Genomic DNA, 230,686 nt, shown 5'->3' with positions numbered 1-230,686 from the left:
CGTCGGCGTATGTGATCTGGGACACGGCCTGGGCGACATCGGTCTCGCCGCCGTCGACGAAGGTGTAGCCGCCGTTCAGCAGGACGACCCGGGCCTGTTCGGTGGCGTCCTTGTCGCCCGTCGAGTTACGGATGCCGACCTGGACGGCCGCGCCCTTCTCGGGGCTCTTCGCGGCACCGCCGAGCACGTCCTTGACCACGCTGTCACTGGCCTGCGGGCTGAGCCTGCCGTCCGTCTGGACCGGCAGCAGCGCCGTCTTGTAGTCGCCGCCCTTGGCGCGGTCGGCGAGCTTGGCCAGGAACGCGCCCAGGTCCTTGTCGCTCAGCGAGGGGTCGAGGATCTGCGCCAGCGACTGCACGGTGGTCGTCGCGGCCTCCGGGTCCGACGACAGCTTGCGCAGCACTCCCTGCATGACCTGGCCGAACCGCTCCAGCTGGGCGTTCTGCGACTCCCCCGAGGCGCGGTACGTGGCGTACGCGACGGCCATCTTGCCGCTCAGCGTCTGCTGCTCGCCCTTCTTGACGAGGGGCGCCTCGCCCTTCTTCTTCGCGTCCGGGTCCGGCACGTCCACGTTGGTGTCGATGTCGATGTTGCCGACGAGTTCGACGAGGTTGTTGAGGTACGGGGTGTCGAGGCGCCAGGTGCCCTCGACGTCGGTCCCGAGCACGGTGTCGATCTCGTCGCGCGTCCCCGAGGACCCGTCGTCGTCGACCGACTTGGCGAGCGTGGTCGTGGTGCCGTTGTCGTCCGTCAGGGCAAGGGAGTTGGGCAGCAGGACGGTGGTGCCCTGCTTTGTGGTGGTGTTGTTCACGAGCAGCGCCGTCGCCGTGCCGCCGCCCTTGGTGTTGTGCAGGTGGACGATGATCACGTCGCGGTTCTGGGCGCCGCCGGCGGTGGTCGTCCCGGAGGCCGACTCGGAGGACGTGCCCGGCAGCCTGCCGTCGTACCAGAGGTAGCCGACCCCGCCGACCACGACCAGCGCGAGCACCACGACCACGGCGACGACACGGCCGCGCGCCCGGCGCTTGGCCTCCTCGCGCCGCTCGGTGCGGTTCTCGGTGAACTTCAGCCAGTCGATGACGTCTTCGGACTCCTCGGGCTGCTCCTCCACGAAGGCGAACTGCTCGGTCCGGTAGTCGCGTTCGCCCTGCGGCCCGTCGCCTTGGCGCCCGTCGCCCTGCCGCCCGTCCTCCGGCGGCTCCTGGGACTCCGGGGACTGCGTGGGGCGCGCCTGCTGCGGGATGTAGGCGGTCTGCTCCGCGACATGGGCGTGGGCCTGCTGCTGACCGGTGTCATAGGGCGCCACAGGTTGCTGCTGACCCGTGTCATACGACACCACGGGCGACGCCTGCTGCCCCTGCTGGCCCGTCGCGTACGGGTCGTACCCGTACCCCTGCCCGTATCCCTGACCCTGCTGGTCCTGGTGGCCTTGCTGCCCCTGGTACGCCTGCTGCCCTTGCTGTCCTTGCCCGTACCCCTGCCCCCCGTAGGGGTCGTACGAGCCGTACTCCTGCTGGGCCTGAGGGGCCCCCGGAGTGTGGGGAGTCTGGGAAGGTGACGGCACCTGCCGGTACACAGGCTGCCCGAACTCGTCGTAGCCGACGAGCTCGTACTGGTCGCCCCCGTACCCAGCGTCGTATCGGTCGTTCACCGGTGCCCCTCTCGGCTCACTCGCCGCGGTACAGCTCTCGCTTGTCGATGTAGCGCACCACACCGTCCGGCACCAGATACCAGACCGGGTCGCCCTTCGCGACCCTCGCACGGCAGTCTGTGGACGAGATGGCGAGCGCGGGGACCTCGACGAGCGAGACACCGCCCTCCGGCAGACCGGTGTCGGTCAGTATGTGGCCGGGCCGGGTGACCCCGATGAAGTGCGCGAGGGAGAACAGCTCGTCGGCGTCGCGCCAGGTGAGGATCTGGCCGAGCGCGTCCGCGCCGGTGATGAAGAAGAGGTCCGCGTCGGGGTTGAGCACCCGGAGGTCGCGCAGGGTGTCCGTGGTGTAGGTCGGGCCGCCGCGGTCGATGTCGATGCGGCTCACGGAGAACTGCGGGTTCTCGGCGGTCGCGATGACCGTCATCAGATAGCGGTCCTCGGCCGGGGAGACCTTGCGGTCGGTCTTCTGCCACGGCTGTCCGGTCGGCACGAACACCACCTCGTCGAGGTGGAACTGCGCGGCGACCTCACTGGCCGCCACGAGGTGCCCGTGGTGGATCGGGTCAAACGTTCCGCCCATGACGCCGAGGCGGCGCTTTCCCGGGTTCGACGGGCCGTTTCCCGGGCCGCGCCGTGCGCTCCGCGCCGTGCCGCCCGCCGGACCGGTAGGCATGTCCTGCTCTCCCATGCGTGCAGACCCTACCGGCCCCGACGACGGGTCCGGTCGCGCGGGCGTCAGCGGTCCCGGTTGAAGCGGGTGGTGATCCACAGGAGCAGCATCAGGATGAAGAAGGCCCCGCCGCCGGTCAGATAGGGGCTGAGGCTCTCGTGGTTGCCGCCGTGCTCCTCGCCCTCGGCGGCAAGTGTGACCAACTGGGCAGCGGTGCTGTGGAAGCTCATCTTCGGCAGGACCTATCCGGTGTGGGCGGGATGCGGGATAAAGACTTCCGCACATCGTAAGCGGGGGCTGTCGCCGGTATCACTCCGACTCCGCCGTCAGAATCGCCCGGCGTCCGCCGAGAGATCCTTCCCCCCTTCTCAACCGTCCGGAACCTTCCGTGGGTCTAAGTGGTCGGGAACCTTCCGCCCGGCCTCACTCGTCCCGTTTGTAGCCGCGCAGAAGGAACCAGGCAGTCAGCACACAGCCGACGACCATCACGATCAGCACGACACGGAGGAGATTCCCCGCCCCTTGCTGTTGGGCGGCGCTCGCGGCCTCGGTGAGCCAGGGCTCGGGGAGATGCTCCATGACGTACGACTCCTTCGCTGTACTGCCCGTCCACGGTATCTCCGCCTAGGCTGGGCCCCGCCTTGGGGGCACAGAAGGCAATCAAACGCATGGGGGACCACATGCCAGAAGAAAGCCACGAGAACGTACCGAGCAGGCAGCGCCGGCGCTTCGAGGGGATCTCCTCCCGGGCGTACGAACACCCGGCGGACCGTTCGGCCCTGGTCGCCCTGCGCAAGCTCAGCGGCTTCGACACCGTTTTCAAGGCGCTCAGCGGCCTGCTCCCGGAGCGCAGTCTGAGGCTGCTGTTCCTGTCGGACTCCGTGCGCGTCTCGGACGCCCAGTTCGCGCACCTGAACGTCATGCTGCGCGACGCCTGTTACATCCTGGACCTGGAGAAGGTCCCGCCGATGTACGTCAACCAGGACCCGCAGCCGAACGCGATGTGCATCGGCCTGGACGAGCCGATCATCGTCGTCACCACCGGCCTCGTGGAGCTGCTCGACGAGGAGGAGATGCGGGCGGTCATAGGCCACGAGGTGGGCCACGCCCTGTCCGGCCACTCCGTCTACCGCACGATCCTGCTCTTCCTGACCAGCCTCGCCCTGCGGGTGGCGTGGATCCCGCTGGGCAACCTCGCGATCATGGCGATCGTGACCGCCCTGCGCGAGTGGTTCCGCAAGTCCGAGCTGTCCGCGGACCGCGCCGGTCTCCTGGTCGGCCAGGACCTGAAGGCCTCGATGCGCGGCCTGATGAAGATCGCGGGCGGCAACCACCTGCACGAGATGAACGTGGACGCGTTCCTCGCCCAGGCCGAGGAGTACGAGGCCGGGGGCGACCTCCGCGACTCGGTGCTCAAGATCCTCAACGTCATGCCCCGCTCCCACCCCTTCACCACGGTCCGGGCGGCCGAGCTGAAGAAGTGGGCCGAGTCCCGCGACTACCAGCGGATCATGGACGGCCACTACCCCCGCCGGGACGAGGACGGGGACACCTCGGTCACGGACTCCTTCCGCCAGTCGGCCGCGAGCTACGCGACCGACGTCAAGAACTCGAAGGACCCGCTGATGAAGCTGGTCAGCGACATCGCGGGCGGCGCGGGCGACCTCGGCGGCCGGGTCCGGCGCGGCTTCGGCGGCTTCGCCACCGGCAGCGGGGGCTCTAGCAGCAGCTCCCCTCAGGACCAGCCGCCCACCGACGGCCCGGACGACGAAAGCCCCAACGGAAGCAACGGCAGGCCCTGAGCGCGGGAAGCGCCCTGAGCCCGGGCTCTCCACGGCCCCGGAAGGCCGGGACCGGCCCGAGCCCGGGCGCGCCGCGATCCCGGCCCTCGGAAGACCCGGAGCCACAGCCGGCCCGGAGCCGGAAGGCGGGGCCGGAGCCATACAGCCCAGGGCCCGAACCACGGCTCGTGCCCCGAACCACGGCTCGGGGCACGGCGGCTCAGGCAGCCAGTCGGGACGCGGCGGCCCAGCCAGTCAGTCCGGACCCGCGGCGGCCCAGGCAGCCAGAAGGCCCAGGGGCCGAACTACAGCTTCGGCTGGGCGCTCGCCGCCAGTGACCCGCACAGCGACGTCGCGCTGCCTGTCGCATACGGGTCGGTGCCGGCCGGGCCGCCCGCCCTGGCCGTCTCGCCCGCGAGCAGCGGCCGCAGATGGTTCGTCGCGTCCTCGGCGCAGGCCAGCGGCCCGGCCTGGACGTACGAGACGACCAGCTCGGTCTGGTGCATGCGCAGGTCGTCGCGGTCGAACCGGAAGTGCAGCTCGCGTCGCACGGTGAACAGCGAGGCCTTGGCCTTCTCGTCCGAGCCGGTCGGCCGCAGGGCGTAGACGAAGGTGTGGTCGGCGCTGACCTCAAGGGTGTCGGAGTCGGTCTCGGCGGCCGACAGCGTGCCCTGCACCCGGATCTTGCTGTCGGCCAGCTCCGCCTGGTTGGGATCGAAGCGAACCAGCCAGCCGGTGGGCGCGTGCCGCCCGTCCGCGGTGGGCCGCTCGAAGCTCTGGTCGAACTGGTCGAGCTGCTGCGGGTCGAGCCGTATCCGCACGGAGCGGGTGGCGCCGCCGGTGAGGACGTCAGGATCGAGCGAGGACTCGACGAGGTAGTCCTTCGCCGTGGTCAGCGCGGTGACGACCTGGCTGTCGGAGAAGTGGGCGGTGCGCCGGGAGGCGGGCAGCGTGATGCCCTCGGCGCCGATGCGGAACTGATCGGCCGGGCTGTGCGCGTACAGCGACGCGATGTCGGTGGAGCCGGGCACCGCGCTCTGCGGCGCGAGCGGTATCACGGTCATCCGCAGCGGCTCGGGGTTCTTCGCGGCGGGCGTCTGGTACGGATGACGTACGCCCATGTAGATCGCGGTGCCGAAGGCCACGGCGATCAGCAGGACGAGGATCAGCGCCTGCCGGGACAGGCCACGGCGCATCTGCGGGCGGCGGCGGACGGCCGGGGCATGATCGCCGATCCGCTCCTGCGCGGAGAACTCCTGGAGGCGGGCAGCACGGACGAACGACTCGTCGAAGACGACGGATCGATACTCTTCCTCGCCACCACCAGGAGCACCCTCGGGGGTCCCCTCAGGTGGGTCTCCAGGTCCGCCCATACATTCAGAGTAGGTCGCAGGGACCTCAGGTAAACGCCCTGGTACACGACAAGTTCTGACAGGACCTCACGGAAGCCCTACGGCGTGCGCGGCACCGCCGAGACGGCTGGCTGGGAATAGTCGGCCGAGGCCGAGGGACCCACTCCGCTTCCCTGTTCGAGGCCTGTGGACGCGGGCGGCGGGACCTGGTCCCGGCTGCCCGAGGAAGCTCCCCGGTAGACCGCCGTGAAAGCGAGCGCGACCATGCCGATCCCCATCACGAGGGCGAGCATCCAGGCGACGGGACGGTGCCAGCGGGCCTGCTTCCCGTACGTCCCAGGATGGCCGTAGCCGCCGTGCAGGACGTCTCGGTCGTCGAGGTCGTCCAGATCCGGGTCGTGGCCGAAATCGCCACGTCCGTCGGGTCCGAATCCGTCGTCGAAGAGCTCGTCGTCGCCGCGTACCCCCCGGGGGTGTGTCCGGCGGGCTTCGGCCTCGGAGGCCTCGGCTCTCGCCTGGGCAGCGGCCAGGAGGCGCTCTACCGCGGTCGGTTCGTGAACCGTTGCCGCCCGCACAAAGGCCTCGTCGAAGACCACGGAGGCGAACTCTTCGTCCGCACCCCCGCGGTCGCGGTCGTCGTCGGGCTCCCAGCCGTCAGGGAACGGCGTGCCCCCCACGTCCTCCGGCACGGATCCAGAGTAGACCGGGGTGGTCAATTTGGGCAGACGGCAAGGAAATTCATCCGCCTGGCGAGACGCTTTCCGTGGGAGGCCCCAAACACTCCGTGCGGGGATTTCTCGGCGAGTTCCCCGAGTGCCCCTCGGCACGTCCCGGAGAGACCCCTGGACGCGCCCCAGGGGCCGCCCCGGGGAGCCGTCCCGGAGCCCCTTCGGTGAGTCCTCAGGGAGCCGGCGGCCCGCTCAGCGGCGGATGTGCCCGTCGCCGGTGACGATGTACTTCGTGCTCGTCAGCTCCGGCAGCCCCATCGGCCCCCGCGCGTGCAGCTTCTGCGTGGAGATCCCGATCTCGGCGCCGAAGCCGAACTGGCCGCCGTCGGTGAAGCGCGTGGACGCGTTCACGGCGACCGTCGTGGAGTCGACCAACTGGGTGAACCGGCGGGCCGCCTGCTGCGAGGTGGTGACGATCGCCTCGGTGTGCCCGGAGCTCCAGAGCCGGATGTGCGCCACGGCCTTGTCGAGCGAGTCGACGACGGCCGCGGCGATGTCGTACGACAGGTACTCGGTGTCCCAGTCCTCGGTCGTGGCCTCGACGACGGTGGCCCTGGAGTCCTTGGCGTACGCGAGGACGCGCTCGTCGGCGTGCACCGTGACCCCGGCGTCCGCGAGGGCGTCCAGGGCGCGCGGCAGGAACTCGGGCGCGATGTCCTGGTGGACGAGGAGCGTCTCGGCGGCGTTGCAGACGCTGGGCCGCTGCGCCTTGGAGTTGATCAGGATGTCGATCGCCATGTCGAGGTCGGCCTGCGCGTCGACGTAGACGTGGCAGTTGCCGGTGCCGGTCTCGATGACCGGGACGATGGACTCCTGGACGACCGTCTGGATCAGGGAGGCACCACCGCGCGGGATGAGCACGTCGACGAGACCGCGGGCGCGCATCAGCTCCCGTACGGACTCCCGGCCCTCGCCCGGCACGAGCTGGACGGCGTCGGCGGGCAGGCCCGAGCCGCCCACCGCGTCGCGCAGGACCCGTACGAGGGCGGTGTTGGACTCGTACGCGGAGGACGAGCCGCGCAGCAGCACCGCGTTGCCGGACTTCAGACAGAGGGCGGCCGCGTCGACGGTCACGTTCGGGCGGGCCTCGTAGATGATCCCGACCACGCCGAGCGGGACGCGGACCTGGCGCAGGTCGATGCCGTTCGGCAGGGTCGAGCCGCGGACGACCTCGCCGACCGGGTCGGGCAGCGCCACCACGTCGCGTACGTCCGAGGCGATCGCGCGGATCCGCTCGGGGGTGAGCGTCAGCCGGTCGATGACCGACTCGCTGGTGCCGGCCTCACGGGCGCGCTCGACGTCCTTGGCGTTGGCCTCGACGATCTCGCTCGTACGGACCTCCAGCGCGTCCGCGATCGCGAGCAACGCGTCGTCCTTCTCGGCCCGCGGGAGCGGGGCGAGGTCGGCGGCGGCGCCCTTGGCACGGTAGGCGGCCTGGGTGACCGGGGACATCGAGTCGTACGGCGAGAGCGTGGTCATATCCCGCAGGGTAGTGCGCCCGCGAGAGGTGTTCAGCCGTTGTCCCACACCGCGAGACAGGTCCTGGAATGCCCCTAGAAAGGGTGTACGCCCACAGGTGTCGCCGGCAGCGGTCCGTATCCCTCGGCGATGCGCTGGTGGTAGGTCTCGCGGTCGATGACCTCCAGGCCGACGATCTCCCAGGGCGGCAGTTTCGCGGTCTGGCGGTGCTCGCCCCACAGGCGCAGCGCGACCGCGGCGGCGTCGTGCAGGTCGCGGGCCTCTTCCCAGTAGCGGATCTCCGCGTGGTCGTTGGCATAGCGGCTGGTCAGCAGAAAGGGGTGGTCGTGGGCGAGCTGTTCAAGACCGCGCCTGACCTCCTTCAGCGGGGTCTCGGCACCCGAGACGCTGAGCGTGACGTGCCAGAGCCTCGGCAGGTCCTGCGGCTCCTCGACCTCGTAGGTGTCGCCGGCCGCGACGCTGGTGAGGGCCCGCTCCTCGCCGGCCACCCGGGAGCCGACACCACCGCGGGACGCCGCCGCCCCAGGGCGCACTCGTCTCACGACGGCCTCCTTTACGCAATGGGTCCGCTCGGACTGAGGGGGTCTCCCTGAAACAAAGTTGAGCAGGTGGGAAGCCTCCGTGTGACGGTTTTACGGAACGTCCACCGGCGGGGGCCTTCCTTTCGGCCGTTTACGGGTGGAGCAGCACCAGATCGTCCCTGTGTACGACTTCGCGTTCGTACGCGGGACCCAGCTCGCGGGCCAGCTCGTGCGTGGAGCGGCCGATCAGCTGCGGGATCTCCTTGGCGTCGAAGTTCACCAGCCCCCGGGCGACCGCCCGTCCCTCGCTGTCGCGCAGTTCGACGGGATCGCCCGCGGTGAAGTCGCCCTCGACGCCCGCGATGCCGGCCGGCAGCAGGGACGTACGCCGCTCGACGACCGCGCGCACGGCCCCGTCGTCGAGGGTGAGGGCGCCCTGCGGGGTTGACGCGTGCTGGAGCCACAGGAGCCGGTCGGCGGAGCGGCGGCCCGTGGCGTGGAAGTACGTGCCGGTGTCCCGGCCCGCGAGGGCGTCCGCGGCGTGCACCGCGCTCGTCAGCACGACGGGGATACCGGCCGCGGCCGCGATGCGGGCCGCCTCGACCTTGGTGACCATGCCGCCGGTGCCGACGCCGGCCTTGCCCGCGCTGCCGATGTCGACGTGCGCGAGGTCGGCCGGGGTGCGCACCTCCGCTATCCGCGAGGTGCCCGGCTTGCTGGGGTCGCCGTCGTACACCCCGTCCACGTCGGAGAGGAGGACCAGCAGGTCGGCGCGGACGAGGTGGGCGACGAGGGCGGCGAGCCGGTCGTTGTCGCCGAAGCGGATCTCGTCCGTGGCGACGGTGTCGTTCTCGTTGACGACCGGCAGGGCGCCCATCGCGAGGAGCTTGTCGAGGGTGCGCGAGGCGTTGCGGTGGTGGGCGCGGCGGCTCATGTCGTCGGAGGTGAGCAGCACCTGGCCGACGCGGACGCCGTAGCGGGCGCAGGAGGCGGTGTAGCGGGCGACCAGGAGGCCCTGGCCGACGCTGGCGGCGGCCTGCTGGCGGGCGAGGTCCTTGGGACGGCGGCGCAGGCCCAGCGGGGCGAGGCCCGCGGCGATGGCGCCGGACGAGACGAGCACGATCTCCTTCTCACCGCCGCTGCGGCCCTTGGCGAGGACGTCCACGAGGGCGTCCACACGGTCGGCGTCGAGGCCTCCGGACGCGGTGGTCAGGGACGAGGAGCCCACCTTGACGACGATTCTGCGGGCCTCCGCCACTCCCGCCCTCACCGCCTGCATTGCCGCTGACACGCTGTACCCCAATGTTCCGACCAGCCCGGTCTGTGCAATCTACGTGACCGAGGGTGGCCGGCGCCGCCGCGTTTCGAGTGGCGGACGGACCGGGGGCCGCGGGAGACCCGAGTGAGGAAGACGAGAGAACCAGCTCACAGGTTCCAGTCTTTTTAGCCCGAAATACGGTGAATGATCTCACGCAAGATTGCTAGGGGGCCCGCCGAAGTCATACGGTCAGGGATCGGCTTCCCGCTGGCACGAGGATCCGCGAGAAATCGCGGGGATTCGCGAGGCATGACGAGGCCGACCCCCATGTTTCCCCCCATCCGTCGCATCCCTCGCAGGAGCCCATTCCGTGCCCTCCGCCGGACTCGCCCCCCGCCGCATCGTGCAGCTGTCGGCGCTGCTCTCGATGTTCGCGCTCTTCACGGCGCAGATCGTCTCCGCTCTGCTCCCGAACGTCCCGGTGTTCATCGCCGCGAGCGCCGCCGGGCTCGCCCTCGACGTGTTCCTGCAGTACCGGGACCCCGGTCTGCTCTCACTCCTGGGCAAGGTCCGCTTCGATGTCACGGTCCGGCAGTTGCTGCGCGACATGCTGATCCTGGTGGGGCTCCTGCGTATCGAGGGCATCAACCCGACGCGCGAGCAGGCTCCGCTGCTGGTCGCGCTGTGCCTCTTCTACGCCCTGCACTTCGCCTGCCAGGCCGCCGCGGTCGTGGTCCGCCGCACTCGTACGCTGCCGATCGTCACCCGCAACATCGACGCGTCCGCGCTGAACCTGAGCGCCGCGCCGCCGCGTGTCCTGGCCCGCCGCCCGGGTCACCGCCTGCTCACCTTCTCGATCCCGACCACGGCCGGCCTGATGGTCACCGCGGCCACCACGGACGCGTACTGGGGCGCCATCGGCGTCGGCATCGCGCTCGTCCTGATCGGTGGCGGCACGGCCTACCTCGCCACCTGGCTGCTGCCGAAGAAGCGCGCCAAGAGCGAGCAGAAGGTCATGGAGTGGCTGGACAAGTGGCTGGCCGACTACCGGCCGACCGTCGCCATGTACTTCTCGGGCGGTACGACCTCCGCGTACCAGGCGAACATGTGGCTCTCCACGCTCTCCTCGGTCGACGCGAAGCCGCTGATCGTGCTGCGTGAGCGCTTCATGGTGCAGAAGATCGACGCCACGGACGTCCCGGTCATCTGCTTCCCCAAGGTCTCGACGATGTTCTCGCTGGAGAACTCGACGCTGAAGATGATGCTGCACCCGGCCAACGCCGCGAAGACCTCGCAGGTCCTGCGCATCCCCACGGTCAAGCACGCCTTCATCAACCACGGCGAGTCCGACAAACTGTCCTCCTGCAACCCGTACGCGAAGGCGTACGACGAGGTGTGGGTGGCCGGTCCCGCGGCGCGCGAGCGGTACGCGCTGGCCGAGGTCGGCGTCGAGGACAAGGACATCGTGGAGGTCGGCCGCCCGCAGCTGGCGCCGATCCGCCCCTACTCCGGGGCGCCCACGGGTACGTACACGACCGTGCTGTACGCCCCCACGTGGGAGGGCTGGGACGGCAACCCCGGCAACACCTCGGTGGTGCTGGCCGGCGAGAACATCGTGAAGCGGCTGCTCGCCGACGAGGGCGTACGGCTCCTCTACAAGCCGCACCCGATGACGGGTTCCGTCGACCCGCGCGCGGGCGCCGCGAACCAGCGCATCATGGCGATGATCCGCGAGGCCAGCGCCTTGCGGTCGGGCGCCCGTCCGGACGCCGGTGCCGCCGCCGAACTGACGCGCCGCACGGCCGAGCTGGACAAGCTCACGTCCACCGACTTCCGCGAGAGCGCGGACGAGATGGAGCGGATGCTGCTCCAGGGGGCGCCGCGGGGCGACCGTGAGGCGGCCATCGTCGAGGCCACGCTGGCCTGGGAGAAGGCCTACTGGGCATCCTTCCCGGAGTGGGAGCACCAGATCATCACGGACGCGCGGCCGGCCATCTTCGCCTGCTTCAACCAGGCGGACCTGCTGATCAGCGATGTCTCGTCGGTCGTCTCCGACTGGCTGTCGAGCGAGAAGCCGTACGCGGTCGCCAACACCTCGGGGATGTCCGAGGCGGCGTTCCGCGCGGGCTTCCCGACCGTGTCCGCGGGCGCCATCCTGTCGCCCAAGGCGGGCGGTGTGCCGGCCCTTCTGGAGTCGGTCCGCCACCCGGAGAAGGACCACTTCACGGCGGCCCGTGCCGAGCTCAAGGAGCACCTGCTCGGCCCGTCCGACCCGCCGTCGCTGGCCCGCTTCAATGCGGCGATCGACGACCTCTGCACCCTCGCCGACGAGCGGCGCGTCCGCATGGAGTCCCGCCTCGCCGCGGAGATCCCCTCCCCGCGCTCCGCCAAGGAGGACGCGGCCGAGGAGGCTGCGCAGGACCCGAACGAGGCGGACGACTCCGTCAACGCGTAGCCGCTGCCGCGGGGAGCACATAGGAAGAGGGCCCGGAGTTTCTCCGGGCCCTCTTCCTGTTTTGCTTGCGTACGTTTTCGGCTGCGGGTGAGTGGGCGCTGGTCGCGCAGTTCCCCGCGCCCCTGAAGATGGCTGGGGTCGGCGGTCACGTGCCGCTTCCCGCCAACGGTCACCTGTCGCTTTTAGGGGCACGGGGAACTGCGCGAACGGCCCCCACCGGCCCGCGGTGAACACACAGACCGTGGGGGCCTGGGGGCGGAGCCCCCGGTTTTGGTCGGTTGCGGTCTAGAACGGGTCGAAGTCGTCGAACTCCTGGTCCGCCTCGTCCCGCTCCGCCTGCTTCTCGCGCCGCCGAGTGACGGCGGGCCGAGGCGCCTCGAACCGATGGTCCTCACCCCGGCGACCGAGCATCTCGGCCCCGGCCATGACCGTCGGCTCCCAGTCGAAGACGACCGCGTTGTCCTCGGGTCCGATGGCGACCCCGTCACCGTGCCGGGCACCCGCCTTCATCAGCGCGTCCTCCACACCGAGGCGGTTGAGCCGGTCGGCGAGGTAGCCGACGGCCTCGTCGTTGCTGAAGTCGGTCTGCCGGACCCAGCGCTCGGGCTTCTCGCCCCGTACGCGGTAGAGTCCGTCCTCCTCCTGGACCACCGTGAAGCCGGCGTCGTCGACCGCCTTCGGGCGGATGACGATACGGGTGGCCTCCTCCTCGGGCTTCGCCGCACGGGCCGCCGCGACCATGCCGGCGAGGGCGAAGGAGAGTTCCTTGAGGCCTGTGTGGGCCACCGCCGAGACTTCGAAGACCTGGTAGCCGCGCGCCTCCAGGTCCGGCCGGACCATCTCGGCCAGGTCCTTGCCGTCCGTCACGTCGATCTTGTTGAGGACGACGAGACGCGGCCGGTTGCCGAGGCCGCCGTACTGCTTCAGCTCCTCCTCGATGATGTCGAGGTCGGAGACCGGGTCGCGGTCGGACTCCAGGGTCGCCGTGTCGAGGACGTGGACGAGCACCTCGCAGCGCTCCACATGGCGCAGGAACTCCAGGCCGAGGCCCTTGCCCTGGCTCGCCCCGGGGATCAGTCCCGGCACGTCCGCGATCGTGTAGACGGTCGAACCCGCCGTCACCACACCGAGGTTGGGGACGAGGGTCGTGAACGGGTAGTCCGCGATCTTCGGCTTGGCGGCCGACAGGACCGAGATCAGCGAGGACTTGCCCGCGCTCGGGTAGCCGACGAGCGCGACGTCCGCGACGGTCTTCAGCTCCAGGACGATGTCCCGGAGGTCACCGGGCACGCCGAGCAGCGCGAAGCCGGGCGCCTTGCGGCGGGCCGAGGCCAGCGCCGCGTTGCCGAGGCCGCCCCGGCCGCCCTGTGCGGCGACGTAGGTCGTGCCCTGGCCCACCAGGTCCGCGAGTACGTTCCCCGCCTTGTCCTGGATCACCGTGCCGTCCGGCACCGGCAGGACCAGGTCCTGGCCGTCCTTGCCGGAGCGGTTGTCGCCCTCGCCGGGCTTGCCGCTGGTGGCCTTGCGGTGCGGGGAGTGGTGGTAGTCGAGGAGGGTGGTGACGGACTGGTCGACGACCAGGATCACGTCACCGCCACGGCCGCCGTTGCCGCCGTCCGGGCCGCCGAGCGGCTTGAACTTCTCACGGTGGACGGAGGCACAGCCGTGACCTCCGCTACCCGCGGCGACATGCAGCTCGACGCGGTCCACGAAGGTGGTCATGGGATGTGCCTCCAGTTACGTACGGAAATCTCTCATCGATGATCACCCGGCGGCATTCGCCGCTCAGTGATCACTACTCAGTTAAAACACGCGAAAGGCGGACCCGCTTCCCGTACGGGAAGTGAGGTCCGCCTCGCGAAAGATCCGGTCAGGCGACCGGAACGATGTTCACGACCTTGCGGCCACGGTGAGTACCGAACTCCACCGCACCGGCGGCGAGGGCGAACAGCGTGTCGTCCTTGCCGCGGCCGACGCTCGCGCCGGGGTGGAAGTGGGTGCCGCGCTGGCGGACCAGGATCTCACCGGCGTTGACGACCTGACCGCCGAAGCGCTTCACGCCGAGCCGCTGAGCATTGGAGTCGCGACCGTTCCGGGTGGACGATGCGCCCTTCTTGTGTGCCATCTCTCCTCAGTCCCTTACTTCGCAGCCGCGGGGATCTCAGTGACCTTGATCGCCGTGTACTGCTGGCGGTGGCCCTGACGACGGCGGTAGCCGGTCTTGTTCTTGTAGCGAAGGATGTCGATCTTCACACCCTTGTGGTGATCCACGATCTCGGCCTGGACCTTGATGCCGGCGAGGACCCACGGGTCGCTCGTCACGGCGTCGCCGTCGACAACGAGCAGGGTCGAGAGCTCGACCGTGTCGCCAACCTTGGCAGTGGAAATCTTGTCAACCTCAACGATGTCGCCGACAGCAACCTTGTGCTGGCGACCACCGCTGCGCACGATGGCGTACACGCGGATCTCTCTCTCGCTCGAAATCGGAATCCCCGCAGTCCAGCCGCCGAGGAAAGCAGGCGGCCTCTCCCGGGGCGCGAGCCACCGGGAGGAAGAGGTTTACGGGAATGCGGTGCGTCAGTGAACACACCGAGGGTCAAGGTTACGGGGCCCCGACCTGGGGGTCAAACCGGGTCGGGGGCGGCTCCTCACCAGGACCTGACCAGGTCCTACGTGGTCGGCTTCTCACCGTCGTCGGGCAGCGGCTTCACGCCCTTGCACAGGTCCGTGGTGTCCGCGGTGCCCGGGTAGGCCGCCTTGGCCACCCGGTCGAAGTGGACCTTGTACATGTCGTGCACGGCGTCGTCGTCGACCTTCACGATCGACTCGTCGTTCTCGCGCAGCGCCGGGCCCGTGTAGTTGCCGGAGCCGGTGAAGCTGACCTTGTTCTTCACGCCGTCGTACATGCCCTCGATGAGGATGTACTTGGAGTGGATGATGTACGGCGTCGACAGCTTCTGGCCGGGGTTCAGCGGGTCCCGGTCGTCGTTGTAGCAGCGCACGGTCGGACCGCCGGTGGTGTGCAGCTTCTCCCACGTGCCCGCCGTACCACCGCTGCTCTTGGCGCTGTCCGACTCCGCGTAGACGATGCTCACGGAGCAGCCCGCCTTCTTCAGCGAGACCAGCTTCTCCGCGATGGCCAGCCGTGTGATCTTGAAGATCGCCACCCGGACCTTGGTCGACTGCGTGACCCCCGCGGTGTCCTTGTACTTGCAGGTCACGTTGTTGAGGATCGAGTACACCGTGTCGGTGGCCCGGGTGTTGCCGGCCCGCGGGAAGAAGTACGCCTTGTAGAGGCCGTTGCTCACCGTGCGGTAGTTCCAGGACTCCCAGTCCTGCGCGACCATCGTGTCGAAGTAGTCCGCGTACGCGTCGTACATCGTCGGGTTGTTCGGCAGCAGCAGCGCGTCGTTGAAGAACTTGGTGTGCGCCGACGGCGTGGAGTTCGAGGTGGTCTCGACGACCACGTTCGTGGCGCCCTTGACCGCCGAGAACAGCCAGAACTTGTTGTGCATGATCGACTGCCCGAACCTCGGGTCGCCGAGGCACGACTTGTTCTCCGGGCAGGTCGCGACGTACGAACTCTGCGTACGGTCCGTGCCGAGCCCCGAGGCCAGCGTGCCGTACGCGGTGTTGGTGGGGCGGTCGCTGATGCTGGACTCGTCGAGCAGCACCTGGACGTCGACGCCGCGGTTCTTGGCCGCCACGAGCGCGTTGACGACCGAGGCCTCCCACACGTGGTAGACCGCGACCTTGATCGTGGAGCCGGGCAGCGCCGCGTTCGTCAGCTCGATGAGCCTCGTACGGATCGCGGTCTGCTCGTCGGCCGTGCCGAGCGGGTCGTTGAAGATCGGCCCCTCGGTCCACGCCGGGTTGTCCACGGCCTGCGCGGTACCCGCCGACATGACGGCCTGTCCGCCCGCCGCGGACAGTACCGTCGCCAGCGCGACGGCCTGGCGCCCGCCCTTGACCGGCTTTACGGCACGGTGTCGCCCAGTGCCCTTCAGGCGCACGCGCGCCATTGCAATCCCCTCCCCTGACACGTGTGAGCGTTCTCCCCAACGCGCACCCGTGTGTTCACGCCTATGACTGCATGAGTTTTACAGGTAGATGATCGCCTTCCAAGAGGCGGGGGGTAATTGTGATGACCGTGATGCTCCTGAAAACATGTCAGGGGCCCCAAATCGGGCAGAAGTCACGGCAGTTCGGTTCCCCTGACGGAGCGTCGTCCGAGCAGCCGAACGCCCCCTGGCCCGCAGTCGGACCGCGGGCCAGGGGGCGTCTTCGGTTACGCGGGTGCTCAGCCCTCGTCGGTGGAGGCCGTGACGGTGGACGGAGTCTGCTGCTCCGCCGCCGCGGTCTTCTTCGACGTCGACTTCGTGGCCGTCTTGGCGGTCTTCGCCGTCTTCTTGGCCACGGTCTTCTTGGCGGCCGTCTTCTTGGCCGTCGTCTTCTTCGCGGCGGCCTTCTTCGCGGGCGCCTTCTTGGCCGCCTTACGGGCCGTCTTCTTGGCCGGGGCCTCTCCGTCGCCGGTCGCCTCCGCGGGGGCCTCGGCAGGCGCCTCGGCGGCCTCCGTCCGGGCTTCCGCGGGAGCCTCCGCCGAGGCCGAGGGGACGACCATGACGGCGGTCTCCGCGGGCGCGGTGGGAGCGGTGGCCTTGCGGACCGCACGGCGGCGCGCCCGCGGCGGGGCGGCGCTGTCCGTGGCGGGCTCCGGCTGCGGCTCGGGCTCGGCGACCGGCTCCGCCTTGGACTCGACGGGGGCGGCGACCGGCTCGGTGACGGTCACCACGGTCTCCTCCGCGGCCTTGGGCGAACCGGCCGGCGCGGTGGCCTTGCGGGTCGCCCGACGGCGCGTACGCCCCTTGGGCGCGGCGTCGTCGAGGGCAGGGGCCTCGGCCGCGGGGGCCTCGACCACCGGGTCCTCGGCGGCGACGGGCTCGGCCTGCGCGGTGGCGGCCTGCTCCGGCTGCACGGGACGCTCGGCCTCGTCCTGCGACGTCACGGACTGGGCCGTCGGAGCCTCCGAGCGGCGCTCGGACCGACGGCTCTCGGACCTCGGCGCGCCCGCGGGGGCCGACGCACGCCGGCCGGCACGGCGCCGCGAACGGCCACGCGTGGCCGCGGCCTCCGCCTCGGCGGCACTGCTGTAGAGATCCTCGTCCGGTACGAACTCGGGCTCGGGCAGCGCGACCGGCTCGGCGGCCTCCGCGGCGACCTCGGCCGCCGTCTCGTCGGGCTCGGCCGTCTCCGTCTCGTGCGTGTGCTCGTGGTCGTGGGTCTGCTCGGCGCCGCCACGGCCGCGCTTCTTGCGCTTGCCGCCGCCTCCGGCGGAGGTCGGCTGCTCCATGTGCACGATCACGCCACGGCCGTTGCAGTGGACACAGGTCTCGGAGAACGACTCCAACAGGCCCTGGCCGACCCGCTTACGGGTCATCTGGACGAGGCCCAGCGAGGTCACCTCGGCGACCTGGTGCTTCGTACGGTCGCGTCCCAGGCACTCCAGGAGGCGGCGCAGCACCAGATCGCGGTTGGACTCCAGGACCATGTCGATGAAGTCGATGACGACGATGCCGCCGAGGTCGCGCAGCCGAAGCTGGCGCACGATCTCCTCGGCCGCCTCCAGGTTGTTCCTGGTGACCGTCTCTTCGAGGTTGCCGCCCTGACCGGTGAACTTACCGGTGTTGACGTCGATGACGATCATCGCTTCGGTCTTGTCGATGACCAGCGAACCACCGCTCGGCAGCCAGACCTTGCGGTCCAGCGCCTTGGCGAGCTGCTCGTCGATCCGGTACGTCGCGAAGACGTCGACCTCGGAGGTCCACCTCGACAGGCGGTCGGCCAGGTCGGGCGCGACATGGGCGACGTACCCGTGGATGGTGTCCCACGCCTCGTCGCCGCTCACGATGACCTTGGTGAAGTCCTCGTTGAAGATGTCGCGGACGACGCGGACGGTCATGTCCGGCTCGCCGTAGAGCAGCGTCGGCGCGTTCGAACCGCCGCCGCCCTTCGCCTTCTTCTGGATGTCCTCCCACTGCGCCTGCAGCCGCTCGACGTCACGGCGCAGCTCGTCCTCGCTCGCGCCCTCGGCGGCGGTGCGCACGATGACGCCCGCGTCCTCGGGGACGATCTTCTTGAGGATGGTCTTCAGACGCGCGCGCTCGGTGTCGGGCAGCTTGCGGCTGATGCCGGTCATCGAGCCCTCGGGCACGTAGACCAGGTAGCGGCCGGGGAGGGACACCTGGCTGGTGAGGCGGGCGCCCTTGTGGCCGATCGGGTCCTTGGTAACCTGCACGAGGACCGACTGGCCGGACTTGAGGGCGCTCTCGATGCGGCGGGGGCCGTTGGCCATGCCCAGCGCCTCGAAGTTGACCTCACCGGCGTACAGCACGGCGTTGCGGCCCTTGCCGATGTCGATGAAGGCGGCCTCCATCGACGGCAGCACGTTCTGGACCTTGCCCAGGTAGACGTTGCCGACGTACGAGGTGGCCTGCTCCTTGTTGACGTAGTGCTCGACGAGCACGTTGTCTTCCAGGACGCCGATCTGGGTGCGCTCGCCGCTCTGGCGGACGACCATCACGCGCTCGACGGCCTCACGGCGGGCCAGGAACTCGGCCTCGGTGATGATCGGAACGCGACGGCGGCCCTGCTCGCGCCCCTCGCGGCGGCGCTGCTTCTTGGCCTCCAGGCGGGTCGAGCCCTTGATGGACTGCACCTCGTCCGAGGCGTCCGACCGCTCTTCCTTCTTGCTGCGCGGCTCACGGACCTTGACGACCGTGCGCTCGGGGTCGTTGTCGCCCGACTCGGCCTCGCCGGACGAGTCACCGGCGCGACGACGACGACGGCGACGGCGACGGCTGCTGCTGGAGCCGCCCGACTCCTCGCGCTCGTCCTCGGCGTCCTCTTCGGTCTGCTCGGCGGTGTCCTCGGCGTCCTGGGCAGCCTGCTCGGACTGCTCGGCGGCGTAGTCGTCACCCTCGGCCGAGTCGCCGTCCGCCTCGGCGGACTCGCCCCGGCGGCGACGACGTCCGCCACGACGGCGCCGACGGCGCGAACCGGTCTCCTCGCCGTCATCACCCTCCGCGGAGTCGTCGGCGGTGTCCTCCGCGGACTCCTCGTCGACGGGCTCCTCCTCGGGCTCGGGGGCCTCCGCCACGGGGGCGGCGGGCTCCTCGGCCTTCCTGCGCCGGCGCCTGCGCGAGCCGCCAGTCTCCTCCTCGGCGACGGGGGCAGCGGCCTCCTGGACCGGTTCCACCATGTCCTCGGGGGCCCCGGGCTCCTCGGCGGCCTCGGCAGCAGCGGCGGCGGCTGCGGCGCGCTCCGGCGTCTGGAACATCGGCTCGGTGAAGACGGGCGCCTGGAACACGGCGACCGCGGGACGCGCGGGACGCCGCGAGGAGTCCTTCTCGGTCTCCGTGCTCTTGTCCGGCGCGGGTGCGGCGAAGCCTCCGGCGGCCTTGCGCGTGGCACGGCGGCGGGCGCGGCGCGGGGCTCCGTCCTCGGCGTCGGCGGTGGTGTCGGCCTCGGGGGCCCGGTCGTTCTTGGCAGCGGCCACGGGGGCCTCCCTGCGCTCGTCGCGGACATCGGCCTCGACGGGCTCGGTCGCGGTGGGGGTCTCGGCGCGCTCCGCCTCGGGCGGGGTGGCGCGGCGGGCGGGCTCGGCGTCGGCCTCGGCGGGCGCCGTCACGGGCGTCTCGGCCTCGGCCTGCGGCGCACCGGTCGGTGCGGTGGCCCGACGGGTGGCCCGGCGGCGGGTACGGCCCTTGGGGGCGGCGTCCTCGGCCTCGACGGCCGGCGCCTCTTCGGCTTCGGCGGCGGCCGGGGCGGTGGTCGTGGTCACGACGGCCTCGGCGGCCTCGGTGCTGTTCTCCGTCGGCGCACCGGCGGGTGCGGTGGCACGGCGCGTGGCCCGACGGCGCGTACGCGGCGCCGGAGCGGCCTCCTCGGCCACGGGCTCGGCGGCGGGCGCCTCGGGCTCCGCCTGTACGGCAGGAGCGGCGGCGACGGCCTCTTCGCTCACGGCGGTCGCCACGGTTTCGTCGGGCCCGGCGGTCTGCGCCGTCTCGGCGGCCTGCGGCGCACCGGCGGGAGCGGACGCACGACGGGTGGCCCGACGGCGCGTACGCGGCGCCGGAGCAGCCTCCTCGGCCGCGGGCTCCTCCTGTACGGCAGGTGCGGCGGCCTCAGCTGCGGGCGCGTCGGTGACAGACGTCTCAGTGGCGGCCTTCTCGGCGGTCACCGCTTCAGCGGCCACAGCCGCCTCTTCGGTCTCCTCCGGCTCCTCCGTCGCGAGATCGGTGGAGCTCACGGCCGGTATGGCCGGCGCGGTGGTCTCGGCCACGCTCTCGCCCTCGGTGTTCCCGGCGGGCGGTCCCGCGGGGCGGGACGCGGCGCGACGACGCCTGCGCGGCGGCAGGGTGTCGCTGGGGGTGCTGTTCTCGGAGCCCTTGGAGGGCTCAGCGGGTTCGGTCGGTTCGAGCATGCGGGTGGATCTCCCGTCAGGCTCCCGGGCGCCGCGGATCCGGTGACGTCCGCGGCTCGCGCGATGCGCGGTGCCGCCGTCCGGGGCGCGGGCGCCGCACGGGAGCTCTCTGTGTCCTGTCTCGCCGGTTCCGTACGCCATGAGTGCGTACGGCCTGGCGAAAGTCTTCTGGTCGGTGCGCTGCCCGAACCAGGTGGCTCCCGGATACGAGGGCGGCGCTTCGACGTACGTCCTTACGCGGGACCTTCCTTACGCCGGCGCCTTCGCGGCGGCAGCGGTCGCGTCCCCAGGAAAAGCATCTGAGGCGGCAGCCACTGCCTCGCGGTCGGGCGCGAGCGGGTCGGTCACCGTGCCGGTCTCTTCATCGAAAAGCCCCTGCGCCAGCCTGATCACCCCTGCGGGGACCGGCGGCGCCAGGTCGGCCACAGCTCGGAGACCGGACAGGACGTCGTCAGGTCGAACGGCAGGCGTCACGTGCCGAACAACCAGCCGCAGTATCGCACAGGGCTGGTCGGTCGGCCTATCAGGCTGTGGACTGTGCGTCTCAGACTGTGACTTCTGTGCCTCGGGTTGTGCTGTGTGCGCCTCCAGGCTCACGACTGCGCCGCGGGCGTCGAAGGTGCGCATGCCGTTCTTCATCTTGCGCTGGACCTCGACGGTCTCCGCCGACGTGAAGGCGTCGACCGCGCGCTCCGCGTCCTCGGGGGTCACGCCGACGAGGCGCAGCTCCCATACGGACGCGGTGAGCCGGTCGGCCAGACCCGACGTACGGGCCTCCACGGCGTCGATGATGTCGAGCCCGACAGGCATCGACTCGTCGAGGAGCAGGCGCAGCTTCTCGGGGTCGCGCGCGTCGGTGAGCGCGATCTCCAGGTACTCGGCCTCACTGCCCGTGCCGGTGGGTGCGGCATTGGCGTACGACACCTTCGGGTGTGGGGTGAACCCCGCCGAGTACGCCATGGGCACCTCGGCGCGGCGCAGCGCACGCTCGAAGGCACGCTGGAAGTCGCGGTGGCTGGTGAACCGGAGGCGGCCGCGCTTGGTGTAGCGCAGTCGAATGCGCTGCACCGCGGGTGCGGGCGGCGGGCCTTCGGGCTGTCGCTTGCCCAGTGTCGTTCAGTCCTTCGTGAGAGCGGTCGTACTGCTACCTAGAGTACGTGCCTCGGCGCCCACAGGTTCCCCTCGGGAGCGGTCCGGCCCGGACTGCTGCCCGCCGCCGGGCTTGACCAGGCGCACCGGCTCGGGCTCGCTCCGGGGCTTGGACAGGGCGACCGGCTCGGGTTCGCGCGGCGCTCCGAACAGCATGCGCCGGATGTCGGCCCGGGTCTGCCGCGCCGTCTCACGGGCGCTCGCCAGGGCCTGCCGGGTGGTGCGGCCCACACTCCGGGCGGCCTCCGCGGCGGGCCGCCAGACGGCGTCCCGTACGAGGTGTCCGACGGGGGTGAGCACGCTCCTGTACGCCCATCGCACCGGCTCCACGAAGATCCACCGGAAGAGTCGCCCGAGGAAGCGTCCGACGGCCAGGGAGATGTATCCGGCGACGCGCCACGCGTGCCCCAGGGCTTCGCCGATCTCCCGGGCGACGACGGCGATGCCCCGCCCGACGGGTGCGAGCACCCAGCGCCACAGGGCGACGGCGGGCACGACGAAGATCCACCGCAGGAGCGTCCCGACGACCATGGCGATCCAGGTCACCCCCGCCCAGATCCCACGCCCAGTCCACGTCACGGCGGCCCACAGACCCCCGCCGATCCATGTCATGCCCGCCCACAGACCACGGGAGACCCACACGACACCGGACCACACACCACGCGCGACCCATACGACACCGGCCCAGAGGCCCCGGGAAGCCCATGTCACGCCCGCCCACACACTGCGGCCGACCCATGTGATGGCGCCCCACAGCCCCAGCGCGGCCCAGGCGAAACCCCGCCCGGTCGGCGCGAGCAGGGCCCGGTACAGCCAGCCGGCGGGAGCGACGACCGACACCCGCCACAGCCAGGCGCACCCGGCCCCGATCCCCCGCAGCGCCCACACCACTCCGTGTCCGACGGGCGTCAGCACCCGCCCGTACAGCCAGACGGCGGGCACGACGAGCAGCACGTTCCCGAGCCAGGCCAGGGCGCGCCCCAGCGGCACGGCCACGTACCGCCACAGCCCCACCCACGGCCAGACGAACAGCAGCTTGCCCAGCCACGCCAGGGCGTACCCGAAGCCGGTCAGCACCCACGCGACGACGGTCGCGATCCCCTCGATCAGCCACACGAAGGCCCGGCCCACGGGCGCGAACACCCACATGAACGCCCGCCCCAGGGGCCGGAACAGCGTGTCCTTGAGGAAACGCCCACCGACGACAAACGCGTCCCACACCATCCGTACCGGCAGGACCAGCACCAGCACCACGATCCGCACCGGGATGCGGATCGCGACGGCGAGGCAGCCCTCGGGAGCGGCGTCCTGCCGCCGCGCGGGCACACCATGCGCACCGGGCACACCGTGCGCGCCGGATGCCGCGGACGCCACGGGCTGCACGGACGCCGCACGCGGCACAGGCGTCCCACGTGGTACGGACGACTCACGCGGCTCGGGCTGCGGCGACTTCTCCAGGTCCATGTCGACGAGGACGCATCAATGGCCCGTTTGGATCCAGAACCGCAGTTTTCCGCCCCGATCGTCCTCGAACTCTCCACCATTGGCCTCGATCACCTTGCGGGAGCCGATGTTGGTGGTGTCGCAGGTGACGAGGACCCGGTCGAGCCCGAGGTCACGCGCGTGCGGCAGGACGTCCCGGAGCATGGCCGTGGCGTACCCCTTCCTGCGTGCCGTCGGCCGTACGCCGTAGCCGATGTGACCGCCGAAGTCGCGCAGATGCGGGGTGAGCCGGTGCCGTATCTGGATCCGGCCCAGATAGTCGTCCCCGTCCACGTACCAGAACCAACTGCCCGGGACGAAGCCCTCGGGCCGCCGCCCCTCCTCCAGCTCCTCCTCACGGACCGCCGCGACATAGCGCGCGAAGCCGTCCGGCTCCTGCCAGCTGTCGCTGTACACGGCCAGTTCCCGTTTGAGGGTGTCGCCGAAGTACTCCCCTCCGGCGACGTCCTCGCGCACGGCGTCAAGGAAGGAGACACGGAACCGGGGGTCGGGGCTGATGAGCTGCGGCATCGCCTCATTGTGGCCCGCGGCGAGGACGCTAGTCCACGTCGATCCCGTACTCCCGGATGAGTTCCTCCAGACCGCCCCGGTACCCCTTGCCGCCGAGCACGAAGTCCCAGTCGCCGCCGGCCCGGCGGCGGAAGGAGCCCAGGACCAACGCGGTCTCGTCGGCCCGGCCGTCGGACACGTCGAGGCGGCCCAGTTCGGTTCCCGAGGCGTCGGAGAGCCGGATGCCCGCCTCTGTGAAGCCGGAGAGATCCGCTTCGGGATTGACCTCGGGGTCGACCGCGGCGACGAGGACGAGGCGGTCGGCCCGCTCGGGCAACGCGTCGAAGGACACGCGGATCGCGGCCTTGTCGGGGGCGGCGGCGGCGAGCGCACGGACCGTACCGTCCGGTGTCCGGGCATTGTTGAAGAAGACGAAGTGCTCGTCGCTCAGCACGCGGTTGCCGTGGCAGACGAGCGCGCAGACGTCCAGGGCGACCTGGCCGGTCCAGAACATGCCCAGCCTGTTGTATTCGTCCGTCCCGCCCTCGGCGTCCGGCGCACGCCCCTCCGGCGTGCGCTGGGCGGGAATCGGGCTGCCGGAGTTCCCGAGCCGCCCCCGCAGCCCGTGCCGGTGCAGGAGGTCGACGAGTTCGTTGCCGGCGACGAGTTCCAGGGGTTTGCCGTTGGCGAAGGTGTGCGAACCGGGGCCGAAGCCGGAGGTCGTGACGAGTACGCCCTTGTTGGCGCCCGCGTCCTGGACCGTGCCGAACAGGTCGCGGACGGCGGTGGGCGGCACGGTGTTGCGATAGCGCTTCACCTGCACGACGATCTTGCCGCCCCGGATCGGCGTCGGGTCCAGCGCGTCGACGTCCACACCGCCGTCGTTCGACCGCTGGGTCGTCACGGCCTGCATGCCCATGGCCCGGAACAGCTCCGCGACCAGCGACTCGAAGGCGACCGGGTCCATCTCGTACAGATCCGGCTCCTCATCGCCCCCGTGGGTGACGACGCCGTTGCCGACGTCCTCGGGCCGCCGGCCGGGACGTACGACCGCACGCTGGTCGGGCCGTGCCGACAGCTGCCCCCGTAACCCGTCCACCAGGCAGTCGACGGCGCTGACCTGCTCCAGACGGAGCCCCATGAAGACGGAGCGGGACGCCATGACCGTGGCCAGGAAGATCCGCCCCTGTCTGCCCGTCGCCGGGTCGTGGTCGTCGACGAACCCGTTGAGCGCCACGGACTCCAGCGCCCCGAACTCGTCCGCCGCGAAGAGATCGTGCAGGACGAGGAGTACGCACTGCGCGAGCACGTCCCGGTACAGCGCGCGGCGCTGGGAAGCCGGCCGGGGCGCCTCCTTGTCCTGATCGGCGCCGGGCATGTACCGCACCAGCTTCACCTCGGGTACGACGTCGTAGCCGGGCAGCTCCCAGTTGAGCACCAGCTGCCGCGCGGGCGAGTCGTACGCGACCGTCACCTGGCGCGGCAGGTCCTCGGGCCACGCGGAGGAGGCGTAGAGGGCCGCGGAGAAGTACTCCACCACGGCCTCAGGGTCACCGTCGCGGAGCCCGGCGGCCATCTCGGCGACGCCGGCGTTGTGTTGACGGATCTCACTCAACCGGTCGTCGGCCCACTGCTCGTACTGCCGCTGGTAGGCGGCCAGTTGCTGCAGGCGCTGACCCTCCGCGGCCTGTGCGGCCTGCCAGTCGCGCTCGAACCGGGCGCGCGCCTCCGCCTGGGCCTGGGCGCGCCGGCCGGCACCGAGCCCCCAACCGCCCTGCGCCTGATACTGGTTCGGATCAGGCATCGGCCTCGGATACGCCAGCGGCCCGGGCGCGAAGGGCTCCACCCGCTCGGCGCGGGCGAGTTGCGCGGTCCCGAAAGCGGGCGCCCGGCACCCCGCGGCCAGCAACCCCCGCAAGGACTCGACCCTCGCGTCCAACTCCTCGGTACGCCGCCTCGCGTCGGCCTCCCGCTGCTGCCGGTACGCGGCCTGATGCTCACGCCGGCTGCGCGCCAGCTCCCTCTGCCGGGACCGCTGTTGCCTGTCGAACTCCCGCTGCTGCCGCGCCCGTTCCTCCATCTGACGCTGCTGCTGCCGCTGTACCTCGGCCCAGATCCCGACCAACCCATTGGAGCGACGACTCATGCCCTACAGGCCCTCCCCCACAACTCCGAGGCCCTGCCACCGAACCCCGACCCCATAACTGACCGTCACCAGACGACTCTACTCCGCGACCGTCCGTCTCCACCCCCTTCGTGGAGGCGCACGGAGTACGTGCGGGGCGACTCAGCCCGCGATCCGGTTCACCTTCGTCACCTTGCATGTCACTTTCTGCGTGACCTGGTCCTTGCCGCCGGCCGTGGTTGTCACCTTCTGACCGGACGCGACTGTCAGGGACAGGGCCGCGCCCTCGGACAGACGCGTTCCGTTCGGGGCCCTGAACTCGACAGTGACACCGTACGTCGAGGTCTTCGAGCTGTGGTTGTGGATCTCAAGTCCGGCCGAAGGCAGCCGCGTTGTCGCATCGACGGTGCAGGACGTGACCCTCACATCGGCCGACGGCGGATTCTCGGGACTCTCGTCCGAACCTGCCAGCGCGATCACCATCACAACCACGACAACGACGATGACGACCACCGCGGCCAGAGCTCCGACGCAACCCCACAGACATGCACGGCTCCGCCGCGGCTTCCCCGGAGGCCCAGCCGGCGTTGCCCACTGCCCGGCACCGGGAGGAGCAGAGCCGTCACCGGAGCGCCCCCACCGAGGACCGCTCGCCTGCGGTCCGCCCGCAGGCGGCTCACTCGTCGGCATGTCTGCCTCCTCCGTAGCGGATAACGCCACGCTAGGAAGCCAGAGGGCACCGCGCGAACCGAGCGCGGCCACCCAGGCGACGGCAGCCGACTCCACCTCGCCACCGGCCCCGCCCCAGGGCGTCTACAACGCGCCCCAACACCCCACCCGCGTCAGTGAACGTGCCCACTCGTCGCAGGGTCCATCTTGACCGTCAGTGGGAGCAGCTTCTTGCCCGTTGGCGATCTGGATGGAGGTGTCCATCTGCGGGCAGGGCGCTGGAGAAATCCACTGGTGGGGGAGGCTTTGTGGAAGCGCCAGTACCCATCAATCGCCTGAGCAATTGTCAAGACCTGTGGATTGGTGACCGCGTAGCGAGAGACGCCTTGTCGGGGTGTACCGGGCCGGGCGCTCGTCCGACCGGTGGAGCGGTGCCGAGCCGCTGCCGGTTCATCGTGCGGCCGTGGCGGGGCCGGCCGGGGAGGGCCTGTGGGCGGCGGGTGAAATCACGTTCTTGCGAGATCTTCGTGCAGGGGTGAGCGGGGTCCGGAAAGCCTCTCAGCTAGCCCGGCCCAAGGTCACGGTGCGGGATCCGGGTGTGAAGTCGCCGAAGGACTGTTGCCAGGACTCACCGGGCCAGTAGTAAGTCACACGGCCCTCGACGGGCCGGTAGTGGGCTGTGTAGAGCGTTCTCGACCCCTGCTCGTCGACGGATTGGTACAGCGGCGCCTTCAGCATCGCCGCCACGTCCGCACCCGCGGCGCGAATGGCGCGCAGCCGCTCCTGCGTCCGCAAGGCCCGCTCCTGCCCGTCGGTCACCGGCAGGTGCTGGTGATTGGCGGCGCAGGCATCCGGCGCCACCGTCGGTGACATATCCGGCCCCACGAACACTGTCACCGCCTTGGTGGGATCGACAAGGGTGAGGTTCTGTGGGACGGCGACGGGCAGGGACCGCAGCCTGCCGACCGCCTCATCGACGGTGTCGCACGTCTCCAGCAGGTAGCGCACCACGATGAGAATGGCGAAGCCGCGTCCGTAGACGGAACGTCCGCCCCAGGTGAGCGAGACCGCGAGACCGGCGTCGTTCATCCCGTCCTGCAAGCCCCACAGCATGTCCTGCATCCCGATCACGGGGCGCAGGAAGCAGGAGGAGACGATGGTTCCCTCGCACTGATCGGGCCGTAGGTCATAGTTGCGCAGCAGAGTGCCGTTCTGGCCGATCTGGGTGCATGCCTGGGAGAACGGCCGCAGTGCCGCGTGGGTGAGGAAGGCTTCCGCCTCGGGCCGGTCGAGTTGGCCGGCCAGGCGGTCCAGAACCGGGACCAGTTCCGGCATGTGCGTACGGAACAGCGCCCGAACACGGTCCGCGCCCTGCGGAGTCTGGCCTTCCTCGGTCAGCAGGCCCTCCATTTCCTGCCACAGGACCCGGGCGTAGGCGGCCCACCGCCCGTCACCCCCGTCGCCGACTTCGATCGCCTGGAAGGTCTTGTGCTCTGGCCGCACGGCTGCCACTCCCCCTGTGAGAATCGGACGAGGTGGGGGCAACCTAGCCAATTGCGGGGTGAATCACCAGGTGGCCGCCATCGGCGACGGCTGGGCGCTGGATCTGGTTGAAGCCGCTGAACGCGAGCGTGGCCGATTCCAAGCAGGCGATTACGTCCCGCGTTGGAGGAGCCGGAGTCAGGTAGGCGAGCGCGCCGGGAGCAATTGTCAATCGATGGGGTTGGGGTTACGTGTAATCAGGCTGCGACGGCAAGCAACGGCGCGGTCTGGCCACCCGCTACGAGAAGACGGCCACGGTCTACCGCGCCGGCCTGCACGACGAAGACATCTTCCTCTGGTCCGCCCGCTGAACGAACTGCCCGTTCAAGGCCGGAGGCATTCTCCTTGCGGATCGAAGCAGACGAGACCGAGGTCGCGAGCCAGCGACGCGGCGTACTGGGACGCTTCCTCAGCCTTGCCGTAGGACATAAGTAGGTACACGATCGGGCCCGACGCCTCGTCAATGACCGGTGACGACGCCCATACGGCACCGCGGTCAACATCGTCCGGGTACTGCTTTACGAGCGCTTCGACGTAGGCCACGATCCGGGGTGCCGGGGGCATGACCCCGTCCTCCGGCTCCAGATACCGCTCGTACAGCTCGTCGTAGACCGAGCCCGCTTGGTGGTTGTCGAGTGGACGTTTGCCGTCCCACACAGCAAGGTCATAGCTCACAGGCGAATCGTCGCAGGCAGCAGTTCCACCCGTGTGAGCAGGCCTCGGGATCGAGTCAGCCGCCCAGTGATCCGCGGAGAGCTCCGAAGCCCCTCCCAACCGGAAGGGGCTCATGAGTGCACACATACCCACTTGCTGCCTACGCAGCAGGCTCAGACCCATTCCACCTCGGAGTGGACCGTCGAAGGGCCTCCAGGCGGCGGCAGCGGCGTCCTCGGCGCATCCCCCACAGACTCCTGCGGCCTGCCCTCTGCGCCGCCAAGGGCGTTCAGCATGGCAGCTGCCTCATCCTCGCTGGCACCCGCCAGAGCATCGGCGATGCGCCGGAACGCATCGCTCACCTCAGTGCTCGTGACCGCTGGCCGCAGCATCCTTCTTGACCGTCAGCGGCAGCAACTTCTTGCCCGTCGGGCCGATCTGGATGTCGAGGTCGAGCTGCGGGCACACCCCGCAGTCGAAGCAGGGCGTCCACCGGCAGTCCTCGACCTCTGTCTCGTCGAGGGAGTCCTGCCAGTCCTCCCAGAGCCAGTCCTTGTCGAGGCCGGAGTCAAGGTGATCCCAGGGGAGGACCTCTTCGTAGGTGCGCTCGCGCGTGGTGTACCAGTCGACGTCGACGCCGAAGGCGGGGAGCGTCTTCTCGGCGCACTGCATCCAGCGGTCGTACGAGAAGTGCTCGCGCCAGCCGTCGAAGCGGCCGCCGTCCTCGTAGACCGCGCGGATGACGGACCCGATGCGGCGGTCGCCGCGGGAGAGCAGGCCCTCGACGATGCCGGGCTTGCCGTCGTGGTAGCGGAAGCCGATGGAGCGGCCGTACTTCTTGTCCCCGCGGATCTTGTCGCGGAGCTTTCCGAGACGTACGTCCGTCTCCTCCGCCGACAGCTGCGGCGCCCACTGGAAGGGAGTGTGCGGCTTGGGCACGAAGCCGCCGATCGACACCGTGCAGCGAATGTCGTTCTGGCCGGAGACCTTGCGGCCCTCGGCGATCACGTTCATCGCCATGTCCGCGATCTGGAGGACGTCCTCGTCCGTCTCCGTCGGCAGGCCGCACATGAAGTACAGCTTCACCTGGCGCCAGCCGTTGCCGTAGGCGGTGGAGACCGTGCGGATCAGGTCCTCTTCCGAGACCATCTTGTTGATGACCTTGCGCATGCGCTCCGAGCCGCCCTCGGGCGCGAACGTCAGGCCCGAGCGCCGGCCGTTCCTCGTCAGCTCGTTCGCCAGGTCCACGTTGAACGCGTCGACGCGGGTGGACGGGAGCGACAGACCGATCTTGTCCTCCTCGTACCGGTCCGCCAGGCCCTTCGCGATGTCACCGATCTCCGAGTGGTCGGCCGACGACAACGACAGCAGGCCCACCTCCTCGAAGCCCGTCGCCTTCAGGCCCTTCTCCACCATGTCGCCGATGCCCGTGATGGAGCGCTCGCGCACCGGGCGGGTGATCATGCCCGCCTGGCAGAAGCGGCAGCCGCGCGTGCAGCCGCGGAAGATCTCCACCGACATGCGCTCGTGGACCGTCTCGGCCAGCGGGACGAGGGGCTGCTTCGGGTACGGCCACTCGTCCAGGTCCATGACCGTGTGCTTCGACACCCGCCACGGGACGCCCGACTTGTTCGGGACCACGCGGGCGATCCGGCCGTCGGCGAGGTACTCGACGTCGTAGAACGCCGGGATGTAGACGCTGCCCGTCTTCGCGAGGCGGAACAGGACCTCCTCGCGGCCGCCCGGCTGCCCCTCCGCCTTCCAGGCGCGGATGATGTCGGTCATGTCGAGCACGGCCTGCTCGCCGTCACCGATGATCACGGCGTCGACGAAGTCGGCGATCGGCTCGGGGTTGAAGGCCGCGTGGCCGCCGGCCAGCACGATCGGGTCGTCGAGCGTCCGGTCCTTGGACTCCAGCGGGATGCCCGCCAGGTCCAGCGCGGTCAGCATGTTCGTGTAGCCCAGCTCCGTGGAGAAGGACAGGCCGAACACGTCGAAGGCCTTCACCGGGCGGTGGCTGTCCACCGTGAACTGCGGGACCCGGTGCTCGCGCATCAGCTCCTCCAGGTCCGGCCACACGCTGTACGTGCGCTCGGCGAGGACGCCCTCACGCTCGTTCAGGACCTCGTAAAGGATCATGACACCCTGGTTGGGAAGTCCGACCTCGTAGGCGTCCGGGTACATGAGTGCCCAGCGGACGTCAGTGGTCTCCCAGGGCTTGACCGTGGAGTTGAGCTCTCCGCCGACGTACTGGATCGGCTTCTGCACATGCGGGAGCAGAGCTTCGAGCTGCGGGAACACCGATGCAGCGACTTCGGCAGACATCTCGCAAACCTTTGGTGGGGTGAGATCCGACAGGGGTGACCATCCAGCGTAACGTGCGCGGAGCCACCCCTCGTCCGCCGTAACGATCTCGTTCGAGTCCGGGTCGGTCGCCAGGAACGGCCGTCCGGGTCAGCGGAGCACCCCACTCCTGATCGTCTCCCACGCCCCCGGCAGCTCGGTCTCGACGCGCTCCGCCGCCCGCTCCTCACGCCCGTACAGCACCCCGTACGTGAAGGCGTTCTCCCCCGCCGCGTGCGCCTGGGTCGCGACATCGCGCAGTGCCTCACGGGCCATGACGCTGTCCTGGTGCTCGCCGAGCAGGCTCTGCAGGGACTTCATGGCGCTCGACAGGCTCTTCGCGGGTTTGCCGAGGGCGGGGGTGGCCGCCTCCGCCGAGTACCGGGTGCGCTTGGCCTTCTTGCGGGCCTCGTGGATCGCGAGGTCGCGGTCAGGACCTGGCGGCAGCTCGATGGCCTCCGAGACCAGGCCGGACAGCTTGTCGAAGTCCTTGCGTACGGCCTTGGAGATCACCTTCTCCGGGTCGCCCGAGGCGGCCCCCCGCAGCGGCGGGGTGGCGAGGAGTGTGTCGAGGGCGGTGAGCAGGTCCAGGTACCGCCTGCCGTCGAGGACCGCTATCAGCCGGCGCCGGGAGCCGGAGCGGCGGGCGTGCGACCAGGTGCGGATCCGGGTGCGGACGGGCCCGGTGAGCTGGGCGCGCGGGAGTGCGTCGAGGGCCGCGTTCAGCCGGTCGGTCAGGACCTCCTGGTCGCGGTCGACGCCCAGTTCCCCGGCCAGCCACTTCAGCTCGTCGCCGATCGGGTCGGTGACGGCCCGGTCCAGGACCTTCCCGTACGAGCGGAAGGCGCTGCGCATCCGGCGGGTGGCGACGCGCATGCTGTGCACGGAGTCGTACAGGTCACGTCGGACGGCGGGGTCGAGCTCGATGATCGCGTCGCGCTGGACCCGGACGTACGCGAGGACGTGGTCGCCGGAGGTGACCGGAGCCGCCTCCACGACGGCCTGCTTACGGGGTGCCTGGCCCGTCTCCCCGAGGGCCCTGGCCAGCTTGGACGCCGACTTGGAGCGGGAGACGCCGGCCTTGCGGAGTTTCTTCTCGACCTTGTCGAGGAAGGCGGGGTCGCCGTCGTCGGCCAGCTCGACCTCGATCTCGGTCCATTCGGCGGTGCCGTCGCCGCCGCTGAGCCGCTCGGCGTGCACGCGGTCGACGCTGACCTCGGCGAGCAGGCCCCCCGAGGCATCGACGAGATGGCGGATGTCACGGGCCGACTGCAGCCGTACGACGGGGACCAGTTCGGCGTCGCGCACCCGGGAGCGGACGAGTCCGCTGAGCGTCCGGGGCACGGTGTCGGAGAGCGGGGCGTGGATCTCGTCCCGTACGCCCTCGGAGACCGGCAGTTTCAGGTGCCAGCCCGCGTCGTCGCCTCCGGTGCGGCGGCGCAGGGTGAGCGACGCGGCGGCGAGCCGTTGATCGGGCGTGTCGTAGTAGGTCGCGTCGAGTTCGGCGACGCCCTTGTCGATGACGGCCGAGACGCCGGAGACCCTTGTCAGGTCCGGCAGATCCGACAGTCCGGCGCTCTCATCGGCTTCGTATTTACGCTCGATCTCCCGCTTTGTCTCCGCCATCGGACCTTCTTTCGAGTGAACCGTCGGCTTCGGTCGCAGCGACAACGCTGGGACGTTCTACGTCGAGCACCTGCCTTCGAGCAGCGGTCAGGGCTTGACCGTCACGAGGCTCAGCCGAGCCGAGTGAGAAGCCGCCCCGCTCGCGGGGAGGCGGAGTCACGAACCGAATCTAGTCGCGATTCCGCTCTCTGGGCAGCCCCCGACCGGAGCCAGGCCCTTGTCCGGCTTCGGTCGGGGGCTGCCACATCTTCGGTTGCTCTACGCCGACATCGGGCGCTGCACCCGGATGGACTGCAACAGCCCCACGGCCACCCAGACGGCGAACATCGACGAGCCTCCGTACGACACGAAAGGCAGTGGTAGACCGGCCACCGGCATGATGCCGAGGGTCATGCCGACGTTCTCGAAGGACTGGAAGGCGAACCAGGCGATGATCCCGGCGGCGACGATCGTGCCGTACAGCTCGGTCGTCTCGCGGGCGATGCGGCAGGCCCGCCACAGCACGATGCCCAGCAGGACCAGGATCAGTCCGGCGCCGACGAAGCCGAGTTCCTCGCCCGCGACCGTGAAGACGAAGTCCGTCTGCTGCTCGGGCACGAACTGGCCGGTGGTCTGCGAACCCTTGCCGAGGCCGGTGCCGAAGAGACCGCCGGAGCCGATCGCGATACGCGCCTGGTTGGTGTTGTAGCCGACGCCCGCCGGGTCGAGCTCGGGGTTGGCGAAGGCCGCGAAGCGGTTGATCTGGTACTCGTCGAGGATCTTGAGCTGCCAGACCGCGATCGCGCCGAGGGCACCGGCGCCGAGCAGCCCGAAGACCCAGCGGTTGGAGGCGCCGGAGGCGAGCAGCACGCCGAGCACCACGATCACCATGACCATGACCGAGCCGAGGTCGGGCATGAGCAGGACGATCAGTATCGGTACGGCGGCCAGGCCGAGCGCCTGAAGGACCGTGCGGTGGTCGGGGTAGGGCTTGTCGCCGGCGTCGACCCGGGCCGCGAGCAGCATCGCCATGCCCAGGATGATCGTGATCTTCACGAACTCGGAGGGCTGGAGCGAGAAGCCGCCGCCGATGACGATCCACGCGTGCGCGCCGTTGATGGTCGCGCCGAGCGGGGTCAGCACAAGGAGGATCAGGAAGACGGAGATCCCGTACAGGATCGGTACGGCCGTGCGCAGGGTGCGGTGGCCGAGCCAGACCGTGCCGATCATCAGGGCGAAGCCGATGCCCGTGTTGAGCAGATGCCGGAACAGGAAGTAGTACGGGTCGCCCTGGTTGAGCTCGGTGCGGTTGCGGGTCGCCGAGTAGACGAGGGCCGCGCCGATCAGGGAGAGCGCGATGGCCGAGAACAGTATCGGCCAGTCGAGCCTGCGGGCCAGCGAGTCGCGGGCGAACAGCCGCGACAGGCTGGAGCGTTCGGGCCCGTATCCGGAGACGGAGAACCCGTTCGAGCCGGTCATGTGAGGGTCCTCCGCCTCTTCTTCGGGCGGGCCGAGCGCCTTCGGGTGTCGCGGTTGTTGCCGGTGTTGGGGTCGGGCACGGTGGCGGCCGGGTCGTCACCGTTCACCGGCTGCTGCTGCCCCTCCTCGGAGGCCTGCTCCTTCTTGGCCGGGTACTTCTCGACCTTCGGGGAGTCGATCGAACCGTCGGCCTCGATCTTCGGAAGGCTCTTCTGCGGGTCGTAGAGCAGGGCCTTCTTCTTGTCGATCGCGCCGTCCTCGGAGACGCCGTACAGCGCGTTGTAGATGTTGCGCACGGCGGGACCCGAGGCGCCGGAACCCGTACCACCCTGGGAGATGGTCATGACGACCGAGTAGTCCTTGGTGTACGTCGTGAACCACGAGGTCGTCTGCTTGCCGTAGACCTCGGCCGTACCCGTCTTGGCGTGCATCGGGATCTTGTCCTGCGGCCAGCCGCCGAACCGCCAGGCGGCCGTACCGCGGGTCGCGACTCCCGCGAGGGCACCGTCTATCTCGTCGCGCGTCTTCCGCGTCATCGGCAGCTTGCCGTGCGACTTGGGCTCGATCTCCTGGACGGTCTTGCCGTCGGGGCTGATGATCGCCTTGCCGACGGTCGGGTCGTAGAGGGTGCCGCCGTTGGAGATCGCCGAGTAGATCGTCGCCATCTGGATCGGGGTGACGAGCGTGTCGCCCTGGCCGATCGAGTAGTTGACGGAGTCACCGGCACGCATCCGGTTGCCTTCGAGGCAGTTCTCGTACGCGATCTGCTGGGCGTACGAGCCGCCCTTCTTGCCGTACTTGCACCAGGCGTCCTTGTTGGCCTTCCAGTAGTCCTGCTTCCACTGGCGGTCGGGGACGCGGCCGGCGACCTCGTTCGGCAGGTCGATGCCGGTCTCCTTGCCGAGGCCGAACTGGTGGGCCGTCTTGTAGAACCAGTCCTTGGCGTTCTTCTTCGGCTTGGTGCCGCCGTCCCGCTTCCACTCCTCGTGGGAGAGCCGGTAGAAGACGGTGTCGCAGGAGACCTCCAGGGCGCGGCCGAGGCTGATCGGGCCGTACCCCTTGGACTCGAAGTTGTTGAAGACCTGGCCGCCGATGGAGTACGAGCTGGAGCACTCGTAGGGGCCGTTGAAGGAGTAGCCCGCGTTGACCGCGGCGGCCGTCGGGATGACCTTGAAGACGGAGCCGGGGGCCGACTGGCCCTGGATCGCCCGGTTCAGGAGCGGGTAGTTGGAGCCCTTGCCGGTGAGCTTGGTGTAGTCCTTGCCGGAGATTCCGCCGACCCAGGCGTTCGGGTCGTACGACGGGTTGGACGCCATCGCGACGACGCGGCCGGTCTTGGCCTCCATGACGACGACCGCGCCGGAGTCGGCCTTGTAGTTCTCGCCGGTGTTGTCGTCGTACACGTCACGGGCGGCCTTCATCGCCTGGTTCAGCTCGTACTCGGCGACGCGCTGGACGCGGGAGTCGATGCTGGTGACGACGTTGGCGCCGGGCTCGGCCTCGTCGCTCTTGGCCTGGCCGATGACACGGCCAAGGTTGTCGACCTCGTAGCGGGTGACGCCGGCCTTGCCGCGCAGCTCCTTGTCGTACTCGCGCTCTAGGCCGGAGCGGCCGACCTGGTCGGAGCGCAGATATGGCGATGCGGTGTCCTTGGCCTTGGTGATCTCCTCGTCCGTGACGGGCGAGAGATAGCCGAGGACCTGCGCGGTGTTGGCCTCGCCGGGGGCGGCGTAGCGGCGGACGGCCATCGGTTCGGCGGTGATGCCGGGGAAGTCCTCGGCACGCTCGCGGATCTGCAGGGCCTGCTTGGCCGTGGCCTCGTCGGTGATGGGGATCGGCTGGTAGGGCGAGCCGTTCCAGCACGGCTGCGGCGTCTTCGAGTCGCACAGCCGGACCTTGTCCATGACGTCCTTGGCCTTCATGCCGAGGACGCGCGCGAGCTTGGTGAGGACGGCGTCGCCGTCGTCCTTCATCTTCAGCAGGTCGGTGCGGGACGCGGAGACCACGAGTCGGGTCTCGTTGTCGGCGATCGGCACCCCGCGGGCGTCCAGGATCGAGCCGCGCACGGCGGGGCTGACGACCTGCTGGACGTGGTTGCCGGAGGCTTCCTTGGCGTACTCGTCGCCGTTGCGGATCTGGAGGTACCACAGGCGCCCGCCGAGGGTGCCCAGGAGCGAGAGCACGAGGATCTGGATGACGACGAGCCGGATCTGGACCCGTGGGGTCCGGCCGGTCTCCGGGATGTTGGTCACTGCTCCCCCTCCCTCAGCTCATACGGTGTGCTGTCGTCGTGAGAGCCCATCCGATGTGCAGTTGTTGTCGTGAGCGCCGCTCTCACAGCCGCTTGACCCCCTTGATGCGTCCCGCACGCGCGACGCGCGCCCTGGCCGCCTTGGCTCTCAGGCCGCCGCGCTGGCTGCCGATGCTCAGGCCCGTCCCGGACGACAGCCAGCCCGCGGTGACGTCGGGTTTCTTGGCGGAACCACCACCACCGCCGCCCGCCTCCGCGAGCGGGTCGTTCTCGGCGCGCCGGGCCAGGGCCATGATCCCCGGCACGACGAACGGGGCGAGCAGCAGGTCGTACAGGGCGGCCGTGAACAGCAGGCTGCTCAGGCCCACATGGCGGGCCGCGGTGTCGCCGACGAGGGCGCCCACTCCCGCGTACAGGAGGGTGGATCCGACCGCGGCGGCGACGACCACGGCCATCGGGCCGGTCGCGGACTTGAGCTGGCCGTGATCGGGCTTGGCGAGTCCGGCGAGGTAGCCGATGACGCACAGCACGAGGGCGTAGCGCCCGGCGGCGTGGTCGGCGGGCGGGGCCAGGTCGGCGAGCAGGCCCGCGCCGAAGCCGACGAGGGCGCCGCCGACGTGGCCGTAGACCAGGGCGAGGCCGAGGACGGTGAGCAGCAGCAGGTCGGGCACGGCGCCCGGCAGGTGGAGCCGGGCGAGAACGCTCACCTGGATGACCAGGGCGAGGACCACGAGAGTGGTGGAGAGCAGCATTCGGTTGAAGCGCATGGGATTCAGCTCCTACTTCCTACTGCTCTTGCTGCAGACCGTCGGCGGGCGCGTTGGCCGAGGGCGTGACCGTCACGGTCACGGTCGGCGTGGGCGTTGGCTCCGGTTTGGGCGGCAGCACGTCGTCACGCGGGTCCTTGCGCGGGGCCTGGACGACGACGCCGACGATGTCGAGCTTGGTGAAGGACACGTACGGCGTCACGTAGAGCGTGCGGGTCAGGTCACCGCCGGAGGGGTCGACGCGGGACACGATGCCCACGGGCACTCCGGGCACGAACGGCCGGTCGGCCTGGGATCCGAAGGTGACCAGCCGGTCGCCCTTCTTGATCTTGGCCTTGCCGTTGAGCAGCTCCACGCGCAGCGGGCGGTCGCCCTGGCCGGAGGCGAAGCCCAGCTCGTCGGTGGACTCCATACGCGTGCCGACCGTGAAGTCGGGGTCGTTGGCGAGCAGCACGGTGGCGGTGTTGGGCCCCACGGTGGTGACGCGGCCGACCAGCCCGTCCCCGTTCAGGACGGTCATGTCGCGCTTGATGCCGTCGTTCGCGCCGACGTCGATGGTCACGGTCCAGGAGAAGCCCTGGGCCGCTCCTATGGCGATGACCTCGGCGCCCTTGATCCCGTACTGCCCGGCGCCGGCCGTCTTGAGGACCTTGTCGAGCTGTTTGAGGCGACTGCGGTTACGGTCGTCGCTGCCCAGCTTCGCCTTCAACGCGGCGTTGTCACGCTCCAGTTGGGCGATACGGTCGTGGCGGCCACCGGAGCCCTTCACGGCCTCTATCGCGTTGCCGACGGGGTCGACCGCGGACGACACCCCGTCCTCGATCGGGCCGAAGACCGTGGCGGCGGCCTGCCGGGCACCGTCGACCGGCGAGTCCTTGCCACCGCGGATGTCCACCGTGATCAAAGCGAACGCGATGGCGATCAGCAGCACCAGGAGCAGCCGGCTCTCTCGTGTGTCCCTCACGTGCGGCGGCCGTGCCTTCCTCGTCGAATACGTGTGTCGAATACGTGTATGACTCACCCGGAAAATCCCCGGAGTGCGGACCCAGGAGTGTGGACCTGCGGGCGGCGTTATGGGGGAGCTTATGCCTGAATATCAACGATCCGCCGTACGAGAAGGGATCATCCCGTACGGCGGAATCGAAGCGTTACGTCATCTGCGCGGCTGGGCGTCCAGAACCTGCTGGAGCGCCTCGAACTCCTCGACGCACTTGCCGGAGCCGAGCGCCACGCTGTCGAGCGGATCCTCCGCGATATGGATCGGCATGCCGGTCTCGCGACGCAGCCGCTCGTCGAGACCGCGCAGCAGGGCTCCGCCGCCGGTCAGAACGATTCCGCGGTCCATGATGTCGCCGGAGAGTTCCGGCGGGCACTTGTCGAGGGTCGTCTTCACGGCGTCGATGATCGCGTTGACCGGTTCTTCAATGGCCTTGCGTACTTCGGCCGCGGAGATGACGACGGTCTTGGGCAGCCCGGACACCAGGTCCCGGCCGCGGATTTCGGTGTGTTCGTCATTCTCGAGGTCGTACGCCGAACCGATCGTGATCTTGATCTGTTCGGCACTCCGCTCACCGAGAAGGAGCGAGTACTCCTTCTTGATGTGCTGGATGATCGCGTTGTCCAGCTCGTCGCCCGCGACGCGGATGGACTGGGCGGTGACGATGCCGCCGAGCGAGATGACCGCGACCTCCGTGGTGCCGCCGCCGATGTCCACCACCATGTTGCCCGTGGCCTCGTGGACCGGCAGGCCGGAGCCGATGGCCGCGGCCATGGGCTCCTCGATGATGTGCACCTGGCGCGCCCCGGCCTGGGACGACGCCTCGATGACGGCACGGCGCTCGACGCCCGTGATGCCGGACGGCACACAGACGACGACACGGGGGCGGGCGAGATAGCGCCGCTTGTGGATCTTCAGAATGAAGTAGCGGAGCATGCGCTCGGTGATCTCGAAGTCGGCGATGACACCGTCCCTCAGCGGACGCACGGCAACGATGTTGCCCGGCGTCCGCCCGATCATCTTCTTCGCTTCCGCGCCGACCGCGAGGATGCCACCGGTGTTGGTGTTGATCGCGACGACGGACGGCTCGTTGAGTACGATCCCGCGACCCCTGACGTACACCAGCGTGTTGGCGGTCCCGAGGTCGACAGCCATGTCACGGCCGATGAACGACATTGAGTTCCCCATCAGGATTCGTCTGGCCTTCCCAAGTGGCGCTTTTGATGGCTTTTTAGGTCGGCGAGGGTGAGCACTGTGACGTGAAGGCTTCCATCGTAGTCTCGCCTGCACGAACACCGCGCGAGGGTCTTCGCCATTGTGACCAGATGACGTGCCGCCCCGCTTCTGGAGACGGTCCATCGGGGGAACGCGTTCCCTCGATCGCCACGCATATGCCAACCGACAGCAGCCATTGTGCGCCGCTCCCAGGTCAGAAGCCCAGGTGCCTGACATGACATCAGAAGATTCTTGGCGGGGCGGGTTCTCGGTGGGGCAAATGGGTGGGTGGGCGATGAATAGGGGGTGACTGGGCGGAGTGGGGCGGGGTGAGGTGGCGGGGCCTGGAGGCTGGGCGCGGGCTCGCGGGCACGGGCTCACTGCTCGCGGGCTCGCTGTGCCTGCCGGGCCTACCGGGCCTACCGGGCCTACCGGGCCTACCGGGCGCAGAATCGGTTCCCCAGGCCCCTGCCCGTCCGCCTGGGCGGAGGAGCGGGCTCGGGGCTGCCAGGGGTAGGCCACGCACGGGACCTGACTCCCAGGGGCCGCAGGGCCCTGAGGCGTGGTCCTGGTGCCTGGTGCCTGGTGCCTGGTGCCTGGTGCCTGGTGCCTGGGAGAGTCTCCCGGCCCCAGGCCGCCGTGTCGCCGTGTCCGGGCGCCCGCGTTCTGCGACCGGGCACCGTGCAGCGCACCCGGTACGCCACCCGTCGGCCCGCGAGTGACGCGGGCCTCGGGGTCCGGCGGTCCGGCGGTCGGTCCAGCAGTCCGGCGATCCGTCCGGGAGCCGTCAGGCGATGCCCGGGAAGAAGATCTTCAGCTCGCGCTCGGCGGACTCCTCGGAGTCGGAGGCGTGGATCAGGTTCTCCCGGACGATCACACCGAAGTCACCACGGATGGAGCCGGGGGCGGCGGCGATCGGGTCGGTCGGACCCGCGAGTGCCCGTACGCCCTCGATGACGCGCTCGCCCTCGACGACCAGCGCCACGACCGGGCCGGAGGCCATGAAGGCGACCAGGGGCTCGTAGAAGGGCTTGCCCTTGTGCTCGCCGTAGTGCTGCTCCAGCGTGTCCTGGTCCAGCGTGCGCAGCTCCAGCGCGGTGATCTCCCAGCCGGCCTTGCGCTCGATGCGGCTGATGATCTCGCCGGTCAGGCCGCGACGGACCGCGTCGGGCTTGAGAAGGACGAGGGTGCGCTGGCTCACGGTGGTGGCTCCTTCGGGTTTTCAGTCAGGCAGTCACAGTCAGGTCACAGATGTGCGGTTGACTTCGCCCCCCTCGTAAACGAGGGGGATTCCTACGGCTCGCGCCGTTGGCGTTTCTGCTTCGTCGCCGACCGCCCGCTCGGAATTCTCCGTTGAGGTCTTACACCGGCTCCACAGACAGACACCGCCAGCCCGGCGGCCAGAAGATTCTTCGCCGCATTCACGTCTCGGTCATGGGTCGCTCCGCAGGCGCACGTCCAGGTGCGGACGTTGAGTGGCATCTTGTCAGCCAAGGTGCCACAGGTGGAGCACAGCTTGGACGAGGGGAAGAAGCGGTCCACCGCGATCACTTCCCGCCCGTACCAAGCAGCCTTGTACTCCAGAAGGCCCCGAAACTCCGACCATGCGGCATCCGAGATGGCGCGGGCCGGACGCCGGTTCTTGACCATGCTGCGCACGGTCAGGTCCTCGATCACGAGCGTTTGGTTGTCGCGCACGAGTCGAGTGGTGAGTTGTTGGAGATGGTCCCGCCTGCGGTCGGTGATCCGGGCGTGGATCTTCGCGACTCGCTGCCGGGCTTTGCGACGGTTCGCGCCGTCGCCCTTGGCCTTGCGGGACAGTTCCCGCTGAGCCTTCGCCAGACACGTACGGTCCCGGCGCTCGTGCCTCGGGTTGGCGATCTTCTCGCCGGTCGAGAGGGTCAGCAGGTGGTCGAGGCCGACATCGATACCAACCGCCGTGTCCGTGGCAGGGAGCGGCTTGATGCTGGTGTCCACGCACAGCATGGAGACGAACCAGCGTCCGGCGCTGTCCCGGCTCACGGTCACCGTGGTCGGCATTGCCCCCTCGGGGAGAGGGCGCGACCAGACGATGCTCAACGGGTCGGCCATCTTCGCCAGGTGCAGGTGGCCGTCACGGAACCGGAACGCGGAAGATGTGTACTCCGCGCTGGCGCGGGACTTCCGCTTGGACTTGAAACGCGGGTACTTGGCCCGCTTGGCGAAGAAGTTCGCGAACGCTCCTTGCAAGTGACGGAGCGCCTGTTGGAGCGGAACCGACGACACCTCAGACAGGTAGGCCAGTTCCTCGGTCTTCTTCCACGCCGTCAGTATGGCCGAGGTCTGGTTGTAGTTGACCCGTTCCTGTCGCGCCCACGCCTCGGTACGGGCCGCAAGCGCCATGTTGTAGACCTTCCGCACACACCCGAACGTGCGCGACAGCTCGGCTGCCTGCGTATCAGTCGGATAGAAGCGGAACTTGAATGCCCGCTTCACGTGAGTGTCCACAGCTCACAAACTATCACAGCAACTTGTGAGACCGCCCTCTTGTCAGCCCAGTCCCGGACCCAGCCCGTCCGGCGTTTGAGGACGAAGGCCGTTCATGCCGAAGCGGGGTCTGGTCCGGGGGCGGCAGCCGCCAGGGATGATGGAGTGCCCCTGGTCAATCGAAGCCGAGAGCTTGGGGGGAGGTCAGGGGCGGCAGGGCGAAGGAAACCCACTCCCTACACCGCGTTACCTCACGCCCCGGCCTGCGCAGCAAACCGCGCCTTCGCCTCCTCCACCTTCCGCCCGTAATGGACCGAAGCCCACCACAGAGCGGCGAAAACGGCCCCGAGGAAGAACATGGTCGGCACGACGAACCCACTCGCGATCAGCAAAACCTGCAGCGCCCAGCCCAGCTGAACACCCCCCGGCCGCGTGATCATCCCGCAGAGCAGCAGACAGAACACCATCGCGACCCCGCTCACCGTCCAGACCGTGGTCATGGACAGATCGGGATCCTTCATCGCGACGAGCCCCGCGAAACCGATGACGAAGAACTCACCGATCAGCGTCGAAGCACAGAGCGTACGCACGGATCAGCCCCTCCCCAGCAGCAACCGGGCCTCGCCCACCGTGATGACGGAACCGGTCACCAGCACACCGGCCCCCGCGTACTCCGCCTCCTCCTCGGCCAGCGTGATCGCGGCCTCCAGGGCGTCGTCCAGCCGGGACTCGACCTGCACCCGGTCGTCCCCGAACACCTCGACGGCGATCGCGGCGAGCGAGTCCACGTCCATGGCCCGCTGGCTGGAGTTCTGCGTGACGACGACCTCGGTGAAGAGCGGCTCGAAGGCCTCCAGCAGCCCCCGTACGTTCTTGTCCCCGCTCGACCCCACGACACCGATCAGCCGGCTGAAGTCGAAGACCTCACGGACACCCTCGGCGGTCGCCCGGGCCCCCGCCGGATTGTGCGCGGCGTCCAGCACGACCGTCGGCGACCGCCGCACGATCTCCAGCCGCCCGGGCGAGGAGACCGCCGCGAAGGCCTTGCGGACCGTGTCGATGTCGAGCGGCTCGGGCCGCTGGGACCCGACCCCGAAGAACGCCTCCACCGCGGCGAGCGCCACCGCCGCGTTGTGCGCCTGGTACGCCCCGTGCAGCGGGATGTACACCTCGTCGTACTCCCCACCCAGCCCCCGGAGAGTCAGCAGCTGCCCGCCGACGGCGACCTGGCGGCTCACGACGCCGAACTCGAGCCCCTCGCGGGCGACTGTGGCATCGACCTCGACGGCCTTCTTGAGCATCACCTGGGCGGCGTCGACGGGCTGCTGGGCCAGGATCACCGTCGCGTCCTGCTTGACGATCCCGGCCTTCTCCTTGGCGATCTCCCCGGGGGTGGTTCCGAGCCGGTCGGTGTGGTCCAGATCGATGGGGGTCACGACGGCGACATCCCCGTCGATCACGTTCGTGGCGTCCCAGCTGCCTCCCATCCCCACCTCCACGACGGCCACGTCGACGGGCGCGTCCGCGAAGGCCGCGTACGCCATGCCCGTGAGGACCTCGAAGAAGGAGAGGCGGTACTCCTGCTGGGAGTCGACCATCTCGACGTACGGCTGGATGTCCCGGTACGTCTCCACGAACCGCTCGGCGGGGATCGCGGCGCCGTCCAGGCTGATGCGCTCGGTGATCGACTGGACGTGCGGCGAGGTGTACCGCCCGGTGCGCAGGTCGAAGGCGCCGAGGAGGGCCTCGATCATGCGGGCGGTCGACGTCTTGCCGTTCGTCCCCGTGATGTGGATGGAGGGGTACGCGCGCTGCGGCTCCCCCAGCACGTCCATGAGCGCGGCGATACGGCTCACGGACGGTTCCAGCTTGGTCTCGCCCCAGCGTGTGGCGAGCTCGGCCTCGACCTCACGGAGCGCCTTGTCGGTCTCCTGGTCGGACGGGCGCGTGGGAATGTCGGACTCCGGCGGCCCGCCCTGCGTGCGCAGGGTACGGCTGCCGGCCTCGATCACGGCGAGATCGGGATCGCGCCCGGTCTCCGCCTCGACAATCTCGTCGAACGGGTCGACCGGATCTGACTCACTGCTGTCGTGCGGGAGCTCACTCACACCCCCAGTCTACGGAGCCCCGCGCCCCGGTAGGGGCGCGGGGAACTGCGCGACAAGCCACGACGGGCCGGCAGCCGACAACGAACCGGCGGGAGCGCTTGACGACGGTGCCCCGGAACCGTCATCGGTTCCGGGGCACCGGCCGGTACAACCCCCTCGGGGTGGGCGCCTACGCCTGCGGCAGCCCCTCCAGCTGGGCCTGGATACGGGCAATGTCCTCGTCCGCCTTGGCAAGCCGCACCCGGATCTTGTCCACGACATGATCCGGCGCCTTCGCAAGGAACGCCTCGTTGCCGAGCTTGCCGTTCGCCTGCGCCTTCTCCTTCTCGGCGGCGGCCAAGTCCTTGGCAAGCCGCTTCCGCTCGGCCGCCACGTCGATCGTGCCGGAGAGGTCGAGCGCGACCTGAGCGCCCGCGACCGGCAGGGTCGCCGTGGCCGCGAAGGCGTCGCCCTCGGGCTGGAGACGCAGCAGCTGGCGGATGGCCGCCTCGTGCGGGGCGAAGGCGGTGCCGTCGAGGGTCAGCCGGGCCGGGACCCGCTGGCCGGGCTGCAGGCCCTGGTCGGCACGGAAGCGGCGGACCTCCGTGATGACCTGCTGAAGCGTCTCGATCTCCCGCTCGGCGCCGGTGTCACGGAAGCCGCTGTCCTTCGGCCAGTCCGCGATCACGACGGACTCGCCACCGGTGAGGGTGGTCCAGAGCGTCTCCGTGACGAACGGGACAACCGGGTGCAGCAGCCGCAGCGTGACGTCCAGGACCTCGCCGAGGACCCGCTTGCTGACGTCGGCGGCCGCGCCGCCCGCCATGAAAGTCGTCTTCGACAGCTCGACGTACCAGTCGAAGACCTCGTCCCACGCGAAGTGGTACAGCGCGTCCGAGAGCTTCGCGAACTGGAAGTCCTCGTAGAACGCGTCGACTTCGGCGACGGTCTTGTTCAGTCGGGACAGGATCCACCGGTCGGTCGCCGACATCTCGGAGGCGTCCGGCAGCGGCCCCTCGACCGTCGCGCCGTTCATCAGCGCGAACCGCGTCGCGTTCCAGATCTTGTTGGCGAAGTTCCGGGACGCCTGGACCCAGTCCTCGCCGATCGGCACGTCGGTGCCGGGGTTGGCGCCGCGGGCCAGGGTGAAGCGGACGGCGTCGGAGCCGTACTTGTCCATCCAGTCGAGCGGGTCGACGACGTTGCCGAAGGACTTCGACATCTTCTTGCCGCGCTCGTCACGGACCAGACCGGTCAGGGCGATGGTCTTGAAGGGGACCTCGCCGTCCATCGCGTACAGACCGAACATCATCATCCGGGCGACCCAGAAGAAGATGATGTCGTGGCCGGTGAGCAGGACGTCGGTCGGGTAGAACTTCTTGAGGTCCGGGGTCTGTTCGGGCCAGCCGAGCGTGGAGAACGGCCACAGGCCGGACGAGAACCAGGTGTCGAGGACGTCGGTGTCCTGCCGCCAGCCCTCGGCCTCGGTGCCCGGCGGCTGCTCGTCGGGGCCGACACAGACCGTCTCGCCGTCCGGGCCGTACCAGATCGGGATGCGGTGGCCCCACCACAGCTGACGCGAGATGTTCCAGTCGTTGAGGTTGTCGACCCAGTCGAAGTACCGCTTCGACATGTCCTCGGGGTGGATCTTCACCCGGCCGTCGCGGACCGCGTCACCGGCGGCCTGCGCGAGCGGGGCGACCTTGACCCACCACTGCAGGGACTGCCGCGGCTCGATGGTGGTCCGGCAGCGCGAGCAGTGCCCGACGCTGTGGACGTACGGACGCTTCTCGGCGACGATCCGGCCCTGCGAGCGCAGCGCGCCGACGATGGCGGAACGCGCCTCGTAACGGTCGAGTCCCTCGAAGGGGCCGTGGACGGTGATGATCGCCCGCTCGTCCATGACCGTGATCGACTCCAGGCCGTGGCGCCGGCCGATGGCGAAGTCGTTCGGGTCGTGGGCGGGGGTGACCTTGACGGCACCCGTGCCGAACTCGGGGTCGACGTGCGTGTCCGCGACGACGGGGATGGTGCGGTCGGTCAGCGGCAGCTTGATGCGCTTGCCGACGAGGTGCTTGTAGCGCTCGTCGTCGGGGTGAACGGCGACGGCCGTGTCACCGAGCATGGTCTCGGCGCGGGTGGTGGCGACGACGAGCGTCTCGTCACCCTCGCCGTACTTGATGGAGACGAGCTCGCCGTCGTCCTCCTGGTACTCCACCTCGATGTCGGAGATGGCCGTCAGACAGCGCGGACACCAGTTGATGATGCGCTCGGCGCGGTAGATCAGTTCGTCGTCGTACAGTTTCTTGAAGATGGTCTGGACGGCCTTGGACAGGCCTTCGTCCATGGTGAACCGCTCGCGGTCCCAGTCCACGCCGTCCCCGAGCCGGCGCATCTGCCCGAGGATCTTGCCGCCGTACTCTTCCTTCCACTGCCAGACGCGCTCGACGAACTCCTCGCGCCCGAGGTCCTGCCGCGACTTGCCCTCCTCGGCAAGCTGCTGCTCGACCTTGTTCTGCGTGGCGATACCGGCGTGGTCCATGCCGGGCAGCCACAGCGACTCGTACCCCTGCATGCGCTTGCGCCTGGTCAGCGCGTCCATGAGCGTGTGCTGGAAGGCGTGCCCCAGGTGCAGCGACCCGGTGACGTTCGGCGGCGGAATGACGATGGTGTACGGCGGCTTCTCGCTCTTCGCGTCGGCGGCGAAGTAACCCCGTTCCACCCAGCGCTCGTACAGCTTCCCCTCTACCTCGGCCGGCGCGTACTGGGTCGGCAGTTCGGGGGCGTTGGCTGGCGTCTGCTGCTGAGCGTTCTCGGTCACGGGGTCAGTTTAGGGGTGTCACGGGCTCGCTCTGAAACTCGATTACTTGGTAACGGTGAGGGCCCCGATGCTCCACCCGCCCTTCCGTTGGGTCAGGATGTTCGGAACACATAAGCATCTGGAGGGGAACCCAGAAATGAGCTACAACCAGCCGGGCCCGTACGGCGGGCAGCCTCAGCAGCCCGGACCGTACGGTCAGCCGGGTCCTTACGGCCAGCAGCCGCAGGCCCCCCAGCCCGGCTACGGCTACCCGCAGCAGGCGCCTCAGCAGCAGCCCGGCTACGGGTACCCCCAGCAGGCCCCTCCCGGGGTTCCGCCCCAGCAGCCCGGCTACGGCCAGCAGCCGCCGTACGGTCAGCAGCCCCCCGGCGCCCCCTACGGCGCGCCGACGCCGCCCGCTCCCGGCGGCGGCAAGAAGAAGACGGGCCTCATCATCGGCGCGGTCGCTGTCGTGGCGGCGATCGCGGTCGGCGCGTACTTCGTCGTCGGAAGCGGCAGCAGCGGCTCCTCGGACGTCGCGGACGACGGCCCCCACAAGCTGACGACTCCGGCGACCGTGCTCACGGAGTACAAGAAGGGCAAGGGCTCCGAGGACGGCATGTCCAAGTCGGACCTGAAGGACGCCCAGTCCTGGGGCGTGAAGAACCCCAAGGACGTCAGCGCCACCTACCAGTCGGGTGACGAGTCCAACCCGCTGGCGGGGAAGATGATCTCCTTCGGCGGTGTCTACGGCGAGATCGAGGACCCGGAGAAGGCCGTTGACGGGTTCTTCACCTTCATGAAGGAGGACTCCAAGGACGAGGACGTCACCTTCGTCGGCAGCCCGAAGAAGTACTCGCCCAGCTCGCTGGACGGCGCCGTCCTGAAGTGCCAGGAGGCCAAGCTGGAGAACTCCGAGGCCACCGGGTCCGAGCCGAAGGAGATGAACGTGACGTACTGCGTCTGGGGCGACCACAGCACTCTCGGCTTCGTGATGCCCATGGAGTTCTCCGACGTCGCGGCGGGCAAGAGCTCGGAGCCCTCTGAGGCGGCCGAGACCACCGCCAAGCTCCGCAAGGAAGTCCGCGTCAAGGCCTGACCGTACGTTTCAGGCAGTCTCAGCAGCGGTCTCAACAGCGAAGGGGCCCCGGTCGGTTGACCGGGGCCCCTTCGCCGTACCTCGTATGTGCGTACCGTCTACGCGGTCTTCTGCTCGCCCGGTCCCCGCCCCCGCGCGTCCCGTGGGATCAGGGTCGGGTTCACGTTCGAGCGGACGGCTTCTGCCGTGATGACCACGCGGGCCACGTCCTTGCGGGACGGGACCTCGTACATCACGGACTGGAGGACCTCCTCCATGATGGCGCGCAGGCCTCGGGCGCCGGTCTGGCGGAGGATGGCCTGGTCGGCGATGGCCTCCATGGCCTCGCGCTCGAAGTCCAGCTCCACGCCGTCGAGTTCGAAGAGGCGCTGGTACTGCTTCACCAGTGCGTTGCGGGGCTCGACGAGGATCTGGAGGAGGGCCTCGCGGTCGAGGTTGTGCACCGAAGTGATGACGGGCAGACGGCCGATGAACTCCGGAATCATGCCGAACTTGACGAGGTCCTCGGGCATGACGGCCTCGAACTGGTCCTTGGACTCCATCTCGCGCTTCGAGCGGATCGTCGCGCCGAAGCCGATGCCCTTCGCGCCGGCCCGGGACTCGATCAGCTTCTCCAGGCCCGCGAAGGCGCCGCCCACGATGAACAGGACGTTCGTCGTGTCGATCTGGATGAACTCCTGGTGCGGGTGCTTGCGTCCGCCCTGCGGCGGGACCGAGGCCGTCGTGCCTTCGAGGATCTTCAACAGTGCCTGCTGGACGCCCTCGCCGCTCACATCCCGCGTGATCGACGGGTTTTCGCTCTTACGAGCCACCTTGTCGATCTCGTCGATGTAGATGATGCCCGTCTCGGCCTTCTTGACGTCGTAGTCGGCGGCCTGGATGAGCTTCAGCAGGATGTTCTCGACGTCCTCGCCGACATAGCCGGCCTCCGTCAGCGCCGTCGCGTCGGCGATGGCGAACGGGACGTTCAGCATGCGGGCCAGGGTCTGGGCGAGGAGCGTCTTGCCCGAGCCCGTGGGGCCGAGGAGCAGGATGTTGGACTTCGCCAACTCGATGGCGTCCTCGCGGTTCTGACCCGTGCTGTTCTCACCGGCCTGGACCCGCTTGTAGTGGTTGTAGACCGCGACCGAGAGGGCCTTCTTGGCGGACTCCTGGCCTACGACGTACCCCTCGAGGAACTCGTAGATCTCGCGAGGTTTGGGAAGTTCCTCCCAGCGGACCTCGCTCGTCTCCGCAAGCTCTTCCTCGATGATCTCGTTGCAGAGATCGATGCACTCGTCGCAGATGTACACACCAGGGCCTGCGATGAGCTTCTTGACCTGCTTCTGGCTCTTGCCACAGAACGAGCACTTGAGCAGATCGCCGCCGTCACCGATGCGTGCCACGGTGTGCTTCCCCTTCGCCTGGGAGACGCCTAGGTCCAGCGGCTCCTGGTGCTGCCTTATGTCCGACGGTACCTTGCCGAGCCCCTCGTTCGGGCCCCCCTTGGCGCGGTTCACTTTGTCGTGAACCGCGTCAAGGAGCGGCAGACGATACAGCGCTGCGTCACGCGACCGAGGCGTTGTTCATCTTCCGGGTCGAGATGATCTGGTCGATCAGGCCGTACGAGAGCGCGTCCTCGGCCGTGAGGATCTTGTCGCGCTCGATGTCCTCGCGGATCTTCTCGATCGGCGTCGTCGAGTGCTTGGCCAGCATGTCTTCCAGCTGGGCGCGCATGCGGAGGATTTCGTTCGCCGCGATTTCGAGGTCCGAGACCTGGCCTCGGCCGGTCTCGCTGTACGGCTGGTGGATCAGCACGCGGGCGTTGGGAAGTGCCATGCGCTTGCCCGGCGTACCGGCGGCCAGCAGGATCGCGGCGGCCGAGGCGGCCTGGCCCATGCAGACCGTCTGGATGTCCGGCTTCACGAACTGCATCGTGTCGTAAATCGCAGTGAGTGCCGTGAAGGAGCCGCCGGGGCTGTTGATGTAGACCGAGATGTCCCGGTCGGGGTCCATCGACTCCAGGCACAGCAGCTGCGCCATGACGTCGTTGGCGGAGGCGTCGTCGATCTGCACGCCGAGGAAGATCACGCGCTCCTCGAAGAGCTTCGCGTACGGGTCGTACTCACGGACGCCCTGCGAGGTGCGCTCGACGAAGCGCGGGATGACGTAGCGGGACTCCGCGCGAGGGCCGGTGTACTCGGCCTCTGTGCGGGCGTAGAGGCCGCTGCCGGGGAAGTCGTTCACTGTGTCTCCTGGAAAGCCTGATAAGGGCTGAGGCGGTCGGCTGGGGGCTCGGAGGGGCTTGGTGCCGGTCTACGCCGGCACCCGGGTCGGCGGTGTGCCGACCTAGGCCGCTCCGGTGCCGCCGCCGCCAGGCATTCCGGCAGCGGTGGGCATGATGTCGTCGATGAGGCCGTACGCCTTGGCCTCGATCGGGTCGAACCAGCGGTCCCGGTCCGAGTCGCGGGTGATCTGCTCCACGGTCTGGCCGGTGTGGAAGGAGGTCAGCTCCGCCATCCGCTTCTTGGTGTGCAGCAGCCGCTCGGCGTGGATCTTGATGTCCGACGCGGAACCGGCGAGGCCGGCCGAGGGCTGGTGGATCAGGATCTCCGCGTTCGGCAGCGCGAAGCGCTTGCCCGGAGTACCCGCGCTCAGCAGGAACTGGCCCATGGAGGCCGCCATGCCCATCGCGATCGTCACCACGTCGTTCTTGATGTACTGCATGGTGTCGTAGATCGCCATGCCGGCGGTGATCGAGCCGCCGGGGCTGTTGATGTAGAGGTAGATGTCCTTCTCCGGGTCGGAGGCAAGGAGAAGCAGCTGCGCCGTGATCTTGTTGGCGATGTCGTCGTCGACCGCCTGGCCGAGGAAGATGATCCGCTCGCCGAGCAGCCGGTTGTAGACCTGGTCGCCGAGGCCACCACCGATGGGGTCGCCGGCGGCTGTGGGCATCAGATTCGTCACGTATCCACCTGCTCGTCTTACGACGGCGCCGGGCCGTCTCACGTCTTCTGCTGGGGGCGTGGGACCCCGTGTGCGCGCCGTGTCGGACGGCTCCGGGGACTCCCCTGCCCTCGTACTCATGGACCCTAACGCGCGGGTCCCTCCGGGGAATCCCGCAGAGGTGACTGTTCGCTGTGAGCGCATGCGCTCCGCTGGGTGAGCAGGGGGTACGGCCAGCCCCGTCAGGGGCGCGGGGAACTGCGCGACCAGCCCCCGCGGGGCCGCAGTCGCGTCTGCCACGGATGGTGCATCGGCGGGTGCGGGTCGTGGTGGGTTGCTCGCGCAGTTCCCCGCGCCCCTAAAAGACCGGTGGGCCCCCGGGACTCACAGGTCCAGGGGGCCCACCGGGACGTACAAGCGAGGCGGATCAGGCCTCGGTCTTCTCCTCGGCGGCGTCGGCCTTGGGGGCCTCGGGGGCCTCCTCAGCCGCTTCCTCCGTCGAGCCCTCGGCAGAGGCCTCGGCAGAGACCTCGTCCTCGTCCTCGTCGTCCAGGTCGACGAGCTCGCCGTTGGTGTCCTTCACCGTGGCGGCCTCGACCACGACGGCCAGGGCCTTGCCGCGGGCGACCTCGCCGACGAGCATCGGGACCTGGCCGCCCTCGACGACAGCCTGGGCGAACTGGTCGGGGGACATGCCGGAGGAGGCAGCACGCCGCATGAGGTGCTCGGTGAGCTCCTCCTGGTTGACGTTCAGCTTCTCCTTGTTGACGAGCTCGTCCAGGACGAACTGCGTCTTGATGCCCTTGACCGCGGCGTCCTTGGTCTCGGTGTCGAACTCCTCGGCCGTCTTGCCCTGGATCTCGAGGTACTTCTCGAGGTCGATGCCCATCTGGCCGAGCTGGTGGTGCTCCAGGTTGTGCTTGCGGGTGTTGATCTCGTCCTCGAGCAGCTTCTCGGGGACGGGCACCTCGACGAGCTCCAGCAGCTTCTCCAGGACTCGCTCCTGGGCCTGCGTGGCCTGGTCGTACTGCTTCATGTTCTCCAGGCGCTTGCGGCTGTCGCCGCGCATTTCCTCGAGGGTGTCGAACTCGGACGCGAGCTGTGCGAAGTCGTCGTCCAGCTCGGGCAGTTCGCGCTTGGCGACCTGGGTGACCTTGACGGTGACCTCGGCCTCCTTGCCGGCTGCCGAGCCGCCCTTGAGCTCGGAGGCGAAGGTGGCCTCGCCACCGGCCTCCACACCCTTCACGGCGTCATCGATGCCATCCAGCAGCTCACCGGAACCGATGGTGTAGGAGACGCCGCTCGCGACGCCGTCCTCCAGGACCTCGCCGTCGACCTTGGCCTCCAGGTCGAGGGTGACGACGTCGCCGTCCTCGGCGGCACGCTCGACCGGGGCGGTCGAGGCGAAGCGCTCACGCAGCTCCTCGACGGCCTTGTCGACGTCCTCTTCGCTGACCTCGACTGCGTCGACCTCGACCTCGATGCCGGAGTAGTCCGGGATCTCGATGGCCGGGCGGACGTCGACCTCGGCGGTGAAGTTCAGCGTCTCGCCGTCCTTCAGCTCCGTGATGTCGACCTCGGGCTGGCCGAGGACGTTCAGCTCGGCCTCGTTGACCGCGTCGGTGTAGAACTTCGGAAGCGCGTCGTTGACCGCTTCCTCCAGAACCGCACCGCGGCCGAACCGCTGGTCGATGACGCGCGCCGGAATCTTGCCCTTCCGGAACCCCTTCACCGTGACCTGCTGGTTGATCTTCTTGTACGCCGCGTCGAGGCTGTCCTTGAGCTCCTCGAAGGGCACCTCGATGCTGAGCCGAACCCGGGTCGGGTTCAGGGTCTCCACGGCGCTCTTCACGGTTCGGTCTCCTTGGGGGCTGACTTCTTTGGGTTCTGCTGACGTTCTCTGCCGGATACGGCGGAGCCTCAGCGGATTGGCGGCCCTTGAGGGACGTAACAATGCAGACACACGGGCGCGCAGTTTGCATACTAGCCGCAGGCGGGACACGCCCCAAAAGGTGATCTTGCCGGTGGTCCGGCACGGTGGTCGGGGTGGCGGGATTTGAACCCACGGCCTTCCGCTCCCAAAGCGGACGCGCTACCAAGCTGCGCCACACCCCGTCTGGTGCGAGACGTAGGGTACATGCCCGCAGGCGGCGCGGCTCCCGCATTTCACGGGGCGCTCGGGCCCTCCGGAACGGGGTGTGCGACGAGGGGGTCCGACCCGCTACGATGCTTCCGTGCCGCGCGTCACTGACCTGCGGCGCGTCCTGTGCGGGCGTAGCTCAATGGTAGAGCCCTAGTCTTCCAAACTAGCTACGCGGGTTCGATTCCCGTCGCCCGCTCTGTACGGCTCAGGGCCAGGTCGGAGATTCACTCTCCGACCTGGCCCTGACGCGTTTCCGGGGCGGGTTCAGGTCCGGATCCGTTCAGTTCGGTCCCGTTCAGTTCCGGAGGAAGGCGATCAGCTCGCCCAGGAGGCGGGCCGGGGCGTCCAGGGGGACCAGGTGGCCCGCGTCCGGGATCGGGCGGAGGCGGGCGCCCGGGATCAGGGCGGCGAGCTCCTCGCCCTTGGCGGGTGGGATCCAGGTGTCCTCGGCGGCCCAGCAGACGGTGACGGGCAGGTTCAGCGCGGGATAGAGGGGTTGGATCTCGTCCGTGTACCGCTGATCGGCCTGGGCGATCTGGCGGTAGAACGCCGCCTGTCCCGCCGTGTCCGTCCAGGGGGCGACCAGGGCGTCCAGTACCTCGGGCAGCAGTCCCCGATGGCTCGCGGAGCCCACGTACTCGCGGACCAGGGCCTCGTGCAGCGGTGCGGGCAGTTGCCCGAAGACCGCCGCGTGCTCGGCGACCAGGCGGAAGAAGGGCGAACCCCAGGGGGCGACCGCGACGGGGTCGACAAGGGCGAGGCGCCGGTACTCGGCCTTGTGCAGCAGATGCGCGCGCAGTGCGACGCAGCCGCCGAAGTCGTGCGCGATCACCGACGGATTCGACAGCCCCCAGACCCCCAGGAGCTCGGCGAACACCTCGCCCTGTGCCTTGAGGGACACGTCCTGGCCGTCACTCTTCTGGGAACTGCCGTAGCCGGGCATGTCCCAGACGTGGGCCCGGTGGCCGTCGGCGGCGAGCGCCGGGGCGATGTCGTGCCACACGTACGACGAGAACGGGGTTCCGTGCAGCAGCACCACGGGCGGACCGTCCTCCGGCCCGAGGCGGTCCCACCGGAGCGTTCCGATCGGACTCTCCCAGCTCTCCCGCAACTCCCAGGCGTTCTCGGGGCTCACTTCCTCGGGCTCCTTCGGTCAAGAGGGTGGAGAGGGTGGAGAGGGTGGACGAGAAGAAGACGGATGAAGGGATGAGAAGCCGTACGTCGGCCAGAGGGCTCGGACGTCCACCGCGTGGACCTGGCGGATTCCGTACGGCACACATACGGGATGTCGCCACGGCACATACGAGGCATCGCCGCCCAGGAGTCCGCGCGGCGTGCGACTTCGGGAGCGTACGGACCGGTACGAACCGTACGGGTGCGGTCTGTTCGGGTTCCGGGGCGCCGCGCGCCTCCGACGGGTCCGCGTCGCGCAGCCCCGTTCCCGTCCGCTCCCCGGGCACCCTTGGCCGCCGGGCGTCCCCGAGTCGCTCAGAACTGGATCGAGTTGATGGTCTCCGCTACCGAGTTGAGGAACCGTTGGATGTCGTCCGCCATGCCTGTGGAGGCGAGGAAGAAACCGAAGAGCACGGCGACCACCGCCGGCCCGCCCTTGATCGATCCCCCTCGTATCAACACCACCAGGACGATCCCCAACAGAAGCACCACTGACAGCGAAATGGCCACAACTGATCACACCCTACGGTCGGTCCGCTCTCCCGGCCCGGAGGTGCAACCCCGCGCACCCCCGCCAGAACCATCGTGCCACCAACGAGCCCGGCGTATGCGGCGGGAGAGTCATCCTTCGGTCACGGACGCGAACAGCCGGGCGTCGCACGGCAATTCGAGCGATCCCCCTCACGGGAAATTCAGGAAGATCGTTTCCATGTCCACACAGTCGTCCACACAACCTGTTCGCAGCTAATTCGAATTGTTGCCACAGGCACAGCAACGAGACTGAAGAGGGGTCACTAAAGACGACTCAACCGGACATTTCACCAGAGTCGCCCGCGGGCGTTATGCACCATTTAGTCGTGACGAAGCAGGACGTAACACCCGCTTGTGGTATGACGATCGACACAGGCATCCGCATGACGACTTCGCCAAATACCGGGTATCCGTACGGCGATAAGCAGGATTCGCCTCAGAGGTTTTACGAAATCACACAGACAACGCTAGGGTGCCTCAGATGTTCTACGCTGCCACGTCCCCCGCACGCGCAGCGAGGTCCAGGATCGTCTCCCCCAGCTCCTGGTGGGAGGGTCTGTGACGAACTCGCTCCGTCCGTACGGCCATCAGAGGGCTCCGCTCCCGTCGGCACAGACACCGGCGCCGGGTGTACCGAGCCCGCGACCACCACGGAACCCGGGATCCCCGCAACCGGGTACCGCCACCACCGGGCCGGGCACCAAGCCCGCCAAGCAGCGCGACGCGTTCTTCGACAACGCCAAGTATCTGGCGATCGTGTTCGTCGCGATGGGTCACGCCTGGGAACCGCTGACCGACCACAGCCGCGCCGCCGAGGCGCTCTACATGGTCGTCTACACCTTCCACATGCCGGCCTTCATCCTCATCTCCGGCTACTTCTCCCGCAGTTTCGACATGCGCACCGACCGGCTCCAGCGGCTGGTCACGGGCATCGCCGTGCCGTACATCCTCTTCGAGGTCGCGTACTCCCTCTTCAAGAAGTGGGCTGACGACGACCCGAGCCATCCGATCAGCCTGCTCGACCCCTGGTACCTCACGTGGTTCCTGGTCGCGCTGTTCGTGTGGCGGATGACGGTCCCGCTGTGGAAGGTCGTGCGCTGGCCCGTGCCGCTCGCGCTCGCCATCGCGATCCTCGCCTCCGTCTCTCCTGACATCGGCGACGACCTGGACCTCCAGCGGGTCCTGCAGTTCCTGCCGTTCTTCGTCGTGGGCCTGTTCATGAAGCCCGAGCACTTCCAGCTCATGCGGCGCCGCGAGGTGCGGATCCTGTCGGTGCCGGTCCTCCTGGGCGCGCTCACCTTCGCCTACTGGGCGGGGCCGCGCATGAGCTCGGCGTGGTTCTACCACCGTGACAGCGCCCAGGAGTTGGGCTCCCCCTGGTGGGCCGGTGTCGTGATGACACTCGCCATGTTCGGCTGCTCGATGGTGCTCACCTCGTGCTTCTTCGCCTGGGTACCGCGCCGCAGGATGTGGTTCACCGTGCTGGGCGCGGGCACGCTGTACGGCTATCTGCTGCACGGCTTCCTCGCCAAGGGCTCCCGTTTCTGGGGCTGGTACGAGGAGTACGCGTGGCTGAACCAGCCGCTCGGCGAGATCTTCCTCACGGTCGCCGCTGCCGCGGTCATCACTGTGCTGTGTACTCCGCCTGTGCAGCGGGCGTTCCGCTTCGCGATGGAGCCGAAGATGGAGTGGGCGTTCAAGAGGGACGCGACGGAGTTGGCCCGGGAGCGGGCCAAGTCTTAGGGCGCGCCCCTGTAGCGCCCCTGCGGAGCGCTCCGCGTGGGAACACGTCGTATGAACCTGCGGGTGCGTTGTGGCTGGTCGCGCAGTTCCCCGCGCCCCTTACGGGGCCTTTGCCAGGCCCAGAAGTTTGCGCATCTTCGTGTACTTCTGGGTCAGGCGGGCCCGGGTGAACTCGTCCAGGGCCGCCAGGCGGGCCGGGTTCGCGTTGTGGGCGAGGTCGGACTCCTTCACGAGGAGGGCTCCCGGGGTGGCCAGGATGCGGTCGGCGTAGGCCTCCGGGGGCTCGTCCTTCCGCTTGGTGAGGGCCAGGACGATGTCCTTCGTGCGCCGCGACAGGGCGGCCTCGCGGAGCCAGTCCTCGGAGAGCGCGTCGTCCTCGACGGAGTCGTGCAGCCAGGCGGCGGCGATCTGTTCCTCGTCGCCGCCGCGGGCCCGCACCCCGTCGGCCACGGCCAGGAGGTGTTCGGTGTACGGGCGGCCCGCCTTGTCCGTCTGGGCCGCGTGCGCGTTCCGGGCCACGGCCTCGACCTCGGTGAGGGTCAGCAGGGGTCTCTCGGTCACTCGGCGCTCGTTCTCGTTCATGGGTCGAGTGTGCCCCGGATCGCGGCCCGCGCCGGTACGGTCGCCGCCGTCAGGCCGAGGATCACAATGGCCGCCGCGAACGAGCCGTACACCAGCGGGGGTATGTACGGTGCCTGGCCCGTCAGGCCCTTCATCATCGGGACGAGCGTGGCGAGCGCGATGGCCGTGCCGAGAGCAATGCCGGCGAGTGCGACGAGCAGGGCCTCCCAGCGGATCATGCGCATCACCTGGCGGCGGGTGGAACCGATGAGCCGCAGCGTGCCCAGCTCGCGCCGGCGGTCGAGGACCGTCATCACCAGGGTGTTGGCGGCGGCGACGGCCGCGAATCCGCCGAGGACGGCCGCCATGACGGTGTTCGCCCAGGCGTTGAGCTCACGGTCGAGGGACTGGGCGGTCGTGTAGTCCGCGCGGTCCAGGACAGTGCCCATCTTCGCCAGAGCACCGGCACTCCCGCCCTTCGTCCAGACCTCCGTGGCGAAGGCGGAGCTGACGTGGCCCGCCAAGTCGGCCTGACCCATGGTGACCTGGGACAGGCCCATGCCCCGCTCGTACGTCGCCACGATGCGCGGGGACGTCTTCGTGCCGTCGGGCAGGCGCAGTTCCATCCGGTCGCCCACGCCGACGCCGGCGTTCTCGGCCAGTGAGGCGTCAACCGCGATCTCGCCCCGCTTCAGGGACAGGGCGCCCTTGTCGACGTTCAGGTCCTGCACCCGGGCCAGGTCGCGTGCCGAGCCCGTGACGCCCTGGGTGGAGGCCGAGTCCAGGTACCCGTTCGCCCGCACGAGCACCTCGGTCTTCAACAGGCCGACGGCGGCGGTGACTTCGGGTGCGCGGGCGGCCGCGCGCACGGCGTCCGGAGCCAGTCCCCCGTTCGACGTCACGATGTGGTCGGCCACGATGCCGTCCCGCTGCTGCTCCTGGGTGACCCGCTCCTCACTGGTGTGCATGAAGACGAGGACGGACGAGAAGGCCATCGCGAGGACGATCGGGGTGATCGCGGAGGCCAGACGGCGGGCGTTCGTACGGGAGTTGGCGGCGGCGAGTGAGGCGGACGCGCCCGCGCCGCGCAGCGGGAGCCCGAACAGGGCGGCGCAGGCCCGTGCGACCAGCGGTCCGAGCAGCGCCACGGCCAGCATGAACAGCATGACGATGCCCAGCGCCGCGTTGGCCGCGTCCTCGCCGGTCAGCGAGGCGGCGAGCCCCGCGCAGACACAGCCTCCGGCGGCCGCCGCGATCCCCAGAGGCGTACGGATCCAGCCCGGGCGCAGCCGCTCCACGGACGCCTCGGTGAGGGCCTGGCCCGGCTTGATCCGCGACGGGCGGCGCGCGGCCGCGTACCCGGCGAGCAGGGCGGCCACGAGGACCGCGCCGACGGCCGAGAGGAGCGGGATGTACGAGACGGACAGCTCGACGGCTTCCGGGATCGCACCCTTGTCCTTGAGCTGTCCGAACCACCAGCCGGCCAGCGCGATCCCGGGCAGAAGGCCGGCCAGACCGGCGAGGGGTGCGACGAGCAGGGTCTCGGTGGCGATGGAGCGGCGGATCTGACGCGGGGTCGTACCGATGGCCCTCAACAGGGCGAACTCGCGGGCGCGTTGGGCGACGGACAGCGCCACGGTGCCCATCGCCGTGAAGACGGCGACCGTCGCGGCGATACCGCCGAAGGAGCCGCCGAGCGCGATGAGCATCTCCTTGGCCTCCGCGAGGGAGGAGTCCTCGACGGTCCCGCGGTCGCCCCCTGCGTACACCTCGGCGCGGTTGCCGAGAGCGTGCTCCACCTGGGACTTGAGGGTCCCGGCCGACACGCCCTGCTTCGGGAGAACGGCGATGGCGTCGACGCGGCCGGGGTGCCCGGAGACTCGTACGGCTTCGGTGTCGGAGAACCAGGCGGTGGGCGCCCCGGCCTTCATGAGCCCGGATACGCGGAAGGTGCGGGGGCCGTCGGCCGTGGTGAGGGTGATGCGGTCGCCCACCCTGCCGTTCGGGAGGACGCCCTTCGTGAGGGCGACTTCGCCTGCCCCGGGAGCCTGCCCGGACGTCGGTCGCTCGCCGGTGAAAGCGGTGGAGCCCCAGCCGTGGGCGGTGACCTGCTCACCCGTACGCGTCTGGACGGGGAAGGTCACATCCGGCACCGCCGTCCGCGCGCCGGGCACCGAACCGGCCTTCGCCACCAGGGAGTTGTCCAGCCAGGCCCTGTCCGGGACCGGCACGGCGTCGTCCTCGCGGTTGTCGCCGTGGCCGGTGACGAGGTGGGCCCGCTGGTCGGCGGCGGCGACCACCGGGGCGTCGGCGTACCGGACGGGCGGAACCGAGGCCCGTAGGCCGGTCTCCAGGAGGATCCCGCAGGCCGAGACGATGAACGCGGCCATGGCGAGCGCGACGAACGTGCCCACGAAGGCGGCGGGCTTGAAGCGGACGGCGGCGCGGGCGAGGCCGTTGGGCACGAACATCAGGCTGCCGCTCCCGAGAAGGAGGGCGCGGCCAGCGACGCCATGCGGGCGGCGATCCGGTCGGCCGGGGCACGCTCCAGGTGGTCGACGATCGAGCCGTCGGCGAGGAACAGGACGCGGTCGGACCAGGCGGCGGCCGCCGGGTCGTGGGTGACCATGACGACGGTGGCACCGAGCCCGTCCACGGCCTGCCTCAGCAGACCGAGAACCTCGGCCGCGGTGGTGGTGTCGAGCGCCCCCGTGGGCTCATCGGCGAAAACGACATCGGGCCGGGTGACGAGGGCGCGGGCGATGGCGACGCGCTGCTGCTGCCCGCCGGAGAGCTGGCCGGGGCGTCGGCGCCCGAGGCCGTCGAGGCCCACCTGACCGAGGACCGCGGCCGCCCGGCGCCGGTCGGGCCGATGGCCGGCCAGGCGCATCGGCAGCACCACGTTCTGCTCGACGGTCAGCGACGGCAGCAGGTTGAACGCCTGGAAGACGAACCCGAGGCGCGAACGCCTCAGCGCCGTGAGCTTGTTCTCGCTCATGCCGGTGATGTCCGTGCCGCCGAGCCTGACCGTGCCGCCGCTCGGCCGGTCGAGACCGGCCGAGCACTGCAGGAACGTGGACTTGCCCGAGCCGGACGGTCCCATCACGGCGGTGAAGCTGCCGCGCGGGAGCGCGAGGTCGATACCGCGCAGGGCGTGCACGGCGGAGGCACCGCGCCCGTACTGCCGCCGCACGCCCCGCAGTTCGACGGCCCAGTCCCCCACCGGCCCGCTCGTGCCCTGTACCTGTACGGCGTCCCCGTCCTCGTACCGCTTCCTGCGCAGCCCCATGGCCGGGTCCGCCTTCCCTCACTCGTCGCCCCGCTCGTCCAGCGCGCTCGCTGCCGATGTCTCGAAACTACGGATTCGGGACCACTCGGGACCATGAGGACGACCGCCGAGTCCGACTGGGGTAAACCCCACCACTCGGCACGGTCCGGTCGGCACTTCAGGTCGTTTGGTAAACTAATTACTGACGATTCCTTGACACTCTCTTGACCAATCTCCAGGCCAATCCCTGACCAGCCCCTCTACCGCTCTCTCGACCAAGGAGGAACGGGCCCATCGGACACGCAGAGCTTCTGATCGCCATGGGCGGCGCCTTTCTGGCCGCCGCCGTTCTCGCCCGCGCGGGTGCCCGTATCGGGCTCCCCACGATTCCCCTCTTCATCCTGGCCGGCATACTGCTCGGCCCCCACACGCCCGGCATCGTGCTCGTCTCGGACCCGCACGACATGGAGATGCTCTCCTCACTCGGCCTGGTCCTGCTGCTCTTCTACCTCGGCCTCGAGTTCCACATGGACGACCTCAAGGCGGGCGGGCGCCGGATGGCTCTCGCCGGAGGGACGTACCTCGCGCTGAACGTCGGCGCGGGCCTGGGCTTCGGATTCGCCCTCGGCTGGGGCACCTCCGAGGCGCTGGTCCTCGCCGGGGTGCTGGGCATCTCGTCGTCCGCGATCGTGACGAAGGTGCTCGTGGACACGGGGCGGCTCGGGAACCCCGAGACCAAGCCGATCCTCGGCATCATCGTCGTCGAGGACGTCTTCCTCGCCCTCTACCTGGCGGCCCTCCAGCCGATCCTGTCCGGCGCGAACTCCCTCGGCGCGGCCGTCCTCGACGGCGGCAAGGCCTTCGCCTTCCTGCTGCTGCTCGCCCTCGCGGCGCGGTTCGGTACGCGGGTGGTGGGGCGGCTCTTCGACACGAAGGACGACGAGCTGCTGGTCATCTCCTTCCTCGGGGCGGCCGTGTTCATGGCGGGGGTCTCGGAGTGGTTCGGGGTGGCGGACGCGATCGGGGCGTTCATGGTCGGGCTGATGCTCGGCAGCACGTCCTCCGGGGAGCGGATACGGAAGCTTGTGCATCCGTTGCGGGACGCCTTCGGCGCGATGTTCTTCTTCGCGTTCGGGCTGTCCATCGATCCCGGTGACCTGCCCACCGTGCTCTGGCCCGTGCTGGCCGCGGTGGCGCTGACGCTCGTCATGAACGTGCTTGCCGGTCTTGGGGCGGCTCGGGTGTACGGGTTCGGGGCCGGGCCCGCCGCCAATATCTCCACGACTCTTCTTGCTCGGGGGGAGTTCGCGCTCATCCTTGCGACGATGGCCGCGGTGGCGGGGCTCGATGATCGGCTGTCGCCGTTCATCGCGGGGTATGTGTTGTTGCTGGCTGTTCTTGGGCCGTTGGCTGCGGGGCGGTCGGGGTGGCTGGCCCGGGTGTTGCCCGGGGGGCGGTCCGACGCGGAGGTCGAGCGGGACGTGGCACGGGTCGGCTGAGGCCGACCGCGTTCGTCTTGTGTGGTGTGGGTTGCTGTGGGCGGCCTTTCTCTTCCCCAACCCCACCCCTTCCCGAAACCTTGGGCTCCGCCCCGGGGTGGGTGGGGGACTGGGGCGGATTGGTGAGTGCGGGTCCGCCGTGGCTGGTCGCGCAGTTCCCCGCGCCCCTGAAGACCGGTGGCCGAGGCCTGTTTGTCACGTGACGGTCCATCGTGGTTGCTCGCGCAGTTCCCCGCGCCCCTAAAGACACCGGTGGCCGAGGCCTGTTCGCCGCGTGACGGTCCGACGTGGTTGCTCGCGCCGTTCCCCGCGCCCCTGAAGGGGCGCCTCCCTCCGGCCCGCGTCCCTGGCGGGGTACCGGCCGGAGGGGGCGTGGCGGGATGTGTGGCCGCAGCTTACGAGGACGTGGGAAGGGGGTCGCCTTGGCAAGCGGGGGTTGCGGCTTCCGCTGCGGGCGGACATTCCGGCGCGGCCCCGCACCGGAGAGACGGACGTCCGCCCCCAACCACCCCAGGGGCGCGGGGAACTGCGCGATCAGCCCCCACCCACCCGCAGACGAACCCGAACCCCCAACAACTCAGACCGTCGCCGGCCCCGTCGTCGCGCCCTCCCGGCAGATCAGCAACAGCGCCCGGTCGTCGTTCACGTCCTTCGCGACCGCCTCGATGAGGTGCCAGGCGGCGCCATGGAAGCCCCCGGCCACATACCGGTCGGCTTCGCCGGTCAGCCGGTCGATGCCCTCGACGATGTCCCGGTCGGACGTCTCGACCAGTCCGTCCGTGAAGAGCATCAGGACATCCCCGGGCCGCAGCGAACCCTTCACCGGGTCGAACTGGGCCCCGTCGTACACCCCCAGCAACGGCCCCTCCGCGGCCTTCTCCTCCCAGCGCCCACTCCCCGCGCTGAGCTGAAGCCCCGGCGGATGCCCGGCGGAGAACAGTTCGTAGTCGCCCGAGTCCAGGTCCAGGACCAAGTGGATCGACGTGGCGAACCCCTCGTCCCAGTCCTGCCGGAGCAGATACCCGTTCGCCGCGGGCAGGAACGCGTGCGGGGGAAGCGAGCCCAGCAGCCCCCCGAACGCCCCGGACAACAGCAGCGCACGCGACCCCGCGTCCATCCCCTTGCCGGAGACGTCCGTCAGGACCACTTCGAGCGTGCGGCCCCCGTTCGTACGGGCAGCGACGACGAAGTCGCCGGAGAACGACTGCCCGCCGGCCGGCCGCAGAGCCATCTCCCGATGCCAACCCATCGGCAGCTTCGGCAACTTGCTCTGCACCCGGATCCGCTCGCGGAGGTCGAACAGCATGGTCCCGCCCCGCCGCCACGGCACACCCACCCGGCTGCGGAACTGGGCGATCAGCAGCCCGAAGAACCCGCACGCGGCCACGACCAGCACGATCCCGGGCGTCACCCGGGATGGCCCCTCCGTGTACGGCCCGAGTTTCACGGACTCCACGATCAGCGCGGTGGCGGCCGCGGCGTACAGCCCGAGCAGACTCGACGGCCGCAGCAGCAGTCCGCCGGCGACGATCGGCAGGACCAGCAGCGCCGGCGAGCACCAGACCGAGTTCATGAGTGTGAGGCAGGCGATCACGGGAATGGTCAGCAGCAGACCGGCGAGCGCGACCCAGTCGGATCCGTCGCCGCGGAAGTAGTCGACGGCGGATCTGCGCAGGCCGGTGCGGACCCGGTGAACCTGCTTCTTCAACCGGGCCGTGAACGTATCGGCTTCAGCGCGCCGCTCTCGTCCTGCTGCCATTAGTTCGGGACCCTATCCATCGGACCAGGTACTTGGCACGGGAGGTCCCACTTGTCCCCCGTCCGGGGACGGAAGTCACAGGGAATTCCGACCCTCGCAGAGCGTACGGCCGGATGCGGACCCGACATCGCCGGGCGGGGAGAAATACAGTCGCTCATCCCGGATTGCCCTGGTAGGCATGAGGACATGACGACAGAACTACGCGTGCTGCGCCCGGACGACTGGGACAAGTGGTACGGGAACCTGGAGCTCGCGTTCGGCGGGGTCGCGGAATCCCCCGAGGAGAGGTCGCTGTGGAGCGACCTCACGGAACACGACCGGTTCGTCGGTGCCTGGGACGGCGACGACTGCGTGGGCACGGCCGGGGCGTTCACGTTCCGGGTCACCGTCCCGGGCGGCGCCGCCGTGCAGGCGGCCGGCGTCACGATGGTGAGCGTCTCCTCCACGCACCGCAGGCGCGGTGTGCTGCGGTCGATGATGCGGCGCCAGCTGGACGACGTACGGTCCTGGGGCGAGTCGCTCGCCGTGCTCACGGCATCCGAGCCCGTCATCTACGGCCGGTTCGGCTACGGCGTGGCGACACACCAACTGCGCGCCGAGATCGACACGTCCCGGGTGCGGCTGTCGGTGCCGGAGGGCACGGACGACGTACGGCTGCGGCTCGTGGCACCGGACGCGCCGGCCGTACGCGACGCCTGCGAGGCCGTGTACGCGCGTCACGTGGCCGCCCGGCCCGGGATGCTGGAGCGCAGGCCCGGCTGGGAGCGGCTGCCCCTGCTCGACCCGGAGAGCGACCGCAAGGGCACGTCGCCGCTGCAGTGCGTGCTCGCGGAGCGGGACGGCGAAGTCGTGGGCTACGCCCGGTACTTCAACAAGCCGGACTGGGACCTGGCCGGCCCCAAGGGCGCCGTCGAGCTGCGCGACCTGGAGGCGCTCGACCCGGCCGCGTACGCGGCGCTGTGGCAGCACCTCTTCGGTATCGACCTGACGTCGACGGTGAAGGCGCACAGCCGTCCCGTCGACGACGCCTGGCAGCATCTGGTCTCCGACGTCCGGCGGTGCGATGTGTCGTTCCGGGACTCGCTGTACATACGGCTCGTCGACGTAGGCGCGGCGCTGGAGGCGCGGACGTACCAGGCGCCGGTGGACGTCGTGTTCGAGGTCGAGGACGCCTTCTGCCCCTGGAACGAGGGGCGTTGGCGGCTCACGGGTGACGCGAAGGGAGCGTCCTGCGCGCGGACGGCCGACGCGGCCGATCTCTCCCTGTCCGTAAGGGAGTTGGGTTCGGCCTATCTCGGTGGCGTGTCCCTCGCCTCGCTCGCCGCGGCGGGGCGGGTGCGGGAGCTCCGCCAGGGCGCCCTCGCGGAGGCCTCGCTCGGCTTCTCCTCCGCCGTGGCCCCGTGGCTGCCGCACGGCTTCTGAGCGGTATCGGACCTGCCGGCTGTCAGGCCTGATGGCTTTCAGGCCACCACCGGCCTTCAGGTCTTCTGACAGGTCGGGCACCAGAAGAGGTTGCGGGCGGCGAGATCGGCGGTGCGGATCTCGCCGCCACAGATGAGGCAGGGCAGGTTGGCCCTGCGGTACACGTAGACCTCGCCGCCGTGGTCGTCCTTGCGCGGCGGGCGGCCCATCGCCTCAGGCTCGTGCTCCGGGCGGACGGTGTCGATGCGGTTGTTGCGGACGCCCTCGCGCATGAGCGTGACCAGGTCCGCCCAGATCGCGTCCCACTCGGCCCGCGTGATGTCCCTGCCCGCCCTGTACGGGTCGATGCCGTGCCGGAAGAGGACCTCGGCGCGGTAGACGTTGCCGACGCCCGCGATGATCTTCTGGTCCATGAGGAGGGCGGCGATCGTCGTACGGCTGCGGGAGACGCGGGTGTACGCGAGAGCCGGTTCCGCGTCCTCGCGCAGGGGGTCCGGGCCCAGGCGGGCGTGTATCGCCTGCTTCTCCGTGTCCGTGATCAGCGTGCAGGTGGTCGGGCCGCGGAGGTCCACGTACGTGGTGTCGTTCGCGAGTCTCAGGCGGACCGTGTCCGTGGGTGGGGGTGCGGGGGTGGTGCCGAAGTTCACTTTGCCGAAGAGGCCGAGGTGGATGTGGATCCAGTCCTCGGACTCGAAGCGGAGGAAGAGGTGCTTGCCGTGGGCTTCCGCCGTGGTGAATTCCGTGCCGTTCAGGAGGGCCGCGGCGTCTGCGAACTTGCCCTGGGGGCTGGTGACGCGTGCCCTGCGTCCACCGAAGCCGCCGATGAAGTCCTCGGCCAGCCGATGAATGGTGTGCCCTTCGGGCACGGGGGCCTCCTGCTTGGGTCGCGGTACGCCCACACCGTACGTACGTGCGGGTTCGTTGTGGCTGGTCGCGCAGTTCCCCGCGCCCCTTCAGGGGCGCGGGGAACTGGGAGGTCTTCAGCCTCTCCTAGCCCTGCGGGTGGTGGGCCGGGATTGCCGGGAGGTTGCCCGTCGTCTCGTACGTCGACAGCATGTCGATGCGGCGGGTGTGGCGCTCGTCGCCGGAGAACGGGGTGCCGAGGAAGATCTCGACGAACTTGGTCGCCTCCTCCTCGGTGTGCATGCGGGCACCGACAGCCACCACGTTGGCGTCGTTGTGCTCGCGCCCGAGCGCCGCGGTCTGCTCGCTCCACGCGAGCGCGGCCCGCACACCCTCGACCTTGTTCGCCGCGATCTGCTCCCCGTTGCCCGAGCCGCCGATCACGATGCCCAGCGAGCCCGGGTCGGCCGCCGTGCGCTCCGCGGCGCGGAGGCAGAACGGCGGGTAGTCGTCCTGGGCGTCATAGATGAGGGGCCCGCAGTCGACGGGCTCGTGCCCGGCCGCCCTGAGCCACTCGACGAGGTGGTTCTTGAGTTCGAAACCGGCATGGTCGGAGCCGAGATACACGCGCATGGTCCGAGTGTGACACGCCTGTTTCCGATCGGCCCCGTCGGGGCAGGCGCACGAAATGCGCTGAGTCGCATGACGGAAAAGTGTGAGCAACACTACAGAACCTCAAGGAAACCTCAAGTAACGATCTGGATTCAAAGGTTCACGAATCCATTCGCCTGGGATTCACTGGACCGGCTCGTGCACCTCGTGTGCATCGCCCGTACACCGCTCGTACGGACTTCCCCGTAGGAAATCCGCGGTATCCGCAATATCCGCGGTGGCTCGTAGTCCCCCCACTCAGTCCCCTCCCCCACAGTCCCCGGCGCAAAGGAACACCGTCCTATGACCTCGCAGCCGACTATGACGAAGGCCGGAAACGGCCCCGACGGACCCGGAGAACCCGGGGGACCCGACGCCGGTCTCCAGGCCGGGCTCAAGAACCGTCACCTCTCGATGATCGCCATCGGCGGAGTCATCGGCGCCGGCCTGTTCGTCGGCTCCAGCTCCGGTATCGCCACCGCGGGCCCCGGCATCCTCCTGTCGTACGCCCTCGTCGGCACGATGGTCGTCCTCGTGATGCGGATGCTCGGCGAGATGTCCGCCGCGAACCCGACCTCGGGTTCGTTCTCCGCGCACGCGGACCGTGCGCTCGGCCGGTGGGCCGGGTTCTCGATCGGCTGGCTGTACTGGTTCTTCTGGGTCGTCGTGCTCGCCATCGAGGCGACCGCGGGTGCCGTGATCCTGGAGAGCTGGATCCCCGCCGTACCGCAGTGGGGCTGGGCGCTCATCGTCATGGTCGTCCTGACCGCGACGAACCTGGTCTCCGTCGGCTCGTACGGCGAGTTCGAGTTCTGGTTCGCCGGGATCAAGGTCGTCGCGATCGGCGCGTTCATCGTCATCGGCGGGCTCGCGGTCTTCGGCGTACTGCCGGGTGTCGACAGCGACACGGCAGGGCTCGGGAACCTCACCGACCACGGCGGGTTCCTGCCGAACGGGCCGGGCGCGATCCTCACCGGCATCCTGCTCGTCGTCTTCTCCTTCATGGGCAGCGAGATCGCCACCCTCGCGGCGGGCGAGTCGGAGAACCCGCAGCGCGCGGTCACCAAGTCCACCAACAGCATCATCTGGCGGATCGGCGTCTTCTACCTCGGCTCGATCTTCGTCGTGGTCACGCTGCTGCCCTGGGACTCGGACGCCATCCAGAAGGACGGCTCGTACGTCGCCGCGCTGAACTCGCTCGGCATCCCGAACGCCGGCGAGATCATGAAGTTCATCGTGCTGACGTCCGTACTGTCCTGTCTCAACTCCGGCCTCTACACGGCCTCCCGCATGGCCTTCTCGCTCGGCCAGCGCGGTGACGCCCCGAAGGCCTTCGCCCGTACCACCGGCCGCGGTGTGCCGATGCCGGCGATCATCGCCTCGGTCGTCTTCGGCTTCGTGGCGGTGTTCTTCAACTACGAGTTCCCCGACTCGGTCTTCCTCTTCCTGGTCAACTCCTCCGGTGCGGTCGCCCTGTTCGTCTGGCTCGTCATCTGCCTCTCGCAGCTGCGGATGCGGAAGATCATCGAGCGCGAGACGCCGGAGAAGCTGGTCGTGCGGATGTGGCTGTACCCGTATCTGACGTACGCGACGATCGCGCTGATCGTCTTCGTCCTCGGCTACATGCTCACCGACACCGAGCACGACGGCCGCCAGACCGTACTGCTGTCGCTTCTTGTGGCTGCCGTCGTCGTCGGCATCGCGCTGGTACTGGAGAAGGTGCGGCGCGGGAAGGCCCGGGCCGAGCTCCAGGAGGAGCAGGACTCCACGGTCTAGACGGCCTCACCTGTTTCTCCGTACGACGCCTCCGCGGGACTCTCCGCGGGGGCGTCGTCGTGTGTCGTGGGGTCGTCGGGTCTCCGGCTCGTGGGTCACAGGGGCGTGAAGCTGTCCTTGACCTCCTCGTAGACCGGAAGTGCGCGGTCCTCGATCTCCGGGCGGTACCAGGTGGTGATCTCGTAGTACTTGCCGTCCGCGTTGAAGCCGAGCAGCCGGGCGTGCCAGGGCAGTCCCTTGGCCGTGACCGTGTACTCCCAGACGACCGCGGGCGCGTCGCGGAACGTGGTCTCCTCCAGCCGGATCCGCTGGTAGTCGAGGCCCTTGCTGGTGTCCTTCTCCGTCTTCGTCCACTGGTCCATCAGGTCGCCCCGGGCCGGAGCCGCGTTGGCGAGGATCTCCTGTTTGCGGTCCGGGGAGGTGTAGTGGACCTCGGCGCCGCTCTGCACCACCCGTTCCCACCCCTCGGGCGGGACCCACGCGTACATGCCCGCCTCCGTACGGGAGCCCTCCGGGAGGGTGGGCGGCCGTGCGGTGCCCGCGACCGTGGGGGGCGGGGTGGTCGGGGTGCCGCCTGTGGTGGCGGAGGAGGAAGAGGGGGGAGAGGCCTTGTCCTTGTCGTCCGGGGATCCGCCGAGCGCCGGGATCACCAGGGCGGCTACGACACCGGCGACGACCACACCCGCGACGGCCACGGCTCCCTTGCGGTTCCGGCTCCAGGTCCGGTTCCGGCGCGGGTCGGACGGCACGGCGGGGCCGAGCGGTTCGCCCGGCGGCATCGGGGCGGACCGGGGCCTTGTGGGGACCGAGTTGTTCCCGGCCGCTCCCGCGGAGGGGATTTCGGGAGTGCCCTGGGGCGGCGCCTCGGAGGACGCGTTCTCGGGGTCGGGGGGTGTGGGGCCTGCGGGAGTGGTGGGGCCGCCGCCCATGCCGGTTGGGCCTGTGGGGCCTGTGGGCTCTGTGGGGAGCGGTTCGGGGGCGGGTTCCTCCGGAGCTTGAGCCGGGGTCGGAGCCGGGGCCGGGCCCTCGATCGTCGGCGTACGCCGTACCGGTACCGCGTCCTCCACCGGCGCCGCCAGCCTCGGATCGCCCCCGCCCCCGCCCCCGCCCCCGCCCGTCGTCGGCGGGGGGACGGGCGGCGGCTCCAGGGCAGGGATCCGCAGGAACAGAGGTGTCGGACGTTCGGTCGGCGGCGGAGGTTCGATCGGTGGTGCCGGGGCCGCCGCGTGGGACTCCGGTGGTGCCTGACCGGCGACACCGGGTGAGGACTCGGCCGTACGGGCAGCCGCCGGTACGGCTCCCGGTCGCGCCCCGGATTCAGGCCCGGACCCGGACCCGGAAACGGACCCGGAAACGGACCCGGACTCGGACCCGGACCCGGGTCCTGGAGCGGGACCCGCAGCCGGACCGGATTCAGAACCTGCTCCCGCTCCCTCTCCCGCTCCCGTTCCGGGCTTCGCCGCCGCTCCCGGAGTGGTCCGCTCCCCCTCCCCGAGGCCGACCGGCCGAACCGGCTCGGCCGGCCCAGTCGGCTCGGCCCGCTCCGGACCAACCACCGCGCCCGGCCCAACCGCCGTACCCAGCCCGGCCGTCGCGCCCGGCGGCGCGGACGCCCCGGTACTCCCGTCCGCCACCGGCCCGAGGATCTCCGCCAGTTCCTCCAGGCCGGGCCGTACCGACGGGTCCTTGAGCAGCAGGGCCGACAGGACCTCCCTCAACTCCCCCGCCCCGGACGGGATCTCCGGCTCCTCGTACAGCACGGCGTGCAGGGTGGCGAGGGTGGTCGCGCGGGAGAAGGGGGAGCGCCCGCCGAGGGCCGCGCAGAGGGTGGCGCCGAGGGACCAGAGGTCGGACGGCGGGCCCTGGGGGCGACCGGAGACCCGCTCCGGTGCCATGTAGTCGGGGGAGCCGACCAGCATCCCCGCCATCGTCAGCGCCTCGGCGTCCTGGATCGCGGCGATGCCGAAGTCGGTGAGGACGACCCGGCCCGCGCGCTGCTCGACCAGGACGTTGGCGGGCTTGATGTCCCGGTGCAGCACGCCCCCCGCGTGCACCTGGCCGAGCGCGGCGACCAGTCCGAGCCCGATCCGTGCCGTGCCGCGCGGGCTCAGCGGCCCGTCCTCCGCCAGGACCCTGTCCAGGGAGCGGCCGTCGACCAGTTCCATCACGATCCACAGCCGTTCGCCCTGGTCCACCACGTCGTACACGCGCACGACGTTGGGGTGGTCGATCCGGGCCGTGGCCCTGGCCTCGCGCAGGGTGCGTTCGCGACGGGTCCGGGTGTCCTCCTGGTCCATGCCGTCTATACGCATTTCCTTGACGGCGACCTGTCGGTCGAGGACTTCGTCGACCGCCCGCCACACCCGTCCCATTCCCCCCTGACCGATGCTCTCGGTCAGCCGGTAACGGCCCGTCACCAGCAATCCCGGAATACCGCCCCTCGTTATTTCCGGCACCCCCATGCCCCCCCTTCAACACCCGCCACAGAAGAACCGCAAAGAAGCACAATGGTCACAACTTCGTGCCACACCAGCATAGTGGGGAGAAATCTTGTGGTACCACTTCAAAGACTGCGAATTCAGGCGCAGTCAGGGGGATACAAGGGGGACGAACATGAGTTCTCGTCGCATGACGATCGCCACAGGATCGCTGCTCACTGCATCTTTCTCGGCAGTGATGATCTTTTCCTTCTCCGCCGGTGCGGACGACGAAGGGCCGATGAGCGGCAAGGGGGGAAAGGCCGTTGACAAGGCACCCTCGGGTGTCGAGCTGACGACGCTGCTGCCCGAGAAGATCGAGGTCGACAACAGCTCACAGGAAACGGCGATTACCGCCACGGTAAAGAACGGGGGGACGAAGGACAGCGGCGAAATCCGACTGCTTGTGGTCGGTTTTGATGGCCTCTCGGTCAAGGGTGTCGAGGGCTGTGCGGAAATCGCCGAGAAAGACCTCCCTGAAGGTTCGAACAGTGGTTTCGCATGTGCCATCGACAATCTCGCGGCCGGCAAGTCGAAGTCGTACGCCGTGGACGCGACGTTCGATCTGAAGAAGGAGGGCAAGATCTGCCTGCCCGTCCAGGACGCCGACGGGAAGAAGACGTTCTGGCAGCAGGGCCCGGTCCCGTTCGGCGCGAACAACCCGTCGCCGAACGCACCGGCGACGCCGCTCCTGCTCGGCACCGACAACAGCCCGGTCACCCCGGGCAGCGACAAGGCCGGCGGCAACAAGTCGGGCGGCAAGGAACTGCCCAAGACCGGTCCGGCCGACCGGATCCTGCCGCTCGGCGCGGTCGGCGCGGCGCTGATCTCCGCGGGCGCGGCGGGCCTGTGGTGGACGCAGCGGCGGCCTCAGCGGAGCGGGTCGTAGGGCCCCCGATCCCCACAGCACGACAGGTACGCGTACGGCGCCTCCGCGGTCTCACCGCGGAGGCGCCGTAGGGGGTGGGCGGGCGTACGGCGCCGTCAGCCCTCGCGCTTGACGAACTTCCAGGCGGTGGGCAGCACGCCCATCGCGAGGGCGGCCTTGAGCGCGTCGCCGAGGAGGAACGGGGTGAGGCCCGCCGCGATGGCCTGGGTCAGCGTCATGTCGGCGGCGAACGCCAGGTACGGGACGCCGATCGCGTAGATGATCGCCTCGCCCAGGAGCATCGTGCCGGCCATGCGTACGACCGAGCGGTCGGCGCCGCGGCGGGCGAGGGCGCCCACGACGGTGGCCGCGAGCAGCATGCCGAGGATGTAGCCGAAGGACACGGTGGCGCCGGCGCTGCCCTCGGCGAACCACGGGACGCCTGCCAGACCCAGCAGCGCGTAGATCGCGAGGGAGGCGAGGCCTCGGCCGGTGCCGAGTGCGGTGCCCACGAGGAGGGCCGCGAAGGTCTGGCCCGTCACCGGGACCGGGGAGCCCGGGACCGGGACCGCTATCTGGGCCGCGAGGCCCGTGAGCGCGGCGCCGCCTGCCACGAGTGCGGCGTCCCTTACGCGGGAGGCGGGGAGCAGGTCGGCGATTACCTGGCCCGGGCGGGTGGGGGCGACGGCGGTGGTCATGGGGGCTCCGGCGGGTGTGGGCAGTTCGGGACACGGTGACGCTATCCCAGGGGTGTTGGGGGTAGCACCGTCAGCGGTCGACAAAGGGGGGATCCAGTGTGTGGTGGACCTCTTACAAAGGGTGTGGTGTACACCCGTGAGGGCGTGATGCTGGTCACTGAGGTGGGGTGGGGTTCCCGACGGGGTGGCGACTGACGCCGTCTGTAGGGTCCCGCCAAAGGGTTCTCGCCCCCGCCGCCCCTACCCTCCCCCACTCTCGGCTTCGCTCGAGCGGGGGGACCCCCATTGTGGGGGTCTGGGGGCGAAGAAAAGCGCCCCTGGCCGGACAGGGCACCCACCACCTACCCTTCACCCCATGGTCGCCCAAGCCAGGAACTTCGTGTCGCGTCGCTATGTCGATCTGCGACGCCAGGGCACGGCCACCTGTCGCCACCGCTGAGGCGGGCGCGGAGGGATTCATCCGGCTCGCCGAGACGAGACAAGACAGCAGACGTCGGCGCAGTGTCGGACACAGTTCCCGAGGAAGTCCTCCATGCCTCTCTCCTCCCTCGCACCCGCTCCCCTCCTCGTTCCCACCCGCCGAGCCGTCGACAGCGACCGCCGGCGTACCAGCGCCAGCGCCATCCTGCGGTCGGTGCTGGCGCACGGCCCGGTCGCCCGCAGCACCATCGCCCGGCTGACCGGCCTCTCCCCGGCGTCGGTCACCGACCACTGCAACCGCCTCACCGCACTCGGCCTGATCCAGGAGGCCGCAACACTCCGGCGGTCGAACGGAGTCGGCCGCCCCCACGTACCGGTCGACCTGGACGACTCCCGGTTCGTGGTCGGCGGCGTGCACGTGGCGGTGCCGTACACGACCGTCGCCCTCCTGGACCTGCGCGGCCGTGTCGTCGCCGAACGCCGCCTGAACCACGAGGAGGAGGGCGGGGACAGCGGCCAACAGGCCCCGCCCCCTGCCCCCGGCCCGGTACTGGCCGACGCCGCCTCCGGGCTGCGTGCCCTGCTCGCGGCCGCCCCCGGCCGGGTCCCCCTCGGTATCGGCGTGGCCACCGGCGGCTGGGTGGACCGGGACTCCGGGACCATCGTCGAACACCCGCTCCTCGGCTGGCGGGACGTCCGCGCGCGCGAGGTGATCCACGCGCTCACCGGCCTGCCCGTGCACGTCGACGGGCACGCGCGGGCCCTGGTCAACGGAGAGCGGCTCTTCGGGCGGACCGCCGGTGGCGGCCGCAGCCTGCTGCACCTCTTCGTCGGTAACGTCGTGGACGCCGCCTTCGCCACCCACGACGAGGTCCACCACGGCCCTCGTTCCCAGTCCGGCGCGATCGCCCATCTCCCGCTCGCGGGCGGCACGGAACGCTGCGACTGCGGCCGGACCGGCTGCCTGCAGGCCGAGTTGAGCGAGCGGACCCTGTGCAGGAGGGCGCGCGAGGCCGGGGTCGTCCGGACCTCCGACCCCATGCAGATCCTCGCCGCCGCGGCCGACGGCGACCCCGTCGCCGTACGTCTGCTGCTGCACCGCGCCCGGATGGTCGGCCGTGCGGCGGGGCTCCTGCTCGACGTGCTCAACCCGGACACGGTCGTCGTCACGGAGATGGGCGCCGTCCATCGGGAGGACTGCCTCGCCGCGCTGCGTGAGGAGGTCGGTCCTGACCGGGCGGCGGCCGTCGTGCCGACCAGCTTCCCGGACTCCGTGCTCGCCGTGGCCGGTGGTTCGGTGGCTCTGGACGTGCTCTACCGGGATCCGCTGAGCATGCCGTCCAGCACGCCGTCGAGCAGTTCCTCGGGCTCCTCACCGGGGCCGATTTAATTCAGAAAATCCGAATGTTGACAGGCCTTGTGCCTGGCCAGGAGCATCGTGCCCATGAGCTGTCGCACCTTCTGTTGCTGACGCGTCGACCTGTTGCCGCTGACGCGTTGACGCACTGACGACGATCCACGGGCGCTCTCCGCCCACCGGTCCGTCCGCGTTCTTCGCCGATCCGCCGGCGTCCTCTGCCACCACCGCCACGCCCTCCGCGTGTGCCTCCACGTGTGCCCACCCCTGCGCACCTTCCGCGTTCCCGGCTTCGCCCTGCCCGGAGTTGTCCGGAATGCCGCGGATCTGCCTGCCCCAATGAATTCAGGGAGTCCTCCCATGCCACCTCCGTCCGCCTCCGGTGCCGACCGACGTCTCTTCCTCTCGTCCCTGCTCGGGGCCGCCGCCGCGGCCGGGCTCAGTGGCTGCGCGGGCAGCAGTGCCGCCGACACCGGGGTCAAGGGGTCCACGTCCGCCCCGCTGGCGGACAAGGTCCCGTCCGGTACGAGCCTGAAGATCGCCTCCTACCAGGGCGTCCAGCAGCTGCAGTTCAAGCTCGCGGGCCTGTCCGACCTGCCGTTCAAGGTGGCCGACTGGCCGAACCTCGGCGCGGGGCCCGATGTCATCAACGCCTTCCGTGCCCAGTCCCTGGACGTCGGCAACAACGCGGGCATCCCGCCCATCCAGGCGCACTACCAGGGCTTCGACGCGAAGATCGTCGCGATCAACGTCACCCGCAAGCCCAACTACCTCTTCGCCACCAAGCCCGGCAGCGACATCCAGGACGTCCAGGGCTTCAAGGGCAAGAAGCTCGCCTTCTCGCAGGGGCAGGCACAGGGGGTCGTACTGCTGCGGGCGTTGAAGCAGGCCGGGCTGGCCTACGACGACGTCGATCTGGTGCCGCTGACCAGCAACCAGTTCCTCACCGCGCTCCAGGCGGGCCAGGTGGACATCGCCCCGCTCGCCAACGCCCAGTCACCCGCGTATCTCAAGCAGTACGGGTCCAAGGGCGCCCATGTCATCACCACGGACGTCGTGGACCTGCTGAACCTGCTGTGGGCGCCGACCTCCGTGCTCGCCGACCCCGCGAAGGCCGCCGCCGTCGCCGCGTACATCCCGCGCTGGGCGAAGGGCGCGGTGTGGGCGTACGAGCACCCCGACGCCTGGAACGAGGAGTTCTACGTGAAGACGCAGAACCTCACGCTCGCGCAGGCGCGTTCGATCACCGAGCTCGCCAACAAGCCGCTGTTCCCGCCGAGTTGGGACGAAGCGGTGAAGTGGGAGCAGGAGACCGCCGACCTGCTGGCCGAGGGCGGCTTCGTGAAGGGGTTCAAGGTCGACTCCCTCTTCGACCGGCGCTTCGAGGGCATCGCGGCGAAGTCCGTACCGGCGGAGTACCGGAGGTGAGCGCCGTGACCACGACCACGACCGCTGCCGGAACCACGACCGCCGCCACGCCCCTCGCGGCCACCGTGGAAAATCCCCAGGTCCGCAGGCGCCGCCGGCTCTCCCCCGGCAAGCGGCTGCCCGCCACCCGCTTCCTCGGCCCGGCCCTGCTGCTCGCCCTGTGGGCCGCGGCCTCCGCCGCCGGGCAGCTCGATCCGGGTGCGATCCCGGCTCCCTGGACGGTGCTGGAGACCGGCGTCCATCTGTGGACCGACGGCACACTGCCCACCGACATCCTGACCTCACTGCAACGCGCCGGCTCCGGTTTCGCGATCGGGCTGACCGCGGGCATCGCCCTCGCGCTTGCTTCCGGGCTCAGCCGGACCGGCGAGGCGCTGATCGACGGATCGGTGCAGCTCAACCGGGCGATCCCGACGCTCGGTCTGATCCCGCTGTTCATCCTCTGGCTGGGCATCGGCGAGACCTTCAAGATCGCGATCATCGCGATCGTCGTCTACATCCCGATCTACCTGAACACGCACGCCGCGCTGTCCGGCATCGACAGCCGCTTCGTCGAACTCGCGGAGGTCCAGGGCCTGTCGAGGTACGCCTTCATCCGGCGGATCGTCATCCCGGGCGCGCTGCCCGGCTTCTTCGTCGGGCTGCGGCTCGGAGTGACCGGCTCCTGGCTGGGCCTGGTCGTGCTGGAGCAGATCAACGCCACCAGCGGGCTCGGCTACATGATGTTCCAGGCCCAGAACTACGGCCAGACGGACGTCATCCTCGTCGGCCTGGTCGTCTACGGCATCTTCGGCCTGATCTCCGACAGCGCGGTCCGTCTGATCGAACGGAGGGTGCTGTCATGGCGCCGCACGCTGAGCAGCTGACCCGTCCCGCCGTCCAACTCCGAGGCCTGACAAGGTCGTTCGACGGACACACGGTCCTGGACGGCATCGACCTCGACCTTCCCGCCGGACAGTTCACCGCGCTGCTCGGGCACAGCGGCTCCGGCAAGAGCACGCTGCTGCGGGCGGTCGCGGGACTCGACCACGAGGTGGCGGGAAGCGGTCAACTCACGGCCCCGTCAAGGGTGTCCGTGGTCTTCCAGGACTCCCGGCTGCTGCCCTGGCAGCGCGTCCTCGACAACGTCCTGCTCGGTCTCGACGGCAAGGAGGCCGAGCGGCGGGGCCGTGCCGCCCTCGCCGAGGTGGGTCTCGCGGGCCGCGAACGGGCCTGGCCCAACGAGCTGTCCGGCGGCGAGGCACAGCGCGCGGCCCTGGCCCGCTCCCTCGTCCGCGAGCCCGAACTCCTGCTGGCGGACGAGCCGTTCGGTGCGCTGGACGCGCTCACCCGGATCCGTATGCACACCCTGCTGCGTGAGCTGTGGGAGCGCCACCGGCCCTCCGTCCTGCTCGTCACCCACGACGTGGACGAGGCGATCGTGCTGGCCGACCGGGTGCTCGTGCTCGACGAGGGCCGGATCGGCCTCGACCTGACCATCGACCGCCCGCACCCCCGCTCGTACCGCGACCCGCTGCTCGGCGAGTACCGCGAGCGGCTCCTCACCGCCCTCGGCGTCACGGAGCACCACGACCACCACGGGACCGACGGGACCGACGGGACCGACAGGGCCGACGACCGCCCCCAGCACCACGAGCACGCGGAGGACCCCCAGTGACCGAGCGCAGACTGCACCTCAACGCCTTCCTCATGAACACCGGTCACCACGAGGCGTCGTGGCGGCTTCCGGAGAGCGATCCGTACGCCCATGTGGAGCTCGGCCACTACGTCCACCTGGCCCGGATCGCCGAGCGCGGGACCTTCGACTCGCTCTTCCTCGCCGACGGACCGCAGCTGTGGGGCAACCTCGCCCAGCGGCCGGCCGGCGCCCTGGAGCCGCTCACCCTGCTCACCGCGCTGGCGACGGCCACCGAGCACATCGGCCTGATCGCCACCGCCTCCACTTCCTACAACTCGCCCTACAACCTGGCCCGCAAGTTCGCCTCGCTCGACATCATCAGCGGCGGCCGGGCGGGCTGGAACATCGTCACCACGGCGGGTGCCGAGGCCGCCCGCAACTTCGGTCTCGACGCGGAACCCGCGCACGCCGAGCTCCCCCACTCTCGACTTCGCTCGAGCGGGGGGACCCCCATCGCCCGTGCCGCCGAGTTCCTCGACGTGGCCCTGAAGCTCTGGGACAGCTGGGAGGACGACGCGATCGTCGCCGACAAGGTGGCCGGCGTCTGGGGCGACGACACGAGAGTCCACCCCGCCCGGCACAAGGGCCGGTACTTCAGCGTTGAGGGCGCCCTCAACGTGCCGCGCACCCCGCAGGGTTACCCGCTCCTCGTGCAGGCGGGCTCGTCCGAGGACGGCAAGGAGTTCGCGGCCCGGTACGCGGAGGCGGTGTTCACCGCCCAGCAGACCATCGAGGACGCGCAGGCCTTCTACGCCGACCTCAAGTCCCGTACGGCGGCGGCCGGCCGCGACCCCGACCACATCAAGGTGCTGCCCGGCATCGTCCCCGTCATCGGTTCGACGGAGAGCGAGGCGCTCGCGGCGGAACAGGTCCTGGAGGACCACATCGTGTACGCGCACGGCGTGGGCCGCCTGGAAGCCCTGCTGCAACTGGCGCCGGGATCACTGGAGTTGGATGCCGAACTTCCCTCCGACCTGCCTCCGGAGAGCGTCATCGAGGGCGCCAAGAGCCGCTACACGCTCGTGGTGGAGCTGGCCCGGCGCGAACGCCTCACCGTGCGGCAGCTGATCGGACGGCTCGGCGGCGGGCGCGGGCACCTCACCTTCGCCGGGACGCCCGAGCAGGTCGCCGACGCCATCGAGCAGTGGTTCACCAGCGGCGCCGCCGACGGCTTCAACATCATGCCCGCGGTCCTGCCGTCCGGCCTCGACGCCTTCGTCGACCACGTCGTCCCGCTCCTGCGCGCCCGCGGTCTGCTCCGCGAGGAGTACGGCCCCCGGCAGACCCTGCGCGAGAGATACGGACTCCCGCGCCCCGCCAACCAGTACGTCACCGCCCCAGCCCCAGCGCTCGCCCGAGTCTGAGCCCGAGTCCGAGCCCGCTCCGAAAGCGAAAGGAACCCCATGTCCGACATCGAGATCCGCAAGGTCACCGCGAGGATCGGCGCCCAGATATCCGGCGTCGACATCTCCGAGCCGCTCGACCAGGAGACCGTCACCGCCCTCCGCGACGCCCTCAACGTCCACAAGGCCCTGGTCTTCGACGACGTGCACCTCGACGACGAGGGACAGCAGGCCTTCGCCCGTCACTTCGGCGACCTGACCACCGCCCACCCGACCGTGCCCGCCGTCGAGGGCGCCCCGAACGTGCTGCCCGTCGACAGCGAGCGCGGCCGGGCCGCCAACAACTGGCACACCGACGTCACCTTCGTCCTCAACCCTCCGCAGGCCAGCACCCTGCGCAGCATCACGATCCCGCCGTACGGGGGCGAGACGCTGATCGCCAGCTCGGCCGCCGCCTACCGCAACCTGCCCGAACCGCTCCGGCTGCTCGCCGACACCCTGTGGGCCGAGCACACCAACGACTACGACTACGCCGTCCCCGAGGAGGAGGTGGACGAGGAACAGGCCGCCCAGCGCGCCCGGTTCACGTCCATCAAGTACCGCACCGCCCACCCCGTCGTCCGCGTCCACCCGCTGACCGGTGAGCGCGGGCTGTTCATCGGCGGCTTCGCACAGCGGATCGTCGGCCTGTCGGTGAGCGAGTCCCGCAAGGTCCTCGACCTGCTCCAGGCGTACGTCACCCGGCCCGAGAACGTCCTGCGCCACCGCTGGTCCCCGAACCAGCTCGTCCTCTTCGACAACCGCATCACCCAGCACTACGCCATCGACAACTACGACGGCCTGCCGCGCCGTCTGAACCGGGTGACGGTCGCCGGTGACGTGCCGGTCGGCATCGAGGGCAAGGAGAGCTACTCGATCCAGGGGGACGCCTCGCACTACACGTCGGTCGCCACGTACCCGACGGCCGCGTAATCGGAATCTCGCACTCCGTGTCGAGTATGTCCACATAGTGGGCGGCCTCTCCGTGCGGGCGGAGGGGCCGCCCAGACTGTGGGCGTTTTTGCCCTCGCACACAAGGGACCGCCCGCACCCATGTCCCGTACCACCCACGACCCCGCGCCCGGCACTCCCGGCACCTCCGACGCGGACGTCTCTCTCTCGCACGGCCTCAAGCAGCGCCATCTGTCGATGATCGCCCTCGGCGGGGTGATCGGCGCGGGCCTGTTCGTCGGCTCCGGTGCCGGCATCGCGGCCGCCGGCCCGTCGATCGTCGTCGCGTATGCCGTCTCCGGTCTGCTCGTCATGCTGGTGATGCGGATGCTCGGCGAGATGTCGGCCGCGTATCCGTCGTCCGGTTCCTTCTCGGCGCACGCCGAGCGGGCGATGGGGCCGTGGGCGGGGTTCACCGCCGGCTGGTCGTTCTGGGTACTGCTCTGCACGGCCGTCGGCCTGGAGGGCATCGGCGCCGCGAAGATCGTGACGGGCTGGCTGCCCGGCACGCCGGAGTGGGCCTGGGTGGCCCTCTTCATGGTCGTCTTCTGTGCCGCGAACCTGGCCGCCGTGAAGAACTTCGGCGAGTTCGAGTTCTGGTTCGCCGCGCTGAAGGTGGGCGCGATCACGCTGTTCCTGGTGCTCGGTGTGCTGGCGATCGCCGGTGTCCTGCCGGGCACGGACTCCCCCGGCCTCACGAACCTCACCGGCGAGGGAGGCTTCCTGCCCAACGGCAGCGAGGGGCTCGTCATCGGTCTGCTCGCCTCCGTCTTCGCGTACGGCGGTCTGGAGACCGTCACCATCGCGGCGGCCGAGTCGCAGGACCCGGTGCGGGGTGTCGCGAGCGCCGTGCGCACCGCGATGTGGCGCATCGCGCTCTTCTACATCGGCTCGATGGCGGTCATCGTCACGCTCGTCCCGTGGGACTCGAAGGCGGTCGTCGAGAAGGGCCCGTACGTCGCCGCCCTCGACCACCTGGGCATCCCGGGCGCGGGCCGGCTCATGAACGTGGTCGTGCTGGTCGCCCTGCTCTCGGCGATGAACGCCAACATCTACGGTTCCTCGCGCATCGCGTACTCGCTGGTGCGGCGGGGGCAGGGACCGAAGGCCCTCGGCCGGGTCTCGGGAGGCGTCCCGCGGACCGCCGTCCTCGCCTCCTCCGTCTTCGGCTTCGCCTGCGTCCTGCTGAGCTACTGGCGCCCCGACGACGTCTTCCCCTGGCTGCTGAACATGATCGGCGCGGTGATCCTGGTCGTCTGGATCTTCATCGCGGTCTCCCAGCTCCGGCTCCGCCGCACCCTGGAACGCGAGGCCCCGGAGAAGCTGGCCGTGCGCATGTGGGCTTTCCCTGCCCTGACCTGGGTGGCCCTCGGGGGCATGCTCGCCATCTTCATCCTGATGGCCCGGGAACCGGACACGCGGGTCCAGCTGTACTCGACGGGCGCGATGACGCTGGCACTGGCGGCGACGGGCTACGCCTGGCAGCGGGCACGCGACTGAGCGGGCCGCGACCCGTTACGGGCGCAGCCCGTTCAGGGGCGCGGGGCTGTGTCGATTTGCGGCTCCGCCGCGTGGGCGCGACCAGCCACAACGCACCCGCACCCGCACCCGCACCCGCAAGACCACGCAACAACCGGAGGGCCCTCGCGAGAGGGCCCTTTTGCGTGCCCTCGCACACCCCCACACTCTCTTGCTGCTAGCGTGCACTTGCAAGTAGCTTGCAACAAGAGGTCGGAGAGGACCTGGCATGGCCGTCTACACACTTCCCGAGCTGCCGTACGACTACTCCGCGCTCGCCCCCGTGATCAGCCCCGAGATCATCGAGCTGCACCACGACAAGCACCACGCGGCGTACGTGAAGGGGGCGAACGACACCCTGGACCAGCTCGCCGAGGCGCGGGACAAGGAGTCGTGGGGTTCGATCAACGGGCTGGAGAAGAACCTCGCCTTCCACCTCTCCGGGCACATCCTGCACAGCATCTACTGGCACAACATGACGGGCGAGGGCGGCGGTGAGCCCCTCGCCTCGGACGGTGTGGGCGAGCTCGCCGACGCGATCACCGAGTCGTTCGGTTCGTTCGGCGCGTTCAAGGCCCAGCTGACCAAGGCCTCCGCGACGACCCAGGGCTCCGGCTGGGGCGTACTCGCCTACGAGCCGCTCAGCGGGCGCCTGATCGTCGAGCAGATCTACGACCACCAGGGCAACGTCGGCCAGGGCTCGGTGCCGATCCTGGTCTTCGACGCCTGGGAGCACGCCTTCTACCTCCAGTACAGGAACCAGAAGGTCGACTTCATCGACGCCATGTGGCAGGTCGTCAACTGGCAGGACGTGGCACGTCGTTACGAGGCCGCCAAGTCCCGCGCGGACGTGTTGCTGCTCGCCCCCTGAGCCTGCCTCACCCGCCCCCCGGGGGGGCGGCCCGAAGCGCCCTGCCTCGTGATCGTCTTCTCACCGTTCGCGGGCAGGCGGAAAGAGGGAAGACCCCCGCGAGGACGTGACTCGCGGGGGTCTTCCGGTACGGGGGGCTCCGGGTGATGGTTACCGGATGCGCAAGCGAAGCTGCTTCACCTGCAAGAGCCTTGAGGAAGAGCACCGCTTCCTGGAAACCCAGGAGGCGGCCTGGCTCATGAAGGAGACGGGCGAGAAGAACGTGGACGGGTTCATGGTGTGCATGGCGCCCCTGAACGACGAGGGCAAGCAGTGCCGCAACCTGCGGACGTACTTCAAAGAGAAGCCGTTCAGGGAGCCTCTGCGCCTGCCCGAACCGAGCTGAGCCGAGGCGAGAGCTGAGCCGAGCCCGCCGCTGCCGGCTCCCCGGGTACCGGTCAGGTCAGAGGTTGCTGAAGTCCGGGCCCTTGGTCCGCGTCCGCTTGATCTCGTAGAAGCCCGGGATCGAGGCGACCATCAGCGTGCCGTCCCACAGCTTTCCGGCCTCGTCGCCCTTGGGGGCCGGGGTGACGACCGGGCCGAAGAAGGCGATCTGCCCGCCGTCCGAGCCGGGGACCGCGATCACGGGGGTGCCGACCTCCTGGCCGACCTTGTCTATGCCCTCCTTGTGGGAGGCGCGCAGCTGGGGCTCGTACGGGGTGTCGTCCCAGTGGTCCAGAAGGGACTCGGGCAGGCCGACGTCCTTCAGCGCGGCGGCGACGACCTCCTTGCCGGGGCCCTCACCCTGGTTGTGGATGCGGGTGCCGAGCGCGGTGTAGAGGTCTCCGAGCACCTCGGCGCCGTGCTCCTCCTGGGCCGCGATGACGACGCGGACGGGGCCCCACGCCTTCGTGCTGAGCAGCTCGCGGTACTCCTCGGGCAGTTCGTCCAGCTTGGGCTCGTTCAGTACCGCGAGGCTCATCAGATGCCAGCGGACCTCGATGTCCCGGACCTTCTCCACCTCCAGGACCCATCGCGAGGTCATCCACGCCCAGGGGCAGAGAGGGTCGAACCAGAAGTCGACGGGGGTCTTGCCGGCGGTCTGCGCGGTCTGCTCGGACATGCTTCTCCTCGGTACGGATCTCGGTACGGGTCTCAGGGGGTCCTCAGTCGTGTCCTTCAGCCCCAACGCAACCGGTCACCTGTGCCATTCCCGGGTGTCCGGGGTCAGGGGCACATGGCAGGATCGGTGCTGTTCACGCGTACCCAGACGCGTACCCGACACGTATCCATTACGCCACGAGGGAGTGCCGCCCGTGCCCGGTGAGAATCTGTCCCGCGACGAGGCCCGCGAGCGGGCCGCACTGCTGTCCGTCGAGGGGTACGAGGTGTCCCTGGACCTGCGCTCCGCGGTGGGTGGGACGGACGCCGGGCCGCGCACCTTCCGCTCGGTGACGACGATCCGCTTCCGCAGCGTCGAGCCGGGTGCCACGACCTTCGCGGACCTGATCGCCCCGAGCGTCACCGCCGTCTCGCTGAACGGCAGGGACCTCGACCCGGGCGCGGTCTTCGACGGCTCGCGCATCCTCCTTGAGGACCTCGCCGAGGACAACGAACTCGTCGTCGACGCCCAGTGCGCCTACAGCCGCACCGGCGAGGGCATGCACCGCTTCGTCGACCCGGAGGACGGCGAGGTCTACCTCTACACGCAGTACGAGCCGGCCGACTCCCGCCGGGTCTTCGCGAACTTCGAGCAGCCGGACCTCAAGGCGCCCTTCCGGTTCGAGGTGCGGGCTCCCGAGGGCTGGGTCGTGTGGAGCAACGGTGTCGGTGAACTGGCCGACGGGGTATGGAAGTTCGCTGAGACCAAGCCCATCTCGACGTACATCACGGCGTTCGTCGCGGGCCCGTACCACTATGTGACGGACTCCTACGAGCGGGTGCTCGACGACGGTACGCGTCTGGAGATCCCGCTCGGCGCGATGTGCCGCAAGGGCCTAGCCCGGCACTTCGACTCGGACGACGTCTTCCTCGTCACCAAGCAGGGGCTCGACTTCTTCCACGACAACTTCGACTACCCGTACCCGTTCGGGAAGTACGACCAGGCGTTCGTGCCGGAGTACAACCTCGGCGCGATGGAGAACCCGGGGCTCGTCACCTTCCGCGAGGAGTTCATCTTCCGCGGCAGGGTGACGCAGGCGTCGTACGAGCGCCGGGCGAACGTGATCCTGCACGAGATGGCCCACATGTGGTTCGGCGACCTGGTGACCATGGTGTGGTGGGACGACCTGTGGCTGAAGGAGTCCTTCGCGGACTTCATGGGCTCGTTCTCGATGGTCGAGGCAACCCGCTTCACGAACGGCTGGATCACCTTCGCCAACAACCGCAAGTCCTGGGCGTACCGCGCCGACCAGCTTCCCTCCACACACCCGATCACGGCCGACATCCGTGACCTGGAGGACGCCAAGCTCAACTTCGACGGGATCACGTACGCCAAGGGCGCTTCCGTCCTCAAGCAGTTGGTCGCCTACGTCGGCCGGGACGCGTTCCTGGAGGGCGCCCGCCGCTACTTCAAGCGGCACGCGTACGGGAACACGCAGCTCGGTGATCTGCTGTCGGTCCTGGAGGAGACCAGCGGGCGCGACATGGCCACCTGGTCGCGGTCCTGGCTGCAGACCGCCGGGGTCAACTCCCTTACTCCGCAGGTGATTCTGAGCGCGGAGGGGCGCGTCACCGAGCTGGCGATCCTCCAGGAGGCGGCCGAGTCGCATCCCGAGCTGCGGCCGCACCGGGTGGCGGTGGGCCTGTACCGACGCTCGCCCGAAGGGGCGGTGGAGCGGTACGCGCGCGCCGAGGTCGACGTCGAGGGTCCGCGCACGGTCGTCGGGGAACTGGTGGGCACGGAGGCTCCCGACCTGGTGCTCGTGAACGACGACGACCTGACGTACTGCAAGATCCGGTTCGACGAGGGCTCGTTGGCGGCCCTGCGGGACGGGCTCGGCGACATCACCGACCCGCTGGCCCGCGCCCTGTGCTGGTCGGCGCTGTGGAACCTGACCCGCGACGCCCTCATGCCCGCCCGGGACTTCATCGACCTGGTCCTGCGCTTCGCGGGCCGCGAGACCGACATCGGTGTGCTGCAGATGCTGCATGCGTGGGCGAACTCCGCGCTCACCCACTACGCGGCGCCCGGGTGGCGCGGCGAGGGCGGACGGCTGCTGGCCGAGGGCGCGCTGCGCGAGCTGCGGCTGACCGAGCCGGGCAGCCAGCACCAGCTCACGTGGGCGCGGTTCTTCGCGGCGGTCGCGTCGGGCGAGGCCGATCTCCAGTTGCTCCAGGGCCTGTTGGAGGGCACGGCGAAGATCGACGGTCTTGAGGTGGACCAGGAGCTGCGCTGGGCGTTCCTGGAGCCGCTCGCCGCGCACGGGGTCGCGGACGAGGGTGTCATCGCGGCCGAGCTGGCACGGGACGACACGGCGTCGGGCAAGCGGCATCAGGTGCGGTGCCTGGCGGCGCGGCCCTCCGCCGCGGTCAAGGCCCAGGCATGGGCGTCCGTCGTCGAGTCGGACTCGCTGTCCAACGCGCTGGTCGAGGCGACGATCGCGGGCTTCGCCCAGTCGTCGCACCGGGAGCTGACCGCTCCGTACGCGTCGAAGTACTTCGAGGTGATCGAGCGGGTGTGGGGTGAGCGGTCGATCCAGATCGGGATGGATGTGGTGAAGGGGTTGTTCCCTTCGCTGCAGGATTCTCGGGGGACCTTGGAGGCGGCGGATGCGTGGCTTGCCGACCATGGGGCGGCTGCGCCCGCGTTGAGGAGGCTGGTGTTGGAGGCTCGGGATGATCTGGGGCGGGCCCTGTGGGGGCAGGCGTGTGACAGTGCGGGTGCCGTCGGCGAATGAAGGGTGCGGTTCGTGGTCTCGTGCGGGTGGGTGGGGGCTGGCCGCGCGGTTCCCCGCGCCCCTAACGGGGCCAGCGGCTCGGCGTGTTGACTTTCGTCCCGTCCATAACAGTTACGGAATGCGGGCAATCGGTGCCGTGACCCCCGTACGGACCAGGGGGTTTCGGCAGTCGAACGCTTGCACTTTAGGGCGAGCTTGTCCGGTTTTGTCGACGGACGTGTAACAGCGGTTAGCAGGGGGATCACGGACGGGAAATCCTCGGGTCATGAACCACAACACCCCGCTCTCCCCCCGGCCCCTCCGCCACCTGTCCGACGTTCAGCTCCGTGTCCTGACCACCGCCCAGTTGCGCTCGCAGGGTGTGAGCTCCGCCGACATCAACGCGCAGTGCAGGCCCGGCGGCACCTGGCAGCAGCTTCTGCCGGGCGTGTACCTGCTCCGTCCGGGCCCGGCCACCAGCGAGGAGCGGCTGCGTGCGGTTCTCCTGTACGCGGCCCGCTCCCCCGCCGCCGAACCGGCGGTCCCCGCCCAGCCCGGCGCGGGCGAGCCGCACGCCCCGCAGCGGTACGCCGACGCGATGATCACCGGCCTGGCGGCGCTGGCCCTGCACCGCTTCTCGTCGGCGCCCCCGCTTCTCTCGCTGGACCGCATCGACGTTCTCGTCCCGCGTCTGCGCCGGCTGCGTTCTACGGGCTGCGTCCGCATCGTCCGTACGCCGGGCATGCCGGAGCCCGAGCAGATCACCGGCATCCCGGTGGCCCCGGTTCCGCGTGCCCTGGCCGACGCGGTCGCCGACCTCGCGGACGCGGGTGTCGTACGCCGGCTGCTCACCGAGGCCGTACGCGGCGGGCACTGTGAACCGGCCGCCGTGGTCAAGGAGTTGACGCAGGCGCGGCTGTTGAGCCGCCCGCATGTCGTGGACGCCGTCGACTCGCTGCTCGCCGAGGGGCGGGCCATCGCGGAGGACCGCCTCTACCGCATGGTCCACGAGCACGGTCTGCCGGACCCGGTCTGGAACGTGGACCTCCGCCTTCCCGGCGGCCCGCACCTGGGCGGCCTCGACGCGTACTGGCCCGACCACGCCGTCGCCCTCGAACTCGACACGCGCGCCCCTCGCCAAGGCCATCGGCAGGACGACGCCATGTGGTCCGAGTACGCCCGCAAGCGCGAGCACCTGGAGCGGCTCGGCATCACGGTCGTCCACATCACCCCGAAGAAGCTGCGGGACTCGATGGAACAGCAGGCAACGGTCGTACGTACGGCCCTGATGGCTTCAGCGGACCGCGACCCGGCCGCGTATGTAGTGGTGCTTCCCCGTTAGTGACGGACCGGGGGCATCCCGGAGGGGAGTGAAGGGGCGGGTCCCGGGAGACCGGGTCCGCCCCTTCACGCGCGGTCCGGGGCGGCGGCCTCCAGCTCGGCGATGTTCCCCGACATGATCGTCCGTACGTGCCCGGTGATGTGCTCCGCGGGCCAGTCCCACCAGGCCACCGCGAGGAGCCGGTCGATCTCGTCGTCGCTGAAGCGGGTGCGGATGAGCCGGGCCGGGTTGCCGCCGACGATGCCGTAGTCGGGCACGTCCGTGGTGACCACGGCGCCGGCGCCGATGATCGCGCCGTGTCCGATCCGTACCCCGGGCATCACCGTCGTGCCGTGACCGAACCAGACGTCGTTGCCGACGACCGTGTCACCCCTGTTCGGCAGACCGGTGAGCAGGTCGAAGTGCTCGGCCCAGGAACCGCCCATGGTGGGGAACGGGAACGTCGAGGGGCCGTCCATCCGGTGGTTGGCGCCGTTCATGATGAACCGCGCCCCCGTGCCCAGCGCGCAGAACTTCCCGATGACCAGCTTCTCCGGCCCGTAGTGGTAGAGGACGTTGCGCGTCTCGAACGCGGTCGGGTCGTCCGGGTCGTCGTAGTAGGAGTACTCCCCCACCTCGATCAGCGGGGACTTCACCAACGGCCTGAGCAGCACCACCCGCGGCTGCTCGGGCATGGGATGGAGCACCGTGGGGTCGGCGGGCACTGGCATGTCGAGCGGCTCCTTGGGCGTCGGGGGTGCGGGCGGGCGGTTGGGCCCGAGCCTTCATGATCCCGCTGCGGGGCCCGCCCGGACATCGAATTACCGGCCGGGGCGACGCGAGGCGCCGGGGTGGCGCGAGTGCGGTCCCCTGAACTCAGTCACCGGCGACCGCCAGGACGAGTTGGCTCACAGCCGAGAAGCCGCCGCACTTCGCCTCGACGCGGAACAGGCCCGGCCACGGGAGCCGTACGTCGGCGCGCAGGCGGCCGTCGCGGCGGGACAGGCGCGGGCGGTCGATCTCCAGGTTCTCGGAGACGTCGATGACCTGGAGTTCGACGGCGACCGGGTTGTCCACCAGGTCGACCTCGACCGGGCAGGGTTCACGTGCCGTCGCCACATCCGGTACGTACAGGCCCAGTTCGGTCGCGCCGAGGGGCGGGCCCAGTGGGCGTTCGGTCAGGACCGAGCCGGTGAACGCGACCGCCTCCTCGCTGCGGGCGAGGGCGCCATGGCTCTGGGGGGAGGTAGAAGGGGTGCGACCGGCCGGTGTCGCCGCCTCCCGGTACACCGTTCCGTCGCCGCGGCGGTCGAGCCGGGTGTCGCCGTCCGGGACGTACTCGCGCAGTTCCGCCGTGCCGTCCGCGAGGGTCAGGCTCTGTGGGGTGCGCTGGCCGACACCGACCACCGCGCGCAGTTGGGGGAGGGTGCCGGCATCCGACTCGTTCAGCTTCTCCCTGCGGTCGAGCGACTGCTGGGCCAGCTCCCGGTCTCCGCCGAGGGATTCGACGTCGGCCGGAGTGAGGCGGCGGAAGTCACCGGTGGGGTCCTCCACACAGCGGTAGCCGGGCAGCAGCTCGTACAGACCGGGCAGGGTGCGGGCCAGGGCACGCAGCCGGCGGCGGGGCAGCGGCAGCGGGGTGCCGCTGCCCGAGCCGAGCAGGCCCGCGGCCTGGACCGAGCCGTGGAAGGGCGTGCCCAAGGTGATCAGGGTGCGGACGTCACGGACCCCGCCCAGCGCGGTCATGAAGAAGCGGGCGACCAGGCCGCCCATGGAGTGGGCCACGAGGGTGAGCCGGGCGTCCCGGCTGCCGTGCGGGTGGGCACGCCAGGCCCGCAGGTGGTCGTCCGCCGCCTCCGCCAGACGGGCGGCCGCGCGCTCGGTCGACAGGCGCCAGTCGTACGCGAACTCCCGTACCGCGTCGGGGTGGGCCGCCACGCGCCGGGTGCCCGCCAGGAGCTTGGTGTACGGCTCGAAGCCCCGCAGCACGGGCGGGGAAGCGGAGCAGCCGGGTCGCGCGGATGCGCCCGGTCACGCCCGCGCGTTCCTCGTCCGTCACGTGGAGGGCCGAGAGCGAGCCGCCAAACGCCCAGGCACTGCCGTACCGACGGAGGTCCGAACCGCCCCACAGGACACGGCCGGTCGCGCTCTCCACCAGCTCGCTGCCCATGATCCCGGGCAGGACGAGGACCGCGTCGCGATGGCCCGGTCCCGTCGGTACGGATGACGCCGGTCGCGCAGGGCGCGCAGGCGGCACCCATTGCGCGGATGACTTCGCTGCCACGCTTCCCCCGAGCTCTCAATCCACGTGCGCAGCAGGATAGTTCGCAGCCTGCACGATTGCGCCGGATCGTCCGGGGCGGTCTGCGTACGCCCTCGGATAACCGTTTCCCGGCAGGAGCGACGGCATGTCAGGGTCGCCCGGTGACTGTTTCCCGTTGTGAGCTGTTGCGCTGGCAGTTCGAGCTGACGTGGTCGTTGTTCGAGTACCACCTGGAGCGGCTGGAGGACGAGGACTTCCTGTGGGAGCCCGGGCCGCTCTGCTGGACGGTGCGTCCGGATGGTGATGGTGATGGGCGGTGGGTGGCGGACTGGGCGGATGCCGAGCCCGACCCGATTCCGGTTCCCACCATCGGGTGGGTGAGCTGGCACATCGGGTGGTGGTGGAGTGTGGCCGTCGATCACGCCCGGGGGCGGGTGCCGCGGGAGCGGACCGAGATCGTGTGGCCGGGGGAAGGGAAGGCCGCCGTCGCGTGGCTGCGCGGACTGCGTGAGGAGTGGCTGGCGGTGCTGGAGCGGTTCACGGACGCCGAGTTGGACGCCGTCGCTCCGTTCCCGTGGCAGAACGATCCGGAGCACACCGTCGCCCACATGGCCGGCTGGGTGAACTCCGAGCTCATGAAGAACGCCGCCGAGATCGGGCAGCTCCGCCTGCTGCGGGCCGCGTCCGGAGCCTGAGCGCGAGCCCGAGGACTTTCGGCTGTGCCGGGTCCTGAGCGGTTCCCGGGAACGGGCAAGCGGCCCTGTGCGCGCTCACCCGGCCCACCGTCCGTCGGGGCGGTTACTCGGCGCAGAACTCCGCCTCGATCACCGCGTCGCTGTCCCCCGACCAGTCGCCGTTGAAGTTGAAGGCGAGGGAGTGGCGGCCGTCCGCCGTCGTGACGGCCTCCGAGTTCGAGCCGTGGATGCCGCCGCCGTGGCCCCAGACGACGACGCCGCAGCTCAGTTTGCGTTCCATGAGACCGAGGCCGTAGCCGGCGTTCGGAATCGCGTCGACCTTGATGGTGGTCTTCATCTCGGTGAGCTGCTTCTTCGGCAGCAGCTTGCCTCGCAGCAGCGCCGAGTAGAAGCGGTTGAGGTCGCCCGAGTCGGAGATCATCTCGCCCGCCGCGGAGGCGAGGGAGGGGTTGAGCTCCGTGACGTCGTAGGTCGGGCCGGTCGCCGTCTCGGCGAGCTTGCCGTAGGCCCGGCTGCTGGGCCGGGGCACGTGCGGGTTCGTGCCGGGGACCGTGGTGGCGCGCAGGCCGAGCGGCTCGATGATGCGCTGCCCGACCTCGTCCCCGTACGTGTGGCCCGTGGCCTTCTCGATCACCATTCCGGCGAGTACGTAGTTGGTGTTGGAGTAGTTCCAGGAGGTGCCCGGCTCGAAGTCCGGCTTGTGGGCCGTGGCGACCTTCACGAGCTGCGCGGGCGACAGCCGGTCGAAGCGGTGCTCGAAGAAGCCGTCCTTCAGGAAGTAGGTCCGGCCGAAGTCCTCGTCGTCGGTGTAGTTGAAGATCCCGCTGGTGTGGTTCAGGAGCTGGCGGAGCGTGATCCGGCTGCCGTCGTGGCCGTTGCCGCGGACCACGCCCGGCAACCACTTCTCCACCTTGTCGTCGAGCGAGAACCGTCCCTCCGCCTCCAGTTGGAGCAGCACCGTCGACACGAACGTCTTGGTGATGCTGCCGACGCGGTAGCGGTCGTGGGCGGAGCGCGGCTGCTTCGTCTTGAGGTTGCCGATGCCCGAAGTGCCCTTCCAGGTCCCGTACTTGTCCTTCGCCTGCCCGGCCACACCGGGGACGCCGTCCTGCACGGCGGCGTCCATCGCCCGCTGGGTCGCGGCGTGGTCTCCGAGCGGGGCCGGGGACGGGGACGAGGCCGAGGAGGAGGCCGGGGCGGCCATGGCCACCGGAGCCGTGAGCGAGGCCGCGACCAGTGCGGCCGCGCTCGTCAGTCCGAGGCGCAGCGTGCGGGATGCAGTCATGTGTCGTCGTGTCCCATCCGTCGTGTCCGTCGTGGTGCACCGACGGGAGGGACCCGGTGGCATGTCGTACGGGTTGCCTGCGACTGCGGCGGTTGAGCGGGTTTCGGCCCTTCTGGAACAGCTCGGCCCGCCTGCCTGCATGGCTCAGGCCTGCTGGCCCTGCCCCTGCCCCTGCCCGCGGCCCTTGAGGAGGCTCAGGCCCGCCCCGAGAGAGACGACGCCCATGCCGACGGCGGTCAGCACGCCCTGCGAGCCGTCCACGACGAAGGGCGCGGCCGCGGCGACGACGAGGTTGAACAGGAACAGGAACCACAGGACCGGCTTCGAGGAGAGCAGCGCCTTCATGGGAGTTTCCTTCCGGGTGGGGAGCTGGGAACTCCCGCGATCGACTGGGATCAACTGAGATCAACGATCCCGGGATCCGCCGCCCGCCACGAGGGAGTGCCCTCCCGAACCGGAGGTGTAGCGGGCTACACCACGGGCGGGCCGGCCGTCGGCCGTGACGGAGAGGCAGGGGCTCGTCGCGGGGAGGCGCCCGCAGGCCGGCAGGGAGGCCGCCGCAGGTCAGCGGCGAGGTGCCCGCAGGTCAAGGGAAGGTGTCCGCTGATCAAAGGAAGGTGGCCACGCGTCCGCATGTGCGCCCGTTCGCCTACTCTGATCGCCATGCGGAAGACAGTCCGGGAGGCCGCGCGGGCCACACGCCGGCTCGCGCCTGCCGCCGTGCTGTCCTTCGGCTCGTACCTCTTCATCACGGTCCTGCTGATCGGGGCCATCGGCGCGGTCAGCGTGGTCGCCATCGGGCTGTTGCCCGAGACCGTGCTGCTGGTGCGCCGGATCGCCGGGGCCAAGCGGCGCATGGTGGCCGCGTGGACGGGCCAGGAGATCCCCGAGGCCTACCAGCCCGTCGAGGGCACGGTGCGCGAGCGGGTGCGTACGGTCGTGCGGGATCCGGGCACCTTCACCGATCTGCGCTGGATGGTCGCCTATTACGCCTACGGCTGCCTGCCGTATCTGGCGATCCCGCTGTGGCCGCTGGGACTGCTCGTCGACGGTGTGTGGTGCGGGTTGCTGCGCCGCGAGGCCGTCGTGCTGCCGTTGATCGGCCGGCTCGCGGACCTCGACGCCAAGTGGTCGACCGCCCTGCTCAAGCCCTCCCCCAAGGCGGAGCTCGCCGTGCGGGTCGAGGAGCTGACCGAGACCCGGGCCGGCGCGATCGCCGCGCACGGCGCCGAGCTGCGGCGCATCGAGCGGGACCTTCACGACGGCACACAGGCCCGGCTGGTCTCGCTGTCGATGCGGATCGGGCTGGCCAAGCGGGCGTACGACCGTGATCCCGAGGCCGCGCGCAGGCTCCTCGACGACGCCCAGGACCAGGCCGAGGAGGCTCTGACCGAGCTGCGGCACGTCGTACGGGGCATCCACCCGCCGATCCTCACCGACCGCGGTCTCGCCGGCGCGGTCCGGGCGCTCGCCGCGAGCAGCGGCCTGGACGTGGCCGTGACCGTGGACGGCCTGGAGGACGCCGACAGCGAGCGGGACGGGGCGCGGGCCCCGGCGGCGGTCGAGGCCGCCGCGTACTTCGTCGTCGCCGAGTCGCTGACGAACGCCGCCAAGCACAGCGGCGCGGAGCGGGCCGAGGTCGGCCTCGTCCGTACCGGCAAGGGGTTGTGGGTGACCGTACGCGACGGGGGCCGGGGCGGTGCCGACGAGGCCGGGGGTTCCGGGCTGCTCGGTATGCAGCGGCGCGTCGCCGCGCTCGACGGGACCCTGCGGCTGACCAGCCCCGCCGGGGGCCCGACCGTGATCGAAGTGGAGCTGCCGTGCGTGTGGTGATCGCCGAGGACAACGCCCTGTTGCGGGAGGGGCTGGTCCTGCTGCTCACCTCCTCCAGGCACGAGGTGGTGGCCGTCGCGGGCAGCGGGCCCGAGGTGCTGCCCGCGCTGCTCTCACACCGCCCCGATGTCGCCGTGCTCGACGTCCGGATGCCGCCCGGCTTCCGCGACGAGGGGCTGCGCGCGGCGCTCGCGGCCCGCAAGGAGATCCCCGGGCTGCCGGTGCTCGTGCTCTCGCAGTACGTCGAGGAGTCGTACGCCGCGGAGTTGCTCGGCGGTGGGGCGAGCGGGGTCGGTTATCTGCTCAAGGACCGGGTGGGGCGGGTCGACGAGTTCCTGGACGCGCTGGAGCGGGTTGCCTCCGGCGGTACGGCCTTGGACCCCGAGGTGGTGTCCGAGCTGCTTGTGCGGCGGCGGGACTCGCCGCTCGATTCGCTCACTCCTCGTGAGCGGGAGGTTCTTCAGCTGATGGCTGAAGGGCACGGGAATTCGGCTATCGCCGAGGCTCTTGTCGTGACCGAGCGGTCTGTCAGCAAGCACATTGGGAATGTGTTTTTGAAGTTGGGGTTGCCGCCGAGTGACAGTGGGCATCGGCGGGTGCTTGCGGTGTTGGCTTACTTGAACAACTCGTGAGTGGCTTGCAGGAGGTTGTTCGTGGAGCGCGGGCCGGTGGGGGCTTGTCGCGCAGTTCCCCGCGCCCCTGAAGGGGCCGCCCCCGAAGGGGCGCTAAGGCCTCAGCCCTTCTTCAGCACCAGTTCCGTGTTGCGGTCTCCCGCCTCGCCGCTCAAGTCCGTTCGGGCGCCCGGGGCGTTGAAGGAGAGTTCTCGGTAGAGGGCGGCGAGGCCCGTCTGGGTGAGGTCGGCGAAGTCCGTGCCGTGCGGGGCGCCGGACTCGATGAGCGTGGTGAACAGGGAGACCGTGCCGTCGTGGTTGTCGACGATCTCGATCACCCGGGCGAGCTGCGGGAAGTCGACGTGGGAGGCGGTGGAGACCTCCCAGAAGGAGCGGCCGTCCGGGGCGGAGTGCGGGGTGATCTTGTTCTTGTGGCTGTGGCCGTTCACCCAGGCCAGCACCGAGCGGTACTTGCCGAGGAGGGCGAGCACCTCGTCGCCGCCGTGCCGCCGCTCGCCCGGGTGGGCCGGGTCCTCGCGGAGGTTGCGCATCGACTTGCTGGTGTGGTGGCTGAAGACGATGACGTGTTCCTTGTTCTTCTCGGCCGCCTTCAACGTGCGCTCCAGCCACCGCAGTTGGGCGGTGCCGAGCGAACCCTCGTAGTGGCCGCCCGGGTCGGTGCTGTCGAGGCTGACGCCGAGCAGGCCGTCGGCGATGCGGAAGGTGTAGTATTGCGTCTTCGCGGCGAGGTTCGCCTGTGAGTAGCCGTGCCCGATGGGGCCCGCTCCGGTGTGCGCGGGGTCGAGGTGGGCCTGGAGGTACTCGGCGGGGGTGAAGGGGGCGCGGCCCTCGTCCGGGGTGACGGAACGCATCCTCCGCGCCTGGGACTTGAGCATCGCCTTGAAGGCCGCGCCCTTGGGGTCGCCGCCCTTCTTGACGTTGTTCCAGATGGCGACGCCCTCCGACTCGTCGAGGGTCATCAGCTTCCTGCCGCCGACCGCGAAGTCGGCGAAGAAGGAGTCGCCGGGCGCGTAGCAGCCGCCGGGCAGGGAGTCGTGGTTGCCGACCGTGGAGTACCAGGGCAGGTTGAGGCCGGGGCTGCGCAGTTCGCGGATCGCGGCGGCGAGGAAGCCGTCGATGCGCGGGAAGCCGAGCTGCTTGTCGGCGTCGCGCAGGGCCGCGTCGGGCTGCCAGTACAGCTTGAGGTCGCTGTTCTGGACGCCCTCGTAGCGGTTCGGGTCACCGGAGTTGGGGGTGATCCGGCCGCCGCTCATCACCTTCAGGAACCAGTCCAGCTCCGTCTTGGCGTTGTTGTCGGTGTTGTCGCCGGTGGTCATCACGAAGTGCAGCGGCGAGCCGGTGACCGGGGCGCCGCGCAGCGCGTTGACCCGCTCGACGAGCGAGACCGCGCCGGGCACGGACAGGGCTTCCTGGGGCCGCCAGGCGCTGGCGGTCTGGGAGCGCAGGTACTCGTTGCTGTACGTCGACCAGGTGCAGGTCGGTGAACTGCACGAACGCGGCGAGCGCGGTGCGCCGTTCGCCCCGGCCGGCCTTGGGCGCGGCCAGATCGCCGCGGACGACGCGCGACCAGGCGGGCCCGTCACCGAGCCGCCGGTAGCCGGAGCCGCCGCGCGGGACCGCGACCGTCGAGAGGGTGGTGCCGCGGGTGTACGGGGCCAGCGGCGCGGCCGGCGCAGGGCGGGAGACCGCGAGGGGCTGCCCCTGGGTCGAGGCGGTGTGCGCGGCGGCCTCGCCCGAACCGGGACGCAGCGCGAGGCCGATGCCCGCGGAGAGGGACACCGCCCCGGTTGCGGCCAGGAAGGCGCGGCGGTCACGAACAGTGGCGGTGGCGACAGAGCGTATGCGCGACATGGCGCGATCTCCCCGGGTCCGAACGCGTCAGCAGTGGTCGCGGGCGGTTCGCTCACGCGAACTGCCCGCTCATACTGGATCGTTGGCACCGGGGGTGACCTGCGCGTTAACTGGACAGCAACGGGCAGCGCCGATCACCGTACGTGGATCTTGGTTACCCTCCGCGTCCACCGAGCCCTCTTCGAACCGAGAGGAGGCGGTCACTCCAAGTTCACCTGGCTGGGTACGGAACCTGAACGCTCCGCTGGGGTGCGGTCATGAATCTGCGGGTCCGCTTCGGCTGGTCGCGCCCACGCGGCGGAGCCGCCTATCGGCTCAGCCTCGCGCCCCTTACGGGGCGCGCCCCGCCGCCGGTCGGTCCCGCCACAGTGTGAGGCCGACGTCGACGAGCCCCACCCGGTCCAAGGCAGGTACCTCGTCCAGAGGGTGCCAGGCCGCCAGGTCAGTGGAGCCGTCCGTCTCGTGGCGCAGTTCCCCGCCGGTGACGCCGACCTCGTAGACGATCCGCAGGCCCTGGAAGTCGGCGGCGGGGCCGAGGCGGCGCGCATAGGTGCGCCTGATGGAGTCGACGCCGAGCAGCGCGAGGGGCTCGACCGTGTACCCGGTCTCCTCCTCGGCCTCCCGGATCACGGTGTCGTACGGGTCCTCGCCGTGGTCCATGCCGCCGCCGGGCAGCGTCCAGGGCCTGGTGCCGTTCTTCTCCACCAGGCGCGCGAGGAGTATCCGATCGTCCCGCACGCATACGGCGTAGGCCGCCACCCTCAACTCCTTGTGCATGCGCAGACGTTATTACGGCAGGGTCGGGTTCGCCGGTGAGTATTCGGGCGGCGACCAGCGCAGCGGGCTCGCCCCGGGCGTGTCCACGACGGCCTCGACGGTGAAGCGGACGGTGCGTGTGCCGTCGGGGGCGAACTCCGTGCGGGCCGTGCCGGAGAGCTGGAGCGCGGCGCCCGTCTCCCAGTCGAGGAAGAGGAGTCCGGCGCGCGGGTCGGCGGCGAGGTTGCCGAGGGTGAGGAACATGGAGTTGCCGGGGTAGTCGCGCCAGCTCAGCTCGGTCGGCGAAGTGACGTGTACGAAGCCGGGGTTGCCGCCGCGGTGGCTGGCGTCCGCGCCGCCCCCGTGCACGGTGGCGAGGAGGAAGGTGTCTGCGGCGCGGACGAACTCCCGCTGGGACGCGTCCAGTTCGCTGCCGCGCAGCGGTTCGCCCGGGGTGCGCGCGACCGTCTCGTACGACTCCCGTTTCTGGAGGTACTTGGGGCAGTTGGAGAAGACCTGGTCGGCCTCGACCGCCAGACCGCGGGGTGTGGGCCGGGAGCGGCCGTTGAGCCGCATGCGGCGACGGGTGCGCGGGTCGAGCGCGATGGTGCCGACCGGGGTTCCGGCGACGGCGAGCGCCGCGGTGAGCGGGTCGCCCGCGCGCGGGCCGTGCGCGACGGAGATCTGCCGCGGTCCGGTGGCCCGTACGAATCCGGGCTCGCCGGTGACCGGGGAGGCCCAGACCCGGCCGGTGTCCGGGTCGGCGGCGCCGAGCACGAGCATCGGCTGGAGTTCCAGGAAGGCGGCGGCCACCGGTCGCAGCCCCTCCCCGATCGACCGTCCGACATGGTCGGCCATGTCACGCACGCCGACCCGGTCCTGCACGGCACGCGAGCCGGAGTGGTAGGTCATGGTGTCCTCCTCCATCGGTTCGAGCTCCATCGGTCCGGGCTAGAAGAAACCGCAGGTCGGAGCCTCGCCCGACGGGGCCGGTGCCCCCTCCACGCCGTGGGCCATGGAGATCTCCAGGCGCGTGCCGTCCGGGTCGTGGAAGAAGATGCCCCCGGACGCGGCGCCCTCCCGATGGGCCACGACGCCCTCGTGGGCGAACTCCACGCCTTGGGCGCGCAGTGCCGTCTCGTACGCCCTGACCTGCTCGACCGTGTCGACCTCCAGGGCCAGGTGGTGCAGCCCCGCGCCGGTCGCCGCGTATCCGTGGTCGGCCTGCTGCCACAGCGTGAGTACGGGGCGGCCGTCCTCGCCGAGGAACGCGTACCGCCGGTCCTCCTCCTTGCCCTCGACGATCACCGTGAAGCCGAGGACGTCCCGGTAGAAGGCGAGCGAGCGGTCGAGATCCGTGACATTCAGGCCGGTGTGGCCGATGCGTGGTGCGGTGGTCGTCGACATGGCACTCCCCTTGTGTCGAGCCCGGCATGGACTAACCGTTGTAGATGACTTTAGGAGTTAGAATCGGTGAACGTCAACCGGTCACATACTCTTAACCGGTTAGCAGGGGCCGGTCGGTGCACGCCGGCCGGGGAAGCAGGGAGCCGCCAGATGTCCGTCGCCGCCCGGGATCCACGTCCGCTCACCGGGGAGCCGCTCTCGCTCGACCTGCTCAACACGCGGTGGATGCACGACGGCGTGATCCAGGACCTGCTGACGGACACCGAGGGGCTCGCGGTGTGGCTGGCCGCCAACGCGCTGGACTTCACTGCCGACGAGGCGGCCCTGCGCCATGCGCTGACGGCACGGGACGCCCTGCGGGCCGCCGTGGACGGATCCCTGGCGGAGGGCGCGGGCCGTGTCGACGCCGTGCTCGCGCACGGGCGGATCAGGGCGACCCTGACCGCGGAGGGGCCGGGCGAGGAAGCCGAGTTCCGCGACCCGTCCTGGGGACCGGCCTGGCTCGCGGCCCGCGACTACCTGGAACTGCTGGACACCGCCCCCGACCGCATCCGGCACTGCGCCCACGAGGCGTGCGTCCTGCACTTCTTCGACACCTCGCGGAACGGCACCCGCCGCTGGTGCTCGATGGCCGCCTGCGGCAACCGCGCGAAGGCGTCCCGCCACTACGCGCGCACGCGAGAGGGCTGAGCCCTCCGGGAATGTCCGTCCATACGCCGCTATGCCCGCGGTGGCGTATGGCGGAAGTACGCCATGGACACTTCACGCCACGGTCAACCCTCCCCAAACATCCATCACTTGGGTAAAGCTGAGCGGTCATCCGGGTTCACATACCGGACTGGGGCGATCGTTCCGATCGTCAACGGACTTTCCTTTACCTACAAGGATGCTGATGACCCCCAACCCTCAGCGAGCTCCGATCACCGGCGCGAGACGCGCGGCGCGCATAGCCGTGGCCGCCGGTCTCGTGGCCGCACTCTCCGCGGCGGGGCCGATACCCATGGCCTTCTCCGCGGACGATCCGGGTACTCCCGTCGACACATCGGTCAAGTCCGCGAGCGGCAAGCTCGGTTCGGACGACGCCGACCTCCTCGCCGAGGCCGAGGCCGGCGGCGACAAGAACGTCACGATGATGGTCGCCACCGCGCCGGGGCAGACCGAGCAGGTCGCGGACCAGCTCGACGCGGTGAAGGGCGGCTCCGTGGGCCGTACCTACGACAAGCTCGGCTACGTCCGCGCCACCGTCCCGACCGCCAAGGCCGACGCGGCCATCAAGGCGGCCTCCAAGCTCTCCTCCGTGCACGGCATCGACCTGCGCCAGGAGATCGCGCTGGACGACCCGACGCCGTCCGCCGACACCGCCAAGGGCGCCAAGAAGGCCCCGACGGCCGGCGCCTACCCGGCGCCCGGCAAGAACACCCCCGCCGAGAACCCGTACAACCCGTCGTTCGAGACGGGTGCCGTCGACTTCGTGAAGAAGAACCCGAAGGCGGACGGCCGGGGCATCACCATCGGCGTCCTCGACTCCGGTGTGGACCTGGCGCACCCCGCGCTGCAGAAGACCACCACCGGCGAGCGCAAGATCGTCGACTGGGTGACGTCCACCGACCCGATCATCGACGGCGACGCGTCCTGGCGCGCGATGCTGACCTCCGTGTCCGGGCCCACGTTCGCCTTCAGCGGCAAGACCTGGACCGCGCCCGCGGGCAGCTACCAGGTGAACCTCTTCCGCGAGTCCGCGACCGCCGGCGGCGACGCGGCCGGTGACGTGAACCGCGACGGCGACACCACCGACGCCTGGGGTGTCCTGTACGACGCGGCGGCCGGCACGGTCCGTGTCGACTCCAACGGCAACAGCGACTTCACCGACGACGCGCCGATGAAGCCGTACAAGGACGGGTACCAGATCGGCTACTTCGGTACCGACAACCCGGCCACCGACGTGGTCGAGCGGCAGCCGTTCGTCGTGGAGATCCGCAAGGACGTCCCGATGGACCCGCTGGGCGGCGACTGGGTCGGCCAGAAGCGCGACTTCGTCAACATCGGCCTGATATCGAGCGAGCACGGCACGCACGTCGCCGGTATCACCGCCGCGAACGGGCTGTTCGGCGGCAAGATGAACGGCGCCGCGCCCGGTGCGAAGGTCGTCTCCTCCCGCGCCTGCCTCTTCGGCCCCAGCTGCACCAACGTCGCGCTCACCGAGGGCATGATCGACCTCGTCGCCAACCGTGGCGTCGACATCGTCAACATGTCCATCGGCGGTCTCCCGGCGCTGAACGACGGCAACAACGCGCGCGCCGAGCTCTACACCCGCCTGATCGACACCTACGGCGTCGAGCTGGTCATCTCGGCCGGCAACTCGGGCCCCGGCGCCAACACGATCGGCGACCCCGGCCTGGCCGACAAGGTCATCTCGGTCGGCGCGTCCATCTCCAAGGAGACCTGGGCCTCCAACTACGGCTCGGCCGTGGAGAAGAAGTACGCGATGCTGCCCTTCTCCTCGCGCGGCCCGCGTGAGGACGGCGGCTTCACGCCGACGCTGACCGCGCCCGGCGCCTCCATCAACACCACGCAGACCTGGCTGCCCGGCGGCCCGGTCGCCGAGGCGGGCTACTCCCTGCCGGCCGGCTACTCGATGCTCCAGGGCACCTCGATGGCGTCCCCGCAGGCCGCGGGCGCGTCCGCGCTGCTGCTGAGCGCCGCGAAGCAGAAGAACATCGACCTGACGCCCGCCAAGCTGCGCACCGCGCTCACCTCGACCGCGGACCACATCAGCGGCACGCAGGCGTACGCGGAGGGCGCGGGCCTCGTCAACATCCCGGACGCCTGGGACTCGATCCGTGACGGCGCCACCGCCCACGAGGCCGTGCCTTCTGAATACGTGGTGAAGGCCCCGGTCGACACCGCGATCGACTTCGCGCTCAAGACCCCGGGCTTCGGCACGGGCCTCTACGACCGCGAGGGCGGCCTCAAGGTCGGCCAGAAGAAGACGTACGACGTCACCATCACCCGTACGACCGGTGCCGACCGTGCCATCCGGCACGAGCTGCACCTGGAGAACAACCGGGACGACACGTTCAAGATCGTCGGCAGCGACGAGGTCTCCCTGCCGCTGAACAAGCCGGTGACGGTGAAGGTCGCGGCCAAGGCGGAGAACTCCGGTCTCAGCAGCGCGATCCTGGAGGTCGACGACCCGAGGACCGAGGGCATCGACAAGCAGGTCCTCACCACGGTCGTGGTCTCCGCGCCGCTGAAGTACACCTACTCGGCGTCCGGCACGGTCCAGCGCAACTCCAGCAAGTCGTACTTCGTGACCGTCCCCGAGGGTGCCAAGGCCCTCGAGGTCGCGATCGGCGGGCTGAAGGACAAGAGCCAGACCCGGTTCATCGCCATCCACCCGTACGGCGTTCCGGTCGACAACACCTCGACGCCGTTCTGCTACAACAACTACCTCGACGGCAACGGCTGCAAGCCCGACGTGCGTTCGTACGCCGACCCGCAGCCCGGCGTCTGGGAGATCGAGGTCGAGTCGCGCCGTACGTCGCCGGTGCTCGACAACCCGTACAAGCTGAACATCGAGGTACTCGGCGCCGACTTCGACCCGGCGGTCGTGACCGTCCCCGAGGCCAAGGTCGGCACGCCGGCCCCGGTCTCCTGGAAGGTGACGAACAAGCTCGTCCCGGTCGACGGTTCGCTGAAGGGCGGCCCGCTCGGCTCCTCCAAGAACGCCCGGCCGACCATCGCCGACGGCGCCACGGACACCACCACGGTGGACGTGCCCGCGGGCGCCGGTTCGCTCGACGTGACCATCGGCAACGTCTCGGACGCCGCGGCGGACCTCGACCTGACCGTCTACGACGCTCAGGGCAACCAGGTCGGCCAGTCCGCGGACGGCGACTCCGAGGAGTCCGTCTCCGTCCTGTCGCCGGCCGCCGGCACGTACACCATCGAGGTCGTCGGCTACGCGATCCCGGCGGGCTCCACGGCGTACGACTACCTCGACGTGTACTTCGCGCCTTCGCTCGGCGAGGTCCAGGTCGACTCGACGCCCGTGAAGCTCGGCACCGGGGCCACCGCCTCGGTCGAGGCGAAGGTCGTCGCGAACGCGGCGCCGCCGGAGGGCCGGACGTTCTTCGGGCGCGCTCAGCTCGTGAACGCGCGGGGCACGGTCGCCGGTACCGGCAGCGTGCTGATCGAGAAGGTCACGCCGTAGCTTTCGTGACGCTCTGAACGGCTTGCTCTCTGTACGGCTTGCTCTCTGTACGAGAAGGGCGGGCGTCCGGTCACCGGGCGCCCGCTCTTCCCGTCGTCCGCGGGCCCTATCCCCCGTTCGGGCCCGCGCACTCCATCCCCCGCGCTCCCGGCAGCGCGTCCACGATGCCCTTGCGGGCGTCGGCGACGCCCGAGCCGGTCTCCCAGTCCTGCCGGTCCTGCGGGTACACCGGCACCCGGATCAGCGTGTACGTGCCGACCTTCAGGTCCGCCCTGGCACTGTCGAGCAGCGTGACGGTGATCGTCGGGTGGTCCACCGCGGCCTGCTCGGGCCGGTAGTAGCGCTTCACCTTCAGGACGACGCGTACGTTCCCGTCGTCGGTGGGTGTGATGCTCCGTACGGTCCCCTCGACGAGGACCTTGGAGCACGCGAGGTGCATCTCGGGCGAGTACGACGAGTCGCCCGCGCCGGACTCCTGCTTGGCGGCCGAGTCGCTCGCCGCCCCTCCGTCGTCGGCGCCCCCCTGCACTCCGAGCCACACCATCCCGCCGAGCAGCGCCGTGCCCGCGCCCACCACGAGGGTGCCGAGAGCCACGCCCGCGTAACGCCGGTACCAGGGCGGCTGGGACGGCCTCACCGGTTTGGGCGCCCTGAGCGACTTCGGTTTCCAGAGCGGCCTGGGTGTCCTGCGCGGCTTCGGCTTCCGGAGCGGTACGGGTGCCGTGGACGGCTCGGCTTCGGGCCGCCCGCCTTCCGCCACCGGTGTCTGCGCACTCGCTGTCCGCGAACTCGCTGCCTCCGTACCCGGTGTCTCCGCGGCCAGCGTGTCGCCCATGAGCCGTAGCTGTTCCCTGAGCAGGGCGACGTCCGCGAGCGCGGACCGGTGCTCCGCCAGGAACTCCGCGTCGTCCCGGGCGTCCTCGGGGAGGGGTTCGTCCGTGAGCGCGGCCATCAGCGCGTCCATTCCCTCGTACTCGGCCACGTCACACCACCTCGTCCTCGTGCAGGCGGGCGCGCAGCGCGCGGACCGCCGTGTGCAGCCTGCTCTTGACCGTGCCCTCCGGGATGCCGAGTTCCTCGGCGATGCCACGGACGGGCAGGTCGGCGTAGAAGCGCAGCACGAGGATCTGCCGCTGGGCGTCCGGCAGTTCGTCCAGGCCCTGGGCCACCGCGAGCGACATCACCTTGGTGTCGTCGCCCGAGTCGCCCTCGGTGTGCGGCGACTGCCTCAGCGAGGCCAGCCGCTCACCGATCCGCTCCTGGCGGCGCCTGGCGCGATGCCAGTCCATCGCCAGGTTCGAGGCGACGACCGCCGCCCACGCCGACACGTCACGCGGTGCCTCCGCCCCGCTCGCCGCCCGTTCCAGGAGCCGCAGCCGGACCTGCTGTACCCCGTCCGGCAGGTCCGCCTGCGGCACCCCGCCGAGCGCGAGCACGGCTCGCACCCGGCGCTCCTGGGCCGCGTCCAGGGGGTCGTCGAGCGTCCCCCCGGCGCTCTCCCCGCCCCCCAGGACGCGGCGGGCTTTTCTGCGCAGCACAGCCACCCCTCCCCTCGCCGCGTTTTCTCTATGACGCCGGTGGTGCGGGAAACGTTCGGCCGGATTCCGGGAATCTTCAGAACCGGGAGTCGAATGTCACACCGGTACGGAAACCGGGCTGAGCACCCGGCTCTCACCCCGGCGCGACCCGTCCCAGTCCTCGGTCCTCGAGGTCAAAGGATTGGACAGGCGGGCCGGGGTGAGACGCATGATGGAAACACTGGCCAGTAATGCACAGGCAAAAGGAGTCGCCGTGAAGGTAGGAATCGTCGGAGCCACCGGTCAGGTCGGCACGGTCATGCTCAAGATCCTCGCTGAGCGGGACTTCCCGATGGAGACGCTGCGGCTGTTCGCCTCGGCACGTTCGGCCGGTTCGACGATCGACTACAAGGACACGGCCGTGACCGTGGAGGACGCCTCCACCGCCGACTACAGCGGCCTGGACATCGTCCTGTTCTCCGCGGGCGGTGCCACCTCCAAGGCCCTCGCCGGGAAGGTCGCCTCCCAGGGTGCCGTCGTGATCGACAACTCGTCCGCGTGGCGCAGGGACCCGGACGTCCCCCTCGTGGTCTCCGAGGTGAACCCGCACGCGATCGCCGACCGCCCCAAGGGCATCATCGCCAACCCGAACTGCACGACGATGGCCGCGATGCCGGTGCTCAAGCCGCTCCACGAGGAGGCGGGCCTCGAAGCACTGGTCGTCGCGACGTACCAGGCCGTGTCCGGGTCGGGGCTCGCGGGCGTGGCGGAGCTGCACGGTCAGGTGCAGAAGGTCGTGGCGGACGCGGACAAGCTGACCCACGACGGTTCGGCGGTCGACTTCCCCGAGCCGGGCGTCTACAAGCGGCCCATCGCCTTCAACGTGCTGCCGCTCGCCGGCTCGATCGTCGACGACGGCCTGAACGAGACCGACGAGGAGCAGAAGCTCCGCAACGAGTCCCGCAAGATCCTGGAGATCCCGGCTCTCAAGGTCTCCGGCACGTGTGTCCGTGTCCCCGTCTTCTCGGGCCACTCGCTCCAGGTCAACGCCCGCTTCGCGCGTCCGCTGTCCGTGGAGCGCGCGACGGAGCTGCTGGCGGGTGCCCCGGGTGTCGCGCTCTCGGAGATCCCGACGCCCCTCCAGGCGGCGGGCCAGGACCCCTCCTTCGTCGGCCGCATCCGCCAGGACGAGACCGTCGAGCACGGCCTCGCCCTCTTCGTCTCGAACGACAACCTCCGCAAGGGCGCCGCGCTGAACGCGGTCCAGATCGCGGAGCTGGTGGCGGCGGAACTCGGCTGATCCGAGTGCCGGTCAGACGGTGCCCGGGGACTGTGCTTCCCGGGCGAGCTTGTCCGTCACGTCCACGGTGTCACCGGCGGCCGGCTCCTCGATGTCGGCCTCGGTACCGAAGTCGCTGAACCTGAGCGTGGTGGTGCTGGTGACCTGCCGGCTCTTCTGTCCCTCCCCGGACTGGGGACGCAGGGTGAGCCGGACGGTCTCCTGGCGCAGACGGCCCTCGTCGTCGAGCCACATGTCGAGCGGCAGTGACGACGTGCCCAGCTGCTCCCGCAGCTGCTGCGCCTTCGCCCGGTCGCCCTCGGCCAGCGCCGCCACGTCGACCTTGACACGGTAGTGCGTGGTGCGCGCCCCGTCGATCGTCTCGGTCCCGACCTTGGTGACGTCCCGGTCGTCGACGCCCTTGGTGTACGCGAACGACTCGGCCGGGTCGCTGACCTGCCCGCCCGCACCGCCCGAGCCGTTCAGCCGGGCCGGGTCGATCTTCATCCAGGTCTTGTTCCCGGGCAGCTGGAGCTGCTTGCGCTGCTCGGCGGGCGGCTTCTGGTAGACGACACCGTCGAGGACCCGCTGCTCGACCTTCTGGCCCTGGGCGGTCAGCGTCATACGGCTGTCACCGTCCTCCAGGTCCATCACGCCGGCACCGCGCACCGTCACGGACTCGCCGGCCGCGGCCGCCCTGGTGTCGACGGTCATCCTCGCCGTGTCCGCCGCGGCCGTTCTGCGATGGGCCGCCCGAACCACCTGGGACTCGGACGCCCCGGTCGTCGCCTTGTCCTTCTTCGACGGTGATTCCGCCTTGTCCTCGCCGTCGGAGCAGGCGGCCAGTCCCGCGGTGAGCACCAGCGCCACGGCGGTGGCGCCCAAAGCCCGTGTTCCCGTTCCCGCCATCGGAATGTTTCCCCTCAACTCGGGTCATAGACGGTCTACTTGACCCGAACCGGGTTCCCAGTCCGTTCCGTACCACTCCCCCGCTCCTCGCCCCGGCCGGTGTCCGGCGGTCAGGGGCGGCGCACCTCGTAGAGGAAACAGCCGTACTCGACGGCCCTGACGTGCACCAACGCCACCGCCGGATCGGCGAAGGCCTCCTCGAAGGCCGCGTCCAGCGCCTCGTCGGCCGACTCCGGGATCTCCAGGAGACGTCCGCCGAGGATGTGTCCGTCGGCGGAGTACCGGCGGACGGTACGCACGGCACCCGGCCGGGCGAAGGGGTACCTGGCGGTGTCCGGGCCCGGGCACTCCGCGGCGTGGACGAAGACGGGGCCCTGCTCGTCGTACGCGCCGGGCTCGGCCCCGGTGTCCGCGGCCCACCGCCGCAACGGTGCGTAGGAGACGAGAGCGATCCGCTCCCCGGGGCCGCTGCGCCGCAGACAGCACCGCAGCGGGCTTCCGCCCTCCTCCTCCACGAACGGGACACAGGACCGGCCCGCGTCATCGACATCTCGGAGTTCCTTCAGCGCGGCCGGTTCGACGGCCCGTGCGGTGTATGTCGTCATGCGTCCAGCGTCCCGCCGCCCACCCCACCTCACCGGCGGGAAACGGACATCGCATTCCCCGCATCAGCCGTGGAAGGATGGCGCAACCCACACATAACGAGGAGATGACCGCGTGCCTGGCACAAACCTGACCCGCGAAGAGGCGCAGCAGCGGGCGAAGCTGCTCACCGTTGACTCGTACGAGATCGATCTCGACCTCTCCGGCGCGCAGGGCGAGGGAGGCACCTACCGGTCCGTGACCACCGTGCGCTTCGACTCGGCCGAGACCGGCGCCGAGTCGTTCATCGACCTGGTGGCCCCTGCCGTCCTCGAAGTCACCCTCAACGGCGACTCCCTCGACCCGGCCGAGGTCTTCAAGGACTCACGGATCGCGCTGCCCGGGATCCTGGAGGGCCGCAACATCCTGCGGGTCGTCGCCGACTGCGCGTACACCAACACCGGTGAGGGCCTGCACCGGTTCGTCGACCCGGTCGACCAGCAGGCCTATCTCTACACGCAGTTCGAGGTCCCGGACGCGCGCCGGGTCTTCGCGAGCTTCGAGCAGCCGGACCTGAAGGCCACCTTCCAGTTCACCGTGAAGGCGCCCAACGGCTGGACCGTCATCTCCAACTCGCCGACGCCGGAGCCCAAGGACGACATCTGGGTCTTCGAGCCGACGCCGCGCATCTCCACGTACATCACGGCGCTCATCCTGGGCCCGTACCACTCGGTGCACAGCGTGTACGAGAAGGACGGGCAGTCGGTCCCGCTCGGGATCTACTGCCGGCCCTCGCTCGCCGAGTTCCTCGACTCGGACGCGATCTTCGAGGTGACGCGGCAGGGCTTCGAGTGGTTCCAGGAGAAGTTCGACTACGCGTACCCGTTCAAGAAGTACGACCAGCTGTTCGTGCCGGAGTTCAACGCGGGCGCGATGGAGAACGCGGGCGCGGTCACCATCCGCGACCAGTACGTGTTCCGCTCGAAGGTCACGGACGCCGCGTACGAGGTGCGGGCCGCCACGATCCTGCACGAGCTGGCGCACATGTGGTTCGGCGACCTGGTCACCATGGAGTGGTGGAACGACCTGTGGCTGAACGAGTCGTTCGCCACCTACGCCGAGGCCGCGTGCCAGGCGTACGCCCCCCAGTCGCGCTGGCCGCACTCCTGGACCACCTTCGCCAACTCCATGAAGACCTGGGCGTACCGGCAGGACCAACTGCCCTCCACCCACCCGATCATGGCCGAGATCAACGACCTGGACGACGTGCTCGTCAACTTCGACGGCATCACCTACGCCAAGGGCGCGAGCGTCCTCAAGCAGCTCGTCGCCTATGTCGGTGAGGACGAGTTCTTCCAGGGCGTGCAGGCCTACTTCAAGCGGCACGCGTTCGGCAACACGCGCCTGTCCGACCTGCTGGGCGCTCTGGAGGAGACCTCCGGCCGAGACCTGAAGACCTGGTCGAAGGCGTGGCTGGAGACGGCCGGCATCAACGTCCTGCGCCCCGAGATCGAGACGGACGCGGACGGCGTCATCACCGCCTTCGCCATCCGCCAGGAGGCTCCGGCCCTGCCCGCGGGCACCAAGGGCGAGTCGACGCTGCGTCCGCACCGCATCGCCGTCGGCCTGTACGACCTGTCCGCCCCGGACACAGACACTGCCAGCGGCAAGCTGCTGCGGGACGACGAGAACGGCCGCATCGAGCTGGACGTCGACGGCGAACTGACCGCCGTGCCCGAGCTGGTGGGCAGGCGCCGCCCGGCGGTGATCCTCCTCAACGACGACGACCTCTCGTACGCGAAGGTCCGTCTCGACGAGCAGTCCCTGGCCTTCGTCACCGAGCACCTCGGCGACTTCGAGTCCTCCCTGCCGCGCGCCCTGTGCTGGGCCTCGGCCTGGGACATGACGCGTGACGCCGAGCTGGCGACCCGCGACTACCTGTCCCTCGTGCTGTCCGGCATCGGCAAGGAGTCGGACATCGGTGTCGTGCAGTCGCTGCACCGGCAGGTGAAGCTGGCGATCGAGCTGTACGCCGACCCGACCGCGCGCGAGGCACTGCTGACCCGCTGGACGGACGCCACGCTGGCCCACCTGAAGTCCGCCGCGGCCGGCAGCGACCACCAACTGGCCTGGGCGCGCGCCTTCGCGGCGACGGCCCGTACGCCGGAGCAGCTGGACCTCCTGGAGCACCTGCTCGACGGCCGCGAGACCATCGAGGGGCTGGCCGTCGACACCGAGCTGCGCTGGGCGTTCGTGCAGCAGCTCGCGGCGGTGGGCCGGTTCGACGAGGCGGAGATCGCGGGCGAGTACGAGCGCGACAAGACGGCCGCCGGTGAGCGCCACGCGGCGTCCGCCCGCTCGGCCCGACCGACGGAGGAGGCGAAGTCGGAGGCCTGGGCGTCGGTCGTCGAGTCCGACAAGCTGCCGAACGCCGTGCAGGAGGCCGTGATCGGCGGCTTCGTCCAGACCGGCCAGCGCGAGCTGCTCGCCCCGTACACGGACAAGTACTTCGCGGCGGTCAAGGACGTCTGGGACTCACGCTCGCACGAGATGGCCCAGCAGATCGTGGTCGGGCTCTACCCGTCGGTCCAGGTCTCCGAGGAGACGCTCCGCAAGACGGACGAGTGGCTGGCCTCGGCCGAGCCCGGCCCGGCGCTGCGCCGGCTGATCTCGGAGTCCCGCGCGGGCATCGAGCGCGCGCTCAGGGCCCAGGCGGCGGACGCGGCGGCGACCACGCGGTAGGCCGTACGTGGATACGTGAATGGGGGCGCCCGGCGTGTGCTGTGCCGGGCGCCCTTTTCATGTGCTCACGCACTGCCGGGTGTCATGCACTCACGAGCTGCCGGGTCAGGTGCAGCATCGTGCGGATGTGCAGGGCGGTCTGCCGGTGCACCGGCACCCAGCGCGCGACGAAGGTGGTCTCCAGCTCCTGGCTCCAGTCGCGGACGAGGGTGTCGAGGGCCTCGGGCGGTTCGTCGAGGGCGCTGCGCATCATCGCGGCCGCGCGCAGGGGGATGCGGCGGGCGGCTATGCCGAGGGAGACGGAGTTGCCGACGGTGGTGGCGAGTTCGGCGTCACCGAGGCCATGCGCGTCGTGGGTGTTCCAGGTGTCCACCACGCCGGGCCCGATGTCCATGAGTTCGCGGGCGGCGGTGTGGAACGGCAGCCGGCGCTCGTCCGCGGGCGGCTGGTCGGCGAGCGCGCCGAGCACCTTCTCCAGCTGCTTGGCGCGGCTGAGCAGGATCTCGGCGGCCCGGGAGATCTCCCGCTGCGGCCGGGTGACGGGGCTCGGATCGCTGACGCCGGCCACGCTCCAGAAGGGTGCCTCGACGACGGCGGAGACGGTCCCGTGCCGCATCGCGTACATCCAGGTCGCCTGGGAGGTGTAGCCGGAGGGGTCGCGTTCGTCGGCGGGGCTGCCGTCGGGCAGGACGAGCACGCCGGGGCTGTCGACGAACCAGCCCATGCCGTCGAACGGCCGGTACTCCAGCGGGATACCGAGCTCAGCCGCCACGGAACGGAAGGCGCGCGGTGCTCCGGGTATGGGGCGGGTCAACTGCAGGAACGATCCTCCTACTTCGACTCCGTGCAGGGAGAACTGCACCACGGGCCGCAGCTCGTCGATGAGCCGGGTCAGCGCGCGGGATTCGGGCATCGCGGTGTGCGGGTCCGTATCCACGGGCGGGAACTCGGGCTGGCTGATGAACGCGGGCCGGTAGAAGCCGCGGTAGTAGCCGTCCAGGGTCGGCGCCGACGCCGGGTGTTCGGCGAACCTGCGCTCGCCGAGGGTCGTGCCGTCCGGGTCCAGACAGAGCAGGAAGTGCCAGGTGCAGCCGAGTTCGTCCAGGACGCGCGGGTCGCGTACGAAGTCCTCGGCGAGGGTGAGGGACGAGGCACCGCCGACCGGTTCGTTGGCGTGCGCGCCGGCCACGGTGAGTATCTGGTGCTCGCCGTGGCCTGCGGAGAGCAGCCACAGGGGCCGGCCCGCGCGGGACGTTCCGACGGTGCGCAGACGCAACGTCCCGGGCCGCTCCGCGACCATCGCCCGCGCGCGCCGCGCCAGCTCGACGACGGTGGGATACGGGTTTCCCCGGCTCCGGGCGCCCTCTGCCCTCACGCCAACTCCTCACCTCGATACGGCCGTTGAGCGTCTCGAACAGGCGGTTCCGGCGGTCCGGGGAGCGCGCCCCGTCAAGGCTCGATGTGCCGGGTCAGGGTGTCAAGGGGCCCTTGGGGCGGCGGCGACGGCGATCAACTTATGCGAATATGCCGGGTGCGTTTTCGTCCCGGCTGTCCTCGCCGGTTCCCGTACCTGGCTCAGGGGCTCCGCCCCCCGAACCCCCGCTCCTCAAACGCCGGAGGGGCTGAAGTACTGCTCGTCTTCTGCCGAGTGCGGGTTGCGTGTGGCTGGGCACGCAGTTCCCCGCGCCCCTTACGGGGCGGGCCCTCGCAGCCCAGTCCAGCAGCATCAAGCCCGCCAGCCCCGCACCACCCAGCCCGTCCGGCGCTCAAGGACGAGGCCGCAAGGCCGATGCGGGGGTCTGGGGGGCGGTAGCCCCCGGTAAGGGACGGGAATCGGTAGGGGCGGCGGGGGCGAGAAAAGGTCACCCAGGACGGCGGGCCGTCAACGCCCGCGCTTCCGCCCGCAGGGCGTCAAGCACGGACGCCACCGCCGGCGCCCCCTCACCCCCACGCCGAACCGCGGCCACCACATGCCGCCGTGGCCGGTCGGCGTCGAGGGCCCGCATCACCACGCCGTCCCCTCGCCCCGCCACGGTCCCAGCCACAGCCATCCGGGGCACCAGCGCAACCCCCATCCCCGCCCCCACCATGGCGAGGATGGCGGTCCACCCGGCCGCCGAATGCCCCTGCCGAGGTGCGAACCCGGCCGCCTCGCACGCCCCCCGCGTGATGTCGGACCACGGCCCGCTCCCGCCGAAGATCCAGGCCTCCCCCGCCAGATCGGCGAGCCGCACCTCCGCCGCCCCGGCCAGCGCGTGATCGACGGGCAGGGCGACATCCAGCGGATCGGCGAGCAACGGCACCCGGGTGAACCGCCCGTCCCCCGCGTCCGGCACGGCCCGCGCCGCGAGGGACAGCGCGAGATCGGCCTCCCCGGCCCCCAGCAACTCGTACGCCTCCCCCGCCTCGGCCTCCCGCACCTGCACCCGGACCCCGGGCCGCTCCACACGCAACGCCCGCACGACGGGCACGACGAGCGCGGGCACGGACGTGGAGAAGGCGGCGACGCGCACCTCGCCGACCTCCCCGTGCGCGTACGCCGCCAACTCCGCGTCCGCCCGCTCCAGTTGCTCGAACACCGACTCCGCGTGCCGCAGGACGAGATGCGCCGCGCCGGTGAGCCGTACCCGCCGCCCCTGCGCCTCCAGGAGCGGCACACCGAGCTGCTTGGCGAGGTTGGTGAGTTGCTGGGAGACGGCCGAGGGGGTCAGCAGGAGGGCCTCCGCCGTGGCCGTGACGGTGCCGCGCTCACGCAACGTACGCAGAATGATCAGCTTCTTGATGTCCCACTTGTCGTGCTCGGCCATGGACGGCAACCTATCCGGCACAAGCCGTCAGGCCGCCTGCCACTGTCCGGCGCCGAGGACGACCCCGCCCAGGATCAGCACCATGCAGAGCAGTTGCGCGGGACTCGTCGCCTCACCCAGGACCACGTACGACAGCGCCACCACGCACACCGGCTGGAGGTAGTAGCCCGCCCCGGCCCGCGCCGCGCCGATCAGCGCGATCGCCCTGCTCCAGGCGAAGAAGGCGAGCGCGGAGGAGAAGACGCCGATGTAGAGGATCGGTCCGACGGTCGACGGCGTCGGGTCGAAGGGGCCCTGCACGGCCAGACTCACCGCGTACGCCGGAAGCAGCATCGCCGTCCCGAGCACGAACGCCGCGAAGAGGAACGCGAGTCCGGCGAGCTCGCGCGGCTTGTGACGCAACAGCGCGCTGTACGACGCGAAGCACGCGGCCGCCCCCGCCATCCAGAGGTCCCCGGCGCCGAAGTCGAGCGAGGGCCGCCCGCCGCCCATGAGCAGCAGGACCCCGGCGCAGGCGATCAGCATGCCCGCGATCCGGCGCACCCCGAGACGTACGCCGCCGACACGCTCGTACACCGCCATCAGGACCGGCGACGCGGCCATGATCATGCCCATGGTGCCTGCGGAGGTGGAGAGGGCCGCCTGGTTGACGAGGGTGTTGTACGCGGCGATGCCGAGGAGGGAGGCGAGGAGGAGGAAGCCGAGGTGGCGGCGGAGTACGTGCCGTTGCCGCCAGGCCGCCCGCGCCGCGAACGAGGCGAGGGCCGCGAGCGCCACGATCCAGCGCCAGAAGGCCTGTTGGACGGGCGGGACGCTGTCGTGCAGGGCGCGGGACGTGACGAAGCTGCCGGACCAGACGACCGTGGCGACCACCGCGAGCGCGACGCCGAGACCCAGGCCGAGGCGGGGGCGGGGTCCGGGACCGACGCCCTTTCCCTTCGTTCGGTCCGCGTCCGGCGCACTGCTCGTACGGGTGATCCGGTCCAGGACTCCCACGGTGTGTCCCACGCCTCTCTTCCCGTCTTCCTGCTCTTCCCGTCACCGGGAACCCGGTCGATGTGGATCTACCGTCGCAGCGCCTGAACTGTCACGTCCATCGAATCTTTTCGACCATTCCTTTCAGCTGAGCTGAACGTTTGGGTGGCACGCACGGGGCGTGCCCCAAGCTGGCCGAACACCGTCGCCCCGAAGGCCAGGGCCATGCCCGCCAGCTGCACGGGACCCAGCGCCTGACCCAGCGCCGCCCAGCCGATGACGGCCGCCGTGAGCGGGGAGAGCGGGCCGAGGAAGGTGACCTGGGTGGCGGTGAGCCGGCCGATGCCGCGGAACCAGAGCCAGTACGCGACCGCCGTGTTGGCCAGCGCCAGATAGAGGTAGCCGCCGACCGCCCGGCCGTCGAGCGCGGGCGGCGCGCCCTCCACGAGCAGCGCGACCGGGGCCATCAGCAGCCCGCCCGCGGTCAGTTGCCAGCCGGTGAGGGCCAGCGGGCCGACCCCCTCGGGACGCCCCCACCGCTTCGTCAGCACGGTACCCGCGGACATCGACGCGGTCGCGGCGAGGGCGGCCGGCACACCCACGGCGTCCAGCGCACCGGCCGCCTTCAGTACGACCAGGCTCACGCCGAGGGCAGCCACGATGCCGGTGAGGAGCGTACGGAGCGTCGGGCGTTCGCCGAGCAGGGCCGCCGCGAGGCCCACGACGAAGAGCGGGCCGACGGAACCGACGACCGCCGCCATACCGCCCGGCAGCCGGTACGCGGAGAGGAAGAGGAGCGGGAAGAAGGCGCCGATGTTCAGCGCGCCCAGGGCCGCCGCCTTCCACCACCAGACACCGCGGGGCAGCGTGCGGGCGATGGCGAGCAGGACCAGCCCGGCGGGCAGGGCACGCATCAGGCCGGTGAACAGGGGGCGGTCGGCCGGCAGGAACTCCGTGGTGACGGCGTAGGTGCTGCCCCAGGAGACGGGGGCCAGGGCGGTGAGCGCGATGACGGTGCTGCGGTTCATGACCGGCTCCATGAGGGAGGTGGCTCGGGGAGATGACTCCGGGATGGCTTGGCAGTAATTAGCTTAGCGCTAAGCTACTTACCGTCAAGCCACCTTCTTGCGGCCGAGTGACGCGGTGCGGATACTCGCCCCATGAGCACATCCAAGGCCGCCAGGACCCCCGCGGACCCCGTCGACGCGATCATCGACCAGTGGGCCGCCGTCCGGCCCGACCTGGACACGGCCGCGATGGAGGTCTTCGGTCGCGTCTTCCGGCTCTCGCGCGCGATGGGCGACCGGATGGAGAAGACGTACGCGCGGCTCGGCATCTCGCGCGGCGAGTTCGACGTGCTCGCCACCCTGCGACGGTCCGGCGCCCCGTACGCCCTCTCACCCCGTCAGCTCTCGGCGACGCTGATGCTCACCACGGGAGGCATGACCGGCCGCCTCGACAAACTGGAACGGGCCGGCCTCCTCCGCAGGTCCCCCGACCCCCACGACCGCCGCGCCCTCCAAGTGACCCTCACGGACAAGGGGTTGACGCTCGTCGACGAGGCGGTCGGCGCCGGCCTCGCCGTCCAGACAGAGGCCCTCTCCTCCCTCGACGAGGAACAGGCCGACCAACTGGCCGACCTGTTGCGTCAGTTGCTCGCCGGCACGGCCGGATAAGTCGCTGGCCGACTTGCCGGAGAGGGGCCCGTTCGTTGTTCGGCTGCGGGTCGGATGTGGCTGGTCGCGCCCACGCGGCGGAGCCGCACGATGTCACGGCCCCGCGCCCCTGACGGGGCGGGGCCCGTCAGTCCCGCCCCATCGATGCCGTCAGTGCCGCCTCGAGTTCCTCGGTGGTCGGTGCGTCCGCTGCCCAGGCCGCGTAGCCGTCCGGGCGGATCAGGAGGGTTGTGCGGCGGTCGCTTGTCCAACTTGCCACGGTGAGGCGGTCCTTGCGGGTTTCGGGGTCGGGGGGCGTGGGTGCGTCGGGCTGGGTGATGAGTACGAACCTGCCGCCTCGCAGGGCCTCGTACAGGCGGCCGTCGCGGAGGGCCACGTCCGGGACGCGCTTGCCGACCAGAGGGTGGGCGCCGCGCGGGGACGGGTAGGAGTAGCCGATGCCGGTGATCTGGCCGATCATGCGGGTGCGGGCCGGGCGGGCGTGGTCCAGGAACGTGGTGAGCAGGGTGCGGGCCGTGAGCGTCCAGGGCCGGTTGGCCATCGCGAGCCGGACGATTCCGCCGCTGCTGCGGAGGACGGACTTGCCGACGGGGTGGCGCTCGGACTGGTAGGTGTCCAACAGGTCGGTGCGGGCGTGACCGTTGAGAGTCGCCGCCAGCTTCCAGCTCAGGTTGGCGGCGTCCTGGAGGCCGGTGTTCATGCCCTGGCCGCCGGCCGGGGTGTGCACGTGCGCGGCGTCCCCAGCGAGGAAGACCCGGCCGACCCGGTAGGCCGGAGCCTGCCGCTCGTCGCTGTGGAAGCGGGACATCCAGCGGGCGTCGTGCATGCCGTAGTCGCGGCCGAGGGCGAGCCTGGTGATCTCCTTGACCTCGTCGAGGTCGAGGGACGCGTCGTCGGCGACGTCGCGTCGGCGGTCCCAGCCGATCACCCGGTAGTAGCCGTCCCCGAAGGGCGCCAGGAACGCGAACGCGTCTCCGACCGCGTTCACGGTCAGCAGCGTCTCCGGCTCCTCGGCGAGCCGGACGTCGGCGAGGACGACGGAACGGATCGCCGAACGCCCGGGGAACGGCAGCCCCACCGCCTCCCGCACGGCACTGCGCATCCCGTCCGTACCGACGACGTACGCGGCCCGCAGTTCCGCCGGTCCCCTGTCGGCGCCCTCAGCACCCTCGGCCCCGGCGGCCGCCCGCACCCTGAGGGTCACCCCGTCCGCGTCCTGGACCAGCCCGGTCACCTCGGTCTCGTACGCGAACCGCACCCCGGCCTCCACCGCCCGCCGCTCCAACGCCCGCTCCACCTCGTACTGCGGCAGCACGAGCAGGTGGTTGAAGCGGGAGGGGAGGGTGGTCAGGTCGACGGTCAGGCGGGAGAAGAGCCGGAGCCGGTCGAGCGTCCGGCCCTTGCTCTCCAGCTCGTCGGCGAGGCCTCGGGCGTCGAGCTGCTCCAGTGTGCGGGCGTGCAGGACGAACGCGCGGGAGAGGTTGCTGGTCCTGTGCGGGCGCTTCTCGACGAGGGTGACGGGGATGCCGGCGGTGGCGAGGTCGCCGGCCAGCAGCAGACCGGTGGGGCCCGCGCCGACGACGATGACGTCGCGGGAAGCGGGGACGGTGGTACGGGGGGTGCCGTTGTTGTCGGTCGTACCTGTCGTACCTGTCATGGCGGCCTCCTGGTGCCAACGGTTGTTGGTCAAGGGCTGTTGGCCAACACCGGGCGGTCCGGTTGCCAACACTCGTAGGCCAACGTTTGTAGGCCAACGTTTGTAGGCCAACGCCCGTTTGCCACCATAGGGCGACCCCCCTGGCCCGTCAACAGCTGTTGGCCTACGCTTGTTGGCATGACCGACACCGACTCCCCCACCCAGCACGCGCAGCCCTCCCCACCGGCACAGCACGCGCAGCCCGCCCGCCGCTCCGACGCCACCCGCGCCACGATCCTCACCGCCGCACGCGAACGCTTCGCCGCCGACGGATACGAGCGCGCGACCATCCGCGCCATCGCCCGCGACGCGAAGATCGACCCGTCGATGGTGATGCGCTACTACGGCAACAAGGAGGGCCTGTTCGCGGCGGCCGTCGACATCGATCTGCGGCTGCCGGTGCCGGAGAAGGTGCCGAAGGAGGAGGTCGGCCGGATCTTCGTCGGGCACTTCGTGGCGCTCTGGGAGAAGAACGAGGTGCTCACGGCGCTGCTGCGGGTCGGCGTCACCAACGCCGCCGGGGCCGAGCGCATGCAGGGCATCTTCAAGGAGCAGTTGGTGCCGGTGGCCCTGCGCGTCTGCCCCGACCCCGAGCAGGTCCCGGCCCGCGCCGCGCTCGTGGCGTCACAGATGCTGGGCATGGCGCTGACGCGGTACGTCCTGCGCCTGCCGCCCGCCGTGGATCTGACCCGCGAGGAGATCGTGGCCTGGCTGGCACCGACCGTCCAGCGCTATCTGACGGCCCCGCACCCGGGCCCCTCCCACTGAGGCCGCCAGGCGCGGCGCGCAGCGGCGACACCGGCACTCGGCACCTGTCACCCGGCACCTTGCACCCGGCACTGGACCTGGCCGGGAACACGTCGAGGGCACCGTCCTCGGGCACGCACGACGACTGCCGTACGTACACGAGGACGGTGCCCTCGAAACAGAAAGCCTCAGTGGCTGCAGGAAGCCTCAGCGGCCGGAGCGGGCCGAGGTCAGGAAGCCTTCACGGCCGCCTTCGACTTGGCCTTGCCCTTCGCCTTCGGGTGACGGTCCGTCGACCCGTCGAGGACCCAGACCAGACCGGCGATCAGCAGGAACAGCCCGATCGGCGCCACGACGTAGAGCCCCAGCGTCTCGATGACGCTCAGGCCCGGACCGGGGTCGTCGCCGTCGTCAGGCGTCACCGCGAGCGCGGGGGACGACATCAGCAGCATCATCAGCGTCGTACCGGCAGCCAGGGCGCCGGCGCGCAGGGCGTTCTTCTTGTCCACGGTGCAAACGTAGCGAACACCTAATCCGGCCGCGCGCCCGGGGGTGCCGTACGGGGCGAAGCGCCTCCCGAGTCCGGCCCGGAATCTACGACGTCCGGCCCGCATCCGCCCACCGCCCGGCCCGCGCGCACCACGTCGATGAGGGCGTGCAGCCGGGGTGAGGCGGCGAGTTCCTCCAGGGTGACGGGGCGGCCCTCGGCGTCGGCGACGGGCAGGCGCCAGTTGGGGTACTGGTCCCAGGTGCCCGGCAGGTTCTGCGGGCGGCGGTCGCCGACCGTGTCCGGGAGCCAGACGCCGATCATGCGGGCGGGGGTGCGCAACAGGAACCGGTGCAGGCCCTGGATCTGCGCCTCCTCCGAGTCCTCCGACTGCCCGCCGGCGGCGCCCTGGAGCAGTCCGAGCCGGGCGAGCAGCGCCAGCCACTCCCCCACGTCGGTGGCCGCCTCGGCCCGTTCCTCCTCCACGGGGCGGGTCAACAGGCCCAGCCGGTCGCGGAGTTCCACGTGGTCGCCGGTGAGCCGGGACGCGGTGGGCGGCAGGTCGTGGGTGGTGGCGGTGGCGAGGCAGTCGGCACGCCAGCTTTCGGGGGGCAACGGCAGCCCCGTACCGTCCCAGTCGCGTTCGAACCACAGCACGGACGTTCCGAGCACGCCGTGTTCGTGCAGCTTCTCCCGGACGCCCGGCTCGACGGTGCCCAGGTCCTCGCCGATCACCAGTGCCCCGGCGCGGTACGCCTCCAGCGCGAGGATCGCGAGCATGGCCTCGGCGTCGTAACGGACGTACGTGCCCTCGGTGGCCGGGCGGCCCTGCGGGATCCACCAGAGGCGGAAGAGGCCCATGACGTGGTCGATACGGAGGGCGCCGGCGTAGCGGAAGAGGGCGCGCAGGAGGCGGCGGTAGGGGGCGTAGCCGGACTCGGCGAGGCGGTCCGGGCGCCACGGCGGCAGCCCCCAGTCCTGGCCCTGCACGCTGAACGCGTCCGGGGGCGCGCCGACCGACATGCCCGCCGCGAAGTACTCCTGCTGCGCCCAGGCGTCGGCGCCGCCCGGGTGGACGCCCACCGCGAGGTCGTGCACAAGCCCCACCCCCATGCCCGCGTCGCGCGCGCTGCGCTGGGCGGTGGCGAGCTGGGCGTCCGTCAGCCAGGCGAGGCGGCTGTGGAAGTCGACGCGGTCCATCAACTCGCCCCGGGCGCGGGCGGTTTCGGCCGAGCGGGGGTCGCGCAGGGCGGCCGGCCACTTCTGCCAGTCGGAGCCGTAGACCTCGGCGAGGGCGCACCAGGTGGCGTGGTCCTCCAGCGCCTCGCCCTCCTCGGCGAGGAAGTCGCAGTAGGCGGCGCGCCGTCCGGGCCCGAGCGGCACGTCCCGTACGAGCTCCAGGGCCTCGCGCTTCAACTCCCACACGGCGTCACGGTCGATCAACGCACCTTTGCTCAGCACGGATTCGCGCTGCCGCTCGGCCCGCTCCAGGAGCGTACGGACGCGGTCGCGGTCACGCTCGCCGGCGTACGCGAACTCGGGGACGTCCTCGACGCGCAGGTACACGGGGTCGGGGTAGCGGCGGGAGGACGGCCGGTACGGGGAGGGGTCGGTGGGTGCGCCGGGCACGGCCGCGTGCATCGGGTTGACCTGTACGAATCCGGCGCCGAGCGCCCGCCCGGCCCAGGCCGTCAGCTCGGCGAGGTCCCCGAGGTCACCCATGCCCCAGGAGCGCCGGGACAGCAGCGAGTAGACCTGCACGAGCAGCCCGTACGTACGCCCCGGTGCCGCGGGCAGCCGGGTCGGCGCGACGACAAGATGGGCGCGGGCGGTCCGCCCGTCGGGAGCGGTGGCCTCCAACTCATGGACACCGAGCGGCAGTTGCTCGGCGGACGCACGCGTCTCGCCCTGCTCGGTACGGATCCGCAACCGGGTCCCGGCGGGCAGCGCGGCGAGGGCTGAGGCGAGCGAGGAGTCTCCCGGGAAGCCGGGAGGGGTGGTGGTCGGGTCATGGTCACCCGGCGCGGGCGCGGAGCCACCGGAACCGTCGGCCGCGGACGCACGGGCCGCGGGCGGCGAGCCGCCCGGCGCGGGCGCACCTCCGTCGGGCGCGGGTCGGCCCTCAATTGCCCCGGGAGAGTTCTCGTCCGGCGCGGGCCGGTGCTCGTCCACCCCGGGCCGGTGCTCGTCCACCCCGGGCCGGTGCTCGTCCACCCCGGGCCGGTGCTCGTCCACCCCGGGCCGGTGCTCGTCCACCCCGGGCCGGTGCTCGTCCACCCCGGGCCGGTGCTTGTCCGGCGCGGGCCGGTGCTTGTCCGGCGCGGGCCGGTGCTTGTCCGGCGCGGGCCGGTGCTCGTCCACCCCGGGCCGGTGCTTGTCCGGCGCGGGCCGGTGCTCGTCCACCCCGGGCCGGTGCTTGTCCGGCGCGGGCCGGTGCTCGTCCACCCCGGGCCGGTGCTTGTCCGGCGCGGGCCGGTGCTTGTCCGGCGCGGGCCGGTGCTCGCTCCGCGCGGAGCGGTTCTCGACCCGCGCGCGCTCGTCCTCGTCCGCCCCCGGGGCGGATTCGCGCGCCCCGGGGCCGTCGTCGCTCCCGGCGGCCGTCGGCCCACCGCTCCAGCTCACCAGTGTCGGTGGGAGCAGTCGCTCCCGTAGCTCCGTCTCGCGCGCCGTGAGCGCCGTGCGGATCGCGTCCGGCGTGCCGGCGGCGACGCCCAGTGCGGCGAGGACGGCGACGACCGCGGCGTCCGAGGCCGCGACCGTGCGCCCCGGGGACGGGCTGAAGGAGGTGGCGACGCCGTGCAGCGCGGCGAGCCGGGAGAGCGGCATCAGACCCCCGATGGGTCCAGGCCCGCGGCGGCGCCCATGGAGGTGGGCTCGCTCGTCAGGGGGGCGGCGTCGGCGAGAGGCGGTTCGCTGGTGAGGGGGGCGGCGTCGGGCAGCGGCGGTTCGCTGGTGAGCGGCGTCTCCGCGCAGGGTCCTTCGGCGGTGAAGACACAGAAGTGCGGGTCGGGGTCGGCGGGCCGGTCCGCCGGGCGTTTGGAGAGGGCCGAGAGCAGAAGCTGTGCTGATGCGGCCACGGGGGCCTCCTTGGTCGTCGCGGGTGGTCGTACGGCGGGTCAGGGCAGCCCTACCCAGTGGGCGGGCGTGCAGACGTGACAGCCCGGACAACGTGCCCTTGTTCACACCTTGTCCCGGATGCGCCTGGTTACCAAGAGCGCCTGGACGGCCACCGCCCGCGATCAAGCCCCCCCCCAGAGACACCCACCCGCGAGGCTCCCTCCCCCGAACCCTCTCCCCGGGGCGCGGCCGAAGGTTTTTCCGCAAGCACTATTCACTCGATACATATACTGAGTGCATAATGGCCGCCATGAGCACCCGCCACATCCTGCTGGGGCTGCTCGCCGGAGGGCCGAGCCATGGCTACGACCTCAAGCGACGCCATGACGAACGCTTCCCGCAAGCCCGCCCGCTGGCCTACGGCCAGGTCTATACGACGTTGCAGCGCCTGGTCCGCGACGGTCTCGCGGAGGTCGACGGGACGGATTCGGACGGCGGTCCGGAGCGGACGCTGTACCGGTCCACCGACGACGGGGCGAAGGAACTCGTCGCGTGGACGGGCGAGATCACCCCGCCCGCGCCCTTCGTGACGAACGAGATCTTCGCCAAGGTCGTGTGCGCGATCCTCGCCTCGGCCGATCCCGCCCGGTATCTGAGCGCCCAGCGCGCCGCACACATGGCGCGTATGCGGGAGCTCACGGCGGTCAAGACGGCGCCCGGCGCCGATCTCGCAACCGTCCTCTCGGCCGACTACGCCCTCAACCACCTCGACGCCGATCTGCGCTGGATGACCACCACCGCGGCCCGGCTCACCACTCTGACCGCGGAGGTCGACGGAGCATGAGCAGCCCGCCCATGAGCAGTACGCAGAAGACCGTGCCGGTCCTGGCTGCCCGCGGCCTCGCCAAGACGCACGGCAGGACCCAGGCACTGCGCGGCGCCTCGGTCGAGCTGCACCCGGGGGAGATCCTCGCCGTCACCGGCGCGAGCGGCAGCGGCAAGTCCACGCTGCTGCACTGCCTGGCCGGCATCGTCCACCCCGACGAGGGCTCGGTCGTCTACGCCGAGCAGCGCCTCGACCAGCTGCCGGAACAGCGGCTGAGCGAGCTGCGGCGTACGGAGTTCGGAGTGGTGTTCCAGTTCGGGCAGCTGATACCCGAGTTGACCGCGCTCGACAATGTGGCGCTGCCGCTGCTGCTCGCGGGGGCCTCCCGCAAGGATTCCCACGAGCGGGCGGGCGAGTGGCTGGAGCGGTTCGGCGTACGCGGCCAGGGGGAGCTGCGGCCCGGGGAGATGAGCGGTGGTCAGGCCCAACGGGTGTCGCTGGCACGGGCGTTGGTGACCGGTCCGAAGGTCGTCTTCGCGGACGAGCCGACCGGCGCGCTCGACTCCCTCGCGAGCGAGGGGGTGATGACGGCGCTGGTGCACACGGCCCGGGAGTCCGGCACGGCGGTGCTGCTGATCACGCACGACGCGCAGGTCGCGGCGTACGCGGACCGTGAGGTGCATCTGCGCGACGGGGTCGTCGTCTCCGCGGAGGACGCGTGGACGCTGGAGGGGGCGCTGTGATCGGAGATGTCAGACTCGCCTGGCTGCTGACACGGGGCTCGGACCGGCGGGAGTGGTGGCGGGTGACGCTGACGGCGGTGGGGGCCGCGCTGGCCACCGGCCTCGGGTTCGCGGCGGTCGCGGTCGCCTCGGTGGAGGGGCAGGTGTCCACCTCGTACTTTCACGGTCTCCTGAACCAGCCTGGGCAGCGCGGCGGGGTGATCGTCACGCTGTTGCTCCTGTGGGTGCCGGTGCTCGGCTTCCTCGGCCAGTGCGCACGCATCGGCGCCGTGCACCGCGACCGCAGGCTGGCCGGACTGCGCCTCGCCGGGGCGACGCCGCGGCAGGTGCGGCGCGTCGCGGCCCTGGAGTCCGGCCTCGCCTGTCTGCTGGGGGCGGTGGTCGCCGCGGTGTTCTCCGCGCTCCTCATGGTGAACCTGCTGCAGCAGCCGCTTCCGCTGTCGGCCTGGGGCGGCTTCGCCCTGGTGGCGCTCGGCGTGCCGCTCCTCGCCGTGCTGGTGAGTGTGGTCGCACTGCGCCGGGTCGTGGCCTCGCCGCTCGGCTGGGTACGCCGGGTGCGACCGAGCCACGGCCGGGTCGCCACCCTCACCCTTGTGGTGCCGGCGGTGCTGATGGGCCTGGCCGCCCTGCTGGTCGTCATGCGGAGCACCGGGCCGGGGGCCACCTCGTTCCCCCTGCTGGTGTTCTCCGCGGTGGCGCTGACCGGTGCGGGCTCGGTGGCGGTTGCCGGTATCACCGCACGGACCATCGGCAGGCGGCTCGCCGCCCGGACCGAGAACCCCGCGGTCCTGATCGCCGCCGAACGGCTCCGGGCCGACCCGTGGGCCACCGCGCGCACCAACGCGGCCGTACTCCTGGTGGCCGTCGTGGGCGTGGGCTTCATGGGCGTACGCCAGATGTTCCTCGACTCCGTGCATCACCCACGGGAGGGCCTGCCCCACAGCCCCGAGGACCTGGCGTTCTACACCACCGGCGTCAACCTGGCGGGCGTCGCCGTCCTGATCGGGCTGCTGATCAGCCTGGGCGGTCTTGCCGTGGGCACCGCCGAGTCGCTCGCCACCCGGCGCCGGGGCCTCGCCGCGCAGGCCGCGGCCGGTGTACCGCAGAAGGTGCTCGGCCGGGCGCTGCTCCTTGAGACCGCGCTGCCGCTGGCCCCGGCGATGCTGCTCGCGGGCTTCGGCGGCACGGCGGTGTACATCGCGTACGGAACGGTCGTCGACGCTGCGGCCATCCCGATACTGGTGCCGCTGCTCGTGCCGGTGGCCGTCTACGCGGCCTGTCTCCTCGCCGCCGCCACTTCCCTGCCGCTGCTGCGCCGTTCGGTGCATCCGGCGGAGCTGCGCTTCGCGTAGCCGCACCGCAGAACTCCGGCTCTCCGGGAGGCACGAGGGGACTTCCTGGCGAGCCGGAAAAGACGAAAGAAGCAGCGGGCCGGCACACGAAGGAGACGGCGGACCGGCCCGCGCCAAAGAAGCGGAACCGGCCCCCACAAGGCAAGACGAAGGCCCGGATCGTCAGGCAGAAATGCCGTCGATCCGGGCCATCGCGTCCTCCGCGCCGTACGGCTGCAGGTATGGCAGCCAGCGCGGGTCCCTATGCCCGGTTCCGATGATGCGCCAAGCGAGCCCCGTCGGCGGGGCCGGTTTATGGCGCAGGCGCCAGCCGATCTCGACCAGGTGACGGTCGGCCTTGACGTGGTTGCAGCGGCGGCAGGACGCCACCACGTTGTCCCAGACGTGCTGACCCCCGCGACTGCGCGGGATGACGTGGTCGACGCTGGTTGCGACGCCACCGCAATACATGCACCGGCCGCCGTCGCGGGCGAACAACGCCCGACGGGTCAGCGGAACGGGCCCCCTGTAAGGGACCCGTACGAACCTCTTCAGCCGGACCACGCTGGGTGCGGGGACAGTAACGGTTGCACTATGCATAAAGGCGCCGGATTCCTCGAGGCAGACAGCCTTGTTCTCGAGGACGAGGACGAGCGCGCGGCGGAGCGGTACGACGCCGAGGGGCTCGTACGACGCGTTGAGGACCAGGACATGCGGCACGGATGGCCTCCTTGTACGCCGGCGGCGCGTGGCTCGCGCCGGGACGATCTGTAGTCAGTCTCCCCTCATGCCTGGTGGAAGCGCCACCATGTCCCGGTAACGGGCTGGGAGTGTTTTCGACCACACCCTCTTCATCCCCAGGTGAGCACAGTCTCTCCCTCGAACATTGCAACGATCCGCACATGCTGCCCCGTTAGTGTGGTTGTTCTGCCCGTCGGTGCCCCTATTCCGATGTCCCTGCCGCGGGCGGACCGCTACGCCTGGAGGTACCTGCCGTGTTCTTGTCCGTCCTGTCGGCCGCCGATCCCACCGAGGAACCGACGGCGCCAACGCTCCAGGACGCCCAGGAAAGCGCGAACAACGCCGCGAGCTGGGTCGAGCAGAACTGGTCCACATGGCTCAGCATCGGCCTGCGCGTGCTGCTGATCCTGGTGATAGCGGCCGTGCTGAGAGTGGTCATACGGCGGACCATCACGAAGTTCATAGACCGCATGAACCGTACGGCCCAGGCGGTCGACGGGACGGCCCTCGGCGGTCTCCTGGTCAACGTCGAACGCCGTCGTCAACGGTCCCAGGCCATCGGTTCGGTGCTCCGCTCGGTCGCGTCCTTCGCGATCATGAGTACGGCCGCGCTGATGATCCTCGGCACGTTCGAGATCAACCTGGCCCCGCTGCTGGCCTCCGCCGGTGTGGCGGGCGTGGCCATCGGTTTCGGGGCCCGCAACCTGGTCACGGACTTCCTCTCCGGCGTCTTCATGATCCTGGAGGACCAGTACGGCGTGGGCGACACGGTCGACGCGGGCGTCGCCTCCGGCGAGGTCATCGAGGTGGGCCTGCGCGTCACCAAGCTCCGCGGCGACAACGGCGAGATCTGGTACGTCCGCAACGGCGAGGTCAAGCGCATCGGCAACCTCTCCCAGGGCTGGGCCACGGCCGGTGTCGACGTCACGGTCCACCCCTCGGAGGACCTGGACCGGGTGAAGACGCTCCTCAACCAGGTCGGCGAGGACATGAGCAAGGCCGAGCCCTGGAACGAACGCCTCTGGGGCCCCATCGAGGTCCTCGGCCTCGACAGCGTCCTGCTCGACTCGATGGTCGTCCACGTCTCCGCGAAGACGATGCCCGGCAAGGCGCTGAGCGTGGAGCGCGAACTCCGCTGGCGCATCAAGCACGCCCTCGACGGGGCGGGCATCCGCATCGTCGGCGGCCTCCCCGCCCAGCAGGACGAGGAGGCGACCCCCGACCCGACGGCGGGCATGGCGGCCCCGTCGGCCTACTCCAACTCCGCGTCCCCCCAGTCGCAGACGGCGTCCCCCATAGCGCCGGCGGCGGTACCGACGAATGTGACGAAGTAGAGGCGAGAGCTTTCTCATACGCGCACGGCCTCCGTGGGGCGGTATCCGGGTCACTCCGAGTGCCGCCCCACACGCGTGTCCCACTGTCCGCCGGGCCGCGTGTCCCCTCACCGTCCGGCGGGTAACGACTTCATTGCCCGACAGTGGCCGGTATTGACGCGTCCCCCACCCCGGGCCTACCTTCCTCCCACCGATAGGAAAGTTTCCTAACAATGATTCCGCGGTGGACTTCCCGATGACACCACTGGGAAGCTGGGCAGCCGAAAGGCAGGTGTCGACACTCATGGCAGGAACCGCCGGTACGCCGGGCACCCCTCGCGTTCTGCGCACCATGAACGACCGTGCCGCACTCGATCTCCTGCTGGAGCACGGGCCGTTGTCCCGGACGCGGATCGGCAAGCTGACCGGCCTGTCGAAGCCGACCGCTTCGCAGCTGCTGGCCCGGCTGGAGGCGGCGGGGCTCGTCCTCGTCACCGGCACCAGCGAGGGCCGGCCGGGGCCCAACGCACAGCTGTACGCGGTGAACCCGGCCGCCGCCTACGCCGCCGGTCTCGACGTGACGCCCGAGCGGATCCTCGCCGCCGTCGCCGATGTGACGGGGCGGACGGTGGGAGAGTACGAACTGCTCACCCCCGGACGTCGCGCAGGACAGACCGTCGTACGGCAGGTCACCGACGCCCTCGACGGCGCCGTGAAGGCGGCGGGGCTGGTCCGGGCCGACATCCAGCGGCTCGTCATCGGCACCCCCGGCGCCTTCGACCCCAACACGGGGCGGCTGCGCTACGCCTCCCACCTTCCCGGGTGGCACTCCCCCGCCCTGCTCGACGAGCTCGCGGCCACACTGCCGATGCCCGTCGAGTACGAGAACGACGTCAACCTCGTCGCCATAGCCGAGCAGCGGCTCGGTGCGGCCCGGGGCCACGAGGACTTCGTACTGCTGTGGAACGAGGGCGGCCTCGGTGCCGCGCTCGTCCTCGGCGGACGCCTGCACCGCGGCTGGACCGGCGGCGCGGGCGAGGTCGGCTTCCTCCCCGTACCCGGCGCGCCGCTCGTGCGGCACGTCACCAAGGCCAACAGCGGCGGCTACCAGGAGCTGGCCGGCTCCCAGGCCATCCCGAAACTCGCCCGCGAACTCGGCATCCAACCCCTGCCGACCGGGCCGTACGCCGAAGTCGCCGCCGCGCTCGTCGAGCAGGCGGCGGACATCAACGCGGGAGCCCACCGGCAGCTCCTGGAGACGTACGCGACGGGGCTCGCCACCGGTCTCGCCTCGCTCGTCTCCGTCCTCGACCCCGAACTCGTCGTCCTCAGCGGGGCCTCGCTCACCAGGGGCGGCGAACTGCTGCGCGCCCTGGTGCAGGCCGAGCTGGAGGAGCTGGCCGCACCCCGGCCGCGCCTCGTGGTCGGCGACGTCGACGAACACCCCGTGCTGCGCGGCGCGTTGGAGAGCGCGCTCGCGGCCACCCGCGACGAGGCCTTCGACACCTCGCGCTGAGCAGGACCCGCACGCCTCCCCCCGCACATCTCCGTACACAACCCGTCCCACACCCCCGTCCCGCCCCAGGGAGACTTCGCCATGCCCGGAATGCCCAGGAAAGCGGTGCTCGCCGCCGCCTCGATAGCCCTTCTCACCACCGCCTGTACCGGTCAGTCGGACACCGGCGCCACGGACGACCCGAACGCGTCGACCACGATCACGTTCTGGCACGGCTGGAGCGCTCCCGCCGAGGTCAAGGCCATCCAGGCGAACATCGACCGCTTCGAGAAGGAACACCCCAACATCAAGGTGAAGGTCGTCGGCAACATCAACGACGACAAGCTCAACCAGGCGCTGCGCGCGGGTGGTTCCAGCGGACCCGACGTGGTGTCGTCGTTCACCACATCCAACATCGGCAAGTTCTGTTCGTCCGGCGCCTTCGCCGACCTCAAGCCGTTCATCGAGAAGTCGAAGCTCGACCTCGACAAGATCATTCCGAAGCCGATGCTGGAGTACACCCAGTTCGAGGGCACGCGCTGCGCGATGCCGCTGCTGGGCGACGCGTACGGCCTCTACTACAACAAGGACGCCTTCAAGAAGGCCGGCATCAAGGCGCCGCCGAAGACGTGGTCCGAGTTCACCGAGGTCGCCAAGAAGCTGACGAAGACCAAGGGCGACTCGTACCAGCAGCTCGGCTTCATGCCGAACTACCACGGCTACGAGACCGTCGTGGACCACTACATGTCGCAGTGGGACCACGCCTACTTCGACAAGGACGGCAAGTCCAGCATCGCCGAGGACCCGGCGTTCGCCGAGATGTTCACGTACCAGAAGAAGCTCGTCGACAGCCTCGGCGGCTTCCAGAAGCTGGAGAAGTACCGCAACACCTTCGGCGACGAATGGGGCGCCAAGCACCCCTTCCAGACCGGCCAGGTGGCCATGCAGCTCGACGGCGAGTGGCGGCTCGGCATGGCGAAGGACGCGGGCGTGAAGTTCGACATCGGCACGGCTCCCATGCCCGTCGCCGACGACGAGGTCGACGAGTACGGGAAGGGCTTCCTGTCCGGCACGGTCATGGGCATCGCGCCGCAGAGCAAGAAGCAGAACGCGGCCTGGGAGCTGGTGAAGTACATGACGACCGACACCGCGGCCGTCGTCGCCTTCGCCAACGCCATCCACAACGTGCCGTCCACGTTCGCCGCGCTGAAGTCGCCCGACCTGACGGTCGACCCCGGTTTCAAGACGTTCCTGGACATCGCGCAGAACCCGCACTCCAACACCCCGCCGGCCTCCGTCAACGGCTCGACGTACCAGACGACCCTGCAGGACTTCGGCTACCAGTACGAGTCCGGCAAGGCGAAGGATCTGAAGGCCGGCCTGAAGAAGACGGCCGACCAGATCGACCGTGACATCGAGCAGGCGAAGTAGCACCGATGTCCACGCTCACTCTGCGTGCGAAGCGCCGCCGGTCGGCGCTTCGCACGGCCGCCTTCATGTCGCCGTGGCTGATCGGCTTCAGCGTCTTCTTCGCGTATCCGCTGATCTCGACCGTGTACTTCTCCTTCATGAAGTACGACGGCTTCGGTGTCCCCGTCTTCCGGGGTCTGGAGAACTGGAACTACGTCTTCAACGACTACCCCATGTTCTGGCCGGCGCTGCGCAACACCCTGTGGCTGGTGGTCGTCATGGTCACCCTGCGGGTCGCCTTCGGCTTGGGCATCGGCCTGTTGATCACGAAGATCAAGACGGGCACGGGTGTGTTCCGCACCCTCTTCTACCTGCCCTACCTGGCGCCGCCCGTCGCGGCGACGCTGGCCTTCGTCTTCCTGCTCAACCCGGGTACGGGGCCGGTCAACTCGGTCCTCGGCGACCTCGGCCTGCCGACGCCCGGCTGGTTCACGGACGCCGCGTGGTCCAAGCCCGCCCTCACCATGCTGGCCCTCTGGGGCGTCGGCGACCTGATGGTCATCTTCATGGCCGCGCTGCTCGACGTACCGAAGGAGCAGTACGAGGCCGCCGAGCTGGACGGGGCCTCCGCCTGGCACCGGTTCCGGTTCGTGACGCTGCCGAACATCTCACCGATCGTGATGTTCGCGGTGGTCACCGGCGTGATCCAGACGATGCAGTACTACACACAGCCGCTGGTCGCGGGGAAGGTCGCCTCCGGGATCATCGGCGGCTCGGGCCAGCAGTTCGAACCGGGATACCCCGACAAGTCGACGCTCACCCTGCCGCAGCTCGTCTACAACCTCGGCTTCCAGCGCTTCGACTACGGCTCCGCGTGCGTGGTCGCGCTGGTGCTGTTCGCCCTGTCCATGGTGTTCACCGCGTTCCTGATGCGGCGCCGGGGCGGTCTCATCCAGGCAGGTGACTGACCCATGACCCAAGTACTCGACAAGCCCGTGGAGTTGGTGGCGCCGCCGGTCACACCCGCCGAGCGGACCGCCCGTCGCAAGGCCCTCCTCGAATGGATCGCCGTGCACGCGCTCGGCGTCGCGGCCGCGCTGTTCTTCGTCCTGCCCTTCGTGTTCGTCGTCCTCACCTCCCTGATGAGCGACAACCAGACCCTCACCAGGGACCTGATCCCGCACACCTGGGAGTGGGGCAACTACGCGAAGGTCTTCGACACGCCCGGCTTCCTCACCTGGTGGAAGAACACCCTTCTGTACGCGGGTGGCGGCACCGTCCTGACGGTGGTGTCCAGCATTCCGGTGGCGTACGCGCTCGCCAAGTTCCGCTTCCGTGGCCGGAACCTGTCGTTGATGCTGGTCATCTCGATGATGATGCTGCCGCCGCAGGTCATCATCATCCCGATGTACCTGTTCTGGGCGAAGCAGCTGGATCTGTCGGGCACCCTGTGGCCGCTGATCATCCCGATGGCGTTCGGGGACGCGTTCTCGATCTTCCTGCTGCGGCAGTTCCTGATGACGATCCCGAACGAGTACATCGACGCGGCGAAGGTCGACGGCTGCGGGGACTTCAAGACCCTGCTCAAGGTCGTCCTGCCGATGGCCAAGCCGGGCATCGCCGCCGTCGCTCTCTTCCAGTTCTTCTACGCCTGGAACGACTACTTCGGACCGCAGATCTACGCGTCCGAGAATCCCGGCGCCTGGACCCTGAGCTACGGCCTGGAGTCCTTCAAGGGCGCGCACCACACCGACTGGAATCTGACGATGGCCGCGACCGTCCTGGTCATGGCCCCCGTGATCCTCGTGTTCTTCTTCGCGCAGAAGGCGTTCGTCGAGGGCGTCACGCTCACCGGAGTGAAGGGCTGACATGAAACTCGCAGTAGTGGGCGGGGGCTCCACCTACACCCCTGAACTCATCGACGGATTCGCGAGGCTGAGGGACACCCTGCCCATAGAGGAGCTGGTCCTGGTCGACCCCGCCCTCGACCGTCTCGAACTGGTCGGCGGTCTGGCCCGGCGCATCTTCGCCAAGCAGGGGCACCCCGGGCGCGTCACCACGACCGACGATCTCGACGCGGGTGTCGAGGGCGCCGACGCGGTGCTGCTCCAGCTCCGCGTCGGCGGGCAGGCCGCCCGGGGCGAGGACGAGACCTGGCCGCTGGAGTGCGGCTGCGTCGGCCAGGAGACGACCGGCGCCGGCGGCCTCGCCAAGGCGCTGCGTACGGTCCCGGTGGTGCTCGACATCGCCGAGCGCGTACGGCGTGCCAACCCCGACGCCTGGATCATCGACTTCACCAACCCCGTCGGCATCGTGACCCGCGCCCTGCTCCAGGCCGGTCACAAGGCGGTCGGACTGTGCAACGTGGCGATCGGATTCCAGCGGAGGTTCGCCGGAATGCTGGGGGTCACCGCAGCCGATGTGCACCTGGACCATGTGGGCCTCAACCACCTCACCTGGGAGACCGGTGTGCGGTTGGGCGGCCCCGAGGGCGAGAACGTCCTGCCCAAGCTGCTCGCCGAGCACGGCGACACCCTCGCCGACACCCTGCGCATGCCGAGCGACATCCTCGACCGTCTTGGCGTCGTCCCGTCCTACTACCTGCGCTACTTCTACGCGCACGACGAGGTCGTACGAGAACTCGGTACGAAGCCGTCGCGGGCCGCGGAAGTGGCGGAGATGGAGCGGGAGTTGCTGAAGATGTACGGCGACCCGGAGCTGGACGAGAAGCCGGCGCTGCTCGCCAAGCGGGGCGGGGCCTACTACTCCGAGGCAGCCGTGGACCTCGCCGCGTCGCTTCTGGGCGGGGGCGGGAGCAGGTACCAGGTGGTGAACACGTACAACCGCGGGACGCTGCCGTTCCTGCCGGACGACGCCGTGATCGAGGTGCAGGCCTCGGTCGGGCACGCGGGGGCGACCCCGCTGCCGGTGGCCCCGGTGGACCCGCTGTACGCGGGGCTGATGGCCAACGTCACCGCGTACGAGGACCTGGCTCTGGAGGCCGCGCTGCGCGGGGGACGCGAGCGGGTGTTCCGGGCGCTGCTCGCCCATCCCCTGGTGGGCCAGTACGCGTACGCCGAGGGCCTCACCGACCGGCTGATCGCGCACAACCGGGAGCACCTCGCGTGGGCGTGACCGCACGGGTCCTCGCCGTCGACGCGGGGAACAGCAAGACCGACGTCGCGGTCGTGGCGGACGACGGGAGCGTGCTCGCCACGGCGCGCGCCGGCGGGTTCCGGCCGCCCGTCGTCGGCATCCGGGAGGCGGTCGACACGGTCGCGGACGCCGTCGGCCGGGCCTTCGCCGCGGCGGGCGTCGACTCCGTGAAGCATGTCTCGGCGTGTCTGGCCAACGCCGATCTGCCCGTGGAGGAGGAGCAGTTGGCCGCCGCGCTGCACGCGCGCGCGTGGGGGACGACGGTGGAGGTCCGCAACGACACCTTCGCGATCCTGCGGGCCGGTGTGGAGGAGCCGCGCGGGGTGGCCGTGGTGTGCGGCGCGGGCATCAACTGCGTGGGCATGCGGCCCGACGGCCGGGTCGCCCGCTTCCCCGCCCTGGGCCGTATCTCCGGTGACTGGGGCGGCGGATGGGGCCTGGCCGAGGAGGCCCTGTGGCACGGGGCGCGGGCCGAGGACGGGCGGGGCGGTCCGACCGCGCTGGCCCGCACGCTGCCCGCGCACTTCGGCCTCGACTCCATGTACGCGCTGATCGAGGCCCTGCATCTGGAACACATCGAGCACGCGAGGCGTCACGAGCTGACGCCGGTGCTGTTCGCCACGGCGACGGACGGCGACCCGGTCGCCCGCGCGCTCGTCGACCGGCTCGCGGACGAGGTCACGGCCATGTCGGTCGTCGCCCTGACCCGTCTCGACCTGCTCGACGAGGAGACGCCGGTCCTGCTCGGCGGGGGCGTCCTGGCCGCCCGCCACCCCCAACTCGACGACCGGATAAGGGAACTGCTGGCCGAGCGCGCCCCCAAGGCCGTACCCAGCGTCGTCATCGCCCGGCCGGTCCTCGGCTCCGCCCTCCTCGGACTCGACCACGAGGAGGCCCCGGCCCTGGCGCACGCCCGCGTGCGGGAGTTTTACGAGAGGGTCTGAGCGCGCCGGGAACCGAACAGTTCGGGTTGGCGTATTCATGGGCAGGGGTGGTACGGGATCTTCGCCGTGCTGCGATCCGGACAAGGCCTTGCTGCAATCGGAACAAGATCGCGGCAAGGCCTGTGCGGATGTCAGTCCCGGCGGCGATACTTGCGGCCGTGTACCTCTGCCCGCGCTTCCTGGCGCCCGGGCGGAGGTGACCGGCCTATGACCATGGGGGAGGTCGAGTGACATATCAGCAGAAGGGCGGTGCGGCGCCACCGGGGGCGCCCGCGCCCACGATGCCCGCGGTGCCGCCACAGGCACCGCCGCCCGGGCCGCAGGTCCGCTCCGCCGTGCCCGACACCGGGCTTCCCCGCCGTACGGCGTGGGCGGAGGGCGTGGACCAGCTGCGTGCCGCGGCGACCACCGAGCCCGGGCGGCTGCGCATCATCGGCGCGGTGCTCGCCCTCCTCGTCGTCGCGTTCGGGGCGGTCACCGCCTGGCAGATGACGGATCGTTCGGCCGCCGCGGACGACGTGCTGCACAGCAGCCAGCCGCTGAGCGCCGACGCTGCGGAGATCTACCGCTCCCTCGCCGACGCCAACACGGTCGCGTCCAGCGGCTTCCTCGCGGGCGGCCAGGAGACGAAGGCGTCCCGCGACCTCTATGAGCGGGACATCGACAACGCGGCGGAGAAGCTGGTCACCGCGGCGGCCAACTCGGAACCCGGCTCCGCCTCCGAGAAGACCATCACCAAGCTGAACAGGATGCTGCCCGAGTACAAGGGCCTGGTGGAGCGCGCCCGGGCCAACAACCGCCAGGGCTTCCCCCTCGGCGGCGCCTACCTCCGGTACGCGAACTCGAAGATGCAGGTGATGCTCGATGACGCCGAGCGTCTCTACACGGTGGAGAACCAGCGCCTGCGCGCCGACTACGACGACGCGACGCCCTACCCGTGGATCGCGATCGGCGCCGGCGTCCTCGCCATCGGCGGCCTCGCCTGGGCCCAGCACCGCAACTACCGCCGTACGAACCGTGTGCTGAACCACGGCCTGGTCGCCGCCACGGCCGCCTCCACGGTCGTCCTGCTGTGGCTGGTCGTCGGTCACAGCGTCGCCCGCGCCGGCCTGAACGACTCGTACGACAACGCGGTCCGCTCGCTGAACACGCTCAACGACGCCCGGATCGCCTCGCTCAAGGCCCGGGGCAACGAGAACCTCACACTGGTCGCCCGCGGCGCGGAGACCAGGGACGTGGGCACGCCCCAGAAACCGGACATCGTGGACGTGTACGACTACGACTACGAGCAGCAGATGAAGGCCCTCACCACGAAACTGGCCGCCGCCGAGGGCCTCGCCGACAACAGCGCGGGCGAGAAGCCGGTCCAGGACGCGACGGCCAACATGAAGGTCTGGAAGGACCGGCACGAGGAAGCCCGCGTGGCGGACAACCTGGGCAACTACCAGGGCGCGCTGGACCGGGTGATCGGCTCCGACGACAAGAAGCCGACGGGCGAGTGCTTCAGGAACGTCGACGCGGCCCTGAAGGCGGCGATCGACCACGAGGAGACCGAGTTCAAGCAGGCCGCCGGAGACGGCCGGGGCGCGATGAACGGCCTTGTGGTGGGCGCCGCGGTCCTCGCGGTGCTGGCCGCGGCCGGCGCGGTGCTCGGCATCGGGCGCAGGCTTTCGGAGTACCGGTGAGAGGGGGCATGACGATGAACGCACGGCGTTTGCGGACCAGTCTGAGGGGCTGGGGCGGGGTGGCTGCGATGGCGGTCGTCTGCGCCCTGGCGGCGGTGTTCGCGCTGCTGCTGCCGGTGACCCAGAGCCGCGAGGACGGCGGCACGGATGCCGACGGCCAGGGGGTGGCCCAGGGCTCGCAGGCCAAGGCCGAGAAGTGCCCGGCCCCCCAGAACCAGAGCCTGGCCCCGGGCTCCGGCCCCCAGGACGGTACGACCATCCAGAAGATCAAGGAGAAGGGCTCTCTGACGGTCGGCGTCGACCAGAACAGCTACCGCTGGGGCTACCGCGACCCGAACAGCGAGACGAAGAAAGCCGAGTTGGAAGGCTTCGACATCGATCTCGTGCACGCGATCGCCCAAGACATTCTCGGCGACCCGAAGAAGGTCGTCTTCCGCGCCATCCCGACCAACGAGCGCATCCCGGCGATCCAGCGCGGCGATGTCGACATGGTGGTGCGCACCATGACGATCAACTGCGACCGGCTGAAGCTCGTGGCGTTCTCCTCCCCCTACTTCGAGACCGGCCAGCAGGTGCTCGCCCCGAAGAAGTCGGACATCAAGGGATACGACGACACGCTCGCGGACAAGCGGATCTGCTCGGCGTCGGGTTCGATCGCCCTCGACAAACTGAAAGCGGACCTGGGAAGCGTCATCCCCAAGTCCGCCAACATCGACACCGTCGTGCCGAACCAACTCGACTGCCTGGTGCGGCTGCAGCTCGGTGAGGTCGACGCCGTGGTGACCGACGGCGCGCTCGCCGCGAGCCAGGCCGCGCAGGACCCGACGGTCGAGCTCAAGGGCAAGCCGTTCACGGACGAGTACTACGGCGTGGCGATGAAGAAGGACGCAACCGATCTGATCCGCCGGGTCAACCAGATCCTGGTGGACTACCGCAAGGCCGACTGGCAGAAGTCGTACGACACCTGGCTCGCCGGGACGCTCGGCAAGAGCAGCGGGCCGCCCGCGGTCCAGTACAAGTAGCCGGAATGTTCCAGTAGTTCCTCACGAACAGTTCTTCACGCGGTACTTCACAAAAGTTCTTCACGCAGTTCTTCACGAAGCGAGGGGTGATCGATGGGCGACACGGGACCCTCCGGGCCGGTGATGGACCGGGACGAGGTGGACCGTGCGCTGGCGCGGCTCGGCGCGGAGCACGAGGCCATCGAGACCTCACTCCTCGCCCTGCAGGACCACGCGGGCCGCAGACTCCTCGAAGGCGCCGAGCTCACTGGTACGACCAAGGAGCGCTGGGGGGCCGCCGAGGCGTCGATCTCCCTGCTGTGGGCGTACTTCGACGCGTACGCCGACGCGCTGCGTTCCGCGCGTGAGATCCGCTCGCGCAGACGCTGGTCGAACCGCGACGACCTCGTGGAGCTCACCGAGTTGCTGCGCGGCCAGAGCGTCACGGTCGCCGGCAGCGCGTCCGCGACGGCCGCCGCGCCCACGATGGCGGGCACGGGCAAGCTCAGCGAGCGCTTCTCGCTCGCCGAACTCGTGGAGCGCATGAACGAGTTGTACGCGACCTCGCTGGACATGGTCGTGACGGCCGACGCCGTGTGGTCGGCGCTGCCCGCCCGGATCGATTTACTGGCCGCGGAGTTGCAGCGCACCCGTCAGCTCGCGCACTCCGTGGGCGTACGGCCCGGTGAACACCCGTCGGGCGACGACCTGGAGCGGATCACGCGCACCCTGACCACGCTGCGCGAGCGGGTGGTGTCCGATCCGCTGGACTTCTGGCTGCCCGCGCAGGGCAGTTCGGCGCCTGGCGGCGGGCGCCCCGACACCACGCGCTACGACCGCGAGGCGCGCGCCCTGGAAGAGGTGCGCCGCGAGATCGACGCGGTGCTCACCGTGCGGCAGGACGCGGAGGCGCGGCTGGTGCGGCTGCGGGACGTGCTGAGCCGCGCGGACCGCACGCTCGCCGAGGCGCGAAGTGCCCGCGGCGAGGTCCTCGCGAAGATCGCCGCGTCCGAGGTGCCCGCGGTGAGCGGCCCGCCGACCGCGCTGCAGGAACAGCTGGCGACGGCGGCCGAGTACCGCAGGCACGCCCAGTGGCACCGCCTCTCGCCGCTCCTGGAGTCCCTGGAGGCGAAGGCCGACGACGAACTGCTGCGCGCCCGCGAGTCGTTGACCGCGGTCACCGCGCCGCTCGCGGTCCGCGCGGAGCTGCGCGGCCGTCTCGACGCGTACAAGGCGAAGGTCGCCCGGCACGGCTTCGCCGAGGACCCGCTGCTGGTGGAGCGGTACGACGCGGCGCGCCGCATGCTGTGGAGCGCGCCCTGCGACCTGCGTGTGGCGGAACAGGCGGTGCTGCGCTACCAGCACGCGGCCGCCGAAGTGCTGGTGCCCAGGGTCCCCGGGCACGGCGGACCACAGGACCGGAGGGGGGAATCGTGAGTCAGCAGAACGTCAACACCGAAGCGAGTGGGCAGAGTTCACAGCAACCGTGTCAGCGGCCCGGCTGCTCGGGGTCGTACGAGGACGTGGGCGGCGGCGAGCTGTACTGCGACACCTGCGGTCTGGCCCCGGTCGTCTCGTCGACCGGCATGGTGGGCTCCCCGCCGACCGGGATCACCGGGGGCGGCAGGAGCGGTTCGCGGAGTTCGGGCAGCGCCAGTTCGCGCTCCAGCTCCCGCGCCTCCTCACGCGCCTCGTCGCGGTCGTCCCAGTCGCGGCGCTCGGTGTCGGGCCGTCTCTCGCGCTCGGTGTCGGGCCGGACGACTGGCCGTTCGGTGTCGGTGCGCAGTTCCGGCTCGACCGCCGGGTCCTCGGGGCGCGGCCGGCTCGGCGTCGGCCTGGTGCAGGTCCCGGACGTGCCGCGGCCCGACCCGCGCGTGATGATCCAGGAGAACCCCGAGGTCCCCGAGCGCAAGCGGTTCTGCTCGCGCTCCGACTGCGGTGCGCCGGTGGGGCGTTCGCGCGGCGAGCGGCCCGGCCGCACGGAGGGCTTCTGCACCAAGTGCGGCCACCCGTACTCGTTCGTGCCGAAGCTGCAGACCGGTGACATCGTGCACGGCCAGTACGAGGTCGTGGGCTGCCTCGCGCACGGCGGGCTCGGCTGGGTCTATCTCGCCGTCGACCGTGCGGTGTCCGACCGCTGGGTGGTCCTCAAGGGCCTCCTCGACACGGGCGACCAGGACGCGATGGAGGCCGCGATCTCCGAGCGCCGCTTCCTCGCCGAGATCGAGCACTCCAACATCGTGCGGATCTACAACTTCGTGGAGCACCTCGACCAGCGGACGGGTTCGCTGGACGGGTACATCGTCATGGAGTACGTGGGCGGCAAGTCCCTCAAGGAGATCGCCAACGGCCGCCGCACGGCGACCGGCAAGCGCGATCCGCTGCCGGTGGAGCAGGCCTGCGCGTACGGCATCGAGGCGCTTGAGGCCCTCGGCCATCTGCACAGCCGCAACCTCCTGTACTGCGACTTCAAGGTCGACAACGCGATACAGACCGAGGATCAGCTCAAGCTGATCGACATGGGCGCGGTGCGCAGGATGGACGACGACGAGTCGGCCATCTACGGCACGGTCGGCTACCAGGCGCCGGAGGTCGCCGACGTCGGCCCGTCGGTCGCCTCGGACCTCTACACGGTCGCCCGCACACTGGCGGTCCTGACCTTCGACTTCCAGGGCTACACGAACGTCTTCGTGGACTCCCTGCCCGACCCCGACAACATCGAGGTCTTCCGCACGTACGAGTCCTTCTACCGGCTCCTCGTGCGCGCCACCGACCCGGACCCGGCCCGCCGGTTCGCCTCCGCGCAGGAGATGGCCGAGCAGCTCACGGGTGTGCTGCGCGAGGTCGTCTCCGTGCAGACGGGACGCGCCCGGCCCTCGCTGTCCACCCTGTTCGGACCCGAACTGAAGGTCACGGACACGGAGTTGTTCGGCTCGCTGGCCGGCGATGTGTCGCGGCTGGGCGTGCGGGTCGATCCCGTACGGGGAAAGAAGGGCGTGCCCGCGCTGACGGCCGGGGCGAACAGAACGAACGGCACGAACGGGGCGACGGCGGCGAGCGGGACCGCCGGGCCGAACGGCACGCCGTTCCTCCCGCCGCCCTCCGCGGCCGCTCAGGCCTCCCTCATCAAGCCGCTGAACACCGCCGCCGCGGCCCTCGCGCTGCCGGTGCCGCGGGTGGACCCGGGTGACCCGAACGCGGGCTTCCTGGCCGGGCTGATGACATCCGCACCGGCCGAGCTGATCACCGCGCTGCAGGCGGCGCCCACCGGCTCCCTGGAGCTGCGGCTGCGCGAGCTGCGGGCGCGCCTGGAGATGGGCGAGCTCGACCAGGCGACCAGGACGCTCGAAGCCCTGGAGGCGGACCATCCCGACGACTGGCGGGTGGTCTGGTACCGGGGCGTGGCGGCGCTCGCGACCGGCGACCACGAGATCGCGGCGGTGTCCTTCGACGCGATCTACGACGCGTTCCCCGGCGAGCCCGCGCCCAAGCTGGCCCTCGGCGTGTGCGCGGAGGTCCTCGGGCAGCTGGACAACGCCGCCGAGTACTACCGCCTGGTGTGGACCACCGACCCCAGCTATGTGAGCACCGCGTTCGGCCTGGCCCGCGTCCAGCTCGCGGCGGGCGACCGCCGTGGCGCCGTACGGACGCTGGAGTCGGTGCCGGAGGCGTCGATCCACTACACGGCGGCCCGGGTCGCCGCCGTCCGGGCCCGGCTGCGCCAGCGGCTCGCCGAGACCGCGCCGCCCCCACCGGGCCCACCGGCTCTGGGTACGTCCGGTACGGCGGTGCCCGCCGCGGGCGTGCCGGGTACGGGAGTTCCCGGTCCTGGGCTGTCCGGTGCGGGGGTTCCCGACGCCCCGTTCCTGGACGACCTGACCTCGGCCGCGGCCCAGGTCGAGGCGCTGGACGGGTACGGTCTGGACGCGGTGCGCCGCGAGCAGTTGTCCACAGAGGTCCTTGGTTGCGCCCTGGACTGGGTACTCTCCGGTAGCCAGGGTTCCGCCCCGCCGAGCACTGGGGCGCGGACCGTACTGCTCGGCAGCGACCTGGACGAGCGGGGCCTGCGCTTCGGTCTGGAGCGCTCGTACCGGACACTGGCCCGGCTCGCCCAGCGTGGCGAGGAGAGGATCGATCTGGTGGAGCGCGCCAACCGCTACCGCCCCCGGACGTGGGTGTAATTGATGTCGCAGATGCCTCAACTGGCCGCCTGCCCCAGCTGCGAGGAGCCGCTGGAGTCGGGGGACCGTTTCTGCGGTGCGTGCGGGTACGACCTGACCGCCGTACCCGCGCCGCCGGACGACAACCCCACGGTCGCCGTCAACGGGGCCGCACCGCGGCCCCCTTCGGCCGCGGCCTCCGTGGACTGGCCGGTCGCCCCCGAGGCGGACACCTCGGACACACCCGCGCCCGTGGTCCTGCCGACGGACATCGACGGCCGCGAGTCGGCGGGCTCCGACAGCCCGGGGGTTCGGTTCGACCGGCCCGCGCAGCCGCCGTCGGCCCCCGCCTCACCACCGCCGCCGCCCTCCCCCGCGCATGCGCCGCAGCCCGCAGCCCAACCCGGCGCCCGGCCCGCCGCTCAGGCGTCCGCGGAACCGGACGAGTACCCGCTCGCCGCGCCGCTGCCTCCCGAGGCGCCGCCCGCCGATCCGCGTACGGCCGACCTTCCGACGCCCCCCGCGGGTCTGAAGGTCTGTGTGGCCTGCCGCGCGGGCCAGGTCGACCGGGACGGCTACTGCGAGAACTGCGGGCACGCGCAGCCGCGCGAGCGCGACCACATGGAGCAGGAGCTGGGCTCGGTGGCCGCGGTCAGCGACCGGGGTCTGCGCCACCACCGCAACGAGGACGCGTTCACGGTGTCCTCGACCGCGTTGTCCGACGGCTCGCCGGCGGTCGTCGCGATCGTCTGCGACGGCGTCTCCTCGGCGACGCGCCCCGACGAGGCCTCCCTGGCCGCCTCCCGCGCGGCCAACGAGTCCCTCCTGGCGGCCCTGCCGCGCGGCACGCACCCGCAGCAGGCGATGCACGACGCGATCCTCGCGGCCTCGGAGGCGGTCAACTCCCTGGCGGACCGCAGCGCTCCGGCCCACGAGCACCAGCCGCACGTGAACGCGCCCGCCTGCACCATCGTCGGCTCCGTCGTCACCCCCAGCCTGCTGATCGTCGGCTGGGTCGGCGACAGCCGCGCCTACTGGGTGCCCGTGGACCGGTCGTCGCCCCCGGCCCGGCTCACCGAGGACGACTCCTGGGCCGCCCAGATGGTCGCCGCGGGCCTGATGAACGAGGCCGAGGCGTACGCGGACGAGCGCGCCCACGCCATCACGGGCTGGCTCGGGGCGGACGCGTACGAACTGGAGCCGCACACCGCTTCCTTCAAGCCGGACCGGCCGGGTGTAGTGGTGGTGTGCACCGACGGACTGTGGAACTACGCGGAGGCCGCGGAGGAAATGGCCGAGGTCATCCCGCCCGACGCCGCGGACCGTCCGCTGCACAGCGCCCAGGTCCTGGTGGGCCACGCGCTGGACGGCGGGGGCCACGACAACGTAACAGTGGCCGTCGTGCCGTTCCCGGCCCCGCCGCAGGGGGCAGGATCGGCCTGAGGCCGAAGCGGTACGAAACGGCATCGGCCTCGGAGGGGCCAGGACCGGAGGGGACCGGTCCGCCCACCGACATCACCCACACCTCGTGGGAGTCCTGAGGGGGAGCAGAGAAGGCATGGCCAATTTCTCGAAGTCGAACGTGCCGCAGTTCTCGGTGGACGTCTACCAGAACGAGTACCTGCCGGAGGGCGGCCGCGAGGTCAACGCGATCGTCACGGTGACCTCGACCGGCGGCGGCACGGTGGGCAGTGCCGTGGCGGCACCCCACCTCTACACGCCGGGTGAGGGCCCGGACGCGGCCGTGGCGATCATGGTCGACTGTTCGGGGTCCATGGACTATCCGCCGACGAAGATGCGGGGCGCCCGGGACGCGACGGCGGCGGCGATCGACGCGGTGCGCGACGGGGTGCACTTCGCGGTGATCGGCGGGACGCATGTGGCCAAGGAGGTCTACCCGGGCGGCGGCCGGCTCGCCGTCGCCGACGCGCAGACCCGCGACCAGGCCAAGCAGGCGCTGCGCAAGCTGAGCGCGGGCGGCGGCACGGCGATCGGCACCTGGCTGCGGCTGGCCGACCGGCTGCTGTCCTCGGCGGACGTCGCCATCCGGCACGGCATCGTGCTCACCGACGGCCGCAACGAACACGAGTCGCCCGAGGACCTCAAGGCCGCCCTGGAGGCCTGCGCGGGCCGGTTCACCGCGGACGCGCGGGGCGTCGGCACGGACTGGGAGGTCAAGGAGGTCACCGGGATCGCGTCCGCGCTGCTCGGCACCTCCGACATCGTCGCCGACCCGGCGGGCCTGTCCGCCGACTTCACGCAGATGATGGAGACGGCCATGGGCAAGGAGGTCGCGGACGTGGCGCTGCGGCTGTGGACCCCGGTCGGCACGTCGATCAAGTTCGTCAAGCAGGTCGCGCCCACGGTCGAGGAGTTGACCGACCGCCGCACGGAGGCGGGACCGCGTGCCGGGGACTACCCCACCGGCTCCTGGGGGGACGAGTCCCGCGACTACCACGTGTGCGTCGAGGTCCCCGAGGCCGACCTCGGCCAGGAGATGCTCGCCGCCCGCGTCTCCCTGGTGATCCCGCAGGGCGACGGCACCGCCCAGACGCTGGGCGCCCAGGGTCTCGTACGGGCCGTGTGGACCGACGACATGGCGGCGTCCACGTCGATCAACCCGCAGGTCGCGCACTACACGGGTCAGGCGGAACTGGCACAAGTCATCCAACAGGGCCTGGATGCCCGCAAAGCGGGAGATGTCGACGGCGCAACGGCCAAGCTGGGACGGGCCGTTCAGCTCGCCAGCGCCTCCGGAAACGCGGATACGGCGAAACTGCTTTCGAAGGTGGTGGACGTGGTCGACGCCGCGGCAGGTACTGTGCGATTGAAGGCGAAGGTCGCGGAGGCCGACGAGATGACTCTCGAGACACGGTCCACAAAGACTGTCCGTGTAAAGAAGTAGAGCGGTACGCACTCGGTTGCGAGCGCGGCAACAAGCAGGCAGTAACCAGCAGTACGCAAGCGGTTTGCACGATTTGCGGCCCTCTCGGGCCGGAACAGGAGAGGGGGAAGCGCCGACATGCCGACCTGCCCGAACGGACACCAGTCGGGTTCCGACGACTGGTGCGAGGTCTGCGGTCACCGCATGGCCGGTGCCGTGCCCCCGCCACCTCCACCGCCGCCCCCGGCGGCCGGCTACGGCTATCCGCCGCCCGGTTCGCCCCCGCCGCCCGGCCAGGGCGGCCGCCCGCATCTCTCCGCGGTGCCCGACGCGCCCTCGGCCGAGCTCTGCCCGCAGTGCCGTACTCCGCGTGAGGGCGGGGCACCGTTCTGCGAGGAGTGCCGGTGGAACTTCCTGACGAACACCGCGACCTCGTACACCCCGGCCGCGCCGCGCCCCCCCGGGCCCGGCGGCGGTCCCGGTCCCGGTCCTGGTGGTCCCGGTGGACAGAACCCGGCGCTGCGCTTCCAGCAGCAGCCGCCCGGACAGCCCGGTGGCGCCCCCGGCGGGTACGACTACCAGGGCTCCCGGCCCTCGCAGATGAACCGGCCCGCCGAGCCGATCCCGCCGTACGGCGAGAACCCCTCGGGCTTCCCCGGTGACCCGTCACGACCGGTTCCGCCGCCGCCCGGCCCGGGCGGCACGGGACCCGGGATGCCTGGCGGCTTCGGCGGGCCCGGCGGGCCTCCCGGCGGACCCAACGGTCCCGGTGGACCTGGCGGCCAGGGTGGGCCCGGTGGCCCCGGCGGTCCGAACGGTCTCGGCGGTCCTGGCGGTCCGGGCGGTCCCGGTGCTCCGCAGGGGTACCAGCAGTCCGGTCCGCCCGCTCCGCCCGCGTACCCGCAGGAGACCGGGCGCCCTCAGGCACCCGGTGGACCTAGTGGTCCCGGTGGTCCCGGAGGGCAGTCCTTCGGTGGCGGTGAGGACGACTGGGTGCTCCCGCCCCCGTCGACCGGTACGCCCGGCGGTCCTGGTGGTCCCGGCGGCCCTCCCGGCCCCGGTGGCGGTCCGGGCGGTGGCTACGGCTACCCGCAGCCCGGCGCGACGCAGGCGCCGCCCGTCTACCAGCAGCAGCCGCTGTCGTGGAGCATCACGATCGGGCCCGACCGTGAGTACTTCATGGCGATGATGCAGCGCTCGGGACCGGAGGCCGCGGGGCTGAACCTGCCCGCGTACTCCCCCGAGCAGCAGCGTCCGCTCACCGGCAACCAGATCACCATCGGCCGCCGCCGTCACTCCACGGGCGAGTCCCCGGACATCGACCTGGCGGTGCCGCCGGAGGACCCGGGCGTCTCGCACCAGCACGCGGTGCTCGTCCAGCAGCCCGACGGCAGCTGGGCGGTCGTCGACCAGAACTCCACCAACGGCACCACGGTCAACGGCGCCGAGGAGCCCATCCAGCCCTTCGTCCCCGTACCGCTGCAGGACGGCGACCGGGTGCACGTGGGCGCGTGGACGACGATCACGGTCCGACGGGGCTAGGGCCTGTCTGACAATTCCCGTCGTCGCCCGGAGGGCGGCCTCGCGGCGTCAGGTGCGTGCTCTCGGCGTGCCGGGCGTAGAGCCTCGTACTGGACGTACTTGGCTCTGCGCCCGGTGCGGCGAGAGTGCGTGCATGGCGTCGTGAGGCTGGGGGCACCTCCCGGCCGGAGGCTGGGGGAGGGAATTGTCAGACAGGCCCTAGGCGGGGCCGGGCCCCGTGAGGGGCGCGGGGCCGTGACCATGCGCGGCTCCGCCGCGGGGCGCATCCAGCCCCCACCGGCCCGCAGTCGACGAACCGCCCAACCGGCGGAGCTCACGGCAGCGGCCAGGCGTACGGCCCCGCGGGGTCGTCCAGCCACGCCCACGCGCGGCCGCCGTCGACCGTGATCCCGTACCGCTGCCGGGGCGGCTGCCCCTCCCGCTCCCAGATCCCGTACGCCTCGTGCGGGTCGAGGCTGTCCACCGTCAGGGTCAGCAGGAAGCGGAGCAGCTCGTGGCTCCTGGTCCGGCGCGGCAGCTCCGACAGGTCCGCGTCCGGGAGTTCGGGCCCGGGCCAGCCGCTGCCGCGCAGGGGCACGAAGTAGGCGGGCGTGTGCAGGAAGCGGCCCTCGGCGTACCCGGAGTCGCGCACCCGCAGCGCGATGAGGCCGGTGGCGAACGGCGCGAGGATCCGGGCGCCCGGCGCGCACTGGGCCAGCCAGGCGCGCGGGATCGTGCTGAGCGTGCAGGTCGCGATGATCCGGTCGAAGGGGGCGCGCTCCGGGCAGCCGCGCGCCCCGTCGCCGGTGACGACGGTGGGGTGGTGGCCTGCGAGGGCCAGGTGCCGCCGGGCGGAGTCGGTGATCTCCGGGTCCAGATCGACCGTGGTGACCTGCCCGTCGCCCAGCCGGTGCGAGAGCAGGGCCGCGTTGTAGCCGGTGCCCGCGCCGATCTCCAGGACCGCGTCGCCGTCCCGTACCGCCAGCTCGGCCAACATCTTCGCCATCAGGGAGGGCTGGCTGCTGGACGAGAGCAGCTCGCCGTCGCGCACCCGGGTGGCCAGCGGGGCGTCCGCGTAGGCGCCGCGCACCCAGTTCTCGCGCCTGCGCGCGCTGGGGTCCTCACCCCACCGGCGCTCGTAGCCGCCGCCGAGCGCGCCGACGTAGTAGTACGGCACGAAGAGGTGGCGCGGGACGCTTTCGAAAGCCTCCCGCCAGACCGGGTCCGTGGCCCAGGCCCCGCTCGCCTCGATCTCACGCACCAGCGCCGCCCGCGCCGTGGCGGCGAGGTCGTCGAGACCGGGGTCGATGGCGTGCGCGCCCATACCTCCACTGTGCTGCCGGACGGCCCAGGAGGCGAGCGCCGGGGACGACCGATCCGGAATAGGCCCTTCAACGATCCGGAACCGGCCCTTCGATTCGCGTGGTCCTAAGCCTTGAGTCCTCGGTCCCCCCGTCTGAGACCATGGACAGCGTGCTGCATTTGCCGGGGGACGACCCCGGCCCCCCGGCCGCGACGACCAGGGGCTGACCGGAACGACCTTTGTGAGGGCCAACTGACGTGAAAGAGATTCCGCGCGGCACGCTTCAGGAGCAGACCTTCTACGAGCAGGTCGGCGGCGAGGAGACCTTCCGTCGACTGGTGCACCGGTTCTACGAGGGCGTCGCCGAGGACCCGCTGCTGCGGCCCATGTATCCCGAGGAGGACCTGGGCCCGGCCGAGGAGCGCTTCACCCTGTTCCTGATCCAGTACTGGGGCGGCCCGACCACGTACAGCGAGAACCGCGGTCACCCCCGGCTGCGGATGCGGCACGCCCCGTTCGCGGTCGACCGCGCGGCGCACGACGCCTGGCTGAAGCACATGCGGGTCGCCGTCGACGAACTCGGTCTCTCCGAGGAGCACGAGCACACGCTGTGGAACTACCTGACGTACGCGGCGGCGTCGATGGTGAACACGGAGGGCTGAGCACCGCCGCTGAGCACCGTCGGGCCGGACACCGTCGCCGCCTCTCTCGACGCGCGCATTCCGGTCGCGTGTCGCCGGATTCCGGTCACGATCCGGTCAAAGTCGGCTCTCAAGCGCTTACCCCGAAGCCGTCACCTCTGACAGCATCGCCCGAAGATCCGGAGTGACGGGGACTCCGGGATACGGCGGGGGGCCGGGTGACGGGGTTCGTTCTTTCGCGCGTGCGGGCACATCGACTGCTGCTGACCGCCGCGCTGCTCACCGTCGTGCTCACCACGGCGGTCCTGGCGACCCTCACCGCGTACTCCGGCGCGATCGGTGACGCCGCCCTGCGCCACTCGCTCCTCGACACCTCACAGGGTGCCGGACGCGAGGAGAGCGCGGCGGCCACGACACTGATCGTCAAGGCCGACGTGCCCCCGCAGGAACGCGCGGCCGCCGACAAGGCCGTACGGGAGGGCGCGCGGCGCACCTTCGACGGGCTGCCGGTGACGCTGCGGACACTGACGCGGTCGGGGCCGTACGCGCTGCCGAGGTCGCTGCAGCCCGCCGCCGAACGCTCGGGCGATCCGGACCTCACGCACTTCGCGGCGCTCGACCGGACCCAGGTGCGGATGGTCTCGGGCCGCCTGCCCGGTGCCCCGGGGGACGACCGCGAGATCGAGGTGGCCCTTCCCGAGGCGGCCGCCCGGGAACTCGCGCTGAAGGCGGGCGCCGGGCTGACGCTCGTCGACCGGTTCGGCGGACCCAAGGTGCGGATCCGGGTGACCGGGGTGTACCGGCCCGCGCGTGTCACCTCCCCCTACTGGCAGTTGGAGGACCTGCGCGGACGCGGGGTCAGCAGGCTGGACTTCACGACGTACGGGCCGCTGCTCGCCGATCCGGCGGTGCTCGCGGCGGCGACGGGCAGCGGGCAGAAAGGCGGGACGGACCGGGCGGGCGTGACGGTGAGCGCCGGGCAGACCGGCTGGCTGGCGTCCGCCGACTTCTCCACGCTGACGACCGGGCGGATCGACGCCCTGCGGGACGCGGCGCGCTCCGGCCCCCGTTCGCTGCTCAAGTCCCCCTCGCTGCACGGCACCACGGCCGTCACGACATCGTTGCCGGAGGAACTGGACCGCGTCGAACGGTCGTTGCTGGTCTCCCGTTCGACGCTGCTGATCGTGGCGCTCCAGCTCTCGCTGCTCGCCGGGTACGCGCTGCTGCTCGTGGCACGCCTGCTGAGCGTCGAACGGGCCGGTGAGACACGGCTGTTGCGGGCCCGTGGCGCCACGCGCGGGCGGGTGGCGTGGCTCGCCGCGCTGGAGGCACTGCTGCTGGCGATCCCGGCCGCGGTGTGCGCGCCGCTGCTCGCGGGGCCGTTGACGCGGCTGCTGGCCGGGCAGGGGGCGCTGTCGCGGATCGGGCTGCGGCTGGACACCTCGGTGACGGCCGGCGGTGTGTGGGTGGTGGCGGCCGGGGTGGCCCTCGGGTGCGCGCTGGCGGTGACCGTGCCCGCGCTGACCGGGGGTTCGGGAGGCGGCCGGGCCCGGGCGCTGCCCGCGCCGGTACGGGCCGGTGCGGATGTCGGGCTGCTGGTGATCGCGGCCGTCGCGTACTGGCAGTTGAGCCGGCAGAACTCCGGTGCCGTCACCGACGACCGTTCGGGCACGCTCGGCATCGACCCGCTCCTCGTCTCCGCGCCCGCCCTCGCCCTGCTCGCCGGAACCGTGCTCACCCTGCGTCTGCTGCCGCCCGTCGCCCGCCTCGCCGAGCGGCGCGCGGCGAGCGGCCGGGGCCTGCCGACGGCGCTCGCGGGCTGGCAGTTCAGCCGCCGTCCGATGGGCGGCGCCGGGCCCGTCCTGCTGCTCGTCCTCGCCATCGCCATGGGCATGCTCGCGATCGGCCAGGGCGCGTCGTGGAACGGCTCGCAGGACGACCAGGCGGACTTCAGGGCCGGCACGTCCGTACGTGTGACGGAGGCGGGCGAGAGCGGCCTGGGACAGGCCGGGACCTACTCGGCGGTCGACGGTGTGAGCGGGACGGCTCCCGCGATGCGTACGACGCTGCCGTTGTCCGGGAACCGGACGGCGACGGTGCTGGCGCTGGACACGGCGGACTCCGGGGGCGAGGACGGTTTGCTGATGCGCGGGGATCTGGCACAGGAGCCGGTGGGGCGGATGCTGGCCGGGCTCGGGCCGAAGGGGGCCGCGTCACCCGGCGCGGTGCTGCCGAAGGGAAGTACGCGGCTGGGGCTGATGCTGCGGATCCGGGCGGAGGCCGCGCCGGTGAAGGAGGGTTCGGAGGTGAAGGAGGGTTCGGACGCTTCGGACTCGGGCGCTGAGGCGTCGGGTTCGGAAGCGGCGGGGTCAGGCTCGGACCCGTCGGCGTTCCGCTCCGAGATGTCGGCGGACGTGGCGGTGACGCTGGAGGACCGGTACGGCACTCCGTACCGCGTTCCCGTCGGTGAACTGCCCGCCGACGGACGGGCCCACCGGCTCACCCTGGACCTGTCGAAGGCGGCCGAGGCCCCGGCCGGCCGGACCGCCGAGCCGCTGGCGCTGACCGGGCTGCAGTTGGACATGCTCCAGCCGACGGGCCGCGCCGAGCGCCACCTGCTGTCCGTCGAGGAGTTGACGGCCACGGGAGCCGACGGCTCGGAGCAACGTCTTGAGCAGCCCAAGTCCTGGCTGGCGAAGTCCCGCAGCAACAGCAGCACGGCGGATCCCGAGGCCGACTCCAGCCCGACGGCGGCGACCGTGAAGTCCGAGAAGCCGCTGACGGTCGGCTACGGCACCGGTTACGTACCCGGCGACTACGCCTGGGAGGTCTCGTCGTTGACGATCCGGCTGCGGGTGGACCGGCCCGACGTGCCCGAGGTCGCCGCGGTCGCGACGGACGGCTATCTGAAGGCCGCAGGGGCGCGTACGGGCCAACGGGTGGACGTGACCTTCGGCGGCTCTGCCGTACCGGTGCGGATCGTGGACCACGTGCGGGCGCTGCCGACCACGCAGGACGCCGGTGGCGGGGATCCCTCCGGCGGGGCGCTGCTGGTCGATCTCCGGTCCGTGAACCGGGTGTTGGAGCAACGGTACGGGGAGAGTGTCGCGCCCGGCGAGTGGTGGCTGCGGACCGAACCGGGGGCGGCGGCGCGGGTGGCCGCGGAGTTGCGCGAGCGGCCCGACGTCGAGCCGTCGCAGGTGGTCGTGCGCGACGAGGTCGCCGAGCAGTTGCGGGACGACCCCTTCGGGGCAGGGCCCGAGGCGGCCTTCGCGGCGGCGTCCGTGGTCGCGGCGGCGCTGGCGGCGGTCGGCTTCGCCGTGAGCACGGCGGGGTCGTTGCAGGCGCGCAGCGGTGAGTTCGCGCTGCTGCGCGCGCTGGGGGCACCTCGGCGGCAGCTCGCCCGGCTGGTCGCCGCCGAGCAGGGCGTGCTGATGGCGCTGGCGTTGGTGGTGGGGGTGGCGCTGGGGGCGGTTCTGACGCGGGCGGTGATTCCGTTGATCGTGCTGACGTCCGGGGCGAGTCGGCCGGTCCCGGAGGTGCTGGTGGAACTGCCGCTCGGCCAGGTCGTGTTCCTGCTGGCCGCCGTGGTGGTCGCGCCGCTGGCCGTCACCGCGGTGCTGGCGCTGCGGCGGGAGGACACCGCTCCTTCGCTGCGGTCGATGAAGTCGCTCAACGGGCAGGACGGTGAGTGAGATGGGGCGTGATTCCGGCTCCGGTGGACGTCCGGGCTTCCGGCGGCGGGACCACCCCGTCGCCCCCTGGATCCGTACCCGCCTGCGCACGGCCCCCGGCGCCGCGGTCGCCCTCGCGCTCCTGGTGATGGCGACCGCCTGTCTGGCCGCGGCCTTCCCCCGGGCCGTCGAACGCTACGAGGACGCGGGCCTGCGCCGAGCCGTCGTGGACGCGACGGCGCCCAGGACCTCCCTGCAGGTGTCCGCACCGCAGCCCGGCAACTACATCCCGCAGCCTGAGCGGGAGACGGCCCTGCGCCCGGAGAGCATGCGCAAGGCGTACGAGCGGGTGCTGAACGTGGTGGAGCGGCCGCTCGCCGTCGACTCCGCGCAGTCCATGTACGGCGTCCGCAACATCAACAACCTCGAAGCGGCGGAGACCTGGCTGCCGATGCCGAGCGGGCTGCCCGCACAGATGTCGCTCGCCGCGCAGAGCGGACTCGCCGAGCACTCCAGGCTGAGCACGGGCCGCCTCCCGCGCGCCGAGGACACGGTGTCCGCCGGGACCCGGGAGGTGGAGGCCGCGGTCACCACGGAGACCGCCAAGCGCCTCAACATCAAGGTGGGTTCGGTGATCCACGTGCCAGGGGTGCAGCGTGCCCCGCTCGCCGTGCGTATCACCGGCATCGTCGTCCCGCGTGACCCCGAGAGCGCGTACTGGACCACACAGCCCCTCCTGCGCACCCCGTCCCTGATCCGGCCGCCCACACAGGGTGCCGAGCCGGAGACCTACTGGCTGGGCGCCCTGCTGCTGCCGCCGGACGCGGCCCCGGTGCTCCTCGGCACTCCGGGCGAACCCGCGCGCTACTGGCTGCTCACTCCGGACCCCGCCGCGCTCACCGCGCACGACCTGTCCCGACTGGGCAGCGCGGTCGCCTCGCTGGAATCGGGCCCGGGCCTGGTGAAGGTCCGCGCGTCCACGGACGCGGACACCGGTGTGAGCACCGACCTCGACGAGGTCCTCACCTCGTACGCCGAACTCCGTTCCGGCGTCCGGCCCCTGGTCTCCGTCGCCGCCTTCGGCACCGGTGCGGTCGCGGTCGTCGTCCTTCTGATGGCAGGCCGCCTCACCGCCGACCGCCGCCGCACCGAACTCGCCCTCCTGCGTGCCCGCGGCGCCTCGCTGCGCGGGCTCACGAGGCGGCTGCTCACCGAGACGGCGGTGGTCGCGCTGCCCGCGGGCGCGCTCGGCCTCGCGGGCGCGCTGCTCCTCGTCCCGTACGGCCGCGCGCCGTACGCCGTCGGGGCGGCCCTCGCGGTCACCCTCCTCGCCTGCGCCGCGCTGCCCCTGCGCGCCCTGGCCGCCCACCGGGTCGTGGGGGTGCACGGCGCCCGCGAGGACCTCGCGTCCGTACGGCCCTCGCGGCGCCGCACCATCGCCGAACTCACCCTGCTCGTGCTGGCGTCGGCGGCGGTGCTCGCGCTGCGCAGCCGGGGGACGTCGGGCACCTCCGACGAGGCCCTCGACTCCGGCGCCTCCGGCAACCTCGGCAGCTCCGGCGACCAACTCGTCGCGATGGCCCCGGTGTTGATCGGTGTCATCGCCGCGCTCGTCCTGGTCCGGCTCTATCCGCTGCCACTGCGCTGGCTGGCCCGTCCCGCCGGGCGGCTGCGCGGCGCGATCGGCCATCTGTCGCTGGCCCGCGCGGGCCGTACCTCCGTCTCCACCGTGCTCCCGCTGCTCGCCCTGCTGACGGCGCTCACCACCGCCGCGTTCGGGGGTTCGGTCCTCGCGGGCGTCGCGGACGCGCGGGACCGGGCGGCCGTGCTCAGCCTCGGCGCGGACGCCCGCGTCGAGGCGGAGGGCGCCCTGCCCGCCACCCTGCCGGAGCGCGTCCGCTCGGCACCCGGCGTACGGGAGGTCACCCCGCTGAGCATCGCTTACGAGGCCAAGCCGGGAGCCGGCGTGGAATCGGTGCCCCTGGCCGGGGTGGACCCCGAGGGGTACGCGCGGCTGGCGGGACGGACTGGCCTCGGGGCGTTCCCGGCGGGCGAGTTGAAGGCTTCACCGGCCGGCGGCACGGCGAAGTCCGGCGCTGGCAGCCCTTCGAAGTCCGGGGCCGACGGCTCGGCGAAGGCCCCGCTTCCCGCCCTCGCCTCCTCCGCCGTCGCCGACCGCTACGGCACCCATCCCTTCTCGCTGCGGCTGGCGGACGGCAGCGACGTCACCGTCCGCATCACCCTCGTACGCGACCTGACCCCGGCCCTGCCGGGCACGGACTTCCTCATCGTGGACCGGGCCGGCCTCAGCACGGTTGCCGCGCGCCCCACCACGCTCCTGGTGACGGGCGACCAGGTGAGCGGCGGCGCCCTCCGCAAGGCCGTCGCCGCCGGTACGGGTGCCGATGCGGGCGCCACCGCCCGTGCCGACGTACGTCTGCGTTCGGAGGAGCGGGCTCGTTACGTCGACTCCCCTCTCCAGTCCGGCGCGGAACGCGTCTACGCGGTCGCGGTGGCTGCGGGCTCCGGATACGCCGTACTCGCGCTGCTGCTCGCCCTGGTGCGCGCCGCGCCCGAGCGTGCCGCCCTGCTGGCCCGGCTGCGCACGATGGGCCTCACCCGGAGCCAAGGGCGCCGACTGCTCGTACTGGAGGCGTTGCCCCAGGCGCTCCTCGCCGCGGTGGGCGGCGTCCTGACCGGCTGGGCGGCGGTCCGTCTCCTGGCCCCTGGCATCGACCTCACCTCCATCGCCCTCGCCACCCCCGGCGGAGCACCCCCGACCGGCACCGCCTCGCTCCACACGGACCCGGCGTCCCTCTTCCTGCCCGCCCTGACCGTCCTCCTCCTGGCCACCGGAATCGCCGCGGGCCAGGCGTGGTGGACGGGCCGACGCGGATCGGTGCGGGAGCTGAGGGCGGGGGACAGCCGATGACTCGCGGCAACGGCGGGCACGTGCCCGTCACGACGGACGGCAGCGGCGGATGTGTGCCGTCCACGACGACCGGCACCGGCATGCTCGCCACGACGGCTTGGACCGGCACAGGCGTGCCCGCCACCACGGCCGGGACCGGCGCAGACGTGCCCATCGCGACCACCGGCTTCGGCGGAAGCGCGCCCACCACGACAACTGGCACCGGCGGAGACGTGCTCTCCATGACGATCACCACGGGAGTCGCCCGATGACCACCACCGAGCCCACCGGCCCCAGCTTCGCCGACCTGGCCGAACGTGCCGCCGCTCGTCGCGACCGGCCCGCCTACGGTCACGACGCCCTGATCACCTGCGACCGGCTGGTGCGGATCTTCTCCGCGGACGGCGTAGAGGTCCAGGCGCTCCAGGGCCTCGATCTCCTCGTCCGGGAGGGCGAGTTGATGGCGTTGGTGGGAGCGTCAGGCAGCGGCAAGTCGACCCTGATGAACATCCTGGCCGGCCTGGACACCCCCACCGCGGGCGCCGCCCGGGTCTCGGGCCACGACCTGCTGACCATGAACGCGAAGGACCGGCTCCGCTACCGCCGCGACACCGTCGGCTTCGTCTGGCAGCAGACGGCCCGCAATCTTCTGCCCTATCTGACGGCCGCCCAGAACGTCACCCTGCCGATGCAGCTCACCGGCGGCCGCAGGGGCCGTCGAGCCCAGTCCGAACGCGCCCTGGAACTCCTGGAGTTGCTGGGCGTCGCCGACTGCCGGGCCCGCCGTCCGTTCCAGATGTCCGGCGGTCAGCAGCAGCGCGTGGCCATCGCCGTGGCCCTGGCCAACGCCCCCGCCGTGCTCCTCGCCGACGAGCCCACCGGCGAACTCGACTCGCACACCGCCGAGCAGATCTTCGCCGCCTTCCGCACGGCGAACGAACACCTCGGCACCACCGTCGTCATCGTCACGCACGACCAGGCGGTCGCCGGCGAGGTCCGCCGCACGGTCGCCATCCGCGACGGCCGCACCTCCACGGAGGTCCTGCGCCGCACCGAGGTCGACGCCACGACCGGCCACGAGACGGTGGTGGCCCGCGAGTACGCGATGCTCGACCGGGCGGGCCGGCTGCAACTCCCCGCCGAGTACACCGAGGCTCTCGGCATGCGCGACCGCGTCGCCCTGGAACTGGAACCGGACCACATCGGCGTATGGCCGGACGACAGCGATCACGGCTAGCGAGCACGGCTGACGAGTGGACCAGGCCGATGAGTGGACCCGGCCGGCGAGTGAACCCGGCCGGCACCCACCGCCGCTGGTCCGAGAAGTTCCGGTGCTCGCCGCCGCTGGTCGAGAAGTTCAGGACGCTCAGCGAACGCTGACGTCCAACGCCCCGAGTCCCGCCCTGCGTACGGCGATCGACCCGTACGGCGTACGCAGCCTGAGCCACGCGCCCGACGAAAGCAGCCGCAGTACGGCCCCATCGGGCCCGGCCGTGTTCGTGGTCGCCGCCGTGCCCGTGGTCGCGGCCGGGCGTGCGGGCCGCAGGAATCCCAGCGACTGGGCGGCGTGCGCGGCCCGGACGGGGAGTTCGGTGTCGCCGACCGGCCGGGACCAGATCTCCCGCCCGATCCGGTCGAGCGCGCTCCGCGTACGCCCCTCGGGCGCCAACTCGTCGATGCGCGAACGGAATTCGGCGACGGCCCCGGCCACCATGGTCCGCACCGCGTCGGACCCGGGCAGCCCCGGCTCGGACCGCCAGCCCCCGCGGGGCGGCAGCACCCCGGCCCACGGCGGGCCGGTGACGGCGGCGGGCACGGTCGCGGTGGCCGCCGACTCGTCGAGGGACTCCAGGAGTTCACCGGCCGAGACGGTCACGTCGAGCGAGAGATCGAGCCCGTTCTCGTACGGCTTGTCGAGCCGGGCCGTACGGATCGCGAGCACCTCGAACGACGGTGGCCGGCCGAACACCGCGAGCGTCGTCCCCGACGCCTGCAGCCGCACCGCGGCCGCACGGTCGTAGTGGATCAGGCGGGCCAGGAAGGCGGCGAGATCCGCCGCCTCCCCCTCGTCGGCGAGGTGCAGGGCCGTCATGCCGCGACGGCCCCCGCAGGGTCGTCCTCGTCGTCCGCGTACTCCGCGAGGAACTCCCGCTCCTCGGCGGTGAGACGGCGCGGACGCTGCGCCTCGAAGTCGAACGGCACTATGACCGTCCGGGCCCGGACATACACCTGGTCCGGATCCTTGACCTCGTAGGCGACGGTGAACGACGCCGCCCTTATCTGCGTGACCCACAGCTCGATGTCCACCGGCTGGTGCCGGTGGACCAACTGCTGCTTGTAGTCGATCTCATGGCGTGCCACCACGGACCCCTGCTGGAAATCCTTGTCCGGGCGGAACAGGAAGTCGATACGCGCCTCCTCCAGATAGCGGAGGAAGACCACGTTGTTGATGTGGCCGTACGCGTCCATGTCCGCCCAGCGCAGCGGGCAGCGGTAGATGTGCCGCAAGAGATCAGCCCCGGGTCAGCTTCTTGTAGGTGGCGCGGTGCGGACGCGCGGCGTCCGGTCCGAGCCGCTCCACCTTGTTCTTCTCGTACGACTCGAAGTTGCCCTCGAACCAGTACCACTTCGACTCGCCCTCGTAGGCGAGGATGTGCGTCGCGACCCGGTCCAGGAACCAGCGGTCGTGGGAGATGACCACGGCCGCACCCGGGAACTCCAGGAGCGCGTTCTCCAGCGAGGACAGGGTCTCGACGTCCAGGTCGTTGGTGGGCTCGTCGAGGAGCAGCAGGTTGCCGCCCTCCTTGAGGGTGAGAGCCAGGTTCAGACGGTTGCGCTCACCACCGGAGAGGACACCGGCGGGCTTCTGCTGGTCCGGGCCCTTGAAGCCGAAGGCGGACACATAGGCCCGCGACGGCATCTCGACCTGACCGACGTTGATGTAGTCGAGCTCGTCGGAGACGACGGCCCACAGCGACTTCTTGGGGTCGATGTTGGCGCGGCTCTGGTCGACGTAACTGATCTTGACGGTGTCGCCGACCTTGATCGCACCGGAGTCCGGGGTCTCAAGGCCCTGGATCATCTTGAAGAGCGTGGTCTTGCCGGCGCCGTTGGGACCGATGACACCGACGATGCCGTTGCGCGGCAGAGTGAAGGACAGGCCGTCGATGAGAACCTTGTCGCCGAACGCCTTGGAGAGGTTCTGGACCTCGACGACGATGGAGCCCAACCGCGGGCCCGGCGGGATCTGGATCTCCTCGAAGTCCAGCTTCCGCATCTTGTCGGCCTCGGCTGCCATCTCCTCGTAACGGGCGAGGCGCGCCTTGGACTTGGTCTGCCGGCCCTTGGCGTTGGACCGGACCCACTCCAGCTCGTCCTTGAGCCGCTTCTGCCGCTTCTCGTCCTTGCGGCCCTCGACCTTGAGGCGGGTGGACTTCTTGTCGAGGTACGTGGAGTAGTTGCCCTCGTAGGCGATCGCACGGCCGCGGTCCAGCTCGAGGATCCACTCGGCGACGTTGTTCAGGAAGTACCGGTCGTGAGTGACGGCGATGACGCAGCCCGCGTACTTCGAGAGGTGCTGCTCCAGCCAGTTCACCGACTCGGCGTCGAGGTGGTTGGTGGGCTCGTCGAGGAGGAGCAGGTCCGGAGCCTCGATCAGCAGCTTGCAGAGCGCGACGCGGCGCTTCTCACCACCGGAGAGGTTGACGACCGGCCAGTCGCCGGGCGGGCAGCCCAGCGCGTCCATGGCCTGCTCCAACTGGGCGTCGAGGTCCCAGGCGTTGGAGTGGTCCAGGTCTTCCTGGAGCTTGCCCATCTCGTCCATCAGCGCGTCCGAGTAGTCGGTCGCCATCAGCTCGGCGACCTCGTTGAAGCGCTTGAGCTTGCCCATGAGCTCGGCGGCACCGTCCTGGACGTTCTCCAGAACCGTCTTGGTCTCGTCCAGCTTCGGCTCCTGCATGAGGATGCCGACGCTGAAACCGGGCGACAGGAACGCGTCACCGTTGGACGGCTGCTCAAGGCCCGCCATGATCTTGAGAACGGTGGACTTACCGGCACCGTTCGGCCCGACCACACCGATCTTCGCGCCTGGCAGGAAGCTCAGGGTGACGTCATCAAGAATCACCTTGTCGCCGTGCGCCTTGCGCGTCTTGCGCATGGTGTAAATGAACTCAGCCAAGAGAAACCGTCCGGACGCTTGAAATCGGCAGTGGGCAGATACACCCCATCTTGCCGTACCGCCACCCCTCGGGGGAAACCCGTATGGCCGAACCGCTCTGACCCGTAAATAGCAGCAGGTCGGGGTGGGTGTGGGCAGGGCTGGGTGCCCGGTGACCGTGGTGGTCGCGGGGTGTCTGGGCTCGGGTCGGTCAGGCCGCGCCTTCCAGGGGGTCGAGGGTGACGGTGTAGCCGAGCTGGTTGAGCGCGCTGATCGCGCGGCGGGTGGCGCGTTCGGGGTCGCGCTGGGCGAAGCGGGTGCGGCCAAGGTCGTGATGGGGGACGTTGTCGGTGAGCATGTGCCAGATCGCGGTGATGATCGGGTGTTCGACGGCGGCCAGGGCACTGAGCGGGCCGCGCCGGGCGGTCAGCCGCTTGTAACGGGCCTGCAGGTAGGTGTCCTTGGTTCTCACCGCCCCGAAGGCGGCCAGGCCAAGGGCGGCCTTTGAGATACGGGTTCCCGGGCCGGAGCCTGGTGTTCTTGGTGCGGCCGGCGGACTCGTGGTGGCCGGGGCAGACCCCGGCCCAGGACGCGAGGTGCCTGGCGGAGGCGAACCGGGCCATGTCGCCGCCGGTCTCCGCGGTGATCACTTCGGCGACGGCCTGGTTGATGCCGGGGATGGTGTCGAGCAGGCCGGGGGTGCCTCGATAGGGGGCCATCGCCTCCGTGATCCGGGTATCCAGCTGTCCGATTGCGCCGGTGAACTGGCCGTAGTGGTCCAGGTGCGGCCGGGTGAGGAAGGCGTGGTGGTCGCGGAAGCGTCCGGTCAGGGCCTCGGTGAGTTCGGGGATTTTGTTGCGGAGCTTGCGTCTGGCCAGGTCCGCGAGCTCCTGCGGGTCGCGTTCACCACGGATGAGGGCCTCCGGCATGGCCCGGCCCGAGACGCCCATGAGGTCGGAGGCGACCGCGGCCGGCTTGATCCCGGTGTCCTCCAGCAGCTTCTCCAGTCGTTGCACGATCTGCCCGCGCTCGCGGTCATCTGGGTGCGGGCCCGGGTCAGGTCCCGCAGTTCGCGCACCGGCTGCGGCGGCACGAACGAGGGGCGGACCAGGCCGTGGGTGCCGAGCTGGGCAAGCCAGGCGGCGTCGGAGACGTTCCGTCTTGCGGCCGGGCAAATTCTTGACCTGCCGGGCGTTGACCAGGATCACGTTCAGGTCCTCGGCCGGCAGGTGGTGGAACGGCTTCCAGTAGTCGCTGGTGGCCCGGGTCACGACGAGTGTGACCTGGGCGGCGAGCAGGTGATCCCGCAGGGCGAGCACAGTGTTCGTGGTCGAGCCCCAGGTCGTGGTCTCGTTGGTGAACGGGCCCCGTCGTTTCGTACTCGGGCGGCGGACGCACGCCTTGGCATCCTTCTTGCTGATGTCCACACCGGCGCGGCGTTCGTGCAGCACGTCCACGGCCCCGCTCCCTCCCCCGCCGAATGGCCAAGCGGTACGCCGTTCCGGGAGGGCCAGGGTGGAACAAGAATTCTGGCGCCCGTGCTCAGAGCAACACTCCACGGTTCCCATGGACGGACGGCCCTCAGTGCCACGCCGACCTGCGAGCTCACCGGCATCACAGAGCAATCGGCTTCGGCCGGAACGAACCCCACCAGCGTCCCGCAGCGGTACCAGCCCACGTCAGGGGCAGACGGAAGCACCCCAGCGCACGCCACAGGATTTACCACGTCCCCGGCGCGCACCGAAGGTGCGCTGGATCGCTGACCTGAGGTTTCCCCTGCTCGACTCTGTAGTCGGTCTGTCACTGTCAGTCGTCAGCGATCGACGTCGGGGGCCTCACACGGCCCGGAGACGGCCCAGGAATCAGCCGACTCGCGTCCGGCCCCGGCAGGAAGCGACGGCCCGCCGGTCACTCGTGCGCGGCCAGGGCAGCTGGGGAGCGACCGCAGGCTTTCGCGGCAGAGCCACGTGAAGGTGCGATCGGGTTCGAGGTGTGCGTCTCCCCAGGGGATGGCGTGGATCCGCGCAGGCATCCGCTGCACGAGTTCGGTCGGGCGGTCTTCGTGACGGCCGTGCCGACCTGACGGACGCCGCCCGGAGCGTCGTTGGCTGCCGCCGTCCACCGCCGTTGATGCCAGACGTGGCGCCGGCGGCCCGCTACCACCGTTGACGAACGGAGGCCGCAGGGATGCGGCTACGACCGAAGCCACCATGAGGATGCCACCCAACCCGGTCCGCCTGAGGCAAATCCTTCCCCCTGTCCGAGAAGAATTCAAAAGACAAACCGCTTGACTTTCCACGCGCCGAGCACGGCGCGACGGATTCTAATTACAAACGCTCCCGTCAACGCTTCTGCGAAATTACGCTCACTCATTTGCCGCGCATCAGGAGGAGGGGGGGCAGCGTTAGCGGAATATGACGAAAGTAAGGCTCCTTGACTCTCCCCGCGCCGGAGCGCCGGCGGAGAATCCACCCGCGGACCGTGCTGTGGCAGTGGGGCGGTACACATACACGCCGGCCGCAGCGTACTCATCGCCTGATGCTCGCGGCACCTTGCACGGAGACGGTGCACGGGTCGAACTGTGGGTCACCGAGTCGCTGCTCGGCGAGTTCCTGACGCTGCTGGACGCGGCCCAGGAGGACCTCAGCCGACGGTGGAACGACCAGGGACGCTCCGGCTTCCACGCCTCCCGCACGTGACGGGGGCGGATTTCCATGAATGACCACTACCAGGATCTCCCCTTCACGCGACGTGAATGGTATTCGGGCGCACGCCCCACCGGATCGGGTACCGGCCAGCACAGGGGCCCTGTCGAGGCCCTGCACCCGGGTGACCCCTTGGAACAGGGCTGGGACCCGGTCGAGGAACTCACCTACCTCCTGCAGGATGCCGCGGCGGCGGAGCAGGAGGCCATCGTGCCGCCACCTCGCAACGAGCCGCCGTCCGGCGTCGGCTTCACCGGCGACCCGATGGACAACCTGGTAGAGATCACTGCCGAGTTGCCGCCCATCCGGCGTCCTTCTGCCGGACATCGCAAGGTGCGAGTCCGCAAACTCCGCTTCACGTGGCTGCAGACCGTCAGCTTCATGATCGCCGCATTCGCCACGGTCATTGTGGCGATGGTGAGCGTCTTCGGTGGCATGGTGGCCTACGAACCTCTGCGGCACATCGCGTCCGGTACGAGCGGCACGGTTTCCTGGTGGCCCCTTCTGGTCTACGGACCCTGGATGGTGGCCTCGCTCTCCATCCTGCGGGCCGCCCTGCACCAACGCCGTGCTGTGCACTCATGGTTCGTCGTTCTGCTGTTTTCCTCCCTCGCGATGATGCTCTGTGTGGCGGAGGCCGCCAGGACCTTCACTGGTATCGCCCCAGCCGTCCTACCAGCCCTCGCGTCCCTGGCCTGCTTCCAGCAACTGGTCCGGCAAATCACACTGACCCGGCCGCCACGCCAGAGCATGTCCCGGCACCGGCAGCGCCCCAGCCCCGTATCTCCAGAGCCCCCTGAAACCAAGAGCGATTCGGCCACACGGAGACCGCCTCTTGCTTGATTCCGCTCGGCCGCTCTCCCTGCCACTTTCCGCGAGAGGGCTCCTGACCAGCTGGTTGGCCAGGAGCCCTCTTACCGGGCTGCTTCCGTGACCTCAGTCCTGCGTCGGTGTCCTCTTCTTGCGGACGAAGAGCACCGCGGCGCCACCGGCCACGACGAGGGCGATCGCGATCCCCGCTATCACGGGGGTGGCGCTGGAGGCGCCGGTATCGGCGAGGTCGGTGGTCGCGGTGGAGGTGCCGCCCGCCGTGGCCGGGCTGGGCTCGTTCAGCGTCTGGGCCGTCTCGGCGCCGACGCTGCTCTGCGTCCGGCAGTCGAGTACGCCCTTGAACCGCTTCTCGTAGCCGTTCGGCCCCTTGATCGTGAAGTCGTACGCCTGGTCCTCCTGCAGCGGGATCGTCACGGTCTGTGACGCGCCTGCCGCGATGGTGTGCTCGACACCCATCAGCTGGAAGGTGAACGCCTCGTCGCCCTCGTTGGCCGCCGTGATGTCCACGCCGCCCTCGGCGCAGTTCTTCTCGGCCGACAGCGCGGGTATCGCGCCGGTCTTGGCCCAGTTCGCGGTGGCCGTCGCCGAGACCGTCGACTCGCTGGAGCCGGCGAGGATCTGGGTCTGGCTCCTGGTCTCGGAGGCGAAGGCCCGGCCGACCGGGACGGTGGTCGAGGCCTGCACGGTCAGCGCGGCCGAACCGTCCGCGGTGTCCTCGGGGACGTCGAAGAACAGCTCGCCGCCGTCGGCCGCGGACGTGATCTCCTTGCCGTCCTTGTCGACGACCAGCACTCCGCTGGTCGCGTCGGCTGGCGGCGTGACCGTCACGCTGTCCGCGTTGGTGTGCACGGTGACCGGGCCGAGCAGTTCACCGGCGTGACCGGAGACCGCGGGTGGGTCCAGGGTCAGCGAGGCCTCGGGCTCCGCGAGGGTGCGCGCGTTGCGCTGCAGATAGTCGGCGAGCTTCTCCGCCTGCGGGTCGACGGCGTCCACGTCGGCACCGTCCGAGTACCGCCAGATCGCGACCTGCGTGCCGGCCGCCGCGTCCTGCTCGGTGAGACCGCTCGCGCCCGCCTTGGCGGCCAGCGCGGCGAGGTCGTTCACCTGCGGGTAGGAGTTCTGCAGGATCCAGCGGATGCGGCCCGCGTCGGGGTTGCCGTTCAGTGAGGTGCCGCTCCAGGGCGTCTCCTGGTACTTGGCGTCCATCTGCGTCGGGTTGTGGAGGTCGACGCAGTAGGTCTGCAGGGTGCCGCCGTTGTCGACGGACATCTCGAACAGCCCCGCGGGCACCTGCTTGTCCTCGCCGTTCTCGTGGATGACGGCGGCCCCGGACGTCTTCAGCTCACCTATGGTGGCGGTCGCGCCGCCCCGGCTCAGGGGGAGTTCGTCGGCGGCGGCCGTGCCCGCGGCCGTCAGGGCGCTCACGGCAGCGAGTCCGGACACCAGCGCCGCCGCGGCGAGCCGGGCGGCGCCCCGCCCACGCACGGACGACGCAGAGAACGAAGAAAGCACAGAATTCCCCTTCGAGCAGGACCCGTTGACGTGGGGGGTTACGGTCCCACCAGCAGAATCAGAAGCCCCGAGAGCTATGCCCGGCATCCTAAGGACGGGGCGCACCTCTCTCCCCGGTCATGACATCGGACAAGCGATCCGACTCGGAATCGTTATCGCCGAGATGAGGCGTGAGCTGGGCTTATCGACAAATCCATGGGGACCGTTCGGAACGCATTCGCCGATAAGCCGCACTTCGGCCAGACAGTGAGTCCAGTACCTGGTGTGTACCTGACGTCACGTCACCAGAGCCGGTTCCTGATGCTGTTGTCGCTGCCCACGCTGCTCCTGCTGCCCCTGTTGCTGGTGAGCGGTCTCGGCCGCCTGAGCCGTCGGCTCCGTCTCCCAGCTGGGCTCCGGCTTGGCCGGCGCATCCGACGGTGTCTCGCCCTTGTGGGCGCGCCGGAACGCCGCGGTGCCGCGCGCCAGATCGTGGCCGATCGCCGTGGCCTCGATGTCCGCGCCCGTCCACGACTGCCCGTCGCGCAGCTCGGAGCGGATCTTCAGCCTCCCCCGCACCACGAGCGGCTCGCCCACCGAGACGGACGCCTGCACATTCGTCGCGAGTGCCCGATTGGCCCACACCGTGAAGAAGTTGGTGTGCCCGTCCGTCCAGGCGTTCTTCTCCCGGTCCCAGTACCGCTGCGTCACCGCCAGCCGGAACCTCGCCGACGAGCCCGTCGCCGTCTCCCGGAACACCGGCTGCGTCGCCACGTTCCCCACCACACACACCGTCGTCTCGTTCATCGCGGAATCCCTCCCTGCCCACGCCTACGGGCTCGTCCCGTACGGCTGCGTCCGGTGCGGCGACCGCGATGTGCTCGCGTCGTTGATCGCCGCGGTCCCAGACTGCCTCCGCCGGCCCGAGCCCGCTGAGCGCTGTGGGCCACCGCCCGGTTGTGGACAACTCCGCCACCCGAACGAGAACTTCACCCGCCCAGGGCATGCCCGACAGTTCCCTCCCCCGGCCTCCGGCCGGGAGGTGCCCCAGCCTCGCGAACTTTCGCAACACGCCCTAGACGCCGACCCCCGTAACCCGCAGGTACTGCTCCCGCACCTCCCGATACCGCAGCAGCTCCGACGCCAGCGGATCGAGAACCCGGGCGCGGCCGCACCCCGACGCCGCCTCCCGCAACCGTCGTTCCGCCTCCAGCCCGTACCGCCGGGCCGGCCCGCGTGCCGCCAGCCGGCAGGCCCAATCGACACCCGGTCCGCCCACGATGCCGATCACCATCAGTAGCACCGGCACCCCGAGATTCGGCGACATGAAGCCGACGACCTGCCCCAGCAGCCAGAGCCCGCCGATGGCCTGGAGGATCGTCATGGCCGCCTGGGCCAGTACGGCGACCGGCCACCAGCCGGGCCTCGGCGGCCGCCCGACCGGCGCGCCGGCTCGTACGGCCAGCTCGTCGAGCGCCTCGCACAGCCCCTGTGACCCCCGTACGGCCGCCTCGCGCACCGCCTGCGCCCAGGGCGTGGGCAGTCCGCCGGCCGCCTGCTCGGCGACCGTACGGACCGCCTGCTCGACCCGCTGCCGGGCCGTGGCCTCCTCGTCGGCGTGGGTCCGTACGGACAGGCGCCCGGTCGGTGGTTCGCGCCGGTCCTGGTACCAGCGCCACAGTCGCAGCCAGGGGGTGCCGCACGCGCGGTTGGCGTTGCGTCGCCACGCCCGCTCGGCCGCCTCGCCCGCCGCCGTGGCGCCAACCGCGTCCGCCAGCCGGTCGGCGAACTCGTCGCGCGCCTCCTCGGTAAGCCCTGCCTGCCTCCGGTTCGCGTAGACCGGCCACAGACGGGCCGCCGCCGCGTCGACATCGGCGGAGATCCGGCGCACCGCGGCTCCCCGCTCGGCCACGAAGTGACCGAGCACCTCGCGCAGTTCCGGGACGCCGTCCCCGGTGAGCGCGGACAGCGAGAGAACGGTCGCGCCCGGCTCGCCGTACTCGCCGAGCGCGATCCCGTCCTCGTCGAGCAGCCGCCGCAGGTCGTCGAGGACCTGGTCGGCGGCCTCCCCGGGCAGCCGGTCGATCTGGTTGAGGACTACGAAGGTGACCTCCGCGTGTCCCGCCATGGGCCGCAGATAGCGCTCGTGCAGCACGGCGTCGGCGTACTTCTCCGGGTCGACGACCCAGATGACGGCGTCGACGAGCGCAAGGATGCGGTCCACCTGTTCGCGGTGCTGGACGGCCGCGGAGTCGTGGTCGGGCAGGTCCACCAGGACGAGCCCGCGCAACTGCGCCTCGGCCTCCGCGCTCTGCAGCGGGCGCCGTCGCAGCCGCCCCGGGATGCCGAGCCGGTCGATGAGGCTCGCCGCGCCGTCGCTCCAGCTGCACGCGATGGGCGCGGCGGTGGTCGGTCTGCGTACCCCGGTCTCCGAAATGGCCACTCCGGCGAGCGCGTTGAAGAGCTGCGACTTGCCGCTTCCGGTGGCGCCCGCGATGGCGACCACGGTGTGCTGTCCGGAGAGCCTGCGCCGCGCCGTGGCCTCGTCCAGGACCTGCCCCGCCTCGGCGAGCGTCCTGCTGTCCAGCCGGGTGCGGGAGAGCCCCACCAGTTCACGCAGCGCGTCGAGGCGGGACCGTAGCGAACCGTCGTACGCGAGAGGGGTCACTACGGGCGGCCTGCTGTCCACGACAGCCTCCTTCACGGGCCTGGCCTGTCCCTCCGCCGTGGCGGACACGCGCCGCGCGATCAGCCCGTCGTCCCAGGAGACGCCGGAGTCCGCGGCGTCGGCGGCATCTGCGCCCGCCGCGCCGTCCGCGCGGCCCTTGTTGCCGATGCCGTCGGTGCCGTCCGTGTCGTCCCCGGAAGCGGGCTTCTCGGGGTAGTCGTCGATTTCCACGCGCACAAGCCCGAACATGCGGCTCTCCGAACGGACACCCACCTTGCCGGCGTCCTTCTTGCCGGCGTCCTTCTTGCCGGTATCCCTCTTGATGAAGTCCTTCATGTCGAAGTCCTTCTTGCGAACGTCTTTGCGGTCGGTCACGAAATCGTCCTCCACGCGCGCGTGCCCACTGCCCTCACGCCCTTCGTCGTCTCCGGGGTGATCGGCGTGATCCGTGTGGTCCGTGACGGCGGTCACCACGATCACCTCTCCTTCTGCAGTACGGACAGCGCGGCGATGAGTTCGGCCTGGGGTTCGGGGTGTACGTCGAGTGCGTCGAGCGGCGCGAGCCGCCGCTCCCGTTCGGTGTGCAGGGTCTTGTCGAGGTAGTCGCTGAGCAGCCGCCCGCCCTTGTCGCGCAGCCGCAGGGCGCCGTGGGCTCCGATCCGCTCGGCGAGTCCTTCGCCCGCGGACCGGGCCCGACGGCCGCCCAGGAGCGCGGTGGCGACCAGCGCCGCCACCACCTCGGGGTCCGGCGCGACGCTCTTCTCAAGGGCACGCACCTCCTCCTCGGCGTACTCCTCGAGGATCCGCCGCCAGCGCCGTACGGCCATCCCGATGCGGTGCTCGGCGCTCTCCAGCGTCGGATCACGGTCCGTCAGCCCCGGCGCGGCCGCGCCGGGTTCGCGGCGCCAGGCCTCGTCGATGCGCTCGTCGGCGGCGGTGACGGCGCACAGCAGCAGCGCGGCCAGGCTCTCGGCGAGCGCGTCGAGCAGTTCGCCGGCGGTGCAGTCCAGCGGATAGCTGCGCCACCGCTTGAGCGCGTCCCCGGCGAGCACGGCCCCGGCCTGCAAACGGCCCCGTACGCGCGCGTGCTCGCTGTCGTACGCCCCGTCGACGGCCGCGGTGAGCCGCAGGGCGGCGGCGTACTGCGCGGCCGCCGCACCGGCCAGCTCGGGCATCCGTGTCTTCAGCGAGTCGAGGACCCCGTACGCCGTGCGTGCCATCGCCTGCTGTCGGGCTCCCGGATCCTCCACCTGCTCCGTGAGCCAGGCGAGCAGAGGCGCCACCGCGGTGGCCGGAAGCAGCCCCCCACCCCATGCCGACTCGGGCAACTCGGGCACGGTGAAGCGGGGTACGTCGCCGAGCCCCGCCTTGGTGAGGAGCGCGCCGTACTGACGCGACACCTCCGAAACGACCTGGTGGGGCACCCGGTCGAGGACCGTGACGAGCGTCGCGTCGTGTTCCTTCGCGGTACGGAGCAGATGCCACGGCACGGCGTCTGCGTACCGGGCGGCCGTGGTGACCATCACCCAGATGTCGGCCGCGCAGATCAGTTCGGCGGCGAGCACCCTGTTGTCGGCCACGAGGGAGTCGATGTCGGGCGCGTCGAGGAGGGCGAGCCCGCGCGGGAGGGTGTCGGCGGTCTCGATGCGCAGCACCCGCCCGTCGTCCTCGCCCGGCAGCAGTGGATCGTCCCCGGCGTCCTGTTGGGGCACCCACACGCGTGTGAGGTCCGGCAGTACGCGCATACCGCTGAACCAGTGATGGTCCTCCGGGTGGCACACGAGCACCGGAGTGCGCGTCGTGGGCCGCAGTACCCCGGCTTCACTGACCCGGCGTCCCACAAGGGAGTTGACCAGTGTGGACTTGCCCGCCCCGGTCGATCCTCCGATCACGGCGAGCAAGGGTGCTTCGGGTTCTCTCAACCGGGGCACGAGATAGTCGTCGAGTTGCGCGAGCAGTTCGTCGCGGTTGGCACGCGCGCGTGGAGCGCCCGCCAGGGGCAGCGGGAAGCGTGCGGCGGCGACACGGTCGCGCAGGGCGGAAAGTGCGTCGAGAAGCTGAGGCCGTACGTCCAAGGTCACCACATGCGAAGAATGCCCAATTTTGGAGGCTTTCTGAAGCATATGAGCATGTCTGCGCGCCGATCGGACATACGAGGCGGAAGGGACGCATGGGGCGCAGGCATAACGAGTGCACAACACCCGGGGCGTGAGACGCCAAAAGCGATGCACGATTCGCACCTGCCTGCGATTATCAGGACCGCTTCACTGAACCTCCACATCGAGCCACGGAGGCGAAGCATCAAGGACAGGGACCCGGGCGCTCTATCCTTGTCCCCTGCAAGGTCACGGACCCGCCCACACCCGGGCACCAGCACCACAGGCCACCACACCCGGCCCCCGTAGCTCAGTGGATAGAGCAGGCGCCTTCTAAGCGCTTGGCCGCAGGTTCGAGTCCTGCCGGGGGCGCCAACAGCATCTGTACGTGCTGTGGCCCTTGGAGCCACCCCCAGCTTCGAAGTGGCAGGCATGACGTCTTGCATCCTTTCCGCAGTCGTGGCGATGTCGAGCAGCATGTCGGCAGGCAGCGTGATGTTGATCGCCGCCTCGCTCGGGTCGTAGTGCAGACGGATCGTGAGCTGAATGACTTCGAACAGCCGCCGAAGAAGCTGCTGAGGCGCATGGGCAAGGTTGAGAGCCAGGTACGGCAGTCCGTCCAGCAGGTCTGCGGCCTCCTGAGTTGGCCAAACGGGTTCGGCCGCGTCCGCAGCGTCCAGCTCCGCGAGGGTCGTGAGAGCGGTCTCTCGCTCTGACTCCAGCCTGTTGTAGCTCGTACGCAACCCTTTGGCGAAGGGATCATCTGGGCCGCCACTCTCGGCCTGACGCAGGATGCTCTCTTGGCGGCGCGAGAGCCCTTCGAGAGCGCGCTGCAACTGGTCTCGCTGCGTCTGTCGCTGTCTCGCCGCGCGGTCGTCGACCGACGCGAGCTCCGCAGCAAGCAAGTCTCGGCGCTGCGGGCCGAAGACCCGGTCCGTCTCGGCGACGCCTGAACCCAGTTTCAGCCGCCGCCGACTTCCACCCCCACTCGGTATGGGTGAGGTCGACCCGGAGCGCGGTACTGGCCTCACGACCAGCCCGTTTCTCCGGGTCGCCTCCCGAACCCGGCGTGCGCCGCTAAGCGCACCGGGCTCTCCACAAGTCCCGTTGGGTCGGTGTTCACTTCATGCTGTGCTCGGCCACAGTGTCGGGATGCGTGTTCCCCGGTAGTAGTAGCGCTTGGCGCTCACCCTTGCCGGATCGAACAATTCCACATCCAGCGCCACCAGAAGCGAGGCACCGGCAAACGATACGTCCTTGCCCGTTCCACCAACGGCGGATCGATTCGACCGCGAAGGCTGCGGTGTCGTGATCCGTACCGACGTTCACCCAGCCGGTGTCCGCCGCCAGGTCGTAGATGCCGTAGGGCAGGGCCTTGCCCAGTGCATCACCGGGGAAGTCATGGACGTCAACCCGCACGGGTTCACCGGCCGGCCGCCATTGACGTCCCGCGTTCTTGAACTCCCCGACGACTTCCTTCTTTTTCGTGTCCACACTGACCACCGGCTCGCCGTCCGCCTGATAGTCCTTGACCTGGCCGTTGACGTACCGGAACTGCGCGTCGCGGTCGGCGTGTTGAGCGCCTTCAAGGGCCTTGGCATTGGCCTGCAGACTGAAACCGTTCTCCCGCAGCAGCCTGCCCACGGTCGGCGCCGAGGCGGCATGGCCTGCCGCGTCAGCTCCCCGGCCAGAGACCGCAGCGACCTGGTCGTCCACCGCAGCGGCGACACCGGATCGCCCCGCTCCTCCGGCTCGACCAGCGCCAACAACGCCGGAACGAGCAGCGGGTCAAGCTCCTCGGCGCTCTTGCGACCGCCGCCGTCCCGGCGCACCCGGCCATCGGGCAATGGGTCCTCACCGCCCTCCAGCTCGAAGACCCCCTTGCGCACCGTCGTCTCGCTCACCCCTGCGGCACGCGCGACGGCCCGAACCCCGCCGTGCCCCAGCAGCCGGGCCTCGGCGGCCAGCGCCAGCCGCTGCTGCCGCTCATTCAGTTGAGGTAACAACACCCCGAATCTCAGGGCAAGTTGGTCACGAACATCGTTCGGTATGGACATACCACACCAACGACAGGCAGACCGGGAAAGCAACGTGTTGATTCTTTACGGGCCCTAAGCGTTTTCGCAGGTCACGCAAGTGAGTTGAAGGATTCTCGACGCGGAGCAACGGAGCTCGTTGGTACAGGCAGTCGACCAAGACAGCTTGTCCCGAAGGAGCTCCGTTGCCCCGTCATTGTGTCCGGCCGTCTGTGCTGACGACTATCACCCGTACGGTCACCGTGGCCGCGGGCCGGTTCGCTCCCGGGCATCTGGGCGAGTTGACTGCCGTCGTGCCGTTCGAGCTCGTGGACGCGGTCCTTGCGGAGACGAGGGCGGTACAGCGACGGCTGCGTGATCTGCCGTCGCGGGTCGGGGTCTACTTCCTGCTGGCGATGTGCCTGTTCCCCGAGGTCGGCTACCGGCTGGTCTGGGACACGCTGACCGCGGGTCTGTCCGGGATGCCGGTGGTCTGTCCGTCGGCGAAGGCGTTGCGTGACCTGCGCCGGCGGATCGGCAGCGCGCCGGTGCGGGCGTTGTTCGAGGTGCTGGCCGGGTTGCTGGCCCGGCCGACGACGCCAGGGGCGCGGTTCGGCCCCTACCGGATGGTGTCGTTCGACGGCTGCAGTTCGCTGAGAGTCCCCGATTCCGAGCGGAACCGGGCCTGGCTGGGCAGGACTTCGCATCATGGCTATCCGACGCTGGAGTTGATGACGCTGATCGAATCCGGCACCCGGGCCCTGGTCGGCGCGGTGTTCGGCCCCACCGCCGAGGGCGAGACAAGCTACGCTCGCCGACTGCTGCATCTGCTGCGGCCGGACATGCTGGTGCTGTGGGACAAAGGATTCGACAGCAACGTCTTCCTCTCGAAGGTCACCGACACCGGCGCCCAGGTGTTGGGCCGGCTTCGCAGCAACCGGCGCACGCCGGTCCTCACCCGCCTCACCGACGGCTCCTACCTCTCGGCGATCGGCACCGTGAAGGTGCGGGTCATCGACACACAGATCGCCGTGACCTGCGCGGACGGCACGTCCTTCACCGGGTCCTACCGACTCGTCACGCCCCTGACCGACGCCCGCCGCTACCCCGCCACCTCACTGGTGGGCCTCTACCATCAGCGGTGGGAACACGAATCGGCGTACTACGCACTCCGCCACACGATCATGAACGGGCGCAACCTGCGCTCGGGCGACCCGGCAGGCATCGAGCAGGAATGTGGTCCCTGCTCACGCTCTATCAGGCCCGGGCGTGATGCGTCCGCCCGACAACGGCACCTCAGTCATGAAGCCATGGTGCAGGGCGTCGGCGGCTCAGGCCGCTCGTGTGAGGTGTGCGCGTACGGCGTTGCTGAGAGACGCGTAGAACGGGGTGCGGTCGGCGGCCTGCAGGACCTGGGAGCAGACGGTCAGCTCCGCCACCCGTGCGGCGGGTGTGCCGAGTACGTGGGCGAAGGCCGCGCGGACGCGGGCCGCCGTCTTCGGAGTGTGCAGGAAGCCAGTAGCATCCGTGGCCGGTGCTGACTGGTCCTGAAAGCGTGCGGCCGACACAGCCCCAGACGGATCGTCCGTGGGTTTCGTGCACGCCGAGTGTGTGACAGGCAGCAGCCGGGCCTTGGCCCAAGGCCGGGTATCGCGCCCGCCAGGGCCGCGGCCGCGATGACCGGGAGCGCCAGGAGAGCACGCATCACTGCGGACCGGGCCATCGGCCGGGAGACGCGAACCGCCGCGCCGGATCCCCGGCTCCTGTGCATGCCGGGCCGACGGCGCTACGCCTGCCGGACGCCGACGCCCGGGCCGGCCAGACGGTCCCGGGCGTCCTCGGCATCCCCCTTCGCTCAGTGATGCTCTCCGCCTTCCTTGGCAGCCACCGGGGCGGTGTCCTTCCCCGCTGGCGTGGTCGGCGCGGGGAAGGCACCGATCGTCGCCGGCCTGCCGCGGCGGCGGAGTCGGCGCCAGTCTCGGCGTGCCGAGGTCCTGGGCCGGTACGCGTACCCGTAGCCGTACTGCTCGCTGTCGCGCTTGGCGGGCACCATGTTGAGGACGCTGCCGAGCGCAGTCGTGCCGACGTCTTGCAGGACGCGCACGGCGTCGGTGAGCTGGCCCCGGGTGCTCTTCGCGTACCGGGCCACCAGCAGGTAGCCGTCGACCGCCGAGGCCATCGCCAGTGTGTCCGCCACCGGGAGTGCCGGGGCGGTGTCGATCACCACGTGGTCGAACCGGTCGGCGAGCGAGCGCACCACGGTGCGGAACTGCGCCGAGCCCAGCATCTCCGCCGGGTTCGGCGGCAGCACCCCGCTGGCCAGCACCGAGAAGGAGCCCGCCGACTGCATCACGTCCTCGGCATTCGCCTGGCCGATCATCACGGTGGTCAGTCCGGCGTCCCGTACCAGGCCGAGCGCATTGGCCACGCTGGGGCGCCGCAGGTCCGCGTCGATCAGGCAGACCGAGGAGCCGAACTCGGCCAGGGCGGACGCCAGGTTGATCGAGATGCTCGTCTTCCCCTCGCCGGGCACCGCGCTGGTGACCGCGATGACCTTGGGCGGAGCGTCGATGTCCACGAACCGGAGGCTGGTGCGCAGCCGTCTGAAGTCCTCCGCCCGCCGACCGAACGCGTCGTCGTCCGTCGCCACCGGGTGTCGGGAGACACGCTGGTCGAGGACGACGCTTCCGAGTACGGCCGGTCCGCCGGCGTCGGCGAGACACCGGGTCAGGTCGCTGCGGCTGCGCACCGAGGTGTCCAGCGACTCCCGCGCGACCGCCAGGCCGGTACCGAGGCTCAGACCGGCCACGAGCCCGAGCGCGAGGTTGAGCACCAGGTTCGGGGAATCCGGCGCGTTCGGTCTGTGGGCGGGCTGGGTGATGCTCAGCCGGACGGGCGAGAGCCGGGCACCCTCCGGTCGTTCGATGTCAGCGATGACCTCGGCGAAGCGGTGGGCGATCGCGTTGCTGATCCGAGCCGCCCGGGACGGTTGCGTGTCCGTGACGGTGATCTTGAGGAGTACCGTTTCGAGGGGTACCTCCGTGGTGATCTTTCGGGCCAGTTGTGAGGGCGTCATGTCCAGGCGCAGAGACTTGGCGACCGGCTCGGTCACGTGAGGGCTGGTGACCACTTCCGCGTAGGAGCGGACGCGAGCCTGGGCGAAGGTGTTGCCCTGATTGAGCTTGACCGTGTCGTCCCAGTCCTGAAGAGACACGAAGAGCGTCGAGGTGGCCCGGTACTGCGGTGTGGTGGCGTTGGTGGCGAACGCGCCGACCGCTGTTCCCAGCAGGCCCAGCGCCGCGATGGCGCGCCAACGCCTGACCAGGAATCGGAGGTAGTCGGACAGATCCAAGATATCCATCCCAGGTGTGCAAGTAGGCGGCGATATGGGACATTCGTTAACCTACCGATCGTATCCATAGTGACCGGTGAAAACGTGCAGGAGTGACGGCCTTCCGCTGAGGCAGCCGGAGCCGCGTACAGCCATTTGCCGCACGCGCGTTCGGTGGCCGTTCATCCGTCACCGACCACACGGGTTCCGTCGGCCGCGTTGTGGCGTGCCGACGGCGATGGAGGGCCGGCCGGTCCGCACGGCGGCGGCGATCCTCTCCACCGACTCCTTGACGCGCATCACGCACTGCCATGCCTGCCGAGGGCGGCACCGGGGGCCGCCCGGCCGCGCCGTCGTCGCCCTGCGCCCGCTCGACTCCGCGCCGGGCGGCAGCAGTTGGGCGAATTCGCGCAGCGTGAACGCACGCGACAACGCCCGCACGGGGACAGCCGTACGGCCGCCTCGCGGTGTTCCGCCGCGGCACCCAGTACCAGAATGGAGGCGGCCGCGGCCACCATCGGCCTGCCCGGCACGGCGTGCGTTCCGGCGCTGCCGACCTGGGCCGGCTGCCGTGCCGCGGCCGGCCGTTGCCTCAGCGGGCATTCGGCGAGCGCCGAGTGGTACAGGTCGCGGTGCACACGACAAGCACGCGTGAAGCGGGCCAACCCCTCCGAAACGAATTGGAGGCGTAGATATCCCGCACAGCATCAGTATCCATGCCACCGGGGCGGGAAATCAGCCGATGCACGGACTGTTCGGGAACACCGTGGCCCGCAGGGGATGCACCAGCGGCTGACGCAGCACGACGGGAGAACGGTCCCGAGGCCGCTCCAGCAAGTGGAGTACGAGGGTGCGCGTGCCGCGCGCGGGCAGCTCGACATCGAGGGTGAAGACCGGGTGGCCCCGCTCGACGCCGTGGCCGACCTGAGTGGGGCGGCCGTCCAGGGTGGCACCGGACAGGGTGGCCTCCGTACTGGCGTAGTAGGACACCAACAGGCGGTTGTCACCGGGCCGGGTGTCGTAGGGCGGGTCGTCCACCCGCTGGACGACGTACGGCGGGAGTCCCGACACCGGAGCCCGGTTGGTCAGGCGGACGGTCACGGTGACCTCGCGTTGGCCGCCGGCGCACCGGCCCGGTGCCCACACGAGTTGGCGGTCGAGGTAGTAGTCGAGCTTCGTACCCGCCGCATTGTTGACGACCAGTCCGGCCAGCGGAGCGGATCCTTCGGGCAGTGCTCCGCCGAACGACCGCGCCTGGAGTTGGCGCCGCTCCGCCGAGTGGGCACTCCACACCTTGATCCGTCCCTCTCCCAGCTGCCGGTGCAGTGCCGAGAAGAAGGCGGCCCGGCGCGGAGGGTCGGACGAGGCACCGAGCAGCCGGACGGCCACCGCACGCGCCACGTCGAGGAAGTACGCCTTGCGCCGCTTGAAGTCCGGGTGGAGCGCGTAGCTGGCGCGCTCGCTGAGATCCACGACGTTGTGGGCGGCGATGACGCTCCCGTCGGGCAGCCAGGCAGGGCCGGAGGCGGCGAGGAGCCCAGAGACCGCACCGGGGTCCAGGCCGAAGGCACCGTCCACGGTCTGGCCACTGTGCCGCTGCCACGCCGCGGCCCAGATCCGCGCCGCGTACGGGAAGTGCGGGCTCATGTTGGAGTTCACCCAGGTCCGGGTCGGGGCGCTGGGGCCGTAGAGCGCGTCGAACTCCGCGCCCAGGTCGACGTCCGCATACGCCTCGCTCAGTTCGGTGTCGTTCCCGAAGTACTCGAAGCTCAGTCGACCCCGGTCCGCCCTGAGCACCGCGAAGGCTCCGGGAAGCCCACCCGTTCCACGAGCCTCGGCGGTGTTCTCGAACACCGCGAGGTACCGCCGCGGTCCGTCCGCTCCGAGCATCGAGGGCATCAACCGGGCCGCCGCGGCGGCATCGTGGGTGAGAGGGGTGATCCGATCGAGCTGTCGGGCGAGTTCGGTGCGCGCCCGGTCGGTGGCCGGCAGCCAGGTGCCGTGCGGGAGGTCGTCGACATCGGCGCGCACCTCCGATGCGCTGCGCGAGGCCTGTCCGAGAAGGGGAGCCACACGGCGCAGCGCGGAGAGGTTCAGGTGTCGGCCGTCGGCCGTCCCGGTGGAACCGAGTTCCGCGACGGTGCGCGCCATGGGGGAGAGCACGTCGCGGGTCAGCCGGTCGGAGGCTTCCGCGATACCGCGTACGGTACGGAAGGGGCCGCCGAGAACGGGCAGATGGGCCGCCGGGAACCAGGCGGGGCCGGTGGTGAGCCGATGCGCCCGGGCGGCATGGCCGGCGGCGCTGCGCACCGCGTCCTGTGCTGTTGCGGTCCGCGTCGTTGGCGGGCCGGCCGCGGTGGCCGGGTCCGCTGAGGGCTGCGCGAGGAGCTGCCGCCGCAGCATCTCCAGACTCCGCTGGGCGGCCAGCAGCTCATTGCGGGCGAGCACTCCGGTGACCGCGATCCAGGCAGCACCGGCCAGGAGCAGTCCCGCCGCGGCGTACACCGGCAGCCTCACACGACGGTCGCGCAGCCGACGGACGATGACGGCGGGCAGGACCCGCTCCTTCCACCGGCGCGGAATCCGTCTGACCCGCTCCGCACTGAGCGGGGGTTTCTGCACCCGCGACGCACCACGGCGAGTCTCGGACATCTGGTGTCACTCCCTGGCTGATCTCGTTCGTGGATCCCGTGGCCCGCCCCCGCGCAACGCCCTCCGGGCGCCGGGTGCGGAGGTGAGCCCCTCCGTGCGACGCGCGGGCGCCGGCTCAGTAGGCGCCGTCACCGCGCAGCACGGCGGGGAGGGTCCGCCAGAGGATCGCCAGGTCCAGCCTGATCGACCAGGTGTCGACGTACTCCAGATCCAGGCGCAGGGCGTCCTCCCAGACGAGGTCGGACCGTCCGCTCACCTGCCACAGTCCGGTGATCCCGGGCCGGACCAGCAGGCGGCGGCGGGCCTCCCCGGTGAACGCCGAGTCCACGACCGGGAGCGGACGGGGACCGACCAGGGACATCTGCCCCCGCAGCACATTGACCAGCTGCGGCAACTCGTCCAGGGAGTAACGCCGCAACCACCGCCCGACCGCGGTCACCCGTGGGTCCTCGCGGATCTTGAAGAGGTGCCCGTCCGCCTCGTTGCGCAATTCCATGGCCGTGCGCAACCGCTCAGAACCGAGGTGCATCGTCCGCAACTTGAGGACGTGGAACTCCTTGCCCCGCCAGCCGGTGCGGCGCTGGCGGAACAGCAGCGGGCCCGGAGTGTCGAGCTTCACCGCGACGGCGGCGGCGAGGAGCACCGGCGCCACCAACAGGAGCAGGACGGACGCCGCCACGCAGTCGATGGACCGCTTGGCCGCCCGCACTCCCCAGTGCGCCCGCCGCCACGGAACCGGCCGGTGATGAGCCGTCTTCGCAGTGGATACCGGCATTCCGCATCCCTTCGCCTTCTACGGCAGAACGGGTGAAACGTGCCCTGACTGGGAGCATTTCGACCCGCGTGACGTCTCAATCTGTCCATTTCTGACTAATGAATAGAAACACGACATCGATCTGAGCTTCGGCAATGACACCGAAGCTCGCCCTCGTCCACCAGCCTGGGCGGGGCGGCCGAGAGGACCTGCATGCGTGCAGTAGTGACGGGTGGGGCCGGGTTCATCGGCTCCCATCTGTGCGAGCGGCTGCTTCAGGCGGACCACGAAGTGGTCTGCGTGGACAACTTCCTGACTTCCAGCCCCGAGAACATCGAGCACCTCATGGGCGACCGGCACTTCCAGTTCCGCCACTGGGACATCACCGAGGGCGTGGACGAGCCGGGGCCGGTGGACGCCGTCTTTCACATGGCTTCACCAGCCTCGCCCGCGGACTACCTGAGACTGCCTCTGGAGACACTCCGAGTGGGCTCGGCCGGCACCTGGCACGCCTTGGACCTGGCCGCCGCGAAGGGCGCCCGCTTCCTGCTGGCCTCCACCTCCGAGTCGTACGGCGACCCCCTGATCCATCCTCAGCCGGAGAGCTACTGGGGACATGTGAACCCCGTGGGCCCCCGTTCGGTGTACGACGAGGCGAAGCGCTTCGGCGAGGCACTGACGATGGCGTACCGCAGGAGCCGCGGTGTGGACGCCAAGATCGTGCGGCTCTTCAACACCTTCGGGCCGCGGATGCGCCCGGACGACGGACGGGCGATCCCCACCTTCATCCGCCAGGCGCTGTGCGGGGAGACGATCACGGTCACCGGCGACGGCAGCCAGACCAGGTCCCTGTGCTACGTCGACGATGTGGTCGAAGGCCTGCTGCTCATGCTGGCCAGTGACCACAGCGGGCCCGTCAACCTGGGCAATCCCCACGAGGTCTCCATGCTGGAGCTGGCACAGTGGATCGGCAAGCTCGCCCGGTCCCGCTCCGAGATCACGCTCACCCCCCGTCCCCAGGACGACCCCGAGAGACGGCGTCCGGACATCACCCTGGCCCGCGAACTGCTGAACTGGGAGCCCACGACTCCCGTGGAGCGCGGCCTGTGCGAGACCATCACCGACTTCCGCCGGCGTCTGGCCCTCGGGGAGTTCACCGGGAGCGGCGCGCAGTCCGCCGGATCCACGCCGCGCTCCGAAGCCGCCCGCTCATGACCGCCCCTCCGAGCAGTCGAACGACATCGGTGACGGCGGCTCCCGTGGTCGAGTGCCTCGGTGTGCCCATCACCGCGCACACCCGCGACAGTGCGGCCCGCCATGTCGTGCACCTGGCCGGTCGGATGCGCGAGGCAAGCCATGGGCTTACCGACGGACCCGGCACCTCCGGCATCCAGCGCGGCAGTGATGTACACCTGTCCAACGCCTACACGCTCGCCCTGGCCGACCGGGACCCCGAGCTGCTCGGCATCCTCCGCTCGGCCTCCCTCAACCTCCCCGACGGGCAGCCGGTCGTGTGGGCCAACCGGCTGCTCCACCGCAGCGCCGCACTGCCGGGCACACGTGTCTACGGCCCCGACCTCCTTCTGGACGTCTTCGCCCTGAGTCAGCACACCGAACTGAATCACTACCTTCTCGGCTCCACGCCCCAGGTGCTCGACGCACTGCACCGGGAACTGAGGCAGCGCTATCCCGGGGCGCGGATCGTCGGCACCTGCTCCCCGCCCTTCCGTCCCCTGACCGTCCACGAACGGCGGCAGCAGGTGGAGGAAATCCGTTCCGCCGCGGCGGACATCGTCTGGGTCGGACTCGGCACGCCCAAGCAGGACCGCTGGGCCGCCGAACTGTGCGACGCACTGCCCGTGGTGGCCGTTGCCGTGGGCGCGGCCTTCGACTTCATCGCCGGCAGCAAGCCGCAGGCACCGCACTGGATGCGGCACAACGGGCTGGAATGGCTGTTCCGCTTCGGCTGCGAACCACGCCGCCTGTGGCGCCGGTACCTGTTCGGCAACGCGCGGTTCGTCCACGGGGTGGTGCGCCAGGCGACACGCCCCGTACGAGCGGACGGCGGTGCGGTGCACGCGGCATCCGATCGCCTGAATTCGGGCCGACTCGTCGGTCAGGGCCGGGAAATTCCCGACATCGTTCCTAAGGTGCGGCCATGACGATCACTCCGGTCAGACCCTCGATGGGGGAGCTGCAAGAGCGCGAGCACGGAGTCGGGCACGACTACGCGTCGGGCTCCCCGCACATTCGCCACCACACGATTCGAGACCGGCTGATCGGAGACCTCCACGCCCTGGTCCAACAGGTCCCCGACCGGAACGGGCAGTGCCGGGTGCTCGAACTGGGAGCCGGACACGGCACCTTCACCGATCATCTCGTGGCCGCGGGCGCGCAGGTCACGGTGACGGAGATGAGCGAGCCGAGCGTCCGCTTCCACCGCAATCCGCATGTCACCGTGATCCACGACAAGGAAGGCACCGCGGCCTGCCAGGCCGGGCCGCTCGACGCCGTGGTGTGCATCTCCGTGCTGCACCACATCCCCGACTACCTGGGCACCGTCAAGCAGCTCATCGAGCGCATCGTTCCCGGCGGCGCGTTCCTCAGTGCCCAGGATCCCCTGTGGTACCCGCGCCGCTCACGGATGTCGCTGTGCCTGGACCGGAACGCGTACTTCCTCTGGCGCCTCGGCCAGGGCCAGCTCCGCCGCGACCTCGCCACCCGCCTGCGCCGCCTGCGCCGGCTGCGCGGCGTCTACGACGACGCCAATGAGGCCGACATGGTCGAGTACCACGTCGTCCGCGACGGCGTCGACGAGGATGCCCTGCGGGACCTGCTCGCACCGGCCTTCGCAAGGGTGGAGGTCCGGCGTTACTGGTCCACCCAGTCGGGGTTGCTTCAGGCTGCCGGGGAGCGCCTCTTCCCGCCGACGACCTTCGGCCTCGTCGCCGGGAACCGCCGATGACACGGTCATCACGCTTGATCAACGACACGGATGCCGAGGACGGCCGAGTGAACGAGACAGCTCACCTCCGGGCCGATGGTCCGCCTGGGCGTCCCGCAACCCACCGAGTGGCGCTGGTGCACAGCTTCTACTCGTCACGCCAGCCCAGCGGTGAAAACGTTGCCGTGATGGACCAGTCGGAGACGCTTCGTGCCGCCGGGCACGATGTCACCGTGATCACCGGGCACACCGACGACCTGGAAAGGGAACCCGGGTACGCCCTCCGAGCCGCCGTCCGTGTCGGCACGGGGCGCGGCCGGTCGCCTCTGGCCGAGCTGCGCCGTCTGGATCCCGATGTGGTGCACGTCCACAACCTGTTCCCGAACTTCGGCACTGCCTGGCTGGCGAGCTGGCCTGGCGCGCTTGTGGCTACCCTCCACAACTACCGTTCGGCCTGCGCAGCCGCCACGTTCTTTCGCAATGGAACCATGTGCACGGCATGCCCAGATGGCGACAGCTGGGCGGGACTACGGCACGGTTGCTACCGGGGATCGCGCACCGCCACGCTTCCCCTCGCCTGGGCCGGACGGCACGGTGCCGCAGCCCATCCGCTTCTGCGCCGGGCCGACCGGATGGTGGCGCTCTCCGAGCTCAGCCGGGACCTCTTCCTCCGCCTCGGAGTGGCGGAAGAACGCCTCGCTCTGGTGCCCAACTTCGTGGACGTCGAGCACGCGACCATGCGACTGACTGCCACCCCGGAGCGAGCACATCGGGCCTCCCGATGGCTCTATGTCGGCCGCTTGAGCGAGGAGAAAGGCATCCTGCCCCTGCTTCGGAACTGGCCGGAGAACGAGCCTCTCGATGTGATCGGGTCCGGCCCGCTGGAGTCCGCTTGCAGGGCGGCTGCCCCGACGAGTGTTCAGTTCTTCGGCCCCTTCCCACGTACCGAGATCGCAACCCGTCTACCGCGTTACATCGGCCTGATCTACCCCAGCGTCTGCCCCGAGAGCGCCGCCTCGCTCGTCTATCAGGAAGCCCTCGCTGCGGGGGTGCCCGTACTCGCCCTGGCGGGATCGGCGACGGCAGACAACGTCCACCGGATCGGTACGGGTGCCGTCTACACCGACCCTGATCTTCCGCAGGCGCTCCGCGCGGCCCGAACCCACTTCCCCGAGCTTCACAAACGGTGCATTCAGATGCATGCCCGGTACTACACCAAGCGGTCGTGGACGGAGGGAATTGCAGCCGTCTATGCCGACGCCGTCCAGCAGGCCGCATATCGCCGGGCCCGAGGTGGCGGCAAACCTTCGCCGCACTGACGCGCCAGCGGTGGCGCCTGTCACTCCTGCTTCTTGACCCGACTGTTCAGCCGAATACTTCTCAGCGTGTCAATTGCGGATGAACGTCTCGCCGAAAACGGTATGGACGCGGGCTCATCTCCGGTTATCGAGTTGCACCCAAAAGGCACCCACAGGGAGAACGCATTGACAACCGGAAGACCGACGATTGACATTCTCACGCCAAGTATGAACTACCGCCAGTATATCGAGGACGCGGTGGTCTCGGTGGCACGTCAGTGCTACCCCGGCCTCAAGCACATCGTGCAGGACGGGGCATCCACTGACGGATCGGTGCAACTGCTGGAGAACCTTGCGCGACGGCACCCGCAGTTGGATCACAGAAGCATGCCTGATCGCGGGCAATCCGACGCATTGAACCGGGCTGCTGCCCGTGCCACGTCGGACTGGATCGGCTGGCTGAACGCGGACGAGTTCTACCTCCCGGGCGGTGTCGCGGCGGCAGCCGATGTGATTGCCTCCGAACCGGAGGCAGATGTGATCTTCGGGGACTGCGTATTCGTGGATGCACACGGCAGGTACCTACGGCTCCTCCCCGTGCATCGCTTCTCTCAATTCACCTTGCGGAAGTATGGTTGCTTCATTCCGTCCTGCGCCACTTTCGTGCGCCGTAGCCGCTTGACGCAGACTTCTTGGGATCCACGGCTGCGCAGGGTCATGGACTGGAATCTGTGGCTCTCGCTGGCGGCCGACGGAGCACGTTTTCGCTACCTGCCCCGCCCGTTGGCGGCATATCGGGTGCATGACGCCCAGGTCACGCAACAACCCGCCGAGAGGTACCAGGCCGAGTTCGATCTCATGTCTTCGGTACACGGCCTGCCCAGAACAGCACTAACGCGACGCGCGTCCCGTCTTGTGGGCATGTCGGTGCACGCCGCCCAGAAGGTGGTGAGCCATGGATACATCAGGCAGCTGCGGGCCAATCAGTTGGCCCGGAGCAAAGATCTTCGCTGGTGGCTGAACGAAAGTGCCCTACATCGCGCCAATCAGCTGGTGAACGTACGGGTTTCCTCTTGAGAGGGAACCGAAGTTCCCACTGTGAACGACAAGAAGGGGTTCCTACATGATGCGTTCAGGCTGGAGCGGCTATGAAGCCAAGTTCGTCGACGAGGGAAGGGTGGAACATTACACTCGCCAGTACGATGAAGGCAGCTACGACGACCATGTGTGGCGTCTTGAAAGGCCTGTCCTCCTGGACGTGCTTCGGAGTGAACGGGTAAGTCGCGGACGTCTCAGGGTTCTCGACTTCGCCTGTGGAACCGGCCGCATTCTGCGAGGGCTGGAAGGTGTGGCGGACGAGCTGACGGGCGTTGACATCTCGGCGGAGATGGCCAAGCGTGCGGCCGAGGCCAGCCCCGGAGCACTCATCAGGACCGGCTGCGCACTCACCGAGAACCTGCTGGCAGGCCCGTACGATGCCGTCACTGTCTTTCGATTTCTTCTGAATGCGCCTGAAGAGGTCAGGGTGCCTGTCCTCCGCAAGATCAGACAGCACATGGAGCCAGGTGCTCTCCTCATCCTGAACAACCATGGGCACTGTCCCAGTCTGCGGTCCATCGCTGTACGCGTGCCCAAGAGCAGACCGGAGCGCCCGAACGAGCTGCGACACAGGGACATCATCGAACTTCTGGACGCATCCGGATTCCGGGTGGAATCCCGCCGCGGCTTCTCGGCTTTCCCACCCGTCCTGCACCGGAATCTTCCCGCTGCGGCCCTGAGAAGGGCCGATGCGGTCGCATGCAGGCCGCCTCTGCAGAGGATCACCGGAGGACTGATGGTTGAGCAGCTGTACATGGCAAGGGCTGTGAGATGACAAAGGTGGACGTCGGGCAGTTCACTTGGCAGCGCGGGCTGTTGCGCGCCGGCCCATTGGGGCGGCGTATCGAGTTGCGGAGCACGGGCGGACGACACGGCACGGCAGCCGCGCGCGTCATCTATCGGCCATTGCGACCTGCCGGCCGTGCGGCCGCCATCTTCGACCAGTTCATGATGCGCGTGAAGATCGGGCCCAAGGTCGACAATCCGCTGGCCTTCGCGGACACCTTCCTTCACGCCTTGCCCAAGGACGTCGACGGCATGGCCTTCATGCACTCGTCCACGCCGGGAAGATGCATTGCCGCCCTCTCTGCTTCTGGCCGCCCTCGCTATGTGCTCAAGGTTGGCAGCCGCGATGACCAACGTCTCCAGAACGAAGGGGAAGTCCTCACAAAACTCCCCTCGATGGGGCTTCCGTTCAACGTCCCCGAACTCCTCTTCGCGGACTTCATGGGGGACCACTTCGTGGTGATGAGTCGGGCCTGGTCGAACTGCCGCCAGGCGGGACTGCTCTCCCGCGACGAGCTGTTGGACATCACGGCGGCACTCGGCAGACCGGGCAACGGCAAGCGCTCGTTGAGGCACGGCGACTTGGCGCCCTGGAACATCCTCAGAACTCCCCAAGGGCTGGGCATCGTCGACTGGGAGTGCGCGTCACTGGCCCAGCGTCCCTTGCGGGACGTCATTCACTACCTCGTCCAGGCGGGTGGGCATCTCCGATGGATCGACGCGAGGGCTGTGGTCCGTGAACTGACCGAACCTCAGGGGACCTTGGCACAACTTGCCACGCGTATCGGTTGCCCTCAGCCAGAGGTCGACCAAGCACTCCGGTCCTACTTCGCTTCGGCCCCCGCGGCGAGCATCCGACGGGTAGGCGGTTTTCGCGACCGCGTCGCCTCGAAGCTGGGCCTCAAGGTCACCTGACTCCACGCGCCCACGGGACACCCGTGTGGACGCCCGAGGAAACCGTCAACGGCTCCGCCGAGGCATCGGGACGGCGTGTCCGATTTACAGCACTACGCTGCCCTGCCACGCCGAGTGAAGACCCTCCGATGACATGGGACGGTCACACACAGAAAGTGGGCACCGGCGGAGGCGAACACAGGTCCTGTGGGTCCCATAAAGTGGGCCAGCGGAACCGACGCCGCCAGGTTGACGACGGCCATGAGGACGGCTCGCACAGCCTGGAAGCGGAGCCCTGCCGGATCCGAGAGCCACATCGCCACGGGATAGTTCACCGCGTGGGAGAGGACCAAGGCGGAAAAGGCAGCCATCAGCCCAGGCCCGACGGCCACACGGCCGTGCAGCATCCAACTCGCCACAGTCGGGCCAGCGGTCACCAGCAGGACACTGATCGCCAGGCCGCCCGCGGTAAAATACGCCGTGAGTTGCAGCAGTTGGCGGCGCGGTGCCTGCGGGGAGGTACGACGATGCCTACTGAACATTCGCCACAGCGGCAGCGCCGCCGCTGCAATGAGCGCGGAGGCAGGAGCGTAGAGCTGGGCTCCCGCCGAATAGACGGCCACGGCGACGGGGGTCGCGACGCTGCTGAGGACAAGGCGATCCGCACCATAGGCGACGGCGGAGGTCACCTTGATCACAGCCATAGGTCCTGCCAGTTGAATGATCCGGGTGCCTGGGAACCGACGAAGCGGAAAAAGCACGACACGGAGCAAGCGCATCCTCAGCATGCGGCCGGCCAGCAACAGGCTGCCCGCTCCGGCGGCACACTGCCCGATGAGCACCGACGCGGCGAAGACTGCCGGGGGCGCGTCATATGCGGCACCGAGCAGCACGACGGTCAACGCGATGAGCGTGCCGGCTCCTTGCAGGAGCACGGCGAAGTGATAGCGGCCCAAGCCCCCGAGCACTGATCCACCCAGGCTAAGGGGCAGGCTGCAGCCGAACAGCACGGATACGACAGCGATGCACGGGGCGGCGCCCGGTCCGGACGTGCTGGCGAGCAGTGCGTCGGCCGCACCCGAGACAGCCGTCAGAACTCCGCAAACGGCAATGGCAGAGCCTGCGCACAGAAGTGTCCGGGCACCCGCGGTGATGGTGCGGAGCATGTGCTCGCGGTCTCCACTGGAAAATGCGTCGATCACGGCGGCTCCGACACCGAGCTCGGAGACCGCGAGCAGGCTCGGCAGCGTACTGACCAGGGCGACGAGCGCATAGCCGGCAATACCGAGAGTGTCGACGACACTGCGCGCCGACAGCAGTGTGGCGGCTCCCCCCAGAACGAGCACGACAGCCTTAGCGGCAAACGATCTCAGGACGGCCTGTAGATAGGACCTGGACCCGACTGCGGACATGTCGGGGGCCTCGGTCTCCGAGCTTTCACTGGTCGATGAGCTCATGGATGTCACTTCCTGTGGCCGGTCACCGCTGATGTACAGCCCGTGCAGTCGGCTCCATGGAGAGGACAGGAGCCGACTCGGCCACCAGCGCCAGGGATCCGGCGCTCTCCGGAGGGGCTTCGATGAGGCGCGGCCTTCGGTATCGGACTGACGGGACCACGTGAGCTGTTCCCGCCGGAGAGCGCCGCCGCCGATGGCGGCGAGCCAGGAGTACTCCCCCGGCCCAGAAGAAGGGGACTGCGCCGAACGGGGACTCCAACACAACGCCCAGCATCGCGATGACAAGCAAGGACATCACCATGAACACACACATGAAGGTGAGTTCGTCCGGCTGATGTCGTGCCCGCAGCTCCCGGATTGCGGCGGCGAGGACTGCGGCCAGAAGCGCGGCGATCATGATCAGTCCGAGGAGACCAAGCCGCGCGAACACGGTCACGAGGTAGTTGTGGGGGGAACGTACCCCCTGGTAGGTCTTCGAGCCCAGCGCCACGTCGGCATCCGCGTCTTTCAGGAAATCAGGTCCGAAGCCGACACCGATCATTACCCGGGCCGGGTCGTCGAGCGTGAATCTGATGACCCTTTCCCACGCCACCTTCCTCGCGTTCGAGGTTCCTCCGGCACTGACAGCGAGCGCCTGAGAGGCTGCTCCCTGGTCCACAGTTGCGATCAGGCGCTGAGCAGCCGGGCTGCTCGGAAGCAGCACGATCAGCAGGACTACCGCCGACATGCCGAGAGCCACCGTGCGAACCGAAGCCCTGGCGTTCCTGTCCACACCGCCGGCCAAAGCGGCCACGACGCAGATGCAGCAGGCAAGCAAACCTGCTCTGGAGTGCATGGTGAGAGCCAGAGCCACTGAGGCTCCGGCCAGCAATGCACTCATCCAGGTCGCCTCCTTGCGGCGGAACCGAAGGATCGACACTCCCGCCAGGATGCCGAGCAACGCTGTGTCGAGATCCGATCTCACTTCTGGGCTCGGACCGCTCCAGAACTCACTGAGTGCCGATGAGAGGCCGGGCACCAGGACTACGCACGCCACCCAGCACAGGTGGATCCCCAGTGCACCGTGGACAAGCCGGGCCGTCCGCCGCCGGTCGGGCTCACTCGCAAGGAGATATCCCCTTGCCGAGAGGTAGGCGACAGCCACATAGAGGAAAGGCGCCGCGTCGCGTGCGATCAGTAGCGCCTCTCCCTCGGACGGGATGACGCGAACCAGCGTGGCAAAAACCACCAGTCCGACCAGGACACCGGGCCCGTGGTTGATACCCAAGTGGTGCTTGGCCAGCAGGCGGGAACACACCATGTGCAGAACGGCGGCAGCCAGCAGTACGTCGGTGATGTAGACGGGACCAATCATGATATGGGATACCCAGCGTCCCCCGGCCAGTAGCAAAATGACGGCCACAGTGCCTGCGATCGCCTGACATGTACGCCGGGAAACCGATGAGAATGGCTGGCTCGCAGGAGGGATGTGGGCCGCTGAGGCACTCGCCTCCTCGGTGTCGACGGGCGCCGTCCTGACAGTCACGCTCACTCCCTACCGGTTGCGGCTCTACCGGGTGCTCTGCTCAGCCATGCGAGCCGGCTCCGCAAGCGAACGTGGCCGGGACCCCTGGTGCCGTCGGCGGCCCGGTGCGCAGCTGTGCTCACCGGCTGCCCGCTCGGCCAAGTGGCACAGCATCGTCCATGCTCCGCACCGGGTCCAGCGCTGCCATCCTGTCGGCAAGGGTCGGAGCCGCCAGCAGTACGCAGCCGCGACGTGCCCCGGTTTCCTCGCTCGATGGACAGTTCGGCCAGAAGACCTTGTACTCCCCGACCGCATTGCCCAGGTACTCGACTGACAGCTGAGTCCCCGCGTATGTGTCGAACCCATAACCGGGGTCATCGGGAACCTTGAAGTCGTCGATCAGGATCAGCGAGTCTGTCCAACCCCCGGTGATGATGGCCACCTCTTCGCGGAGCGGCAGATCCTCCTCCCAGTGGGCGTCGAGATAGAAGAAGACGCGGGACTTCGGGAACGAGGAGTTCTCGCGAAGGCCCTGAAGCGCCTTCCTTGAGTCCGACTTCATCACTCTGATCTCTGCGACATCCCGGAACCGCCGAGCTACCAGACGAGCGAGGGCCGGGTCCTTCTCAACGGTGTACACGGGGCGTCCGGAAACATGCCACAGAAACTGCGTGGTGGCACCGCGGTAGGTTCCGGATTCGAAGACGGCGTCCGGCTGGAGCTCCTGAAGCAGGGAGCGGAACATCTCCTGCCGGAATCGCTGTCCGTTCAGGGCGGGCCTGGACTGATAGAGCCACGGGTGAATCCTGCGGATTCGCGCGATCGGCTTACGGATGCGTCCCAGGGGAGAGGCAGTGGCCGTTCGGGCAGTCTGCTCACTCTGGTTGATTGCCATGGGGATGCGCTACTCCCTCGCTCGTTCTGCGTCATGGGCTGCGGACGTCGACGGACACCGCAGAATACGAAGTGAACCCATCTGGTCGGTTCGTGTCGGCGATGAGCACTCGATGTGCCGATTGTTTGGGGTGTCATCCACCCGGGCGGAGAACTGCCGACACCTTCACTTCCTCGCGACCAGCGATTTGGGAAGCCCGGCGAACCGTTCGATCCAGATGCGGGAGGCGGGGAAGTAGGACCGCATCTCAATCATCGACAGAAGCTCGACTTCCTGAACATGACGGATGGCTTGCGCGCGTTGGGCGCGGGGGACGTGTCCGAACGGCCAGTGCTGGGAGACAGCAATACGAGCCCGGACCGGAAGCCACTGAAGTCCGGGGAACAGCCAGTGCGGTTCGACGGGGAAGTACCGGTAGGGAGTCTGTACCCAATGGTGGGTCCCGTGGCGGTGCACGGTTTCGGTGAACTGCTGCCGCCGGTACTGGCCGCCGACGTGCGCAAGGACGGAGTTCGAGTAAACGAGGTCGAATCGCTCGGCCGACAAAGGGGCCGGCAGGAAGGGATTGCACGCGTCTGCCACGACCGGGGTGATACCGGGCTCTGTCTGCCGGGCGGTGTGCGGGTCGAGATTCACAGTCACCACATGTGCGGGCCGGACGAGTGCGCTGCGCCATGAAGCTGGGGTCCCACCGAGATCCAGAACGCGCATCTCGGCCAGGTCGGGAAAGCAACGCAACAGTTCCTGCCGGCGTTTGGCGCGAGCCGAGTGGGCGAGGGATCCGGGTCTTGAGGGGTCGGCGATCCTCGTCTTGAGCATGCTGTTTCCTCGCTGCCCGCGTTTCGATGTGGCGATGCCGGTCACACGGGGTTCCTCACTCCGGCAGTGCCGGGGGCGGGCGCATCGTGACAGAGCCTTGCCATCTGCGGCATCGAGGCGGGCGCGGGCAGGCTGTCCAGAACGGAAGGCGTAGGTGCGTGCGCCGCGATTTCGGCATCGACCATGAGACGGGCCAGCTCAGGGGCGCGGACTGTCGGGCGCCATCCGAGGACCCGATCAGCTTTCGTGGCATCACCGACGAGGTCGTCCACCTCGGTCGGTCTCAGGTATCGCTCGTCGAACCGCACATGGTCGCGCCAGTCGAGGCCGACATGGGCGAAGCACTGCTCGACGAAGTCGCGCACGCTGTAGCTGACGCCGGTGGCGACCACGTAGTCGTCCGGTTCGTCCTGTTGCAGCATCCGCCACATCGCCTCGACGTACTCCGCCGCGTATCCCCAGTCCCGTCGGGCGTCGAGATTACCCAGGTAGACGACGTCCTCCAGGCCGGCCTTGATGCGTGCGGCGGCCGTGGCCACCTTGCGGGTGACGAAGGTCGGGCCACGGCGAGGAGACTCGTGGTTGAACAGGATGCCGTTGACCGCGTACATCCCGTACGCCTCCCGGTAGTTACGCGTCGCCCAGTACGCGTACACCTTGGCGACCCCGTACGGGGAGCGCGGGTGGAACGGGGTGCCTTCGTGCTGAGGCGGCGGGGAGGCGCCGAACATCTCCGAACTGGACGCCTGGTAGAACCGGCAGGGCAGGCCCGTCGTCCTGATGGCCTCGAGCAGCCGCGTGGTGCCCAGCCCGGTGGTGTCCCCGGTGAACTCCGGCTCGTCGAACGACACCCGTACGTGGGACTGGGCGGCCAGGTGGTAGACCTCGTCGGGCCGCAGCCGCTCGAGCAGCCCGGCGATCCGGGTTCCGTCGGTCAGGTCGCCGTAGTGCAGGAAGAGGCGCGCCTCGGGGTCGTGCGGATCCCTGTAGAGATGTTCGATGCGTTGCGTGTTGAAGGTCGAGGAGCGGCGGACGATTCCGTGCACCAGGTACCCCTTCTGCAGCAGCAGTTCTGCGAGGTAGGAGCCGTCCTGGCCGGTGATGCCAGTGATGAGCGCGGTCTTGTCCGTCATGCGGACTCCTTCTGCTGGGCTGTGGGGGCTGGAAAGCGCACCTGAGCTGGGGAGGACGGCGGGCACGGCTCACTTCCTCGCGACCAGTGATTTGGGAAGTCCGGCGAAGCGTTCGAACCAGATGGTGGAAGCAGGGAAGTAGGACCGCATCTCGGCCGCGGACAGGAGCTCGACCTCCTGGACGTCGCGGGTGGCCTGCGCACGCGCCGCGCGTGGGACGTGTCCGTGCGGCCAGTGCCGGGAGACGGCGACGCGAGCCCGGAACGGGAGCCATTGCAGCCCTGGGAACAGCCAGTGGGGTTCGACGGGGAAGTAGCGGTAGGGGGTCTGTACCCAGTGGTGGTCCGCGTGGCTGTGCACCGTGTCGGCGAACTGCTGCCGCCGGTAGTGCCCTCCCACGTGCTCCAGGACGGAGTTCGAGTAGACGAGGTCGAATCGCCGGGTGACCATGTGCGGCGGCAGCGAGAGGCTGCACGCGTCCGCGACGACCGGCGTGACTCCGGACTCGGCATGCCGGGCGGTGCGCGGGTCGAGATTGACGGTCACCACGTGCGCCGGCCGGACGGGTGCGCCACGCCAGGCGGTGGGGGTACCGCCGAGGTCGAGAACGTACATCTCGGCCAGGTCGGGAAAGCATCGCAGCAGTTCGTCCCAGCGCTTGGCGCGAGCCGAGTGGGCAAGGGATCCGGGCCTCGTGGGATCGGCGATCTTTGTCTTCAACATGCTGCTTCCTCTTGGCCACGTGTCGTGCGGCGCTGCCCGTCTCGACGGCCACGCGCCTTCTCTTTCGGCAGAGCCGTCAGGGCGGACAGGATGCGACCCCGAACTCCGGCACCTCTGGCACCTCCGACACCCGGCAAGAATACGGATATCGGCGCTATCATCCGCATCATGACGTTGTGTCGCCTTTCAGGAATTACATGCTGGTTCCATTCAGCTGACGGACGTTCAGTTCCCAGGGGCCACGCGGAGGCGGCGGCTCTCGGCACACCGTCCGTGAAGGAGGACATCGAGCCCCATGGCCGCCAGTACTGATACCGGTGCCACCGTCCATGTCGCCTCGGCGGTGAACGCCCTTGCCGCGGCGCGGGACGACAGGGCGCACCGCCCCCTCGACCGCTCGGCGCGCGTGTTTGTGGCCGGGGGCTCGGGGCTGGTCGGTTCGGCGGTGCGCAGGGAACTTCGCCGTGAAGGGTTCACCGATGTGGTCGCGCCCGGCTCGGCGGAGCTGGACCTGAGGGAGCGTCAGGCGGTGTTCGACTGGTTCGCGGCCAGGCGCCCGGACGTAGTGGTACTGGCCGCGGCGCGAGTGGGCGGGATCAAGGCGAATGCCACCCGGCCCGCCGAGTTCCTCTCCGACAACCTGCGCATCCAGGTGAACGTGCTGGACGCGGCCCTGGAGCACGGGGTGGAGCGGCTGCTGTTCCTGGGTTCCAGTTGCATCTACCCGAAGTTCGCCGAGCAGCCCATCCGCGAGGAGGCGCTGCTGACGGGTCCTCCGGAGCCGACCAACGACGCCTACGCCATCGCCAAGATCGCCGGAATTCTGCAGGTGCAGGCAGTGAGACGCCAGTACGGTCTGCCCTGGATCTCCGCCATGCCGACCAATCTGTACGGGCCGGGCGACAACTTCCACCCCGAGCACTCCCATGTGCTGCCGTCCCTGATGCGGCGCTTCCACGAGGCGAAGGAGTCGGGTGCGCGACGGGTGGTGAACTGGGGCAGTGGCACGCCTCGTCGGGAGTTCCTCCATGTGGACGATCTGGCACGGGCGTGCCTGCACCTGATCGAGCACTACGACGCGGCCAGTCCGGTCAACGTCGGCACCGGCACGGACCTGACCATCCGGGAACTGGCGGACCTCGTCGCGGAGGTCGTCGGGTACCGGGGGAGCGTCGAGTGGGACACGAAGCAGCCGGACGGTACCCCGCGCAAGCTCCTTGAGGTATCCCGGCTCACCGCGCTCGGCTGGGTTCCTCGTGTCGGCCTGCGGGAAGGAATCGCCCGGACGTACGCCTGGTACGTGGAAAATCACGAGTCCGGCACGCTGCGGCACTGACAGACTCCACGGCGGCCAGGGTCGGCACGTCGGCCGGCTCAGCCCACCGGGCTTCCCGTCGAAGTGCGCGAGGGCGCCTACCTCGATCACTTCGACGTAGGCGGCGGGCACAGCATCATGCTGGTGCGCAGCCGTTCTGTTCGGACGACGGCAGATCAGGCGTCCAGCATGAACTCATCGACGCCGCACAGCCCTGGAGGACGAGAACCCGCGTCACCACAGTGGGCTGCTCGCTGTGCCGCGCTGGGCTCCGGCCGCCTTTCCCGGAGGGGCTTGCTTCAGGCGGTCAGGGCGGCAGCGGCCGCCAGCAGGTACCCCGACGCGACGTGAGGCCATGCGTCGAAAGATCCGCTGTCGGCCGCCGGTATCGCCACAGGCTTCGCAGTTGCCGGATGGAGCGGGGTGGTCAGTTGAGCTTCCGTCGCCGGACAGCCATCATCGTGCCGACTCCGAGCAGCCCTGCGGCTCCGGCTCCGCCCAACAGAACGGACGAGCGGTCCTCACCGGTGTGGCCGTAGTGAGGCTTGTGCGAGCGTACGGTGATCTTGGCCGAGAGGGTCAGTTTCGATTCCTCTCCCTTGAGACGGAAGATGTGTTTGCCTGGATCGGTCCGCTTGGGGATGGTGACGGTACCCTCCACCGTGCCGTTTGCGTCGGCGGTGAAGTGACCCAGCTTGATCGGCTTCGAGAGGAGGAACGCGTTCACCCCCTCGTTCGGAATGAACCCGGTCCCTGTGAAGCCGAGGTCGTCTCCCGCGTCGACGGTGGTGGCGGTGAGGGTCAGGCTCGGGGGATTGGGTGGATACGGCTGGGAGTGGGCAGGTTGGGCCCCTACGACTGGGACTGCGACCAGGACAGCAGAGGCTGCCGTGGCCGCGAAGGCGGCACGACACTTCGATGACGCCGTCATCGCATTCACGCTCCTCAAGTGGAATCGGGCGACGGCATGGTCCGACCCGCGAGTACGGTATGTGCATAGATAGCGCCGAATACCGCTTGTTAAGCGTTTTCGGGAAATAAGGCGCCGTATGGCGTATGTAGATCACCGGACCGGCCGCCAGTCCCCCAGACACGAGGAGCGAAGCTGCTCGATATGCGCCATTCGGTTGGCTGTCCTGTGGCAACCGCCCTGACCAGCGATACCCTGGGTCGGCCCGCTCCGCTCAAGGAGATGCGAGCCATGCGGTCCATCGAGGGACCGGGCCCCCGTCTGGCATGAACGGTGGCGGCACCCGGTCGACCAAGGCCCGGCCATGGCTGGTGGCGTAGTGGCGAACACAGCGATCCAACACGTGTCGCTCTTCCAAGTCCTCATCCCGGCGGAGATGTCGGATGAATACTGACATCGCTCCGCACGTCTTGGTCTCCTCTTCTTCACCTCCTGGAGGGTGCGTGCCCCCGTTCCGCGTACTTGCAGTGTGCACCGGCAACGTCTATCGCTCTCCGCTTGCCGAGTGCCTGCTCAGGCACCGACTGCTCGAGCATCGGCAGGTGATCCATTTGAGCAGTGCCGGCACCTGGGCCGTCGCGGGTATGCCAATGGCGGCTGCTGTTACCTCCTTCCTCCTCGGACGTGGCGTGCAGCCCTACGGGATGGGCTCCCGCCGACTGACCAAGGAGATGGTCGAAAGCGCGGACCTGGTGCTGGGCGCTGCGACGGAGCATCGTGAGGCCGCTGTGCGGCTGTCCCCTGTGCTCGCGTTGTCCCGTGCATTCACCTTCCGTGAGTTCGCCCGGCTGGTGCGTTCAGAGGACGCCGCAGGCGTGGTGGATCCGGCCGCACGGTTTGTGACCCTCGTCCAGGGCGCGGCCGCTCGCCGTGGTGCCGTGTCGACACACATGGGTGACGTAGACGTGAACGACCCTCATGGCGCACCTCCACCACAAGTACACGAGTGCCTGGTTCAGATCGAGGAGATCGTGGAGCGGATCGCCGCACCCATGCGGACCGGATAGCAGCCGCCACCGTGGCGCAGCAGCGTCCCACGGATCCCAGGGGTCACCTGATCCCACATATGCCCCACAGGCACCTGGGGCGAGCGCCTGGAAGACTGCGTTTCCGCAGGTCATTCCCATAGCTCAGTGGATAGAGGAGGCGCCTTCCAAGTGCTTGGCCGCAGGTTCGAGTCCTGCCGGGGCGCCGCATCTCCCCACGTCAGACCCTTTACTCGCTCTCCTGCCCCTCGCCGCACATGCTTCTCCCGGTCACGGCGGCATGGGTCCCTGTCGGACCGATCGCAGAACCGACCACCGGGCCGACTACAGGAAGCGACTACAGCGAGATGCCCTGGTCAGGGCTCTTCCGATGCCCTGCGTCGCACAACAGACAGGTCGCAGCGGGATGCCCGGCGTCGCGTGCGAAGCCCGGTAAGGTCAGGCCTTTGGGCGGCCCACCCGCAGGTGGTCGTGTCTGCTACGTGTACCGATAGACCGCGCTGTGATCCTCCAGTTCCTCCGGGGTCACGTCCCACGGCGGCAACCTCTCGTGCCGCGCGACGACCCGGCCGCGCTGGGCATCCCCCGGGCCGGGCGGCTTCGCGGGGAGATAGCGGGCGTCCCGGTGCCGCCGCTGCCAGCGGGACCACACCAGGTCGACGAAGGCGTGGTGCATCCAGAAGACGGGGTCGTTGACGGAGGCGCCGCTCACCATGTGGCCGCCGACCCATCGGTGGACCCGGTTGTGGTTGCGCCAAGACGTGACGCCCTGCCCCGGCCCCCACCCCTCCAGCTTGTTGCGGAACCCCTTGGCGGACGTGGAGTTCCAGGGGGCCGTGTCGTAGACCGGGTCCGCGAGGGCCCCCTCCACATCCCTGGCCGTGGGCAGAGCGATCGGGTCCCGGGAGTGACCCAGGTCCCGCATGAGGTACTCGGCGTCGGTGATCCCCTCTTTGATGGTCCACTGGCCATGGCGGTAGGCGAAGGGGCCGGTCATGACCTGCCGGTCGGAACGCCGCCCGTTGCCGCCGAGCAGATCCTCGGTCCACGGTACGGCCGTCGAGGCGCGGTCGCGCGTCCAGTCCCAGTACGGCACGGTCACCGACTCGTCCACGCGGCGCAGCGCCCGCTCCAGGTCCAGCAGGAACCTGCGGTGCCAGGGCAGGAAGGAGGGCGCCATGTGGGCCGTACGCGGGCCGTTCTCGCCGTCGGGAACGAAATACTGGATGTGCATGCGGACGAACTCGTCGTACTCACCGCGGCGTTTGACCTCGATCAGTGCGGTGACGAACCGGCGCCGCTCGGAAGGGGTGAGCGTGCTGACGTCCTTACGCGTGTACACCATGGCGATGATCCCCCTCGGTTCCCTGGCCGCCGTACGGCGTACCGCTGTCGTCCGTGCGGCTGCCCGTTCCGCCCGACGCGCCCAACCGCGCGGTGGGGCCGAGTTCGTCCACAGCCGCGCGCGCCGCGGCGAGTGGCGTCGGATACGACTGGTAGTGGTCGACCATGGTCATCCAACTGCCGTCGACGCGACGCATGAGGTGCAGCGGCCGCCCGTCCACAGTGACGTGCCAGACGCCGCAGACCTCGTCGCCCAAACGCCCGGCGTCGTCTGCGATGCCGACGATGCGCCGTCCGCGATACGTCTCGCGGAACCACGCCCCCTCCGGCCCGGTCGCTCCCGATGCCGCCAGGAACGGAGCGAGCGCCATCCCGGCCACTGACGCGAACAACCCTCGCAGCATCCGCCTCCGCCCGGTGGGCTCCGTGGGGTTGACGGCGAGTGACGATCCGGTCACGGCCTCCCCGGGGCTCGACCGCGGCGACCACCGAGCGGCCTCGGACGTTCTCTCACCCGAGCGGTGCATACGCGCCAACATGATCACACGAGGCAGGCTCCAAGACCCTCATCCAGAACTTCGCCCTCAACTCGTAGGTCAGCACCAAGAATTCTCCATCCCATCCAACAAGCCCCCGAAATCCCCGCACATCCTCTGAACAAGGGATATCGGCATCGCGGGTGCAGGGTCACCCCTTATGAAATGAATCCGGCCGCAGAAGCCACACCGTGCGACGGACAGTCCCGGCAACGCAGAGGCCGACACCGCACGGCGCGGAATCGGCCTCTTCGGGGCAACCACCGGGAAATGCCAGAAGCGCCGGATCAAGACGCGGCGGGCATCGCGGCCGGGGACATTCTCACTTCTGCTGCGACAGGCCGCCCAGCAGGGTGCCGTTGCCCAGGCCGGCGGAGGTGCGGTCCACCGTGTTCAGCAGCGCCTCCTTCTTCTCCTTGGCGTCGAGCACGTCCCCGTTCAGCGGCTGCGCCTGGACAGGGCCCTTGTTGAGCGCGTTCACCGCGTTGTTGAGGCTCTTGTGCACCACCTCGGTGGCGTTCTGGGCGAACGCGGGCGCGGCGGCACCGGCGATGATCAGGGACCCGGTGACGACAGCAGCAGCCTTCAGAGACTTCATGGAGTTCCTTTCTTCGGCAATGTGGGTAGCCGGGGCGGATTCTGACGTCGTGCACAACGAGCGCCGACCGGTCCGGAAACCCGCCTGCAGAAGATTGCCGAGTACTCATATGAAACCCATGAAGGATTTAACTCTGCCAGTCGGGACGGGCCAGGAGAAAGAGCGGAAAGGAACAGCGTTGCGCCGGCGCGGTTCGGCCAGGGCGTCCTTCGCCGCGCCACCGGGCCCGTCGGCCTGCGGAGTCAGGTGGGCGCGATACGCCGCGCGGGCAGACCGCGCACGGGGGGCTGCTTCGAGCCCTGGGCCCGCTTCCCCTTGTAAAGCGGGAAGCAAGCCCGGGAAGCCCCCTACTTCACCAATCCGACACACTTGTCCAGTTTGACTGGATTATGTCCGATAGCAGCTAGAGTTTGCGCACCTCTTGACGCGTCCCTAGAGCACGCACATCGCTTCTTGCTGCCCCCTGACACCTCCACCTTCCCCAAAGGACAACGCCGGTCATGCGCAATTCCCTAGCCCTCCTGCTGCGCCGTACAACGGTGGGCGCCCTCGCCCTCGCCGGGATGTGGGCTCCCGCAGGTGCCCTGGCGGTCACGCCTGTCGCACCATCGTCGCAGGAGGCTGACCGTCTCCCATTCGCCCAGCGATACCAGGCCCGCCAACACGGCGGGATCGTCCGCGCGGCCAACGTCTCCATCAGCTGCCGTATGCCACGGGCGAACCACAAATCCCTGCCGCCGACGGCGCGTTCCTGCCCAGCCACTCGCGAAGGCGGGACCGGGGTGAACGGCGACTTCGACATGACGTACGTCGACGTCGACAAGGACCCGAACACCTACAACTCCTCCCGTGCGGAGGTCCGTGTACCCGAGGGCTCACAGGTCAGCTACGCACGGCTGTACTGGGGCGGCAACCTGCGCGTCGGCGAGCAGAAGCCGCCCAAGGACAACGGGCGGGTGCTGGTCGCCGAACAGGGCGGGGAGTACAAGGAGGTCCTCGCGGACACGGTCGTCGGCCACCGTGTGGCGCACGGTGCGGACGCCTTCCAGGCCTCGGCGGACGTCACGAGGCTGGTGCGGGAGAACGGGCCGGGTCTGTACACCGTGGCACAGGTCAACGTGGCGATGGGAAGGTCGACGGCCGGCGCGTGGGGTGGCTGGACGCTGGTGGTGGCGTACGAGAACCCGGAGGAGCCGTTGCGGCACCTCGCCGTCTGGGACGGCTTCGACGCGCTGAAGTCCGGTGCGGGGCAGGAGATCCGGCTGCGCGGAATGCGTTTCCCGGCGGGCGCGGGCGGCCGAGCGGGCCTGGTGACGTACGACGGCGACCACGGCGCGACCGGCGACACTCTCACCCTCACGACCACCCGCACACCCTCCACCCCTCCCTCCCACCGCACCAAGGTCACAGCCCTCACCAACCCCGCCAATCCCGGCGACGACGTCCTGAACTCCACGATCAGCGAACCGGGAGCGCCCGGGCCGAAGCGGGTGCCGGCGTACGCCCGCACCCTCGGCTACGACTCCGATGTGTTCGATCTCGGAACAGGCCTGCGACACGGCGGCGACCAACTGGCCTTCCGAGTCGTTTCCCAGCGGGACCTGATCTGGGCCGGCGTGCTCTTCGTCGCCGTCGACGCCCAGCGGTAAGGCGTGTTCCCTCCCGTCCCGAGCGTCACCGTGAGCGAGGACATCGCACATGCACACGTCATCAACCAGCCCTCGGTCACGGGTCCTTCACCTCACCCAGCCCGTGGACGGCGGGGTCGCCCGCGTCGTGACGGACCTGGTACAGGCGCAACTCACGGCCGGCCTGGCCGTCACGGTGGCCTGCCCCGACGGCGCGCTGACCACAGGGCTCCGGCGACTGGGCGCGGACGTACGGCACTGGCAGGCGACGCGGTCACCGGGTCCGTCACTCGTCCGGGAGGTACGGCATCTCGCACGCGTGATCGATGAAGTACGCCCTCATCTGGTGCACGCGCACAGCGCGAAGGCCGGGCTCGCCGGGCGGCTTGCCGTCCGGGGGAGGATCCCGACCGTGTTCCAGCCGCACGCCTGGTCGTTCGAGGCCACCGGCGGGGCCGCCTCGGCGCTCGCGCGGGCGTGGGAACGGTGGGGGGTGCGTTGGGCCTCCCAGGTGGTGTGCGTGAGCGAGGCGGAGCGCATGACCGGCGTGCACGCCGGGATCAGCGGGCGGTGGAGCGTCATCCCCAACGGCGTCGACCTGCAGCGCTTCCGCCCCGCCCCCGTCGGTACCGTACGGGCTGGGTTGAGGCCGTTGCGCGAGGTCGATCCCGCCGCGCCGCTCGTCGTCTGTGTAGGGCGGCTGTGCCGACAAAAGGGCCAGGCCGTCCTGGTGAGGGCGTGGAGTGCCGTCGCCCGCAGGGTGCCCGGCGCGCGTCTCGTCCTGGTCGGCGACGGGCCGGACCGCGACCGGCTTCGGGCGCACGCGCCGAGGTCCGTGCTGTTCGCGGGTGCCGTCGCCGACGTCGTCCCCTGGTACCAGGCCGCCGATCTCGTCGTTCTGCCGTCCCGTTGGGAGGGCATGGCGCTGGCCCCGCTGGAGGCGATGGCCTGCGGCCGGCCGGTGGTGGCCACAGACGTCGACGGTGCCCGCGAGAGCCTGCCTCCCTCACTCGCCTCCCGCTGCCTGGTCCCGCCCGAGAACCCGGCGGTGCTGGCCGGGGCCATCGCCGAACTGCTGCTCGACCCGCCGCTGCGCGCATCGCTCGGCTGCCAGGGGCTCCAGCACGTCCTGTCCTCGCACGACGTGCGGCACACCGCCGAGGCGGTTGCGGACGTCTACCGCCATCTGATCGACGTGCGACCCGCACCACGCGTCGCACCCACGGAGCATAGGGAGTCCATCCACTCGTGACCGCGGATAGCGCTATCTCCTCCCCCGGCACACAGCCCCGGGATCACGGATTCTCGCCCGTTTCGGTCATGCCGCCGCGCGGCGCCGTCCCGAGTCCCCCGTCCCCCGCCGGCAGGCGGCCCGCGCGGTCGGCCTCACCGGTGCCCCTGCTCGTCGCGGACGGCACGGCCGCCCTGCTGGGTGCCCTGACACTGACCGGGACTCAACTCCGCCCGCTCCCATCGGCCTTGCTGTTGGCCGCGTCGCTGCTGCTGCGCCCGCACCACGCGCGCCCGCCGGTGCCGGGCATCCTCGACGAACTGCCCGCCATCTGCCGCCGGACAGCGGTGGCCTGGCTGGCGCTCGCCGCACTGGTGGCGGCGTACCGGCCGGACGACGCGCTGTCCACGCGCACCCTGTTGGTGGGCTTCGCCGTGCAGGCTGCGGCGAGCTGCGCGCTGCGCGGCACCGTGCACGCGAGGTGGCGCGCCGCGCTGCTGCGCAACCCGCACACCGCGCTCGTCATCGGCCCGGCGGTGACCGCGCAGCACGTGGCCGCCGCCGTGTTGCGGCACCCTTGGTGCGGGGTACGGCCGGTGGGGATCGTGGCCGAACGACAGGACGGCGCCGGGGGCCTGCCGGTTCTGACGACCGGTGAAGAGGTCGAGAGGGCGGTCGTCCAGAACAGCGTGCGGGCGGTGCTGGCCGTCCACCCCTCCGTACGGGCCCAACAGGGACCGCTGCTGAGCGCGCTGACCGAGCGGGGTTGCGTGGTCTGGGAGCTGGACGCGGACTCTCCGTCGTACGCGACGAAGGACCGACTGGCCGGGTTCTCCTGCAGTCGTCTGGAGAGGACTACGACGCCACGCGGCAGCGTGGGCAAGCGGGCGCTTGACATCCTCGTGTCGGCGACACTGCTGCTGCTGGTCAGCCCCCTGTTGCTGGTGTGCGCGGTGACACTGCGGATCAGCGACGGGCCGGGGGTGGTGTTCCGGCAGGAGCGCATCGGCAAGGACGGAAAGCCGTTCACGCTGCTGAAGTTCCGCACTCACCGTCCCGTCGACGAGCACGAGGCGGCGACCCGGTGGAGCGTGGCGGACGACCACGAGATGCGCGGGTTCTGCCGCATGCTGCGGCGCACCTCGCTCGATGAGCTCCTCCAGCTGTGGAACGTGCTCCGGGGCGACATGAGTCTGGTCGGACCTCGGCCCGAGCGCCCCTACTTCGTCGCACAGTTCAGCGAGGCCCACCCCGGCTACGCGGCTCGCCACCGTATGCGGACCGGCGTCACCGGCCTCGCCCAGATCCATGGGCTGCGCGGCGACACGTCCATCGAGGACCGCTTCCGGTTCGACAACGTCTACATCGACAACTGGTCGCTGTGGCAGGACGTGTGCATCCTGTTGCGCACCGCGGCCACGCTCATGCGTCCGACGGGAAGCTGAGAGCCATGACTCTCGCACTGACGCCGCTCATGCGCCGGGGCACCGTCCTGACACCGGTCCTGCCCGTGGTGGCTGTGCTCGCCCTGCTGGCGCTGCCGCTCGACCCGAGCAGCGAGGGTGGCCCAGGTCCCGCCGACGCGGCGTCCGGGTTCCTGGTGCTCCTCTGTGTGATCCGCCTCGTACGGGACCGGCGACGCCCCTTGCCGCGTACGGCCGCCGTGGTGCTGGGCCTGCCGGTCCTCGGGCTGGTCGTCGCTGCCCTGGGGGCGTACTCACCCGAGGCCGGGATCGCCGGTATGAGCCGGTATCTGCAGATCTTCGTGCTCGTCCCCACGGCGGTCCTGCTGCTGATCCGCGACCTGGGCGACTTCCGGCTGCTGGCCTGGTCGTTCGTGGGGCTCGCGGGCTGGCAGGGGGCCGTCGGAGTGCACCAGTACGTCACCCGGACCGGCGCCTCCTTTCAGGGCGAGCAGATCCGGGCCGTCGGCACGTTCGGGCCACAGGACGTGATGGGGATGGCAACGGTGGTCGGCATCGGCCTCGTGTGCGCGTTCGCCCTCGCGCTCCGGCGGACGTCTGTACGGCAAAGGGGAGTCGCCCTCGCGTGCGCGCTGGCGCTGCTGCTGCCGCTCGCGCTGTCCTTCAGCCGGGGCGCGTGGATCGCGACGGCTGTGACCTGCGCCGTGCAGCTGGTCCTGGCCGGGCTGCGGCGCGCGCTCAAGGTGGCTGCGGTCGTAGCCGCGGCGGGCGTGGTCCTGGTGGGCGGTCTCGGTGTCGGCACGGCGGTGCTGGAGGAGCGGATCGACAGCATCACTCAAGTCACCGACGCCCCCGACCAGTCCGTCGTCGACCGGTACGCGATGTGGGCGGCCGCCACCGACATCTGGCGCGAACACCCGCTGACCGGCGTCGGGTTGAAGGGCTTCCCCGAGTACCGGGACGCGTACGCCTCGCCGACGCTGTCGTCGGGCAGCGACACCGAGGGCGCGGGGGCCGCGTACCGGAAGCAGCCGCTGCTGTCACCGCACAGCATGTATCTACTGGTGCTGAGCGAACAGGGCCTACTCGGGCTGATGGCGTTCGCCGGGAGCTGGCTGGCGCTGCTGGTGTGCGTGCTGCGGGCGACGGTGCGGGCGCGCCCGTCGGGGCGACACGGCCTCGACTGCGGGCTGGTCGCCTGCGGATTGCTGGTCTGGCAGCTCACCGACTTCGTGTACGCCGACATCGGCGGCCCCTCCACCGTGCTGACCGCCGTGTCCTTCGGGTTGGTGACGTGGTGGGCGCTGGCCGGGAACAGCGAGCCGCAGGCCGCCCCGCCGGTTCCGGTACTCGGAAACGCGCGGGAGAGCGTGGCGCGATGCCCGTGACGCCGCCGCAGACTCCGCGTGCGCCCCGTTGCGGGACCGACGGGGTCGCCGTGCCCGCGGCACGGACAGCCACGCAGGAAATGGACAGCACCGACTCCCCTACGGCTACGGGGAAGTTCATCGCGAAGGCCACTCTGATCACGGCGTCGCTGTCGGTCGCCGGGGCGCTGCTCGGCCTGGTGCGGGATCAGGCACTGGCCCAGTTCTTCGGGGCGGGCAGCGAGACGGACGCCTTTCTGGTCGCGTGGACCGTACCGGAGTTCGCCGCCACGCTGCTCATCGAGGACGGCCTGGCCATCGCGATGATCCCGGCTTTCAGCTTGGCCCTGGCCCGGCGCGCCCAGGGCGTCTCCGGCGACCCGGTTCGCTCCCTCGTCGCCAGCACCCTGCCCCGCCTGTCCCTCGGCTTCGTCGCCGTGTCCGCGCTGATCATCGTAGGGGCCCCCTACCTGGTCGAGGCTCTGGCACCCGGCCTGCCCGAACCCGGCCTCGCCACCGACTGCACCCGGCTGACGGCGACCTGTGTACTGAGCTTCGGGCTCGCCGGGTACTGCAGCGCGGCTCTGCGGGCGCACCGTCGCTTCCTGGCGCCCGCGACGATCTACGTGGCCTACAACGCCGGCATCATCGCCGCGATGTTGCTGCTCGGCGAGCGCTGGGGCGTGCGATCGGCGGCGGCCGGAGTGGCGGCGGGTGGCTGCCTGATGGTCGCTGTCCAACTGCCGTCCCTGCGGCGGCTCTTGAGGAGTCGCCCATCCGTTTCCGGCGGCGGGGTCGAGGTACACCCGATGAACCTCGCCCTGATCAGCAGCGTTCTCCTCTTCGCCATGTGCCGACAGTCCCAGGTCCTGATCGAGCGCTTCCTCGCCTCCACCCTTCCCGCCGGGGCCATCTCGCACCTCAACTACGCGCAGAAGGTGGCCCAGATCCCGATGACGCTGTCGCTGATGCTGTGCACCGTCACCTTTCCGGTGGTCGCGCAGGCGCTCGCCGACGGCGACACCGAACGGGCTCGCGCCCGCGTGGAGCGGGACTTGGCGCTGGCCTGCCGCCTGGTGCTCTTCGGCGCGGCCACGGTGATCGCCTGCGCGCCGCAGATCATCGCGATCCTGTTCCAACGGGGCGCGTTCACCGCGCAGGACACGGTGGTGACCGCGGGCGTCCTGCGCGTGTACGCCCTCGGGCTGCTCGGCCAGACCCTGGTGGGGGTACTGATCCGCACGTACTTCTCGGCGGGGCGGCCCACCTGGTATCCGATCGGCGCCATGACCGCGGGTGTCGTCGCGACCACCTGGATGGGGGTGGGAACCGTGGACTCCTGGGGCGTGTCGGGGATCGCCGCCGCCAACGCCGTCGGCATCACCGTCACGGCCGCACTGCTGCTCGCCGGCCTCGCGCAGGAGCCGAACGGACACGCCCGTCCCAAGAGCGCACGGCGAGCGGGAAAACCCGCAGGACCGAGTTCCTTCACCTTCTCGACCTGGACCGCGGCCCGCCGTCGTCGAGCCGCGCAGCACAGGTCACGCGGGGTCCCCATCCGTACCCGGCACGTGCTGTCCGATCTGGGCAGGCCGCTGCGGACGGCGGTGGTCGCCACGGCGGCGGGGGCGTTCACCTCAAGCGCGCCGGGGTCCCCGGTGGCGGGTTTCGCGGTCGGCTGCGTGACCGTGACCGCCGTTTTCCTCCTGCTCGGACTGGCCCTGGGCACCCAGGGCCGCACACCCGCGCTTCATTCCGTAGGTGCCGTCACGCGGAGGCTGAGGCATGGCCGTTCCAGTTGAATCCGTCGGCACGGGCAGACACCCCGCCGCGCGCCCCCGTCCGGTCCCGTGGGTGGCGATGTACCACTCCGTGGGCGACTGCTCCGACGACCCGTACCGCATCACGGTCACACCCGAGCGGCTGGAGCGGCAGCTGGCCTGGCTGCGCCGGCGCCGGCTACGCGGCGTGTCCCTGCGCGAACTGTTCGCCGCCCGCGCCCGGGGCAAAGGTCGGCGCCTGGTCGGTCTCACCTTCGACGACGGATACGCCGACTTCCTCGCCCACGCTCTGCCGGCGCTACGCCATTGGAACTGCGGTGCCACCCTCTTCGTCCTGCCCGCCCGGCTCGGGGGCGTCAACTCCTGGGACACGCTCGGCCCGCGCAAGCCGCTGCTGTCCGCGGACGGCGTCCGGCGGGCGGCTGCCGCGGGCGTGGAGATCGGTTCGCACGGGCTGACGCACGTCGATCTCACCCGGGCCGACGATGCCACGCTGAAGGCTGAGGTCACCGACAGCAGGGCACTGCTGTCGGAGCTGATCGGTGCTCCGGTCGACGGGTTCTGCTACCCGTACGGCACGGTCGACCGCCGCGCCGTCGCCGCCGTACGCGAAGCCGGGTACACCTACGCCTGCGCCATCGACCCCGGCCCCCTGACCGGCCCGCACGCCCTCCCCCGTCTGCACATCGGCCAGAACGACACAGCCTGGCGGCTGCACCTCAAGCACCGGCTGCACCGGCTGCGCCGGCGCCCCGTGGAGGGCGTGTGACATGAAAGGGCTGCACATCATCACCGGTCTCGGCGTCGGCGGCGCCGAACAACAGCTCCGCCTGCTCCTGCAGCACCTCACCGTCGACTGCGAGGTGGTGGCCCTCACCAACCCGGGCGCCGTCGCCGACGGGCTTGTTGCCGACGGCGTCCGCGTGCACCACCTCGGCATGGGCGCCAACCACGACCTGTCCGCGCTCCCCCGCCTGATCCGCCTGATCCGCGCGGGTGGCTACGACCTGGTCCACACCCACCTCTATCGCGCCTGCGTCTACGGTCGGCTGGCCGCCCGACTCGCTGGCGTCAGGGCCGTGGTCGCCACCGAACATTCCCTCGGCGACTCCCAGATGGAAGGCCGGCAGCTGACAGCGGGCGTCCGCGCGCTCTACCTCGCCAGCGAGCGCCTCGGTTCCGCCACGGTCGCCGTCTCCCCCGCTGTCGCCGACCGCCTCAAACGCTGGGGCGTGCCCTCCCCTCGCATCGAGGTCGTCCCCAACGGAATCGACCTGGCCCGTTTCCACTTCGACGTGTCCCGGCGCCACCACACTCGCCGACGCCTCGGCCTGCCGGAGGACGCCTACGTCGTCGGCGGGATCGGCCGCCTCACCGCGGGCAAGCGCTTCGACGTCCTCATCCGGGCGATGGCCCGACTTCCGGGCGACCACTGGCTGTTGCTGGTCGGTGGCGGCCCGGAGGAGAACGTCCTGCGCCGTACGGCCCACGAGGCAGGCGTGGCCGACCGCGTCCTGTTCACCGGCGAGCGCCCCAACGTCCCCGACGCCTCCCCCGGCCTCGACGTGCCCTCGCTCACGTTCGCCATGGACCTGCTCGCCTCGCCGTCCCCCGAGGAGTCCTTCGGGCTGGCGGTCGTGGAGGCCCTGGCGTCCGGCCTGCCCGTGCTCTACACATCCTGCCCGGCGATCGAGGACCTGCCTCCGCAGGCCGCCGCCGGTGCCCTACGCGTGCGCGGCGGCCCCGAGGCGTACGCCCGTGCCGTCGCCGCAGTGCGCGCGGCCGGCCCGCGGCCGCGTACGGCTGCGGACGCCGCGCACAGCTACAGCATCTCCCGCAGCGCTGCCCGGCTCATGGACGTGTACACGGCAGCGGTGTCCAGCTCATTGTCCCCCTCACCTCAGGGAGCCAGTTCGTGATGACCGACAAACCCACTCGATTCCGCCGGAAGTCCGGCCGCCCGGGCCGCACCGGCGTCCTGCGGCCCTGGCTGCTGCTCGCGGCCGGCACGCTCGTCGGCGGCCTGCTCGGCGGTGCCTACGGCACGCTCAAGGCCCCGACGTACACGGCGACCAGCTATGTCGTCGCCGTACCCACCAACAATTCCGACCCGACCACCGCACTCGGCTTCGCACAGGCGTACGGCCGCGCCGCCACGCAGCTCGCGGTGCTCGGGGACGCGCAGTCGTCGGCGGGCGTACCGGTGCGGACGCTGCGGCGGAACGTGCGGACGGCCACCTCGCCGGACGCGCCGATGATCGCCGTCTCGGCCACCTCCGAGCGCCCCGGCCTCGCCTCCGGCATGGCCAACGCGGTCACCCGCGCGCTGACCCACCACGCGAACAAGACCAAGGGCAGCACCCACGTCGAACTCGTCCAGTTCTCACCGGCGGTGCGGCCGACCGAGCCGACGTCAGCGTCACGGATGGTGACCGGTCTGGTCGGCACGAGCGCGGGCGGCCTGCTCGGCGGCCTGGCGCTGCTCGTACGGCCGAGGCGGACGGAAAGCGACGACACCGCCAGCCCCGCCTCGGTGCCCGGCCCGGCCACCGCCGCCGACATGCATGGACAGCTGTGACGGCGGCGTACACGACGGAACTCGTCACCGACGGGCGCGCCTTCGCCGAGGTGGCCCCGGGTTGGGGGCGGCTGTACGAGCGGTGCGGCGCGGCGACCCCGTTCCAGAACCACGCCTGGCTGCACTCGTGGTGGCTCTCGTACGGCACACCCGGCCGGCTGCGGCTTGTGCTCGTGCGCGAGGGTGCCGAACTCGTGGCCGCCGCACCCCTGATGCTCCGGCGCGGCCCAGTGCCCAGGCTCGTACCGCTCGGCGGGGCGATCTCCGACTACGGGGACGTCCTCATCGACGACGAGCGGGCGGACCGGGCGGCCGCCGTGCTCGCCGAGGCGCTGTCGGCCGCGGCCCGCACCGCGCTCATCGACTTCCGCGAGGTGCGGCCGGGCGGAGCGGTCGAGCACGTCTACGAGCTCTGGAGCGGGCCGCGCCGCCGGCTTCAGGACTCGCTGTGCCTGGAGCTGCCCACCGTGCCCATGGACGAACTGGTGTCCCGGCTGGCGTCCGGCAAGGCCCAGCGAATCCGCGCCAAGCTGCGCAAGCTGAGGTCGCTCGGCGTGGAGCGGCACGTCGTACCGCCGGACCGGGTGGGCGTGTCGCTTCAGCGGCTGGTCGAACTGCACCGACTGCAGTGGCAGGGCCGGAACGTGACGTCGGAGCACCTGCAGACACGCTTCTGCGAGCATCTGGTGCGCTCCGTGGAGCCGATGGTGCGCTCCGGCGACGCGGTGGTCACCGAGTTCCGGCTCGACGACGACGTGGTGGCCGTGGACCTGACGCTGCTGTCGCGGCGGCTCGCGGGCGGCTACCTGTACGGCGCCCATCCACGCCTGCGGGAACGCAAGGCGGACGTGGCAGTGATACTCCTCGACGCGTGCACGCAGCACACGGGTAACGGCGGACCGGGCACGCTGAGCCTGCTGCGCGGCGACGAGCCCTACAAACACCACTGGCGCCCCGAACCTGTCGTCAACCAGCGGCTGCTGCTGGCCCGGCGGCGCACGGCACCGCTGATGTCGGCGGTGGTGGGCGACGTGGCCGCGCGGCGGCAGGGCAAGGAGTTGCTGCGTCGCTTCCGGGAGCGGACCGGTGGCGGCGGGACCCGCGAGGGTCCCGCCGCCGGTGGCCGCTATCGGGTCCGCGACCACCAGTCGAGACGCAGACACAGCCTCCCGCCGAGCCAGTACTCGCCCCAGTCGCCGAGGCGCAGCGGCGCGCAGCGTGTCGGAGGCGACGGTGCGGTGGGCACGGCCGGCGTTGGCGATGTGGGCAGTGTGGGCGAAGTCGCAGGTTCGTCCGCGCGGCCGAAAAGGGCGGACCGGTAGACCCAGGAAGATCTGGGATTGGCCCCGCACTGCCAGACTCCGTGCGGGCAGTAGTCGGTCAGCGTGTTGTACAGCGGCTTGTGCTCATCGATCCAGGCGAGCATCCGCCGCATGTATTCGGCGTTGTCACCGTTACGGAAGAGCCCCCATTCGGGATAGGAAATGGGCTTGTTATGCGATTTCGCGAAGTCCACTTGTGCTTGAAGTCCGTATGGCTCTTTCACCTGCTCGTCGAAGGAAACTCCTCGCGGCTGGTCGTACGTGTCCATGCCGATGATGTCGACCGTGTCGTCCCCCGGATAGCACCGCGTCCAGGGAACGGCGTCCCGGCCCCGGCTCGGCGTGAAGTCGAACCGGAATTTCTGTCCCGGCACCGAACGCATGGTGGTGACGATCCTGTTCCAGTACGACTTCCATGCCTTCGGGTCGGGTCCACAGCGATGGGTGTACGTCGTGCCGTTCATCTCCCAGCCGAGCACCAGTACCGTGTCCGGCACGTCCAACTCGACCAGCCGCGCGGCGAGTGCGCGGAAGTGATGATCGAAGTGCCCGGCCGCACCCTGCCGCAGCAGCAACCTGACCTCGGCGTCGGAGACTCCCTCCTCGTTGCGCTCCTGCATGGGCACGTTGAGAACGAAGATCCGGTCGTCCTTCGCCGTGCGCCAGCGCGCCCACGGCGCAAGGAAGCGGTCGGTTCCCTCGATGTTGCTCCAACGGTCCCCCGGCAGATAGGTGTGACCGACGCGCGGCTCGGCACCACCCAGCCACCTGCCGAGTTTCGTCATGCCGTACACGCCCCGGACTCCGGAGTCGAGAAAGGCGCCGAAGGCGGGGCGCTCCGTGCCAGGCGCCGAGGTCGTCGGCGCGGCGGAAGAGTTCGGCGGGGCCGGTTTCGACGGCTCGATGACGGGCCGGGTCGTGAGGTCCGGGGTGACCGTGGATGCCTGCGGTGCTGGCGGCGCGGCCGATGCGGACGCCGCGGGCACCGTTGGCGCCGGGGTGGCCGCCATCGGAGCGGAAGCACCGGCGAAGGGCCCCGTCCCCGCTGCGAAGCCGGTACCGGAGGCCAGCCCGGCCGAAACGGCGACCGCCGCCACGACGACCGCCAGCCGCCTGGTCCGGGCCCGACACTGCTGTAGAACCATGCCTGCTCCTTTCTCCGCTCTCCTACTGTCTTCTGCCCTGGCGTTTCTGCTGCCGCTGCTGCTGTTCTTCTGCATTGCTTTCCGCATTACTGATACACAGTCACATGAAGTCAGTCACATGAAATGACATAACGCCACTGTCGTTACGGCTTTCGAGTGCCTCGCTCCCCCGCACGGGTGAGCCGATCCGAAGGAGTGAAGTCCGTGCAGCTGCTCGACACCCGCGTCCCCGCCGTTCTGCTGCGGATCGACCGGAATCCCTTTCACCATGGAACACTGGGCGCGGTGCGTTCGCTCGGCAGAGCGGGAGTGGAGGTGCATGTGGTCGCCGATTCCACGGGAAGTCCCGTACCCAGATCGCGTTTTCTACGGGAAATGCATCTCCCACCGCCACCCGGCTCGTCCCCCCGCGAGATCGCCGCCGCGCTGCACCAAGTGGCCACCCGGATCGCGCGCCCCGCCGTCCTGGTCCCGATGGACGACGCGAGCGCGGTCGCGGTGGGCCGCATGCGCGAGGAACTCGCGCCCTCCTATCTGCTGCCCGCCGGGCCCGGCGCACTGCCCGAACACGTCGCCGACAAGGCCGGTCTGGCCTCCGTGTGCGCGTCCTTGGACATCCCGCACCCGGTGACCCTGGTCCCGGACAGCCCGGGGCAGGCCGCCGACGCCACCTTGCGGCTGGGACTCCCGCTGGTGGCGAAGTGGAGCCGACCCTGGCTGTTGCCCGCCGACAGCACGCTGCACAGCACGGTGCTGGTGAAATCCGCTCAGCAGGCCCGGGAGCTGTATCTGCGCACCGAGGAGGCCGGCAGCCCGCTGCTGCTGCAGGCGTATCTGCCGCCGGGCCCGAACCGCGACTGGTTCTTCCACGGATACGCCGACCGCTCCAGTGTTGTGCGCGCGGGCGGGCCGGGCCGCAAGCAGCGGGCGTGGCCGCGCGGGGCGGGCCTGACCACCGTCGGCTGCTGGACGGCCAACCCGCAGGTGCAGGCGCTCGCCGAGCGACTCACCGGCAAGCTCGGCTACCGCGGCATCTTCGACCTCGACTTCCGCCGCTGCGGCACGACGGGCCTCTATCACCTGCTCGACTTCAACCCGCGCCCCGGCGCCCAGTTCCGGCTCTTCTCCGACTCCGCCGGACTTGACGTCGTACGCGCCCTGCATCTCGACCTGACGCACCGTCCCCTGCCGGAGGCCGCACCGCTGGTGGGGCGGTCGTTCGTGGTGGAGAACTACGCACCGCTCGCTGCGCTGCGGCCCGCGCCGCGCGGACGCGAACTGGCCTGGCACGCCCCGGACGACCCGGGTCCCGGCCGGGCGATGTGGACCCTGTGGTGCCGCCATGTGTCCCGTCGACTGCGGGAGCGGCTGCGCGCGGCTCCGTCGGCGCCCGCACCGACACGCGTGGTCCACCAGGCGGCCGCACCGCACCTCACCGACGACGAGAAAGCGAGCAGTTGCTGATGCACGACTTGCTGGTGGTGGGCGCCGGCCCATACGGCCTGTCCATCGCGTCGCACGCCGCGGCCGCCGGGCTCGACCTGCGCGTCCTCGGGCGGCCCATGGCGTCCTGGCGGTCCCACATGGCCCGCGGTATGTACCTGAAGTCGGAGCCATGGGCCTCCAACCTCGCCGACCCTGACGGTCGTTGGCGTCTGGACGCGTACTGCGCGGCCTCGGGGCTCACGGCGCGTCATGCGGAGCCGATCCCGGTGGAGACGTTCGCCGCGTACGGCCTGTGGTTCGCGCGCAACGCCGTGCCCCAGGTGGACGAGCGCATGGTGAGCCGGGTGGCGGCCGGGCCGGTCGGCTTCGAAGCGGTCACCGAGGACGGAGAGGTGCTGCGCGCCCGGACGGTGGCGCTGGCGGTCGGCGTCATGCCCTTCACAGAGGTGCCTTCCCCCCTGCGCGGCCTGCACCCCGGACTCGTCACGCACAGCAGCGACCACCGTGACCTCGGCCGCTTCCGCGGCATGGACGTCACGGTGATCGGCGGCGGCCAGGCAGCCCTGGAGACAGCCGCGCTCCTCGCCGAACAAGGCACGCGCGTACGGCTGCTGGCGCGGGCGCAACGACTGCGCTGGAACGACGTGCCGCCGCCCTTGCAGCGCCTCCGGTGGCAGTCGGCCCGCACCCCGCACAGCGGCCTCGGCTGCGGCTGGCGCAACTGGTTCTACGCCGAGCGTCCGGACCTCTTCCATCGCCTCCCCAAGTCGACCCGCACCCGCATCGCGACCACCGCGCTGGGACCGGCGGGCGCCTGGTGGGTGCGGGACCGGGTCGAGCCGGTGGTGGAGATGCTGCTCGGCCGCGAGGTCGCCGCGGCCCGTGCGGTGCCGGGCGGCGTACGGCTGAAGACGGTGAGCCGGACCGGGGAGCTGAGCTACCTGGATACCGAACACGTGATCGCGGCCACGGGGTTCCGCCCGGCCCTGGACCGGCTCGACCTGCTCTCCGCCGAGTTGCGCGCGAGCCTGACAACGACAGCCGACGGCTCCCCCGCTGTCGGGCGGGACTTCGAGTCCTCGTGCCACGGGCTGTTCCTGGCAGGCCTGCTGACGGCCTCCAGCTTCGGCCCCGCCATGCGCTTCGTCCACGGAGCGACCTTCACGGCGACGACGCTCGTACGAGGAGTACGCCACCGACTGCGCACCGCCGCCCCGCCCGCCCAAGTGATCCCCGTACCGGTGGGTCGGGGGAACACGGAATCACCCTGAAAGACGCGCCGTCGGCGGAGGGAGCCGGGTGCCGGAGGTGCTTCCTCCGGCACCCGAGCGGAGCGCTATCGACGGGATTCGGCTCGGCCTCGTCGGTACAGGATGGCGCCGCTCGTCAACAGCAGCGCGGCGATGCCCGACGCCGCCAGCACCTGCTCGTTGGTGCCGGTCTCGGGCAGGGAGGGCGGTTGTGTCGGGGGCGAGGCCGGTGGCTTCCGCGGCGGGGTGCTGGGCGGAGTGGTCGGGGGCGGCGACGCAGGCGGTGACTTCACCGGTGGCGTGGCGGTGGGCGGTGACGCCGGCGGCGTGGTGGGGGGCTTTGTGGGCGGTGTGTCGCCGTAGCCGCCATAGCCGTAGTCGTCGCCGTAGCCGCTGTCGTAGCCGTGGTCGTCGCCGTAGCCGTAGTCGCTGTCCTCGCCGTAGTCGCTGTCCTCGCCGTACCCGGCAGCGTCGTCGTGATCACTGTCGTGTCCGTGGTTCCCGTCCTCGCGGCCGTCAGCCGGGGCCGAGTCGTGGGCAGCCCCCTGCGACCCGCTGGGGTTCGGGCCGCCGATGCGGGAGTTCACGGGGGACGGGTCGGGCGCGGTGCTCACGTCGCTGGTGTTGGGACTCGCGCTTGCGGGACCGTTCCCCAAGGCGTGGAGGACACTGTCGCCGGGCAGGGCAGCAGGCGTGTCGGACAGGGCGCCGAGTGGGCCCCCCGAGGTCTCCTCGGGGGGCGAGTCCGCGAACGCCGGGATGACGTACAGGGACAGCACACTCGTCGCAGCGGCGGTCACGACAATTCCCTTGCTCAGGTTCTTTCGCAATCTCGTCGTCTTTCTGATTTCTGATCGAATAAGGGGGAAGATCCGGCTGACTCGGCAGTCAGTTCCTCCTTTTCTTCCCACCGTTGCGCCGGGAAGCGATTTCACGCCTGCCGTAGTTTCGTCGCCAGCCGATTTTTTGACTGGTCCAGTGATGGGACCCGGTGAAGTGCCAGTACTGACAGTCGGAGCATCGGTAGATACGATCCGGGATCCTGTCCAACAGTGGCTGCCTGACCAGCCAGACCCTCGCCTCGGATTCAGTACGGAACGACGCCTTCCCCGTCTTCGGGCAACGCGGCAGGATAATTACATCAGTCATGTTCCCTCCGAGGCGCGATTCGGATCGAATTCTCCTTCGCCGGAAGGACGGAATCGATGCCACCTCAGCAGTAAACCCCCGGATCAAGCGGGCGCCCGCCTTACGGATGAGTAGCCATCAAGCTTCATCCGAATGGCCCCGCATTGGCCGCTGATGTGAATTGCACTGATATGAATTGCACTGATCGGATGATATCCGACGAACGCGCCACTCTGTTCGAACCTGAAAGAAACTTCAATCTCGATATATGCAAAAAAGCCAGCGACCATCAGGGGAGGGATGGCCGCTGCCTTTATCGGATCGGATCGACTCTGCGCACGCACGGAGAGATCCGGCTTCATTCAGTTCTCGATCAGCCCCGGGATCCCCTGGATCAGCGACTGTCACGATCTTGAGTGACCTGCGTGCAGAAATTTCCGATGTTCGTAACACTGTCACCCAGGACGGTGATCGGCGCATTGACCTCGACCAGGGAGCTGGAGCTGTATTCCTGTTCACAGTTCAGCAACTGCGCGTTTTCGATGGCGGTGTCGGGCTGGTCGTCAGCGCAGTGAGCCTGGGCGACCCCGGCCCCCGTCAGGCTGATACCACCGATAGCGGTTGTCACCAGCATGATCTTTTTGAACCTGTACACGCGTAACTCCATGGATTGACTCGCGGCCACTACGAAACGTCGTGGCTCCATCCAGAACGGCAAAGGAGATGTCGAGCTTCTGGCATCTCGACATCTCCTGTTCTACGCATTGTTGCCGCTGCCCCTTCGGCCCGGAGCCACCAGATCGATCAGGGCGTCCGACGCGACAAGCATGGGAGCAACGGGTTTCGCACTGAAGGCGCGAGACCCGCCCCCCGCCGCACGTCGGTTCAGTCTTCGATGTTGACCGCCGAGCAGAAGTTGCCGATGTTCTGCTCCACGTCGCCAGTGGGGGCCGCGGGAAGGGCGGTGAAGACGGCGGTGGATTCGAACGCCTGCTCGCACTTCACGACCTGCAGGTTGTCGACGGCGAACGGGTCGTCGTAGCCGTTGGCACTGGCAACCCCGCTACCCACAAGGCCGAGACCGCCGACCATGGCCACTACGGCAGCAGTGTTCTTGAGCTTGTTCATCACGTCTCCGTTTTCTTCACGCACACGGGCCTCCTTACGGACCGTGTCCGACTCGTCACAGACGCTAACACGACCCTCCCTTACTCCGCCATTTCAGACACGCCGGATTAAGTGGGACTAATCAAGTTATTCACACCTTTTACGACAACCAGAGCAGCCGGGTGATCCGGTTAACTGGAATTCCCGACGCGCCTGCCTCAAGTAGGAATTACGCAGACCCGCAGGGACTTCCCGCCGGCCCGCAGCCGAAAGCCCAAAACAAAGCGCCCCGGAAGGCCAAAGCCCTTCCGGGGCACCAGTCATCCTCAGGCGGCAACGCCGCCCGCAGGCACCACAGCGCCTGATCAGTCCTCGACGTTGACCGCCGAGCAGAAGTTGCCGATGTTCTGCTCCACGTCACCACCAACGGTCACGGGAGCGGCGGCGAAGGCGGCGCCGCCGTCGAACGACTGCTCGCACTCCACAACCTGCAGGTTGTCGACGGCGAACGGGTCGTCGTAGCCGTTGGCACTGGCAACCCCGCTGCCCACAAGGCCGAGACCGCCAACCATGGCCACTACGGCAGCAGTCTTCTTGAGCTTGTTCATCACGTCTCCGATTTCTTCACGCACACGAGCCTCCTTACGGACCGTGTCCGACTCGTCACAGACGCTAACACGACCCTCCCTTACTCCACCATTTCAGACACGCCGGATTAAGTAGGACTAATCAAGTTATTCACACCTTTTACGACAACCAGAGCAGCCGGGTGATCCGGTTGACTGAAATTTGATATCGCAGGTATGCGAATTACCCCCAACCCACCTCGGATCACCCAAAAACAAAGTGCCTCCGGCGGGTGGTGGGGAACAAGAGCGTGACCCTTGTTCCCCACCACCCGCCGGAGGCACCGCATTCGCGCCCCGGAAGGTCAACACCCTTCCGGGGCGCCAGTCATCCTCAGGCGGCAACGCCGCCCGCGGGCACCACAGCGCCTGATCAGTCCTCGACGTTGACCGCCGAGCAGAAGTTGCCGATGTTCTGCTCCACGTCACCACCGGCCACGGGAGAGGCGATGAAGCCGGTGCCGGCGTCGAACGTCTGCTCGCACTCCACGACCTGCAGGTTGTCGACGGCGAACGGGAACGGGTCGTCGTAGTCGCCGCCACCGCTGGCGCTGGCAACCCCGCCGCCGGCAAGGCCGAGACCGCCGACCATGACCGCCACGGCCGCAGCCTTCTTGAGCTTGTTCATCACGTCTCCGTTTTCTTCACGCACACGATCCCCGTTACGGACCGTGTTCGGCTCGTCACTGACGCTAACACGAGCCTCTCTTAACGCACGATTCCCGACAGGCCCAATTGAGTGACGCTAAGCGAGTTACGCACCTTTTGGCGCAACCGGCTTCACGGGACCCGGCGGAGGCGCGGCGGTCGCCGCCGTCCACCCGGATCCTGACGGAACGTGGGATGGGTGGCGGCGACCGTTTGCTCAGGCGGATCCCGGCGCGGAAGCGGCGGCAGGGGTACAGAGAGTGGTGCTCTCGCCGTTGGCCCGCAGCGTGGCGCAGACCTGCGGGACCCTGGGCACGGTGAGGGTGACGCTCTGCTGAACATTGGCCTCAACGGTCTGTTGCAGCCTCGCCAGTTCGACGTCACCCGCGGCGATCGTCACACCAACGGTCTGCGTTTCCTGGCATCGGATGCTGACGGTGACCGCACTGGTCACCGCACTGTCGGCCTTCTGGACGCCGACCGCGCAAGGGAAGTCCTGCTGCTGCACAGCGGCCCGTGCCGGCGCGGCGGCGAAGAGCGGTGCGGATGCCAGCAGCACGGTGGCCGCCGAGCGGAGCATGCGGTGAGACAAAGGTCCTCCCAGGAGCTGGGGCAGCCGCCAACGGGCGGTCGGCCCTCGATCGCGGCACCCAAATACCCATTAGGCGCCTTTCCGGGACGATGCGACCATAGGCTCCCGAACCACGCAACGCGGGTGCGCCGTCCGGCCGACGGTCGGGTCGGCCGATCCGGAGGGTGTCAGCTGTGGTACAGCGCCTCGATCTCCTTCGCGTACGCCGCTGTCACCGCGTGGCGCTTTATCTTCAGGGACGGGGTGAGCAGCCCGTTCTCCTCGGTGAACTCGCCTTCCACCAGGGCGAATTCGCGGATCGACTCGGCACGGGAGACGGCCTGGTTCGCGTGGTCGACGACCTTCTGGACGTCTGCGCGTATGCGGGGGTCGTGAACGAGCTCGGAGACCGGGGTGTCCGCCGGCATCCCGCGGACGTAGAGCCAGTGGGTGAGGTCCTCCCGGTCCAGGGTGATCAGGGCGGCGACATAGGGGCGGTTGTCGCCGACGACGACGCACTGGCCGACCGGCGGGCGACTGCGGAGACGGTCCTCCAGGACGGCCGGGGAGACGTTCTTGCCGCCGGAGGTGACGAGGATGTCCTTCTTGCGGCCGGTGATGGTGAGATAGCCGTCCTCGTCGAGGTCCCCGAGGTCGCCGGTCGCGAACCACTCGTCGGTCAGGGCGGCGTCGGTGGCGGCCTGGTTGTTCCAGTAGGCGCCGAAGACGATGCCGCCCTTGATGAGGACCTCGCCGTCCTCGGCGATACGGATCGAAGTGCCGGGGACGGGGAGGCCGACCGTGCCGGGGCGGGGGTTGAGGGGCGGGACGATCGTCGCCGCGGCGGTGGTCTCGGTCAGGCCGTAGCCCTCGTAGACGATGATGCCGGCGGCGTAGAAGAAGAGGTTGAGGTCGCGGTCGAGCGGGGAGCCGCCGCTGATGGCGTAGCGCGTGCGGCCGCCGAGCTCCCTGCGGATGCGGCGGTAGACCAGCAGGTCGTACAGGGCCCAGGCGGCGTACAGGCCGGGGCCGGGGCCCTTGCCGCGGCCGAGGAATTTGTCGAGGTGCGCCTCGCCGAAGCGGACGCCGACGCGGTGCGCGCGGTCGAAGGAGGCGGCGCGGCCGATCCGTTCGGCGGTGGCGCGGCCGGTGCCGTGGATCTTCTCGAAGAGGTACGGCACGCCGACCAGGAAGGTGGGCCGGAACTCCCGTAGCGCCGGGCGGAGTTCGTCGGGCTTGATGCTCGGGAAGTGGCCCAGTTCGATACGGGCCGTCAGACAGGCGATCTGGAGGGTGCGCCCCAGGATGTGGGCGAGCGGGAGAAAGAGGAGCGTCGAGGCGATCTGGCCGGTGACCTCCTTGAAGATGGGGTACAGCAGCTCGACCGTGTTCGCGGCCTCGGCGTGCAGATTGGCGTGGGTGAGGACGCAGCCCTTGGGCCGGCCGGTGGTGCCGGAGGTGTAGCAGATGGTCGCGACGGTGCCGGGGGTCAGCGCGGCACGCCGCCTGGTGACCTCCTCCTCGGCGACACCGCCGCCCAGAACGGTCAGATCGGAGATCGCTCCCCCGTCGATCCGCCACACGTGCGGCGGATCCGGATGGTCGGCCGTGCCGGTCGCGACCGCCGCCGCGTTCTCAGGGGTCTCGACAACAACGAACCGGGCGTCCGAGTCGCGGACGATCCACTCGATCTGCTCGGGCGACGACGTGGGGTACACGGGCACGCTCCGGCCGCCCGCCGCCCAGATCGCGAAGTCGAGAAGCGTCCACTCGTAGCGCGTACGGGACATGACCGCGACGCGGCCGCCCGGTTCGAGGCCCGCCGCGACCAACCCCTTGGCGACGGCGGTGACTTCGCGGGCGAACGCGGCCGCGGTCACCGGCTGCCAGGTGCCGTTCTCCCTGCGGCGGAGGACCACGGCGTCGGGGGCCTCGGCCGCGTTGGTGAAGGGAAGATCGGCGATGCTGCCGGTGGCGGCCTTCGGGGCGAGGGCCGGCATGCGCGCCTCACAGACAGCTCCGTGGTGGTCCCTGGTGATCTCGACCTTGGTGCGGTCCGCGAGATCGGTGCGCTTCTTCGCCCGTTTCAGGTCCTTGCGTACGCCCATGACAGCTCCCGGTCGCGGCTCGCGTTACGCGGTGGCGCGTACTTACTTCCGGGTAAACTTACTCATGCGTAGGGGATTTTCAACCCGCTTGGAGATTTCCCCGGTCGGGCGGAGCACCCGCGCGGACCTCAGGCGGCGACCCGCTCCCGCCCGGTCTCCGACTCCAGGACCTTGCGGGTGACGCGCTCCGCCATGGCGGCCACCAGGGTGCGCGGGCGGCGCGGGGTGAGGTGGGCGCCCAGGGCGTTGCCGAGGCCCGGGGTGACATAGGCGCGGTCGCGGTCGAGGGCGCGCAGGGCGGCCCGTACGACGGGTTCCGAGGTGGTGAAGGAGCCCGTGACCGCGGCCTTGCGGGTGCCGATCGCCTCGAAGAAGCCGGTCTCCACCGGGCCCGGGCAGAGGGCCGTGACCTTGATGCCGCGACCGCGGTACTCCTGGCGCAGGGCCAGGGAGAAGTTCAGGACGAACGTCTTGGTGGCGCTGTAGACCGCGAAGTACGGGCTCGGCTGGTAGCCCGCCGTGGAACCGACGTTCAGGACCGCGCCCGAGCCGCGCTCCAGCATGCCGGGGATCAGGGCGTGGGTGAGGTCGACCAGGGCGACGACGTTGACCATCATCTCGTCGTGGTCGCGGGACGGGTCGATGTCCTCGAAACGGCCGCAGGTGCCGAACCCCGCGTTGTTGACCAGCAGGTCGACGGCGAGACCCCGGGCGGCGAGGGCGTCCGAGACCCGCCGGGCCGCGTCCGGTTCGGCGAGGTCCTGGGGCAGCACGTGCGCCTGGACGCCGTGGCGTACGCGGAGCCGGTCGGCCACCTCTTCGAGGCGGCCCTCGGAACGGGCCACGAGGACCACGTCGTGGCCGCGCGCGGCGAGCTGGTCGGCGAACTCAGCGCCGAGCCCGGAGGAGGCGCCGGTGACGAGAGCGAGAGTCATGGTGGTTCCTTTCGCTTCTGGATGCACTATCTACTACATAAGAGTAGCCACTTCCCATAGAACCGCAACAGCAATGTTGCAGATAACAGAGAAACCGCTGCCTTCACGTATCGTTTGACCCACGTCACCTCAGGAGGTCCCCATGGCCGAACCGGCCGTCCGGCGGCTGCGTGCCGACGCCGAGCGCAGTGTGCGCGTGATCCTGGAGGCGGCCGAGCGGGTGCTCGCCGCCGATCCCGGCGCGTCCATGGAGCAGATCGCGGAGGCAGCGGGGGTGGCGCGGACGACGGTGCACCGGCGGTTCGCCAGCCGGCGGGCGCTGATCGAGGCGCTCGCCGAGTCGGCCGTACGCCAGCTCGCCGAAGCGGTCGAGGACGGCCGCCCGGACACCGCTCCGCCGCTGGTCTCCCTGCATCGCATCACCGCCAACGTCCTGCGGATCAAGGGGGCTTGGAGCTATGCGCTGAGCCGTCCGGACGACGAGGGCGGGACCGCGGCTTCGGGCTGGGAACAGGTAGGTGCCCGCTGCCTCGAACTCCTCGGACGCGCGCGGGACGAGGGCCTGCTCGACGCCTCCGTGGACCTGGAGTGGACGCGGCGCGTCTACTACGCGCTCATCGGCGAGGCCTTGCACGGACCCGAGGCCCAACAGGACCCGGACGCACTGGCCACGCTCGTCGTCGATACGTTGCTGCACGGCGCGGGGCGACGGCCAGGCGCCAACTGACCTCTCCCTGAACCGACTTCCTTTCGAAGGGAACCCAGTGCGACCCCACCGCCTCCGGTCCGTCTTCGTCACCGCTGCCGTACTCGCCACCGCCGCGGTCTCCGGAACCACGTCCGCGACCGCCCACGCTCCGGCCGCCTACACATCCGCCACCGCCGTACGCGCATCCGGTCTCGGCGCTCTTACCGAGTTGTTCGCAGAGCGGCTGTTGCTGGCGGACAAGGTGGCGGCGGCCAAGTACGGCACCGAGTCGCCCATCGACGACCCGGTGCGTGAGCGGCAGATCCTGGACGACGTCGCCGCGCGGGCGGCCGGGCTCGGGCTCGACCCGGACTCCGTGACCGCTGTGTTCCGCGACCAGATCGAGGCGAACAAGCTGGTCCAGCGCGGCCTGTACGCACGCTGGGACGCCCACCCCGACGAGCGGCCCACCGAGCGCCCCGACCTGGCCAAGGAGGTCCGCCCGGCGCTCGACCTGATCACCACCCGCCTCCTGGCGTCGCTCCGGCAGACGGCCCCGGTCCGCGCCGACGCCTCCTGCGGACCACGCCTGTACGCCGCGGCCGCGCTGTCCGCGTACGAGCACCGGCTGGACGTACTGCACCTGAAAGGGCTCGGCCGGGCGCTGCCGTCGGTCTGCGCCACGGCCTGACTCAACGTCAGTTCCCACTGCTCGGTCCCCCGTTCGGCCCACCGCGGACAACATCCGGCGTCAAGCTCGACTTGACGGGGGCCGATGAACGGGACATGACGTCGACGCACTCCCCAGCGCACCCCCCATACCCGAAGCCCCGCCCGCCCTCCTCTCCCTCCTCCTCCTCCGTGTCGCTGCCGCCCGGGCCGGGGCAGCGGGCGCTGTGGGCGGACCGGGCCCGGGTGGCGGTGTGGCTGGGGCCCGCGCTCGTGGTGGCGTACGCCGGGTTCCAGCGGCGGTGGATGTCCGACGACGCCTACATCTACGTACGGACCGTGCGGCAGGTGCTGGCAGGCAACGGGCCCGTGTTCAACGCGGGTGAGCGGGTCGAGTCGTCGACCGGGACCCTGTGGCAGTGGCTGCTCGTGGCGGCCGGGACAGTAGGCGTGGATCCGGTGTCGGCGGCGGTGCTCGGGGGACTGCTGCTGACCGCGGCCGGCTTCGCGCTCGCGGGGCTCGGGGCGCTGCGGACGTACGGCGGTCGGGCGGCCGTGCCGCTGGGGTCGCTGGTCCTGCTCGGCCTGCCGCCCGTGTGGGACTTCGCCACCTCCGGTCTTGAGACGGGACTCGCGACGTGCTGGATCGCGGGCGCGTGGCTGGCACTGATCACCCGGCCCTCCTCCCTCCTGACCTCGGCGGTCATCGGGCTCGGGCCGCTCGTCCGTCCCGACCTGGGGCTCGTGTCCGTCGTCTTCCTCGGCGCGCAGTGGCTGCTCGTACAGCCGTCGTGGCGGGGCACGCTCGCGGGTGCGGGGGCGGCGGGCGCGCTGCCGGCCGCGTACGAGGTGTTCCGGGCCGGGTACTACGGGCATCTCGTGCCACTGCCCGCCGTGACCAAGGAGGCTTCGCAGAGTCTGTGGGGGCGGGGCCTCGGGTATCTCGGCGACTTCGCGCATCCCTATCTGCTGTGGGTCCCCGCGCTGTTCGTGGCAGCCGCGGTGCTGCCCGCGCGCGGCGGGCTCGCCGAACGCGGGGTCACGCGGCTCGTTCCCGTGCTCGCGCCCGTCGTCGCCGGAGCGCTGTGCTGGCTGTACGTCATCAAGGTCGGCGGTGACTTCATGCACGGGCGGATGCTGCTGCCGGGGCTTCTGCTGATGCTGCTGCCCGTCTTCGTGGTGCCGGTGACACGGGTGGGCGCGCTGGCGGCGGTCGGGGTCGGACTGTGGGCGGTGGTGTGCGCGGGGTGGCTGCGGATTCCGTACGGCGGACAGATCGGGCCGGCGGGGATCGCGGACGAACGTGGCGTGTATGTCCGCCACAACGCCGATCCGCATCCCGTGCGGCACACCTTCGTCGGGGCTCCGCATCACCTGGAGTACGCGCGCAAGGTGTGGGCCGCGCGGTACTCCGGAGCGCCGGCCCTGCTGTTCGGCAAGGAGGGGCGGGTGGCGGCGCCCGTGGGTGCGGGCGCTCCTTCCATGACGGCCAGCTATGTGGTGCTGGGGCTCAACGGATCGGTCGTGCCGCTGGACGGGGCCGCGCTCGATCCCATCGGGTTGGCCTACCCGGTGGCCGCGCATTCGGAGCGGGTCGGGGGCGGACGGGTCGGCCACGACAAGCGGCTGCCGGCGGCGTGGCTTGCTGCGGATCGGGGTGTGCCGGGGGACGCGCCCGGCTGGGCCGACCCTTCCGAGGTGGCCGCCGCTCGGCGCGCCCTGCACTGCGGTGCGCTTGCCGAGTTGAACTCGGCGACTCGGGGGCCGCTGACTCCGGGACGTTTTCTGAGCAACATCACTGGAGCCTGGGAACGTACGGCGTTTCGTTTCCCGAATGATCCTGTGCGGGCTGAGAGGAAGTTGTGCGGGTGAGTGGGGGCTGGTCGCGCAGTTCCCCGCGCCCCTAGTGGGTGGGGGCTGAGGATCCAGGGATCGTGCGGGTCATCCGTGGCTGGTCGCGCAGTTCCTCGCGCCCCTAAAAGATTGCGCAGTTCCCCGCGCCCCCAAAGAGCGTGGCCGAGGACGGTGCGCATCTGCCGGCCCGGCGGGGGCTGAGCGCGCAGTTCCCCGCGCCCCTAAAAGCCACAAGACTGCGCCGTTCCCCGCGCCCCTGAAGGGGCCCGCCCCCACCCTCCGGCAGTCGCCCTCCGGCCGAAGGGGTCGTGTCGGGGTTTCCGATCGCAGCACGACCTCTGACGGGCAACCAATCGGTGCGGGATGACACAGCTGCGATCGGATGCCCCGTCGCGGCCCCGACCCGACGACAAACGGCAGGCTCGTCTTCAGGGGCGCGGGGAACTGCGCGACCAGCCCCACCCCACCCGCAGACGACCACTACCCCAGATCCGTCGCCCGGTCGATCGTCTCGGCGAGCTGGCGGATCGGGCGGCTTTCCGTGGTGGAGGCCAAATCGTCGGCCCGGTCGGCGAGTTCGCGCAGCGAGGGCGGGACCGGCGCGGCGCCCCCGCCGACCGCGTCGGAGCGCAGGGCGTCCGCGAAGTACGCCGCAATCGCCGTGACTTGGAGACCGCTGCGCGCCGTCCCGGCGGACCACAGGCCCCGGTCGAGAGAGGAGGTCTCGACCTGCCCCGTCTCCTCGTGCGGAGTACGGGAGTCGGGGTCCAGCCACCGCACCGTGGCCGTGGCCACATGCCCCGACGCCCCCGGCCTGACCCGCACCGCGTACAGCGCCGTGACCGTATGCCCAGGACCGATCTCCCCGCCGTCCACACGGTCGTCGCGGAAGTCCTCGTCGGCGACCTGCCGGTTGTCGTAGCCGATCAGCCGGAACCGGTCAACGGTCTCCGGGTCGAAGGAGACCTGCGCCTTGGCGTCACGGGCGGTGAGGTCGATGTTCCGCGGGAGTTGGTCGACGAAGACCGTACGGGCGTCCTCGGCGTTGGACACGTACGTGGTGTGGCCGTCGCCCTTGTCGGCGAGGCGTTCCATCAGGGCGTCGCCGTAGTCGCTGCCCACACCGACGCCGAACAGCGTGATGCCGTGCTCGCGACGGGCGTCCGCGATGCGGTCGAGGATGGCGTCGGCGTCGGTCTCACCGGTGTTGGCGAGGGCGTCGGAGAGCAGCACGACCCGGTTGGTGGCACCCTCGCGCAGGCCGTCCACCGCCGTGCGGTACCCGGTGGTGACGCCCGCGCCGAGGTTCGTCGAATCCGTGGGCTCAAGCGTGTCGATCGCGTCGTGGACGCGGCCGCGGTTGTCGCCCAGGCGGGTCATCGGGAGCACGGTTTCGGCCTCGTCGCTGAAGGAGACGAGCGCGACCGCATCCTCGTCGCGCAGCCGTTCCGTCATCACGCCGAGGGACTCCTTGACCAGGTCGAGGCGGCCCGGTTCGGCCATGGAGCCGGAGACGTCGATGACGAAGGTCAGGGCGGCGGGCGGGCGTTCGCCGGCGTCCTCGGCCTCCCGGGTGGCGAGCCCGACCCTGAGGAAGCGCCAGTCCCGGTTCTCCTGGCCGAAGGTGTCGGAGTTGGCGTGCTCCTCGCCGCGCGAACCGTCCGGGGCGGCCGTACGGGCCCCGTCCACCGTGACCGTGAACCCGTCGCCGTCCGGGCGCTCGTAGTCCTGCTCCTGGCCAAAGCTGTTGATGAACTCCTCGGGGCGGACGGTCGACGGGTCGGGCCTGCGGCCTTCCTCAAGGGTGCGGCGCGCGTAGCCGTACGAGGCGGTGTCGACGTCCAGGGCGAAGGTGGAGAGGTAGTCGGCCGGCGGCGCACTCTCGCGGGATTCGCCCTTCTGGTCGCCCTCGGCGGTGCCGTCGTCGTTGCCCGAGGGGCCGGTCGGCTGGACGGGGGCGGGGGCCGGGAAGCCGTTGTCGTCCTTGGCCTTGCTGCCGCCCCGGTCGTACGAACTCCCGTCGCTGCCGTCGCCACTGCAGGCCGTGAGCAGAAGTCCGATGGCCACGCTCCCTGCGACCAGCGCGGCACGCACACGCCGCCGCCGTCCCGCCCGGACCCACCACCCCTCTCCAGGTCGGATACCCCGCGCTCCCCGCTCTTCCCGCCGTATCTGATGCCGTCCGCTGCGCCTCATGCGTGCCCCCTCGGGTGACCTCTTTGAGTCGACGTCTGTGACTGTGACGTCGGAGGCGGCCGGAAGGAGCGGGCCAAGGCGTTGCGGATGAATCTCAATGCGGCCACGGTGGACGGCAGTTGAGACCGGTGGGAGACCCTCCGGAGACCTGAGGGTGTCCGGAGCGCCCTTACGGCGGCGCTACGAGGCAGCTACGAGCCGTCTACGACACCACGTCCTTACGGGCGAACCCGCGGAAGGCCAGGGCGAACAGCACCATCGCATAGGTGAGCGACAGAGACGTGCCCTGGATCATGTCGCTCCAGTCGAGCTGCGGCTGGACGGCGTCGAGCCAGGCGTACTGCCAGTGCGCGGGCACGAAGTGGCGCCAGTCGCCGAGCGCCGTCACCTCGTCGAGGACGTTGCCGATGATGGTCAGCCCCACCGCTCCGCCGACCGCTCCCAGCGGCGCGTCCGTCTTGGTCGACAGCCAGAACGCCAGTGCCGCGGTGATCAGTTGGGACACGAGGATGTACGCCACGATGATCAGCAGGCGCTGGGCGGCGGTCCCGACGGGCAGCGTGCCGCCGACGGGGAGCTGCAGTGGCCCCCAGCCGTAGGCCGCCGTACCGACGGCGAGCGCTACGAGCGGCAGCAGCACCAGCGCGGCGAGGCTGAGGCCGAAGGCGACGGCCAGCTTCGACCACAGCAGCCGGGCCCGGGGCACGGGCGCCGCGAGCAGATAGCGCAGCGACGACCAGCTCGCCTCCGAGGCGACCGTGTCCCCGAAGAACAGCGCCACCGGGATGACGAGCAGGAAGCCCGCGGAGGCGAAGAGGTTCACGGCGGCGAAGTTCGCCCCGGACGAGGTCGCCGTGTCCATCAGGTTGATCCGCTGGGAGCCGTTGCCGCCGCCGCCCGGGTCGCCGACCTGGAAGGCGATCAGAAGGATGAAGGGCAGGGCGAACAGCAGCCCGCCCATCACCATCGTCCGGCGCCGCTTCAACTGCCGGACCAGTTCGACCCTCAGAGGCAGCGTGCGGCCCGCGCGGTAGCCGTCGGCGACCTCGACGGCCCGTGCGGGACCGCCCCCTGCACGCTCCTCGGCGCGCTCCTCGCGCTCCTCCGCGCGGTCGGCCAGCGTGCTCATGCGGACTCTCCGATCAGGGTGAGGAAGGCGTCTTCGAGACGGCGGTGGGGACCCACGGACTCCACCGGTACGTCCATCCGTACGAGCTCGGCGACCAGGCGCCGCGCGCTTCCGTCCGCGTCGAGCCGGACCAGGAGTCCGTCGTCGGTGCGGACGGCCGAGACCACACCCGGCAGCGCGGCGACCTTCTCGACGACGGGCTCGTCCGTCGGCGTGGCCGTGCCCACCAGCAGCGTGTCGCCCGAGCCGATGATCTCCTGCACCGGGCCGGCCTGGACCAGCTTCCCGTGGTCCATGACCACCAGGTGGGTGCAGGACTGCTCGACCTCGGCGAGGAGGTGGCTGGAGACGATCACCGTTCGGCCGGCCGCCGCGTAGCGGATCATGACCTCGCGCATCTCACGGATCTGCGGCGGGTCGAGGCCGTTGGTCGGTTCGTCGAGGATGAGCAGGTCCGGCAGGCCGAGCATGGCCTGCGCGATGGCGAGGCGCTGGCGCATGCCCTGGGAGTACGTGCGTACGGCTCGGGACAGTGCGTCGCCGAGGCCCGCGATCTTCAGGGCCTCGTCCAGGTGCGCGTCCTCGGGCGGGCGGCCCGTCGCCCGCCAGTACAGTTCGAGGTTCTCGCGGCCGGAGAGGTGCGGCAGGAAGCCCGCTCCCTCGACGAACGCCCCGACGCGCGACAGTACGGGCGAGCCCGGCCGGATCACATGGCCGAAGACGCGGATCTCTCCGGCGTCCGGTGCGATCAGGCCCATCAGCATGCGCAGGGTCGTGGTCTTGCCCGCGCCGTTCGGTCCCAGCAGGCCCAGGACCTGGCCCTTCTCCACGCGGAAGGTGAGGTCCCGTACGGCGTAGCGGTCCGCCGACTTGGCGTACCGCTTGCTCAGGTCCGTGATCTGGAGCGGGACTTCGGCCCCTGCCGGGTCCGGGGCGGGCGTCGTCGTGCGGCGCCGTCCGGTGAGCAGCAGGGCCAGCGCGAGCCCGGCGCCGGCGATCGGGAGCCACCACACCCACGCGGGAAGCGCCGCCGCGGCGGTGTCCCCGCCGAGCGGCGCGGGCACGGTCAGGCCGCTCTTCTGGGAGACCTGGGAGACCGTGTACGTCGCCGGGGCCGTCGGTGAGGCGTAGCCGAGGTCCGTCGAGGCGAGGACCAGGCGCAGCCGGTGGCCGTCGTCCACTTCGTGGTCGATCGCCGGCAGGGTGATCCGGACGTCCTTGCCGGCCTTGGCGCCCTCCACCCGGAGAGGCTCGACCAGTTGCGAGGGCAGCACCGGCTGGGCGCCGCCCGGCCCTACGTCGTACAGCTTCGCGAAGAGGACCGCGTCCTCGCTCGTCGACTTCACGTGGACCGTGACCGTCGGCGAGCCGGTGATCTGCAGATCCTCCTTCAGGGGCGCCGACTCGAACGAGGCGAACTGGCCGGGGAAGTCGAGGGACACCCCGACCCCGAGGGAGGACAGCTGGGACAGGCCGCCACCGCCGAGTCCGGGCAGGGCCGAGATGGCGGGCGGGCTGGAGCCCGCCGGGTTGTCGAAACGCTGCTCGCGACCGGTCAGGGCGATCGAGCGCCCCCCGCTCGTCAGACCGGGGTAGCTGTCCTCGGTCGCGCTGCCCAGCCGGGGCTCTCCGTCGCCGGAGCCCAGGCCGAGGGTCCGGGTGACCCGGAAGGCGGGGCCGGTGTCGACGCCCTTCTCGTCCTTCAGGTAGCGGTCGAACCAGGACTGCACACGCCCCTGGACCCGGTCCACCTCCATGTCGCCGCCGTCGTGCCCGCCCGCGATCCAGTCGACGTCGACGGGGGCGCCGTTGGCGCGGATCGCCTTCGCCGCGGTGTCGGCCTGGCCGAGCGGGAAGAGCGAGTCGGTCTGGCCCTGCATGAGAAGCGTGGGGACCTTGATGCGGTCGCCGACGGCGGAGGGGCTGCGCTCCTCCAGGAGCTTCGTCGCCGCCGCGTCCGGAGTACCGGACTCCGCGACCCGGTTGTACATCTCGCACAGCTGCTTCTCGAACTTGTCGCAGCCGCCGCCGGTGTTGATGAAGATGCCGGCCCAGAGCTTCTTGAAGACGCCGTTCGGGAACAGCGCGTCGGCGAGGTTCCAGTAGGTGATCGCCGGGGCGATGGCGTCCACCCGGTTGTCGGTCCCGGCGGTGAGCAGGGAGACCGCGCCGCCGTAGGACGCGCCGGCCATGCCCACGCGCGGGTCGCCGGTCCTGTCGAGCTGGACCTCCGGCCGCTCGGCCAGCCAGTCGATCAGCTTGGAGGCGTCGGCGACCTCGCCCTTGGGGTCGTTCAGCCCGATCTTCCCGTTGGATCCGCCGAAGCCGCGGGCCGACCACGTCAGGACCGCGTACCCGTCGCGGGCGAGGTCCTCCGCCTGGGCTCGTACGTCCTTCTTGCTGCCGCCGAAGCCGTGCGCGAGGAGGACGGCGGGCCGGCGTCCGGAGGCGTCGCCGGTGAAGTACGACGTGTCGATTCTCACCCCGTCGCCCGTACTGATCAGCTGGTCGGTGCGGTGTACCGCGGGTGCCCCGTCGGAGGCGACGGCACTCCACGTGCCGGCGCCGGCGAGCACCACGACGGCGGCCCCGGCGGCGATCCACCGTCGAGGCCGCCGCAGTGCGGGCAGTCGAAGATCCATGCGTCAACAGTACGGGCCGTACCTGTCGGCCCCAGACAGCTTCCAGGCTGAACCCCCACCCCTCCCACGGGAGTACGGGACCCCCGCGGGGTACCGCGTCCGCGGTACCCCGGGGAGAGTTCGGGCAGCTCTGTCGTGGCCGGGTGCGGGTTCGTCGTGGCTGATCGCGCCGACGCGGCGGAGCCGCATATCGGACACAGCCCCGCGCCCCTAAAGGGGCCCGCCTGTGTCCTCCGGCACCGTCACCAGCCAGCGGCTCTCCCTGCGCGGGCGCAGGTAGAAGGCCCAGTAGAGGGTCGCGGCCGCGGTGATGCCGCCCGTCCACAGGAGGTGGCTCGTCTCCTGCTGGGTGAGCACGTACGCGAGGACCGCGATCAGGAGGACCGGCAGCGCGGGCCAGAGTGGCATTCGCCACGCGGGCGCGTGACCGTGGGAGCCGCGGCGGGCGAGCAGGGCGGCGACCGCGACCAGGAGGTACATGCCCGTCACGGAGACGCCGGTGATGCCGTACAGGGTGTCCAGGTCGACGAAGCACAGGACCGCGCCGGGCACACCCACCAGGAGCGTGGCGACCCACGGGGAGCCGAACCGGCCGAGCTTCGACAGGACGTTGTTGACGGGCTCGGGCCAGGCCTTGTCGCGGGCGGAGGCGAACAGCACGCGGGAGTTCTGGATGACCATGACGATGCCCGCGTTGATGATGGCGAGGGCCACACAGAGGCTGACGAAGGTGCCGACCGCGGAGTTGGACCAGGCGGCGACCATGCCGCTGATGTCACCCCCGGTCAGCTCGGCGAGGTCCGAGGCGCCCAGCGTGATCGCGATCACGGGTACGAGGATGATCACCGCGGAGATGGCGAGGGTGGCCAGGACCGTACGGGCCACGTTGCGGCGCGGGTTCTCCATCTCCTCGGAGAGGTAGACGGCGGTCGAGAAGCCCTGGGTGACGAAGAGGGCGATGGCGAGCCCGGAGACGACCAGCATCGCGGTGACGGTGTCCGTGTGCCCGCCCTGCCCGGCCACCTCCATCGACACCAGGCTGCCCGCGCCGCGCTCGCTGTGGGCGAAGCCCAGGAGGGCGACCACGGCCGCCGCGACGACTTCGAGGACCAGGAAGACACCGGTGATCCAGGCGTTGGCCCTCAGGTCGAGCAGGCCCGCGAGGGTGGCGAGGAGCATCACGCCCGCGCCCGCCATGGACGGGTTCAGGTGCGCGACCGGCGCCAGGTAGTCCGCCGTGCCCATGGCGATCACCGGCGGCACGATCATGACGACGAGCAGCGACAGCACGAAGACCAGCCAGCCCGCGAGCCGTCCGGCCAGCGTCGACACCATGGCGTACTCGCCGCCCGCGCTGGGGATGAGGGTGCCCAGCTCGGAGTAGCAGAACGCGACGGCGATACAGAGCAGCGAGCCGACGGCGATGGTCAGCGCGGTCGCCGTGCCGAGGGTCGAGAACAGGTCGGGCACGACCACGAAGAGCGTGGAGGCGGGCGTCACGCAGGAGATCGTGAGCAGCGTGCCGCCGACGACGCCGATGGAGCGCTTGAGTTTGCGGGGGCCGTCCGGTGCGGGGACGTCCGGTGCCTCGGCGGCGGAGGCGGCGGAGGGCTGGACGGGGCGGAGCGTGTCGGTCATACGCGGCGGTTCCGATCGACTCGTACAGCGGATTGCGGAGCATCGAACCCCGACGAAAACCATCACGTCAATGGTTCGACTGCCACGAAATCCGTAGCTCGGAGGCGACTTCACTGCCGTATACGGCATCGATCCGCAAGCCGCTGCTCGTCCGGCGCCCGTACGGGAACCGCAGCCCGGGCGTCAAAAAACGTCAGGCCGTCCGGAGTCCGGACGGCCTGACGCGGGTGGGCGAGGGTGCTCAGTGGTTGCGGATCAGTGGTTGCGCGGGAAGCCGAGGTCGACGCCCGTCGGGGCCTCCGACGGATCCGGCCAGCGGGTCGTGACGACCTTGCCGCGGGTGTAGAAGTGCGTGCCGTCGTTGCCGTAGATGTGGTGGTCCCCGAAGAGGGAGTCCTTCCAGCCACCGAAGGAGTGGTAGCCCACCGGCACGGGGATCGGCACGTTCACGCCGACCATGCCCGCCTCGATCTCCAACTGGAAGCGGCGGGCGGCGCCGCCGTCCCGGGTGAAGATCGCGGTGCCGTTGCCGAAGGGGGACCCGTTGATCAGGGCCACGCCCTCCTCGTACGTGTCGACGCGCAGCACGCACAGCACCGGGCCGAAGATCTCGTCCCGGTACGCGTCCGACGACGTAGGCACCCGGTCGAGCAGGGAGAGCCCGATCCAGTGGCCGTCGTCGTGGCCCTCGACTGTGTAGCCGGTGCCGTCGAGGACGACCTCGGAGCCCTGGGCGGCCGCGCCCGTCACGTACGAGGCGACCTTGTCGCGGTGGGCCGCGGTGATCAGCGGGCCCATCTCCGAGGTCGGGTCGTTGCCGGGGCCGATCTTGATCTTCTCGGCGCGCTCGCGGATCTTCTCCACCAGCTCGTCGCCGACCGCGCCGACGGCGACGACGGCCGAGATGGCCATGCAGCGCTCGCCCGCCGAGCCGTAGGCCGCGCTCACCGCGGCGTCGGCGGCCGCGTCCAGGTCGGCGTCCGGGAGGACCAGCATGTGGTTCTTGGCGCCGCCGAGTGCCTGGACGCGCTTGCCGTTGGCGGAGGCGGTGGTGTGGATGTAGCGGGCGATCGGGGTCGAGCCGACGAAGGAGACCGCCTTGACGTCCGGGTGCTCCAGGAGACGGTCGACGGCCACCTTGTCGCCGTGGACGACGTTCAGCACGCCGTCCGGCAGCCCCGCCTCCGCGAACAGCTCCGCGAGCCTGACGGACGCGGACGGGTCCTTCTCGCTCGGCTTCAGCACGAAGGTGTTGCCGCACGCGATGGCCAGCGGGAACATCCACATCGGCACCATGGCCGGGAAGTTGAACGGCGTGATGCCGGCCACCACACCGAGCGGCTGGCGGATCGAGGCGACGTCGACCCGGGAGGCCACCTCGGTCGACAGCTCACCCTTGAGCTGGACGGTGATCCCGCAAGCCAGGTCCACGATCTCCAGGCCGCGCGCGACCTCGCCGAGCGCGTCCGAGTGCACCTTGCCGTGCTCGGCGGTGATCAGCTCGGCGATCTCGTCACGGTGGGCGTCCAGCAGCGCGCGGAACTTGAAGAGGATCGTGGACCGCTTGGCGAGCGACGCGGTGCCCCAGGTCGCGTAGGCGTCCTTCGCGGCGGCGATCGCCGCGTCGACCTCGTCGACGGTCGCGAAGGCGACCTTCGTGGTCACGGCGCCGGTCGCCGGGTCGGTCACCGGCCCGTACGTACCCGACGCGCCCTCGACGGACTTGCCGCCGATCCAGTGGTTGACGATCTTCGTCATGACCGAGTGCTCCTTCACAGATGGCGGCGTCGGGTGGAGACGTGCCGTTCGTACAGCTCACGTGCCTTGACCGCCGACGGTCGGGTCGCGGTCTCGGCCACAGGAACATCCCACCAGGCCTGGGCCGGAGGCGCGCCCGACACTGTGTCTGCCGTTTGGGTCTCCACGTAGACACAAGTGGGAGTGTCGTCGGCCCGGGCCTCGGCGAGGGCGGCCCGCAGGTCGCGCACGGTCTTCGCGCGCAGGACCCGCATGCCCAGGCTGGCCGCGTTGGCGGCCAGGTCGACGGGCAGCGGGCGTCCCGTGTAGGTGCCGTCCTCGGACCGGTGGCGGTAGGCGGTCGCGAACCGCTCGCCGCCGACCGACTCGGAGAGACCGCCGATGGACGCGTACCCGTGGTTCTGCAGGATCACGACCTTGATCGCGATGCCCTCCTGGACGGCGGTGACGATCTCCGTCGGCATCATCAGGTACGTGCCGTCGCCGACCAGCGCCCAGACGGGACGGTCGGGCGCCGCGAGCCGTACGCCGATGGCGGCCGGGATCTCGTAACCCATGCAGGAGTAGCCGTACTCGACGTGGTACTGGTCGCGGGAGCGGGCGCGCCAGAGTTTGTGCAGGTCGCCGGGGAGGGAGCCGGCCGCGTTGATGAGGATGTCGTCGCCGGTGACGATCTCGTCGAGCAGCCCGAGGACCTGCGGCTGGGTGGGCCGGATGTCCGGGTCCTCGGCCTCGTACGCCGCGTCGACGCGGTACTCCCAGCGCTCCTTGTCGTCCGTGTACTCGGTGACGTACGCGGGTTCGGCGCGGTGGCCGTGCGGCGCGAGCGCCTCGGTGAGGGACTCCAGGGCCGTGCGGGCGTCCGCGATCAGCGGCCGGCCGGAGAGCTTGTGGCCGTCGAAGGACGCGATGTTGAGGTTCAGGAAGCGCACGCCCTGGGCGGTGAAGAGGGTGCCCGACGCGGTGGTGAAGTCGGTGTAGCGGGTGCCGACCCCGATCACCAGGTCGGCGGTGCGGGCGAGTTCACAGGCGGTCGCGGTGCCGGTGTGCCCGACGCCGCCGACGTCCGCCGGGTGGTCCCAGGTCAGCGAGCCCTTGCCGGCCTGTGTGGAGGCGACCGGGATGCGGGTGAGGTCGGCGAACTCCTTGAGCGCGTCCTCGGCCTCACTGTGGTGGACCCCGCCGCCCGCGACGACCAGGGGGCGCCGAGCGTCCCGGATCGCCCTGACGGCGGCGGCCAGTTGCTCCGGGTCGGCCACCGGACGGCGGACCGTCCAGACCCGCTCGGCGAAGAACTCCTCGGGCCAGCCGAAGGCCTCCGCCTGCACGTCCTGCGGCAGCGCGAGCGTGACGGCACCCGTCTCGACCGGGTCGGTGAGCACCCGCATCGCCTGCAGAGCGGCCGGGATCAGAGCCTCGGGGCGGGTGATCCGGTCGAAGTACTTCGACACCGGGCGCAGACAGTCGTTGACCGACACATCGCCCGCGTACGGGACTTCGAGCTGCTGCAGGACCGGGTCGGCGGGGCGGGTCGCGAAGACGTCACCGGGCAGCAGGAGCACCGGCAGGTGGTTGACCGTGGCGAGGGCGGCACCGGTGACGAGGTTGGTGGCGCCGGGCCCGATGGAGGTCGTGACCGCCTGGACGGAGAGGCGGTTGGACTGACGCGCGTAGCCGACGGCCGCGTGGACCATGGACTGTTCGTTGCGGCCCTGGTGGTACGGCATGTCGTCGCCGTACTCCAGGAGCGCCTGCCCGAGCCCGGCGACGTTGCCGTGCCCGAAGATGCCCCAGGTGGAGTCGACCAGGCGGCGTCGCACGCCGTCGCGTTCCGTGTACTGGGCGGCGAGGAACCGCACCAGTGCCTGCGCGACCGTCAGCCTTGTCGTCGTTGACGTCGGCTCTGTCATCGGTAGCCCTCTGCGCTTTC

At 70.2% G+C, this 230,686-nt stretch carries 182 protein-coding genes, 4 tRNA genes and 4 pseudogenes (1 of these 190 running past the window's edge); 81 read left to right on the top strand and 109 right to left on the bottom strand.

Annotated features, from left to right (window positions below; translation table 11 throughout):
* From QF035_RS34390 to QF035_RS34375, 4 genes are all read right to left on the bottom strand, one after another.
* Positions 1 to 1,651, bottom strand: the 5' portion of a protein-coding gene (locus QF035_RS34390) for an LCP family protein (RefSeq protein WP_307524468.1). Its footprint begins 155 nt before the window's first position; only the first 1,651 of its 1,806 coding nucleotides appear in the window; the start codon lies at positions 1,649 to 1,651; its stop codon lies beyond the left edge, outside the window.
* Positions 1,652 to 1,667: 16 nt separating this feature from the next.
* Positions 1,668 to 2,342, bottom strand: a complete 675-nt coding sequence (gene nadD / locus QF035_RS34385; protein WP_307524466.1) for a nicotinate-nucleotide adenylyltransferase — start codon at positions 2,340 to 2,342, stop codon at positions 1,668 to 1,670.
* A gap of 47 nt (positions 2,343 to 2,389) precedes the next feature.
* Positions 2,390 to 2,554, bottom strand: a complete 165-nt coding sequence (locus QF035_RS34380; RefSeq protein WP_198655517.1) for a hypothetical protein — start codon at positions 2,552 to 2,554, stop codon at positions 2,390 to 2,392.
* 193 nt (positions 2,555 to 2,747) lie between these two features.
* Positions 2,748 to 2,903: a hypothetical protein gene (locus QF035_RS34375; RefSeq protein WP_186000991.1), complete on the bottom strand. Its 156-nt coding sequence runs from the start codon at positions 2,901 to 2,903 to the stop codon at positions 2,748 to 2,750.
* Positions 2,904 to 3,004: 101 nt separating this feature from the next.
* On the opposite strand from QF035_RS34375, the gene QF035_RS34370 reads away from it, so the two are divergent.
* Positions 3,005 to 4,126, top strand: coding sequence for a M48 family metallopeptidase (locus tag QF035_RS34370; RefSeq protein ID WP_373466778.1), 1,122 nt, complete (start codon positions 3,005 to 3,007; stop codon positions 4,124 to 4,126).
* A gap of 284 nt (positions 4,127 to 4,410) precedes the next feature.
* On the opposite strand, the gene QF035_RS34365 is transcribed toward QF035_RS34370, so the two are convergent.
* The 5 genes from QF035_RS34365 to proB form a co-directional block, all read right to left on the bottom strand.
* Positions 4,411 to 5,478: an SCO2583 family membrane protein gene (locus tag QF035_RS34365; RefSeq protein WP_307524461.1), complete on the bottom strand. Its 1,068-nt coding sequence runs from the start codon at positions 5,476 to 5,478 to the stop codon at positions 4,411 to 4,413.
* A 77-nt stretch (positions 5,479 to 5,555) separates the two neighbouring features.
* Positions 5,556 to 6,146 (bottom strand): SCO2584 family spore wall biosynthesis protein, encoded by a 591-nt coding sequence (locus tag QF035_RS34360; RefSeq protein WP_443744738.1) that lies wholly within the window; start codon positions 6,144 to 6,146, stop codon positions 5,556 to 5,558.
* A 231-nt stretch (positions 6,147 to 6,377) separates the two neighbouring features.
* Complete coding sequence (locus tag QF035_RS34355) at positions 6,378 to 7,664, bottom strand: glutamate-5-semialdehyde dehydrogenase (RefSeq protein ID WP_189837874.1); 1,287 nt, start codon at positions 7,662 to 7,664, stop codon at positions 6,378 to 6,380.
* 74 nt (positions 7,665 to 7,738) lie between these two features.
* Entirely contained in the window at positions 7,739 to 8,197 is a 459-nt protein-coding gene (locus QF035_RS34350) for a hypothetical protein (RefSeq protein WP_307531642.1), read from the bottom strand.
* Between the two features lie 139 nt (positions 8,198 to 8,336).
* Positions 8,337 to 9,443, bottom strand: a complete 1,107-nt coding sequence (gene proB / locus QF035_RS34345; protein WP_307531640.1) for a glutamate 5-kinase — start codon at positions 9,441 to 9,443, stop codon at positions 8,337 to 8,339.
* 370 nt (positions 9,444 to 9,813) lie between these two features.
* On the opposite strand from proB, the gene QF035_RS34340 reads away from it, so the two are divergent.
* Entirely contained in the window at positions 9,814 to 11,898 is a 2,085-nt protein-coding gene (locus tag QF035_RS34340; RefSeq protein WP_307524458.1) for a hypothetical protein, read from the top strand.
* A 285-nt stretch (positions 11,899 to 12,183) separates the two neighbouring features.
* On the opposite strand, the gene obgE is transcribed toward QF035_RS34340, so the two are convergent.
* From obgE to QF035_RS34220, 24 genes are all read right to left on the bottom strand, one after another.
* Positions 12,184 to 13,620, bottom strand: coding sequence for a GTPase ObgE (obgE, locus tag QF035_RS34335; protein WP_307524456.1), 1,437 nt, complete (start codon positions 13,618 to 13,620; stop codon positions 12,184 to 12,186).
* Between the two features lie 148 nt (positions 13,621 to 13,768).
* On the bottom strand, positions 13,769 to 14,023 hold the full coding sequence (gene rpmA, locus QF035_RS34330; RefSeq protein WP_006374707.1) for a 50S ribosomal protein L27: 255 nt from the start codon (positions 14,021 to 14,023) through the stop codon (positions 13,769 to 13,771).
* A 14-nt stretch (positions 14,024 to 14,037) separates the two neighbouring features.
* Positions 14,038 to 14,358, bottom strand: a complete 321-nt coding sequence (gene rplU, locus QF035_RS34325; protein WP_006374708.1) for a 50S ribosomal protein L21 — start codon at positions 14,356 to 14,358, stop codon at positions 14,038 to 14,040.
* Positions 14,359 to 14,567: 209 nt separating this feature from the next.
* Positions 14,568 to 15,920, bottom strand: a complete 1,353-nt coding sequence (locus QF035_RS34320; RefSeq protein ID WP_307524454.1) for a phospholipase D-like domain-containing protein — start codon at positions 15,918 to 15,920, stop codon at positions 14,568 to 14,570.
* 278 nt (positions 15,921 to 16,198) lie between these two features.
* A complete protein-coding gene (locus tag QF035_RS34315; protein ID WP_307524453.1) occupies positions 16,199 to 20,380 on the bottom strand; it encodes an Rne/Rng family ribonuclease in 4,182 nt (1,393 codons plus the stop codon).
* Between the two features lie 249 nt (positions 20,381 to 20,629).
* Entirely contained in the window at positions 20,630 to 21,448 is an 819-nt protein-coding gene (locus tag QF035_RS34310) for a TIGR03936 family radical SAM-associated protein (RefSeq protein WP_307524452.1), read from the bottom strand.
* Positions 21,449 to 21,496: 48 nt separating this feature from the next.
* Positions 21,497 to 22,993, bottom strand: coding sequence for a hypothetical protein (locus QF035_RS34305; RefSeq protein ID WP_307524451.1), 1,497 nt, complete (start codon positions 22,991 to 22,993; stop codon positions 21,497 to 21,499).
* A gap of 15 nt (positions 22,994 to 23,008) precedes the next feature.
* On the bottom strand, positions 23,009 to 23,542 hold the full coding sequence (locus tag QF035_RS34300) for a GNAT family N-acetyltransferase (RefSeq protein ID WP_307524450.1): 534 nt from the start codon (positions 23,540 to 23,542) through the stop codon (positions 23,009 to 23,011).
* Between the two features lie 28 nt (positions 23,543 to 23,570).
* Positions 23,571 to 25,667, bottom strand: a complete 2,097-nt coding sequence (locus tag QF035_RS34295; protein WP_307524448.1) for a restriction endonuclease — start codon at positions 25,665 to 25,667, stop codon at positions 23,571 to 23,573.
* Between the two features lie 141 nt (positions 25,668 to 25,808).
* Positions 25,809 to 26,138, bottom strand: a complete 330-nt coding sequence (locus QF035_RS34290; RefSeq protein WP_307524446.1) for a hypothetical protein — start codon at positions 26,136 to 26,138, stop codon at positions 25,809 to 25,811.
* A gap of 735 nt (positions 26,139 to 26,873) precedes the next feature.
* Positions 26,874 to 27,818, bottom strand: coding sequence for a C45 family peptidase (locus QF035_RS34285; RefSeq protein ID WP_307524444.1), 945 nt, complete (start codon positions 27,816 to 27,818; stop codon positions 26,874 to 26,876).
* A gap of 363 nt (positions 27,819 to 28,181) precedes the next feature.
* The gene (locus QF035_RS34280) at positions 28,182 to 28,532 is read right to left on the bottom strand and encodes a hypothetical protein (RefSeq protein WP_307524443.1); all 351 of its coding nucleotides are present in this window, start codon (positions 28,530 to 28,532) and stop codon (positions 28,182 to 28,184) included.
* A gap of 342 nt (positions 28,533 to 28,874) precedes the next feature.
* The gene (locus QF035_RS34275) at positions 28,875 to 30,836 is read right to left on the bottom strand and encodes a TIGR03960 family B12-binding radical SAM protein (RefSeq protein WP_307524441.1); all 1,962 of its coding nucleotides are present in this window, start codon (positions 30,834 to 30,836) and stop codon (positions 28,875 to 28,877) included.
* Positions 30,837 to 30,965: 129 nt separating this feature from the next.
* Positions 30,966 to 32,480 carry a CYTH and CHAD domain-containing protein gene (locus QF035_RS34270; RefSeq protein ID WP_307524439.1) on the bottom strand — a complete coding sequence of 505 codons (1,515 nt, stop codon included), beginning with the start codon at positions 32,478 to 32,480 and terminating at the stop codon, positions 30,966 to 30,968.
* A gap of 258 nt (positions 32,481 to 32,738) precedes the next feature.
* Entirely contained in the window at positions 32,739 to 33,938 is a 1,200-nt protein-coding gene (rodA, locus tag QF035_RS34265) for a rod shape-determining protein RodA (RefSeq protein ID WP_189837860.1), read from the bottom strand.
* Positions 33,935 to 36,190, bottom strand: a complete 2,256-nt coding sequence (mrdA, locus tag QF035_RS34260) for a penicillin-binding protein 2 (protein WP_307524436.1) — start codon at positions 36,188 to 36,190, stop codon at positions 33,935 to 33,937. Before mrdA ends, rodA begins: the two co-directional genes overlap by 4 nt.
* 82 nt (positions 36,191 to 36,272) lie before the next feature.
* Positions 36,273 to 36,956, bottom strand: coding sequence for a rod shape-determining protein MreD (mreD, locus tag QF035_RS34255; protein ID WP_307524434.1), 684 nt, complete (start codon positions 36,954 to 36,956; stop codon positions 36,273 to 36,275).
* 19 nt (positions 36,957 to 36,975) lie between these two features.
* On the bottom strand, positions 36,976 to 37,920 hold the full coding sequence (mreC, locus tag QF035_RS34250; RefSeq protein ID WP_307524432.1) for a rod shape-determining protein MreC: 945 nt from the start codon (positions 37,918 to 37,920) through the stop codon (positions 36,976 to 36,978).
* 189 nt (positions 37,921 to 38,109) lie between these two features.
* Positions 38,110 to 39,129 carry a rod shape-determining protein gene (locus tag QF035_RS34245; RefSeq protein ID WP_307524430.1) on the bottom strand — a complete coding sequence of 340 codons (1,020 nt, stop codon included), beginning with the start codon at positions 39,127 to 39,129 and terminating at the stop codon, positions 38,110 to 38,112.
* A gap of 826 nt (positions 39,130 to 39,955) precedes the next feature.
* Entirely contained in the window at positions 39,956 to 40,369 is a 414-nt protein-coding gene (gene ndk / locus QF035_RS34240) for a nucleoside-diphosphate kinase (protein ID WP_269650464.1), read from the bottom strand.
* 92 nt (positions 40,370 to 40,461) lie between these two features.
* On the bottom strand, positions 40,462 to 41,643 hold the full coding sequence (locus QF035_RS34235) for an RNA-guided endonuclease InsQ/TnpB family protein (RefSeq protein WP_307524427.1): 1,182 nt from the start codon (positions 41,641 to 41,643) through the stop codon (positions 40,462 to 40,464).
* 242 nt (positions 41,644 to 41,885) lie between these two features.
* Positions 41,886 to 42,224, bottom strand: a complete 339-nt coding sequence (locus QF035_RS34230; RefSeq protein ID WP_307524425.1) for a DUF4233 domain-containing protein — start codon at positions 42,222 to 42,224, stop codon at positions 41,886 to 41,888.
* A gap of 3 nt (positions 42,225 to 42,227) precedes the next feature.
* Positions 42,228 to 43,742 (bottom strand): bifunctional tetrahydrofolate synthase/dihydrofolate synthase, encoded by a 1,515-nt coding sequence (gene folC, locus QF035_RS34225; protein WP_307524423.1) that lies wholly within the window; start codon positions 43,740 to 43,742, stop codon positions 42,228 to 42,230.
* 169 nt (positions 43,743 to 43,911) lie between these two features.
* A complete protein-coding gene (locus QF035_RS34220) occupies positions 43,912 to 46,542 on the bottom strand; it encodes a valine--tRNA ligase (protein ID WP_307524421.1) in 2,631 nt (876 codons plus the stop codon).
* Positions 46,543 to 46,678: 136 nt separating this feature from the next.
* On the opposite strand from QF035_RS34220, the gene QF035_RS34215 reads away from it, so the two are divergent.
* Entirely contained in the window at positions 46,679 to 47,620 is a 942-nt protein-coding gene (locus QF035_RS34215) for a hypothetical protein (protein WP_307524419.1), read from the top strand.
* Positions 47,621 to 47,718: 98 nt separating this feature from the next.
* On the opposite strand, the gene clpX is transcribed toward QF035_RS34215, so the two are convergent.
* From clpX to QF035_RS34190, 5 genes are all read right to left on the bottom strand, one after another.
* Positions 47,719 to 49,005, bottom strand: coding sequence for an ATP-dependent Clp protease ATP-binding subunit ClpX (gene clpX / locus QF035_RS34210; protein WP_055611895.1), 1,287 nt, complete (start codon positions 49,003 to 49,005; stop codon positions 47,719 to 47,721).
* A gap of 160 nt (positions 49,006 to 49,165) precedes the next feature.
* A complete protein-coding gene (locus QF035_RS34205) occupies positions 49,166 to 49,846 on the bottom strand; it encodes an ATP-dependent Clp protease proteolytic subunit (RefSeq protein ID WP_143632144.1) in 681 nt (226 codons plus the stop codon).
* 102 nt (positions 49,847 to 49,948) lie between these two features.
* Positions 49,949 to 50,554 carry an ATP-dependent Clp protease proteolytic subunit gene (locus QF035_RS34200; RefSeq protein WP_186001018.1) on the bottom strand — a complete coding sequence of 202 codons (606 nt, stop codon included), beginning with the start codon at positions 50,552 to 50,554 and terminating at the stop codon, positions 49,949 to 49,951.
* A gap of 418 nt (positions 50,555 to 50,972) precedes the next feature.
* The gene (gene tig / locus QF035_RS34195) at positions 50,973 to 52,397 is read right to left on the bottom strand and encodes a trigger factor (RefSeq protein WP_307524417.1); all 1,425 of its coding nucleotides are present in this window, start codon (positions 52,395 to 52,397) and stop codon (positions 50,973 to 50,975) included.
* 186 nt (positions 52,398 to 52,583) lie between these two features.
* Positions 52,584 to 52,660, bottom strand: a tRNA-Pro gene (locus tag QF035_RS34190).
* Between the two features lie 153 nt (positions 52,661 to 52,813).
* On the opposite strand from QF035_RS34190, the gene QF035_RS34185 reads away from it, so the two are divergent.
* Positions 52,814 to 52,884, top strand: a tRNA-Gly gene (locus tag QF035_RS34185).
* A gap of 99 nt (positions 52,885 to 52,983) precedes the next feature.
* Here QF035_RS34185 and QF035_RS34180 read toward each other — a convergent pair.
* Both QF035_RS34180 and QF035_RS34175 read right to left on the bottom strand, forming a co-directional pair.
* The gene (locus tag QF035_RS34180) at positions 52,984 to 53,823 is read right to left on the bottom strand and encodes an alpha/beta fold hydrolase (RefSeq protein WP_307524416.1); all 840 of its coding nucleotides are present in this window, start codon (positions 53,821 to 53,823) and stop codon (positions 52,984 to 52,986) included.
* A 353-nt stretch (positions 53,824 to 54,176) separates the two neighbouring features.
* Positions 54,177 to 54,371 (bottom strand): hypothetical protein, encoded by a 195-nt coding sequence (locus tag QF035_RS34175; RefSeq protein WP_055611884.1) that lies wholly within the window; start codon positions 54,369 to 54,371, stop codon positions 54,177 to 54,179.
* Between the two features lie 579 nt (positions 54,372 to 54,950).
* Between QF035_RS34175 and QF035_RS34170 the strand changes: the two genes are divergently transcribed.
* On the top strand, positions 54,951 to 56,135 hold the full coding sequence (locus QF035_RS34170; protein ID WP_307524414.1) for an acyltransferase family protein: 1,185 nt from the start codon (positions 54,951 to 54,953) through the stop codon (positions 56,133 to 56,135).
* Between the two features lie 99 nt (positions 56,136 to 56,234).
* Here the strand turns inward: QF035_RS34170 and QF035_RS34165 are convergent, their stop codons facing one another.
* The 3 genes from QF035_RS34165 to QF035_RS34155 are packed head-to-tail and all read right to left on the bottom strand — an operon-like array spanning position 56,235 to position 59,985.
* A complete protein-coding gene (locus QF035_RS34165) occupies positions 56,235 to 56,717 on the bottom strand; it encodes an HD domain-containing protein (protein ID WP_307524411.1) in 483 nt (160 codons plus the stop codon).
* Positions 56,714 to 59,167: an ABC transporter permease gene (locus tag QF035_RS34160; RefSeq protein ID WP_307524409.1), complete on the bottom strand. Its 2,454-nt coding sequence runs from the start codon at positions 59,165 to 59,167 to the stop codon at positions 56,714 to 56,716. The genes QF035_RS34165 and QF035_RS34160 overlap by 4 nt, the downstream gene beginning before the upstream one ends.
* Positions 59,167 to 59,985, bottom strand: a complete 819-nt coding sequence (locus QF035_RS34155) for an ABC transporter ATP-binding protein (RefSeq protein WP_307524407.1) — start codon at positions 59,983 to 59,985, stop codon at positions 59,167 to 59,169. The genes QF035_RS34160 and QF035_RS34155 overlap by 1 nt, the downstream gene beginning before the upstream one ends.
* Before the next feature lie 299 nt (positions 59,986 to 60,284).
* Between QF035_RS34155 and QF035_RS34150 the strand changes: the two genes are divergently transcribed.
* On the top strand, positions 60,285 to 61,463 hold the full coding sequence (locus QF035_RS34150) for a cation:proton antiporter (RefSeq protein ID WP_307524405.1): 1,179 nt from the start codon (positions 60,285 to 60,287) through the stop codon (positions 61,461 to 61,463).
* A 577-nt stretch (positions 61,464 to 62,040) separates the two neighbouring features.
* Here QF035_RS34150 and QF035_RS34145 read toward each other — a convergent pair.
* Positions 62,041 to 63,222: a PP2C family protein-serine/threonine phosphatase gene (locus QF035_RS34145; RefSeq protein ID WP_189837844.1), complete on the bottom strand. Its 1,182-nt coding sequence runs from the start codon at positions 63,220 to 63,222 to the stop codon at positions 62,041 to 62,043.
* Positions 63,223 to 63,408: 186 nt separating this feature from the next.
* On the opposite strand from QF035_RS34145, the gene QF035_RS34140 reads away from it, so the two are divergent.
* A complete protein-coding gene (locus tag QF035_RS34140) occupies positions 63,409 to 64,644 on the top strand; it encodes a GNAT family N-acetyltransferase (RefSeq protein ID WP_307524402.1) in 1,236 nt (411 codons plus the stop codon).
* A gap of 56 nt (positions 64,645 to 64,700) precedes the next feature.
* On the opposite strand, the gene QF035_RS34135 is transcribed toward QF035_RS34140, so the two are convergent.
* Entirely contained in the window at positions 64,701 to 65,510 is an 810-nt protein-coding gene (locus QF035_RS34135; RefSeq protein WP_307524400.1) for an Fpg/Nei family DNA glycosylase, read from the bottom strand.
* 124 nt (positions 65,511 to 65,634) lie between these two features.
* A complete protein-coding gene (locus QF035_RS34130) occupies positions 65,635 to 66,120 on the bottom strand; it encodes a ribose-5-phosphate isomerase (protein ID WP_307524398.1) in 486 nt (161 codons plus the stop codon).
* A 321-nt stretch (positions 66,121 to 66,441) separates the two neighbouring features.
* Between QF035_RS34130 and QF035_RS34125 the strand changes: the two genes are divergently transcribed.
* Positions 66,442 to 67,914 (top strand): amino acid permease, encoded by a 1,473-nt coding sequence (locus tag QF035_RS34125; RefSeq protein ID WP_055618210.1) that lies wholly within the window; start codon positions 66,442 to 66,444, stop codon positions 67,912 to 67,914.
* Between the two features lie 95 nt (positions 67,915 to 68,009).
* Here QF035_RS34125 and QF035_RS34120 read toward each other — a convergent pair whose 3' ends face one another.
* Complete coding sequence (locus QF035_RS34120; RefSeq protein ID WP_373466777.1) at positions 68,010 to 70,331, bottom strand: serine/threonine-protein kinase; 2,322 nt, start codon at positions 70,329 to 70,331, stop codon at positions 68,010 to 68,012.
* Between the two features lie 196 nt (positions 70,332 to 70,527).
* Between QF035_RS34120 and QF035_RS34115 the strand changes: the two genes are divergently transcribed.
* Positions 70,528 to 71,280 carry a hypothetical protein gene (locus tag QF035_RS34115; protein WP_307524397.1) on the top strand — a complete coding sequence of 251 codons (753 nt, stop codon included), beginning with the start codon at positions 70,528 to 70,530 and terminating at the stop codon, positions 71,278 to 71,280.
* Between the two features lie 95 nt (positions 71,281 to 71,375).
* On the opposite strand, the gene QF035_RS34110 is transcribed toward QF035_RS34115, so the two are convergent.
* Positions 71,376 to 71,957 carry a biotin transporter BioY gene (locus QF035_RS34110; RefSeq protein WP_307524396.1) on the bottom strand — a complete coding sequence of 194 codons (582 nt, stop codon included), beginning with the start codon at positions 71,955 to 71,957 and terminating at the stop codon, positions 71,376 to 71,378.
* A gap of 532 nt (positions 71,958 to 72,489) precedes the next feature.
* Between QF035_RS34110 and QF035_RS34105 the strand changes: the two genes are divergently transcribed.
* The 9 genes from QF035_RS34105 to QF035_RS34065 all read left to right on the top strand — a co-directional run bounded on the left by QF035_RS34105 (position 72,490) and on the right by QF035_RS34065 (position 81,947).
* A complete protein-coding gene (locus tag QF035_RS34105) occupies positions 72,490 to 73,767 on the top strand; it encodes an ROK family transcriptional regulator (RefSeq protein WP_307524394.1) in 1,278 nt (425 codons plus the stop codon).
* A gap of 327 nt (positions 73,768 to 74,094) precedes the next feature.
* Entirely contained in the window at positions 74,095 to 75,162 is a 1,068-nt protein-coding gene (locus QF035_RS34100) for an ABC transporter substrate-binding protein (RefSeq protein ID WP_307524392.1), read from the top strand.
* The gene (locus tag QF035_RS34095; RefSeq protein WP_307524390.1) at positions 75,159 to 76,028 is read left to right on the top strand and encodes an ABC transporter permease; all 870 of its coding nucleotides are present in this window, start codon (positions 75,159 to 75,161) and stop codon (positions 76,026 to 76,028) included. The genes QF035_RS34100 and QF035_RS34095 overlap by 4 nt, the downstream gene beginning before the upstream one ends.
* Entirely contained in the window at positions 76,004 to 76,819 is an 816-nt protein-coding gene (locus QF035_RS34090) for an ABC transporter ATP-binding protein (RefSeq protein ID WP_307524388.1), read from the top strand. The genes QF035_RS34095 and QF035_RS34090 overlap by 25 nt, the downstream gene beginning before the upstream one ends.
* A complete protein-coding gene (locus tag QF035_RS34085; RefSeq protein ID WP_307524386.1) occupies positions 76,816 to 78,204 on the top strand; it encodes an LLM class flavin-dependent oxidoreductase in 1,389 nt (462 codons plus the stop codon). Before QF035_RS34090 ends, QF035_RS34085 begins: the two co-directional genes overlap by 4 nt.
* 39 nt (positions 78,205 to 78,243) lie before the next feature.
* Positions 78,244 to 79,155 carry a TauD/TfdA dioxygenase family protein gene (locus QF035_RS34080; RefSeq protein ID WP_307524384.1) on the top strand — a complete coding sequence of 304 codons (912 nt, stop codon included), beginning with the start codon at positions 78,244 to 78,246 and terminating at the stop codon, positions 79,153 to 79,155.
* Positions 79,156 to 79,275: 120 nt separating this feature from the next.
* Positions 79,276 to 80,673, top strand: coding sequence for an amino acid permease (locus tag QF035_RS34075; RefSeq protein WP_307524383.1), 1,398 nt, complete (start codon positions 79,276 to 79,278; stop codon positions 80,671 to 80,673).
* Between the two features lie 247 nt (positions 80,674 to 80,920).
* Positions 80,921 to 81,562: a superoxide dismutase gene (locus QF035_RS34070; protein ID WP_307524381.1), complete on the top strand. Its 642-nt coding sequence runs from the start codon at positions 80,921 to 80,923 to the stop codon at positions 81,560 to 81,562.
* A gap of 157 nt (positions 81,563 to 81,719) precedes the next feature.
* Positions 81,720 to 81,947: a hypothetical protein gene (locus tag QF035_RS34065; RefSeq protein ID WP_307524379.1), complete on the top strand. Its 228-nt coding sequence runs from the start codon at positions 81,720 to 81,722 to the stop codon at positions 81,945 to 81,947.
* A gap of 57 nt (positions 81,948 to 82,004) precedes the next feature.
* On the opposite strand, the gene QF035_RS34060 is transcribed toward QF035_RS34065, so the two are convergent.
* Positions 82,005 to 82,664, bottom strand: coding sequence for a mycothiol-dependent nitroreductase Rv2466c family protein (locus QF035_RS34060; RefSeq protein ID WP_307524377.1), 660 nt, complete (start codon positions 82,662 to 82,664; stop codon positions 82,005 to 82,007).
* Between the two features lie 193 nt (positions 82,665 to 82,857).
* On the opposite strand from QF035_RS34060, the gene pepN (QF035_RS34055) reads away from it, so the two are divergent.
* Positions 82,858 to 85,440, top strand: coding sequence for an aminopeptidase N (pepN, locus tag QF035_RS34055; RefSeq protein WP_307524374.1), 2,583 nt, complete (start codon positions 82,858 to 82,860; stop codon positions 85,438 to 85,440).
* 265 nt (positions 85,441 to 85,705) lie between these two features.
* Positions 85,706 to 86,761, top strand: coding sequence for a hypothetical protein (locus QF035_RS34050; protein ID WP_307524372.1), 1,056 nt, complete (start codon positions 85,706 to 85,708; stop codon positions 86,759 to 86,761).
* 65 nt (positions 86,762 to 86,826) lie between these two features.
* Here the strand turns inward: QF035_RS34050 and QF035_RS34045 are convergent, their stop codons facing one another.
* Complete coding sequence (locus tag QF035_RS34045; protein WP_307524370.1) at positions 86,827 to 87,471, bottom strand: CatB-related O-acetyltransferase; 645 nt, start codon at positions 87,469 to 87,471, stop codon at positions 86,827 to 86,829.
* Between the two features lie 145 nt (positions 87,472 to 87,616).
* Positions 87,617 to 88,729, bottom strand: a complete 1,113-nt coding sequence (locus QF035_RS34040; protein ID WP_307524368.1) for an esterase/lipase family protein — start codon at positions 88,727 to 88,729, stop codon at positions 87,617 to 87,619.
* 435 nt (positions 88,730 to 89,164) lie between these two features.
* Between QF035_RS34040 and QF035_RS34035 the strand changes: the two genes are divergently transcribed.
* Positions 89,165 to 89,698, top strand: coding sequence for a DinB family protein (locus QF035_RS34035; protein ID WP_307524366.1), 534 nt, complete (start codon positions 89,165 to 89,167; stop codon positions 89,696 to 89,698).
* A gap of 103 nt (positions 89,699 to 89,801) precedes the next feature.
* Here QF035_RS34035 and QF035_RS34030 read toward each other — a convergent pair whose 3' ends face one another.
* Positions 89,802 to 90,983 carry a serine hydrolase domain-containing protein gene (locus tag QF035_RS34030; protein WP_307524364.1) on the bottom strand — a complete coding sequence of 394 codons (1,182 nt, stop codon included), beginning with the start codon at positions 90,981 to 90,983 and terminating at the stop codon, positions 89,802 to 89,804.
* Between the two features lie 144 nt (positions 90,984 to 91,127).
* The gene (locus QF035_RS34025; RefSeq protein WP_143632200.1) at positions 91,128 to 91,328 is read right to left on the bottom strand and encodes a hypothetical protein; all 201 of its coding nucleotides are present in this window, start codon (positions 91,326 to 91,328) and stop codon (positions 91,128 to 91,130) included.
* 318 nt (positions 91,329 to 91,646) lie between these two features.
* Between QF035_RS34025 and QF035_RS34020 the strand changes: the two genes are divergently transcribed.
* Together QF035_RS34020 and QF035_RS34015 are read left to right on the top strand one after the other, a co-directional pair.
* Entirely contained in the window at positions 91,647 to 92,816 is a 1,170-nt protein-coding gene (locus QF035_RS34020; RefSeq protein WP_307524363.1) for a sensor histidine kinase, read from the top strand.
* Positions 92,804 to 93,448 carry a LuxR C-terminal-related transcriptional regulator gene (locus tag QF035_RS34015; RefSeq protein WP_307524362.1) on the top strand — a complete coding sequence of 215 codons (645 nt, stop codon included), beginning with the start codon at positions 92,804 to 92,806 and terminating at the stop codon, positions 93,446 to 93,448. Before QF035_RS34020 ends, QF035_RS34015 begins: the two co-directional genes overlap by 13 nt.
* 101 nt (positions 93,449 to 93,549) lie before the next feature.
* Here the strand turns inward: QF035_RS34015 and QF035_RS34010 are convergent.
* From QF035_RS34010 to QF035_RS33995, 4 genes and pseudogenes are all read right to left on the bottom strand, one after another.
* Positions 93,550 to 95,299, bottom strand: a pseudogene (locus tag QF035_RS34010) (TIGR03767 family metallophosphoesterase).
* A 330-nt stretch (positions 95,300 to 95,629) separates the two neighbouring features.
* Positions 95,630 to 96,076 carry an NUDIX hydrolase gene (locus tag QF035_RS34005; RefSeq protein WP_307524361.1) on the bottom strand — a complete coding sequence of 149 codons (447 nt, stop codon included), beginning with the start codon at positions 96,074 to 96,076 and terminating at the stop codon, positions 95,630 to 95,632.
* A 12-nt stretch (positions 96,077 to 96,088) separates the two neighbouring features.
* Positions 96,089 to 96,982 (bottom strand): pyridoxamine 5'-phosphate oxidase family protein, encoded by an 894-nt coding sequence (locus tag QF035_RS34000; protein WP_373467004.1) that lies wholly within the window; start codon positions 96,980 to 96,982, stop codon positions 96,089 to 96,091.
* 24 nt (positions 96,983 to 97,006) lie between these two features.
* The gene (locus tag QF035_RS33995) at positions 97,007 to 97,462 is read right to left on the bottom strand and encodes a VOC family protein (protein ID WP_307524357.1); all 456 of its coding nucleotides are present in this window, start codon (positions 97,460 to 97,462) and stop codon (positions 97,007 to 97,009) included.
* Positions 97,463 to 97,612: 150 nt separating this feature from the next.
* Here QF035_RS33995 and QF035_RS33990 point away from each other — a divergent pair, with 150 nt between their 5' ends.
* Both QF035_RS33990 and QF035_RS33985 read left to right on the top strand, forming a co-directional pair.
* Positions 97,613 to 98,152 (top strand): CGNR zinc finger domain-containing protein, encoded by a 540-nt coding sequence (locus QF035_RS33990; protein WP_307524355.1) that lies wholly within the window; start codon positions 97,613 to 97,615, stop codon positions 98,150 to 98,152.
* Positions 98,153 to 98,354: 202 nt separating this feature from the next.
* Entirely contained in the window at positions 98,355 to 101,675 is a 3,321-nt protein-coding gene (locus tag QF035_RS33985) for a S8 family serine peptidase (protein WP_307524353.1), read from the top strand.
* 106 nt (positions 101,676 to 101,781) lie between these two features.
* On the opposite strand, the gene QF035_RS33980 is transcribed toward QF035_RS33985, so the two are convergent.
* Together QF035_RS33980 and QF035_RS33975 are read right to left on the bottom strand one after the other, a co-directional pair.
* The gene (locus QF035_RS33980) at positions 101,782 to 102,657 is read right to left on the bottom strand and encodes a hypothetical protein (protein ID WP_307524351.1); all 876 of its coding nucleotides are present in this window, start codon (positions 102,655 to 102,657) and stop codon (positions 101,782 to 101,784) included.
* A gap of 1 nt (position 102,658) precedes the next feature.
* Complete coding sequence (locus tag QF035_RS33975; RefSeq protein ID WP_373466776.1) at positions 102,659 to 103,219, bottom strand: RNA polymerase sigma factor; 561 nt, start codon at positions 103,217 to 103,219, stop codon at positions 102,659 to 102,661.
* Positions 103,220 to 103,466: 247 nt separating this feature from the next.
* Between QF035_RS33975 and QF035_RS33970 the strand changes: the two genes are divergently transcribed.
* Positions 103,467 to 104,492: an aspartate-semialdehyde dehydrogenase gene (locus QF035_RS33970; RefSeq protein WP_307524347.1), complete on the top strand. Its 1,026-nt coding sequence runs from the start codon at positions 103,467 to 103,469 to the stop codon at positions 104,490 to 104,492.
* Between the two features lie 12 nt (positions 104,493 to 104,504).
* Here the strand turns inward: QF035_RS33970 and QF035_RS33965 are convergent, their stop codons facing one another.
* On the bottom strand, positions 104,505 to 105,380 hold the full coding sequence (locus tag QF035_RS33965) for a DUF7537 family lipoprotein (RefSeq protein WP_307524346.1): 876 nt from the start codon (positions 105,378 to 105,380) through the stop codon (positions 104,505 to 104,507).
* Between the two features lie 110 nt (positions 105,381 to 105,490).
* Complete coding sequence (locus tag QF035_RS33960; protein WP_307524344.1) at positions 105,491 to 105,985, bottom strand: DUF1203 domain-containing protein; 495 nt, start codon at positions 105,983 to 105,985, stop codon at positions 105,491 to 105,493.
* 112 nt (positions 105,986 to 106,097) lie between these two features.
* Here QF035_RS33960 and pepN (QF035_RS33955) point away from each other — a divergent pair, with 112 nt between their 5' ends.
* Positions 106,098 to 108,704 carry an aminopeptidase N gene (gene pepN / locus QF035_RS33955; protein ID WP_307524342.1) on the top strand — a complete coding sequence of 869 codons (2,607 nt, stop codon included), beginning with the start codon at positions 106,098 to 106,100 and terminating at the stop codon, positions 108,702 to 108,704.
* An 82-nt stretch (positions 108,705 to 108,786) separates the two neighbouring features.
* Here pepN (QF035_RS33955) and QF035_RS33950 read toward each other — a convergent pair whose 3' ends face one another.
* The 4 genes from QF035_RS33950 to QF035_RS33935 form a co-directional block, all read right to left on the bottom strand.
* Entirely contained in the window at positions 108,787 to 110,079 is a 1,293-nt protein-coding gene (locus QF035_RS33950; RefSeq protein WP_307524340.1) for a M14 family zinc carboxypeptidase, read from the bottom strand.
* A gap of 487 nt (positions 110,080 to 110,566) precedes the next feature.
* Entirely contained in the window at positions 110,567 to 111,511 is a 945-nt protein-coding gene (locus tag QF035_RS33945; protein WP_307524337.1) for a LysR family transcriptional regulator, read from the bottom strand.
* A 27-nt stretch (positions 111,512 to 111,538) separates the two neighbouring features.
* The gene (locus QF035_RS33940; protein WP_373467003.1) at positions 111,539 to 112,489 is read right to left on the bottom strand and encodes a DMT family transporter; all 951 of its coding nucleotides are present in this window, start codon (positions 112,487 to 112,489) and stop codon (positions 111,539 to 111,541) included.
* Positions 112,490 to 112,575: 86 nt separating this feature from the next.
* Positions 112,576 to 113,514, bottom strand: coding sequence for an EamA family transporter (locus QF035_RS33935; RefSeq protein WP_307524335.1), 939 nt, complete (start codon positions 113,512 to 113,514; stop codon positions 112,576 to 112,578).
* Between the two features lie 132 nt (positions 113,515 to 113,646).
* Here QF035_RS33935 and QF035_RS33930 point away from each other — a divergent pair, with 132 nt between their 5' ends.
* On the top strand, positions 113,647 to 114,162 hold the full coding sequence (locus QF035_RS33930) for a MarR family winged helix-turn-helix transcriptional regulator (protein ID WP_307524333.1): 516 nt from the start codon (positions 113,647 to 113,649) through the stop codon (positions 114,160 to 114,162).
* 127 nt (positions 114,163 to 114,289) lie between these two features.
* Here the strand turns inward: QF035_RS33930 and QF035_RS33925 are convergent, their stop codons facing one another.
* Positions 114,290 to 115,819: an FAD-dependent monooxygenase gene (locus QF035_RS33925; RefSeq protein WP_307524331.1), complete on the bottom strand. Its 1,530-nt coding sequence runs from the start codon at positions 115,817 to 115,819 to the stop codon at positions 114,290 to 114,292.
* Positions 115,820 to 115,996: 177 nt separating this feature from the next.
* Here QF035_RS33925 and QF035_RS33920 point away from each other — a divergent pair, with 177 nt between their 5' ends.
* Positions 115,997 to 116,626, top strand: coding sequence for a TetR/AcrR family transcriptional regulator (locus tag QF035_RS33920; RefSeq protein WP_307524329.1), 630 nt, complete (start codon positions 115,997 to 115,999; stop codon positions 116,624 to 116,626).
* Between the two features lie 209 nt (positions 116,627 to 116,835).
* Here the strand turns inward: QF035_RS33920 and QF035_RS33915 are convergent, their stop codons facing one another.
* Both QF035_RS33915 and malQ read right to left on the bottom strand, forming a co-directional pair.
* Positions 116,836 to 117,114 (bottom strand): hypothetical protein, encoded by a 279-nt coding sequence (locus QF035_RS33915; RefSeq protein WP_307524328.1) that lies wholly within the window; start codon positions 117,112 to 117,114, stop codon positions 116,836 to 116,838.
* A gap of 20 nt (positions 117,115 to 117,134) precedes the next feature.
* Positions 117,135 to 119,219 carry a 4-alpha-glucanotransferase gene (malQ, locus tag QF035_RS33910; RefSeq protein ID WP_373467002.1) on the bottom strand — a complete coding sequence of 695 codons (2,085 nt, stop codon included), beginning with the start codon at positions 119,217 to 119,219 and terminating at the stop codon, positions 117,135 to 117,137.
* On the opposite strand from malQ, the gene QF035_RS55910 reads away from it, so the two are divergent.
* Positions 119,103 to 119,744 carry a hypothetical protein gene (locus QF035_RS55910; protein ID WP_373467001.1) on the top strand — a complete coding sequence of 214 codons (642 nt, stop codon included), beginning with the start codon at positions 119,103 to 119,105 and terminating at the stop codon, positions 119,742 to 119,744. The genes malQ and QF035_RS55910 overlap by 117 nt on opposite strands.
* A 173-nt stretch (positions 119,745 to 119,917) precedes the next feature.
* Here the strand turns inward: QF035_RS55910 and QF035_RS33905 are convergent, their stop codons facing one another.
* Positions 119,918 to 120,169: a hypothetical protein gene (locus QF035_RS33905; protein WP_307524324.1), complete on the bottom strand. Its 252-nt coding sequence runs from the start codon at positions 120,167 to 120,169 to the stop codon at positions 119,918 to 119,920.
* A gap of 290 nt (positions 120,170 to 120,459) precedes the next feature.
* Here QF035_RS33905 and QF035_RS33900 point away from each other — a divergent pair, with 290 nt between their 5' ends.
* From QF035_RS33900 to QF035_RS33890, 3 genes are read left to right on the top strand one after another with little or no spacing between them, the layout of a single operon-like run.
* Positions 120,460 to 120,993 carry a PadR family transcriptional regulator gene (locus QF035_RS33900; protein ID WP_307524322.1) on the top strand — a complete coding sequence of 178 codons (534 nt, stop codon included), beginning with the start codon at positions 120,460 to 120,462 and terminating at the stop codon, positions 120,991 to 120,993.
* Between the two features lie 11 nt (positions 120,994 to 121,004).
* Positions 121,005 to 121,718 (top strand): ABC transporter ATP-binding protein, encoded by a 714-nt coding sequence (locus QF035_RS33895; RefSeq protein WP_307524321.1) that lies wholly within the window; start codon positions 121,005 to 121,007, stop codon positions 121,716 to 121,718.
* Positions 121,715 to 123,070 carry an FtsX-like permease family protein gene (locus tag QF035_RS33890; RefSeq protein ID WP_307524319.1) on the top strand — a complete coding sequence of 452 codons (1,356 nt, stop codon included), beginning with the start codon at positions 121,715 to 121,717 and terminating at the stop codon, positions 123,068 to 123,070. The genes QF035_RS33895 and QF035_RS33890 overlap by 4 nt, the downstream gene beginning before the upstream one ends.
* A gap of 162 nt (positions 123,071 to 123,232) precedes the next feature.
* Here the strand turns inward: QF035_RS33890 and QF035_RS33885 are convergent, their stop codons facing one another.
* Entirely contained in the window at positions 123,233 to 123,769 is a 537-nt protein-coding gene (locus QF035_RS33885; protein ID WP_055611422.1) for an HNH endonuclease, read from the bottom strand.
* A gap of 275 nt (positions 123,770 to 124,044) precedes the next feature.
* Between QF035_RS33885 and QF035_RS33880 the strand changes: the two genes are divergently transcribed.
* From QF035_RS33880 to QF035_RS33815, 14 genes are all read left to right on the top strand, one after another.
* A complete protein-coding gene (locus QF035_RS33880) occupies positions 124,045 to 125,124 on the top strand; it encodes a mechanosensitive ion channel family protein (RefSeq protein WP_307524317.1) in 1,080 nt (359 codons plus the stop codon).
* Positions 125,125 to 125,407: 283 nt separating this feature from the next.
* Positions 125,408 to 126,619, top strand: coding sequence for an ROK family transcriptional regulator (locus QF035_RS33875; RefSeq protein WP_269651615.1), 1,212 nt, complete (start codon positions 125,408 to 125,410; stop codon positions 126,617 to 126,619).
* A gap of 81 nt (positions 126,620 to 126,700) precedes the next feature.
* Positions 126,701 to 128,029 (top strand): ABC transporter substrate-binding protein, encoded by a 1,329-nt coding sequence (locus tag QF035_RS33870; protein ID WP_307524313.1) that lies wholly within the window; start codon positions 126,701 to 126,703, stop codon positions 128,027 to 128,029.
* A 5-nt stretch (positions 128,030 to 128,034) separates the two neighbouring features.
* Positions 128,035 to 128,976 carry a carbohydrate ABC transporter permease gene (locus tag QF035_RS33865; RefSeq protein ID WP_307524311.1) on the top strand — a complete coding sequence of 314 codons (942 nt, stop codon included), beginning with the start codon at positions 128,035 to 128,037 and terminating at the stop codon, positions 128,974 to 128,976.
* 3 nt (positions 128,977 to 128,979) lie between these two features.
* Positions 128,980 to 129,876 (top strand): carbohydrate ABC transporter permease, encoded by an 897-nt coding sequence (locus QF035_RS33860; protein ID WP_307524309.1) that lies wholly within the window; start codon positions 128,980 to 128,982, stop codon positions 129,874 to 129,876.
* Position 129,877: 1 nt separating this feature from the next.
* Positions 129,878 to 131,143, top strand: coding sequence for a 6-phospho-beta-glucosidase (locus tag QF035_RS33855; RefSeq protein WP_307524308.1), 1,266 nt, complete (start codon positions 129,878 to 129,880; stop codon positions 131,141 to 131,143).
* Positions 131,134 to 132,108 (top strand): N-acetylglucosamine kinase, encoded by a 975-nt coding sequence (locus QF035_RS33850; RefSeq protein ID WP_307524306.1) that lies wholly within the window; start codon positions 131,134 to 131,136, stop codon positions 132,106 to 132,108. Before QF035_RS33855 ends, QF035_RS33850 begins: the two co-directional genes overlap by 10 nt.
* A gap of 281 nt (positions 132,109 to 132,389) precedes the next feature.
* Complete coding sequence (locus QF035_RS33845; protein WP_373467000.1) at positions 132,390 to 133,793, top strand: hypothetical protein; 1,404 nt, start codon at positions 132,390 to 132,392, stop codon at positions 133,791 to 133,793.
* 14 nt (positions 133,794 to 133,807) lie between these two features.
* Positions 133,808 to 134,815, top strand: a complete 1,008-nt coding sequence (locus QF035_RS33840; RefSeq protein WP_307524302.1) for a glutamate ABC transporter substrate-binding protein — start codon at positions 133,808 to 133,810, stop codon at positions 134,813 to 134,815.
* 93 nt (positions 134,816 to 134,908) lie between these two features.
* Positions 134,909 to 136,231: a hypothetical protein gene (locus QF035_RS33835; RefSeq protein ID WP_307524300.1), complete on the top strand. Its 1,323-nt coding sequence runs from the start codon at positions 134,909 to 134,911 to the stop codon at positions 136,229 to 136,231.
* A gap of 149 nt (positions 136,232 to 136,380) precedes the next feature.
* Complete coding sequence (locus QF035_RS33830; protein WP_373466999.1) at positions 136,381 to 138,975, top strand: serine/threonine-protein kinase; 2,595 nt, start codon at positions 136,381 to 136,383, stop codon at positions 138,973 to 138,975.
* Entirely contained in the window at positions 138,976 to 140,397 is a 1,422-nt protein-coding gene (locus QF035_RS33825) for a PP2C family serine/threonine-protein phosphatase (protein WP_307524296.1), read from the top strand.
* A 115-nt stretch (positions 140,398 to 140,512) separates the two neighbouring features.
* Positions 140,513 to 141,859, top strand: a complete 1,347-nt coding sequence (locus QF035_RS33820; RefSeq protein WP_269654337.1) for a vWA domain-containing protein — start codon at positions 140,513 to 140,515, stop codon at positions 141,857 to 141,859.
* A gap of 117 nt (positions 141,860 to 141,976) precedes the next feature.
* Positions 141,977 to 143,380 carry an FHA domain-containing protein gene (locus QF035_RS33815; protein WP_307524294.1) on the top strand — a complete coding sequence of 468 codons (1,404 nt, stop codon included), beginning with the start codon at positions 141,977 to 141,979 and terminating at the stop codon, positions 143,378 to 143,380.
* A 313-nt stretch (positions 143,381 to 143,693) separates the two neighbouring features.
* Here the strand turns inward: QF035_RS33815 and QF035_RS33810 are convergent, their stop codons facing one another.
* A complete protein-coding gene (locus QF035_RS33810; RefSeq protein WP_307524292.1) occupies positions 143,694 to 144,683 on the bottom strand; it encodes a methyltransferase domain-containing protein in 990 nt (329 codons plus the stop codon).
* A gap of 236 nt (positions 144,684 to 144,919) precedes the next feature.
* On the opposite strand from QF035_RS33810, the gene QF035_RS33805 reads away from it, so the two are divergent.
* The 5 genes from QF035_RS33805 (at position 144,920) to QF035_RS33785 (ending at position 153,125) form a co-directional block, all read left to right on the top strand.
* The gene (locus QF035_RS33805; protein ID WP_055611684.1) at positions 144,920 to 145,324 is read left to right on the top strand and encodes a globin; all 405 of its coding nucleotides are present in this window, start codon (positions 144,920 to 144,922) and stop codon (positions 145,322 to 145,324) included.
* Between the two features lie 221 nt (positions 145,325 to 145,545).
* The gene (locus tag QF035_RS33800; RefSeq protein WP_307524291.1) at positions 145,546 to 148,998 is read left to right on the top strand and encodes an ABC transporter permease; all 3,453 of its coding nucleotides are present in this window, start codon (positions 145,546 to 145,548) and stop codon (positions 148,996 to 148,998) included.
* A 1-nt stretch (position 148,999) separates the two neighbouring features.
* Complete coding sequence (locus QF035_RS33795) at positions 149,000 to 151,909, top strand: ABC transporter permease (RefSeq protein ID WP_307524290.1); 2,910 nt, start codon at positions 149,000 to 149,002, stop codon at positions 151,907 to 151,909.
* Positions 151,906 to 152,160: a hypothetical protein gene (locus QF035_RS33790; protein ID WP_307524289.1), complete on the top strand. Its 255-nt coding sequence runs from the start codon at positions 151,906 to 151,908 to the stop codon at positions 152,158 to 152,160. The genes QF035_RS33795 and QF035_RS33790 overlap by 4 nt, the downstream gene beginning before the upstream one ends.
* Positions 152,157 to 153,125, top strand: a complete 969-nt coding sequence (locus QF035_RS33785; RefSeq protein ID WP_307524287.1) for an ABC transporter ATP-binding protein — start codon at positions 152,157 to 152,159, stop codon at positions 153,123 to 153,125. Before QF035_RS33790 ends, QF035_RS33785 begins: the two co-directional genes overlap by 4 nt.
* Positions 153,126 to 153,254: 129 nt before the next feature.
* On the opposite strand, the gene QF035_RS33780 is transcribed toward QF035_RS33785, so the two are convergent.
* The 4 genes and pseudogenes from QF035_RS33780 to QF035_RS33765 form a co-directional block, all read right to left on the bottom strand.
* Entirely contained in the window at positions 153,255 to 153,980 is a 726-nt protein-coding gene (locus QF035_RS33780) for a hypothetical protein (protein WP_307524286.1), read from the bottom strand.
* A complete protein-coding gene (locus QF035_RS33775) occupies positions 153,977 to 154,396 on the bottom strand; it encodes an acyl-CoA thioesterase (RefSeq protein ID WP_307524284.1) in 420 nt (139 codons plus the stop codon). The genes QF035_RS33780 and QF035_RS33775 overlap by 4 nt, the downstream gene beginning before the upstream one ends.
* A gap of 4 nt (positions 154,397 to 154,400) precedes the next feature.
* Complete coding sequence (gene ettA / locus QF035_RS33770) at positions 154,401 to 156,065, bottom strand: energy-dependent translational throttle protein EttA (RefSeq protein WP_307524282.1); 1,665 nt, start codon at positions 156,063 to 156,065, stop codon at positions 154,401 to 154,403.
* Between the two features lie 190 nt (positions 156,066 to 156,255).
* Positions 156,256 to 157,501: pseudogene (locus tag QF035_RS33765) on the bottom strand (IS110 family transposase).
* 1,095 nt (positions 157,502 to 158,596) lie between these two features.
* Here QF035_RS33765 and QF035_RS33760 point away from each other — a divergent pair.
* A complete protein-coding gene (locus QF035_RS33760) occupies positions 158,597 to 158,743 on the top strand; it encodes a hypothetical protein (protein ID WP_307524280.1) in 147 nt (48 codons plus the stop codon).
* A gap of 138 nt (positions 158,744 to 158,881) precedes the next feature.
* Positions 158,882 to 159,592, top strand: a complete 711-nt coding sequence (locus tag QF035_RS33755; protein ID WP_373466775.1) for a DUF2637 domain-containing protein — start codon at positions 158,882 to 158,884, stop codon at positions 159,590 to 159,592.
* A gap of 93 nt (positions 159,593 to 159,685) precedes the next feature.
* On the opposite strand, the gene QF035_RS33750 is transcribed toward QF035_RS33755, so the two are convergent.
* The 4 genes from QF035_RS33750 to QF035_RS33735 all read right to left on the bottom strand — a co-directional run bounded on the left by QF035_RS33750 (position 159,686) and on the right by QF035_RS33735 (position 165,823).
* A complete protein-coding gene (locus tag QF035_RS33750; RefSeq protein WP_307524276.1) occupies positions 159,686 to 161,092 on the bottom strand; it encodes a TQXA domain-containing protein in 1,407 nt (468 codons plus the stop codon).
* A gap of 276 nt (positions 161,093 to 161,368) precedes the next feature.
* Entirely contained in the window at positions 161,369 to 161,878 is a 510-nt protein-coding gene (locus QF035_RS33745; protein WP_307524274.1) for a single-stranded DNA-binding protein, read from the bottom strand.
* Between the two features lie 268 nt (positions 161,879 to 162,146).
* A complete protein-coding gene (locus tag QF035_RS33740) occupies positions 162,147 to 164,210 on the bottom strand; it encodes a YfjP family GTPase (RefSeq protein ID WP_307531633.1) in 2,064 nt (687 codons plus the stop codon).
* Positions 164,211 to 164,215: 5 nt separating this feature from the next.
* Positions 164,216 to 165,823, bottom strand: coding sequence for a dynamin family protein (locus QF035_RS33735; protein WP_307524272.1), 1,608 nt, complete (start codon positions 165,821 to 165,823; stop codon positions 164,216 to 164,218).
* Positions 165,824 to 166,134: 311 nt separating this feature from the next.
* Between QF035_RS33735 and QF035_RS33730 the strand changes: the two genes are divergently transcribed.
* Both QF035_RS33730 and QF035_RS33725 read left to right on the top strand, forming a co-directional pair.
* Positions 166,135 to 166,210: transfer RNA gene (locus tag QF035_RS33730), tRNA-Arg, on the top strand.
* Between the two features lie 425 nt (positions 166,211 to 166,635).
* Positions 166,636 to 166,788: a hypothetical protein gene (locus QF035_RS33725; RefSeq protein ID WP_307524270.1), complete on the top strand. Its 153-nt coding sequence runs from the start codon at positions 166,636 to 166,638 to the stop codon at positions 166,786 to 166,788.
* Positions 166,789 to 167,086: 298 nt separating this feature from the next.
* On the opposite strand, the pseudogene QF035_RS33720 reads toward QF035_RS33725, so the two are convergent.
* Positions 167,087 to 167,892: pseudogene (locus QF035_RS33720) on the bottom strand (ISAzo13 family transposase); the annotation flags it as partial.
* Positions 167,893 to 168,083: 191 nt separating this feature from the next.
* Between QF035_RS33720 and QF035_RS33715 the strand changes: the two are divergent.
* Positions 168,084 to 169,391, top strand: coding sequence for an IS4 family transposase (locus tag QF035_RS33715; RefSeq protein ID WP_307524268.1), 1,308 nt, complete (start codon positions 168,084 to 168,086; stop codon positions 169,389 to 169,391).
* Positions 169,392 to 169,705: 314 nt separating this feature from the next.
* Here QF035_RS33715 and QF035_RS33710 read toward each other — a convergent pair whose 3' ends face one another.
* From QF035_RS33710 to QF035_RS33695, 4 genes are all read right to left on the bottom strand, one after another.
* The gene (locus QF035_RS33710; protein WP_307524266.1) at positions 169,706 to 171,211 is read right to left on the bottom strand and encodes a polysaccharide biosynthesis tyrosine autokinase; all 1,506 of its coding nucleotides are present in this window, start codon (positions 171,209 to 171,211) and stop codon (positions 169,706 to 169,708) included.
* 159 nt (positions 171,212 to 171,370) lie between these two features.
* Positions 171,371 to 171,622 carry a hypothetical protein gene (locus QF035_RS33705; RefSeq protein ID WP_307524264.1) on the bottom strand — a complete coding sequence of 84 codons (252 nt, stop codon included), beginning with the start codon at positions 171,620 to 171,622 and terminating at the stop codon, positions 171,371 to 171,373.
* A gap of 294 nt (positions 171,623 to 171,916) precedes the next feature.
* Positions 171,917 to 173,833 carry a DUF4012 domain-containing protein gene (locus QF035_RS33700; protein WP_307524262.1) on the bottom strand — a complete coding sequence of 639 codons (1,917 nt, stop codon included), beginning with the start codon at positions 173,831 to 173,833 and terminating at the stop codon, positions 171,917 to 171,919.
* 115 nt (positions 173,834 to 173,948) lie between these two features.
* Positions 173,949 to 174,608 carry a sugar transferase gene (locus tag QF035_RS33695; RefSeq protein ID WP_307524260.1) on the bottom strand — a complete coding sequence of 220 codons (660 nt, stop codon included), beginning with the start codon at positions 174,606 to 174,608 and terminating at the stop codon, positions 173,949 to 173,951.
* Between the two features lie 192 nt (positions 174,609 to 174,800).
* On the opposite strand from QF035_RS33695, the gene QF035_RS33690 reads away from it, so the two are divergent.
* From QF035_RS33690 to QF035_RS33660, 7 genes are all read left to right on the top strand, one after another.
* Positions 174,801 to 175,802: a UDP-glucuronic acid decarboxylase family protein gene (locus QF035_RS33690; RefSeq protein ID WP_307524258.1), complete on the top strand. Its 1,002-nt coding sequence runs from the start codon at positions 174,801 to 174,803 to the stop codon at positions 175,800 to 175,802.
* A gap of 29 nt (positions 175,803 to 175,831) precedes the next feature.
* Positions 175,832 to 176,749 (top strand): WecB/TagA/CpsF family glycosyltransferase, encoded by a 918-nt coding sequence (locus QF035_RS33685; RefSeq protein ID WP_307524256.1) that lies wholly within the window; start codon positions 175,832 to 175,834, stop codon positions 176,747 to 176,749.
* On the top strand, positions 176,746 to 177,552 hold the full coding sequence (locus QF035_RS33680; RefSeq protein ID WP_307524254.1) for a class I SAM-dependent methyltransferase: 807 nt from the start codon (positions 176,746 to 176,748) through the stop codon (positions 177,550 to 177,552). Before QF035_RS33685 ends, QF035_RS33680 begins: the two co-directional genes overlap by 4 nt.
* Complete coding sequence (locus QF035_RS33675; protein WP_373466774.1) at positions 177,549 to 178,850, top strand: glycosyltransferase family 4 protein; 1,302 nt, start codon at positions 177,549 to 177,551, stop codon at positions 178,848 to 178,850. Before QF035_RS33680 ends, QF035_RS33675 begins: the two co-directional genes overlap by 4 nt.
* Positions 178,851 to 178,916: 66 nt before the next feature.
* Positions 178,917 to 179,906 carry a glycosyltransferase family 2 protein gene (locus QF035_RS33670; RefSeq protein ID WP_307524250.1) on the top strand — a complete coding sequence of 330 codons (990 nt, stop codon included), beginning with the start codon at positions 178,917 to 178,919 and terminating at the stop codon, positions 179,904 to 179,906.
* Between the two features lie 46 nt (positions 179,907 to 179,952).
* Positions 179,953 to 180,702 (top strand): class I SAM-dependent DNA methyltransferase, encoded by a 750-nt coding sequence (locus QF035_RS33665; RefSeq protein ID WP_307524249.1) that lies wholly within the window; start codon positions 179,953 to 179,955, stop codon positions 180,700 to 180,702.
* A complete protein-coding gene (locus QF035_RS33660; RefSeq protein WP_307524247.1) occupies positions 180,699 to 181,628 on the top strand; it encodes a phosphotransferase in 930 nt (309 codons plus the stop codon). Before QF035_RS33665 ends, QF035_RS33660 begins: the two co-directional genes overlap by 4 nt.
* Before the next feature lie 92 nt (positions 181,629 to 181,720).
* Here QF035_RS33660 and QF035_RS33655 read toward each other — a convergent pair whose 3' ends face one another.
* The 6 genes from QF035_RS33655 to QF035_RS33630 form a co-directional block, all read right to left on the bottom strand.
* Complete coding sequence (locus tag QF035_RS33655; protein ID WP_307524245.1) at positions 181,721 to 183,064, bottom strand: lipopolysaccharide biosynthesis protein; 1,344 nt, start codon at positions 183,062 to 183,064, stop codon at positions 181,721 to 181,723.
* Positions 183,065 to 183,086: 22 nt separating this feature from the next.
* Positions 183,087 to 184,589, bottom strand: coding sequence for an O-antigen ligase family protein (locus QF035_RS33650; protein WP_307524243.1), 1,503 nt, complete (start codon positions 184,587 to 184,589; stop codon positions 183,087 to 183,089).
* A 118-nt stretch (positions 184,590 to 184,707) separates the two neighbouring features.
* Positions 184,708 to 185,463, bottom strand: coding sequence for a hypothetical protein (locus QF035_RS33645; protein ID WP_307524241.1), 756 nt, complete (start codon positions 185,461 to 185,463; stop codon positions 184,708 to 184,710).
* Positions 185,464 to 185,628: 165 nt separating this feature from the next.
* On the bottom strand, positions 185,629 to 186,327 hold the full coding sequence (locus QF035_RS33640) for a class I SAM-dependent methyltransferase (RefSeq protein ID WP_307524239.1): 699 nt from the start codon (positions 186,325 to 186,327) through the stop codon (positions 185,629 to 185,631).
* The gene (gene gmd, locus QF035_RS33635) at positions 186,324 to 187,415 is read right to left on the bottom strand and encodes a GDP-mannose 4,6-dehydratase (protein WP_307524237.1); all 1,092 of its coding nucleotides are present in this window, start codon (positions 187,413 to 187,415) and stop codon (positions 186,324 to 186,326) included. Before gmd ends, QF035_RS33640 begins: the two co-directional genes overlap by 4 nt.
* 69 nt (positions 187,416 to 187,484) lie before the next feature.
* A complete protein-coding gene (locus tag QF035_RS33630) occupies positions 187,485 to 188,138 on the bottom strand; it encodes a class I SAM-dependent methyltransferase (RefSeq protein WP_307524235.1) in 654 nt (217 codons plus the stop codon).
* 295 nt (positions 188,139 to 188,433) lie between these two features.
* Between QF035_RS33630 and QF035_RS33625 the strand changes: the two genes are divergently transcribed.
* The gene (locus tag QF035_RS33625) at positions 188,434 to 189,474 is read left to right on the top strand and encodes a GDP-L-fucose synthase family protein (RefSeq protein ID WP_307524233.1); all 1,041 of its coding nucleotides are present in this window, start codon (positions 188,434 to 188,436) and stop codon (positions 189,472 to 189,474) included.
* 406 nt (positions 189,475 to 189,880) lie between these two features.
* Here QF035_RS33625 and QF035_RS33620 read toward each other — a convergent pair whose 3' ends face one another.
* Positions 189,881 to 190,384, bottom strand: a complete 504-nt coding sequence (locus tag QF035_RS33620) for a hypothetical protein (RefSeq protein ID WP_307524231.1) — start codon at positions 190,382 to 190,384, stop codon at positions 189,881 to 189,883.
* 482 nt (positions 190,385 to 190,866) lie between these two features.
* Here QF035_RS33620 and QF035_RS33615 point away from each other — a divergent pair, with 482 nt between their 5' ends.
* A complete protein-coding gene (locus QF035_RS33615; RefSeq protein WP_307524229.1) occupies positions 190,867 to 191,430 on the top strand; it encodes an arsenate reductase/protein-tyrosine-phosphatase family protein in 564 nt (187 codons plus the stop codon).
* Positions 191,431 to 191,542: 112 nt separating this feature from the next.
* Positions 191,543 to 191,612, top strand: a tRNA-Gly gene (locus QF035_RS33610).
* A 275-nt stretch (positions 191,613 to 191,887) separates the two neighbouring features.
* On the opposite strand, the gene QF035_RS33605 is transcribed toward QF035_RS33610, so the two are convergent.
* From QF035_RS33605 to QF035_RS33595, 3 genes are all read right to left on the bottom strand, one after another.
* A complete protein-coding gene (locus QF035_RS33605) occupies positions 191,888 to 192,754 on the bottom strand; it encodes a tyrosinase family protein (RefSeq protein ID WP_307524227.1) in 867 nt (288 codons plus the stop codon).
* Complete coding sequence (locus QF035_RS33600) at positions 192,738 to 193,157, bottom strand: tyrosinase family oxidase copper chaperone (RefSeq protein ID WP_307531631.1); 420 nt, start codon at positions 193,155 to 193,157, stop codon at positions 192,738 to 192,740. Before QF035_RS33600 ends, QF035_RS33605 begins: the two co-directional genes overlap by 17 nt.
* A gap of 454 nt (positions 193,158 to 193,611) precedes the next feature.
* Positions 193,612 to 193,887 carry a hypothetical protein gene (locus tag QF035_RS33595; protein WP_307524225.1) on the bottom strand — a complete coding sequence of 92 codons (276 nt, stop codon included), beginning with the start codon at positions 193,885 to 193,887 and terminating at the stop codon, positions 193,612 to 193,614.
* Between the two features lie 500 nt (positions 193,888 to 194,387).
* On the opposite strand from QF035_RS33595, the gene QF035_RS33590 reads away from it, so the two are divergent.
* The 9 genes and pseudogenes from QF035_RS33590 to QF035_RS33550 form a co-directional block, all read left to right on the top strand.
* Positions 194,388 to 195,536, top strand: coding sequence for a DUF3344 domain-containing protein (locus QF035_RS33590; protein WP_307524223.1), 1,149 nt, complete (start codon positions 194,388 to 194,390; stop codon positions 195,534 to 195,536).
* A gap of 49 nt (positions 195,537 to 195,585) precedes the next feature.
* Positions 195,586 to 196,767 (top strand): glycosyltransferase, encoded by a 1,182-nt coding sequence (locus QF035_RS33585; protein ID WP_307524221.1) that lies wholly within the window; start codon positions 195,586 to 195,588, stop codon positions 196,765 to 196,767.
* Positions 196,764 to 198,191 (top strand): exopolysaccharide biosynthesis polyprenyl glycosylphosphotransferase, encoded by a 1,428-nt coding sequence (locus QF035_RS33580; RefSeq protein ID WP_307524219.1) that lies wholly within the window; start codon positions 196,764 to 196,766, stop codon positions 198,189 to 198,191. Before QF035_RS33585 ends, QF035_RS33580 begins: the two co-directional genes overlap by 4 nt.
* A gap of 5 nt (positions 198,192 to 198,196) precedes the next feature.
* Entirely contained in the window at positions 198,197 to 199,558 is a 1,362-nt protein-coding gene (locus QF035_RS33575; protein WP_307524217.1) for an O-antigen ligase family protein, read from the top strand.
* Entirely contained in the window at positions 199,549 to 201,339 is a 1,791-nt protein-coding gene (gene murJ, locus QF035_RS33570; RefSeq protein WP_373466773.1) for a murein biosynthesis integral membrane protein MurJ, read from the top strand. The genes QF035_RS33575 and murJ overlap by 10 nt, the downstream gene beginning before the upstream one ends.
* A complete protein-coding gene (locus tag QF035_RS33565) occupies positions 201,323 to 202,087 on the top strand; it encodes a polysaccharide deacetylase family protein (RefSeq protein WP_307524215.1) in 765 nt (254 codons plus the stop codon). Before murJ ends, QF035_RS33565 begins: the two co-directional genes overlap by 17 nt.
* A 1-nt stretch (position 202,088) precedes the next feature.
* On the top strand, positions 202,089 to 203,237 hold the full coding sequence (locus tag QF035_RS33560) for a glycosyltransferase (RefSeq protein WP_307524214.1): 1,149 nt from the start codon (positions 202,089 to 202,091) through the stop codon (positions 203,235 to 203,237).
* On the top strand, positions 203,237 to 203,896 hold the full coding sequence (locus QF035_RS33555) for a lipopolysaccharide biosynthesis protein (RefSeq protein WP_307524213.1): 660 nt from the start codon (positions 203,237 to 203,239) through the stop codon (positions 203,894 to 203,896). Before QF035_RS33560 ends, QF035_RS33555 begins: the two co-directional genes overlap by 1 nt.
* Positions 203,893 to 204,990, top strand: a pseudogene (locus QF035_RS33550) (GNAT family N-acetyltransferase); the annotation flags it as partial. The gene QF035_RS33555 and the pseudogene QF035_RS33550, both read left to right, overlap by 4 nt.
* Positions 204,991 to 205,022: 32 nt before the next feature.
* Here the strand turns inward: QF035_RS33550 and QF035_RS33545 are convergent.
* Positions 205,023 to 206,363: a glycoside hydrolase family 26 protein gene (locus tag QF035_RS33545; RefSeq protein ID WP_307531629.1), complete on the bottom strand. Its 1,341-nt coding sequence runs from the start codon at positions 206,361 to 206,363 to the stop codon at positions 205,023 to 205,025.
* Between the two features lie 204 nt (positions 206,364 to 206,567).
* Between QF035_RS33545 and QF035_RS33540 the strand changes: the two genes are divergently transcribed.
* The gene (locus QF035_RS33540) at positions 206,568 to 207,827 is read left to right on the top strand and encodes a carboxylate--amine ligase (RefSeq protein ID WP_307524212.1); all 1,260 of its coding nucleotides are present in this window, start codon (positions 206,568 to 206,570) and stop codon (positions 207,825 to 207,827) included.
* Positions 207,827 to 209,080 (top strand): NAD(P)-binding domain-containing protein, encoded by a 1,254-nt coding sequence (locus tag QF035_RS33535; protein ID WP_307524211.1) that lies wholly within the window; start codon positions 207,827 to 207,829, stop codon positions 209,078 to 209,080. Before QF035_RS33540 ends, QF035_RS33535 begins: the two co-directional genes overlap by 1 nt.
* A 65-nt stretch (positions 209,081 to 209,145) precedes the next feature.
* Here the strand turns inward: QF035_RS33535 and QF035_RS33530 are convergent, their stop codons facing one another.
* From QF035_RS33530 to QF035_RS33495, 8 genes are all read right to left on the bottom strand, one after another.
* Positions 209,146 to 209,859, bottom strand: a complete 714-nt coding sequence (locus QF035_RS33530; protein WP_307524209.1) for an LPXTG cell wall anchor domain-containing protein — start codon at positions 209,857 to 209,859, stop codon at positions 209,146 to 209,148.
* Between the two features lie 722 nt (positions 209,860 to 210,581).
* A complete protein-coding gene (locus QF035_RS33525) occupies positions 210,582 to 210,842 on the bottom strand; it encodes a hypothetical protein (protein WP_307524207.1) in 261 nt (86 codons plus the stop codon).
* A gap of 230 nt (positions 210,843 to 211,072) precedes the next feature.
* The gene (locus QF035_RS33520; protein ID WP_307524205.1) at positions 211,073 to 211,315 is read right to left on the bottom strand and encodes a hypothetical protein; all 243 of its coding nucleotides are present in this window, start codon (positions 211,313 to 211,315) and stop codon (positions 211,073 to 211,075) included.
* A 344-nt stretch (positions 211,316 to 211,659) separates the two neighbouring features.
* Positions 211,660 to 211,926 (bottom strand): hypothetical protein, encoded by a 267-nt coding sequence (locus QF035_RS33515; RefSeq protein WP_307524203.1) that lies wholly within the window; start codon positions 211,924 to 211,926, stop codon positions 211,660 to 211,662.
* 367 nt (positions 211,927 to 212,293) lie between these two features.
* The gene (locus QF035_RS33510) at positions 212,294 to 212,548 is read right to left on the bottom strand and encodes a hypothetical protein (RefSeq protein ID WP_307524201.1); all 255 of its coding nucleotides are present in this window, start codon (positions 212,546 to 212,548) and stop codon (positions 212,294 to 212,296) included.
* Positions 212,549 to 212,785: 237 nt separating this feature from the next.
* The gene (locus tag QF035_RS33505) at positions 212,786 to 213,148 is read right to left on the bottom strand and encodes a hypothetical protein (RefSeq protein ID WP_307524199.1); all 363 of its coding nucleotides are present in this window, start codon (positions 213,146 to 213,148) and stop codon (positions 212,786 to 212,788) included.
* 179 nt (positions 213,149 to 213,327) lie between these two features.
* Complete coding sequence (locus QF035_RS33500; protein ID WP_307524195.1) at positions 213,328 to 215,247, bottom strand: AMP-dependent synthetase/ligase; 1,920 nt, start codon at positions 215,245 to 215,247, stop codon at positions 213,328 to 213,330.
* A 128-nt stretch (positions 215,248 to 215,375) separates the two neighbouring features.
* Positions 215,376 to 216,182 carry an SDR family NAD(P)-dependent oxidoreductase gene (locus QF035_RS33495; protein ID WP_307524193.1) on the bottom strand — a complete coding sequence of 269 codons (807 nt, stop codon included), beginning with the start codon at positions 216,180 to 216,182 and terminating at the stop codon, positions 215,376 to 215,378.
* 142 nt (positions 216,183 to 216,324) lie between these two features.
* Here QF035_RS33495 and QF035_RS33490 point away from each other — a divergent pair, with 142 nt between their 5' ends.
* The 3 genes from QF035_RS33490 to QF035_RS33480 all read left to right on the top strand — a co-directional run bounded on the left by QF035_RS33490 (position 216,325) and on the right by QF035_RS33480 (position 219,411).
* Positions 216,325 to 216,909 carry a TetR/AcrR family transcriptional regulator gene (locus QF035_RS33490; protein ID WP_307524191.1) on the top strand — a complete coding sequence of 195 codons (585 nt, stop codon included), beginning with the start codon at positions 216,325 to 216,327 and terminating at the stop codon, positions 216,907 to 216,909.
* A 37-nt stretch (positions 216,910 to 216,946) separates the two neighbouring features.
* Positions 216,947 to 217,561, top strand: a complete 615-nt coding sequence (locus tag QF035_RS33485; RefSeq protein ID WP_307524189.1) for a chorismate mutase — start codon at positions 216,947 to 216,949, stop codon at positions 217,559 to 217,561.
* A gap of 170 nt (positions 217,562 to 217,731) precedes the next feature.
* Positions 217,732 to 219,411, top strand: a complete 1,680-nt coding sequence (locus QF035_RS33480; RefSeq protein WP_307524187.1) for a hypothetical protein — start codon at positions 217,732 to 217,734, stop codon at positions 219,409 to 219,411.
* Positions 219,412 to 219,873: 462 nt separating this feature from the next.
* Here the strand turns inward: QF035_RS33480 and QF035_RS33475 are convergent, their stop codons facing one another.
* The 6 genes from QF035_RS33475 to iolD all read right to left on the bottom strand — a co-directional run bounded on the left by QF035_RS33475 (position 219,874) and on the right by iolD (position 230,666).
* Positions 219,874 to 221,589, bottom strand: coding sequence for a vWA domain-containing protein (locus QF035_RS33475; protein WP_307524186.1), 1,716 nt, complete (start codon positions 221,587 to 221,589; stop codon positions 219,874 to 219,876).
* 202 nt (positions 221,590 to 221,791) lie between these two features.
* Positions 221,792 to 222,718: an ABC transporter permease gene (locus tag QF035_RS33470; RefSeq protein WP_307524184.1), complete on the bottom strand. Its 927-nt coding sequence runs from the start codon at positions 222,716 to 222,718 to the stop codon at positions 221,792 to 221,794.
* Positions 222,715 to 225,360: a CocE/NonD family hydrolase gene (locus tag QF035_RS33465; RefSeq protein ID WP_307524182.1), complete on the bottom strand. Its 2,646-nt coding sequence runs from the start codon at positions 225,358 to 225,360 to the stop codon at positions 222,715 to 222,717. Before QF035_RS33465 ends, QF035_RS33470 begins: the two co-directional genes overlap by 4 nt.
* 210 nt (positions 225,361 to 225,570) lie before the next feature.
* On the bottom strand, positions 225,571 to 226,998 hold the full coding sequence (locus QF035_RS33460) for an APC family permease (RefSeq protein WP_307524180.1): 1,428 nt from the start codon (positions 226,996 to 226,998) through the stop codon (positions 225,571 to 225,573).
* Positions 226,999 to 227,253: 255 nt separating this feature from the next.
* Positions 227,254 to 228,756, bottom strand: a complete 1,503-nt coding sequence (gene mmsA, locus QF035_RS33455) for a CoA-acylating methylmalonate-semialdehyde dehydrogenase (protein ID WP_307524178.1) — start codon at positions 228,754 to 228,756, stop codon at positions 227,254 to 227,256.
* A 14-nt stretch (positions 228,757 to 228,770) separates the two neighbouring features.
* Positions 228,771 to 230,666, bottom strand: coding sequence for a 3D-(3,5/4)-trihydroxycyclohexane-1,2-dione acylhydrolase (decyclizing) (gene iolD, locus QF035_RS33450; RefSeq protein ID WP_307524176.1), 1,896 nt, complete (start codon positions 230,664 to 230,666; stop codon positions 228,771 to 228,773).
* Positions 230,667 to 230,686 lie beyond the last annotated feature (20 nt).

The sequence above is a fragment of the Streptomyces umbrinus genome (assembly GCF_030817415.1).
Classification (GTDB): Bacteria; Actinomycetota; Actinomycetes; order Streptomycetales; family Streptomycetaceae; genus Streptomyces; species Streptomyces umbrinus_A.
The sequence above is the reverse complement of the archived record's forward strand: the minus strand, read 5'-3'. Positions and strand labels throughout refer to the sequence as shown.

What these genes read in the sequence shown, in the direction of transcription:
- nadD (WP_307524466.1), bottom strand. Translation starts at nt 2,342, where the DNA reads ATGGGAGAGCAGGACATGCCTACCGGTCCGGCGGGCGGCACGGCGCGG.
- QF035_RS34380 (WP_198655517.1), bottom strand. Translation starts at nt 2,554, where the DNA reads ATGAGCTTCCACAGCACCGCTGCCCAGTTGGTCACACTTGCCGCCGAG.
- QF035_RS34375 (WP_186000991.1), bottom strand. Translation starts at nt 2,903, where the DNA reads ATGGAGCATCTCCCCGAGCCCTGGCTCACCGAGGCCGCGAGCGCCGCC.
- QF035_RS34370 (WP_373466778.1), top strand. Translation starts at nt 3,005, where the DNA reads ATGCCAGAAGAAAGCCACGAGAACGTACCGAGCAGGCAGCGCCGGCGC.
- QF035_RS34365 (WP_307524461.1), bottom strand. Translation starts at nt 5,478, where the DNA reads ATGGGCGGACCTGGAGACCCACCTGAGGGGACCCCCGAGGGTGCTCCT.
- QF035_RS34355 (WP_189837874.1), bottom strand. Translation starts at nt 7,664, where the DNA reads ATGACCACGCTCTCGCCGTACGACTCGATGTCCCCGGTCACCCAGGCC.
- obgE (WP_307524456.1), bottom strand. Translation starts at nt 13,620, where the DNA reads ATGACCACCTTCGTGGACCGCGTCGAGCTGCATGTCGCCGCGGGTAGC.
- rpmA (WP_006374707.1), bottom strand. Translation starts at nt 14,023, where the DNA reads ATGGCACACAAGAAGGGCGCATCGTCCACCCGGAACGGTCGCGACTCC.
- QF035_RS34320 (WP_307524454.1), bottom strand. Translation starts at nt 15,920, where the DNA reads ATGGCGCGCGTGCGCCTGAAGGGCACTGGGCGACACCGTGCCGTAAAG.
- QF035_RS34315 (WP_307524453.1), bottom strand. Translation starts at nt 20,380, where the DNA reads ATGCTCGAACCGACCGAACCCGCTGAGCCCTCCAAGGGCTCCGAGAAC.
- QF035_RS34305 (WP_307524451.1), bottom strand. Translation starts at nt 22,993, where the DNA reads ATGGACCTGGAGAAGTCGCCGCAGCCCGAGCCGCGTGAGTCGTCCGTA.
- QF035_RS34300 (WP_307524450.1), bottom strand. Translation starts at nt 23,542, where the DNA reads ATGCCGCAGCTCATCAGCCCCGACCCCCGGTTCCGTGTCTCCTTCCTT.
- QF035_RS34295 (WP_307524448.1), bottom strand. Translation starts at nt 25,667, where the DNA reads ATGAGTCGTCGCTCCAATGGGTTGGTCGGGATCTGGGCCGAGGTACAG.
- QF035_RS34275 (WP_307524441.1), bottom strand. Translation starts at nt 30,836, where the DNA reads ATGTCTGCCGAAGTCGCTGCATCGGTGTTCCCGCAGCTCGAAGCTCTG.
- QF035_RS34270 (WP_307524439.1), bottom strand. Translation starts at nt 32,480, where the DNA reads ATGGCGGAGACAAAGCGGGAGATCGAGCGTAAATACGAAGCCGATGAG.
- rodA (WP_189837860.1), bottom strand. Translation starts at nt 33,938, where the DNA reads ATGACCGGCTCGAACGGGTTCTCCGTCTCCGGATACGGGCCCGAACGC.
- mreD (WP_307524434.1), bottom strand. Translation starts at nt 36,956, where the DNA reads ATGCGCTTCAACCGAATGCTGCTCTCCACCACTCTCGTGGTCCTCGCC.
- QF035_RS34245 (WP_307524430.1), bottom strand. Translation starts at nt 39,129, where the DNA reads ATGTCGTTCATCGGCCGTGACATGGCTGTCGACCTCGGGACCGCCAAC.
- QF035_RS34215 (WP_307524419.1), top strand. Translation starts at nt 46,679, where the DNA reads ATGAGCTACAACCAGCCGGGCCCGTACGGCGGGCAGCCTCAGCAGCCC.
- QF035_RS34200 (WP_186001018.1), bottom strand. Translation starts at nt 50,554, where the DNA reads ATGCCCACAGCCGCCGGCGACCCCATCGGTGGTGGCCTCGGCGACCAG.
- QF035_RS34165 (WP_307524411.1), bottom strand. Translation starts at nt 56,717, where the DNA reads ATGAACGAGAACGAGCGCCGAGTGACCGAGAGACCCCTGCTGACCCTC.
- QF035_RS34160 (WP_307524409.1), bottom strand. Translation starts at nt 59,167, where the DNA reads ATGTTCGTGCCCAACGGCCTCGCCCGCGCCGCCGTCCGCTTCAAGCCC.
- QF035_RS34155 (WP_307524407.1), bottom strand. Translation starts at nt 59,985, where the DNA reads ATGGGGCTGCGCAGGAAGCGGTACGAGGACGGGGACGCCGTACAGGTA.
- QF035_RS34150 (WP_307524405.1), top strand. Translation starts at nt 60,285, where the DNA reads ATGGGCGGCGCCTTTCTGGCCGCCGCCGTTCTCGCCCGCGCGGGTGCC.
- QF035_RS34145 (WP_189837844.1), bottom strand. Translation starts at nt 63,222, where the DNA reads ATGGCAGCAGGACGAGAGCGGCGCGCTGAAGCCGATACGTTCACGGCC.
- QF035_RS34140 (WP_307524402.1), top strand. Translation starts at nt 63,409, where the DNA reads ATGACGACAGAACTACGCGTGCTGCGCCCGGACGACTGGGACAAGTGG.
- QF035_RS34130 (WP_307524398.1), bottom strand. Translation starts at nt 66,120, where the DNA reads ATGCGCGTGTATCTCGGCTCCGACCATGCCGGTTTCGAACTCAAGAAC.
- QF035_RS34125 (WP_055618210.1), top strand. Translation starts at nt 66,442, where the DNA reads ATGACCTCGCAGCCGACTATGACGAAGGCCGGAAACGGCCCCGACGGA.
- QF035_RS34115 (WP_307524397.1), top strand. Translation starts at nt 70,528, where the DNA reads ATGAGTTCTCGTCGCATGACGATCGCCACAGGATCGCTGCTCACTGCA.
- QF035_RS34110 (WP_307524396.1), bottom strand. Translation starts at nt 71,957, where the DNA reads ATGACCACCGCCGTCGCCCCCACCCGCCCGGGCCAGGTAATCGCCGAC.
- QF035_RS34105 (WP_307524394.1), top strand. Translation starts at nt 72,490, where the DNA reads ATGCCTCTCTCCTCCCTCGCACCCGCTCCCCTCCTCGTTCCCACCCGC.
- QF035_RS34100 (WP_307524392.1), top strand. Translation starts at nt 74,095, where the DNA reads ATGCCACCTCCGTCCGCCTCCGGTGCCGACCGACGTCTCTTCCTCTCG.
- QF035_RS34090 (WP_307524388.1), top strand. Translation starts at nt 76,004, where the DNA reads ATGGCGCCGCACGCTGAGCAGCTGACCCGTCCCGCCGTCCAACTCCGA.
- QF035_RS34080 (WP_307524384.1), top strand. Translation starts at nt 78,244, where the DNA reads ATGTCCGACATCGAGATCCGCAAGGTCACCGCGAGGATCGGCGCCCAG.
- QF035_RS34075 (WP_307524383.1), top strand. Translation starts at nt 79,276, where the DNA reads ATGTCCCGTACCACCCACGACCCCGCGCCCGGCACTCCCGGCACCTCC.
- QF035_RS34070 (WP_307524381.1), top strand. Translation starts at nt 80,921, where the DNA reads ATGGCCGTCTACACACTTCCCGAGCTGCCGTACGACTACTCCGCGCTC.
- QF035_RS34065 (WP_307524379.1), top strand. Translation starts at nt 81,720, where the DNA reads ATGCGCAAGCGAAGCTGCTTCACCTGCAAGAGCCTTGAGGAAGAGCAC.
- QF035_RS34060 (WP_307524377.1), bottom strand. Translation starts at nt 82,664, where the DNA reads ATGTCCGAGCAGACCGCGCAGACCGCCGGCAAGACCCCCGTCGACTTC.
- QF035_RS34050 (WP_307524372.1), top strand. Translation starts at nt 85,706, where the DNA reads ATGAACCACAACACCCCGCTCTCCCCCCGGCCCCTCCGCCACCTGTCC.
- QF035_RS34045 (WP_307524370.1), bottom strand. Translation starts at nt 87,471, where the DNA reads ATGCCAGTGCCCGCCGACCCCACGGTGCTCCATCCCATGCCCGAGCAG.
- QF035_RS34030 (WP_307524364.1), bottom strand. Translation starts at nt 90,983, where the DNA reads ATGACTGCATCCCGCACGCTGCGCCTCGGACTGACGAGCGCGGCCGCA.
- QF035_RS34025 (WP_143632200.1), bottom strand. Translation starts at nt 91,328, where the DNA reads ATGAAGGCGCTGCTCTCCTCGAAGCCGGTCCTGTGGTTCCTGTTCCTG.
- QF035_RS34020 (WP_307524363.1), top strand. Translation starts at nt 91,647, where the DNA reads ATGCGGAAGACAGTCCGGGAGGCCGCGCGGGCCACACGCCGGCTCGCG.
- QF035_RS34005 (WP_307524361.1), bottom strand. Translation starts at nt 96,076, where the DNA reads ATGCACAAGGAGTTGAGGGTGGCGGCCTACGCCGTATGCGTGCGGGAC.
- QF035_RS34000 (WP_373467004.1), bottom strand. Translation starts at nt 96,982, where the DNA reads ATGGAGGAGGACACCATGACCTACCACTCCGGCTCGCGTGCCGTGCAG.
- QF035_RS33995 (WP_307524357.1), bottom strand. Translation starts at nt 97,462, where the DNA reads ATGTCGACGACCACCGCACCACGCATCGGCCACACCGGCCTGAATGTC.
- QF035_RS33990 (WP_307524355.1), top strand. Translation starts at nt 97,613, where the DNA reads ATGTCCGTCGCCGCCCGGGATCCACGTCCGCTCACCGGGGAGCCGCTC.
- QF035_RS33985 (WP_307524353.1), top strand. Translation starts at nt 98,355, where the DNA reads ATGACCCCCAACCCTCAGCGAGCTCCGATCACCGGCGCGAGACGCGCG.
- QF035_RS33965 (WP_307524346.1), bottom strand. Translation starts at nt 105,380, where the DNA reads ATGGCGGGAACGGGAACACGGGCTTTGGGCGCCACCGCCGTGGCGCTG.
- QF035_RS33960 (WP_307524344.1), bottom strand. Translation starts at nt 105,985, where the DNA reads ATGACGACATACACCGCACGGGCCGTCGAACCGGCCGCGCTGAAGGAA.
- QF035_RS33945 (WP_307524337.1), bottom strand. Translation starts at nt 111,511, where the DNA reads ATGGCCGAGCACGACAAGTGGGACATCAAGAAGCTGATCATTCTGCGT.
- QF035_RS33935 (WP_307524335.1), bottom strand. Translation starts at nt 113,514, where the DNA reads ATGAACCGCAGCACCGTCATCGCGCTCACCGCCCTGGCCCCCGTCTCC.
- QF035_RS33930 (WP_307524333.1), top strand. Translation starts at nt 113,647, where the DNA reads ATGAGCACATCCAAGGCCGCCAGGACCCCCGCGGACCCCGTCGACGCG.
- QF035_RS33925 (WP_307524331.1), bottom strand. Translation starts at nt 115,819, where the DNA reads ATGACAGGTACGACAGGTACGACCGACAACAACGGCACCCCCCGTACC.
- QF035_RS33920 (WP_307524329.1), top strand. Translation starts at nt 115,997, where the DNA reads ATGACCGACACCGACTCCCCCACCCAGCACGCGCAGCCCTCCCCACCG.
- QF035_RS55910 (WP_373467001.1), top strand. Translation starts at nt 119,103, where the DNA reads ATGGTCACCCGGCGCGGGCGCGGAGCCACCGGAACCGTCGGCCGCGGA.
- QF035_RS33900 (WP_307524322.1), top strand. Translation starts at nt 120,460, where the DNA reads ATGAGCACCCGCCACATCCTGCTGGGGCTGCTCGCCGGAGGGCCGAGC.
- QF035_RS33895 (WP_307524321.1), top strand. Translation starts at nt 121,005, where the DNA reads ATGAGCAGTACGCAGAAGACCGTGCCGGTCCTGGCTGCCCGCGGCCTC.
- QF035_RS33875 (WP_269651615.1), top strand. Translation starts at nt 125,408, where the DNA reads ATGGCAGGAACCGCCGGTACGCCGGGCACCCCTCGCGTTCTGCGCACC.
- QF035_RS33870 (WP_307524313.1), top strand. Translation starts at nt 126,701, where the DNA reads ATGCCCGGAATGCCCAGGAAAGCGGTGCTCGCCGCCGCCTCGATAGCC.
- QF035_RS33865 (WP_307524311.1), top strand. Translation starts at nt 128,035, where the DNA reads ATGTCCACGCTCACTCTGCGTGCGAAGCGCCGCCGGTCGGCGCTTCGC.
- QF035_RS33860 (WP_307524309.1), top strand. Translation starts at nt 128,980, where the DNA reads ATGACCCAAGTACTCGACAAGCCCGTGGAGTTGGTGGCGCCGCCGGTC.
- QF035_RS33855 (WP_307524308.1), top strand. Translation starts at nt 129,878, where the DNA reads ATGAAACTCGCAGTAGTGGGCGGGGGCTCCACCTACACCCCTGAACTC.
- QF035_RS33845 (WP_373467000.1), top strand. Translation starts at nt 132,390, where the DNA reads ATGCCCGCGGTGCCGCCACAGGCACCGCCGCCCGGGCCGCAGGTCCGC.
- QF035_RS33840 (WP_307524302.1), top strand. Translation starts at nt 133,808, where the DNA reads ATGAACGCACGGCGTTTGCGGACCAGTCTGAGGGGCTGGGGCGGGGTG.
- QF035_RS33835 (WP_307524300.1), top strand. Translation starts at nt 134,909, where the DNA reads ATGGGCGACACGGGACCCTCCGGGCCGGTGATGGACCGGGACGAGGTG.
- QF035_RS33830 (WP_373466999.1), top strand. Translation starts at nt 136,381, where the DNA reads ATGGTGGGCTCCCCGCCGACCGGGATCACCGGGGGCGGCAGGAGCGGT.
- QF035_RS33820 (WP_269654337.1), top strand. Translation starts at nt 140,513, where the DNA reads ATGGCCAATTTCTCGAAGTCGAACGTGCCGCAGTTCTCGGTGGACGTC.
- QF035_RS33815 (WP_307524294.1), top strand. Translation starts at nt 141,977, where the DNA reads ATGCCGACCTGCCCGAACGGACACCAGTCGGGTTCCGACGACTGGTGC.
- QF035_RS33810 (WP_307524292.1), bottom strand. Translation starts at nt 144,683, where the DNA reads ATGGGCGCGCACGCCATCGACCCCGGTCTCGACGACCTCGCCGCCACG.
- QF035_RS33795 (WP_307524290.1), top strand. Translation starts at nt 149,000, where the DNA reads ATGGGGCGTGATTCCGGCTCCGGTGGACGTCCGGGCTTCCGGCGGCGG.
- QF035_RS33790 (WP_307524289.1), top strand. Translation starts at nt 151,906, where the DNA reads ATGACTCGCGGCAACGGCGGGCACGTGCCCGTCACGACGGACGGCAGC.
- QF035_RS33785 (WP_307524287.1), top strand. Translation starts at nt 152,157, where the DNA reads ATGACCACCACCGAGCCCACCGGCCCCAGCTTCGCCGACCTGGCCGAA.
- QF035_RS33780 (WP_307524286.1), bottom strand. Translation starts at nt 153,980, where the DNA reads ATGACGGCCCTGCACCTCGCCGACGAGGGGGAGGCGGCGGATCTCGCC.
- QF035_RS33745 (WP_307524274.1), bottom strand. Translation starts at nt 161,878, where the DNA reads ATGAACGAGACGACGGTGTGTGTGGTGGGGAACGTGGCGACGCAGCCG.
- QF035_RS33710 (WP_307524266.1), bottom strand. Translation starts at nt 171,211, where the DNA reads ATGGATATCTTGGATCTGTCCGACTACCTCCGATTCCTGGTCAGGCGT.
- QF035_RS33700 (WP_307524262.1), bottom strand. Translation starts at nt 173,833, where the DNA reads ATGTCCGAGACTCGCCGTGGTGCGTCGCGGGTGCAGAAACCCCCGCTC.
- QF035_RS33695 (WP_307524260.1), bottom strand. Translation starts at nt 174,608, where the DNA reads ATGCCGGTATCCACTGCGAAGACGGCTCATCACCGGCCGGTTCCGTGG.
- QF035_RS33690 (WP_307524258.1), top strand. Translation starts at nt 174,801, where the DNA reads ATGCGTGCAGTAGTGACGGGTGGGGCCGGGTTCATCGGCTCCCATCTG.
- QF035_RS33680 (WP_307524254.1), top strand. Translation starts at nt 176,746, where the DNA reads ATGACGATCACTCCGGTCAGACCCTCGATGGGGGAGCTGCAAGAGCGC.
- QF035_RS33675 (WP_373466774.1), top strand. Translation starts at nt 177,549, where the DNA reads ATGACACGGTCATCACGCTTGATCAACGACACGGATGCCGAGGACGGC.
- QF035_RS33665 (WP_307524249.1), top strand. Translation starts at nt 179,953, where the DNA reads ATGATGCGTTCAGGCTGGAGCGGCTATGAAGCCAAGTTCGTCGACGAG.
- QF035_RS33660 (WP_307524247.1), top strand. Translation starts at nt 180,699, where the DNA reads ATGACAAAGGTGGACGTCGGGCAGTTCACTTGGCAGCGCGGGCTGTTG.
- QF035_RS33655 (WP_307524245.1), bottom strand. Translation starts at nt 183,064, where the DNA reads ATGAGCTCATCGACCAGTGAAAGCTCGGAGACCGAGGCCCCCGACATG.
- QF035_RS33645 (WP_307524241.1), bottom strand. Translation starts at nt 185,463, where the DNA reads ATGGCAATCAACCAGAGTGAGCAGACTGCCCGAACGGCCACTGCCTCT.
- gmd (WP_307524237.1), bottom strand. Translation starts at nt 187,415, where the DNA reads ATGACGGACAAGACCGCGCTCATCACTGGCATCACCGGCCAGGACGGC.
- QF035_RS33630 (WP_307524235.1), bottom strand. Translation starts at nt 188,138, where the DNA reads ATGTTGAAGACAAAGATCGCCGATCCCACGAGGCCCGGATCCCTTGCC.
- QF035_RS33625 (WP_307524233.1), top strand. Translation starts at nt 188,434, where the DNA reads ATGGCCGCCAGTACTGATACCGGTGCCACCGTCCATGTCGCCTCGGCG.
- QF035_RS33620 (WP_307524231.1), bottom strand. Translation starts at nt 190,384, where the DNA reads ATGACGGCGTCATCGAAGTGTCGTGCCGCCTTCGCGGCCACGGCAGCC.
- QF035_RS33605 (WP_307524227.1), bottom strand. Translation starts at nt 192,754, where the DNA reads ATGGTGTACACGCGTAAGGACGTCAGCACGCTCACCCCTTCCGAGCGG.
- QF035_RS33600 (WP_307531631.1), bottom strand. Translation starts at nt 193,157, where the DNA reads ATGCTGCGAGGGTTGTTCGCGTCAGTGGCCGGGATGGCGCTCGCTCCG.
- QF035_RS33595 (WP_307524225.1), bottom strand. Translation starts at nt 193,887, where the DNA reads ATGAAGTCTCTGAAGGCTGCTGCTGTCGTCACCGGGTCCCTGATCATC.
- QF035_RS33590 (WP_307524223.1), top strand. Translation starts at nt 194,388, where the DNA reads ATGCGCAATTCCCTAGCCCTCCTGCTGCGCCGTACAACGGTGGGCGCC.
- QF035_RS33585 (WP_307524221.1), top strand. Translation starts at nt 195,586, where the DNA reads ATGCACACGTCATCAACCAGCCCTCGGTCACGGGTCCTTCACCTCACC.
- QF035_RS33575 (WP_307524217.1), top strand. Translation starts at nt 198,197, where the DNA reads ATGACTCTCGCACTGACGCCGCTCATGCGCCGGGGCACCGTCCTGACA.
- murJ (WP_373466773.1), top strand. Translation starts at nt 199,549, where the DNA reads ATGCCCGTGACGCCGCCGCAGACTCCGCGTGCGCCCCGTTGCGGGACC.
- QF035_RS33565 (WP_307524215.1), top strand. Translation starts at nt 201,323, where the DNA reads ATGGCCGTTCCAGTTGAATCCGTCGGCACGGGCAGACACCCCGCCGCG.
- QF035_RS33560 (WP_307524214.1), top strand. Translation starts at nt 202,089, where the DNA reads ATGAAAGGGCTGCACATCATCACCGGTCTCGGCGTCGGCGGCGCCGAA.
- QF035_RS33555 (WP_307524213.1), top strand. Translation starts at nt 203,237, where the DNA reads ATGACCGACAAACCCACTCGATTCCGCCGGAAGTCCGGCCGCCCGGGC.
- QF035_RS33545 (WP_307531629.1), bottom strand. Translation starts at nt 206,363, where the DNA reads ATGGTTCTACAGCAGTGTCGGGCCCGGACCAGGCGGCTGGCGGTCGTC.
- QF035_RS33535 (WP_307524211.1), top strand. Translation starts at nt 207,827, where the DNA reads ATGCACGACTTGCTGGTGGTGGGCGCCGGCCCATACGGCCTGTCCATC.
- QF035_RS33520 (WP_307524205.1), bottom strand. Translation starts at nt 211,315, where the DNA reads ATGAACAAGCTCAAGAACACTGCTGCCGTAGTGGCCATGGTCGGCGGT.
- QF035_RS33510 (WP_307524201.1), bottom strand. Translation starts at nt 212,548, where the DNA reads ATGAACAAGCTCAAGAAGGCTGCGGCCGTGGCGGTCATGGTCGGCGGT.
- QF035_RS33505 (WP_307524199.1), bottom strand. Translation starts at nt 213,148, where the DNA reads ATGCTCCGCTCGGCGGCCACCGTGCTGCTGGCATCCGCACCGCTCTTC.
- QF035_RS33500 (WP_307524195.1), bottom strand. Translation starts at nt 215,247, where the DNA reads ATGGGCGTACGCAAGGACCTGAAACGGGCGAAGAAGCGCACCGATCTC.
- QF035_RS33495 (WP_307524193.1), bottom strand. Translation starts at nt 216,182, where the DNA reads ATGACTCTCGCTCTCGTCACCGGCGCCTCCTCCGGGCTCGGCGCTGAG.
- QF035_RS33490 (WP_307524191.1), top strand. Translation starts at nt 216,325, where the DNA reads ATGGCCGAACCGGCCGTCCGGCGGCTGCGTGCCGACGCCGAGCGCAGT.
- QF035_RS33475 (WP_307524186.1), bottom strand. Translation starts at nt 221,589, where the DNA reads ATGAGGCGCAGCGGACGGCATCAGATACGGCGGGAAGAGCGGGGAGCG.
- QF035_RS33470 (WP_307524184.1), bottom strand. Translation starts at nt 222,718, where the DNA reads ATGAGCACGCTGGCCGACCGCGCGGAGGAGCGCGAGGAGCGCGCCGAG.
- QF035_RS33465 (WP_307524182.1), bottom strand. Translation starts at nt 225,360, where the DNA reads ATGGATCTTCGACTGCCCGCACTGCGGCGGCCTCGACGGTGGATCGCC.
- QF035_RS33460 (WP_307524180.1), bottom strand. Translation starts at nt 226,998, where the DNA reads ATGACCGACACGCTCCGCCCCGTCCAGCCCTCCGCCGCCTCCGCCGCC.
- mmsA (WP_307524178.1), bottom strand. Translation starts at nt 228,756, where the DNA reads ATGACGAAGATCGTCAACCACTGGATCGGCGGCAAGTCCGTCGAGGGC.
- iolD (WP_307524176.1), bottom strand. Translation starts at nt 230,666, where the DNA reads ATGACAGAGCCGACGTCAACGACGACAAGGCTGACGGTCGCGCAGGCA.